The sequence below is a fragment of the Pseudomonas sp. KBN10P06128 genome (assembly GCF_037574945.1).
Lineage (GTDB): Bacteria > Pseudomonadota > Gammaproteobacteria > Pseudomonadales > Pseudomonadaceae > Pseudomonas > Pseudomonas aeruginosa.
Genome location: NZ_JBBELR010000001.1, coordinates 2,370,113 through 2,595,237, shown reverse-complemented (window position 1 = coordinate 2,595,237; position 225,125 = coordinate 2,370,113). Strand labels below are relative to the sequence as shown.

At 67.9% G+C, this 225,125-nt stretch carries 206 protein-coding genes, 2 pseudogenes and 1 riboswitch (2 of these 209 running past the window's edge); of the genes and pseudogenes, 93 read left to right on the top strand and 115 right to left on the bottom strand.

All coding sequences use genetic code 11. The features are described 5' to 3' along the window. The 4 genes from VQ065_RS12355 to mexM all read right to left on the bottom strand — a co-directional run. On the bottom strand, positions 1-531 hold the start of the coding sequence (locus VQ065_RS12355) for a sensor histidine kinase (RefSeq protein WP_003140283.1). It extends 915 nt beyond the left edge of the window; the window shows 531 of its 1,446 coding nt (coding positions 1-531); it begins with the start codon at positions 529-531; its stop codon lies off the left edge, out of view. Further along, complete coding sequence (locus VQ065_RS12350; RefSeq protein ID WP_003083028.1) at positions 509-1,198, bottom strand: heavy metal response regulator transcription factor; 690 nt, start codon at positions 1,196-1,198, stop codon at positions 509-511. Before VQ065_RS12350 ends, VQ065_RS12355 begins: the two co-directional genes overlap by 23 nt. 103 nt (positions 1,199-1,301) lie before the next feature. Next, on the bottom strand, positions 1,302-4,412 hold the full coding sequence (gene mexN, locus VQ065_RS12345) for a multidrug efflux RND transporter permease subunit MexN (protein ID WP_003087066.1): 3,111 nt from the start codon (positions 4,410-4,412) through the stop codon (positions 1,302-1,304). Next, on the bottom strand, positions 4,409-5,566 hold the full coding sequence (gene mexM, locus VQ065_RS12340) for a multidrug efflux RND transporter periplasmic adaptor subunit MexM (protein WP_003133235.1): 1,158 nt from the start codon (positions 5,564-5,566) through the stop codon (positions 4,409-4,411). The genes mexN and mexM overlap by 4 nt, the downstream gene beginning before the upstream one ends. 180 nt (positions 5,567-5,746) lie before the next feature. On the opposite strand from mexM, the gene lapG reads away from it, so the two are divergent. Further along, positions 5,747-6,460 (top strand): cysteine protease LapG, encoded by a 714-nt coding sequence (gene lapG, locus VQ065_RS12335; RefSeq protein WP_003140286.1) that lies wholly within the window; start codon positions 5,747-5,749, stop codon positions 6,458-6,460. Beyond that, positions 6,461-8,413: a cyclic di-GMP receptor LapD gene (gene lapD / locus VQ065_RS12330; RefSeq protein ID WP_003087063.1), complete on the top strand. Its 1,953-nt coding sequence runs from the start codon at positions 6,461-6,463 to the stop codon at positions 8,411-8,413. A gap of 106 nt (positions 8,414-8,519) precedes the next feature. On the opposite strand, the gene lasI is transcribed toward lapD, so the two are convergent. After that, on the bottom strand, positions 8,520-9,125 hold the full coding sequence (lasI, locus tag VQ065_RS12325; protein ID WP_003083017.1) for an acyl-homoserine-lactone synthase LasI: 606 nt from the start codon (positions 9,123-9,125) through the stop codon (positions 8,520-8,522). Positions 9,126-9,256: 131 nt separating this feature from the next. Here lasI and rsaL point away from each other — a divergent pair, with 131 nt between their 5' ends. Then, positions 9,257-9,499, top strand: coding sequence for a quorum-sensing transcriptional regulator RsaL (gene rsaL, locus VQ065_RS12320; RefSeq protein ID WP_003083010.1), 243 nt, complete (start codon positions 9,257-9,259; stop codon positions 9,497-9,499). Here rsaL and lasR read toward each other — a convergent pair. From lasR to VQ065_RS12305, 3 genes are all read right to left on the bottom strand, one after another. Beyond that, positions 9,489-10,208: a transcriptional regulator LasR gene (gene lasR, locus VQ065_RS12315; RefSeq protein WP_057379677.1), complete on the bottom strand. Its 720-nt coding sequence runs from the start codon at positions 10,206-10,208 to the stop codon at positions 9,489-9,491. The two genes, rsaL and lasR, sit on opposite strands and share 11 nt — an antisense overlap. 450 nt (positions 10,209-10,658) lie before the next feature. Beyond that, entirely contained in the window at positions 10,659-13,367 is a 2,709-nt protein-coding gene (locus VQ065_RS12310) for a cation-transporting P-type ATPase (RefSeq protein WP_003087057.1), read from the bottom strand. Positions 13,368-13,532: 165 nt separating this feature from the next. Then, positions 13,533-13,964 (bottom strand): acetyltransferase, encoded by a 432-nt coding sequence (locus VQ065_RS12305; protein WP_003082981.1) that lies wholly within the window; start codon positions 13,962-13,964, stop codon positions 13,533-13,535. Positions 13,965-14,224: 260 nt separating this feature from the next. On the opposite strand from VQ065_RS12305, the gene VQ065_RS12300 reads away from it, so the two are divergent. Further along, on the top strand, positions 14,225-15,814 hold the full coding sequence (locus tag VQ065_RS12300) for a hypothetical protein (protein ID WP_003087041.1): 1,590 nt from the start codon (positions 14,225-14,227) through the stop codon (positions 15,812-15,814). Here the strand turns inward: VQ065_RS12300 and VQ065_RS12295 are convergent. Beyond that, complete coding sequence (locus VQ065_RS12295) at positions 15,780-17,396, bottom strand: ATP-binding cassette domain-containing protein (protein ID WP_023657589.1); 1,617 nt, start codon at positions 17,394-17,396, stop codon at positions 15,780-15,782. The genes VQ065_RS12300 and VQ065_RS12295 overlap by 35 nt on opposite strands. A 196-nt stretch (positions 17,397-17,592) precedes the next feature. Here VQ065_RS12295 and VQ065_RS12290 point away from each other — a divergent pair, with 196 nt between their 5' ends. Beyond that, positions 17,593-17,928 (top strand): hypothetical protein, encoded by a 336-nt coding sequence (locus tag VQ065_RS12290; RefSeq protein WP_003087031.1) that lies wholly within the window; start codon positions 17,593-17,595, stop codon positions 17,926-17,928. On the opposite strand, the gene VQ065_RS12285 is transcribed toward VQ065_RS12290, so the two are convergent. Beyond that, on the bottom strand, positions 17,886-18,497 hold the full coding sequence (locus tag VQ065_RS12285) for a tRNA-uridine aminocarboxypropyltransferase (protein WP_003087029.1): 612 nt from the start codon (positions 18,495-18,497) through the stop codon (positions 17,886-17,888). The two genes, VQ065_RS12290 and VQ065_RS12285, sit on opposite strands and share 43 nt — an antisense overlap. 293 nt (positions 18,498-18,790) lie before the next feature. On the opposite strand from VQ065_RS12285, the gene bdlA reads away from it, so the two are divergent. After that, positions 18,791-20,044 (top strand): biofilm dispersion protein BdlA, encoded by a 1,254-nt coding sequence (gene bdlA / locus VQ065_RS12280; RefSeq protein WP_073646470.1) that lies wholly within the window; start codon positions 18,791-18,793, stop codon positions 20,042-20,044. A gap of 3 nt (positions 20,045-20,047) precedes the next feature. Here bdlA and VQ065_RS12275 read toward each other — a convergent pair whose 3' ends face one another. Further along, positions 20,048-20,941 carry a LysR family transcriptional regulator gene (locus VQ065_RS12275; protein ID WP_003087025.1) on the bottom strand — a complete coding sequence of 298 codons (894 nt, stop codon included), beginning with the start codon at positions 20,939-20,941 and terminating at the stop codon, positions 20,048-20,050. Between the two features lie 207 nt (positions 20,942-21,148). Here VQ065_RS12275 and speB point away from each other — a divergent pair, with 207 nt between their 5' ends. The 7 genes from speB (at position 21,149) to VQ065_RS12240 (ending at position 29,403) form a co-directional block, all read left to right on the top strand. Further along, entirely contained in the window at positions 21,149-22,108 is a 960-nt protein-coding gene (speB, locus tag VQ065_RS12270) for an agmatinase (protein ID WP_003087022.1), read from the top strand. Positions 22,109-22,122: 14 nt separating this feature from the next. Next, positions 22,123-22,542: a YybH family protein gene (locus VQ065_RS12265; RefSeq protein WP_003087020.1), complete on the top strand. Its 420-nt coding sequence runs from the start codon at positions 22,123-22,125 to the stop codon at positions 22,540-22,542. An 18-nt stretch (positions 22,543-22,560) separates the two neighbouring features. Next, on the top strand, positions 22,561-24,072 hold the full coding sequence (locus VQ065_RS12260; protein WP_003087019.1) for a purine-cytosine permease family protein: 1,512 nt from the start codon (positions 22,561-22,563) through the stop codon (positions 24,070-24,072). A 93-nt stretch (positions 24,073-24,165) separates the two neighbouring features. After that, on the top strand, positions 24,166-25,557 hold the full coding sequence (locus VQ065_RS12255; protein ID WP_003087011.1) for a sodium:solute symporter: 1,392 nt from the start codon (positions 24,166-24,168) through the stop codon (positions 25,555-25,557). Between the two features lie 75 nt (positions 25,558-25,632). Next, entirely contained in the window at positions 25,633-27,234 is a 1,602-nt protein-coding gene (locus VQ065_RS12250) for a 5-guanidino-2-oxopentanoate decarboxylase (RefSeq protein ID WP_003122953.1), read from the top strand. Between the two features lie 13 nt (positions 27,235-27,247). After that, positions 27,248-28,630 carry an FAD-binding oxidoreductase gene (locus tag VQ065_RS12245; protein ID WP_003087009.1) on the top strand — a complete coding sequence of 461 codons (1,383 nt, stop codon included), beginning with the start codon at positions 27,248-27,250 and terminating at the stop codon, positions 28,628-28,630. A 44-nt stretch (positions 28,631-28,674) separates the two neighbouring features. Next, positions 28,675-29,403 (top strand): MBL fold metallo-hydrolase, encoded by a 729-nt coding sequence (locus tag VQ065_RS12240; RefSeq protein WP_003082954.1) that lies wholly within the window; start codon positions 28,675-28,677, stop codon positions 29,401-29,403. Between the two features lie 59 nt (positions 29,404-29,462). On the opposite strand, the gene VQ065_RS12235 is transcribed toward VQ065_RS12240, so the two are convergent. Further along, positions 29,463-29,597 (bottom strand): PA1414 family protein, encoded by a 135-nt coding sequence (locus VQ065_RS12235; RefSeq protein ID WP_003087006.1) that lies wholly within the window; start codon positions 29,595-29,597, stop codon positions 29,463-29,465. A 154-nt stretch (positions 29,598-29,751) separates the two neighbouring features. Further along, positions 29,752-30,624 carry a putrescine utilization regulator PtrR gene (ptrR, locus tag VQ065_RS12230; protein WP_003087005.1) on the bottom strand — a complete coding sequence of 291 codons (873 nt, stop codon included), beginning with the start codon at positions 30,622-30,624 and terminating at the stop codon, positions 29,752-29,754. Positions 30,625-30,728: 104 nt separating this feature from the next. Between ptrR and VQ065_RS12225 the strand changes: the two genes are divergently transcribed. Next, positions 30,729-31,931 (top strand): MFS transporter, encoded by a 1,203-nt coding sequence (locus VQ065_RS12225; RefSeq protein WP_003087002.1) that lies wholly within the window; start codon positions 30,729-30,731, stop codon positions 31,929-31,931. Here the strand turns inward: VQ065_RS12225 and VQ065_RS12220 are convergent. From VQ065_RS12220 to aphA, 3 genes are all read right to left on the bottom strand, one after another. After that, positions 31,891-32,802: a DMT family transporter gene (locus tag VQ065_RS12220; RefSeq protein WP_023084456.1), complete on the bottom strand. Its 912-nt coding sequence runs from the start codon at positions 32,800-32,802 to the stop codon at positions 31,891-31,893. The two genes, VQ065_RS12225 and VQ065_RS12220, sit on opposite strands and share 41 nt — an antisense overlap. 210 nt (positions 32,803-33,012) lie before the next feature. Next, entirely contained in the window at positions 33,013-34,104 is a 1,092-nt protein-coding gene (locus tag VQ065_RS12215; protein ID WP_003082943.1) for an extracellular solute-binding protein, read from the bottom strand. Between the two features lie 10 nt (positions 34,105-34,114). Further along, on the bottom strand, positions 34,115-35,155 hold the full coding sequence (aphA, locus tag VQ065_RS12210) for an acetylpolyamine amidohydrolase AphA (RefSeq protein WP_003082940.1): 1,041 nt from the start codon (positions 35,153-35,155) through the stop codon (positions 34,115-34,117). Between the two features lie 209 nt (positions 35,156-35,364). Here aphA and VQ065_RS12205 point away from each other — a divergent pair, with 209 nt between their 5' ends. The 3 genes from VQ065_RS12205 to VQ065_RS12195 all read left to right on the top strand — a co-directional run bounded on the left by VQ065_RS12205 (position 35,365) and on the right by VQ065_RS12195 (position 39,590). Further along, a complete protein-coding gene (locus VQ065_RS12205; RefSeq protein WP_003086995.1) occupies positions 35,365-37,788 on the top strand; it encodes a mechanosensitive ion channel family protein in 2,424 nt (807 codons plus the stop codon). Between the two features lie 66 nt (positions 37,789-37,854). Continuing rightward, complete coding sequence (locus tag VQ065_RS12200; protein ID WP_003086994.1) at positions 37,855-38,796, top strand: class I SAM-dependent methyltransferase; 942 nt, start codon at positions 37,855-37,857, stop codon at positions 38,794-38,796. A gap of 35 nt (positions 38,797-38,831) precedes the next feature. Then, positions 38,832-39,590 carry a nucleotidyltransferase domain-containing protein gene (locus VQ065_RS12195; protein WP_003086993.1) on the top strand — a complete coding sequence of 253 codons (759 nt, stop codon included), beginning with the start codon at positions 38,832-38,834 and terminating at the stop codon, positions 39,588-39,590. A gap of 19 nt (positions 39,591-39,609) precedes the next feature. Here the strand turns inward: VQ065_RS12195 and VQ065_RS12190 are convergent, their stop codons facing one another. Next, the gene (locus VQ065_RS12190; RefSeq protein ID WP_003086992.1) at positions 39,610-41,550 is read right to left on the bottom strand and encodes a UvrD-helicase domain-containing protein; all 1,941 of its coding nucleotides are present in this window, start codon (positions 41,548-41,550) and stop codon (positions 39,610-39,612) included. Positions 41,551-41,720: 170 nt separating this feature from the next. On the opposite strand from VQ065_RS12190, the gene VQ065_RS12185 reads away from it, so the two are divergent. Next, positions 41,721-41,948, top strand: a complete 228-nt coding sequence (locus VQ065_RS12185) for a hypothetical protein (RefSeq protein ID WP_003082927.1) — start codon at positions 41,721-41,723, stop codon at positions 41,946-41,948. Between the two features lie 131 nt (positions 41,949-42,079). On the opposite strand, the gene VQ065_RS12180 is transcribed toward VQ065_RS12185, so the two are convergent. Beyond that, positions 42,080-42,712, bottom strand: a complete 633-nt coding sequence (locus VQ065_RS12180) for a TetR family transcriptional regulator (RefSeq protein ID WP_003086991.1) — start codon at positions 42,710-42,712, stop codon at positions 42,080-42,082. Positions 42,713-42,804: 92 nt separating this feature from the next. On the opposite strand from VQ065_RS12180, the gene VQ065_RS12175 reads away from it, so the two are divergent. Together VQ065_RS12175 and VQ065_RS12170 are read left to right on the top strand one after the other, a co-directional pair. After that, positions 42,805-43,476: an O-methyltransferase gene (locus tag VQ065_RS12175; RefSeq protein WP_003086990.1), complete on the top strand. Its 672-nt coding sequence runs from the start codon at positions 42,805-42,807 to the stop codon at positions 43,474-43,476. A gap of 77 nt (positions 43,477-43,553) precedes the next feature. Continuing rightward, positions 43,554-43,958: an ester cyclase gene (locus VQ065_RS12170; protein ID WP_003086989.1), complete on the top strand. Its 405-nt coding sequence runs from the start codon at positions 43,554-43,556 to the stop codon at positions 43,956-43,958. Between the two features lie 27 nt (positions 43,959-43,985). Here the strand turns inward: VQ065_RS12170 and VQ065_RS12165 are convergent, their stop codons facing one another. Beyond that, positions 43,986-47,273: an acetyl-CoA carboxylase family protein gene (locus tag VQ065_RS12165; protein WP_023095887.1), complete on the bottom strand. Its 3,288-nt coding sequence runs from the start codon at positions 47,271-47,273 to the stop codon at positions 43,986-43,988. A 204-nt stretch (positions 47,274-47,477) separates the two neighbouring features. Between VQ065_RS12165 and VQ065_RS12160 the strand changes: the two genes are divergently transcribed. Then, entirely contained in the window at positions 47,478-48,398 is a 921-nt protein-coding gene (locus VQ065_RS12160) for a LysR family transcriptional regulator (protein ID WP_003086983.1), read from the top strand. A gap of 15 nt (positions 48,399-48,413) precedes the next feature. On the opposite strand, the gene VQ065_RS12155 is transcribed toward VQ065_RS12160, so the two are convergent. Then, entirely contained in the window at positions 48,414-48,755 is a 342-nt protein-coding gene (locus VQ065_RS12155) for a hypothetical protein (protein ID WP_003086981.1), read from the bottom strand. An 80-nt stretch (positions 48,756-48,835) separates the two neighbouring features. Then, a complete protein-coding gene (locus VQ065_RS12150) occupies positions 48,836-49,468 on the bottom strand; it encodes a response regulator (RefSeq protein ID WP_003086978.1) in 633 nt (210 codons plus the stop codon). Between the two features lie 145 nt (positions 49,469-49,613). Here VQ065_RS12150 and VQ065_RS12145 point away from each other — a divergent pair, with 145 nt between their 5' ends. Further along, positions 49,614-51,236, top strand: coding sequence for a two-component system sensor histidine kinase (locus VQ065_RS12145; RefSeq protein ID WP_003086976.1), 1,623 nt, complete (start codon positions 49,614-49,616; stop codon positions 51,234-51,236). Positions 51,237-51,262: 26 nt separating this feature from the next. On the opposite strand, the gene VQ065_RS12140 is transcribed toward VQ065_RS12145, so the two are convergent. The 3 genes from VQ065_RS12140 to VQ065_RS12130 all read right to left on the bottom strand — a co-directional run bounded on the left by VQ065_RS12140 (position 51,263) and on the right by VQ065_RS12130 (position 53,258). After that, a complete protein-coding gene (locus tag VQ065_RS12140; RefSeq protein WP_003086969.1) occupies positions 51,263-51,679 on the bottom strand; it encodes a hypothetical protein in 417 nt (138 codons plus the stop codon). A 15-nt stretch (positions 51,680-51,694) separates the two neighbouring features. Further along, a complete protein-coding gene (locus VQ065_RS12135; protein WP_014603691.1) occupies positions 51,695-51,949 on the bottom strand; it encodes a hypothetical protein in 255 nt (84 codons plus the stop codon). Positions 51,950-52,292: 343 nt separating this feature from the next. After that, positions 52,293-53,258, bottom strand: a complete 966-nt coding sequence (locus tag VQ065_RS12130; RefSeq protein WP_003086967.1) for an AraC family transcriptional regulator — start codon at positions 53,256-53,258, stop codon at positions 52,293-52,295. A gap of 91 nt (positions 53,259-53,349) precedes the next feature. Between VQ065_RS12130 and VQ065_RS12125 the strand changes: the two genes are divergently transcribed. Next, positions 53,350-54,183: an oxidoreductase gene (locus tag VQ065_RS12125; RefSeq protein WP_003086966.1), complete on the top strand. Its 834-nt coding sequence runs from the start codon at positions 53,350-53,352 to the stop codon at positions 54,181-54,183. An 89-nt stretch (positions 54,184-54,272) separates the two neighbouring features. Here VQ065_RS12125 and VQ065_RS12120 read toward each other — a convergent pair whose 3' ends face one another. Further along, positions 54,273-54,635: a hypothetical protein gene (locus VQ065_RS12120; RefSeq protein WP_003082890.1), complete on the bottom strand. Its 363-nt coding sequence runs from the start codon at positions 54,633-54,635 to the stop codon at positions 54,273-54,275. Between the two features lie 142 nt (positions 54,636-54,777). After that, on the bottom strand, positions 54,778-55,311 hold the full coding sequence (locus VQ065_RS12115; protein WP_003086964.1) for a GNAT family N-acetyltransferase: 534 nt from the start codon (positions 55,309-55,311) through the stop codon (positions 54,778-54,780). A gap of 135 nt (positions 55,312-55,446) precedes the next feature. On the opposite strand from VQ065_RS12115, the gene aceK reads away from it, so the two are divergent. Then, positions 55,447-57,180, top strand: a complete 1,734-nt coding sequence (aceK, locus tag VQ065_RS12110; RefSeq protein ID WP_003082886.1) for a bifunctional isocitrate dehydrogenase kinase/phosphatase — start codon at positions 55,447-55,449, stop codon at positions 57,178-57,180. A 34-nt stretch (positions 57,181-57,214) separates the two neighbouring features. On the opposite strand, the gene pdxB is transcribed toward aceK, so the two are convergent. Both pdxB and VQ065_RS12100 read right to left on the bottom strand, forming a co-directional pair. Continuing rightward, a complete protein-coding gene (gene pdxB / locus VQ065_RS12105) occupies positions 57,215-58,357 on the bottom strand; it encodes a 4-phosphoerythronate dehydrogenase PdxB (RefSeq protein ID WP_003086963.1) in 1,143 nt (380 codons plus the stop codon). Between the two features lie 214 nt (positions 58,358-58,571). Further along, the gene (locus VQ065_RS12100; RefSeq protein WP_003086962.1) at positions 58,572-59,078 is read right to left on the bottom strand and encodes a winged helix-turn-helix transcriptional regulator; all 507 of its coding nucleotides are present in this window, start codon (positions 59,076-59,078) and stop codon (positions 58,572-58,574) included. Positions 59,079-59,186: 108 nt separating this feature from the next. Between VQ065_RS12100 and fabF the strand changes: the two genes are divergently transcribed. Continuing rightward, positions 59,187-60,455 carry a beta-ketoacyl-ACP synthase II gene (gene fabF, locus VQ065_RS12095; RefSeq protein WP_014603690.1) on the top strand — a complete coding sequence of 423 codons (1,269 nt, stop codon included), beginning with the start codon at positions 59,187-59,189 and terminating at the stop codon, positions 60,453-60,455. 319 nt (positions 60,456-60,774) lie between these two features. After that, entirely contained in the window at positions 60,775-61,335 is a 561-nt protein-coding gene (locus VQ065_RS12090; RefSeq protein ID WP_023875596.1) for a hypothetical protein, read from the top strand. Between the two features lie 364 nt (positions 61,336-61,699). On the opposite strand, the gene VQ065_RS12085 is transcribed toward VQ065_RS12090, so the two are convergent. Together VQ065_RS12085 and VQ065_RS12080 are read right to left on the bottom strand one after the other, a co-directional pair. After that, entirely contained in the window at positions 61,700-62,173 is a 474-nt protein-coding gene (locus VQ065_RS12085) for a GNAT family N-acetyltransferase (RefSeq protein ID WP_023657597.1), read from the bottom strand. 652 nt (positions 62,174-62,825) lie between these two features. Then, positions 62,826-63,236 (bottom strand): annotated as a pseudogene (locus VQ065_RS12080) (TolC family protein); the annotation flags it as partial. Positions 63,237-63,498: 262 nt separating this feature from the next. Between VQ065_RS12080 and VQ065_RS12075 the strand changes: the two are divergent. The 4 genes from VQ065_RS12075 to VQ065_RS12060 all read left to right on the top strand — a co-directional run bounded on the left by VQ065_RS12075 (position 63,499) and on the right by VQ065_RS12060 (position 69,226). Then, a complete protein-coding gene (locus tag VQ065_RS12075) occupies positions 63,499-64,116 on the top strand; it encodes a TetR/AcrR family transcriptional regulator (RefSeq protein WP_003133334.1) in 618 nt (205 codons plus the stop codon). A gap of 71 nt (positions 64,117-64,187) precedes the next feature. After that, the gene (locus VQ065_RS12070; protein WP_003086940.1) at positions 64,188-65,303 is read left to right on the top strand and encodes an efflux RND transporter periplasmic adaptor subunit; all 1,116 of its coding nucleotides are present in this window, start codon (positions 64,188-64,190) and stop codon (positions 65,301-65,303) included. Further along, positions 65,300-68,389 carry an efflux RND transporter permease subunit gene (locus tag VQ065_RS12065; RefSeq protein ID WP_003086939.1) on the top strand — a complete coding sequence of 1,030 codons (3,090 nt, stop codon included), beginning with the start codon at positions 65,300-65,302 and terminating at the stop codon, positions 68,387-68,389. Before VQ065_RS12070 ends, VQ065_RS12065 begins: the two co-directional genes overlap by 4 nt. A gap of 30 nt (positions 68,390-68,419) precedes the next feature. Then, complete coding sequence (locus VQ065_RS12060; protein ID WP_003124979.1) at positions 68,420-69,226, top strand: oxidoreductase; 807 nt, start codon at positions 68,420-68,422, stop codon at positions 69,224-69,226. Between the two features lie 484 nt (positions 69,227-69,710). On the opposite strand, the gene VQ065_RS12055 is transcribed toward VQ065_RS12060, so the two are convergent. Then, entirely contained in the window at positions 69,711-70,184 is a 474-nt protein-coding gene (locus tag VQ065_RS12055) for a methyltransferase family protein (RefSeq protein WP_003086935.1), read from the bottom strand. 21 nt (positions 70,185-70,205) lie between these two features. Continuing rightward, positions 70,206-71,099, bottom strand: a complete 894-nt coding sequence (locus tag VQ065_RS12050; RefSeq protein WP_003086934.1) for an NAD(P)/FAD-dependent oxidoreductase — start codon at positions 71,097-71,099, stop codon at positions 70,206-70,208. A gap of 111 nt (positions 71,100-71,210) precedes the next feature. Here VQ065_RS12050 and VQ065_RS12045 point away from each other — a divergent pair, with 111 nt between their 5' ends. Both VQ065_RS12045 and VQ065_RS12035 read left to right on the top strand, forming a co-directional pair. Continuing rightward, positions 71,211-71,855, top strand: coding sequence for a TetR/AcrR family transcriptional regulator (locus VQ065_RS12045; protein WP_019485174.1), 645 nt, complete (start codon positions 71,211-71,213; stop codon positions 71,853-71,855). Between the two features lie 299 nt (positions 71,856-72,154). Further along, complete coding sequence (locus VQ065_RS12035; RefSeq protein WP_003086930.1) at positions 72,155-72,991, top strand: PhzF family phenazine biosynthesis protein; 837 nt, start codon at positions 72,155-72,157, stop codon at positions 72,989-72,991. Between the two features lie 159 nt (positions 72,992-73,150). Here VQ065_RS12035 and VQ065_RS12030 read toward each other — a convergent pair whose 3' ends face one another. The 4 genes from VQ065_RS12030 to VQ065_RS12015 all read right to left on the bottom strand — a co-directional run bounded on the left by VQ065_RS12030 (position 73,151) and on the right by VQ065_RS12015 (position 77,585). Beyond that, the gene (locus VQ065_RS12030; RefSeq protein WP_003086926.1) at positions 73,151-75,592 is read right to left on the bottom strand and encodes a TonB-dependent siderophore receptor; all 2,442 of its coding nucleotides are present in this window, start codon (positions 75,590-75,592) and stop codon (positions 73,151-73,153) included. A gap of 77 nt (positions 75,593-75,669) precedes the next feature. Further along, positions 75,670-76,512, bottom strand: a complete 843-nt coding sequence (locus VQ065_RS12025) for a FecR family protein (protein WP_003086924.1) — start codon at positions 76,510-76,512, stop codon at positions 75,670-75,672. Continuing rightward, a complete protein-coding gene (locus tag VQ065_RS12020; protein ID WP_003086922.1) occupies positions 76,509-77,033 on the bottom strand; it encodes an RNA polymerase sigma factor in 525 nt (174 codons plus the stop codon). The genes VQ065_RS12025 and VQ065_RS12020 overlap by 4 nt, the downstream gene beginning before the upstream one ends. A 228-nt stretch (positions 77,034-77,261) precedes the next feature. Then, on the bottom strand, positions 77,262-77,585 hold the full coding sequence (locus VQ065_RS12015; RefSeq protein WP_003082848.1) for a hypothetical protein: 324 nt from the start codon (positions 77,583-77,585) through the stop codon (positions 77,262-77,264). 412 nt (positions 77,586-77,997) lie between these two features. On the opposite strand from VQ065_RS12015, the gene pmpM reads away from it, so the two are divergent. Next, a complete protein-coding gene (pmpM, locus tag VQ065_RS12010) occupies positions 77,998-79,431 on the top strand; it encodes a proton-coupled multidrug efflux MATE transporter PmpM (RefSeq protein WP_003086920.1) in 1,434 nt (477 codons plus the stop codon). Here the strand turns inward: pmpM and rhtA are convergent. Continuing rightward, on the bottom strand, positions 79,414-80,307 hold the full coding sequence (gene rhtA, locus VQ065_RS12005) for a threonine/homoserine exporter RhtA (protein ID WP_003086919.1): 894 nt from the start codon (positions 80,305-80,307) through the stop codon (positions 79,414-79,416). The genes pmpM and rhtA overlap by 18 nt on opposite strands. Between rhtA and VQ065_RS12000 the strand changes: the two genes are divergently transcribed. Together VQ065_RS12000 and VQ065_RS11995 are read left to right on the top strand one after the other, a co-directional pair. Continuing rightward, the gene (locus tag VQ065_RS12000; protein WP_003082844.1) at positions 80,306-80,956 is read left to right on the top strand and encodes a helix-turn-helix domain-containing protein; all 651 of its coding nucleotides are present in this window, start codon (positions 80,306-80,308) and stop codon (positions 80,954-80,956) included. The genes rhtA and VQ065_RS12000 overlap by 2 nt on opposite strands. A gap of 37 nt (positions 80,957-80,993) precedes the next feature. Further along, positions 80,994-81,392: a VOC family protein gene (locus tag VQ065_RS11995; RefSeq protein ID WP_003086915.1), complete on the top strand. Its 399-nt coding sequence runs from the start codon at positions 80,994-80,996 to the stop codon at positions 81,390-81,392. A 15-nt stretch (positions 81,393-81,407) separates the two neighbouring features. Here VQ065_RS11995 and VQ065_RS11990 read toward each other — a convergent pair whose 3' ends face one another. From VQ065_RS11990 to VQ065_RS11980, 3 genes are all read right to left on the bottom strand, one after another. Next, on the bottom strand, positions 81,408-81,884 hold the full coding sequence (locus VQ065_RS11990) for a YbaK/EbsC family protein (RefSeq protein WP_003086914.1): 477 nt from the start codon (positions 81,882-81,884) through the stop codon (positions 81,408-81,410). Between the two features lie 68 nt (positions 81,885-81,952). Then, positions 81,953-83,059: a WD40/YVTN/BNR-like repeat-containing protein gene (locus VQ065_RS11985; RefSeq protein ID WP_003086913.1), complete on the bottom strand. Its 1,107-nt coding sequence runs from the start codon at positions 83,057-83,059 to the stop codon at positions 81,953-81,955. A 20-nt stretch (positions 83,060-83,079) separates the two neighbouring features. Beyond that, positions 83,080-83,349: a MoaD/ThiS family protein gene (locus VQ065_RS11980; protein ID WP_003086912.1), complete on the bottom strand. Its 270-nt coding sequence runs from the start codon at positions 83,347-83,349 to the stop codon at positions 83,080-83,082. Positions 83,350-83,606: 257 nt separating this feature from the next. On the opposite strand from VQ065_RS11980, the gene VQ065_RS11975 reads away from it, so the two are divergent. The 3 genes from VQ065_RS11975 to VQ065_RS11965 all read left to right on the top strand — a co-directional run bounded on the left by VQ065_RS11975 (position 83,607) and on the right by VQ065_RS11965 (position 85,864). Then, entirely contained in the window at positions 83,607-84,032 is a 426-nt protein-coding gene (locus VQ065_RS11975) for a YciI family protein (RefSeq protein ID WP_003086910.1), read from the top strand. A 36-nt stretch (positions 84,033-84,068) separates the two neighbouring features. Then, positions 84,069-84,482, top strand: coding sequence for a VOC family protein (locus VQ065_RS11970; RefSeq protein ID WP_003082839.1), 414 nt, complete (start codon positions 84,069-84,071; stop codon positions 84,480-84,482). Between the two features lie 170 nt (positions 84,483-84,652). Next, on the top strand, positions 84,653-85,864 hold the full coding sequence (locus VQ065_RS11965; RefSeq protein WP_003145238.1) for an MFS transporter: 1,212 nt from the start codon (positions 84,653-84,655) through the stop codon (positions 85,862-85,864). A gap of 7 nt (positions 85,865-85,871) precedes the next feature. Here the strand turns inward: VQ065_RS11965 and VQ065_RS11960 are convergent, their stop codons facing one another. From VQ065_RS11960 to VQ065_RS11945, 4 genes are all read right to left on the bottom strand, one after another. Continuing rightward, positions 85,872-87,095, bottom strand: coding sequence for an RNA polymerase sigma factor (locus tag VQ065_RS11960; RefSeq protein WP_003086908.1), 1,224 nt, complete (start codon positions 87,093-87,095; stop codon positions 85,872-85,874). A gap of 17 nt (positions 87,096-87,112) precedes the next feature. Further along, on the bottom strand, positions 87,113-87,862 hold the full coding sequence (locus VQ065_RS11955) for a DUF899 domain-containing protein (RefSeq protein ID WP_003086907.1): 750 nt from the start codon (positions 87,860-87,862) through the stop codon (positions 87,113-87,115). A 174-nt stretch (positions 87,863-88,036) separates the two neighbouring features. Next, entirely contained in the window at positions 88,037-88,387 is a 351-nt protein-coding gene (locus tag VQ065_RS11950; RefSeq protein WP_003082795.1) for a YciI family protein, read from the bottom strand. A gap of 182 nt (positions 88,388-88,569) precedes the next feature. Further along, complete coding sequence (locus tag VQ065_RS11945; protein WP_003112384.1) at positions 88,570-88,908, bottom strand: hypothetical protein; 339 nt, start codon at positions 88,906-88,908, stop codon at positions 88,570-88,572. Between the two features lie 434 nt (positions 88,909-89,342). On the opposite strand from VQ065_RS11945, the gene VQ065_RS11940 reads away from it, so the two are divergent. Next, the gene (locus VQ065_RS11940) at positions 89,343-90,035 is read left to right on the top strand and encodes a helix-turn-helix transcriptional regulator (RefSeq protein ID WP_003082787.1); all 693 of its coding nucleotides are present in this window, start codon (positions 89,343-89,345) and stop codon (positions 90,033-90,035) included. 65 nt (positions 90,036-90,100) lie between these two features. Continuing rightward, positions 90,101-91,666 carry an Orn/Lys/Arg decarboxylase N-terminal domain-containing protein gene (locus tag VQ065_RS11935; protein WP_014603687.1) on the top strand — a complete coding sequence of 522 codons (1,566 nt, stop codon included), beginning with the start codon at positions 90,101-90,103 and terminating at the stop codon, positions 91,664-91,666. A gap of 10 nt (positions 91,667-91,676) precedes the next feature. Here the strand turns inward: VQ065_RS11935 and VQ065_RS11930 are convergent, their stop codons facing one another. The 3 genes from VQ065_RS11930 to pagP form a co-directional block, all read right to left on the bottom strand. Continuing rightward, entirely contained in the window at positions 91,677-93,266 is a 1,590-nt protein-coding gene (locus tag VQ065_RS11930; RefSeq protein WP_003133393.1) for a RimK family alpha-L-glutamate ligase, read from the bottom strand. Between the two features lie 183 nt (positions 93,267-93,449). After that, complete coding sequence (locus VQ065_RS11925; protein WP_003086885.1) at positions 93,450-94,244, bottom strand: SDR family NAD(P)-dependent oxidoreductase; 795 nt, start codon at positions 94,242-94,244, stop codon at positions 93,450-93,452. A 95-nt stretch (positions 94,245-94,339) separates the two neighbouring features. Continuing rightward, complete coding sequence (gene pagP, locus VQ065_RS11920) at positions 94,340-94,798, bottom strand: palmitoyltransferase PagP (RefSeq protein WP_003082771.1); 459 nt, start codon at positions 94,796-94,798, stop codon at positions 94,340-94,342. Between the two features lie 451 nt (positions 94,799-95,249). Between pagP and VQ065_RS11915 the strand changes: the two genes are divergently transcribed. The 10 genes from VQ065_RS11915 to VQ065_RS11870 all read left to right on the top strand — a co-directional run bounded on the left by VQ065_RS11915 (position 95,250) and on the right by VQ065_RS11870 (position 106,596). Further along, positions 95,250-96,158: a glutamate/aspartate ABC transporter substrate-binding protein gene (locus VQ065_RS11915; protein WP_003140367.1), complete on the top strand. Its 909-nt coding sequence runs from the start codon at positions 95,250-95,252 to the stop codon at positions 96,156-96,158. Positions 96,159-96,360: 202 nt separating this feature from the next. After that, entirely contained in the window at positions 96,361-97,107 is a 747-nt protein-coding gene (locus VQ065_RS11910; protein ID WP_003082767.1) for an amino acid ABC transporter permease, read from the top strand. Next, positions 97,104-97,772 (top strand): amino acid ABC transporter permease, encoded by a 669-nt coding sequence (locus VQ065_RS11905; RefSeq protein WP_003082765.1) that lies wholly within the window; start codon positions 97,104-97,106, stop codon positions 97,770-97,772. The genes VQ065_RS11910 and VQ065_RS11905 overlap by 4 nt, the downstream gene beginning before the upstream one ends. Next, on the top strand, positions 97,769-98,503 hold the full coding sequence (locus VQ065_RS11900) for an amino acid ABC transporter ATP-binding protein (RefSeq protein ID WP_003082761.1): 735 nt from the start codon (positions 97,769-97,771) through the stop codon (positions 98,501-98,503). The genes VQ065_RS11905 and VQ065_RS11900 overlap by 4 nt, the downstream gene beginning before the upstream one ends. 77 nt (positions 98,504-98,580) lie before the next feature. Further along, entirely contained in the window at positions 98,581-100,254 is a 1,674-nt protein-coding gene (gene ggt / locus VQ065_RS11895) for a gamma-glutamyltransferase (RefSeq protein WP_003086881.1), read from the top strand. 85 nt (positions 100,255-100,339) lie between these two features. Continuing rightward, positions 100,340-101,428: an asparaginase gene (locus tag VQ065_RS11890; protein ID WP_003109247.1), complete on the top strand. Its 1,089-nt coding sequence runs from the start codon at positions 100,340-100,342 to the stop codon at positions 101,426-101,428. 95 nt (positions 101,429-101,523) lie between these two features. Then, positions 101,524-103,425, top strand: a complete 1,902-nt coding sequence (locus tag VQ065_RS11885) for a sensor histidine kinase (RefSeq protein WP_015503237.1) — start codon at positions 101,524-101,526, stop codon at positions 103,423-103,425. Then, positions 103,422-104,747 carry a sigma-54-dependent transcriptional regulator gene (locus VQ065_RS11880; RefSeq protein ID WP_003086877.1) on the top strand — a complete coding sequence of 442 codons (1,326 nt, stop codon included), beginning with the start codon at positions 103,422-103,424 and terminating at the stop codon, positions 104,745-104,747. The genes VQ065_RS11885 and VQ065_RS11880 overlap by 4 nt, the downstream gene beginning before the upstream one ends. 335 nt (positions 104,748-105,082) lie before the next feature. After that, entirely contained in the window at positions 105,083-106,195 is a 1,113-nt protein-coding gene (locus VQ065_RS11875; protein ID WP_003086875.1) for an alkene reductase, read from the top strand. A gap of 194 nt (positions 106,196-106,389) precedes the next feature. Then, positions 106,390-106,596: a hypothetical protein gene (locus VQ065_RS11870; protein ID WP_003086874.1), complete on the top strand. Its 207-nt coding sequence runs from the start codon at positions 106,390-106,392 to the stop codon at positions 106,594-106,596. 20 nt (positions 106,597-106,616) lie between these two features. Here the strand turns inward: VQ065_RS11870 and VQ065_RS11865 are convergent, their stop codons facing one another. Then, positions 106,617-107,240, bottom strand: coding sequence for a class I SAM-dependent DNA methyltransferase (locus VQ065_RS11865; protein WP_003086873.1), 624 nt, complete (start codon positions 107,238-107,240; stop codon positions 106,617-106,619). Positions 107,241-107,565: 325 nt separating this feature from the next. On the opposite strand from VQ065_RS11865, the gene VQ065_RS11860 reads away from it, so the two are divergent. Beyond that, on the top strand, positions 107,566-109,113 hold the full coding sequence (locus VQ065_RS11860; protein ID WP_003082751.1) for a TerC family protein: 1,548 nt from the start codon (positions 107,566-107,568) through the stop codon (positions 109,111-109,113). Between the two features lie 55 nt (positions 109,114-109,168). Here VQ065_RS11860 and VQ065_RS11855 read toward each other — a convergent pair whose 3' ends face one another. Further along, positions 109,169-109,948 carry an SDR family oxidoreductase gene (locus tag VQ065_RS11855; protein WP_003145264.1) on the bottom strand — a complete coding sequence of 260 codons (780 nt, stop codon included), beginning with the start codon at positions 109,946-109,948 and terminating at the stop codon, positions 109,169-109,171. 5 nt (positions 109,949-109,953) lie between these two features. Then, positions 109,954-110,385, bottom strand: coding sequence for a GlcG/HbpS family heme-binding protein (locus VQ065_RS11850; protein WP_003133416.1), 432 nt, complete (start codon positions 110,383-110,385; stop codon positions 109,954-109,956). 84 nt (positions 110,386-110,469) lie between these two features. On the opposite strand from VQ065_RS11850, the gene VQ065_RS11845 reads away from it, so the two are divergent. Beyond that, a complete protein-coding gene (locus VQ065_RS11845) occupies positions 110,470-111,378 on the top strand; it encodes a LysR family transcriptional regulator (protein WP_014603685.1) in 909 nt (302 codons plus the stop codon). A gap of 3 nt (positions 111,379-111,381) precedes the next feature. Here the strand turns inward: VQ065_RS11845 and VQ065_RS11840 are convergent, their stop codons facing one another. From VQ065_RS11840 to VQ065_RS11785, 12 genes are all read right to left on the bottom strand, one after another. Beyond that, positions 111,382-113,310 carry a DNA/RNA non-specific endonuclease gene (locus tag VQ065_RS11840; RefSeq protein WP_003100095.1) on the bottom strand — a complete coding sequence of 643 codons (1,929 nt, stop codon included), beginning with the start codon at positions 113,308-113,310 and terminating at the stop codon, positions 111,382-111,384. Positions 113,311-113,396: 86 nt separating this feature from the next. Beyond that, entirely contained in the window at positions 113,397-114,944 is a 1,548-nt protein-coding gene (gene ilvA, locus VQ065_RS11835) for a threonine ammonia-lyase, biosynthetic (protein WP_003082739.1), read from the bottom strand. Further along, positions 114,941-115,348: a YybH family protein gene (locus VQ065_RS11830; protein WP_003086867.1), complete on the bottom strand. Its 408-nt coding sequence runs from the start codon at positions 115,346-115,348 to the stop codon at positions 114,941-114,943. Before VQ065_RS11830 ends, ilvA begins: the two co-directional genes overlap by 4 nt. A gap of 265 nt (positions 115,349-115,613) precedes the next feature. Next, complete coding sequence (locus tag VQ065_RS11825) at positions 115,614-116,126, bottom strand: prealbumin-like fold domain-containing protein (protein ID WP_003082734.1); 513 nt, start codon at positions 116,124-116,126, stop codon at positions 115,614-115,616. Positions 116,127-116,185: 59 nt separating this feature from the next. Then, positions 116,186-116,518, bottom strand: a complete 333-nt coding sequence (locus VQ065_RS11820) for a DUF883 family protein (RefSeq protein ID WP_003082731.1) — start codon at positions 116,516-116,518, stop codon at positions 116,186-116,188. 128 nt (positions 116,519-116,646) lie between these two features. Beyond that, the gene (locus VQ065_RS11815) at positions 116,647-118,845 is read right to left on the bottom strand and encodes a TonB-dependent receptor (RefSeq protein WP_003145267.1); all 2,199 of its coding nucleotides are present in this window, start codon (positions 118,843-118,845) and stop codon (positions 116,647-116,649) included. A 238-nt stretch (positions 118,846-119,083) separates the two neighbouring features. After that, positions 119,084-119,974, bottom strand: coding sequence for a heme o synthase (gene cyoE / locus VQ065_RS11810; protein WP_003082726.1), 891 nt, complete (start codon positions 119,972-119,974; stop codon positions 119,084-119,086). A gap of 10 nt (positions 119,975-119,984) precedes the next feature. After that, entirely contained in the window at positions 119,985-120,320 is a 336-nt protein-coding gene (cyoD, locus tag VQ065_RS11805; RefSeq protein ID WP_003086860.1) for a cytochrome o ubiquinol oxidase subunit IV, read from the bottom strand. Next, complete coding sequence (cyoC, locus tag VQ065_RS11800; protein WP_003086858.1) at positions 120,320-120,949, bottom strand: cytochrome o ubiquinol oxidase subunit III; 630 nt, start codon at positions 120,947-120,949, stop codon at positions 120,320-120,322. Before cyoC ends, cyoD begins: the two co-directional genes overlap by 1 nt. A gap of 3 nt (positions 120,950-120,952) precedes the next feature. Then, positions 120,953-122,929, bottom strand: coding sequence for a cytochrome o ubiquinol oxidase subunit I (gene cyoB, locus VQ065_RS11795; protein WP_003086857.1), 1,977 nt, complete (start codon positions 122,927-122,929; stop codon positions 120,953-120,955). A 6-nt stretch (positions 122,930-122,935) separates the two neighbouring features. Continuing rightward, on the bottom strand, positions 122,936-123,931 hold the full coding sequence (gene cyoA / locus VQ065_RS11790; RefSeq protein WP_003086856.1) for a ubiquinol oxidase subunit II: 996 nt from the start codon (positions 123,929-123,931) through the stop codon (positions 122,936-122,938). Between the two features lie 626 nt (positions 123,932-124,557). Continuing rightward, positions 124,558-126,099 (bottom strand): MFS transporter, encoded by a 1,542-nt coding sequence (locus VQ065_RS11785; RefSeq protein ID WP_003086854.1) that lies wholly within the window; start codon positions 126,097-126,099, stop codon positions 124,558-124,560. A gap of 157 nt (positions 126,100-126,256) precedes the next feature. On the opposite strand from VQ065_RS11785, the gene VQ065_RS11780 reads away from it, so the two are divergent. Next, positions 126,257-126,871 (top strand): TetR/AcrR family transcriptional regulator, encoded by a 615-nt coding sequence (locus VQ065_RS11780; protein ID WP_003082696.1) that lies wholly within the window; start codon positions 126,257-126,259, stop codon positions 126,869-126,871. 7 nt (positions 126,872-126,878) lie between these two features. Here VQ065_RS11780 and VQ065_RS11775 read toward each other — a convergent pair whose 3' ends face one another. Both VQ065_RS11775 and VQ065_RS11770 read right to left on the bottom strand, forming a co-directional pair. Beyond that, positions 126,879-127,265: a DUF4440 domain-containing protein gene (locus tag VQ065_RS11775; protein ID WP_003082694.1), complete on the bottom strand. Its 387-nt coding sequence runs from the start codon at positions 127,263-127,265 to the stop codon at positions 126,879-126,881. 13 nt (positions 127,266-127,278) lie between these two features. Then, positions 127,279-128,637, bottom strand: coding sequence for an MDR family MFS transporter (locus VQ065_RS11770; RefSeq protein WP_003082692.1), 1,359 nt, complete (start codon positions 128,635-128,637; stop codon positions 127,279-127,281). 107 nt (positions 128,638-128,744) lie between these two features. On the opposite strand from VQ065_RS11770, the gene VQ065_RS11765 reads away from it, so the two are divergent. Next, the gene (locus VQ065_RS11765; protein ID WP_003086853.1) at positions 128,745-129,656 is read left to right on the top strand and encodes a LysR family transcriptional regulator; all 912 of its coding nucleotides are present in this window, start codon (positions 128,745-128,747) and stop codon (positions 129,654-129,656) included. A gap of 50 nt (positions 129,657-129,706) precedes the next feature. On the opposite strand, the gene phnX is transcribed toward VQ065_RS11765, so the two are convergent. Continuing rightward, entirely contained in the window at positions 129,707-130,534 is an 828-nt protein-coding gene (phnX, locus tag VQ065_RS11760) for a phosphonoacetaldehyde hydrolase (protein WP_003086852.1), read from the bottom strand. Between the two features lie 35 nt (positions 130,535-130,569). Then, complete coding sequence (gene phnW / locus VQ065_RS11755; protein ID WP_003086851.1) at positions 130,570-131,685, bottom strand: 2-aminoethylphosphonate--pyruvate transaminase; 1,116 nt, start codon at positions 131,683-131,685, stop codon at positions 130,570-130,572. A 167-nt stretch (positions 131,686-131,852) separates the two neighbouring features. Between phnW and VQ065_RS11750 the strand changes: the two genes are divergently transcribed. Next, positions 131,853-132,713, top strand: a complete 861-nt coding sequence (locus tag VQ065_RS11750) for a LysR substrate-binding domain-containing protein (RefSeq protein ID WP_003109262.1) — start codon at positions 131,853-131,855, stop codon at positions 132,711-132,713. A 9-nt stretch (positions 132,714-132,722) separates the two neighbouring features. On the opposite strand, the gene VQ065_RS11745 is transcribed toward VQ065_RS11750, so the two are convergent. The 4 genes from VQ065_RS11745 to VQ065_RS11730 all read right to left on the bottom strand — a co-directional run bounded on the left by VQ065_RS11745 (position 132,723) and on the right by VQ065_RS11730 (position 135,049). Next, on the bottom strand, positions 132,723-133,247 hold the full coding sequence (locus VQ065_RS11745; RefSeq protein ID WP_003086848.1) for a DUF2937 family protein: 525 nt from the start codon (positions 133,245-133,247) through the stop codon (positions 132,723-132,725). Between the two features lie 26 nt (positions 133,248-133,273). Then, positions 133,274-134,047, bottom strand: a complete 774-nt coding sequence (locus tag VQ065_RS11740) for a class II glutamine amidotransferase (RefSeq protein WP_003082680.1) — start codon at positions 134,045-134,047, stop codon at positions 133,274-133,276. A gap of 3 nt (positions 134,048-134,050) precedes the next feature. Beyond that, entirely contained in the window at positions 134,051-134,512 is a 462-nt protein-coding gene (locus VQ065_RS11735; RefSeq protein WP_003086845.1) for an HIT family protein, read from the bottom strand. A gap of 63 nt (positions 134,513-134,575) precedes the next feature. Then, a complete protein-coding gene (locus VQ065_RS11730) occupies positions 134,576-135,049 on the bottom strand; it encodes a hypothetical protein (RefSeq protein WP_003086834.1) in 474 nt (157 codons plus the stop codon). 148 nt (positions 135,050-135,197) lie between these two features. On the opposite strand from VQ065_RS11730, the gene VQ065_RS11725 reads away from it, so the two are divergent. After that, positions 135,198-137,249, top strand: a complete 2,052-nt coding sequence (locus VQ065_RS11725; protein WP_340080404.1) for a S9 family peptidase — start codon at positions 135,198-135,200, stop codon at positions 137,247-137,249. 76 nt (positions 137,250-137,325) lie between these two features. Next, positions 137,326-137,865: a signal peptidase I gene (gene lepB, locus VQ065_RS11720; protein WP_023098699.1), complete on the top strand. Its 540-nt coding sequence runs from the start codon at positions 137,326-137,328 to the stop codon at positions 137,863-137,865. A gap of 6 nt (positions 137,866-137,871) precedes the next feature. On the opposite strand, the gene hxuC is transcribed toward lepB, so the two are convergent. The 5 genes from hxuC to VQ065_RS11695 all read right to left on the bottom strand — a co-directional run bounded on the left by hxuC (position 137,872) and on the right by VQ065_RS11695 (position 143,014). Continuing rightward, positions 137,872-140,427: a heme receptor HxuC gene (gene hxuC, locus VQ065_RS11715; RefSeq protein WP_014603684.1), complete on the bottom strand. Its 2,556-nt coding sequence runs from the start codon at positions 140,425-140,427 to the stop codon at positions 137,872-137,874. Between the two features lie 128 nt (positions 140,428-140,555). Next, on the bottom strand, positions 140,556-141,539 hold the full coding sequence (locus tag VQ065_RS11710) for a FecR family protein (RefSeq protein ID WP_003086822.1): 984 nt from the start codon (positions 141,537-141,539) through the stop codon (positions 140,556-140,558). Then, positions 141,536-142,063 (bottom strand): RNA polymerase sigma factor, encoded by a 528-nt coding sequence (locus VQ065_RS11705; RefSeq protein WP_003082669.1) that lies wholly within the window; start codon positions 142,061-142,063, stop codon positions 141,536-141,538. Before VQ065_RS11705 ends, VQ065_RS11710 begins: the two co-directional genes overlap by 4 nt. 149 nt (positions 142,064-142,212) lie before the next feature. Next, complete coding sequence (locus tag VQ065_RS11700) at positions 142,213-142,662, bottom strand: YcgN family cysteine cluster protein (protein ID WP_003082662.1); 450 nt, start codon at positions 142,660-142,662, stop codon at positions 142,213-142,215. 76 nt (positions 142,663-142,738) lie between these two features. Further along, the gene (locus VQ065_RS11695; protein WP_003086819.1) at positions 142,739-143,014 is read right to left on the bottom strand and encodes a metal/formaldehyde-sensitive transcriptional repressor; all 276 of its coding nucleotides are present in this window, start codon (positions 143,012-143,014) and stop codon (positions 142,739-142,741) included. 67 nt (positions 143,015-143,081) lie between these two features. Between VQ065_RS11695 and aitP the strand changes: the two genes are divergently transcribed. Then, positions 143,082-144,044 carry a CDF family iron/cobalt efflux transporter AitP gene (gene aitP, locus VQ065_RS11690; protein ID WP_023101411.1) on the top strand — a complete coding sequence of 321 codons (963 nt, stop codon included), beginning with the start codon at positions 143,082-143,084 and terminating at the stop codon, positions 144,042-144,044. A gap of 11 nt (positions 144,045-144,055) precedes the next feature. On the opposite strand, the gene VQ065_RS11685 is transcribed toward aitP, so the two are convergent. The 3 genes from VQ065_RS11685 to rnd all read right to left on the bottom strand — a co-directional run bounded on the left by VQ065_RS11685 (position 144,056) and on the right by rnd (position 146,657). Continuing rightward, on the bottom strand, positions 144,056-144,988 hold the full coding sequence (locus VQ065_RS11685) for a D-2-hydroxyacid dehydrogenase (protein ID WP_003086815.1): 933 nt from the start codon (positions 144,986-144,988) through the stop codon (positions 144,056-144,058). Positions 144,989-145,242: 254 nt separating this feature from the next. Continuing rightward, positions 145,243-145,536, bottom strand: coding sequence for a YcgL domain-containing protein (locus VQ065_RS11680; RefSeq protein ID WP_003082651.1), 294 nt, complete (start codon positions 145,534-145,536; stop codon positions 145,243-145,245). After that, complete coding sequence (rnd, locus tag VQ065_RS11675) at positions 145,533-146,657, bottom strand: ribonuclease D (RefSeq protein ID WP_003086813.1); 1,125 nt, start codon at positions 146,655-146,657, stop codon at positions 145,533-145,535. The genes VQ065_RS11680 and rnd overlap by 4 nt, the downstream gene beginning before the upstream one ends. 140 nt (positions 146,658-146,797) lie before the next feature. On the opposite strand from rnd, the gene VQ065_RS11670 reads away from it, so the two are divergent. Beyond that, positions 146,798-147,859, top strand: coding sequence for an SMP-30/gluconolactonase/LRE family protein (locus tag VQ065_RS11670; RefSeq protein WP_003082649.1), 1,062 nt, complete (start codon positions 146,798-146,800; stop codon positions 147,857-147,859). 300 nt (positions 147,860-148,159) lie between these two features. Beyond that, the gene (locus VQ065_RS11665) at positions 148,160-149,014 is read left to right on the top strand and encodes a sulfurtransferase (RefSeq protein WP_003086808.1); all 855 of its coding nucleotides are present in this window, start codon (positions 148,160-148,162) and stop codon (positions 149,012-149,014) included. 21 nt (positions 149,015-149,035) lie between these two features. On the opposite strand, the gene VQ065_RS11660 is transcribed toward VQ065_RS11665, so the two are convergent. Then, positions 149,036-149,875, bottom strand: coding sequence for an alpha/beta hydrolase family protein (locus VQ065_RS11660; RefSeq protein ID WP_003086805.1), 840 nt, complete (start codon positions 149,873-149,875; stop codon positions 149,036-149,038). A gap of 111 nt (positions 149,876-149,986) precedes the next feature. Here VQ065_RS11660 and VQ065_RS11655 point away from each other — a divergent pair, with 111 nt between their 5' ends. The 3 genes from VQ065_RS11655 (at position 149,987) to VQ065_RS11645 (ending at position 152,761) form a co-directional block, all read left to right on the top strand. Next, the gene (locus VQ065_RS11655) at positions 149,987-150,580 is read left to right on the top strand and encodes a TetR family transcriptional regulator (protein ID WP_003086803.1); all 594 of its coding nucleotides are present in this window, start codon (positions 149,987-149,989) and stop codon (positions 150,578-150,580) included. 221 nt (positions 150,581-150,801) lie between these two features. Beyond that, positions 150,802-151,281, top strand: a complete 480-nt coding sequence (locus VQ065_RS11650; protein WP_003082640.1) for a hypothetical protein — start codon at positions 150,802-150,804, stop codon at positions 151,279-151,281. Between the two features lie 205 nt (positions 151,282-151,486). Next, complete coding sequence (locus VQ065_RS11645) at positions 151,487-152,761, top strand: outer membrane protein transport protein (protein WP_003082638.1); 1,275 nt, start codon at positions 151,487-151,489, stop codon at positions 152,759-152,761. A gap of 58 nt (positions 152,762-152,819) precedes the next feature. Here the strand turns inward: VQ065_RS11645 and VQ065_RS11640 are convergent, their stop codons facing one another. The 3 genes from VQ065_RS11640 to VQ065_RS11630 form a co-directional block, all read right to left on the bottom strand. Next, positions 152,820-153,374, bottom strand: coding sequence for a glutathione peroxidase (locus VQ065_RS11640; protein WP_003086801.1), 555 nt, complete (start codon positions 153,372-153,374; stop codon positions 152,820-152,822). Positions 153,375-153,538: 164 nt separating this feature from the next. Continuing rightward, positions 153,539-154,738: an MFS transporter gene (locus VQ065_RS11635; protein WP_003086798.1), complete on the bottom strand. Its 1,200-nt coding sequence runs from the start codon at positions 154,736-154,738 to the stop codon at positions 153,539-153,541. 73 nt (positions 154,739-154,811) lie between these two features. Continuing rightward, the gene (locus tag VQ065_RS11630) at positions 154,812-155,261 is read right to left on the bottom strand and encodes a MarR family winged helix-turn-helix transcriptional regulator (RefSeq protein ID WP_003140393.1); all 450 of its coding nucleotides are present in this window, start codon (positions 155,259-155,261) and stop codon (positions 154,812-154,814) included. 130 nt (positions 155,262-155,391) lie between these two features. Here VQ065_RS11630 and VQ065_RS11625 point away from each other — a divergent pair, with 130 nt between their 5' ends. Beyond that, positions 155,392-157,212, top strand: a complete 1,821-nt coding sequence (locus VQ065_RS11625; RefSeq protein WP_003086792.1) for an acyl-CoA dehydrogenase C-terminal domain-containing protein — start codon at positions 155,392-155,394, stop codon at positions 157,210-157,212. A gap of 30 nt (positions 157,213-157,242) precedes the next feature. Here VQ065_RS11625 and VQ065_RS11620 read toward each other — a convergent pair whose 3' ends face one another. Beyond that, positions 157,243-157,803 (bottom strand): TetR/AcrR family transcriptional regulator, encoded by a 561-nt coding sequence (locus VQ065_RS11620; protein WP_003086791.1) that lies wholly within the window; start codon positions 157,801-157,803, stop codon positions 157,243-157,245. Positions 157,804-157,921: 118 nt separating this feature from the next. Between VQ065_RS11620 and VQ065_RS11615 the strand changes: the two genes are divergently transcribed. Beyond that, complete coding sequence (locus VQ065_RS11615) at positions 157,922-159,427, top strand: MFS transporter (RefSeq protein WP_003086789.1); 1,506 nt, start codon at positions 157,922-157,924, stop codon at positions 159,425-159,427. Here the strand turns inward: VQ065_RS11615 and VQ065_RS11610 are convergent. The 12 genes from VQ065_RS11610 to VQ065_RS11555 form a co-directional block, all read right to left on the bottom strand. Further along, a complete protein-coding gene (locus tag VQ065_RS11610; protein WP_003086787.1) occupies positions 159,390-160,127 on the bottom strand; it encodes an adenosylcobinamide-GDP ribazoletransferase in 738 nt (245 codons plus the stop codon). The two genes, VQ065_RS11615 and VQ065_RS11610, sit on opposite strands and share 38 nt — an antisense overlap. 2 nt (positions 160,128-160,129) lie before the next feature. Then, positions 160,130-160,714, bottom strand: a complete 585-nt coding sequence (cobC, locus tag VQ065_RS11605) for an alpha-ribazole phosphatase family protein (protein ID WP_003086784.1) — start codon at positions 160,712-160,714, stop codon at positions 160,130-160,132. Continuing rightward, positions 160,711-161,766, bottom strand: a complete 1,056-nt coding sequence (gene cobT, locus VQ065_RS11600; RefSeq protein ID WP_003082601.1) for a nicotinate-nucleotide--dimethylbenzimidazole phosphoribosyltransferase — start codon at positions 161,764-161,766, stop codon at positions 160,711-160,713. Before cobT ends, cobC begins: the two co-directional genes overlap by 4 nt. Further along, the gene (gene cobU, locus VQ065_RS11595) at positions 161,763-162,284 is read right to left on the bottom strand and encodes a bifunctional adenosylcobinamide kinase/adenosylcobinamide-phosphate guanylyltransferase (protein WP_003086782.1); all 522 of its coding nucleotides are present in this window, start codon (positions 162,282-162,284) and stop codon (positions 161,763-161,765) included. The genes cobT and cobU overlap by 4 nt, the downstream gene beginning before the upstream one ends. Next, positions 162,277-163,749 carry a cobyric acid synthase gene (locus VQ065_RS11590; RefSeq protein ID WP_003086780.1) on the bottom strand — a complete coding sequence of 491 codons (1,473 nt, stop codon included), beginning with the start codon at positions 163,747-163,749 and terminating at the stop codon, positions 162,277-162,279. The genes cobU and VQ065_RS11590 overlap by 8 nt, the downstream gene beginning before the upstream one ends. Continuing rightward, positions 163,742-164,737, bottom strand: a complete 996-nt coding sequence (cobD, locus tag VQ065_RS11585) for a threonine-phosphate decarboxylase CobD (protein WP_023098701.1) — start codon at positions 164,735-164,737, stop codon at positions 163,742-163,744. The genes VQ065_RS11590 and cobD overlap by 8 nt, the downstream gene beginning before the upstream one ends. Then, positions 164,730-165,668 (bottom strand): adenosylcobinamide-phosphate synthase CbiB, encoded by a 939-nt coding sequence (cbiB, locus tag VQ065_RS11580; RefSeq protein WP_003111871.1) that lies wholly within the window; start codon positions 165,666-165,668, stop codon positions 164,730-164,732. Before cbiB ends, cobD begins: the two co-directional genes overlap by 8 nt. Beyond that, a complete protein-coding gene (gene bluB / locus VQ065_RS11575; protein WP_003086774.1) occupies positions 165,665-166,321 on the bottom strand; it encodes a 5,6-dimethylbenzimidazole synthase in 657 nt (218 codons plus the stop codon). The genes cbiB and bluB overlap by 4 nt, the downstream gene beginning before the upstream one ends. 1 nt (position 166,322) lies before the next feature. Then, positions 166,323-167,630, bottom strand: coding sequence for a cobyrinate a,c-diamide synthase (locus VQ065_RS11570; protein ID WP_003086772.1), 1,308 nt, complete (start codon positions 167,628-167,630; stop codon positions 166,323-166,325). Between the two features lie 31 nt (positions 167,631-167,661). Continuing rightward, entirely contained in the window at positions 167,662-168,273 is a 612-nt protein-coding gene (gene cobO / locus VQ065_RS11565; RefSeq protein ID WP_003086769.1) for a cob(I)yrinic acid a,c-diamide adenosyltransferase, read from the bottom strand. A 63-nt stretch (positions 168,274-168,336) separates the two neighbouring features. Beyond that, entirely contained in the window at positions 168,337-170,175 is a 1,839-nt protein-coding gene (btuB, locus tag VQ065_RS11560) for a TonB-dependent vitamin B12 receptor (RefSeq protein ID WP_340080403.1), read from the bottom strand. 96 nt (positions 170,176-170,271) lie between these two features. Then, a riboswitch (cobalamin riboswitch) is annotated at positions 170,272-170,479 on the bottom strand. A 47-nt stretch (positions 170,480-170,526) separates the two neighbouring features. Continuing rightward, complete coding sequence (locus tag VQ065_RS11555; RefSeq protein ID WP_031629990.1) at positions 170,527-172,566, bottom strand: FUSC family protein; 2,040 nt, start codon at positions 172,564-172,566, stop codon at positions 170,527-170,529. 300 nt (positions 172,567-172,866) lie between these two features. Between VQ065_RS11555 and VQ065_RS11550 the strand changes: the two genes are divergently transcribed. From VQ065_RS11550 to VQ065_RS11530, 5 genes are all read left to right on the top strand, one after another. Next, complete coding sequence (locus VQ065_RS11550) at positions 172,867-173,535, top strand: GntR family transcriptional regulator (RefSeq protein WP_003086767.1); 669 nt, start codon at positions 172,867-172,869, stop codon at positions 173,533-173,535. 116 nt (positions 173,536-173,651) lie between these two features. Continuing rightward, positions 173,652-174,596, top strand: a complete 945-nt coding sequence (locus tag VQ065_RS11545) for a 4-hydroxyproline epimerase (RefSeq protein WP_003086765.1) — start codon at positions 173,652-173,654, stop codon at positions 174,594-174,596. Continuing rightward, positions 174,593-175,708, top strand: a complete 1,116-nt coding sequence (gene lhpB / locus VQ065_RS11540; RefSeq protein WP_014603679.1) for a D-hydroxyproline dehydrogenase subunit beta LhpB — start codon at positions 174,593-174,595, stop codon at positions 175,706-175,708. The genes VQ065_RS11545 and lhpB overlap by 4 nt, the downstream gene beginning before the upstream one ends. Continuing rightward, a complete protein-coding gene (locus tag VQ065_RS11535; protein WP_014603678.1) occupies positions 175,705-175,941 on the top strand; it encodes a (2Fe-2S)-binding protein in 237 nt (78 codons plus the stop codon). The genes lhpB and VQ065_RS11535 overlap by 4 nt, the downstream gene beginning before the upstream one ends. Next, positions 175,938-177,191 carry an NAD(P)/FAD-dependent oxidoreductase gene (locus tag VQ065_RS11530; protein WP_014603677.1) on the top strand — a complete coding sequence of 418 codons (1,254 nt, stop codon included), beginning with the start codon at positions 175,938-175,940 and terminating at the stop codon, positions 177,189-177,191. The genes VQ065_RS11535 and VQ065_RS11530 overlap by 4 nt, the downstream gene beginning before the upstream one ends. Here the strand turns inward: VQ065_RS11530 and VQ065_RS11525 are convergent. Continuing rightward, positions 177,188-178,090 carry a DMT family transporter gene (locus VQ065_RS11525; RefSeq protein ID WP_003114958.1) on the bottom strand — a complete coding sequence of 301 codons (903 nt, stop codon included), beginning with the start codon at positions 178,088-178,090 and terminating at the stop codon, positions 177,188-177,190. The two genes, VQ065_RS11530 and VQ065_RS11525, sit on opposite strands and share 4 nt — an antisense overlap. Before the next feature lie 99 nt (positions 178,091-178,189). Here VQ065_RS11525 and VQ065_RS11520 point away from each other — a divergent pair, with 99 nt between their 5' ends. Beyond that, positions 178,190-179,056 (top strand): LysR family transcriptional regulator, encoded by an 867-nt coding sequence (locus VQ065_RS11520; protein ID WP_003082572.1) that lies wholly within the window; start codon positions 178,190-178,192, stop codon positions 179,054-179,056. A gap of 137 nt (positions 179,057-179,193) precedes the next feature. On the opposite strand, the pseudogene VQ065_RS11515 reads toward VQ065_RS11520, so the two are convergent. Then, positions 179,194-179,316, bottom strand: a pseudogene (locus tag VQ065_RS11515) (helix-turn-helix domain-containing protein); the annotation flags it as partial. A 36-nt stretch (positions 179,317-179,352) separates the two neighbouring features. Beyond that, positions 179,353-180,297, bottom strand: coding sequence for a helix-turn-helix transcriptional regulator (locus VQ065_RS11510; RefSeq protein ID WP_023657621.1), 945 nt, complete (start codon positions 180,295-180,297; stop codon positions 179,353-179,355). Positions 180,298-180,335: 38 nt separating this feature from the next. Here VQ065_RS11510 and VQ065_RS11505 point away from each other — a divergent pair, with 38 nt between their 5' ends. The 10 genes from VQ065_RS11505 to VQ065_RS11460 all read left to right on the top strand — a co-directional run bounded on the left by VQ065_RS11505 (position 180,336) and on the right by VQ065_RS11460 (position 191,337). Beyond that, positions 180,336-181,778 (top strand): MFS transporter, encoded by a 1,443-nt coding sequence (locus tag VQ065_RS11505; protein WP_003110835.1) that lies wholly within the window; start codon positions 180,336-180,338, stop codon positions 181,776-181,778. Positions 181,779-181,819: 41 nt separating this feature from the next. Continuing rightward, a complete protein-coding gene (locus tag VQ065_RS11500) occupies positions 181,820-182,617 on the top strand; it encodes an AraC family transcriptional regulator (RefSeq protein ID WP_014603676.1) in 798 nt (265 codons plus the stop codon). Between the two features lie 257 nt (positions 182,618-182,874). Continuing rightward, a complete protein-coding gene (locus VQ065_RS11495) occupies positions 182,875-183,696 on the top strand; it encodes an ABC transporter substrate-binding protein (protein ID WP_003086755.1) in 822 nt (273 codons plus the stop codon). Positions 183,697-183,754: 58 nt separating this feature from the next. After that, entirely contained in the window at positions 183,755-185,497 is a 1,743-nt protein-coding gene (lhpI, locus tag VQ065_RS11490) for a cis-3-hydroxy-L-proline dehydratase (RefSeq protein ID WP_014603675.1), read from the top strand. After that, positions 185,497-186,162: an amino acid ABC transporter permease gene (locus tag VQ065_RS11485; RefSeq protein WP_003086750.1), complete on the top strand. Its 666-nt coding sequence runs from the start codon at positions 185,497-185,499 to the stop codon at positions 186,160-186,162. Before lhpI ends, VQ065_RS11485 begins: the two co-directional genes overlap by 1 nt. Before the next feature lie 10 nt (positions 186,163-186,172). After that, positions 186,173-186,817, top strand: coding sequence for an amino acid ABC transporter permease (locus tag VQ065_RS11480; RefSeq protein WP_003086748.1), 645 nt, complete (start codon positions 186,173-186,175; stop codon positions 186,815-186,817). Further along, a complete protein-coding gene (locus tag VQ065_RS11475) occupies positions 186,814-187,536 on the top strand; it encodes an amino acid ABC transporter ATP-binding protein (RefSeq protein ID WP_003086746.1) in 723 nt (240 codons plus the stop codon). The genes VQ065_RS11480 and VQ065_RS11475 overlap by 4 nt, the downstream gene beginning before the upstream one ends. A 25-nt stretch (positions 187,537-187,561) precedes the next feature. Then, positions 187,562-188,596, top strand: coding sequence for a trans-3-hydroxy-L-proline dehydratase (locus VQ065_RS11470; RefSeq protein WP_003086744.1), 1,035 nt, complete (start codon positions 187,562-187,564; stop codon positions 188,594-188,596). 150 nt (positions 188,597-188,746) lie between these two features. Beyond that, positions 188,747-189,664, top strand: a complete 918-nt coding sequence (locus VQ065_RS11465) for a dihydrodipicolinate synthase family protein (RefSeq protein ID WP_014603674.1) — start codon at positions 188,747-188,749, stop codon at positions 189,662-189,664. 92 nt (positions 189,665-189,756) lie between these two features. Further along, the gene (locus tag VQ065_RS11460) at positions 189,757-191,337 is read left to right on the top strand and encodes an aldehyde dehydrogenase (NADP(+)) (RefSeq protein WP_014603673.1); all 1,581 of its coding nucleotides are present in this window, start codon (positions 189,757-189,759) and stop codon (positions 191,335-191,337) included. Positions 191,338-191,440: 103 nt separating this feature from the next. Here the strand turns inward: VQ065_RS11460 and lhpD are convergent, their stop codons facing one another. Beyond that, complete coding sequence (gene lhpD / locus VQ065_RS11455) at positions 191,441-192,445, bottom strand: bifunctional delta(1)-pyrroline-2-carboxylate/delta(1)-piperideine-2-carboxylate reductase (protein WP_003082545.1); 1,005 nt, start codon at positions 192,443-192,445, stop codon at positions 191,441-191,443. Between the two features lie 239 nt (positions 192,446-192,684). Between lhpD and VQ065_RS11450 the strand changes: the two genes are divergently transcribed. Next, on the top strand, positions 192,685-194,310 hold the full coding sequence (locus tag VQ065_RS11450) for a methyl-accepting chemotaxis protein (protein ID WP_003086739.1): 1,626 nt from the start codon (positions 192,685-192,687) through the stop codon (positions 194,308-194,310). A 12-nt stretch (positions 194,311-194,322) separates the two neighbouring features. Here the strand turns inward: VQ065_RS11450 and aprI are convergent, their stop codons facing one another. The 6 genes from aprI to aprX all read right to left on the bottom strand — a co-directional run bounded on the left by aprI (position 194,323) and on the right by aprX (position 202,619). Continuing rightward, complete coding sequence (aprI, locus tag VQ065_RS11445) at positions 194,323-194,718, bottom strand: alkaline proteinase inhibitor AprI (protein WP_003086733.1); 396 nt, start codon at positions 194,716-194,718, stop codon at positions 194,323-194,325. Between the two features lie 246 nt (positions 194,719-194,964). Further along, positions 194,965-196,404: a serralysin family metalloprotease AprA gene (gene aprA, locus VQ065_RS11440; RefSeq protein WP_003086731.1), complete on the bottom strand. Its 1,440-nt coding sequence runs from the start codon at positions 196,402-196,404 to the stop codon at positions 194,965-194,967. 358 nt (positions 196,405-196,762) lie between these two features. Beyond that, positions 196,763-198,208 carry an alkaline protease secretion protein AprF gene (gene aprF / locus VQ065_RS11435; RefSeq protein WP_003086727.1) on the bottom strand — a complete coding sequence of 482 codons (1,446 nt, stop codon included), beginning with the start codon at positions 198,206-198,208 and terminating at the stop codon, positions 196,763-196,765. Positions 198,209-198,211: 3 nt separating this feature from the next. Continuing rightward, positions 198,212-199,510, bottom strand: a complete 1,299-nt coding sequence (gene aprE / locus VQ065_RS11430) for an alkaline protease secretion protein AprE (RefSeq protein WP_003086726.1) — start codon at positions 199,508-199,510, stop codon at positions 198,212-198,214. Further along, positions 199,507-201,288 carry an alkaline protease secretion ATP-binding protein AprD gene (gene aprD, locus VQ065_RS11425; RefSeq protein ID WP_003086725.1) on the bottom strand — a complete coding sequence of 594 codons (1,782 nt, stop codon included), beginning with the start codon at positions 201,286-201,288 and terminating at the stop codon, positions 199,507-199,509. The genes aprE and aprD overlap by 4 nt, the downstream gene beginning before the upstream one ends. Positions 201,289-201,374: 86 nt before the next feature. Beyond that, positions 201,375-202,619, bottom strand: coding sequence for a type I secretion system-dependent protein AprX (gene aprX / locus VQ065_RS11420; RefSeq protein ID WP_003086724.1), 1,245 nt, complete (start codon positions 202,617-202,619; stop codon positions 201,375-201,377). A gap of 1,041 nt (positions 202,620-203,660) precedes the next feature. Here aprX and VQ065_RS11415 point away from each other — a divergent pair. After that, positions 203,661-203,975, top strand: coding sequence for a LasR-specific antiactivator QslA (locus tag VQ065_RS11415; RefSeq protein ID WP_003086723.1), 315 nt, complete (start codon positions 203,661-203,663; stop codon positions 203,973-203,975). Between the two features lie 235 nt (positions 203,976-204,210). After that, positions 204,211-206,787 carry a PAS domain-containing protein gene (locus VQ065_RS11410; protein ID WP_003086722.1) on the top strand — a complete coding sequence of 859 codons (2,577 nt, stop codon included), beginning with the start codon at positions 204,211-204,213 and terminating at the stop codon, positions 206,785-206,787. A 22-nt stretch (positions 206,788-206,809) separates the two neighbouring features. Here VQ065_RS11410 and VQ065_RS11405 read toward each other — a convergent pair whose 3' ends face one another. Together VQ065_RS11405 and VQ065_RS11400 are read right to left on the bottom strand one after the other, a co-directional pair. Beyond that, positions 206,810-208,582 (bottom strand): S8/S53 family peptidase, encoded by a 1,773-nt coding sequence (locus tag VQ065_RS11405; RefSeq protein WP_003086721.1) that lies wholly within the window; start codon positions 208,580-208,582, stop codon positions 206,810-206,812. 79 nt (positions 208,583-208,661) lie between these two features. Continuing rightward, a complete protein-coding gene (locus VQ065_RS11400; protein WP_003086720.1) occupies positions 208,662-209,222 on the bottom strand; it encodes a TetR/AcrR family transcriptional regulator in 561 nt (186 codons plus the stop codon). Positions 209,223-209,386: 164 nt separating this feature from the next. Here VQ065_RS11400 and VQ065_RS11395 point away from each other — a divergent pair, with 164 nt between their 5' ends. From VQ065_RS11395 to VQ065_RS11375, 5 genes are all read left to right on the top strand, one after another. Then, positions 209,387-210,184, top strand: a complete 798-nt coding sequence (locus VQ065_RS11395) for a crotonase/enoyl-CoA hydratase family protein (protein ID WP_003086719.1) — start codon at positions 209,387-209,389, stop codon at positions 210,182-210,184. 56 nt (positions 210,185-210,240) lie between these two features. After that, entirely contained in the window at positions 210,241-211,125 is an 885-nt protein-coding gene (locus VQ065_RS11390; protein ID WP_003086717.1) for an alpha/beta hydrolase family protein, read from the top strand. Between the two features lie 382 nt (positions 211,126-211,507). After that, entirely contained in the window at positions 211,508-212,956 is a 1,449-nt protein-coding gene (locus VQ065_RS11385; protein ID WP_014603671.1) for an efflux transporter outer membrane subunit, read from the top strand. Next, positions 212,953-214,104, top strand: a complete 1,152-nt coding sequence (locus VQ065_RS11380; protein WP_009315512.1) for an HlyD family secretion protein — start codon at positions 212,953-212,955, stop codon at positions 214,102-214,104. Before VQ065_RS11385 ends, VQ065_RS11380 begins: the two co-directional genes overlap by 4 nt. Continuing rightward, on the top strand, positions 214,094-215,605 hold the full coding sequence (locus VQ065_RS11375; protein WP_003082523.1) for an MDR family MFS transporter: 1,512 nt from the start codon (positions 214,094-214,096) through the stop codon (positions 215,603-215,605). Before VQ065_RS11380 ends, VQ065_RS11375 begins: the two co-directional genes overlap by 11 nt. 2 nt (positions 215,606-215,607) lie before the next feature. Here VQ065_RS11375 and VQ065_RS11370 read toward each other — a convergent pair whose 3' ends face one another. Beyond that, entirely contained in the window at positions 215,608-216,390 is a 783-nt protein-coding gene (locus tag VQ065_RS11370; RefSeq protein WP_003086711.1) for an AraC family transcriptional regulator, read from the bottom strand. A gap of 191 nt (positions 216,391-216,581) precedes the next feature. Between VQ065_RS11370 and VQ065_RS11365 the strand changes: the two genes are divergently transcribed. Then, a complete protein-coding gene (locus VQ065_RS11365) occupies positions 216,582-217,085 on the top strand; it encodes a thioredoxin family protein (RefSeq protein ID WP_003086710.1) in 504 nt (167 codons plus the stop codon). 21 nt (positions 217,086-217,106) lie between these two features. Here the strand turns inward: VQ065_RS11365 and VQ065_RS11360 are convergent, their stop codons facing one another. Genes VQ065_RS11360 through VQ065_RS11345 form a run of 4 tightly spaced genes read right to left on the bottom strand, consistent with a single transcriptional unit; the run spans position 217,107 to position 220,518 of the window. Further along, complete coding sequence (locus VQ065_RS11360; protein WP_003086709.1) at positions 217,107-217,364, bottom strand: DUF2790 domain-containing protein; 258 nt, start codon at positions 217,362-217,364, stop codon at positions 217,107-217,109. Continuing rightward, positions 217,361-219,400 (bottom strand): FUSC family protein, encoded by a 2,040-nt coding sequence (locus VQ065_RS11355; protein WP_003112441.1) that lies wholly within the window; start codon positions 219,398-219,400, stop codon positions 217,361-217,363. Before VQ065_RS11355 ends, VQ065_RS11360 begins: the two co-directional genes overlap by 4 nt. Further along, a complete protein-coding gene (locus VQ065_RS11350) occupies positions 219,400-220,308 on the bottom strand; it encodes an efflux RND transporter periplasmic adaptor subunit (protein WP_003112442.1) in 909 nt (302 codons plus the stop codon). Before VQ065_RS11350 ends, VQ065_RS11355 begins: the two co-directional genes overlap by 1 nt. Before the next feature lie 12 nt (positions 220,309-220,320). Continuing rightward, positions 220,321-220,518: a DUF1656 domain-containing protein gene (locus tag VQ065_RS11345; protein WP_073660178.1), complete on the bottom strand. Its 198-nt coding sequence runs from the start codon at positions 220,516-220,518 to the stop codon at positions 220,321-220,323. Positions 220,519-220,651: 133 nt separating this feature from the next. Between VQ065_RS11345 and VQ065_RS11340 the strand changes: the two genes are divergently transcribed. After that, positions 220,652-221,458, top strand: coding sequence for an AraC family transcriptional regulator (locus tag VQ065_RS11340; RefSeq protein WP_003082516.1), 807 nt, complete (start codon positions 220,652-220,654; stop codon positions 221,456-221,458). Positions 221,459-221,567: 109 nt separating this feature from the next. After that, the gene (locus VQ065_RS11335) at positions 221,568-221,918 is read left to right on the top strand and encodes a hypothetical protein (RefSeq protein ID WP_003086702.1); all 351 of its coding nucleotides are present in this window, start codon (positions 221,568-221,570) and stop codon (positions 221,916-221,918) included. A 76-nt stretch (positions 221,919-221,994) separates the two neighbouring features. Here VQ065_RS11335 and VQ065_RS11330 read toward each other — a convergent pair whose 3' ends face one another. Then, on the bottom strand, positions 221,995-222,843 hold the full coding sequence (locus tag VQ065_RS11330) for an aminoglycoside phosphotransferase family protein (RefSeq protein ID WP_003133650.1): 849 nt from the start codon (positions 222,841-222,843) through the stop codon (positions 221,995-221,997). Between the two features lie 38 nt (positions 222,844-222,881). Then, on the bottom strand, positions 222,882-223,490 hold the full coding sequence (locus VQ065_RS11325) for a TetR/AcrR family transcriptional regulator (RefSeq protein ID WP_003133652.1): 609 nt from the start codon (positions 223,488-223,490) through the stop codon (positions 222,882-222,884). Positions 223,491-223,595: 105 nt separating this feature from the next. Here VQ065_RS11325 and VQ065_RS11320 point away from each other — a divergent pair, with 105 nt between their 5' ends. Continuing rightward, positions 223,596-224,201: an NAD(P)H-dependent oxidoreductase gene (locus tag VQ065_RS11320; protein ID WP_003086697.1), complete on the top strand. Its 606-nt coding sequence runs from the start codon at positions 223,596-223,598 to the stop codon at positions 224,199-224,201. Between the two features lie 16 nt (positions 224,202-224,217). Here the strand turns inward: VQ065_RS11320 and VQ065_RS11315 are convergent, their stop codons facing one another. After that, a protein-coding gene (locus VQ065_RS11315; RefSeq protein ID WP_003086696.1) for an agmatine deiminase family protein crosses the window boundary here: on the bottom strand, positions 224,218-225,125 show its 3' portion. The gene runs 214 nt beyond the window's last position; 908 of the gene's 1,122 nt are visible here — the last part of the coding sequence; its start codon lies beyond the right edge, outside the window; its stop codon occupies positions 224,218-224,220.

The window sequence follows — 225,125 nt, the reverse complement described above, 5'->3', positions numbered from 1 at the left end:
TACGCCGAGGGCGGACAGGCCGAGCAGCCATTTCACGGTGGAGGTCCGCGCCTCGTGGAACGCCGCGCTGTCGATGGCGGTGACGTAGGTCAGCCGCGGCCGCCCCTCGCGCGCCGGCAACACGCCGACCCGCGCAGTCAGCGCGTACCGGTGCTCCGGCAACTGCAGTTCGTAGCGGCCGGCGCCATCGGCGATCAGCCGCTGCACCGGTTCGCTGAAGCGCCCGTAGTGATAGCGCGGGTCGTCGCTGTCAATCCAGAAACGGATCAGCTCGTACTCCTGGCTCAGGTTGTCCAGCTTGCCCTGCAGGTGCGGCCAGCGCTCGGCCAGGTCGGGATGGTCGAGCATCCGCGAGACCATGTTGAAGCGCACGTCCACCTCGCCCTGCTGCAGGCGCTCGGTCTGGCGGTCGAGGATGCAATAGAGCATGGTGCCGATGAGGGCGAAGATCACCACCGCGGCGCCGGCGAACATTCCCGCCAGGCGGGTCGACAAGGACATGCCCACCTCAGCCCGACTCCGCCAGCGCACGGTTCTCCAGGACGTAGCCCATGCCCCGGATGGTATGCAGCAGCTTGTTCTCGAACGGACCGTCGAGCTTGGCGCGCAGGCGCTTGATCGCCACCTCCACGACATTGGTATCGGTATCGAAGTTGATGTCCCAGACCAGTTCGGCGATCGCCGTCTTCGATAGGATCTCGCCGCTGCGCTGGGCCAGCACGCAGAGCAGCGCGTACTCCTTGGCAGTCAGCTCCAGGCGAGTGTTGCCGCGGAAGACCTTGCGGCTGAGCAGGTCGATGGACAGGTCGGCGATGCGCATCTGCGAATGGCTTTCGTGGTTGCCGCCGCGCCGGGTCAGGGCCTGCAGGCGGGCAACCAGTTCGAGGAAGGAGAACGGCTTGATCAGGTAGTCGTCAGCGCCCTCGCGCAGCCCGCGCACCCGGTCTTCCACGCGCTCGCGCGCGGTGAGCATGATCACCGGGGTCTGCCGCCGCTCGCGCAACGCCCGCAGAACGCCGTAGCCGTCGACGCCCGGCAGCATCACGTCGAGCACGATCACGTCGTACTCGCCATGGAGCGCCAGGTGGCGACCGTCGATGCCGTTGTCCGCCAGGTCCACGGTGAACCCCTGTTCACTGAGGCCACGGTTCAGGTAGTCCGCCGTCTTCGCCTCGTCCTCGACAATCAGTACCCGCATCTATCGCCCGATCCTCTGTTCGCCTTCGCATCCCGGGCGGGACGCATGCCTGCCTGCATCCTAGCCACGCGCCGCCGTCCAGGAAAGCCGTGTCCGTTACGCCTCATGTCGCCGTCGCCCCAGCGGTTCCGCCGTCCGAGGTCGTCGCCCCGCGCCGGTGGAACAGCCGCTCCAGGGCCAGGTATACCACCGGCGTGCTGAACAGGGTCAGCACCTGGCTCACCAGCAGCCCGCCGACCACCGCGATGCCCAGAGGCTGGCGCAGCTCGGAACCGGTGCCGAAGCCGATCATCAGGGGTATCGCGCCCAGCAGCGCGGCCAGGGTGGTCATCATGATCGGCCGGAAACGGGTCAGGCAGGCCTGGTAGATCGCCTGCTCCGCGCTCATGCCCTGCTCGCGCTGGGCGACGATGGCGAAGTCGACCATGAGGATGCCGTTCTTCTTGACGATACCGATCAGCAGCACGATGCCGATCAGCGCCATGATCGAGAAGTCCTGGCCCCAGGCCCAGAGCAGGAACACCGCGCCGATCCCCGCCGAGGGCAGGGTCGAAAGGATCGTCAGCGGATGCACGAAACTCTCGTAGAGCACGCCGAGGATGATGTACACCGCAATCAGCGCGGCGAGGATCAGCAGCGGTTGCGAGGCCAGCGAACTCTGGAAGGCCTGCGCCGCGCCCTGGAACACGCCGATAATGGTCGAGGGCATGCCGATCTCCTCCTGGGCGCGCTGCACCGCCTGCACCGCCTCGCCGAGAGACACCCCGGCAGCCAGGTTGAAGGACAGGTTGACCGCCGGGAACATGCCGTTGTGGTTGATCTGCAGCGGCCCGGAGCGCGGCGCCGCGACCTTGGCGATGGCAAACAGCGGGACCATCTCGCCGCTCAGCGGCGAGCGCAGGTAGAACCAGTCCAGGCTTTCCGCGCGGCCGCGCTGGCGCGCATCGAGTTCGAGGACCACCTTGTACTGGTTGACCTCGGTCTGGTACTCGCCGACCTGGCGCTGGCCGAAGGCGTCGTAGAGGGTCTGGCTGACATCCTCGGCGCTGAGGCCGAAACGCGCCGCGGCCACCCGGTCGATGTCCAGCGCGGTGACGCTGGCGCCGACCTGCAGGTCGTTGGACACATCCATCAGCCCCGGCACCTGCTTCAGGCGCTCGGTGAGGCGTTGCGCCCAGAGCGCCAGCTGGGTGCTGTCGCTGCTGCGCAGGGCGTACTGGTACTGGGTCCGCGAGGGTCCGGAACTGAGGTTGATGTCCTGCGCCGCGCGCAGGTAGAGCATGATTCCCGGCACCTTGGCCAGTTGCGGGCGCAGCCGGTCGATGAACTCGCCGACCGAGACATCGCGCTCGCCACGGTCCTTGAGGACGATCCAGAAACGCCCGTTGGCCAGGCTCTGGCTACCGCCGGTGACGCCCACCGCATGGTTGTAGCTCTGCACCGCCGGGTCGCTGGCGATGATCTCGGCCAGTTGCCGGTGCTTGGCGACCATGTCGTCGTAGGAGATATCCTCGGCAGCCTGGCTCGTGCCGAAGACGAAGGCGGTGTCCTGCAAGGGGAAGAAACCCTTGGGAATCCCGACGTAGCCGGCCACCGCCACCAGCACGGTAAAGGCGAAGCCGACCAGCATCAGCCGCTGGTGCCCGAGCGCCCAGCGCAGGCCGCGTTCGTAGCCGCCGGTCAGCCATTCGGCGAAGCCCTTTCTCGGCGCTTCGGCATGCCGCAATGCCGGCATGAAGCGCGAAGCCAGCATCGGCGCCAGGGTCAGCGAAGCGACCACCGAGATCAGGATCGCCACCGTCACGCTGACCGCGAATTCGCGGAACAGCCGGCCGACGATCCCGCCCATGAACAGCAGGGGAATGAACGCGGCGATCAGCGAGAAGCTGATGGAAATCACGGTAAAGCCGATCTCCGCCGCGCCCTTGAGCGCCGCCTCGACCTTCGAGGCGCCCGCTTCCAGGTGTCGGTGGATGTTCTCCACGACCACGATGGCGTCGTCGACGATGAAGCCGACGGCGATGATCAGCGCCACCAGGGTCAGGTTGTTGAGGGTGAAGCCGAGCACGTACATCGCCGCGAAGCTGGCGCTCAGGGACACCGCCAGCACCGTGGCGACGATCAGGGTCGCCGACAGCTGGCGGAGGAACAGGCCCATCACCAGCACCACCAGGCCAATGGTCAGCAGCAGGGTCAGTTCGACCTCGTGCAGCGATGAGCGAATGGTCCGGGTGCGATCGTTGAGCACGTCTACCTCGATGGTCGCCGGGAGCATCTCGCGCAGGCGCGGCAATGCGGCCTGGATCGCGTCGGCGGTATCGACGATGTTCGCCCCAGGCTGGCGGAGGATCACCAGCGCCACCCCGGGCACGCCGTTCGGCCAGGCCTGCACGTAGTCGTCCTCGGGCGCCGAGACGATCCGCGCCACGTCCTTGAGGAACACCGGCGCGCCCTGGCGGTAGGCGACCACCAGGTCGTCATAGTCGCTGGCGTTGAACAACTGGTCGTTGGCCGCGAGGGTCGACACCCGCCCCTCGCCGTAGAGCGCACCCTTGGCCAGGTTGACGCTGGCCGACTGCAACGACTGGCGCAGGTCGGCCAGGGTCAGCTGGTAGGCGGCGAGCTTCTCCGGCTGGGCCTGGATGCGGATCGCCGGGCGCTGCTGGCCGACCACGAAGATCTGCCCCACGCCGTTCACCTGGCTGAGCTGGCGGGCGAGGATGGTCTCGGCGTAATCGCTGAGTTCGATCAGCGGCATCATCTCCGAGTTGACCCGCAGGATCATGATCGGGCTGTCCGCCGGGTTGACCTTGCGCCAGGTCGGCAGGTTCGGCATGTCCACCGGCAGCCGCCCGGCCGCGGCGTTGATCGCCGCCTGGACCTCCTGGGCGGCGACGTCGATGCTCTTGTCGAGGCTGAACTGCAGGGTCAGGGTGCTGGTGCCCAGGGCGCTGCTGGAGGTCATCTCGGTGATCCCGGGAATCGCGCTGAACTGCACTTCCAAGGGGGTGGCCACCGACGAGGCCATGGTTTCCGGGCTACCGCCGGGCAGCAAGGCGTTGATCTGGATGGTCGGGAAGTCCGCCTCCGGCAACGGCGCCACGCCGAGCCGGAGGAACGCCAGCAGCCCCAGCAGCAGCGAGGCCAGGGTCAGCAGCGCGGTGGCGATCGGGTGCCGTACGCACCAGCCGGAAATCCCGGCGCGCGGCGTCACGGCCGCCGCTCCGTGACCTGGGCCAGGCTCGGGCGCGGCTCCTGGATATCGACCAGGGCGCCTGGCATCAGCCGCGAGTGGCCGTCCACCACCACCTGGTCACCGCTGGCCAGGCCTTCCACCACACTGAGGCCGTCGATGTCCTGGAGCACCCGCACTGGCACCGCCTCGACCCGGTCGGCGGCGACCCGGTAGACGAAATTGCCCTCCAGGCCGCGGCGCACCGCCTTGCTCGACAGCACCAACTGGTCGCGCCGGACCCCGGTGTGCAGGCTCACCGCGACGAACTGCCCGGGCCAGAGCCGGGCCTGGCGGTTATCGAAGGAGGCGCGCACGCGGATGGTGCCGGTGGAACTGTCGATCTGGTTGTCGATGGTCAGCAACCGGCCCTCGCCCAGCGCGCTCCCGCCGTCGCGGCTGTAGGCGCGCACCGCCGCCTCGCCGCCGAGCAGCGCCTGCAACTGGGGCAACTGTTCCTGTTGCAGGGAGAAGACTACGGAGATCGGTGCGATCTGGGTCACGCTGAACAGGCCGAGACTGTCGCCGACCCGCACCAGGTTGCCGACATCGACGTTGCGGATACCGACCTTGCCGGATACCGGCGAGGTGATCCGGGTGTAGGACAGGCGCACCCGCTCGGCGTTGATGGTGGCATCGTTGGCCTTCAGGGTCGCGCGCAACTGGTCGACCGTCGCCTGCTGCTGGTCCAGCAGTTGGCGTGACACCGCACGCTCGGCATACAGGCTGCGGTAGCGTTGCAGGTCCTGCTCGGCGGATTTCAGCTGGGCCTGGTTGCTCGCCCTGGAGGCCTGCGCCTGCTCCAGCGCGGCGACGACGGCGCGGTCATCGATGGTCGCCAGCAACTCGCCCGCCTCGACCATCTGCCCTTCGCTCACCAGCAGGCGGGTCAACTGGCCGTCGATCTGGGTGCGGATCACCACGTTGTGCAACGAAGTCACCGTGCCGATGCCGCTGACCTGTTGCTCGACGTCGCGCCGCTCCACCCGCGCCACGTTCACCGGGACCCTGGCCGGCGCGGGCGCCGCCTTCGCCCCGGCGTCGCCGCCGAGCCATGCCCAACCGCCGAAGGCGACCAGGCCCGCCGCCAGCACGCCCACCAGGACCCGTCCCCCACCACTGCGCAACGCCTGCATCTGTCCACCTTTCCCAGTGGCCGGCCTCGCGCGGCCGACTTCGTTCTTCTTTATAAGCAGCGCAGCGGGACCCCACCCTGACCCCTGAATGACAATCCTGTCAGTTTCGCCGGACACCCCGCGCTGGCAGGCCGCCCGGCGCTCTCGTAGACTTCGCTGAGTCCTTCCGGAGCCCGCTCGATGTCCCCACCCCCCGGCGCCCGCCGGCCCTGCCCCAGGGCCTACGCCCCCTGGCTGCTGTCGCTGGCGGCGACATTGCTGCTGGCAGTCGGCGCGGCGCTGGCGCAGTGGGACCTGGAGTCGATACTGAGCCGTGCCGAGCAGCGCTACGGCGAGCTAGGCGCGGCGAAATCACGCCTGGGCGACTGGGGCCGCCTGCTCGAACAGGGCGGCACGCTCGACGAAGCGGCCAAGCTGCGCGCGGTCAACGACTTCTTCAACCAGTCGCTACGCTTCACCGACGACATCGAAATCTGGCAGCAGGAAGACTACTGGGCGACTCCGGTCGAGGCGCTGGTCAAGGGCGCAGCCGACTGCGAGGACTACGCCATCGCCAAGTACGTGACCCTGCGTCGCCTCGGCGTCGCCAGCGACAAGCTGCGCATCACCTACGTCAAGGCCCTGCGCCTGAACCAGGCGCACATGGTGCTGACCTGGTACGCCAGCCCGGGCGCCGACCCACTGGTGCTGGACAACCTGATCGGCGAGATCCGCCCCGCTTCGCAACGCGACGACCTGTTGCCGGTGTACGCCTTCAATGCCGAGGGCCTCTGGCTGCCCGGCGCCGACGGCGGACGCCGGACCGGCGACAGCAAGAAGCTGTCGCGCTGGCAGGACCTGCTGACCAAGATGCGCGCCGAAGGCCTCGACCTCGACGCACCCAAGGAGGATTGAATGTCACTGCTCAAGCAATTGTTCCTCGCCATCTGCCTGTTCCTCGTCGTCGCCTTCAGCGGCAGCTTCGTCAGCAGCGTGGAGAACTCCCGCGAGCAGTTGCGCGGCCAGTTGCGCTCCCACGCCCAGGACGCCGCCACCGCCCTCGGCCTGTCCCTGACGCCGCACGTGGACGACCCGGCGATGGTGCAACTGATGGTCAGCTCGATCTTCGACAGCGGCTACTTCGCCAGCATCCGGGTGATCGACATCAAGAGCGGCAAGCCGCTGGTCGAGCGCGTGCAGGCGCATGACGAGCGCACGGTGCCAGGCTGGTTCGCGCGCCTGGTGGATCTCCAGCCCCAGGGTGGCGACGCGCTGATCATGCGCGGCTGGGAACAGGCGGCGCGGGTCGAGGTGGTCAGCCATCCGCAATTCGCCCTGGCGCGCCTGTGGGACAGCGCCCTGGGCAGCCTCTACTGGTTGCTGGCCTGCGGCGCGGCGAGCCTGCTGCTTGGCGGCTGGCTGCTGCGCCGCCAACTGCGCCCGCTCGACCAGATGGTGCGCCAGGCCCATGCCATCAGCCGGCGGGAATTCCTCAGCCTGCCCAGGCTGCCGCGCACGCCGGAGCTGCGCCGCGTGGTGCAGGCGATGAACCAGATGGTGGAGAAACTTCGCACGCTGTTCGCCGAGGAGGCTGCGCGTAGCGACAAGCTACGCGCCCAGGCCTACCAGGACAGTCTCACCGGCCTGCCCAACCGGCGCCTGTTCGACGCCCGCCTCAACGAACAGCTGGGTGCCGGCGAGCACGAGCATGCCGGGCAGCTCCTGCTGCTGCGCCTGAACGACCTGAACGGGCTGAACCAGCGTCTCGGCGGGCAACGCACGGATGAACTGATCCAGGCGGTCGCCCGCTTGCTGGTCGACTCCTGCGGCCAGCAAGGGCGCGCCGACTGGCTGCTGGCCCGCAGCCGCGGCGGCGAGTTCGCCGTGCTGGCTCCCGGTTGCTCCCGCGAGCAGGCCGAACGCCTGGCCGAGGAACTCTGCGAAGGCCTGGAGAACCTTGCCCGCACCGGTGCCAGCGATCTCACGCCGGTCGCCTATCTCGGTATCAGCGCGTTCGCCGAAGGCGACTCGCCCGCGGATCTCCTGGCCGGTGCCGACCAGGCCCTGGCCCAGGCCGAAAGCCAGCCCGCCCAGCCCTGGGCGAGCCAGGACGGCACCGCGCTCGCGGCGCTCAACGATAGCCAGGACTGGCACGACTGGATCGACCAGGCCCTGACGGAGCGCCGCCTGCTGCTCTATTTCCAGCCGGTGGTGGACTGCCTGGACACCCAGCGCGTCCTCCACCACAAGGTCCTCGCGCGCCTGCTCGACCCGCAGGCCACGGCCATCGCCGCCGGGCGCTTCCTGCCCTGGATAGAACGTTTCGGCTGGGCCGCGCGCCTGGACCTGGCGATGCTCGAACAGAGCCTGGAGCACCTGCGGCGCCATCCACGGCCGCTGGCGCTGAGCCTGTCGGCCGCCAGCGTCCGCAATGCGCAGGCGTTCGCCCCACTACTGGCCCTGCTCAAGGCGCATCCGCAGGAGGCGCGCCAGCTGACCCTGGAACTGGACGAGCGGCACCTGCCAGCCGCGGCCGAACTGGAGCGCCTCAGCCAGGTCCTGCGCGAACTGGGCTGCGGTCTCGGCCTGCAGCATTTCGGCGGTCGCTTCAGCCTGATCGGCAACCTTACCCATCTGGGGCTGGCCTACCTCAAGCTGGACGGCTGCTACCTGCATGCCGTCGACCGGGAAGGCGACAAGCGGTTGTTCATCGAAGCGGTCTATCGCACCACCCACAGCATCGATCTACCGTTGATCGCGGAACAGGTGGAAACCCACGGTGAACTCGAAGTACTGCGGGAAATGGGCTTGCGTGGCGCCATGGGACGCCTGTTCGGCAGCCCGGCGCCCTGGTCCGGGGATGCCTGATAGCGAGTCCGGAGCGGGTCGGACTCGCTTTACAGCGGATTCGGCATCGACGCCAGGCGCTCCCTCTCCGACAGAGAACGCGCCGGCGCGAGCCGACAGGTCCCCGTCATGAAACCGCCAGTCGCTGTTCCACCAGCACTCCCCCGTAAAGCGCGATCTGGGTCTTGGCATTGAGTTCGATGCGCAAGGCCACCGCGCGCTCGATGCCGATCTTCAGGTGCGGACCGAAGCGCGATACGTCCAGGCCGGCACGGATCATCATCTTCTCCACGCCTACGGTGGTTACCGTCACCAGCGTCTGGATGTCGTTCTGCAGGCTGTAGCGGGCCAGCGCGCGCATCGCCTCCAGCGTACAGTCGGAAAAGCCCAGCGAGCCTTTCTGTCCAGAGTTGATGGCGAAACGGCTGAGTTCCCAGATGTGCGGCGAGCAAGGCGCTTCCTTGCCGTGCAGAAGCTCCGGGAAGGTGTTCTTCAGCATGTAGGGGCCAGTGGTATCGAGAATTCGCCAGCAACCGAAAACCTGGGCTTCAGGAGTATCTTCCTGGATCAACATGTAATAAGGGCTGAGTGCGTCATAACCATCGATTTCCATCTCGTCGATGACACTAACGTCCCAGCCTTTGCGCTCCTTGAACACTTGAGCACGCAACTTGTGCATCTCGCCCAGCAGTTTTTTATCGAACTCTTCGCGCCGACCAATTTGTACGATCATCTTCACTTCCTCCAAATAGGAAGCTGAAGAATTTATGCAAATTTCATAATTTTATAACTAGCAAATGAGATAGATTTCGGTGAACCCGGACCCTTGCTAGGCTCGAAGAAACGTCCGAAAAGATCAGAGCAATGGCTTCACACGAGAGAACACAGCCCCAAAACATGGCCTTCCGGGCAAAGGCCACCCGCACCGCCCGACGGGAAAGCCAGGAAACTTTCTGGAGCCGCTTCGGGATAAGCCAATCCTGCGGCAGTCGTTTCGAGAATGGCGAGAACCTGCCCTTCCCTATATATCTGCTTTTGCATTTCTATATAGAAGGGCAAATTACCGATCGCCAGCTCGCCGACCTGAGAGGCAAGATCAGAGAGTAATAAGACCCAAATTAACGGCCATAATGGCCGCTACGCGGCGGGAGGTCACACCGAACTTCCGCCGAATGTTTCCCATATGGAAGTTCACATTGGCTTCCGAGCAGTTGCAGATAACCGATATCTCCCAACTGGTCTTGCCGATGGCGCACCACTGCAACACTTCCTTCTCCCGGCTGGTCAGAACCACCGGTTTGCTGACCGGATGTTCGAAGGCCAGTCCGGCACCGCTCTGCAGTGCGTAGTCCTTGAGCATCCACAGGGTCGGCAGGACCGACTCCATGAAACGGTTGGCCTCGGCCCGGTTTTCCGCTTCCACGCTGAGGCTCAGCGCGCCGAGTTCGCCGCGCGCACCATGCAGCGGCATGGTCGGCCCATACACCAGGCCGGCGGCCGAGGCTTCCTCGAAGAACTCGTGCTGCTTTCGCGTCTGGTAGATGGACGGTTCCCAGAAAATCGGCAGTACGCTCTGGGTACAGTGACTGACCGTCGGGTCGACCCGCGCGTAGCCAGCCCGGTCGTAATGCTCGCGCCAGGCGGCCGGGTAGTTGCCGACGATGAAGGCGTTCTCGTAGTCCTGGCTGTCCTTAGGCAACAGGCCGAAGAGGATCTTCGAGAATCCAAGGTCGCTCGCCATCTTCTGCAGGATGGCGCTCCACTCCAATTTTCCACTTGAGCGTTCCAGCTCAAGAAAACCGTCAACCAAGGCCATAGCGCTACGTTCTTCTTAAACTATTAACCAATCAGCCAAATATGGATTCGGCACCCGATATCCGGCACGTTGTACGGCAGTCCGAGAATCCCGGCTTCCTGCCGAGGCGCATGCGCCCGTGCCCGACGACCCCTGAAGATGTCCAGTCAGCCCACTCTATAGAGTTGGCGTTGTGCCGGAAAGGCACATTTCAGTCCCACTTAACAATAGACCGCGGCGTTTGATGCACCTAGTACGATACCCGTCCTAGAGGGTAAGCAAACGTTTAAATGTGATCTAGATCACATTTTATGCGAACTGAATACCCAGTCACGCCTGGTCCCCGGGTTCACTGTCGGCCCCTCGCCACGCGTGCGACCGCTCTCGGCCGGGCGATCCGAGGCGCAGTCGTCGGTGCGCGGCGCACGGGCAAAGGCACAGCGCCGTGGCCAAAGGGGCGACCTCGCGGCGTCAGGCCTGCCGGGCACGAACCCGGCGACATAGCCACTTTTCCAGTTCGGCGACGCAGAACAGGCCAAGCCCGGCCAGCAGCACCCGCGCCCACTCGCCCGGGGCCAGGCCGACCGAGCCGAACAGCGCCTGCAACGGCGGCGCGTAGGTATAGAGCAGTTGCAGCACCACGCAGGCGGCGATCGCCAGCAAGACCTGGCGGTTGCCGAACAGGCCCTCGCGGCTGAGCACCGAATCGTAGATATGCCGGCTGTTGAGCAGGTAGAACATCTCGCACACCACCACGCTGTTCACCGCCATGGTCCGCGCGCGCTCCAGCCCGGTGCCATGCTCCAGCTCCCAGAGGAACAGGCCCAGGGCGCCCGCCATCATCAGCAGCGAGACCAGCAGCACCCGCCAGACGAAGAACAGCGACAACAGGGGCTCCGCCGGCGGGCGCGGCGGACGCTGCATCAGGCCGCGCTCGGCCGGATCGAAGGCCAGCGCCAGGCCCAGGGTGCTGGAGGTGACCATGTTGATCCAGAGGATCTGCGCCGGCGTCATCGGCAGGGTCAGCTGGAACAGGATCGCGGCGATCACGATCAACGCCTCGCCACCGTTGGTCGGCAGCATGAAGAGGATGAATTTCTTCAGGTTGTCGTAGACCGCCCTTCCCTCGCGCACGGCATTGGCGATGGTGGCGAAATTGTCGTCGGCGAGGACCACCTCGGCCGCCTCCTTGGCCGCCTCGGTGCCCTTGTTGCCCATCGCTACGCCGACGTCGGCGCGCTTCAGCGCCGGCGCATCGTTGACCCCGTCGCCGGTCATCGCCACCACCTCGCCGCTGGCCTGCAGGGCCTGCACCAGGCGCAGCTTGTGCTCGGGGCTGGCGCGGGCGAACACATCGACGCCCGGCAGCACTTCGCGCAGGCGCTGGTCGTCGAGCAACTCGATCTCCGCGCCGGTCAGCGCCGGCCGGTCGATGCCGATCCCGAGCATGGCGCCGATCGCCCGCGCGGTGTCGACGTGGTCGCCAGTGATCATCTTCACCGCGATACCCGCCGCCTGGCATTCGGCGACCGCGGCCACGGCCTCCTCGCGCGGCGGATCGATGATGCCCACCAGGGCCAACAGGGTGAAGCCATGTTCCACGTCGGCGAAATCCAGCGTGCGCTGCTCCGCCGGCATCGCCCGCCGGGCGATGGCCAGCAGGCGCAGGCCGCGAGCGGCGGTGTCGGTGGCCAGGCGCCGCCAGTAATCCGGGTCGAGCGACCGCACCGAGTCGCCCACCCGCTCAGCCTCGCACATGTCGAGGATGCGCTCCGGCGCGCCCTTCAGGTAGACCATCGCCTGGCCCGCGTGGTCGTGGTGCAGGGTGGCCATGAAGCGATGCTCGGACTCGAACGGAATCGCATCGCTGCGTGGCCGTTCCGCCGCCAGCGCCTGCGGATCGAGGCCCAGCTTGAGGCCGAGGCTGAGCAGCGCGCCTTCGGTGGGGTCGCCCTCCAGTTGCCATGCCTCACCCTCCTGGTGCAGGCGCGCCTCGTTGCACAACAGCGCCGCGCGACCGATCTCCTGCAGATCGTCGCGTCCGGCGGGATCGAGGCCTTCGCCGTTGTGGCTGAAACCACCCAGCGGGGCGTAGCCGGCGCCGCTGACCTCGATCACCTGGTCGGCGGTGACGATACGCTGCACGGTCATCTCGTTGCGGGTCAGGGTGCCGGTCTTGTCCGAGCAGATCACCGTCACCGAACCCAGCGTCTCCACCGCCGGCAGGCGGCTGACGATGGCGTTGCGCCGGGCCATGCGCTGTACGCCGAGGGCGAGGATCACCGTCATGATCGCCGGCAGCCCCTCGGGAATCGCCGAGGCGGTCAGCGCCACCACCAGCATGAACATGTCCACCATCGGCTGGCCCTGCCAGAGGGTGCCGAGGACGAAGGTGGCGCCGGCCAGCAGCAGGATCGCCAGGGCCAGCCAGCGGCTGAAGCTGGCGATCTGTCGCAGCAGCGGAGTGGCCAGGGTGCGGACTTCGCGCAACAGCGTACCGATCCGGCCCAGTTCGGTATCCCCGGCGGTGGCGACCACCACTCCGCGCGCCTGGCCGCTGGTCACCAGGGTGCCGGAATAGGCCATGCAACGGCGGTCGCCGAGCAGCGCGTCGATGGCCACCGCGACGCAGCCCTTCTCCACCGGCACCGACTCACCGGTCAGGGCCGACTCGTCGACATGGAAGTTCTTCGTTTCGAACAGCCGCAGGTCGGCCGGCACCCGGTCGCCGGAGGCCAGCAGCACCACGTCGCCCGGTACCAGGCGTTCAGCGTCCAGCGCCTGGCGCTGGCCGTCGCGCAGGACCAGGGCATGCAGCGAAAGCATGTCGCGGATGGCGTCCAACGCGTTGGCCGCCTTGCCCTCCTGGACGAAACCGATCAGCGCGTTGACCACCACCGCCAGGAGGATTACCGCACTGTCCACCCAGAAGCCGAGCAGCGCGGTGACCAGAGAGGCGAACAGCATCATGTACAGCAGGACGTTGTGGAACTGCCGCAGCAAGCGCAGCAGCGGCCCCTGGCGTTTCGGCGCGGGCAACCGGTTGTAGCCGTGCGCCGCCAGGCGGCGGGCGGCCTCGTCCGCATCCAGGCCGGCGGCGGAGCTGTGCAATCGTTCCAGCACCCGTTGCGGCGGGCTGGCATGGGCGTCGCGGGAAGACAGGGGTGGGATGCCGTTCATGGGATTCCTGCGCCTCGTTCTGTTGAACAGAACTATCGGGCAGGCCTGCGCCGCAACGTTTGACCTGTCTCAAACGGATGCTTGCAGTTGAAAGCATCTGGCCGGGGAAAACTTTTCCGGATGTTGCGCGGCACCTCGCTCCACAGGGCGAGGTGCCGCGCCCTCCTACAGGCTCATGTGCAGCAGCGGGAACGGCCGCCCCGCCGAGTCGGTCGCGGAGCGACCGGTCTGGCGGAACCCATAATGTCGATAGAAACCGCAGGCCTGCGGGTTCTGCTCGTTGACATCGACGCTCAGGCGCGGCCAGGTCGCCCGCGCATGATCGAGCAGGCGTCGGCCGATACCCCGGCCGCGCAGCCCGGGTTCGACGAAGAGCATCTCGACATGCGCCTGGTTCAGGCCAATGAAGCCCTGGGCCACGCCGTCGTCGTCGACCAGCACCCAGACCTCGACGGCCGGCAGGTACAGGTCGCGGACCTGTGGGTAAAGCTCGACGATGTCCGCTTCACTGAGAAAATCGTGGGTCGCGCGGACGGAACGTTCCCACAGGTCGACCAATGCCGTGTTGTCGGCGTCGACGCGCTTGCGAATGTGCATGCTGGATTCCTTTATCCGAAAGATTCCAGGTAGAACGAAAGGCAGCCGCGACCGCCAGGCCGGGCGCCACGCTGAGGTTCGTCACCTGGATGCCCGTGGCGCGAATCAACGCATGGACGGTGCACAGCGGCGGCGACGAGGGAGGAAGGGAGCGCCATCCTAGAAGAAAACGACCGGTCGGAACAGCCGCGCTTCTCATGCTTTTCCCGAAACGACGAATGAACGACACTGCGCCCGACTCTATTATCCCGGTATCGTCCATGCCCAGCTCCCCGCTTCCTTCCGGCCGCAGGCTGCCCGCTTGCGCCTTCGCCGACATCGGCGAGCCCTACGCCGTGTTTCAGGCTCCCGGCGGCGCGCTCCTCGCGGTGGCCAGCGCCTTTCATGGGCAACACCCGGGCCGACAGCTCGACGTCTACGAACAGAGCCTGCGCCTGTACCGCGGCGGCGACCTCGAATGCATCGCCGTCCTGCCGGACCTGGGCTTTCCGCTCAACGCCATCGCCTGGCACCCGAGCCGGCCCGTACTGGTGATCGGCGGCGGACGCTACGACGGCGGCGCCTTCTTCGAAGGCGGTCTGCTGGCCTGGGACTACGCGAGCGGCAAGATCCAATCGCTGCTCGCCGACAACCGCGAAGTGCTCGCCTGCGACTTCGAGGACGACGGCCGGCGCCTGGCCTTCACCGTCGCCCCCAGCGACGACCTGGAGGACCGACCGTTGTTCCGCCAGCGCCATTCGCTAGCCTTTCCGGTCGACGCCCCACTGGTGCTGGACGACCTGCCCGGCACCCGCCTGCCCTTCGACTGGGCCCTCTACCCTGCCTCGACACAACGCGAAGCAGCGCTGCCGATCCTGGAAAACCTAGCCCTGGGCAAAGATCGGCGGTTCCTGCATCGTCCACCGGTGTGGGACCTGTGCTTTCTCGACGGACAACGCCTGGCCATCGCCCGCGCCAGCCCCCGGCTCGAGCTCTGGAATCTGGCCGACGACAGCCTGCGCAGCTTCGAACTGGCCGAACGGGGCCAGTGCCTGCAGGTCTTCCATAACGCCACGGACGACAGCCTGCTGGTCAATCTGCAACTCGGGTATGCCGCCCAGCGACTGTTCAAGGTGCCGCTAACGCCGGGACAACCGCTGCTCCTGAGCGACTGCCGCCATCTGCTGGCGCAATCCGCCCAAGGCGGTTTTCTCGCCCGCCAGATCGCCCTCGAGGGCAAAGACCTGGAAGACCTCGTGCTCGACCCGACCGGCCGGATCGTCCACAGGCGCCGTCTCGGACACTACGACCTGTTCAACCACCATCTGCGCATCGACCGTGGCGAAGCCTTCTTCTACCTGGCCGGCAATCCGCCGGAGCAGCACCAGGACAAAGGCCTGTTCCGCCTCGACCCGCAGACCTTCAAGACCCGCGAAGTGCTACGCCTGGAGCGCCACCCGGAGCACTTCAACAACCTGCACGGCTGCCTGCTGGGCAATCGCCTGCTGCTCAACGCCAAGGTCTACAACTCGCCGCATCACGCCTACGGTACCCAGCGCCTGACCTGCTACGACCTGGAGAGCCGCGGCACGCTCTGGGGCGCCACCCTGTCCGCCCAGGTCAGCGCCTTCGCGCCGTTGCCCGGCGGACAATGGATCGCACTGGCGCTGGTCGATGGTCAGGTCGAGGTACGCGACCTCGCCAGCGGCGAATGTCGCTGGCGCTACCGCACGGCAGACGCCATACCGCTGTGCCTGGCAGTCAGCGACAAACTCCTCGCCATCGGTTTCAGCCACGGCGGAGTCAGCCTCCTGCAGGTCACGGCGGATGGCCAGCTCATCGGTCCTCCAGGCGCCAACCCGTGGCAGTAGCCCGCAGTTCGCCGTCCAGCGCCAGGTGGCGGAGAAACACCGGGTCGTGGGACACCACCAGCAAGGCCCCACGGTATTGCCCGAGCATGCTTTCCAGGGCCTGCCGCGCAGCCAGGTCGAGGTGGTTGTCCGGCTCGTCGAGCAATAGCAACTGCGCCGGCCGGTCGGCATAGAGCACCAGGGCCAGGGCCGCCTTCAAGCGTTCGCCGCCGCTCAGCGTCGCGCACGGCTGGGAGAGCCGTTCGGCCGGCAAGCCGAGTTGCGCCAGGCGCGTGCGCAGCCAGCTTTCGCCGCGACTGCGATTGACCTCCAGCAACTGCTCCAGCACGCCTCGCCCGTGGTCCAGCACGCTCAGCCGCTGGTCGAGATAGGCGGCGCCCACCGTCACCGCGCAGGTTCCCGCCAGCGGCGCCCGTTGCCCGGCCAGCAGCCGCAGCAGGGTCGACTTGCCGCTGCCGTTCGGGCCGACCAGCGCCAGCCGTCGCGGACCGCTCAGGAGCAGGTCGATTTCGCGCAACGGCCCGCGCAGATGCGGCAGGACCGCGCCCTTCAACTCGACGATCCGGCGCTGCGCCGCCAGTTCGGCATCGGGCGAATCGAGCAGCAGCGGCGACGCCTCCTCGACCTCCCTGGCAGCCTCGCGCACCTCGCGGTCGAGGCGCTCGCGCTCCGCCTGGTGGGCATTGCGCAGCTTGCCGGCGCTGACCTCGCTACGTTCCCTGAACCCACCGAGCAGGATCTTCGCCTGGTTCGCCGTCTTGCCTTCGCGCCGGCCGCTGGCCTGGCGCCGCTCCTGGCGCTGCTGCTGTTCGCGCATGGCCAGGGTCTGCCGCTTGCGCTCCAGACGACGCTGGTCCAGACGACGTTCGGCGACCTCGCGCGCCTCCTCCCGGCTCTGCGCGTAGAAGGAATAGCCGCCGCCATAGCTGCGCAGGCCGAGGGTCGACAGCTCGACGATCCGCTGCATGCCCTCGAGCAGTTCGCGGTCATGGCTGACCAGCAGCAGGCCGCCGTCCCATGCCGCCAGGCGCGCCCGCAGCAAAGCGCGTGCCGGCCCGTCGAGAGGGTTGCTCGGTTCGTCGAGGATGAGAAAGTCGGCGTCGTCGAGGAATGCGCCGAGCAGCGCTACGCGCATGCATTCGCCGCCGCTCAGGCGTTCGCTCGGGGTATCCGCGCGGAGATGGCCGAGCCCCTCGGCGGCTAGGGCGTCGGCCAGCCTTTGGCGGATGTCCCAGCGCTCGCCCAGGCATTCGTAGTCGGCGTCGTCGATGCTACCCGCCTCGATCCGCGCCAGCGCCTCCAGCCATGGGCGGACGCCAGCCAGGTCGGCGACGGTCGGATACTCGGCCGGATCGAACTGCTGCGCCAGGTAGCGCACGCGCCCCTGGCGCCGGACGCTGCCGCTGGACGGCTGCAAGTGTCCGGCGAGCAGGCGCGCGAGCAGCGACTTGCCGACGCCGTTGCGTCCCACCAGCCCGGTGTGCCGGGTGTCGAAGGTTTCGTCGAGATCGGAAAACAGAAGGCTGCCGTCCGGCAGCTGGAAAGAGACGCCATCGAGCGTCAGGGTCGACGTATTCGTCATGGATACCCCCTTGATGCCATGCATTCCCCCGGGCCCTCGGGCCAGGGACGGAAAACCGGCCGTGCGGACACGGCAGCATCAAGTGCGCATCGGACGAACACCTCGTAAGGAAGGAAAGACCGCGGCAGTCTACTCCGCCCATGCGGTCCCGCCAATCGGGCATACTTTTCGCTTTCGACAGACACGACCGACCGACATGGCCAGACTGCGCATCGCCGAACTCTTCGAACGGGAACCCTCGCGCTGGGGCGGCCGTGGCGACCCCTACCTCTGGCAGGAAATGGCCGGGCAACTGGCGGACGCGCCCTGGCCGGCCTCCGCCGCAGCCCTGGAACGCCTGCTCGGCGAGACCTTCGAGCGCCTCAGCGGCCATCCGCTGGAATACGATGCCCTGATCTACCTCGCGCGCCACGCCCACGGCGGCATGTCCAGCGGCATGGTCAGCCCGGAGTTCTGGCGCGAAACGGCGATCCCGGAACTGCTCGACCGCTATCGGCGGCGGCGCTCCTGGTTGAGATGGTTGCGCCGGTAGGTATCCTCACCCATCGCCGCGATCTGCCCCTCGATCAGGGCATCGAATGGCTTCAGCAGGGCTTCGTGGGTACGCGGCGCCTCCAGTTCGTCGAGCGCCGCGGCGATTGCCTCGATGGTCGACAGCGCGCCCTCTCCCGGCGCCTTGCGCAGGCGATAACGCGACGCCATGCCTTCGGCCAGGCTCACCCGCGGCAGGGCTGCCAGGGCCGGGTTCAGGTGCAGCAGCTTACGCGCCTTGCGCCAGGTGCCGTCCGGCACCACCAGCAGGAGGGGCTCGCCGGCGGCCTCGGCGGCCATCCCCGCCAGCGCTCGCGCCTGCTCGCCGGGAAACAGCAGGCAGGCCCGGTAGCCCGGCACTCGCCAGGTCTCCTCGGCGAAACGCTCGCCGACCCGCAATTCCGCATTGCGCAAGCCGAGCACGGCCAACCCTGCGGTATTCAGCGCGTGCCCGACCTCGCTGGGGTGCTGCAGGACCAGCACCCGCGTACGCGACGGCAAGGAGGGAATCAATGCGCAGAGGCAGTGGCTGGCGGGGCGAGCGCAACGCTCGCAGCGGATACGTGACATGGGACGACTCCTGGAAGGGGCCCAGTGTGCCACAGGCGGAGAGGCATTCTCTCGCTCGCAAAAACGTCATATTTCCGACGAATGGCAGCAACTTTCTTCACCCATTAAGAATAACGACGAATTTTTGTCGTTCGATGAAAAAATACAATCGTCCCGCCCTCTCAACTCCCGTCCGTCCGCGCCGAAGACCGGGATGAGCCCCTCTCTATCCAAGGATGTTTCTCATGTTCACTCGCAAGTACCGACAGATGAACGCCGACTTGCAACAGCAACTCGCCGCCGAGCGCCTGCACATGGCAGCGCTGGACCGCTCCATGGCGCGCGTGGAGTTCGACCCCGACGGCAACATCACCGATGCCAATGAGAATTTCCTGACCCTGCTGGGCTACCGCCGCGACGAGATCCTCGGCAAACCGCATCGCCAGCTTTGCGACGGCGCCTACGCGCAATCGGAAGACTACCGGCGCTTCTGGGAACGCCTGCGGCGCGGCGAACACTTTTCCGGCCGCTGCAAGCGCATTACCCGCGAGGGCCGGCCACTCTGGCTGGAAGCCACCTACAACCCCGTACGCGACGGGCAGGGTCGACTGCTCAAGGTGGTCAAGTACGCCAGCGACATCGATGCCATCGTCCACCAGGAACACGAGATGCAGAGCAAGCTGGATGCCCTGTCCCGCTCGATGGCGATGATCGAGTTCGACCTCGACGGCAATGTCCTCGCGGCCAACGACAACTTCCTCGCCACCATGGGCTATGGCCGAGCCGAGCTGGCCAGCGCCAACCACCGCCAGTTCTGCGAACCGGGCTACCGCGACGGCCCGCAGTACGCCGACCTCTGGCGCCGCCTGAATCGCGGCGAGTACGTCACCGGGCAGTTCCGCCGGGTCCACCGCAACGGCCAGCCGGTCTGGCTGGAAGCCAGCTACAACCCGGTCTACGACGCCGACGGCAAGCTGTTCAAGGTGGTCAAGTTCGCCAGCGACGTCAGCGACCGCATGCGCCGCTACCAGGCCGAGGCGGACAACGCCCACCAGGCCCATACCCTGTCCACCGAGACCCGCACCGTCGCCGAACACGGCGCGCTGATCATCCAGAGCGCGGTGGAGGAAATGCTCAAGATCGCGAATACCCTGGATGCTTCCTCGCTGAACATCGGCGAACTGTCGCAGCACTCGCAACAGATCACCTCGATCGTCAACACCATCCGCGAGATCGCCGAGCAGACCAACCTGCTCGCCCTCAATGCCGCCATCGAGGCCGCCCGCGCCGGCGACCAGGGTCGCGGCTTCGCCGTGGTGGCCGACGAGGTGCGGCAACTGGCGGAGCGCACCAGCAAGTCGACCAAGGAGATCGCCGACATGATCGGTCGCATCCAGACCGGCACCCGCAGCGTCATCGACGACATGCAGCACAGCCAGGAACAGGCGCGGCGCGGCGTGGAGCTGGCCAACGAGGCCGGCACGGCGATCCTCGGCATCCGCGAGAGCACGCACAAGGTGGTGGAGGCGGTGCAGCAGTTCTCGCGCACCCTCAACGCCGATCTCTAGGGCTCAGGCCAGGCTCATCTGCGTCCGCAACTGGTCGCGGAAGGCCTGGATCAGCGGCTCGCGCGAGCGGCCGCGGCGGAGGATCAGGGAGAATGGCGCCTGGTAGCCGAAGGTCGCCGGCAGCAGGGCGCGCAGACGGCCCTGCTCGACCCACGGGTGGGCGTAGTGCTCCGGCAGGTAGCCGATGTAGCCGCCGGACAGGATCAGGATCAGTTGCGCCTCCATGCTCTCCACCGTCCCCGCGCTGTGCTTGAAGCCGTGCCGGGCCAGCTCGGCCTGGCTCCAGTAGCCGCGGCCGACCATGCGTTGCTGGGTGATCAGGTCGGCGGGAATCCTCCGCCCGTCGAACAGCGGATGCCGGTCGCTGCAGTACAGCCAGTGCTGTTCGCGGTACAGCGGCTGGTAGACCAGTCCGTTCATGCGACTGGAAAAGGCGCCGATGGCCAGGTCCTGGCGGTTCTCCAGCACGCTCAGTTGCAGTTCGTAGGGGCTCTGCACCAGCAGGTGCAGGTGCACCGCCGGGTGTTCGCGGCTGAAGGCGCCGATCACCTCGGCCAGCGGCAGCGCCGGGTCGCTCACCGTGGAATCGAGCACACCGAGGTTCAGGGTGCCGCGCAGCTCGCCCTTCAACGCCAGCGCGTAGCGTCCGAAGCCTTCCAGTTCGCCGAGGATGCGCAGGGTCTCCTGGTGGAACAGCTCGCCCTTGCTGGTCAGGCTGAAGCCGCCGCGGCCACGGTGGCAGAGCACGATGCCGAGCTGGTTCTCCAGTTGGCTCATGTAGGTGCTGATCGCCGAGGTCGACAGGTTCAACTCCTGCTGGGCGGCGGCGAAGCCCTGGTGGCGCACCACCGCGGCGAAGATGCGCAACAGGCGCAGGTCGGGCAAGGCGTTGGACACGGCGACTCCGGTTTGCGGGGCGAGGATTTCGAACTGCGGGCCGAGGCAAAGGCCGCCGTCCGGGCTCGGCGGCGAAGTCTAGCCGCTTCGCCGTTAGTTTAGAAATCTCTGAACTGATTATTTGTAGCCAGCGATTTGACTCGCTACCGGCTGTGAAGAGAATCCGTCCGACCCCTAAAACAACCACAACGACCGTGAGGCCACCCCGTGGACAAGAATCTCCACCAGCCCCTGGGCGGCAATGAAATGCCCCGCTTCGGCGGCATCGCCACCATGATGCGCCTGCCCCATGTCCAGTCCCCCGCCGAACTCGACGCCCTCGATGCCGCCTTCGTCGGCGTGCCCCTCGACATCGGCACCTCGCTGCGCTCCGGTACCCGCTTCGGCCCCCGCGAGATCCGCGCCGAATCGGTGATGATCCGTCCCTACAACATGGCCACCGGCGCCGCCCCCTTCGACTCGCTGAACGTGGCGGACATCGGCGACGTCGCGATCAACACCTTCAACCTGCTGGAAGCCGTGCGCATCATCGAGCAGGAATACGACCGCATCCTCGGTCACGGCATCCTCCCGCTGACCCTCGGCGGCGACCACACCATCACCCTGCCGATCCTCCGCGCGATCAAGAAGAAGCACGGCAAGGTCGGCCTGGTCCACATCGACGCCCACGCCGACGTCAACGACCACATGTTCGGCGAGAAGATCGCCCACGGCACCACCTTCCGCCGCGCGGTGGAAGAAGACCTGCTGGATTGCGACCGCGTGGTGCAGATCGGCCTGCGCGCCCAGGGCTACACCGCCGAGGACTTCAACTGGAGCCGCAAGCAGGGCTTCCGCGTGGTGCAGGCCGAGGAGTGCTGGCACAAGTCGCTGGAGCCGCTGATGGCCGAGGTCCGCGAGAAGGTCGGCGGCGGCCCCGTCTACCTGAGCTTCGACATCGACGGCATCGACCCGGCCTGGGCGCCCGGCACCGGCACCCCGGAAATCGGCGGCCTGACCACCATCCAGGCGATGGAAATCATCCGCGGCTGCCAGGGCCTGGACCTGGTCGGCTGCGACCTGGTCGAAGTCTCACCGCCCTACGACACCACCGGCAACACTTCGTTGCTGGGCGCCAACCTGCTCTATGAAATGCTCTGCGTCCTCCCGGGCGTGGTGCGTCGCTGAGCCGTAGCGCGACCATGACCGACGACCGCGTCGAACAGGTGCTGGAGGCCGCCCGCCGACTGGTGGCGGCCTTCGCCCGCAACGATGCCGATGCCTATTTCGCCGCCTTCAGCGAGGACGCCAGCTTCATCTTCCACAACTGGCCTCAGCCGCTGCGCTCGCGCGCGGCCTACCGCGAGTTGTGGGAGCGCTGGCGACGCGAGGACGGCTTCGAAGTGCTGGCGTGCGAATCCAGCAATACCTGCGTCAGCCTGCAAGGCGACCTGGCGATCTTCAGCCACGACGTCGCCACCCGGCTGCGCCTCCAGGGAACGGAAAGCCTGAACCGGGAACGGGAAACCATCCTGTTCCGCCTAGAACAACAAGAAGGCCGTTGGCTGGCCTGCCATGAGCACTTGTCGGCGATGCCGGAGTACCTGCCATCGACTAGCTAGCTCTCCCGGGAGAACGTCATGGATAACAACAATAACCAACACGCAATCACACGCATCGAAACCTTCGGGGTCGAACAGATTCCCGACCACGAACGCAACGCCACGCCGGTCGATCTGTTCCGCATGATCTTCGGCGGCGCCAATACCTTCGCCACCGCCGTGCTCGGCAGCTTTCCGGTGCTCTTCGGGCTGTCCTTCCAGGCCGGGCTGTGGGCGATCCTGCTGGGCGTCACACTGGGCGCGCTGATCCTCGCCCCGATGGGCCTGTTCGGCCCGCTCAACGGCACCAACAACGCGGTCTCCTCCGGCGCGCACTTCGGCGTGCACGGGCGCATCGTCGGCTCCTTCCTCTCGCTGCTGACCGCCATCGCCTTCTTCTCGCTCTCGGTGTGGAGTTCCGGCGACGCCCTGGTCGGCGGCGCCCGGCGCCTGGTCGGCCTGGAAGAGAGCGAACTGAACCTGGGCCTGGCCTACGGCCTGTTCGCCGTGCTGGTGCTGACCGTATGCATCTACGGCTTCCGCTTCATGCTGCTGGTCAACAGGATCGCCGTGTGGGCCGCCAGCCTGCTGTTCCTGCTCGGCCTGTTCGCCTTCGCCGGCCCCTTCGACGCCGCCTACGCCGGCAGCGTGCAGCTCGGCCAGCCGGGCTTCTGGGCCGCCTTCATCGGCGCCACCCTGCTGGCCATGAGCAACCCGATCTCCTTCGGCGCCTTCCTGGGCGACTGGGCCCGCTACATCCCCCGCCAGACCTCGCAGGCACGGATCATGCTGGCGGTGATCGGCGCGCAGCTGGCGACCCTGGTTCCCTTCCTGTTCGGCCTCGCCACCGCGACCATCGTCGCCGTCCGCGCGCCGGACTACATCGCCGCCAACAACTACGTCGGCGGCCTGCTGGCCATCGCTCCCGGCTGGTTCTTCCTGCCGGTATGCCTGATCGCGGTGATCGGCGGCATGTCCACCGGCACCACTTCGCTGTACGGCACCGGGCTGGACATGTCCAGCGTGTTCCCGCGCCTGCTCTCGCGGGTGCAGGCCACGGTGCTGATCGGGGTCGCCTCGATCGGCTTCATCTTCGTCGGCCGCTTCGCCTTCAACCTGGTGCAGAGCGTCTCCACCTTCGCCGTGCTGATCGTCACCTGCACCACCCCGTGGATGGTGATCATGCTGATCGGCCTGCTGACCCGTCGCGGCTTCTACCGCCCGGACGACCTGCAGGTGTTCACCCGCGGCCAGCGCGGCGGCGCCTACTGGTTCGAGCACGGCTGGAACTGGCGCGGAATGGGCGCCTGGATTCCCAGCGCGGCAGCCGGCCTGGCCTTCGTCAACCTGCCGGGGCAATTCGTCGGTCCGCTCGGCGAACTGGCCGGCGGCATCGACCTCAGCCTGCCGGTCGCCCTCGGCCTGGCCGCCCTGCTCTACCTGGCACTGCTGCGCCTGTTCCCGGAACCGCCTTGCGTCTATGGCCCGCAAGGACCGCGCTGGGTGCGCGCGCACGGCACGCGGAGGGCCCCTGCGATAGCCACCGCCTGAGGCGGGGTACACACACGGCGGGACGCCAGCGTCCCGCGCTTCCGGCGCCTCGCCGGATACAACAATGACAATGAGAAACTTGGGAGACCTGATATGGCCCTCGACATATTCGTCGTTCTGATCTACGCCGCGGGCATGATCGCGCTGGGCTGGTACGGCATGCGCCGCGCCAAGACCCGCGACGACTACCTGGTGGCCGGCCGCAACCTCGGCCCCGGCTTCTACCTGGGAACCATGGCCGCCACCGTCCTCGGCGGCGCCTCCACCATCGGCACCGTGCGCCTGGGCTACGTCCATGGCATCTCCGGCTTCTGGCTGTGCGGCGCGATCGGCCTCGGCATCGTCGGCCTCAGCCTGTTCCTGGCCAAGCCGCTGCTGAAGCTGAAGATCTACACCGTCACCCAGGTCCTGGAGCGTCGCTACAACCCCGCCGCGCGCCACGCCAGCGCCCTGATCATGCTGGTCTACGCACTGATGATCGGCGCCACCTCGACCATCGCCATCGGCACCGTCATGCAGGTCCTGTTCGGCCTGCCGTTCTGGGTCTCGATCCTGATCGGCGGCGGCGTCGTGGTGCTCTACTCCACCATCGGCGGCATGTGGTCGCTGACCCTGACCGACATCGTGCAGTTCCTGATCATGACCGTTGGCCTGGTGTTCCTGCTGATGCCGCTGTCGATCAACGACGCCGGCGGCTGGGACGCCCTGGTGGCCAAGCTGCCGGCCAGCTACTTCGACTTCACCGCGATCGGCTGGGACACCATCGTCACCTACTTCCTGATCTACTTCTTCGGCATCTTCATCGGCCAGGACATCTGGCAGCGGGTGTTCACCGCCCGCAGCGAGACCGTGGCCAAGGTCGCCGGCTCCGCCGCCGGTATCTACTGCGTGCTCTACGGCATGGCCGGGGCGCTGATCGGGATGGCCGCCAAGGTCCTGCTGCCGGACCTGGAGAACGTCAACAACGCCTTCGCCAGCGTGGTCGAGCACAGCCTGCCGAACGGCATCCGCGGCCTGGTCATCGCCGCCGCCCTGGCGGCGCTGATGTCCACCGCCAGCGCCGGCCTGCTGGCGGCGTCCACCACCGTCACCCAGGACCTGCTGCCGCGCCTGCGCCGCGGCCGCGGCCAGTCCGACAACGGCGACGTGCACGAGAACCGCATCGCCACCCTGCTGCTGGGCCTGGTAGTGCTCGGCATCGCCCTGGTGGTCAGCGACGTGATCAGCGCCCTGACCGTGGCCTACAACCTGCTGGTAGGCGGCATGCTGATCCCGCTGATCGGCGCGATCTACTGGAAGCGCGCCAGCACCGCCGGCGCCATCACCAGCATGACCCTGGGCTTCCTTACCGTGCTGGTGTTCATGATCAAGGACGGCCTCGACGCGAATACGCCGATCTACTACAGCCTGGCGGTCGGCCTGCTCAGCTTCGTCCTGGTCAGCCTGTTCTCGCGGCGCCCGACGGGTGTCGCCAGCGCCGCCTGAACCAGGCACAACCCCGACAGGCGAGGGACTTTCCCTCGCCTTTTCCATTCCCGAGAACATGAAAAAGGAACGGCCATGACCACCTGCGGCGAATTCCTCGTCAAGCAACTCGAAGCCTGGGGCGTCGAGACCGTCTTCGGCATCCCCGGCGTACATACCGTAGAACTCTACCGCGGCCTGCCCGGCAGCCGTATCCGCCATGTCACCCCGCGCCACGAGCAGGGCGCCGGCTTCATGGCGGACGGCTACGCACGGGTCACCGGCAAGCCCGGCGTGTGCTTCATCATCACCGGCCCGGGGATGACCAACATCCTCACCGCCATGGCCCAGGCCTACGCCGACTCGATTCCGATGCTGGTGATCTCCAGCGTCAACGAACGCGCGCGCCTGGCCCACGGCAACGGCTACCTGCACGAGCTGCCGAACCAGCGCAACCTGGTAGGCAACGTCTGCGCCTTCAGCCATACCCTGATGAGCGCCGAGGAGCTGCCGGCGGTGCTCGCCCGCGCCTTCGCCGTGTTCGACAGCGAGCGGCCGCGGCCGGTGCACATCGAGCTGCCGCTCGACGTCATCACCGCGCCCGCCGAACACCTGGCCCTGCGCCCGCGCACCGTCGCCAGCCGCCCGGCGCCGGCACTCGCGCCCTTGCGCGAGGCCGCGGCGCGCCTGCGCAACGCGAAGAAGCCACTGCTGCTGCTCGGCGGCGGCTGCGTCGAGGCCGCCGCCGAAGCGCGTGCCCTGGCCGCCGCGCTGGACGCGCCGACCGCCCTGACGATCAACGCCAAGGGCCTGCTACCGGCCGACCACCCGCTGCTGCTGGGCAGCAACCAGTCCTGCGTGCCGGTACGCGAGCTGGCCGCCGAGGCCGACGTGGTGCTGGCCATCGGCACCGAGCTGGGCGAAACCGACTACGACGTGGTGTTCGACGGCGGCTTCGCCCTCGATGGCGAGTTGATCCGCATCGACATCGACCCGCAGCAACTGATGCGCAACTACACGCCTAGCCTGGCCATCCACAGCGACGCCCGGCTGGCCATGCGCGTGCTGCTGGCCGAACTGCCGGGCGGCGAGGCCTCGCCGGACAGCCCCGGGGCCCGGCGCGCCGCCGCCGTGCGCCAGCGCCTGGCCGAAGACTTCGCCGGCTGGTCGCACTATCGCCAGCTGTTCGCCGCGATCCTCGCCGAGTGGCCGGACGCCCGCTTCGTCGGCGACTCGACCCAGACCGTCTACAGCGGCAACCACCTGGTCGATCTCGACGAGCCGCGCCGCTGGTTCAACGCCTCCACCGGCTACGGCACCCTCGGCTATGGCCTGCCCGCCGCCATCGGCGCCAAGCTCGGCGAGCCGGGACGCCCGGTGGTCAGCCTGATGGGCGACGGCGGCCTGCAGTTCACCCTGCCGGAACTGGCCAGCGCGGTGGAAGCCAAGGTCGGCATCGTCGTGCTGCTGTGGAACAACCACGGCTATGGCGAGATCAAGCGCTACATGGAGCGGCGCGAGATCACTCCGCTCGGGGTCGATATCTACACCCCGGACTTCCTCGCCATCGCCCGCGGCTTCGGCTGCGCCGCCGAACGCGCGCGCGATCTCGAGCACCTGCGCGAACTGCTGCGCGGCGCCCCGGCGGACCGTCCGCTGATCGTCGAGGTGCTGCAAGCCGCGCCCTTCCATCCCTGACCCGGAGCCCGCCATGGACGATTCCGAACTCTACCGCTCCCTCTGCGAGATCCTCGGCGCCCGTGGCGTGCGCGACAGTGCCGCGCTCGCCGGGCAGGACCCCGGCTACCATCCGCAGAACCTCGCCGGAAGCTTCCTGGTCCTGCCGGAAAGCACCGACCAGGTCGCTGCCGTGGTGCGTCTGTGCCGCCAGGCGGGACGCGCCCTGGTGCCCCAGGGCGGACTCACCGGTCTGGTCGGCGGCGGCGCCGCGCAAGCCGGCGACGTGCTGCTCTCGCTGCGCAGGCTGAACCGCATACACCGGCTGGATGCGGCCAGCCAGACCCTCGACCTCGACGCCGGCGTCACCCTCGAACAGGCCCAGGCGCTGGCCGCCGAGGCCGGACTCGACCCCGGCATCGATCTCGCCGCGCGCGGCAGCGCCAGCGTCGGCGGGCTGGTAGCGACCAACGCCGGCGGCATCCGCGCCTTCCGCTTCGGCACCATGCGCCAGCGCGTGCTCGGCCTGGAAGCGGTACTCGCCGACGGCAGCGTCTACAGCGACCTGCGCGGGCTGCTGAAGAACACCACCGGCTACGACCTCAAGCAGTTGTTCGTCGGCGCCGAAGGCACCCTCGGCATCGTCACCCGTGCGGTACTGCGCCTGGAGCCGTTGCAGCGTCCCGGCGCCACCGCCCTGCTCGGCCTGCCCGACGTCGACGCGGCGATCACCATCGCCGCGCGCCTGCGCCGCGAGCACGCCGAACGCCTGTTCGCCTGCGAGATCCTCTGGCACGACTACCTGCAATGCACCGCCGCACCCATGGGCGACAGCGCGCCGAGCCTGGCGCCCTGCCCTCTCTACCTGCTGGTGGAACTGGCCGAGGACCGCCACCTGGATGCCGGCGAGGCGCTCACCGCCCTGCTGGAAGACTGCTTCGAGGACGGGCTGGTGGAAGACGCCCTGCTCGCCGCCAACGAAACCCAGCGCCTGGCCATCTGGCGCCTGCGCGAAGACTCCGACGCGGCCATCCACGCCGGCGTCGACAGCCTGTCCTTCGACGTATCGCTGCCGGTGCCGGCCCTGGCCGGCTACGTCGAGCGCATCCGGCGGCGCCTGGACGACCTGGTGAAGGGCATGCAGGTCTTCCTCTTCGGCCATTTCCTCGACGGCAACCTGCACGTCATGCTCGCCGCCGACGTCCCGCTGCTGCCGCTGCACCAGGCGGTGGAGGAAATCCTCTACGGCGAGTTGGGCGAATGCGCTGGCGTGATCTCCGCCGAGCACGGCATCGGCCTGGAGAAGAAGGAAGCCCTGGGACGCTACGCCGATCCGCTGAAGCTCGCGCTGATGGCGCAGATCAAGGAACTGCTCGACCCCAGCGGACTGTTCAACCCGGGCAAGGTCATACCCTGAACGCCTATCCTTCTGGGATAGCCTTTCCACCGACAGAGACCGCGATGAGAATCGTCAGCCGCGACCGCTGGTTCGAAACCCGGCACTTCTACAACGGTATCAGCCTGATCCACGAGCCCTACGTGCGCCCCTTCTATCGCTGCAACATGTGGCATGTCCAGGGCCGCGAGCGCGACGTGCTGGTGGACAGCGGCTCCGGTCTGGTCAGCCTGCGCGAGCAACTGCCCTGGCTCACCGAACGACCGCTGCTGGCGGTGGCCAGCCACACCCACTTCGACCATATCGCCGGCCACCACGAATTCGCCGAGCGCCTGGCGCATCCGGCCGAGGCGGAGATCCTCGCCGCGCCGGACGGCGACAACACCCTGGCGCGCGCCTATGTCGGCGACGAGATGTTCGAGGCGCATCCGGAGTGCCCGCTGTGCTACGCCGAATACCGGGTGCGAGCAGCGCCGGCGACCCGCCTGATCGACGAAGGCGACGTGCTCGATCTCGGCGACCGCGTGCTGCAGGTGCTGCACACGCCCGGGCACTCGCCGGGCGGCATCAGCCTGTGGGAAGCGGCGACACAGACGCTGTTTTCCGGCGACATCGTCTACGACGGTCCGCTGGTCGAGGACGCCTATCATTCCAACCTCGACGACTATGCCGCCAGCCTCGCGCGCCTGCGCGAGCTACCGGTGCGCACCGTGCATGGCGGGCATTTCGCGAGCTTTTCCGGGGAGCGTTTGAGGGAAATGATCGTCGCCTGGTTCAGGAACCACGATCGATAGGCCAAAACCGGGACTCTGGCCAGCGCCGCAGGCGGAGGCCAGAGCGTCGGGGAACCGGCTCAGCGACGTTGCCGCGCGGCGAGGCGCCGGCGTTGCTCGTCGTTTTCCACCGGGATGGGTTGCATGCGCGGGGGCTCGATCAGGCCAAGGGCGACACCGAGTTGCCACGCCAGGTTTTGCAGCCAGAGTTTCATGACAGGCCCCTTGTCCAAGGGAAGGAGAATCGGGCGACCTGACAAGTCAGGTCGCCCTAGGAAAGAGTAGACCGGCGTCCCACTCTCCGCACGTTCCACTCCGTCCTTGGAAACAACTTTACTGCGGGAAACCGGCCCCGGACCCTGACCTGAATCAAGCCAACGCCGATTCCCGCCCTTGCAGAAGACCGATCCAGGCCTTCAGGTTGGCGCCGACCATGCCCTTGCGCCAGACCAGCCAGGTACTCGCCCGGGCGAACGGTTCGGCCAGCGCATGCACCGCCACCGACTCCCGCCCCGGCAGGCTTTGCAGCATCGACACCGGCATCAGCGCCACCCCGCCGCCGGCCACCACGCAGGCCAGCATGCTGTGGTAGGACTCGATCTCCATCACCCGGCCCATGCTCACCCGCGCGCTGGCGAACCAGGACTCCAGCAGCAGGCGATAGGAGCAGCGCGGGCGGAAGGCGATCACCGCGCTGCCGGCCACGTCCTCGGGACCGCGCACCGGCGGGTGGCCATTCTCGGTGACCAGCACCATGCGCTCCTCGAACATCGGCAGGCCCTCCAGACCGTCGAAGTCCAGCGGGCCGTCCACCAGCACGGCGTCCAGGCGCCCGCCCAGCAGCGACTCGACCAGCTCGCCGCTGGGCGCGGTCTGCAATTGCAGGTTCACCGCCGGATAGCGCCGGTGGTATTCCGCCAGGCGCGGCGGCAGGTGGATCGCCGCGGTGCTGTACATCGAGCCGAGGGCGAAGTCGCCCACCGGTTCGCCTCCCTGCACCGCCGCGCGCGCCTCCTCCTGCAGGGCGAACAGCCGCGCGGCGTAGTCCAGCAGGACCTTGCCGGCCGGCGACAGTTGCAGGCGCTGGCGTTCGCGGAGGAACAGGTCGACGCCAAGCTGTTCCTCCAGTTGCCGCAGGCGCGTCGACAGGTTCGACGGCACCCGGTGCAGGCGCTCGGCGGCGCGGGCGATGGAGCCTTCCTCGGCGACCGCCTGGAAGATCCTCAACTGGCCGAACTCCACGGTTAATTCTCCAAAACAGAACAAGTAATTCACGATTATTCATTTTTACAGAATTGCCGCAAGGCCTAACCTGCTGCCATTCATCCCCCGGCAGGAATCCGCACATGTCCCGTGATTTTCTTCGTTCGCCGCTGGTCGGCCTGCTCGCCTGCCTGCTGGCGCTGGTGGTCGCCATGGGGGTCGGGCGCTTCTCCCTGACCCCGCAACTGCCGCACCTGATCCGCGAAGGCCAGCTCGACCTGACCGGCGCCGGCCTGCTGGCCGCCGCCAACTACCTCGGCTACCTGGTCGGCGCGCTGGACGCGCTGTTCGCCCGCGAAGCGCGGCAGGCGCGCTTGCGCCTGCTGGTCGGGCTATGGGCCTGCTTCGGCCTGACCCTGGCCTCGGTCTGGGCCGAGGGCTTCTGGCCGCACGCGCTGCTGCGCTTCGGTCTTGGCGTGGCCAGCGCCTGGGTCCTGATCATGGTCACCGCCCTCAGCCAGCGCCTCGCCGCGGAAAGCGGTCGGGCCCGGCTGGGCGCGCTGGTGTTCGCCGGCCCCGGCATCGGGGTGATGGTCACCGGCCTGCTGGCGGCATTGGGCAACGCCCTGGGCCAGGACTCGGTGTTCATCTGGAAGCTCTTCGCCGACCTCGCGCTGGTCCTGATCCTCATGCTCCTGCCGCTGCTGCCGCTGCTGCCGCGCCCGGCCGCACGCAGCGCCGGCCACGACGCGCCTGCAACGGCAAGCGAGAACGCCGGCCTCGGCCGCCTGACCTGGGCCTACGGACTGGTCGGCCTCGGCTACATCATCCCGGCCACCTTTCTCTCGCAGATGGCCGCGGCGCGTTTCCACGGGCAATGGCAGGCCGATCTGTTCTGGCCCTGCTTCGGCCTGGCCTCGGCCACCGGGGTAGTGCTGATCAGCCTGCGCCGGCAGCGCCCGGACGGGACCCGCCGCTGGCTGGTCGGCGCGCTCTGGCTACAGGCCCTCGGCGTGCTCGCCTGCCTGCTGCCGGGGATCGGCGGACTGGCCCTGGGGGTAGTGCTGACCGGCCTGCCGTTCCTCGCCGGCATGCAACTGGTGATGCAATACGCCCGCGAACTGGCGCCGCATACGCCGCAGCGCAACGCCGGCCAACTGACCACCGGTTTCGCCCTCGGCCAGTTGCTCGGCCCGCTGCTGGCGGCGCTCAGCACGCATTTCGCCGGCGGCCTGCAACCGGCGCTGGCGCTCGCCGGGCTCGGCCTGGTCTTCGCCGGCCTGCTGTTGCGCCGGCCGCACTCGCTCAGCGGCGCAGCAGGCGTCGCAGCCACTGCTCGCCGCTGACCAGGGTGATGCCGGCGAGGACCAGCGCCGCGCCGGCGACGAAGTTCAGGCTGAGCGGCTCGCCCAGCAGCAATACGCCGAAGGTGACGCCGAACAGGGGGGTCATGAAGGAGAAGATCGCCAGGTTGTTCGCCAGGTAGCGACGCAGCAGCCAGAACCAGCAGAAGTAGCTGGCGAACGACACCACCACGCCCTGGAACAGCACGCTGGCGGTGCTCACCGGGGTCCAGCGGACCTCGCCGAACTGGCCGCTGAAAAGAGCGATCAGCAATAACCCGGCGCATGCCACGAACAATTGGTAGAACAGCGTCAGGCTTGGCGGTGCCTCGGACAGCCGGGTGCCGCGCACTGCCACCGTGGTCGCGCCCCAGGACATCCCGGCGAGCAGGCCGAAAGCGTCGCCGAGCAGCATCCGCCCATCCATTTCCGCCCACGACAGGCCTCCGCCGAAGGCCACCGCGATGCCGCTGAAGCACACCGCCACGCCCAGCCACTGCAAGGGCCGCAGGCGTTCGCTGGGAAGCAGGAAGTGCAGCCCGAGGGCAGAGAAGATCGGCGCGGTATAGAGGAACACCGACATGTGCGAAGCCGTGGTGTATTGCAGGCCGAGGGCGATGAACAGGAACTCCAGGGCGAACAGCGTGCCGGTCAGCAGGCCGGCGCCCAGGGTGCCCTGGCGCAAGCCCTCCCAGCCGCCGCGCCAGCACATCAGCAGGCCGACCAGGGCGGCGGCGATGCCGGAACGGATGGCCGCCTGCATCACCGGCGCGATGTCCGTCGCCGCCCACTTGATGGTCACCTGCTGGATGCCCCAGATCACGCAGAGCAACAGCATCGTCTGGAAGGCGAAGGCATCGGCGGACTTACGCATGGCGGACTCACAGGCAGGCATGGAAGGAAGCGGCCGCCAGCGGCGACCGTCGGGCAGCGCCATTATGGACAAGCCGGCACGCCCGGTCGAAGCCTGGAAGCGACCTCCAGCGGGTCGTGCACGGCAGTTCCGGCCCGCTCGCCTGGCCTGCGGGGCGTGACGCATAGCGCCTGTGGCGCTATGCGTCCTGCGAACCCGCCATCTGGCCGCTCACTTGCCGGTCTTGATCTTGCTCCAGGTCCGCGTGCGCAGCCGCTCCAGCTTCGGCGGCAGCATCTCCACCGAATACAGTCTGGCCTGCACCTCTTCCGGCGGGTAGACGTTCGGATTGTCGCGCAACTCCGCCGAGATCAAACCGTCCGCCGCCTTGTTCGGGTTGGCGTAGGCCACGTAGTCGGAGATCGGCGCCACCACCTCCGGGCGCAGCAGGTAGTCGAGGAAGGCGTGCGCCTGCTCGACGTTCTTCGCGTCGCGCGGAATCGCCAGCACGTCGAACCAGGCCGCGGCGCCCTCCTTCGGGATGCGGTACTCGATGCGTATGCCGTTCTTCGCTTCCCTGGCCCGGTTGGCCGCCTGCATCGCTCCGCCGGACCAGGCGATGGCCACGCAGACGTTGCCGTTGGCCAGGTCGCTGACGAACTTCGAGGAACTGAAGTAGGTGATGTATGGGCGCAGCTTCGCCAGGTGCTCCTCGGCTCGGCGGTAGTCTTCCGGCTGGTGGCTGTTGGGCGACAGGCCGAGATAGTGCAGCACCTCGGGGATCACCTCGGTGGGCGAGTCGAGGAAGGCCACGCCGCACTGTTGCAGCTTCGCCAGGTTCTCCGGCTTGAACACCAGGTCCCAGGAGTCCAGCGGCGCATCGTCGCCGAGCACCGCGCGGACCTTGTCGAGGTTGTAGGCGATGCCGTTGGTGCCCCACATGTAGGGCATCACGTAGCGGTTGCCGGGGTCCTTGCCGGCGAGCACCTTGAGCAGGGCCGGGTTGAGGTTCTTCCAGTTCGGCAGCTTGCTCTTGTCCAGCGGCTGGAACACCTCGGCCTTCAGGTAGTTGGGCAGGAAGCTGTCGCTGGGCACCACCAGGTCGTAGCCGGAATGCCCGGACAGCAGCTTGGCCTCGAGCACCTCGTTGCTGTCGTAGACGTCGTACTTCGGCGCGATGCCGGTCTGCGCCTGGAAGTTCTTCAGGGTGTCCGGGGCGATGTAGTCGAACCAGTTGTAGATCCGTACTTCCGGCGCGGCCTGAACCAGCCCGGCGGAAACGGCCAGCGCGAGGCCGGCCAGCAGCTTGCGAGTCGATTGCATGCTTCGCTCCTCAGCGGGCCGCGCCTTCGTAGCCCTGCAGCACGTTGACCGCGTTGATGCCGATGGCTTCCACCGCATAGCCGCCTTCCATGATGAACAGGGTCGGCAGGCCCAGCCGGGCGATGCGCTCGCCCATCCGCAGGTAGTCCGGCGAATCCAGCTTGAACTGGGAGATCGGGTCTTCCTTGTAGGTGTCCACGCCAAGGGAAATCACCAGGGCATCCGGGGCGTAGCCGGCGATCCGCACGCAGGCGTCGTCGAGCGCCGCCGACCAGAGGTCCCAGCCGCTGCCATGGGCCAGCGGATAGTTGTGGTTGCAGCCCTCGCCGGCGCCTTCGCCGCGCTCGTCTGCGTAGCCGAGGAAGTACGGGTATTCGACCCGCGGATCGCCATGGATCGAGGCGAACAGCACATCGTCGCGGCGGTAGAAGATATCCTGGGTGCCGTTGCCATGGTGATAGTCGACATCGAGGATCGCCACGCGCCGGGCACCCTGGTCGAGGAACGCCTGGGTGGCGATGGCGGCATTGTTGAGGAAGCAGTAGCCGCCCATGAAGTCGCCACCGGCGTGATGGCCCGGCGGACGGCAGAGGGCGAAGGCGCTGCGGGCGCCCTGGCGCATATGCTCCTGGGCGGTCAGCGCGACCTGGGCGGAGCTGTAGATGGCCTGCCAGGTGCCGGCGGTGATCGGCGCCTCGGTGTCGAAGCTGTAGTAGCCCAGCTCGCCCATCAGCGCCGTGGGGATCGGCCCGTCGCGGCGCAGGCGGCGGCCGGGGAAGGTGGTGGACACCAGGTCGCCGCTGTGGCCTTCGGCGGTCCAGCGGGCCCAGGCGCCCTGGAGGAAGTCCAGGTAGGCGGCGTCGTGGATGCGCAGCAGCGGCTCGCGGCCGAAATCCTTTGGCGCGATCACCTCGCCAAGGTTCTGCGACTTCACCCGGGCCAGCACGGTGTCGGCCCGGCTGGGCATTTCGAAACAGGGTTGCAGCTTGCCGTCGACCAGTTCCGACTGGCCGAAGTGCAGACGATGATCGTCGCTGTAGACGCTCAGCATGGAGAGACCTCGCAGGTTTCTTGTTCTTGGTGGAGGGATTCTGCCCAGCGCGCGGTCGCGGCAAAACGGCGGCGGCGGCCAAAAAGGGATCGATATGGCCAGAATCCATGTCCCTTTAGCGCCGCCTGGCGATTATCGACGCGGGGAATTACTCGGCGCCCGCACCGGTCCATACTGCTTGAGCCAGTCAGGATCGAAAGGGGGATTCGATGAGGCGCGCCAGCCTGCATATGTTGCTCTGCCAGTTCGCCATGGCCCTGGGCCTGCTCCTGAGCCTGGGCAGCGAGGCCTGGGCCGCCAGGCCGGCTCCGCAGGCGGCCGTCGACCTGGAAGCGCCGGCCGCCCTGGCCGAGGACGCCAGCCTCGACCAGCTCAACGCGCAACTCGACCTGATCCGCCAGCGCGTCACCACTGACGCCAGCGACGACCTCCTCGCCGAGTTGCGCCAGAGCGCGCTGCAAGTCCAGCGCCAGGCCGACGCCCTGCTCGCGCTGCGGGTGGCCGACATCGAGCGGCTCGACGATCAGTTGAAAGTGATCGGCCCGCCGCAGCCCGACGAGGCGGAAAGCCTCGCCGCCCAGCGCCAGGCCCTGACCCGGCAGAAGAACGCCCTGCTCGACGACGAACGCCAGGCCACCCAGCTCGGCCAGTCGTCCCGCGACCTGGCAGCACAGATCGTCAACCTGCGCCGCAGCCTGTTCAACTCGCAGATCAGCAGCCGCGCGGCGACACCGTTCAGCCCGAGCTTCTGGTCGACCCTGATCCGTCCCACCGACGACGACCTGCGCCGGCTGGACAAGCTGAAGGCGGAGGCCCTGGTCGCCTTCGACAGCGCCATCGCGCCCGGACACCGCTGGGCCTTCGCCGGAACCCTGCTGGCCACCGTGCTGATCTGGAGCTTCGGCCGCCGCCTGCTGGAGCGCATGCTTACCTGGGCGATGATCCGCTGGCTGCCGGAAGGCCGCCTGCGGCGCAGCGCCCTGGCCCTGGCGGTCGGGCTGGCGACCATCCTGACCATCGTCGGCGCGGTGTCGCTGATGCGCTGGGGCCTGGAAAGCAACGCCAGCCTGAGCCCCGACATGGCCAGCCTGACCGATCAACTGGTGAGCCTGGCGACCTTCTGCGCCTTCATCGCCGGCCTCGGCCGCGCTCTGCTGATGCTGCCGCGACCATCCTGGCGGCTGCCGGCGATCCCGGACAGGATCGCCAGCGCCCTCGGCCCGTTCCCGGCGATCCTCGCAGTGGCGCTGATGCTGGTGGCCACCGAGGAACGGATCAACAGCGTCACCGGCACCAGCCTGGCCCTGACCGTCGCCCTCAACGGCCTGACCGCGCTGGTCACCGCGCTGATCTTCGCCGCCGCCCTGCTGCGCTACCACCATGTGCGGCGCAAGCACGACCTGGAGCGGCCAGGCGGGATCGCCGGGCTGATCCCCTTCGTCGCCTCGGTATGGATCGCGGCGATCCTCCTCGCCCTGTTCACCGGCTACCTGTCGCTGGCCTACTTCCTCACCGGCAAGCTGCTGTGGATCAGCGTGATCGCGGCCACCACCTACCTGCTGATCGCTTTCTTCGGCGACATCTGCGAAACCCTGCTCTCGCCCAAGCACCCCAGCGGCCTGGCGCTGGCCAATGCGCTCGGCCTGTCGCCGCGCCACCAGGCCCAGGCCAGCACGGTGCTGGCCGGGGTCGGCCGCACCCTGCTGCTGCTCACCGCGCTGCTGCTGGCCTTCCTTCCGGTCGGCTCGAGCCCCAGCGAACTGCTGCAGGGCTTCGCCCAACTGGGCGAAAGCAGCAAGACCCTGGGCAACCTGAACATCGTCCCGCAGGACATCCTGGTCGCCCTGCTGCTGTTCGTCGGCGGCCTGTTCGCCCTGCGCATCGTCAAGCGCTGGCTGAGCGAGCGGTTGCTGCCGGAAACCAACATGGACGCCGGCATGCGCGCCTCGCTGGTGACCCTGGTCGGCTACCTCGGCTTCGTGCTCCTGGCGATGCTGGTGATGTCCACCCTGCGCATCAACCTGACCAGCCTGACCTGGGTGGTCAGCGCCCTCTCGGTAGGCATCGGCTTCGGCCTGCAGGCCATCGTGCAGAACTTCATTTCCGGCCTGATCCTGCTGACCGAGCGGCCGGTGAAAGTCGGCGACTGGGTCAGCCTGGGCGGGGTCGAGGGCGATATCCGGCGGATCAACGTGCGCGCCACCGAGATCCAGATGGGCGACCGCTCCACGGTGATCGTGCCGAACTCGCAGTTCATCTCCCAGACCGTGCGCAACGTGACCATGGGCAATGCCCTCGGGGTGGTCGGGGTGAACCTGACCCTGCCGCTGGACACCGACGCGATGAAGGTCCGCGAACTTCTCTTGCAGGCCTTCGCCGAACATCCGGCGATCCTCGACGCACCGGCGCCCTCGGTGACGTTCAAGGATCTCGCCAGCAACGGCCTGGTGCTCAACGCCAGCGGCTTCGTCAACAGCCCGCGTTCGGTGGCCGGCGCGCGCAGCGACCTGCTCTTCACCATCCTCGACCGCTTGCGCAGCGAAGGCATCGCGCTGTCCTCGCCACAGAGCCTGCTGATGATCCAGGATGGCGGCCCGGCCAGCGCCACGCCTGCGCCCGCGACGCCCGATTGAAGCGAAGGTGCGGACTGTCCGTCACGCAACGGGTAGAATCCGCCCCTTTTTCAACGCCGAACCGCCATGAATCGCGAAGCCCTCGATACCCTCCTCCAGCACCTGCTCGCCGCGCTGTCCCCGGCGCCGGCGGAGACCCGCCGTCTGTTCCATGGTCGCGGCCGCTGCTGGCCGGGCCTGGAACAATTGACCGCGGACTGGCTGCAGGGCGTCCTGCTGGTGACTCTGTTCAAGGAGCCGCAGCCGGAGGAACTGGAGGCCTTGCGTCGGACCCTGGGGCAACTGACCACGGCGCCGGCCTGGGCTGCGAGCCAGGGCCGGCACCTGGTCCTGCAGCACCGCTACCGCCCAGACAGCGCCTGCGAATGGCTGTCGGGCGAGCCGCTGGAAACCTGGGACATCGTGGAAAACGGACTGCGCTTCCGCCTCGACCTGGGACGCAACCAGAACACCGGGCTATTCCTCGACATGCGCCTGGGCCGCCGCTGGGTGCAGGAGCAGGCCGCCGGCCGCCGCGTGCTCAACCTGTTCGCCTACACCTGCGGCTTCTCGGTGGCGGCCATTGCCGGCGGCGCCAGCCAGGTGGTCAACCTGGACATGGCCCGCGGCCCGCTCAACCGCGGCCGCGACAATCACCGCCTGAACGGCCACGACCTCGGCCGGGTGAGCTTCCTCGGCCACGAACTGTTCAAGTCCTGGGGCAAGCTGCGCAAGCTCGGCCCGTACGACCTGGTGATCGTCGATCCGCCGAGCTTCCAGAAAGGCAGCTTCGTCCTGACCCAGGACTACCGCAGGATTCTCCGCCGCCTGCCGGAACTGCTGGTGCCCGGCGGCACCCTGCTGGCCTGTATCAACGACCCGGCCATCGGCCCCGACTTCCTCCTCGAGGAAACCGCCCGCGAGGCGCCGTCGCTGCACTTCGTCGAACGCCTGGAGAATCCGCCGGAGTTCCCCGATGTCGACCCCGCGGCGGGCCTCAAGGCGCTGCTGTTCCGCAACGCAGGCTGATCGACGCGCGGGCGGCGTGTCGCTAGGCTGTCGGCATGGACATGCCCGAGGGCTTCATCCCCCTGCCGCCACGCGTCGAACCGCAGGCGGCCTTTCGCCCCCTGCTCGACGACCTGCGCCGGACCCTGGCCCGGCCTCCGTTCGAGCGGGCCGTGCACAGCGTCTACCTGTACGGCAGCGTCGCCCGCGGCGAGGCCAACGCGGGGCGCTCCGACCTCGACCTGACCCTGGTCCTGCGCGACCCGCCCAGCCCCGAACTGGCCGCGCAACTGGAAACCGCGCGCCTGGCATTGCAGGCGCGCCACCCGGAAGTCAGCAAGATCGATTTCGATATCGGCCACCTGGACCAGGCCCGCGATCCGGCCAACCGCGATAGCTGGGGCTATTGGCTCAAGCACCGCTGCCGCTGCCTGTGGGGCGAAGACCTGGCCAGCGCCCTGCCGCCCTTGCGTCCGGCGAAAGCCATCGCCCTGGCCCTCAACGGCGACTATGCGCAGGTGCTGGAAGACTATGCGCGACGCCTGGAAAGCGCGTCCTCGGAGGAGAAGCGCCGCCGCCTGCAACGGGAAGCGGCGAAGAAGCTGATCCGCTCCAGCGACATCCTTCGCGGGGAGACGGAGAGCGTCTGGCCGGAGACCCTGGAGCATTACCTGGCGCTGTTTCGCGCGCGGTACCCCGGACAGGCGCCGGCCCTGGAATATTTCAAGGCCGTGCTGGACGGCCAGGCCGAAGACCCGGCGGCGTTCATCGAACGCTTGCGCGCGTTCAGCGCCTGGATGCAGCGCCAGGCGTAGCCCGCCGAGACGGTCGTCCTCAGCGTCGGGCCAACAGGGCTGTGGCGCCCTGGGCCTTGCGCGTGTACCAGAGCACCCGGCTGACACCACGGGTGATCGCCACGTAGGCCAGGCGCAGGCTTTCGTCCTCCATGGCCTGGTCGTAGCTGTTGCGGAAGAAGCCCGATGCCGCGTACAGCGCGTTGCGCAACGGATGCTTCTCGCCCGGCAGGCAGTCGTCGACGACGATCGCCACTTCGGCCTGGAGGCCCTTGGCGCGATGGATGGTCATGCCCTTCACCGGCAGCGCGCGATCCAACTCCGCCTGGATCGCCTGCAACGGCTCGTTGCGCCGGCTCAGCAACAGCACCGCGGTGCGCTCGCTGCTTTCGCGAGCGGCGGCGTGCTCGCACTGGGCGCGGATTTCCGCCAGCAGCTTCGGCAGTTGCGCACGCAGGTCGAAACGCTGCACCAGCTTCACGCCATGGTCGCCCGGCTGGATCGGGCGGAACGCGCGGCAGGTCTTGTCCTGCTTGAAACGCACCCCGGCCAGCACCTTCTCGCCGTCGCGAATGATCGGTTCGACGGAGCGGTAGTTGGTTTCCAGCACCAGCAGCGCGCTCTTGCGTCCCCGCCCACGCGAGGGGAAGTGCCGGTCGAAGTCGATGAACAGCTCCGGCGAACTGCCGCGCCAGCCGTAGATCGACTGCCAGTCGTCGCCGATGGCCATCAGGCTCGGCGCGGTGCCCTGGGTTGCCAGGCGACGGTGCAACGCCTGTAGCCAGAGGACGATCTGCGGCGAGACATCCTGGAACTCGTCGATCAGCAGATGGGTGAACGGCGCCAGCGCCGTTTCCGCCAGGGCCCCGCCGGCCATCCGCTCGCCGAGCTGCTGGAACGCGGCGTCGAAGGTCATCAGGCCCTCCTCGCGCAACAGCGCCTGGAACCTCGCCCAGAACAGTGCCATGGCTTCGACGAAGATCTTCTCGCGCAACCCGCATTCCAGCTTGCCGCTGTCCAGGCGTTCGACGCGCAGGCCCAGGCTCTCGGCGAACCCGGCCTGGGCATGGAAGGCTTCGTACAGCGGTAGCGCCTGGAACTCGCCGGCCAGCTTGAACGGCTCCAGCGGCGCCTTCGGCTGCCGCCGCGCGCCCTCTTCCGGCTCCGCCGGAGGCGGCAGTTCCAGCAGCTTGTGGGTCTTGGCGCGGAACGCCGGGCTTGCCGCGTAGCACTGCTGGTAGGCCTGCTTCAGCAGGCGCTGCTGGGCCGGACGCAGGCGTCCGGCGGCAAGGGGGTTGTCCGGCTCGGCGGCGGGGTCGCGGTCGTCCAGTTGTTCGAACCAGCGCGGATTGCCGAGCACCTCGCGGGCCAGGCTGCCGAGCGCCGAATGGAAAGTGCGCACGCACTGCCGCGCCTGGGCCGCGTCGAACGGGTACTGCCAATGGGCGAGCACGCGCAGCAATTGTTCGCGCAACTGCGCGCAGGAGGCGTTGGTGAAGGAAATCACCGTCAGCCGCTGCGGCTCGACCCCCAGGTGGCAGAGCATGAACACCACCCGCAGGACCAGGGTGGTCGACTTGCCCGAGCCGGCACCGGCAAAGATCCGCGCCAGCGGCTGGCGGCAGAGGATCATCGCCCACTGTTCCTCGGACGGCGGGCTGACCACGCCGAGCGTCGCGGCCTGCGCCACCTGCTCGCGCATGGCGCGCTCCTGGGATTCGTCGACCTTCAGTGCGGCAGCCGGATAGATTCCCTGCGGCGCGCGCCGCGAGGCGGCAGCGGGCTTGCCGGCGCCCTTCGCAGGCTTGCCGGTGGCCTTGGCCGGAGCCTTCGCGGCGTTCTTCCGGGAGCGGGCCTTGGCCGGCTGCAACAAGGCTTCGCGGGCCTCGCGCTCGGCCTGCAGGTAGGCGGTGGTACGCGGGAAACAACGCGCCAGGGCGCTGGAAAGCATCGACTTGTAGCGCCGTACGGCAGACAGCATCGGGGACCGGTCCAGACAAAGCATGTGGCTGAATCATAAGTGTTTTCCGCCCTCGGCCGACAGTCGGACGGGGACCGCCCATCGCGCCAGGGCAACCCTTGCGCGACCGCGCCGGTCTACCCTTCGGGCCCTGCCGGCCTGCCAACTCAGCGAAAACAAGGAGCCTACCCATGAGCGATTGGGCAATCACCTACAGCAAGGACGAAGCCACCGAGCGCCAAGTCCTGCCGTTCCCCCACAAGCCGAGCCCCGAAGAGGTCGCCGAGCACCTGCTGGAATGGGCCGAGGCCAACCTCAAGCCGGGCCACTACAGCACCGGCAAGCTGGAAAGCGACGAGCCGGCGGAACTGCTGCTGCGCCGCTTCGGCATCGTCGTCACCGGCATCGCCGAAGCCTGATCCCTCCCGCGACCGGCAGGCGCCGGTCGCTTCCGCCGATACACGCCTGCTCCGCCAAGCCTACGAACGCGCCAGCCGCGTACCTGGGGCCGCTGGGCCAAGCGACGGTTTTGCTCCGGCCACACGGCACCTCAGCGCTCGCCAAGGGCGGCGAGATAGGCGCAGAGCATATCGGCCAGGGCCTCGGCGTAACGCTCGATCTCCGCCTCGCTGCGCGGCTGTTCGGAGAACTGCTTGCCGACCGCGCCGAGGGTGGTGGTGAGCAAGTCGCCGGCCAGGCTGCGCTCGGCCTCGGCGACCTCCGGCAAGGCCTCCCGGAGAAACGCCTGGAACACCCGCGCGCCCTCCGCCTTCACCTCCCGCGCCTCGTCGGCGTCGCGATACAGCGGCGCCGCGTCGCTCAGCGCCACGCGTATCGCCGCCTCTTCGCACTCCGAGCGCACGAATGCCAGCACCAGCCGGCGCAAGCGCTCCAGCGGCGGCCGGGCGGTGTCCTCGAGGATCTCGCCGAGCAGACGCGTGGTGCGCCGCCACTCGTCGCTTTGCAGGCGGAAGAGGATCGCCGCCTTGTTCGGGAAATACTGGTACAGCGAACCGATGCTCACCCCGGCGCGCTCCGCCACCCGCGCGGTGGTGAAACGTTGCGCGCCTTCGCTGGCCAGAACCTGAACAGCCGCCTCCAGGATGCTCGCCACCAACTCGCTGGAACGGGCCTGCTGCGGCTGCTTGCGCGAGGAAATACGCGGGTTTCGCTTGTCGCTCATGGAAGGCTCCGGAATGCGAATGGCGGAATGCGATGAATCCGTCGCATTCTAGGTCCACGCACTTACGCGCTCAAACATTCCCGGAGCCATCCATGAATACCCTCACCAACGCCCCGCTCGCCGATCTCCTGCAACGCCTGTTCGCCGAAGCCGAAGCCGAAGCCAGCGCACCGGGCAATAGTCCCGCCCTCGCCGACCTCTCGGAGGCCGAGCTGAAGCGCCTCATGGGCAGCAAGACCGAATACCGCGAGTTCTACGGCCGCCTGAAGGATCTGGCGCTGCCCGTCTCCCGCGAAACCGGCAGCCTGCTCTACATGCTGGCGCGCAGCAGCTCGGCGCGCAGCATCGTCGAGTTCGGCACGTCCTTCGGTCTGTCCACCCTGCACCTCGCCGCGGCGCTGCGGGACAACGGCGGTGGCCGCCTGATCGGCAGCGAGTTCGAACCCTCCAAGGCCGAGCGGGCACGGCGCAACCTGGCCGCCGGGGGGCTGCTCGACCTGGTGGAACTGCGCGAGGGCGACGCCCTGCAAACCCTCGCCAAGGACCTGCCGGACAGCATCGACCTGGTCCTGCTGGACGGCGCCAAGGCGCTCTACCCGGAGGTCCTCGCCCTGCTGGAAAGCCGCCTGCGCCCCGGCGCGCTGGTGATCGCCGACAACGCCGAGCATAGTCCCGAGTACCTGGCCCATGTCCGCTCGCCGGCCAACGGCTACCTGTCGACGCCCTTCGCCGAGGATGTCGAGCTGTCCATGCGCCTGGGCTGAAGCCTAGCGACTGACGGCGTCTCGCGGGTTTGCTAGGGTCTGGCTCATGCCGCCCGGACAGCTCGAAGGAGACCCGCATGACCCGTGACCGACTCGCCGAGCGCTATCGCGCCTACATCGACTGCCTGAACCGCCAGGACTGGGCGCGCCTGGGCGACTTCGTCCATGACCGGGTGCGCTACAACGACGTGCAGATCGGACTCGACGGCTACCTGCGGATGCTCGAAGGCGACTTCCTGGCAATCCCCGACCTGCGCTTCGAGATCGAACGCCTGCTCGTCGATCCGCCGGGCGTCGCCTGCCGTCTGCACTTCGACTGCACACCCAGCGGCCGGCTGTTCGGCATCCCGGTCAACGGCCAGCGGGTACGCTTCGCCGAGAACGTCTTCTACGAATTCGAAGACGAGCGCATCGCCGGCGTCTGGTCGGTGATCGACAAGGCGGCGGTCGCCGCGCAGGTTCAGGCGACGCCGTCGTCCTGAGGCGCCAGGGCACTGCGGGCCGACCATCTACCAGGTATCCACGAACGGCCGCTTGCGCCCCGCCCTCGGCGCCGGTTCTCCGGCGACGGCCAGGCCGCGCAGGAGCCAGGCGCGGGTCTCCGCCGGGTCGATCACCGCGTCGATCTCCAGGTAGCTGGCCATGTTCAGCGCCTTGCCGTTGCGGTAGGCCTTGTCGACCATGCCGCGGAACAGCGCCTCGCGCCGCTGGGGGTCTTCCTCGGCCGCCAGCTCCTTGGCGAAGCCCAGCCGCACCGCGCCTTCCAGGCCCATGGCGCCGAACTCGCCGCTGGGCCAGGCGACGGTGAACAGCGGCGAATGGAAGCTGCCCGCCGCCATGGCCTGGGCACCCAGTCCGTAGCCCTTGCGCAGGACCACGGTGAAGAACGGCACCGTCAGGCTGGCGGCGCTGACGAACATCCGCGAGACGTGGCGCACCGTGGCCTGTTTTTCCGCCTCCGGGCCAACCATGAAGCCAGGGGTGTCGCAGAGCGAGACGATCGGGATGTCGAAGGCGTCGCACAACTGCATGAAGCGCGCGGCCTTGTCGCCGGCCGCGGCATCGATGGCGCCGCCGAGATGGCCAGGGTTGTTGGCGATCAGGCCGAACGCCCGGCCCTCGATGCGCAGCAGCGCGGTGACCAGGCCGGGAGCGAACTGGCGCCGCAGTTCCAGCACGCTGCCCCGGTCGGCCAGGACCTCGATCGCCTGGCGGATGTCGTAGGCACGCAGGCGGTTCTCCGGCACCAGGTGGCGCAACTCGCGCTGGTCGGCGCAACTCCAGTCGGCCAGCGGGCCCTGGAAATAGCCGAGGTAGCGCCTGGCCACCGCAACTGCTTCGGCCTCGTCCGCCACCAGTACGTCGATCACTCCGTTAGGCCCCTGCACGCCCGTCGGACCGACCTCCTCGGCGGCGAAACGGCCCAGGCCGCCGCCCTCGATCATCGCCGGGCCGGCCATGCCGATGGTGGCGTCGCGGGTGGCGATGATCACATCGCAGCAGCCCAGCAACGCGGCATTGCCGGCGAAGCAGCGACCGGAGACCACTCCCACCAGCGGCACCAGCCCAGAGAGCCGGGCCATGCCGACGAAGGTATGGCAATCGAGGCCGGCGACGCCGACGAAATCGGTATCGCCCGGGCGCCCGCCGCCGCCCTCGGCGAACAGCACCAGCGGCAAGCGCCACTGTTCGGCCAGGCCGAGCAGGCGGTCGGTCTTCTTGTGGTTCATCACCCCCTGGGTGCCGGCGAACACCGTGTAGTCGTAGGCCAGTACCAGGCAACGCGCGGCCTGCACGCCGAAGCTGGCGGCCCCCACCGTACCGGTGCCGGCAACCAGGCCATCGGCGGGGCTCAGCTCCAGCAACTCCTCGGCGGAGCGCCGGCGACGCTGGGCGGCCAGGGCGAAACCGCCATATTCGCTGAAGCTGCCCTCGTCCAGCAGGTCGAGCACGTTCTCCCGCGCGGTACGCTGTCCGGTCTTGCGCCGCCTGGCCAGCGCCTGCGGACGACGCTCGTCGCCCAGCGCTGCCTGGCGCTCGAGTACCTCGGCGAGATCGGCGCGGATATGCGCCAGGTCCAGCGCCTGTTCGGTCGGTGCCTGCTCGTCGTCATCCTCCGTCGGTTCAAGGAACAGCAGCGTCGCGCCCTCGTCCAGAGGCTCCCCGAGGCTCGCCGCGAGCCGCCGGACGATCCCCCCGCCGGGTGCCTTGACCTCGAACTCCATCTTCATCGCTTCCAGGATCGCGACCCGCTGGCCGGCACGCACCCGTTCGCCCTCGGCCACTTCCAGGGCCACCAGCACCCCGCTGCTCGGCGCCGACAGCGGCAGGCTGCCGAGTGGCGCCTCGACCCGCGCAGGCGCGGCGTCCTCGGCGAGCGGGCACTCGGCGCGGAGCCGCGGATGGCTCGCCGGGATAGGCGCCAGCAGTGTCTCCAGGTGGCTTTCGACGAAGCGGGTGTCGACCCGGTTGGCCTGTACCGCCGGATGCAGCAGAAGGTTGCGCAGCAGGTCCAGGTTGCTCGCCACGCCCTCCAGGCGGAATTCGCAGAGCGCCCGGTAGGCCCGGCGCAACGCGGCGGGATAATCCGCGCCGCGCACGACCAGCTTGGCCAGCAGCGAATCGTAGCTGGGGCTGACCCGATAGCCGGCATAGCCGTAGCCGTCCACCCGCAGGCCGGGACCGCTGGGCGGTTCGTAGGCGCCGATAGTGCCCACCGCCGGACGGGCGCTGCCGTCGGCCGCCAGGGTCTCCAGGTTGATCCGCAGTTGCACCGCGCAGCCGCCGATCGCCGGCGGTCGCTCCAGGCCGAGGGCGGCAAGCTCCATGCCGGCGGCGAGACGCAACTGGGCGTGCAGCAGGTCGACCCCGGTGACTTCCTCGGTGACGGTGTGCTCCACCTGGATGCGCGGATTGGCTTCCATGAAATAGAAGCGCCCGGGGCGCTCCTCGTCGACCAGGAACTCGAAGGTACCGATCCCCCGATAGCGCACCGCGCCGGCCATGCGCAGGGCGCAATCGATCAGCGCCTCGCGAGTGGCCTCCGGCAGGTCCGGGCTGGGCGCGATCTCCAGTAGCTTCTGCTGGCGCCGTTGCAGGCTGCAATCGCGCTCCCAGAGGTGGCTGACCGCACCGCTGCCGTCGCCGAGCACCTGCACCTCGATGTGCCGCGCCCGCGCTACCCGTTGCTCGACGTATAACTCGTCCCGGCCGAACGCCGCCTGCGCCTCGGCACGGCAGCGGCGGTAGGCATCGGCCAGTTGCGCGACCTCCTCCACTGCACGCATGCCACGTCCGCCGCCGCCGGCAAGGGCCTTGAGCATCACCGCGGCGCCATCGCCCAGCCCTTCCAGGAACGCCTCGGCCTCTTCGACGCTGACCGCACGGTTGATCCCGGCCACCAGCGGCACCTCCAGGCGCTCGGCCAGGGCACGCGCGGCAGCCTTGTCGCCGAACAGGTCGAGCACTTCCGCTTGCGGCCCGACGAAGTGGATGCCCGCGCGCTGGCAGCGCCGGGCGAATTCGCCGTTCTCGGCGAGGAAACCGTAGCCCGGATGGATCGCCTCGCAGCCCTGCTCCAGGGCCAGCGCGACCAGCCGATCCATGTCGAGATAGGCCGCCACGCCACGGCCGGCCAGCGGCAGCGCGACATCGGCCTTGCGCACGTGCAGGGAAGCGGCATCGTCCTCGGCGAACACCGCCACCGAGCGGATACCCAGGTCGGCGCAGGCGCGAGCGATGCGAATGGCGATCTCGCCGCGGTTGGCGATCAGCAAGGCGTTGAAGGGAGCGGTCACGGCAGGTTCTCCGGGGAGCGGGTCAGGCGGCCGGCGAAAGGAGCTGGCCCGGCGGCGCGTTGGTCATCGTCGCAGGCATCTTAGGCAGCCGAAGGAAGCGGCAGAACTGAGGCTTATTCATCGACATCCATGAAGCCTATGCATGGTTCTATCGGCGAGCATGCCTGCTAGGCTGGCGCCTTCCCCAGACAGGCGCGCACAAACATGAATCAGCCACATGAATGGTCGCCCCTCAGCCGTTTCGATCTGAACCTGTTCCGGGTCTTCGAAGTGGTCTATCGAGAACGCAACCTGACCCGCGCGGCGGGCCTCCTGCATCTCAGCCAGTCGGCCGTCAGCCACGCCCTGGCGCGCCTGCGCGACCAGCTCGGCGACCCGCTGTTCGTCCGCCAGGGGCGCGGGGTTGCGCCGACGCCGCTGGCCGAGCGACTGGCGCCGGGCATCCATGACGCCCTCGCCGGCCTGCACCGCAGCATGAATCGCTGCCAGACATTCGACCCTCGGCGCGACGCGCGGACCTTCCAACTGAACATGCCGGAGCAACTGGAGCCGCTGGTGCTCCCGGCGATCCTCGACCACCTGCGCCAGGCCGCGCCGCACATCGAGATACGCTGCAACAGCCTGCACTGGGCGGACCTGAAGGCGGAACTGGGCGCCGGACGCATCGACCTCGCCATCGAGATCGCCCGGCCCACCGACGCCGCCCTGCGCCGCCAGCACCTGCTCGACGACAGCCTGTGCGTGATGGCCGGGCCGGGCTTCGCCGGCGAACTGAGTGCGGAGGAGTACCTGGCGGCAGACCATGTCGCGGTGACCTCGCGGCGACGCGGCATCTGCATCGAAGACCTGGCCCTCGGCCACCTCGGCCTGACCCGCCAGGTGCGCCAGCGCTGCCAGCACTACCTGTCGGCGGCGTTGCTGGTGGCCCAGGGCGGCTACCTGCTGACCCTGACCCGAGGCTACGCCGAACTGATCAACCGCGGCCTGGGCAACCGCCTGCTGCCGATGCCGCTGGCCCTGCCAGCGGTGACTCTGAATCTCTACTGGTCGCGCCAGGCCGACGACGAAGCCGGCAGCCTCTGGCTGCGCGGCGAACTGGCGGAGTTGGCGACGCGCCTGCGCTGAGCGCGGGCGCTGCGACTAGGGCTTCGCCGCCTTGGCGCGGGCCTTCTGCAGCCACTGCCCGGCCTTCGCCGAACACTCCGTGACATAGGTCGTATCGATCGCGCAGCGCTCCCCGGTGGCCTTGAGCAGGTAGGCGGCATCGGCTACCTCGTAGTCGGTGTGCCGGCGCGGCGTACCCTTCGCCTGGGATTCGCGTTCGTCCTCGCGGATGTCGCAGTACAGCGCATTGCTGCGGGCGAACAGTTCGAGGCACTCGGCATCCTTGCCCAGCAACGGGTTGGCGCTGTCCTCGGCGGACTTGGAGCAGCCGCCGAGCAGCAGGCAGGCGCAGGCGATCGTGGCAAGCGGGCTACGCATGTGTCCGTTTCCTTGGCCATGGAGAGAGCGCCATTAAAACAGCCCCGGCGCCTCGGCGCATCCGCGGCGTGCCCATGGTGCTACTCCGCATCCCCCTGCCCCAGCAGCGCCCGATACTTCACCGCCGCCGCGGTCCGCGACGGCACGTCCAGCGCCCGCAGCAGCGACGACACATGGATGCGCACCGTGTAGTGGGAGATGTCCAGGGCGCGGCCGATCTCCTTGTTGCTCTTGCCTTGGGCCAGCAGGCGCAGGACATCCAGTTGGCGCTCGGTGAGCCCCTCCAGGCGCGGGCTGGGCTGCAGCGGCAGGAGGCCGGAGGGTTCGTAGCGCACCAGCACTTCCCCGGCGCGGATGGCCAGAATCGCCTGGCCGAGTTCCTCGGGCGCGATGCTCTTGCCGAGGAAGCCGTCGGCCCCTGCATTCATCACTTCGCCGATGAGCTGCGGGTCGTCGACCATCGAGACGACGATCAGGGTGGTGCGCGGGAACCGGCGGCGCAAGTCGGCGAGCATCTCGATGCGGGTCAGGCCGGGGAAACGCAGGTCGAGGATCAGCGAATCGGGCTGCTCGCCTTCACCAGCCAGGCGCAGGACCCCGGCGAGATCGCCGGCCTCCTCGATCCTGGCCTCGGGCAGCAGGCGCTGGAGGATACTCAGCATGCCCTCGCGAAACAGCGGATGATCATCGGCGACGATGATGCGGCCAGTCATTCTTGTAGTCTCCAGGAGTCGCAGTTTCCGCCGCGCATGCTACCTTAGCCCGCTACCGCCGCGCCCACCCTTCGTCCGTCTTCGTGACGAAGGGGGCGAAACAGAGGAAAAGGCGCGCGGCGCTCCCATGCACACGGAGGTGCACATGAAGTTCGAGAAGAATACCGAGCTGGACCAGGCCAACCTGCGACTGATCGTGGCCACCTGCGCGATCCTCTACGTGGTGCTGATCGGCCTGCTGCCCGGCCTGAAGGTCGAGACCTACCTGCCGATCGTTGCCTACTACGGCCTGTTCCTGATCGCCTCCATACTGCTGCGCCAGGCCATCGTGCGCTGGCCGGGGCACTACCCGGCGCGGCGGATCTTCTGCATGCTGCACGACTACGCCGGCACCTCGTTCGGCCTGATCGTGGGCGGCGAGGCGGCGCTGCCGCTGTACGCGGTGATGGTCTGGATCAATCTGGGCAACGGCATGCGCTACGGCTCGCGCTACCTGGCCATCGCCACCGCCCTGGCGCTGCTCGCGCTACTGGTCATCTATCGCCTGACCCCGGCCTGGCAGGCTCAGCCGTTCATGGTGCTGATGCTGATGACCACCAGCACCGTCATTCCCTTCTACGCGCACCTCCTGCTGGAGCGCACGCGCAAGGCCACCGAGGAAGCGTTGCAGGCGAACCAGGAGAAATCGCGCCTGCTGGCCCAGGCCAGCCACGACCTGCGCCAGCCGATCCACTCCATCGGCCTGTTCACCGCCTGCCTGCGCGACGCCCGCCTGGGCGACGAGGAACGGCGCCTGGTGGACAACATCGACCGCTCGCTGCTCAACGTCTCGCAACTGTTCCGCTCCATCCTCGATCTCTACACCCTCGACAACGGCCGGCTCCAACCCAAGCAGGAGAACGTCCACCTGGGCGAGTTGCTGCGCGACCTGGTCCGGCGCAACGCCGAGGCGGCGCGCTGGGCCGGGGTGGAACTGCGCCTGCGCCCTTGCCGCCTGTGGACGCGAACCGATCCGGGGCTGCTGTCGACCATGCTGCAGAACCTGCTCTCCAACAGCCTCAAGTACGCCGCCGAGCGCCCGCTGCTGATCGGCGTGCGGCGGCGAGGCGATGGCCTGGCCGTAGCCATCTACGACCAGGGCCGGGGGATCGCGGAGGAACACCTGCCGCGGGTGTTCGAGGAGTTCTACCGGGTACGCGAGACCCGCGACCGCGACGTCGAGGGAATCGGCCTGGGGCTGTCCATCGTCCGTCGCCTGGGGCAGTTGACCGGGATCAAGGTGACGCTGCGCTCGCGGGTCGGACGCGGCACCGCGGTGACCCTGCACGGCCTGCCGGCGGTCGCCGCGCAAGCCCTGCCCCGCCGCGACGATCCCCAGCAGGCCGGCCTGCTCACCGGTTTGCGGGTGTGCCTGGTGGAAGATGATCGCAACGTCCTGCGCGCCACCTCGGCGTTGCTCGAACGCTGGGGCTGCACGGTCCAGGCGGAAACCGAGGCGGACGGCTGGCGAACCGATTGCGACATCCTGGTCGTCGACTACGACCTCGGCCCCCACGCCTCCGGCGTCGAGTGCATCGAGCGGGTACGGCGGCAACGCGGAGAGGCGATACCGGCGCTGGTGATCAGCGGCCACGACATCGAGCGTATCCAGGCCAGCGTCGAAGACACCGACATCGCCCTGCTCTCCAAGCCCGTGCGCCCCACGGAATTGCGCGCCACCCTGCGCGCCCTGCGCGAGCGCCCGGAGGCCGCCAGCCACGCTTCCTGAGGCAAGGCAGGTCGAGGAGCGCAGGCCTACGGCGGGCCGTACTTCATGCCGGCGCAGCCGTGGGACAGCAGCAACTCGCCGTCGTCGGCCTCGAACTGGGTGATCCGCTTGCTCTTGTCGACGGTGACGGAAATGATGCAGCGATTGGGGTGGTTGACGGTATCCCAGTAGTTGGTGTTCACCATCACGTTGCCCTGCATCTCCGAGCTGGAGCCCACCACTTCATAGCGGGAATAGCTGGTGTCGGTGTACCACTGCATCACCACCTGCGAGCCGTCGGCGGTGCGCTCCATGTTCTGCGGCGTACCGAAGAAGGCTATCGCTTCCTCGGCGGAACGGCCCTTCCACTGGCTGCGGGCGTAGACCTCGGGCAGCGTGTCCATCTGGATGCAGCCGCCCAGGGAAAGCGACGCCAGTAACGGCGCGATGAATATCCGGCGCATGGGTTGACTCCGTGTCTAGGGGTTCTTCGGCGGGTTGCCAGGCAGCAGGTCGAAGGTTCGCAGGCCCGGCACGGCGTCCTGCCCGGACGCTTGCGCGCGGTTCGCCTGCTCGGCCACGGCCATTCCGCTCTGTGCGCCGACGGGTTTCCTCGACGCCGCAAGCGAACGCCCACCGGCAGAGAACGACTCGCGCGCCGGCTCGTCGCCGCTGCCGAAGCACCACCAATCGCTGGCCTCCGGGCCGGTGGCGAGTACGGATTGCCGAGTCATGGTTCCTTCCAAGTCGCGTGCGTCCTGCACAACCGGTTTCCGCGAAACGCGGGGATCAAGGGCGGGACTATAGCGTCGCGGCGAAGAAGCTCGAATAGCACAGAGGTACTATTTTCGGTTCGGGCCCTTGACCACGCAGCCACTTCAAAGCAGCCCCTGTTGAAGCTTGTGGCGGGCCTTGCAACGCGACGGGGTCGTGTCGTCCGAGCTCAATCTGCCTGTAGTGGAACTGAAAAGTGTTGCATGACCGGTTGGATCCGTTCCTTTTTCCTCGTCCGAACCCATCCGGGCGCCACTAGGCCGATTTTCTATGGCAAGGGCCCACCTCAGCGTCCGCTCCCCACTAATGCGACGACACGTACTCCTCTCCCCCCTGCGCCGGCGGCAGCGAGAACCCCGCGCGCAGGCGCCGAGCCTCGGCCAGCGGCGAGCGGCCGAACAGACGCTTGAACTCGCGGTTGAACTGCGAAGCGCTGGCGTAGCCGACCGCATGGCAGGCGGCCTGGGCGCTCATGCCCTGGCGCACCATCAGCAGACGCGCTTGGTGCAGGCGTGTGCACTTCAGGTACTGCATCGGCGAGGTCTGGGTGATCGCCTTGAAGTGGCTGTGGAACGACGGCACGCTCATCCCCGCCTCGCCCGCCAGTTGCGCCAGCTCGAGCGGCTCGGCGTATTGCGCGTGGATGCGACGCAGCGCACGGGCAATGTTGCCGAAGCGCCCGCGCATGGCCAGTGCCGCGCGCATGGCGCCGCCCTGGGGGCCGGTGAGCACGCGGAAGTACAGCTCGCGCAGTAGCGCAGGCGCGAGGATCGCTGTCTCCAGCGGATCGCCCAGCGCCTCCAGGAAGCGCAACACCGATGCCCGCAGCGGCGCGTCCATAGGGCTGGACAGCAGACTGCGCGGCGCTTCGACCTGCGCAAGCGCGCGCTGACGGTCGATCTCCACCGCCAGCCCGGCCGCCAGCGGGAAATCCAGGTGCAGGTAGATCGCCAGCAGCGGTCGCTCTGGCGTGGCATCGGTCTCCATGGTGAACGGCACCGGCACCGCCACGGCCAGGTAGTGCTGCTCGTCGTACAGGTAGATCTGCTCGCCGAAATAGCCGCGCTTTCGCCCCTGGCAAACGATGACGATCCCCGGATCGTAGAGCACCGGCGTCCGCGCCAGCGGACGATCCGAACGCAGCAGGCGGACGCTGTCGAGCCCGGTGAGGTTGTAGCCCTCCTGGGGCGCCAGGTTTTCGAGCAACGCGACCATGCGCTGTCGGTCGGCGGAGCGGATGGCTTCTGAATCAGGCAGTGATGCGCTCATAGAATCAGGCAATAAAACGAGAAATTCCGGTCTCTGAGATAGGGAAATTTCTGCGTATTGTGCACTCATTCCCCCGTAACGGAGTCACACCATGTCGTTTCGCAAGACCCTGTTGATCACCGGCGCCAGCAGCGGCTTCGGCCAGGCCCTGGCCCGCGAGGCCCTGAATGCCGGTCACCGCGTGGTGGGCACGGTGCGCAGCGAGGAGGCCAGGAGCGCATTGGAAGCCGTGGCGCCGGGCCAGGCCTTCGGCCGGCTGCTGGACGTCACCGACCTTGCCGCCATCGAGCCGACGGTCGCAGCCATCGAGCGCGACATCGGTCCGCTGGACGTGCTGGTGAACAGTGCCGGCTATGGTCATGAAGGCATCCTCGAGGAGTCGCCGCTGGCCGAGATGCGCCGGCAGTTCGAGGTCAACCTGTTCGGCGCGGTCGCGATGATCCAGGCCGTGCTGCCCTACATGCGTCGGCGCCGCCGCGGTCATATCCTCAACATCACTTCCATGGGCGGCTACATCACCATGCCCGGCATCGCCTACTACTGCGGCAGCAAGTTCGCCCTGGAAGGGGTTTCCGAAGCCTTGGGCAAGGAGGTGGCCGGCCTCGGCATCGCCGTCACCGCCGTGGCCCCCGGCTCCTTCCGCACCGACTGGGCGGGCCGCTCGATGGTCCGCAGCCCCCGCACCATCGCCGACTACGACGCGCTCTTCGACCCGGTCCGCCAGGCGCGCCAGGAAAAGAGCGGCAAGCAACCGGGCGACCCGCGCAAGGCCGCGCGCGCCATGCTCCAGGCCATCGACGCGGAAAACCCGCCGGCGCACCTGCTGCTGGGCAGCGATGCACTGGGGCTGGTGCGGCAGAAGCTGAAGGCGCTGGAGGAGGAAATCGCGGCGTGGGAAGAGGTCACGCGGTCGACGGATGGATGAGATTTGGAAAGTCGTAGACGGATAATTCCACGGCATTATCCGCCGATACCGCGCCGAACCGGCGGATAACCGCACTGCGGTTATCCGCCCTACGCCATGGCCAGGTTGCTGGCCCGCTCCGACAACGGACAGCCCTTTTCCTGCAAGTACCGAATCGCCTGCCGTGCCGTGGCGGGATTCATCGTATTGCCGATGAAGGTCGTCAGCGAGTCGGTGAACTCCAGCACGATGTTCTCGGTGTAGTGCCATTTCCGGTAGTCCACCCGGGAAATGCTGGAATACGGCTTCGAGCGCGTGCGGATGACGCGGAACTCGACACGGTCCGCATGCAGGACCAGCCGCGGGGACAGGTCGCTGTGGGCCCAGCATAGCCAGGGAATGCCTTTCCAGCCGGCGAACGCGGCGACCAGGCGCACGTTCAGGCCGCTGTCCGTCGCAGGATCCTTCGTCACGCGCCCTCGCCTCCCAGATAACAGCCGCGCTGCTTGTTCACTGTCACCGTATGCCCGAAGCCCAGGACGAACCTGTCGTGGAACGGAAGCCCGGCGAGCCAGGAGGTCGCGCCGGTCCGCAGCCTCTCGTCGCGCCCGCCCCTCACTCTCCCACACGCCCCTCGACCCTCCTCAAGCGCGCCATGCTGTACACGTCCACGAAGCGCCCATCCCGCACCGCATAGTCACGCATCTCCCCTTCGGTCTCGAAGCCGAACTTGCGATACAGCGCCAGCGCCGGGGCATTGTCGGTGTAGACGGTGAGTTCGACGCGGCGCAGGTTCATCCAGTTGTCGGCGATGTCCAGCAGTTCGCCGAGCAGGCGGCTGCCGACGCCCTTGCCCTGCCAGGCGACGGCGACGCCCAGGCCGATGCTGCCGCTGTGGCTGCGGCGGATGCGCGGGTGCTGTTCGAGGCTGGCGCTGCCGATGACGTCCCCCTGGTGCAAGGCGACGAGGATCAGCAGGCGGTCGTCGTCCACGCTGTCGTGCAGGCGCTTGCGGCGCTGCTCCACCGACTGGTAGGGCATCTGCAGGACCTGGCGGGCCACGGCGGGGTCGTTGTACAGGGCGGTGAGGCCTTCCACGTGGCGTTCGCTGTAGCGTTCGAGGCGGATCGTCGGCGATTCGGCGGTCATTGCGGTCATCCCTGGGCTGTCTGGCCACCCAGCATAAGCGTCTGCGCCGGGCTCGACCAGCCGGTCGGAGATCGCGCTTTCCCTGCCGCGCGGCTCTGGCTAAGCTCGACCTTCGAACAACGAAAGGACGCCAGCATGGTCCAGAGCGCCCCAGCCAGCGAAATCGCCGCCCTCATCCTGCGCGGTTTCGACGATTACCGAGAGCAGTTCCGCGAGATCACCGACGGCGCCCGTGCCCGCTTCGAGCAGGCGCAGTGGCAGGAAGCGCAGCGCGCCTCGGCGCAGCGGATCAACCTCTACGAGGAAAAGGTCGCCGAGACGGTGGCCGGGCTGCGCGCGGGGCTGGCCGACAGCGAGCTGCTGGACGTGGAGCGCTGGCCGATCATCAAGAGCGCCTACATCGCGCAGATCGACCTGCGGCTGGACGACGAGCTGGCCGAGACCTGGTTCAACTCGATCTTCTGCGGGCTGTTCAGCCACGACAACATCAGCGACGGCACGATGTTCGTGCACACCACCCGGCCCTCGCTGCGCGCCCACGCCCGCGCGCCCTACACCCGCACCTACCGGCCAGGCGGCGACCTGCGCCAGGCGCTGGAGAAGATCTTCGACGACTACCGCTTCGACGTGCCCTACGACGACCGTGAGCGCGACCTCGAACGGATCGACGCACTGCTGCACAGCAACCTGCCGGACTGGGTGTGCAAGGACCCGGACCTGGCCATCGAGCTGATCGGCTCGGTGTTCTATCGCAACAAGGGCGCCTACCTGGTGGGCCGCCTGTTCACCCCGGACGAGCAGTGGCCGCTGGTGTTCCCGCTGCTGCACCGCGAGGGCCACGGCATCCAGTTCGACACGGTGATCACCGATGAGGCGGAAGTCTCGATCATCTTCTCCTTCACCCGCTCCTACTTCATGGTCGACGTGCCGGTGCCGGCCGAGCTGGTGGCCTTCCTCAAGCGCCTGCTGCCGGGCAAGCACCTGGCCGAGCTGTACACCTCGATCGGCTTCTACAAGCAGGGCAAGAGCGAGTTCTACCGCGCCCTGATCAACCACCTGGCGACCACCGACGACCGCTTCGTCATGGCCCCCGGGGTGCGCGGCATGGTGATGAGCGTGTTCACCCTGCCCGGCTTCAACACGGTGTTCAAGATCATCAAAGACCGCTTCAACCCGTCGAAGAGCGTCGACCACGCCACGGTGATCCAGAAGTACCAGTTGGTGAAGAACCACGACCGGGTCGGACGCCTGGCCGACACCCAGCAGTTCGCCGACTTCCGCTTCCCGGTGAGCAAGTTCGAGCCGGAGTGCCTGGCAGAACTGCTGGAAGTGGCGCCGTCGACGGTGGTGATGGAAGGCGACGTGGTGCTGATCCGCCACTGCTGGACGGAGCGGCGCATGACCCCGCTGAACATCTACCTGGAGAACGCCAGCGAGGCGCAGACCCGCGAGGCGCTGAACGACTACGGGCTGGCGATCAAGCAACTGGCGGCGGCGAACATCTTCCCCGGCGACATGCTGCTGAAGAACTTCGGCGTGACCCGCCACGGCCGGGTGGTGTTCTACGACTACGACGAGATCTGCTACCTCACCGAGGTGAACTTCCGCTACATCCCCGAGCCGCGCTTCCCCGAGGACGAGATGTCGTCCGAGCCCTGGTATTCGGTGGGGCCCAACGACGTGTTCCCGGAAGAATTCCCGCGCTTCCTGTTCGTCGACCTCAACCAGCGCCGGCTATTCGCCAAGCTGCACGGCAACCTCTACGACGCCAAATACTGGCAGGGCCTGCAGGAGCAGATCCGCGAGGGCAAGGTGATCGACGTGTTTCCCTATCGGCGGCAGGAGACGCCTGAGCAGTTGCTCGGGTAGGTGCGGAGACAGGAATCGAACCAGTCGCACGTTCCTACACCAACTGCGCCCCCAGCGCCCGCACCACCCGCTGCAACCCCGCCTGTCCACCGGTGGCGACGCGCAGGCCGGTGATCTCGCGGCGCGGCGGGTAGTGTTTGCGCAGGGCGTCGAAGGCGGCGCGGCGGTTGGCGCTGTCGCCGGTCAGGCTGCGGCGGAAGGCGGCGTCGTCGCTGCGCGGGTCGTATACCGCGCGGCACAGCGTGGCCAGCGCCCAGGCCGGGTCGCAGCCGGGGTTGAGTTGCAGGCCGGCGAGCCAGGTTTCCGGCAGCACGTCTTGCAGGCTCACGCGTTCGGCGATGCCGCGCCAGGCGCAGTAGGCCTGGTAGATCTGCGCGGTGCCGCGCAGCTTGCCTTCCAGGCTGTAGCCGGCGATGTGCGGCGTGGCGATCAGGCAGCGCGCGGCCAGCTCGGGGTCGGCCTGCGGTTCGCCTTCCCAGACGTCCAGCGCCACTTCCAGGTCGGCGCCGCCTTCGAGCAGGCGGCGCAGGGCCTGGTTGTCGACCACCGCGCCACGGCTGGCGTTGACCAGCCAGGTGCCGGGACGCAGGGCGGCCAGGCGGGGTTCATCCAGCAGGTGGCGGGTCGGGTGTTCGCCGTCGCGGTTCAGCGGAGTGTGCAGGCTGATCACGTCGGCCTCGGCCAGCAGCCGTTCCAGCGAGACGAATTCGCCGTCCGGCTCGCGTGCCTGGCGCGGCGGATCGCAGACCAGCACTTTCCAGCCCAGCCCGCGCAGCACCTCCACCAGCCGCCCACCGACCTGCCCAGCGCCGACCACCCCATAGGTGCGTTCGGCCAGGTCGGCGCCGCGCACCTCGGCCATCGCCAGCAGGCAGCCGAGCACGTAGTCCACCACCCCGCGGGCGTTGCAGCCGGGCGCGCTGGACCAGGCGATGCCGGCCTCGGCGAAGTAGTCGAGGTCGAGGTGGTCGGTGCCGATGGTGCAGGTGCCGACGAAGCGCACCGGCGAGCCGGCCAGCGCGGCGCGGCTGACCTCGGTGACCGAGCGCACCAGCAGCACGTCGACCTCGGCCAGCGCCGCGCGGTCGATGGCGCGCCCGGGCAAGCGGCGAATGGAGCCCTGGTCGGCGAAGAAGGCGTCGACCACGGGAATGTTTTCATCGGCGAGAATACGCATGCAGACCTCCGCGAACGAGGCTGCACACTCTAGCAGGCCGAGGGCTCGCGGTGTTGCCGAACGGCTCGCGAGGCGGACCTGCCAGCGCCATGCGCAAGCCTCGACGATCGCGTTTTTCCCAACCACGACCGCGAACGATGGCCAGCTACAAGGAACAGAACCGCGAACGCCTCGTCCGTCTCCTCGACCAGGCGGCGGACGCCAGGGAGCCCGTTCATCGAGCCGGTAGCTCGCTCCGCTCCGGCATGGCCGCCAGGCGCTGGCGCATTTCCTCGCTGGCGGCAGGCCCGGCCTGTACGGTGCATTGCTCCAGCGGTACCGTTCGGCCATCGGCGAGAGCCGCCATGAACGAGCGCACCGGCCGCCCGCTTGTTCGCTCGACGAGCTGCACGCTCTGCCCTTCCTCTGCGTAATGGCGATTGCCCCAGGCGACGAAAGCCATGAGCACGACGCGAAAATCCTCGCCCTTGGCCGTGGGCACGTACTGATAGCGCAGCGGACGCTGGCTGTAGGGCTGGCGTTCGAGCAGGCCCGCCTCCACCAGCGCGTTCAGGCGCCGGGTAAGCATGTTCGGCGCGATATCCAGGCTGCGGGAAAATTCGTCGAAGCGGCGCAGGCCCTGTAGCGCATCGCGCATGATCAGGATGCTCCACCATTCGCCGACCCGTTCCAGGCTGCGGGCGATGGGGCATTCGGCATCGGCGAAGGTCTTGCGTTGCATGGTTCTTCCTTGGAGAGGCTCACAAAGTGCTGGTCCGCATGTTACTTTCATGATGATAGTTACGTCTACTGACTGCTATTCCAACGGAACAGAAGGACTCGGACCCTCATGAGCAAACGTATCGTCGTCACCGGCATGGGCGCGGTCAGCCCGCTGGGCTGCGGAGTCGAACCCATATGGCAACGCCTGCTGGCCGGGCAATCGGGCATCGCCACGCTCCCGGCGGAGCTGATCGGCGACCTGCCCATCAGCATCGGCGGCCAGGTCCCCGACCGTGTCCAGGACCCACAGGCCGGCTTCGATCCCGACCTGCTGCTGGCCGCCAAGGAGCAACGCAAGATGGACCGCTTCATCCTTTTCGCCCTGGCCGCCGCGCAAGAGGCCCTGGCGCAGGCCGGCTGGGCGCCGCAGAGCGCCGAGGCGCAGGAGCGCACGGCGACCGTCATCGCCTCCGGGGTGGGCGGCTTCCATGCCATCGCCGAAGCGGTGCGGACCACCGACGGCAAGGGGCCGCGACGCCTGTCGCCCTTCACCATCCCGTCCTTTCTCTGCAACATGGCGGCCGCCCATGTGTCGATCCGCCATGGCTTCAAGGGACCGCTGGGCGCCCCGGTGACCGCCTGCGCGGCGGGCGTGCAGGCCATCGGCGACGCGGCGCGGATGATCCGCGCGGGAGAGGTCGACGTGGCGCTCTGCGGCGGCGCGGAAGCGACCATCCACCGGGTGAGCCTGGCCGGCTTCGCCGCCGCGCGCGCCCTGTCCAGCGATTTCAACGACAGCCCCGAGCGCGCCTCGCGCCCCTTCGACCAGGCCCGCGACGGCTTCGTCATGGGCGAAGGCGCCGGCCTACTGGTCATCGAGGAACTGGAGCACGCCCTGGCGCGCGGCGCCAAGCCCATCGCCGAGCTGGTGGGCTACGGCACCAGCGCCGACGCCTACCACATGACCGCCGGGCCGGAAGATGGCAGCGGCGCCCACCGGGCCATGCAGCAGGCGCTGCGCCAGGCCGGCGTAGAAGCGGCCGCGGTGCAGCACCTGAATGCCCACGCCACCTCCACCCAGGTAGGCGACAAGGGCGAACTGGCCGCCATCAAGGCCGTGTTCGGCACCGGCAGCGGGCTCGCCATCAGCGCGACCAAATCCGCCACCGGCCACCTCCTGGGCGCCGCCGGCGGCATCGAGGCTATCTTCACGGTCCTGGCACTGCGCGACCAGCTCGCCCCCGCCACGCTCAACCTGGAAACGCCCGACACCGACGCCGAGGGCCTCGACCTGGTTCGCAGCGAAGCCCGGCGCTGGCCGATGGAACATGCGCTATCCAATGGCTTCGGCTTCGGCGGGGTGAATGCCAGCCTGTTGTTCCGGCGTTGGGTGTAGGGTGGGCGACCCCTCTGCCAGTCGTTCCTGAGCACGCTGGCGGAGGGGAAGCCACTCATGTCGCATTGCCCCAGAGCGTGTGGGTTTTCCTATGCTGTAACTGCGTCGCGATGGTCTAGGCGCGATCTGGATTCGTGGGGCAATTGCTTGTGGAGTGGGCGTTCAATGACCGCTTTCGGCCAGAAGCAGCCGCTCGATTTGGGCTGAATCTTACCTGTGGCGTTGCGTAGTCTATTACTAATGTCATCAGTCGGGATTTGGCAGGCTGCGGTGTGAAGCACGCGGCAGGCGAGAGCGAAGTCCAAGCAAGGGGGCAGTCGTGGAAAACTTCCATATTCTGGCGACCGTGCTTTCGATGATTCTGGGCTTGTCCATCACCAGGGTTCTGTTGGGCGCCATGACCGTTTTCAGGATTCGCCGCACGGCACGGCCAGACTGGGTCGCACTTGCTTGGGCACTCGTGCTTTTCCTGTTCCAACTGCAGTTCTGGTGGGCCCTAAACGACCTCCCCACCTTAAAGAATGCCTTTTCGTTCATCGAGTTCCTGCTTTTGGTCTGCCTGTCACTATCGCTGTTTAGTGCGGCGGCGTTGATATTGCCAAGTCGCAGCGAAGACGAGGCCGATGGCCTTCAGGTCTACTTTGAACAAGATGGACGCTTTGCCCTATTGGCGATCTGCATTTATCTAGGATTAGGAAGTACGACCAATATCCTGTTCTTCAACGCCTCACCACTCCAGCTATGGGGTGCGTTGGATTTGGTCATGTTCACAGTATCGCTGGCAGCGTTCTTCTCTCGCTCTCGCCGCTTTTACGCGCCACTGACACTGGCGTATCTACCCTTGGCGATGATAGATATCGCTGTTTCGTTGGGAGCGTAGAAAGTTAGCGCTTTTCAACACTCAGAGGCTACTGCCCGCTTGTGGCCGGTAGCTATCGCTCATTACCGGCCGCTTTCGCCCCCTGGCTGCCGTCAGCCGCCGACAGAAAAGGCCACAAGGAGTTTTGTGAAGCCAAGCCAAGGACACGTTCAACCCAAAACTAAAAATCCATGTCTACACAAAACCCTACCGCGACTCATAGAGCTATCGCAGAGCAGTGCAGCGAAGCGTGGTATGCTCCAGCGCACGCTCAGATATCTGCCAAAATGCAGACAATAGCGCTTACTCTGATGGGCAATTTCGCATCGTTACCTCGAACTCATTGTAATCAAACGCCAGTACGCGAACGGTAGCAACCTCACTACTAAACGAGCGGCTTGCTCATATTGATACCGGTCACACAAAAGCCACTACCTTCATAAACATGTTTGGCTCGTTCGTTGTCGCCAGCTACTCGTAATTTTATCTGTTGAAATCCTCGAAGTTTAAGCTCCCGCTCCAATGACTCCAAGGCCTGCTTGGCGAGACCTTTTCCCTGGTGGACGGGAAGAATGTGGAAATCATTTATAAATGCCAAGTGCAGGGACAGATCCTCTTCGTACCACAGATATCCTATGACTTCTTCGGGGCCATCTGCCGGATCGTACAGGCACAGCAAAGATTGTCCAGCCGTATTGATACCGTCAGGTAAATCATCTGCTATTTCCAATTTGGCTTGCACAAGAGATTCACTGTACGAAAGCCTATGACTGGATGAAATCTCAGATGCATAGGCAGGGACAAAATAATCGAGATAACCTGAGAATTCGCTTTCTCGCATAGGTCTTAACGAGATCATTGGACGCTTCCATTTTTTAATGTTTTTTCTTGGCAGGACATAAGTATTCAAAAAGTGAGAATTTCACAGCGCTAGCGCGATAATAATCAGCTGCCAAAGGCATGACAGCATCTCACGATAGAGCCCGAAAGGGTTCCGCCAGCACTAACGGAAAGACCAGACTTACACCCGCCCATGAGAGTTTACCGTATCGTCTCTCTTAAGTCTGGTAAACATCTGGGTCGGCTATTCGACCCGAGAGCCTGCCGATCATTGCCGAGGGCAACTCATGGTGCAAACTCTGTTAGGTAGTTCGTCTTCTTTGGTCGAACGGCAGCTTCCGAGCCCTAGCCGCTTCTCGTGGAGGACAGCTAACGCTGGCTCGTCACGCTCCCCACGAGAGCACGCTGCACTACACCGCTTGCACTGACATAAAGTCCAAGGGCGATGGCCATCATGATTGAGTAAGCAAGATCAGTTCAGCGGCCTTCGATCATTCCATTTCCTTACTGACTCCCTGCTGGGCAGATCAATCTAAACGAAAGGGTAAGTCCGCTCTTGGCCGGAAGCTGACACTAGTGGCGGGCAGCTACGGCCAATAACGGACTGTCGGCATCGCCATCACTAGTTACTGAAGATCAGCACAAAGCAACTACCTGATACAGCATTGCAATCACTTGGCCGCAAGCGCCTCGGGCACCTTCCAGCCACCGCCCAACGCTTTGAATGCCGCAACGCCAGTGCGGGCCGACTCGGTTTGCGCCTGGGCTCGGGCATCGGCGGCGCGCAGCAGGTTGTCGTCGGCCTGCAGCACTTCGATCAAGCTGACGACGCCCTGCTGGTAGGCCTCGAACGATGCCTGCCGCGCGCGGCTGAGCGAATCCACGCCCTGCTCAAGCACGTTGGCCTGCTGCTCACGCTTGACCAGTGCCGAGAAGGCGTTTTCCACGTCCTCGGTGGCGCGCAGCACGGCGAGGCGGTAAGCCGCCAGTTGCTCGGCTTCCTGCCCTTTGGCCAGGTCGATCTGGGCATCGATGCGGCCGAAGTCAAACAGGCGCCAACGCAGCCCCAGCACACCAATCGATCAAATCGCCCATGGAACTCACAGGCCGCTGCTCGACAGCCTCCTGCCCCAGGAAGCGCTCGGACAGGGAAATCTCGGGACGCTGGTAATCGGGGCCAACCGCGCAGCCTCCCACCAGGTCGGTACTGATCAGTACAACGAGGAGTCGCTTCGACAGCATGGATGTTCTTCCAGGGCAAGGGAGGAGATTGCAGAAATTGTGACCATAATACTTTTTGGTCACTAATTGTCTATCACCCTGCCGCTCTGTAGGCTATCCCCCATGAACAAGACCCCCTCCCCCAAAGTTGCAGCACGTGGTCCGGTGGATCACGAGGTGCGTGATCAGATCGTGGCAGCGGCGACCGAGCACTTCCGCCTGTATGGCTACGAGAAGACCACGGTTTCCGACCTGGCCAAGGCCATCGGTTTTTCCAAGGCCTATATCTACAAGTTCTTCGAGTCCAAGCAGGCCATCGGCGAGATGATCTGCTCGAGCTGCCTACAGCAGATACAGACCGAGGTGAATGCTGCCATCCATGAGGTGGACAGCCCGCCGGAGAAGCTGAGGCGCATGCTCAAGGTGCTGATGGAAGCCTGCCTGCGGCTGTTCTTCCAGGATCGAAAACTCTACGAAATCGCCGCCTCCGCCGCCTCCGGGCGCTGGCCGGCAACCCTGCTCTACGAAGGCTTCATCGAGCAGACCCTTCGCGAGATCCTGCAGCAGGGCCGGCAGAGCGGCGACTTCGAGCGCAAGACGCCTCTGGATGAAACCACCCGCGCGATCCACCTGATCATGCGCCCCTATTTCAACCCGCTGCTGCTCCAGTACGGGCTCGAAACCACCGATGAAGCGCCGGCCCTGCTGTCCAGCCTGGTGTTGCGCAGTCTGTCACCCTGATTAGTGACTATTGACTAAATTGGTCACAAGAATCAAAGTGAGGCTCCCTACGACTTCGCAACGGGTTCCTCATGCGCCGGCGCAACCTCCTTCTGTCCCCCCTGGTCGGTGTAATTCCGTTCGTGCTGCTCGCCTGTAGCGACCAGACGCCCCCCGATCCCCGCACTGACGCGCCACTGGTTCGCATCACCACCATCCAGTCGGCAACCGCTACATCGCGCGCCTTCACCGGCATCGTCGCGGCCAGGGTGCAGAGCGACCTGGGTTTCCGCGTGTCCGGCAAGGTGTTGCAGCGCCTGGTCGATACCGGCCAGACCGTCAAGCGTGGCCAGGTGCTTTTGCGCCTCGATCCTATCGACCTGCAACTCGCCGCCCATGCCCAGCGCGAGGCGGTGACCGCAGCGCGGGCACGGGCTCAGCAGGCCAGCGATGACGAAGCTCGTTACCGCGCCCTGCGCGGCACTGGCGCGGTATCGGCATCTGCCTACGACCAATACAAGGCAGCGGCGGATGCGGCTCGCGCGCAACTCAGTGCAGCCGAGGCCCAAGCCAAGGTTGCCGGTAACGCCACCCGCTACGCCGAGCTGCTCGCCGATGCCGACGGTATCGTCATGGAGACACTGGCCGAGCCAGGCCAGGTGGTCAGCGCCGGCCAGGCCGTGGTACGGCTTGCACATGCCGGCCCACGCGAAGCCCTGGTGCAACTGCCGGAAACCCTGCGTCCAGCAGTCGGTTCCAGCGCTGAGGCCAAGCTCTTCGGCAGGCAAGACGTCAGCGTCGCCACCCGACTGCGCCAGCTGTCGGATGTCGCCGACCGCCAGACCCGCACTTTCGAGGCGCGTTACGTGCTCGAAGGCGAGCTGTCCGACGCGCCGCTGGGCACCACCATCACCGTGCAAATCAGCGATCCGCAAACTGCTTCACCAAGCACAGTGCAGGTGCCCATCGCCGCGCTGTACGACGCAGGCAACGGGCCTGGCATCTGGATGATTCGCGGAGAGCCCACAGAGGTGGCGTGGACGCCCGTAAACGTTCAGTCGCTGGATGATGAGAGCGCCCGCATCAGCGGCGCGATCAAGCCGGGCGACCAGATCGTCGCCCTGGGCGCGCACCTGCTGCACGACGGCCAGGCCGTTCGCCTGGCCGAGCCGGCCACCGTGGCGGCAGTCGAGAAAGGCCAGCCATGAGCGAAAGTCGTTTCAACCTCTCCGCCCTCGCCGTGCGCGAGCGCTCCGTCACCCTGTTCCTGGTCTGCCTGATCTCCCTGGCGGGTCTCGTCGCCTTCTTCAAGCTGGGGCGTGCCGAAGACCCGGCCTTCACCATCAAGGTCATGACCATCGTCACCGCCTGGCCGGGCGCCACCGCCCAGGAAATGCAGGATCAGGTCGCCGAGAAGATCGAGAAGCGCCTGCAGGAACTGCGCTGGTACGACCGCAGCGAAACCTATACACGCCCGGGGCTGGCCTTCACCACCCTGTCGCTGCTCGACACCACCCCACCCTCGGAGGTGCTCGAGGAGTTCTACCAGGCGCGCAAGAAGATCAGCGACGAGGCCAAGACGCTGCCTACCGGGGTGATCGGCCCGCTGGTCAACGATGAGTATTCGGACGTCACCTTCGCCCTGTTCGCGCTCAAAGCCAGGGGCGAGCCGCAACGCCACCTGGTGCGCGACGCCGAGACCCTGCGTCAGCGCCTGCTGCATGTACCGGGCGTGAAGAAGGTCAACATCATCGGCGAACAGGCCGAGCGCATCTTCGTCGAGTTCTCCCACGAGCGCCTGGCCACCCTGGGCATCGGTCCCCAGGACGTGTTCGCCGCGCTCAACGGGCAAAACGCCCTGACCCCGGCCGGCTCCGTGGAAACCCGTGGCCCCGACGTGTTCCTGCGTCTGGACGGTGCCTTCGATGAGCTAGAGAAGATTCGTGACACTCCGATCATCGCCCAAGGCCGCACCTTGAAGCTTTCCGATGTTGCCACGGTCAAGCGCGGCTACGAAGACCCGGCCACCTTTCTGATTCGCAACGGCGGCGAACCGGCCCTGTTGCTCGGCATCATCATGCGTGAAGGCTGGAACGGGCTCGACCTGGGCAAGGCCTTGAACGATGAAGTGCAGCAGATCAACGCTGAGCTGCCGCTGGGCATGAGCCTGAGCAAGGTCACCGACCAGGCCGTCAACATCAGCGCGTCCGTCGACGAGTTCATGATCAAGTTCTTCGTCGCGCTGCTGGTGGTGATGCTGGTGTGCTTCGTCAGCATGGGCTGGCGCGTCGGCGTGGTAGTCGCGGTGGCAGTGCCGCTGACCCTGGCGATGGTCTTCGTGGTGATGGCCGCCACTGGCAAGAACTTCGACCGCATAACCCTGGGCTCGCTGATCCTCGCCCTTGGCCTGCTGGTAGACGACGCCATCATCGCCATCGAGATGATGGTGGTGAAGATGGAGGAAGGCTACGACCGTGTGCGGGCCTCCGCCTATGCCTGGAGCCACACAGCGGCGCCGATGCTCTCCGGCACCCTGGTTACCGCCGTCGGCTTCATGCCCAACGGCTTCGCCCGCTCCACGGCCGGCGAATACACCAGCAACATGTTCTGGATCGTCGGCATCGCGCTGATCGCTTCCTGGCTGGTCGCGGTGATCTTCACGCCGTACTTCGGCGTCAAGCTGCTGCCCGAGATCAAGAAGGTCGAGGGCGGTCACGACGCCATCTACGACACTCCGCGCTACAACCACTTTCGTCGGATTCTGGGTAAGGTGATCGCCCACAAGTGGCTGGTCGCAGGTTCAGTGATAGGGCTGTTCGTGACGGCCGTGCTCGGCATGGCGCTGGTCAAGAAACAGTTCTTCCCCATCTCCGACCGCCCCGAAGTCATGGTCGAGGTACAGATGCCTTATGGCACCTCGATCCTCCAGACCAGCGCAGCTGCGGAAAAAGTCGAAGCCTGGCTGGCCCAGCAGGCAGAGGCGAAGATCGTCACGGCGTACCTCGGCCAGGGCGCACCGCGCTTCTTCATGGCCATGAGCCCGGAACTGCCGGATCCGTCGTTCGCCAAGATCGTCGTACGCACCGACAACCCGGATGAGCGCGAGGCACTCAAGCACAGGCTGCGCAAGGCGATTGCCGAGGGTCTGGCCAGCGAGGCGCAGGTGCGCGTCAGTCAATTGGTGTTCGGCCCCTACTCGCCCTACCCGGTGGCCTACCGGATTAGCGGCCCGGATCCGCAACGCCTGCGCGAGATCGCCAGCGAGGTGCGCCAAGTGATGGATGCCAGCCCGCTGATGCGGACGGTCAATACCGACTGGGGCACCCGCGCTCCCACGCTGCACTTCAATCTGCAGCAAGATCGCCTGCAAGCGGTGGGGCTAACCTCCAGTGCCGTTGCGCAGCAGCTGCAGTTTTTGCTCAGCGGCGTGCCCGTCACCGCCGTACGCGAAGACATCCGCACGGTGCAGGTCATGGCCCGTGCCGCTGGCGATATTCGCCTCGACCCGGCACGGGTGATGGATTTCACCCTGGCCGGCGCCAATGGTCAGCGCATCCCGCTGTCGCAGATTGGCGAAGTGGAGGTACGCATGGAAGAGCCGATCATGCGCTGGCGCGACCGGGTGCCGACTATCACAGTGCGTGGCGATATCGCCGAAGGCTTGCAACCGCCAGACGTGTCGACCGCCATCAGCCAGCAGTTGCAACCCATCATCGACAGGCTGCCGAGCGGCTATCGCATCGAGCAAGCGGGCTCCATCGAGGAATCGGGCAAAGCCAGCAAGGCCATGCTGCCGCTGTTCCCGATCATGCTGGCCGTCACGTTGATCATCATCATCCTGCAGGTGCGCTCGATCGCCGCGATGATCATGGTCTTTCTCACCAGCCCGCTGGGGCTGATCGGCGTAGTGCCGACGCTGATCCTGTTCCAGCAGCCGTTCGGCATCAACGCGCTGGTCGGGCTGATCGCGCTGTCCGGCATCCTCATGCGTAACACGCTGATCCTGATCGGGCAGATTCGCCAGAACGAAGCGGCGGGTCTCGATCCGTTCCGCGCCGTGGTCGAAGCCACCGTGCAACGCGCTCGGCCGGTGATCCTCACCGCGCTGGCGGCGATCCTGGCGTTCATCCCACTTACGCATTCCGTGTTCTGGGGCACCCTCGCCTACACCCTGATCGGCGGCACCTTCGCCGGCACCGTGCTGACCCTGGTGTTCCTGCCGGCCATGTACGCCATCTGGTTCGGCATCCGCCCCATCCCCCACGAGCCACTCGCGCAGGCACAACCTGCATGAACAGCCCTTCCCTGATCGAGAGTAACTGCCATGCCCAACTCCCCAGTGGTCGTCATAACCGGCGTGTCATCAGGCATCGGTCGCACGGCGGCCGAACAGTTCGCCGGACGCGGTTGCCGCGTGTTCGGCAGCGTGCGCAACCCGGCCACTGCGCAGGCCATCCCCGGTGTCGAGCTGATTCACCTGGATATTCGTGACGAAGCCTCGATTCGCCAGAGCATCGAACATGTGATTGCAGAAGCTGGGCGCATCGACGTACTGGTCAACAATGCTGGCACCACACTGCTCGGTGCGACAGAGGAAACCGCCATCGACGAGGCCCAGGCGCTGTTCGACACCAACGTCTTCGGCGTCCTGCGCGTTACCCAGGCGGTACTGCCGCAGATGCGCAAGCAAAGCGCAGGGCGCATCGTCAACGTCAGTTCGGTGCTCGGCTTCCTGCCAGCACCCTACATGGGCCTGTACTCGGCTTCCAAACATGCAGTGGAGGGTTTGTCCGAGACCCTGGATCACGAGGTGCGGCGCTTCGGCATTCGCGTCGCGTTGGTCGAGCCTTCGTTCACCAAGACCAGCCTGGACCTCAACGCGCCACAGGCCGCCCTGCGTATCGCTACCTACGACAGCGAGCGGGCAACCGTCTCCCAGGCCATCCAGATGAACGTGCAGAAGGCACCTTTGCCCGATGCGGTCGCCGCGACCATCGTCGAGGCCGCCCTGGGCGCGTGGAAAATGCGCCACACCCCCAAAGGCGAGGCCACCCTGCTCAGACGCCTGCGCCGCTTTATGCCGGCAGGCCCAGTCGACTCGGGCCTGCGCAAGACCTTCGGCCTCGGCTGATTCACCTCTTCACGTACGAGACCACACCATGCACAGAGAACACAGCACACGTATCGTCGTTACCGGCCTGGGCATCGTCAGCCCTCTATGCTGTGGCAGCGAGACGATATGGACGCGCCTGCAGGCCGGCCACTCGGGCCTAGACTGCAGCAGCCCCTCGGCAGTTAGCAAAGCGCGGCTAGCTGCAGCCGTCGAAATCTTCGCCCAAGTCTATGCATAGGCCATTTGGACGTGTCTAAGACATCGAAACTCTGAGTGCCCAAAGCGAAGACGAACTTCATTTTGTCGCTCTACTTGCGATGTCAGCTTAGATTCTGACATTGGTTGGAGCGTCCGATTACGGCCGTAGCTGCCCGCCACTAGTGTCAGCTTCCGGCCAGAAGCGACCCTTGGTTATCTACGAACTCAGGGCCCATTCAGTAGCCGTGGCAAGAAAGTCGGTGTTGGTTATCAGAAAATCCCGCAGGCGGCAGTTGCGGAATAGTCAGAGCCAGCGGCGAACCTCGGCCTTGTAGCGGCGGTAGTCGTCGCCGAACTTTGCTTCGAGATAGCGCTCCTCGCGGGCGATCACCTGCGTCTGGATCGCGACCAACACCAACGGAAGCAACGCGAAGGCGATCGGTCCGTCGAAGCCGACCGCAAGGCCTGCATAGATAAGCGCCATGCCGAGATACATGGGATTGCGCGTCCACCGATAGGGACCGGTCGTTGCGATGAGGGTCGTTGGTCGCGACGGCGGAATGTTGGTGCCCAGACGCCGGAACAGCCCCGCCGCCGCAAGCATCATTACCGCGCCGGCAGCGAACGGCAGCGCGCCCATTGCGATCAGCAACCACCAATCGATGCCGAAAGAGTGCAGGGCGACGAACCGCTCCGCCGCCAGCCCCAACAGCAGCGCTCCCAGATAGATGAAGGGCGGAGGGAAGCGCACCCCCGCGCTGTCCGGCTCGACGGCCATGTTCATCTCCTCTCTATGGGCTCAAGCCAGCATCGACTGCTGGGCGAAAATACCCGCCATCGCGCCCTGCGATGATGCCTGGGTGACCGAGGGCAATATGGGGGTGGTGAGATCGCCGGCGGCATAGATGCCAGGCGTGCTGGTTTGGCGGCGCTCGTCGACCTTGAGCACGACGCCGGTGGGCGTATCCATCGTGGCAAGGCCCAACGATTCATGCAGGTTTGCGGACGGCTTGTTGCGCGGATGAGCAAACAGGATGTCGACCGCGACAGTGGAGCCAGTGTCGAGATTGACGGTAGCGATATGCCCCTGGTGATGGGCGATCTCGACGATCCGTCCGTCGACGACAGGTATGTTGCGGTGCGCCAGATCGGCCTGGATATCAGGTGTAATGTCGTGACCATCGGCAAAGACAGTCAACCTGTCGGTCCAATCGAGGAACAGCCTGACCTGGTTGTGCGATTGCGGGCCGGACCACACGAGGCCCCAATGCTGGCCGGCGGCTTCAAAGCCGTCGCAATAGGGGCAGGGGACGATGGACGTGCCCCAACTCTCGGCAAAGCCTGGAACATCAGGCATCTGATCGGCAACGCCATAGCTCAGGATCACGCGGCGGGCCTTTAGGCTTTCGTGATCGTCAGTGACAACGCAGAAATCGTCTATTACGCCAGAAATCTTCTCTGCCCGGGCATTGACTAGCCTGACCGTTGGATAGCGCGTCAACTGCTGCCGCGCCGCGGCCAGGATGTCCAGCGGCGGCGTGTGATCGTGACCGAGCAGACCATGCGAATGGCCGGCAAAGCGGTTACGCGGCCGACCGGTATCGAGAACGATGACCTTGCGACGGGCACGGCCGAGCTGCAAAGCGGCGGCGAGACCTGCAAAACTTCCGCCGATGATGATGACGTCATTCATGGTGATGGGCTCCGCTGGAGGGCAGGTTGTAGCCAAGCCCTTGGATTGCTCATTTAAGACACTGAGTGGTATCCTAAATCTTAAATTAAGATACTGTAAAGTACCAATATCATGACCGAAACCATACAGGCACGGCGCGGTCGGCCCACCAACGAGGCGCTTGCCCAAACGATACTCGACGCCGCGAGCGAACTTTTTGTGGAATTGGGTTTTCAAGCGACGACGCTGGACAAGGTCGCCCAGCGGGCGAAGATATCCAAGCTCAGCATCTATAGGCGTTTCGAGAACAAGGAGGCGCTGTTCAGCGCAGCCATCGCGGCCGGCTGCCAGCAGTCGTTTGCACCACAGGCCCTGCTTGAAGGTGTCGAAGGTTCGGTCGAAGACCAACTTATGGCGGTGGGAACATCACTGCTGCGCACGCTATTGAGACCAGACGTCAGCAGTATCGAAGCCATGGTCATGGCCGATAAAACGAGTCAAAACGCCCTGAGCAAGCGCCACTACGAAGCCGGCGCCGCTCATGTCATCGCCGACATCGATGCCTTGTTGCGCCAACTTCACGCGAAGGCGCTTCTCAACGTGCCCGATCCCCTCCAAGCCGCCCGCTTGTTTGCCGCGCTCTTCAAAGGCTCCGATCTATTGATGATCGCCCGATTCGATCAGGCGAGAGCAGAGGACGAAATAGAATCCTATTGCCGGTCGGCCGTCGCCATGTTCATCGCCGCGCACGGTCGCAGCGACCACGCGGGTGGATAAGCATTTAATTGCTCCGGGGCAGCTCGGCCCAGGCTTGTGTTTGCGCTTTAGGGGCCGCAGCGGAATCACAGGCTGCGTCCGATAACTGTCGCAGTACTGGCGCAAGTGCTCAACATCGTAGCCTGAATCGACCATAGATTCGTCGACTCCTTCAAGCTGCTGTCTCTGGCCAGGAGCGGCTGCTATTGGCCGATTGCAGCCCCTGACGAGAGTCCCCAAGCCCCCTCGAAAGTTCCCCCTCCGGTTTCGGACGGCAGCTCTCTAGCCTATCCTCCCCCGCCACAACAACAGGAGGTTCCATGCCGGTTTCGTTACCCTTCGAGCAAGTCGATGTCTTCTCCGAACAGCCCTTCAAAGGCAACGCCGTTGCCGTGGTGATTGGCGCCGACCGCCTGAGCAGCCAGCAGATGCTCGAGTTCGCCGCCTGGACCCAGTTGAGCGAGACGACCTTCCTGCTGCGGCCGACCACTGCCGAAGCAGACTACCGCGTAAGAATCTTCACCCCGCTGCGGGAGTTGCCCTTTGCCGGGCATCCGACGCTGGGGAGCTGCCAGGTCTGGCTGAACCAGGGGGGCGGCAATGCTGCTGACGAGATCGTCCAGGAGTGCCTGGCGGGCCTGATCCGTATCCGCCGCAAGGGCGCCTTGCTGTCGTTCGCGGCGCCTCCCCTGCTTCGTGGCGGAGCGGTCGAAGACGAGGTGTTGCGACGGATCGAGAGCGGGCTTGGCCTTTCCCCGGGGCAGGTACTCGGCAGCCAATGGGTGGACAACGGACCCGGCTGGGTCGCCGTTCGGCTGGCCACGCGTGACGAGGTCCTGGCCATTCGCCCGGACTACGCGAAGCTCGACGGGCTCAACGTGGGCGTGGTCGCGCCCTGGCAAGGTCCCCAGGCGGAGGCGGATGTGGAAGTGCGCGCCTTCATGGGCGAGGAACTCAATGAAGACCCCGTTACCGGCAGCCTCAACGCGAGCCTGGCGCAATGGCTGATCGGCACGGGAGTCATGCCCGGGCGCTACACGGCGAGCCAGGGCACGGCCTTGGGTCGCCGGGGGCGGATAAGCGTCGAGCAGATCGGCGGCGATATCTGGATCGGCGGTGAGGTGCAGCCGGGCATGTCGGGGCAGGTCGTGTTCTGAGCGGGACGGCGTACCCTGTCCTTCCCCATTACCTGGCCGACCTGGATCGGCGTCCGGCATTGGACGGAAATGCCTGCCCATGACAACGGGGCCGCCTTCCCTCTGGAAGCACCCTCCTGCCCACCGGGCCCGCCCAGGCCCGGTGGCTCCGCCCTCCCCTCACCAGTTGTGCGTATAGCTCGCCGTCAGCACCGTGCCCGGCGCCGGCAGGTGGCTGGTGTTGTTGTTGTTGCGCAGCAACTGGCTGTAGAGCGGGTAGTAGTCGCGGTTGAACAGGTTCTGGATGCCCAGGCTCAACTGGTCGTCGGGGGTGATGCGGTACTGGCTGACCAGGTCGACCGTGGTGTAGGTGCTGACCTGGCGACGGCCGAAGCTTTCCACGCCGTCGAGACGGTAGTCCTTGGAGTCGAAGAAGGTGGCCTGCAGGCGGTTGTTCCAGTCGGCATCCGGCTTGTATTGCAGGTAGGCGGTCAGCTTCAGCGGCGGCACGCGGTAGCCGGTCATGTCCTGCCAGTCCTTGCCGTCCGGCTTCTCGCGGCCGCGCATCCAGGTGGCGCTGCCGCCCGCGCCCCAGACTTCGTCGTCGCTGAGCCAGTCGGCGCTGGCCTCGACACCGTAGATGCGCTCCTTGGTGCGGGTGAGGATCAGGCCGTTGTTGAAGCTCTGCACGTCGCCCAGCTTGGAGGTGGTGTAGAACAGCGCCAGGCTGCCCAGGGTGTTGCCGCCGATGGCGCCGCGCCAGCCGAGTTCGTAGTTGTTGGTCTTCACCGGTTCGAGGTTCGAGGAGCCGATATCGAAGCCACGGCGGGCGTTGCGCAGCTGGATGCCGACGTCGGGCAACTGGAAGCCCTGGCTGAAGGAGGCATAGATTTCCTGGCCAGCCACCGGCGAATAGACGATGCCGAGGTTCGACAGCACCGCGTCGTAGTCGAGGTCGCCGCCCTTGACGGTCACCGGCGAGGCTGCCTTGGACTCGGAGAGCGGGATGAAGTCGTCGAATTCGGCGGTGGAGTATTCGTAGCGCAGGCCGCCGTCGATCGACCAGTGTTCGTCGAAGCGATGCTGCAACTGGGCGAACGCTCCGGCGCTGCGGGTACGTAGCGGCGGCATGTAGGTGAGCTTGCCGATCTTGTCGAAGACCAGCCCGCCGCTGGCGTCGTAGGCCGCCGGGTCGAACACGTCGAGCGGCATGTCGCTGCGTTCCTGGTTGTAGTCGCCGCCCCAGACCAGTTCGGTATTGCCGCTTTCGCCCAGCGGCGTGCGCAGGGTCAGGCGGCTGCCGAACACTTCGCTGTTCTGCATGATCTGGTCGACATTGCCGCCGCGGGTGGAGACAGCGCGGGCGTCGAACGGAGTGAAGCGGGTGAAATAGTCGCGGTAGTAGAGCTGCGCGGAGAGCCGGCTGCCGAGGATGTCGAGGTTCTCGTACTCGAGGTTCGCCAGGGTGTTGCGGATGCGGTTCTGCTCGTCCAGCTCCAGGCCCTTGATCGCGTTGGCCGGGACCGAGCCCGGCGGCAGCCTGGCGACCCTCGGGTCGGTGGCGTAGTCGGTGTCCTGGCGGGCGTCGTAGTGGCTGAGGGCGAGCTGCACGCGCTGGTTCTCGTCGATGCGCAGGCCGAGCTTGCCGCCGATGTTGTAGACGTTCGAGTCGAACAGGTCGCCCTGGCTGGGTTCCGGAGCGATGCGGTCGCCATGGGCGTCGTAGGAAGCACCGACGTGGCGGGTGCCGAAGTCGAACGAATAGTCGAGCGCCCCCAGGGAGCCGGCGAAGTATTGCTGGAACTGGCCGCCGAGGCCATCGCTGCCCAGCCGGGTCAGCGGCGAGGTGGCGCTGAGGCGGGTTTCCGCGCGGTTCTCGCCGCCGGCCGGACGGGTGGTGATGGAGATGATCCCGCCGGTGGCGCCGCTGCCGTAGATGGCGCTGCTGCCACGGATGACCTCGATCCGCTCGATCAGCGCCGGGTCGATGTTGGCCAGGTTGCGCGAGGAGTCGCGGTTGGTGTTCAGCGGCACGCCATCGACCATCACCAGCATGCTGCGCCCGCGCAGGGTCTGGCCGTATTCGGTGATGGTGCGGCTGGAATCGGACATCCCCGGCACCGCCTTGGCCAGCACCGTGGCCAGGCTGTCGGAGCCCTGGCGCAGCTCCTCCAGTTGGGCATGCTCGATGACGGTGGACTGGCGCGTGGCGGAGACCAGGTCGCTGCTGGTGCGCGAGGCGGTGATTTCCATCTGCTCCATGTCCAGCGGTTCGCTGCGGGCTTGCGTAGCGGGCACGGCGGCTTCGCTGGCCGGAACGACGATGAAGGTATGTTCGTCCCTGGCCTGCGCCTTCAGGCCGCTATCCCTGAGCAACTGGCGCAATGCCTCTTCGGGGGTGAAGCGCCCCTTCAGCGCGGGCGCCTGGCGGCCGGCGCCGAGATCGCCGGCGAAGAGGATCTGTACCGAGGATTGTTGCGCGAGGGCGTTGATCGCCTGGCCGAGCGGCGCGGCGGGCAGATCCACGTCGAGCTTTTCCTGGCCCTGGGCCGACACCGCCAGGAGCAGGCTGCTGGCGAGCAATGAAGGACGCAGGTGGCGACTGCGGAGGGAAAAATGCACGTCTCGATTTCCTATGCAGGTTGGCTTTTCCTGGATAGCCGCCACGGCGCGCGGGAAACCCTACCTGCGTCCGAGAATTATTTTCGCGTCGATTTGCGTTGGATCTCGACGCTGCCGTCCTCCTGCCGCGACACGGCCACGGGAAGGATACTCGGCAGCAGGTCGAGCAGCCGGTCGACGTTGTGCGCGGCGAAGACGCCGGTCAGCCGGAGGGAGGCCAGGCTGGGGTCGTCCAGGAGAATGGGCGCCTTGCGGTAATGGCGCAGCAGCGCGACGGCTTCGCCCAGGGGCGTGCGCTCGAAGACCAGGCGGTCGTCTTTCCAGGCCATCGCCGTGGCGGCATCGACCTTGGCCAGCGGCATCAGTTGCCCGCCAATGGCATCGACCTGCTGGCCCGGCAGGAGCACGACTGGCGCTTGCGCCGTAGCCGAGGTGCCGACCTCCACCCGGCCACGCTCCAGGGTCACGCGGACGTCGTCGTCCAGGCGGCGCACGTTGAACCGGGTGCCGAGCACGCGGATGTCGGTCGAACCCGCGGACACCACGAAGGGCCGATAGCGCGCCGGGGATACCTCGAAAAGCACCTGCCCCGCGCGCAACGCGACCCGGCGGCTGAGCGGGTGCCAACTGACCTCGATCTGGCTGCCGCTGTCGAGCAGGAGCTGGCTGCCGTCGGCCAGGGTCACGTCGCGCCGCTCACCGATGGCGGTGGCGAAGCGCTCGCGCTTGTAGGCCGGGTCCAGCCAGGCCAGGGCGCCGATGGCCAGCGCCAGCAATAGCGCGACGCCGGCCGCCTTGCTTGCCTTGCGCGATTTCGGCCGGGAGGGCGGCAGCGGGAACAGGTCCTTCAGCGCGTCGCGATGGCGCTCCAGGGCGTCGTCCAGCGGAACCTGCCCATTCCGTTTCGAGGGCTGGGTCATGGCCGTGCCTCGCCGCGGCCGAGCCGTTCCCGGCAGGCCGCCAGTCCGAGGCGCAGGTGCTTTTCCACGGTCTTGACGGAGATGCCGAGGCGGTCGGCGACTTGCGCCTGGGGAACTTCGTGGATCTTGTGCATGACGAAAACGGCCTGGCAGCGAGGAGGAAGCGTGGCGATGGCGTCGACCAGTGCCTGGAACTCGCGCTCGGCCTCATGGCGACCCATGGGCGTCGCCGCCATGCAGGCGACTTCCGGAAGCTCGGCGACGGCTTCCACCCAGGCGGTTCGACGACGGTCGCTACGATAGCGGCTCACGGCGGCGTCGTGGGAGATTTTCCGCAGCAGGGCCAGGGGCGTGTGCACGTCCTCCTTCTCGTCGCGTTCGAGCAACTGCACGCACACGTCGTGCACCACTTCGCGCGCCATGCCCCGGTCGCCGAAGCGCCGGCGAACATGGTCGACCAGTTCCTCGTAGTGACGAACCAGTGTGGACAACAGCGTCGGCTTGGCGGGATCGAACGGCACGATGCACCCAGGAAAGGAGCCTGGCTCCGAAGAATGGGGGTCGAGTGTAAATGAGAAACAGTCGCAGATGAAAGACCGGTCATCGTCAGGGATTGCCTGGGTTGGCGTGTGTAGCGGTCAGGTGGCTTTCGCCCGACCGCGCAACTGCCGAGCCAGGGCGGAGAGGGATCCCCTTTTCGCCCCGCTACTCAACCCCCCGGCCTTGCCGGGGGGCACCGCCTCCGTCGGTTATCGGTGTCTGCGTGCGTATTCCGCCTCGAACAGCGACAGGGCGTCGCTGAGCAACGACAGCAGGGAACCGGTGATGCGGCAGATGCTTTCGCCGGGCTCTTCGGTTTCGTCGAGCAGGTCGAGGACGCTCAGCGTTCCGATCGCCGACTCCAGCCGGCGGCGGGCGGTGTCGAACAGGTCTTCGCTGGCTGCGCTGCTGTCCAGGTAGAGGGTGGCGCAACCGGGGTGCTGGTTGCATTGCGAGGTGCGTCGCAGGGGGATGAAGGTGGAAGGGGACTGTGCGGTTATTGCGGGATTCGACGTATCATCGGCCTTAGCCATGGGTCAGCTCCTTGATTAGCTGGTCTCTGGTTAGCGGGTCGTAGGTGTTCCTGCACCTGCGGCCCGCGTCTTTTCTGCCCCCAAGAAAACAGATGGACTTGGCGACCCCTCCATCTTCCTCCTACTGGTTTTTTATCCAATTCCTGGGCGTCTGAGAGAGGCTGCGGAAAAGTCTGGGGGAGATGTCCGGCGTTTCCAGGGCATGTCATCCGCCGCTGTCACGGGTATCCGGCGGATAACCGCCAGGCGGTTATTCGCCCTACGGGGTCGGGCCTCAAGCGGGCAGCGCGGGGTCGTTTGTCTGCGCGTAGCGCGGTGGGGGGCTGGGCAACCGGCACGACCCTGCTGACCCTTCCTGACCACCCCGTCAACCCGTAAACTACGCGGTTCCCCTGCCCAGACAAGGACTGCCGTGAACAGCCCCGCCCTGCCCCTTTCCCGTGGCTTGCGCATCCGCGCCGAACTCAAGGAACTGCTGACCCTCGCCGCGCCGATCATGATCGCGCAACTGGCGACCACCGCCATGGGCTTCGTCGATGCGGTGATGGCCGGGCGCGCCAGTCCGCACGACCTGGCAGCGGTGGCGCTGGGCAACTCGATCTGGATCCCGATGTTCCTGCTGATGACCGGCACCCTGCTCGCCACCACGGCCAAGGTCGCCCAGCGCCATGGCGCCGGCGACCAGCCCGGCACCGGGCCGCTGGTGCGCCAGGCGCTGTGGCTGGCGCTGCTGATCGGACCGCTGTCGGGGGCGGTGCTGTGGTGGTTGTCGGAGCCGATCCTCGGCTTGATGAAAGTGCGCCCGGAACTGATCGGGCCGAGCCTGCTGTACCTCAAGGGCATCGCCCTGGGCTTCCCGGCGGCGGCGCTGTACCACGTACTGCGCTGCTACACCAACGGCCTGGGACGGACCCGGCCGAGCATGGTGCTGGGGATCGGCGGGCTGCTGCTGAACATCCCGATCAACTACGCGCTGATCTACGGCCACTTCGGCATGCCGAAGATGGGTGGCCCCGGCTGCGGCTGGGCCACCGGCTCGGTGATGTGGTTCATGTTCCTCGGCATGCTGTTCTGGGTGAACAAGGCCTCGATCTACCGCGCCAGCCAGTTGTTCTCGCGCTGGGAGTGGCCGGATCGCGCGACCATCGGCCCGCTGGTGGCGGTCGGCCTGCCGATCGGCATCGCGGTGTTCGCCGAGTCGAGCATCTTCTCGGTGATCGCCCTGCTGATCGGCGGGCTCGACGAGAACGTGGTGGCCGGCCACCAGATCGCCCTGAACTTCAGCGCGCTGGTGTTCATGATTCCCTATTCGCTGGGGATGGCGGTGACCGTGCGGGTCGGCCACAACCTCGGCGCCGGCCTGCCGCGCGACGCGCGCTTCGCCGCCGGCGTGGGGATGGCCGCGGCGCTGGGCTACGCCTGCGTCTCGGCGAGCCTGATGTTGTTGCTGCGCGAGCAGATCGCCGCGATGTATTCGCCGGACCCGGCGGTGATCGCCATCGCCGCCTCGCTGATCGTGTTCTCCGCGCTGTTCCAGTTCTCCGACGCCCTGCAGGTCACCGCCGCCGGGGCCCTGCGCGGCTACCAGGACACCCGGGTGACGATGATCATGACCCTGTTCGCCTACTGGGGCATCGGCCTGCCGGTGGGCTACAGCCTCGGCCTCACCGACTGGATCCAGGAACCCACCGGACCGCGCGGCCTGTGGCAGGGCCTGGTGGTGGGCCTGACCGGCGCGGCGATCATGCTCTGCATCCGCCTAGCGCGCAGCGCGCGGCGCTTCATCCGCCAGCACGAGCGCCTGCAGCGGGAGGACGCGGCGGCCGCCTCAGTCCTTGGCCGGTAGCGCCGGGGCGGCGCCACGCGACTTGACGCTGAGGGTAGTGCCGACCGAGGCGAGGATGATCGCGCCGATGGCCAGCCATTGGGTCGGGCTCAGCCGCTCGCCGAGGAACAGCAGCCCGGAGAGCGCGCCGAAGGCCGGCTCGATGCTCATCAGGGTGCCGAAGGTGCGCGCCGGCAGGCGGGTCAGCGCGACCATTTCCAGGGTGTAGGGCAAGGCCGTGGAGAGCACCGCGACGCCCAGCGCCAACGGGATCAGCGCCGGGTCGAGGAGGTCGGCGCCGGCGTGGGCGACGCCGATCGGCACAACCAGGATCGCCGCCACCAGCACCCCCAGCGCGGCGCCCTGGGCGCCATGGTCGGCGCCGGCGCGCTGGCCGAAGAGGATGTACAGCGCCCAGCACACGCCGGCACCGAGGGCATAGGCGGCGCCGACCAGGTCGAGCGGCTCGGCGCTGTTGCCCAGCGGCAGCAACAGCCAGATGCCGAACACCGCCAGGCCGATCCAGAGGAAGTCCAGCAGGCGCCGCGAGGAGAGGATCGCCACCAGCAGCGGCCCGGTGAACTCCAGAGCCACCGCGATGCCCAGCGGCACGGTGCGCACCGAGAGATAGAACAGCAGGTTCATGCCGCCCAGGGCGATGCCGTAGACCACCACCGAGCGCAGCGATTGCAGGCTCAGGCGCTTGCGCCAGGGACGCAGGAGCAGCAGCAGGATCAGCGCGGCGAAGAACAGCCGCAGGGCCGTGGTGCCCTGGGCGCCGACCAGGGGGAACATGCTTTTCGCCAGGGAAGCGCCGCTCTGGATCGAGGCCATGGCGATCAATAGCAGGCCGACCGGCAACAGCGTTCCGGCGAGGCCGCGGGAGGTGGAGGTCATGGAAGAGGTCCGGCAGTGGGAAGCAGCCCGATGGACTGCGGGAAACGGGATGTGCACTATAATGCGCAAAACCGCGACAGTGAGCAATATATTGCCCAACCCTACCGAACGCCCCAGCGTCCTCGAACATGTCTCCGGCAACGTCCGCCGCCTGCGCCTGCAAGCCGGCCTCAGCCAGGAAGCGCTGGCCCGCGCGGCCAGTGTCAGCCGGCGGATGCTGGTGGGCATCGAGAGCGGCGACGTCAATGTCAGCCTGTCGACCCTCGACCGTATCGCCGCCGCCCTCGGCGTGCTGTTCCCCGACCTGGTCCAGGCCCCGGCCACCGACCGCTCGCGGATCAATGCGGTGGCCTGGGTCGGCCACCACCCCGAGAGCCGCGCCACCCTCCTCGCCAGCGCACCGGCGCGGCGCGAGGTGGAACTCTGGGCCTGGTCGCTGGGACCGGGCGAGCGCTACGTATCGGAACCCGACGCCGCCGGCTGGCGGGAGATGGTTCTGGTCATCGAAGGTCGCCTGCGCCTGGAACTGGCCGACGGCGAACGGCGCATCGAGGCCGGCGACTTCCATGCCTTCGCCAGCGACCAGCCGTACGCCTACGTCAACGATGGGGACGAGGTGGTGCGTTTCACCCGCAACGTGGTGAGCTAGGCTCTAGCCTCGAGCCAGCCTTCCAGAGGAGACCGCGATGAGCACACGCGTACGCCCCTTCCTGATGTTCCAGGGGGTCCAGGCCGAGGCGGCCATGAACTTCTACCTGTCGCTGTTCGACGACGCCGAGATCCTCCAGATCCAGCGCTACGGCGCCGAGGGGCCGGGCCCGGAAGGCTCGGTGCTGAAGGCGCTGTTCCGCCTCGGCGACCAGAGCGTGCATTGCATCGACAGCCATGTGCGGCACGCCTTCGATTTCACCCCGGCGTTCTCCTTCTTCGTCGACTGCGAGAGCAACGCGCAGATCGAGCGCCTGGCCGAGGCCCTGAGCGACGGCGGCAAGGCCCTGATGCCGCTCGGCGACTACGGCTTCAGCCAGCGTTTCGCCTGGCTGGCCGACCGCTTCGGGGTGTCCTGGCAGCTCAATCTGGCCTGAGCCCGGCAGTTGCCGTCAGGCTTCCTGGAGGACTTCCTGGCACACATCGACCCACTGCGCATCCACCAGCTCGGCCATCCGTTGCGGGGCGATGCGGACCGCGCTGTGCACCGCCCCGGCGGCCGGAAGCACTTCGTCGAAGGCTTGCAGCGAGACGTCGCAGTACACCGCCAGCGGCGTCGCCAGGCCGAACGGGCAGACTCCGCCGACCGGGTGCCCGGTCAGCTCGACCACGTCCTCGGCGCCGAGCATCTTCGCCTTGCCGCCGAAGGCGGCCTTGATCTTGCGGTTGTCCAGCCGCGCGTCGCCGCGCGCCACTACCAGTACGGTGCGCTCGCCGACCCGCAGCGACAGGGTCTTGGCGATGCGCCCCGGCTCCACGCCATGGGCCTCGGCGGCCAGGGCGACGGTGGCGGTGCTGGTTTCCAGCTCGATGATGCGCAGGTCCGGGGCTTTCTCGGCGAAGAACCGCCGGACGGATTCGAGGCTCATGGGGTGGGCTCCTTGGCGAAAACCCACGAACTTATGCAAGCGCGCCGAGGCTGTCCAGCACCGCGCGCTCAGGCGAAGCGCACGCAGTAGATCGGCGGCAGGTTGGCGGAGAGCTGCTGCCAGTCCTCCCCGCCGTTCTCGCTGAGCCACAGGCCGCCGGTGGTCGAGCCCATGGCCAGGCGCTCGCCGCTGGGGTCGATGTCCAGGCCGTGGCGGTAGACCAGGTCGTAGGCCGGGCCGTCGGGCAGGCCGCGCTCGAGGGTCTCGAAGCTGCGGCCGCCGTCGCGGGTGCGGGTGACCACGAAACGGGCGTCCCTGGGAATGCGGCATTCGTCCTTGGTCGCCGGGACGAACCAGGCCGTGTCCGGCTGCCGCGGATGCACGGCGACGGCGAAACCGAAGCTGGACGGCTCGGCGACCACGCCCTGCCAATGCAGGCCGCCGTCGCGGGAACGGAAGATGCCGTTGTGGTGCTGCACCCAGAGGAACTCCGGGCGCGCCTGGCACTGCACCAGGCGGTGCGGGTCCTGGATCGCCGCCTCCTCGCTCTGCTCCGGCGGCATGTAGTCGGCGCGCATGCCTTTGGTGGTGCAGGTCCAGCTGCGGCCGTCGTCGTGGCTCTGCCAGACGCCGCCGCAGGACACCGCGACGGTGAGGTGGCGACTGTCGCGTGGGTCGACGCAGATGGAATGGATGCCGGGATGGTCGTAGCCGCCGCCGAACCACTGGGCGCGTTCGGGTCGTTCCCAGAGTTCGCGGTTGAGGCGCCAGCTGGCGCCACGGTCGTCGGAGCGGAACAGGCCGCCGGGGATGGTTCCGGCCCACAGCGTGCCGGGCCGGTCGGCGCCGCCTGGCTCGAGGATCCACAACTGCTGTAGCGACCAGGGTGGCTCCGCCGCCTGGCCTTCCAGCGGTTCGGCCGCTGGCGGCTGCGGCGGATAGACCGGCACCGTGCATTCCATCCAGTCCGTCGCGCCGGCGTCGCGACGCCACAGCTTGACGCCGAAATGGCCGAGGTTCAGCGCCGCGTAGAGCGCGCCGTCGCGCGGGTCGGCGAGGAGCATGCTCAGCGGCTCGCCGAGGAAGTGGCTGGCCATCGGCAGCCACTGGCCCGCCGCGTTGCGCCGCAGCTCGAACAGGCCCTTGCGGGTGCCGACATAGAGTCGCTCGCTCACCGGATGTCCTCCTCTGTTGGTCAACCGCCGCTCAGCGCCTGCACCACGTAGATCTCGCTATCGTCTTGGAGCGGATCGCCCAATCCCCGGCGATCGCGGACCTGCACGCCATCGACGAACAGCGCCACATGCCGGCGCAGACTGCCCTGGTCGTCGAGCAGGTAGCCGCGCAAGCGCGGCTCGCGGGCGAAGGCCGCCTGCAAGGCGGCGGCGACGGTGGCGGCGCCGACGTCCAGCGCGGGCATGGCGACATGCCGCTGGATGGCCGGGGCGAAGACGATACGGGGCATGCCGAGGCTCGCGGAAATGGTTCTGCTGGAACAGTGTAGAAGCCCTGCAGGCCACGGCTGGCGCGGCCCGCCCAGCGGTCGGCACACTCCGCAGCGACGCTCGTCGGCCATCCCGGCCGCTCGGCGCGGGCCTCCTATACTGCCCCGGCCAGCGAAAAAACCGCCGTCGCCTGTCGATCCGCCGGCCCGCCGTTCGACCAGTTCGGGAGGCGGGCCAGAACGGGCCGTCATTGCGCAGAACAACAAGGAGAACGCAGATGAGATTCATGGTGATCGTCAAGGCCACCCAGGCTTCCGAAGCCGGCGAGATGCCCAGCGAGGAACTGCTCGCGGCGATGGGCCGCTACAACGAGGAACTGGTCAAGGCCGGGGTGATGCTCGCCGGCGAAGGGCTACAGCCCAGCGCCAAGGGCGCCCGGGTGCGTTTCTCCGGCAACGCGCGGACGGTGATCGACGGCCCCTTCGCCGAGACCCGCGAGCTGATCGCCGGTTTCTGGATGTTCCAGGTGGCCTCCCTGGAAGAGGCCATCGAGTGGGTCAAGCGATGCCCGAACCCATTCGACGGCGAATCCGAGATCGAGATCCGCCAGGTCTTCGAGGCCGAGGACTTCGGCGAGGAGTTCACCCCGGAACTGCGCGAGCGCGAGGAGCGCCTGCGCGCCGAGCTGGAAAAACGCAACTGAACCGCCCCGCACTCCGCCAAGAACGAGGAAAGCGCCATGCAAATCGTCCCCTACCTGATCTTCAACGGTAATTGCCGGGAGGCCTTCAGCTGCTACCACCAGCACCTGGGCGGCACCCTGGAGGCCATGCTGCCGTTCGGCGACAGCCCCGAGTGCGGCGACATCCCGGCCGACTGGAAAGACAAGATCATGCACGCACGGCTGGTGGTCGGCAGCTTCGCCCTGATGGCCTCGGACAATCACCCGGCCTATCCCTACGAAGGCATCAAGGGCTGTTCCATCAGCCTCAACGTCGACAGCAAGGCCGAGGCCGAGCGCCTGTTCAACGCCCTCGCCGAGGGCGGCTCGGTCCAGATGCCGCTGGGCCCGACCTTCTGGGCGGCGAGCTTCGGCATGTTCACCGACCGCTTCGGCGTGGCCTGGATGGTCAACTGCGAGCAGGACCGGTAGCGTCCGCTACGCGGGCCCGCCGCCAGGTGTGAATCGGCGGCGGGCCCGCGTTCCGCTGTGCGCGAGTCGCGATCGATAGACGCACTGCCGCGATAATTTAAGTTGCATTTTAAAACCAAAATTCCTAGCCTCCGCATAGTTTCATATTGAAACCTTACGGAGCGCTTCGCATGCCATCCTCGCCATCCTCCCTCCCCTCCGCGCTGGTGCTGCTGTTCGCCGTCGCCTGCGGTCTCAGCGTGGCCAACGTCTATTACGCCCAGCCGCTGCTGGACGTCCTCGGTGCCGAGTTCGCCATCGGCCAGGCCGGGGTCGGCCTGCTGTTCGGCGCGACCCAGGCCGGTTGCGCCCTGGCGCTGCTGCTGGTGGTGCCGCTGGGCGACCTGCTGGAGCGGCGCCGGCTGATGTTCGTCCAGCTCCTGCTGCTGGTGCTGTCGCTGCTGCTGGTGGGCTTCGCCGGCGATACCCTCGGCCTGGCGCTGGGGCTGCTCGGACTGGGCCTGCTCGGCACCGCCATGACCCAGGGACTGCTGGCCTACGCCGCGGCGCTGGCGGCGCCTGGCGAGCGCGGGCGGGTGGTCGGCGCGGCGCAGGGCGGCGTGGTGATCGGCCTGCTGCTGGCGCGCAGCCTGGCCGGGCTGCTCGCCGACCTCGGCGGCTGGCGCAGCGTCTACCTGGTCTCGGCAGCGAGCATGGGCGGGCTTGGCCTGCTGCTCTGGCGGGTACTGCCGGCGGCGCCGAGCAACGAACTGGGGCTGTCCTACCGGCAGCTGCTCGGCTCGATGTTCGGCCTGCTGGCGAGCCAGCGCGTGCTGCAGGTGCGCGGCCTGCTCGGGCTGTTGATGTTCGCCGCCTTCGGGGTGTTCTGGAGCAGCCTGGTATTGCTGCTCGGCGCGCCGCCGTATTCGCTGTCGCACAGCGCCATCGGCGCCTTCGGCCTGGTCGGCGCGCTCGGCGCGCTGGGCGCGGCGCGGGCCGGCAGCCTGGCCGATCGCGGCCACGCCCAGGCGCTCAGCGGCGGCGCCCTGCTGCTGTTGCTGCTGTCCTGGCTGCCGCTCGCCCTCGGCGCGCATTCGCTGGCGGCGCTGATTCTCGGCGTGCTGCTGCTCGATCTCGCCGGCCAGGCGATCCATGTGCTCAACCAGAGCCTGGTCTTCGCCATCGACCCGCGCGCCCACAGCCGCCTGGTGGGTTGCTACATGCTGTTCTACGCCGCCGGCAGCGGCCTCGGCGCCAGCGCCGGCACCGCCATGTACGCCTGGGCCGGCTGGGACGCGGTGAGCCTGCTCGGCGCGGCGATCAGCCTGGCGGCCCTGGCGTTCTGGTGGTTCACCCGTGGCGTTGGCGGCGAAGCGCGTACGGCCTGCGCCAACGGCGCCTGAGCCGGCTTCAATCGAGTTCGCGCAGGCGCTGCTCGATGAAGCGCCGCTCCGGCTCCTGGCGCGCCAGGGCCAGCGCCGCGCGGTAGGCCTCGCGGGCCTCGCGGCGGCGACCGAGACGGCGGCAGAAGTCGGCACGCGCCGAGTGCGCCAGGTGGTAATCGGCCAGTTCACCTCGCGCCAGCAACGCATCGACCGCGGCCAGCCCGACCTCGACGCCATCGCGCATGGCCAAGGCCACGGCGCGGTTGAGTTCGATCACCGGCGATGGCGCCAGGTACAGCAGCGCGTCGTAGAGGGCGACGATCCGTGCCCAGTCGGTGTCCTCGGCGCGCGGGGCCTGGGCGTGCACCGCGACGATGGCCGCTTGTAGGGTGTAGGCCCCGAAACGGCGGCTGGCCAGGGCCCGCTCGACCAGGCCGAGCCCCTCGACGATCAGTCCGCGATCCCATAGCGTGCGGTCCTGCTCGTCGAGCCGCACCAGTTCGCCGCTGGCCGAGGTCCGCGCCTGGCGCCGCGAGTCGTGCAGCAACATCAGGGCGAGCAGGCCGAGGGCCTCGGGGTCGGGCAGCAGTTCGACCAGCAGGCGGCCGACGCGGATCGCCTCGCCGCTGAGATCGGCGCGGGTCAGGCTGGTGCCGGTGGAGGCCGAGTAGCCCTCGTTGAACACCAGGTAGATCACTTGCAGGACGTTGCCCAGCCGCTCGGGGAGTTCCTCCACGGTCGGTACCTGGTAGGGAATCCGGGCCTCGCGGATCTTGTTCTTGGCCCGCACGATGCGTTGGGCGATGGCGCTGGGCGCGGCGAGGAAGGCGCGGGCGATCTCCTCGGTGCGCAGGTCGCAGACCTCGCGCAGGGTCAGCGCCACCTGTGCCTCGGGGGTCAGCGCCGGGTGGCAGCAGGTGAAGATCAGGCGTAGCCGGTCGTCTTCCACCGCATCGCCCTCCTCCGCCGGCGCCTCGGCCTGCTCTTCCAGTTGCTCGGCGAGCAGCCGCTGCGAGGCGTCGAAGCGCGCTCGCCGGCGCAGGTTGTCGATGGCCTTGAAGCGCCCAGCAGAAACCAGCCAGGCGCGCGGGTTGCGCGGGATACCGTCGCGCGGCCACTGCTCGACGGCGGCGATGAAGGCGTCGTGCAAGGCTTCCTCGGCCAGCTCGAAATCGCCGAGCAGGCGGATCAGGGTCGCCAGCACGCGCCGCGACTCCTCGCGGTACAGCGCCTCGATGCGGCTGCGCAACGGCTCGCCGTGCTCCCTCAATGGCTGGCCTGCGCGTGGCAGCAGGCGCTTTTCGGCGCCTCGTCGTAGCGGTCGTGGTGACGCAGCCAGTCCATGATCGCGTCCTCGTTGCGCCCCTTGGGCGTCAGGTCGAGGAAGGTGTAGGTGGTGAGCAGGATGTCGAGGCCGCGCGCATAGGCCGAATAGGTGTGGAACACCTCGCCCGCCGGATTGCGCAGGAACACACTGGCACCCGGCATTTCCTCGCCGGCGTCGGGGGTCGGCTGGTAGTTGTAGTCGACGCTGCCGGCGGCCAGTTGCGCCTTGTCGAAGGACACCCCGAAGTCACGGTTGAAATCGCTGCCGTACGAGGAGTACCAGTCGAAACGCCAGCCCATGCGCCGGCGGAACGCCTGGAACTCCTCCAGGGGCGCGCGCGATACCGCCACCAGGCTGACGTCGTGGTGCGCCAGGTGCCGGTTGGCGCCGTCGATGTGGTCGGCGAGGAACGAACAGCCGACGCAGCCTTCGCTCCAGCCCGGCGCGAACATGAAGTGGTAGACGATTAGCTGGCTATTGCCGCCGAACAACTCGGCCAGCGAACGCTCACCCCGCTCGCCCTGGAAGCGGTAGTCCTTGTCCACCCTGACCCAGGGCAGTTCGCGTCGTTCGGCGGCGACCTGGTCGCGCAGGCGGGTGAGTTGCTTTTCCCGCGCCAGCAGACGGCGACGGGCGTCCAGCCATTGTTCCCGGTTGCTCACCGGGTGGTCCTGCAAAGAAGGATTCATTGCCGATTCTCCACGGAAATTCTCGGTTTTCCAGCCTGCCCGGGGTCGTTCCGCCAGCGGCGCCGGCGCCCGGTCGCCAGGGCGAAGCCGGCCAGCGAAGCGCCGCCGGCGCACAGCAGGGACAGGGATGCGATGCAAAGGGGGCACATGCTTCACCTCCGGCGCCGGGCGCCCTCACTCCCATTCCTTGACCGGTCGCACTTCGACACAGCCGAGCCGTCCCGGCGGAATCTTCGCGGCGATCTGCAGGGCCTGGTTGAGGTCGCGCGCCTCGATCAGGTAGAAACCGCCGAGTTGCTCCTTGGTCTCGGCGAACGGCCCGTCGGTCATCGCCAGCCGCCCGCCCTGGTGGCGCAGGGTGGTGGCGGTCTGCACCGACTGCAGGGCGTGCGAGGCGATGTAGTGGCCGGCCTTGCCCAACTGGTCGGAGTAGGTCATGCACTCGTCGACGATGGCGGCAAGCTCCTCGGCCGGCACGGCGGCCAGCTTCGCTTCGTCGAAATAGATCAGGCAGAGGTATTTCATGGCGGTGGGCTCCTGGTGCGGATCGACGATCCGTTCGTTCGGTAGTCGCCCGGCGAGGGCGCCTTTCGACAGCGGCGGGGAAAAAAGCCCGCGGCGCAGACGAACGGTCGGCGCTCGCCGTGGAACGCCGCCGACCGCAGCACAAGCCTAGACCCGCCCGGCCACCGGGCGCGGGCCGTCGGTCAGGGCTGACGCGGTGCGTAGGGATTCAGGCGGGGATCGCGCAGCGGGCTTTCCCGGGTCGGCCCGGGATCGTCCTGGCGCAGGCGGAGACTGCCGTTGCCGATCTTCAAGCCGTCCTTGGTCGTCGCCTCCCCGTCGGCGCTGGCCGCGTCGCTGCCCGGCAGGTCCGGCTCGGCGGCCTCCGGTTGCGGCTGTGGCGCGCTGCCCATGGGCAACGGCGCGACCGGCGGCGCGGCGGGCAACGCTGCCGGCAGCTCGTCCGGCAGGGGCGCGGCGAGGGTCGGTTGGCCCAGGCCGGCGAGCACCATGGCCAGGAGCAGGAAAAGCACACGCGACATGACAAAGCCTCGATAGGCCTCGGGACTTCCACCATAGCCGCGCAACGGCCCCGGCGAGCGAAGTACGGACCGGTGGCATCGCGCATTGGAAAAAGGGAACTCCTGGAATTGTTCGATAGGACCCTGGCCACCTCCGTCAGCTGTCAATCGACTTTTCGAACAACGCGCCCGCCCCCTATTAGAACAGCGCAAAAAAACTCGATCAAAAGTACAGCCTGGGCATGAGGTCGCGGATATAACCTGAAATCGAATTGCGCCCCGGCGTAGTTGCTCCGGTAACACTTCGCAGACGCAGGAGTCGAACGCCACCGAAAAGAAGATAGCACTTGCCAGAGAAACTTCCGCAGGACCCAACGAACATCCCGGCACGCACTCGCCTCGCCATCTTTCTTCCATTCAAAGACCCGCCCACATGTAAATGAGTGGAGTAGCCAATGACGCTATTGGATATCGAAAAGCTGCTGGACATGACTCACCACATGTCGGTGCACATTCCCATCGAACTGATCATTTCCTGGGAGCAGAGCGAAGAGGCCTGGAGTGTGAAAGACAACTGTCTCAACTTCGTCTATGTCAATCGTCGCTATACCGAACTGATCACCCCGCGGTTCGGCCAGAAGAACTCCCTGCTGTCCCCCTTCAGTGCCAGCATCGAAGAGCACGACAAGCTGGTCATCCAGACCGGCAAGCGCATCGAGGCCCTGGCGCTGCTCAGGCCGGACGACCATCCGGCGCCCTGCTGCCTGTACTTCGAGCGCATGCCGCTGTATGACCGGCGCGGCAACCGCACCGGGGTGATCGCCCATGCCAAGACCCTGACCTCGGTCGCCCCGCGCGGCTTCATCGCCACCGACGGCATCGGTACCTTCACCTTCACGCCACCCTCGGAGTTGTTCACCTCGCGCGAATGGGACGTGATCTACCTGCTGCTTTCCGGTCTCTCGGAAAAAGAAATAGCCGAACAGATCAGCCGCTCCCTGAGTACCGTCAAGTTCCACAAGAGCAACATCTTCCAGAAGGTCGGTTGCAGTTGCATCGGCGCCTTCAAGGCACTCGCCCGGCAAAAGAAGTGGAACTTCTATATCCCGCCGACCTTCGCCAGCGCCAAGTACATCATCAATCACTAGTCGCGCCTCGCGAGAGCCTTCGGCGTGCCGGGCGACGCTTTTGCCGGCGAAACCGAGCGGTTCGAATGGACAAGGACAACAGCATGTCTCGAAACAATCCTTCGCGTCATTCAATACTCGTCACTTCCAACATAAACGCGGCCAATGATGCGAATCGTCTTTCCGAGCTTTGTCGACAACTGGAAATACGCGGCTATCGACTCTTCCAGGCGCCAAGCCGCAAGGTCGCCCTGGATTTTCTCGGCAACGCCGCGCACCCCGCCGGCATCCTCCTGCTCGTCGCGGAGCCGACAGGCGAGAACGAAGCCGCACAATTAGCGGCGCTCGATGAACTCCGCCAGGTCGCGCCGTCCATCCCGCTGTTCCTGTTGTTTCGTCAACTGCGCATCGAGCAGTTGTCCAGCCAGCTACTGGACGAGGTCCAGGGATGCTTCAACCTGGCCGCCGGCCCCGCACGCTTCATCGCCGAGCGCATCGACAGCGACCTGCGTGAATGGCGCGCCCCGGCGGGCCCCAGGCGGCTGCGCGACTATGCCCCGCCGGTCCCGCGCACGCCGGTGAGCGCCCGCTACAACGGCCGCGCACGCCTCGATCTGGCGCCGGCCAAGCAGTGGCGGATCGGCTCGGAGAGCACCGCGGAGCACCTGGCGACGCCGCTGAACGACCTCTCCACGGCCTACCGCGAGAGGTCCGCAGGAGCCCCGGCGGCGCACGCCGGCGACATCGCCGAAGCCTTTCGCCGGGCGCTCTGGGAAGCCGCCGCGCGGCTCGCCAGGGAGGATGGCGATACGTGGTTCTTCGAGATACTGCGGGGCAACCCGGGGCCTGGCATCGAGGCCGGCCGGGAGACGCCGGCGAAGCGCTGGCACGGGCTCGCCGAGACACTCGACAGCAGTCCTCGGCTGGACCCGCTGCGCGTCGCCCTGAGCGCCCCCGGCCTCGATTCGCGCGGTTGCCCGGCCAGCTTCGGAGTACCCGCCGCGGTGGTCTGCCGCTACCTGCGCCGGCACGGCATCGCCCCGTTGCGCACCGGCGACTATCGCTTCCTGCTGCTGTTTCCCCAGGGCGCCAGGGCGGAACACGCGCAGCCGCTGGTGGACAGGCTGTGCGAATTCAAACGCCGGCACGACGACGATGCGCCGCTGAAGCAGGTGTTGCCGGAGTTGCTCGACAGCTCGCCGCTGTACCGCTACATCGGCCTGCGCGAACTCTGCGCGATGATCCACGAAGCCAGCCTGCGGCTGCACCTGACCGCCCTCGCCGACGCCGCCGCCAGGGCTGCCGGCCACGCCGCGCTGGCGCCGGCCACGGTCTATGGGCACCTGGTCAGGGACGAAACCGAAGCGGTGGCGATCGACAGGCTCGGCGGCCGTGTGGTCGCCAGCCTGGTCGGCGTCCATCCGGCGGCCACGCCGCTGCTGTTGCCCGGCGAACGGGTGGCCGAGGAATCGCCGGCGCTGATCGACTACCTGCTGGCCTTGCAGGCCTTCGGCGAGCACTTTCCCGGTTTCGCTCCCGAGTTGCAGGGCATCGAGATCGATGAGCGCGGCCGCTACCGGGTCCGTTGCGTCAGGCCGGCCGCCCTCGCCCGCGGCTCCGGCCTGCGCCTGGCCACGCGCCGGCCGGACTGAGGCGCGCCGCTCAGCGCAGCGCCTTGCTCAACTGGCCACGGTGCTTGAGTTCCAGGCGCTGGACGAAGGCCTGGAGGATGCGCCTGTAGAGTTCGTCGCCGAGCTGGCCGTCCTCGATGCCGGCATCGATATTCGGGTTGTCGTTGACCTCGATGACCAGCACCTTGTCGCCGGCCTGCTTCAGGTCCACCCCGTAGAGGCCGTCGCCGATCCGCCCGGCGGCCTCCAGGGCCAGCTCCAGCACCGCCGGCGGCACCTGCTCCAGCGGCACGGCGCGGCACTCGCCGTTGACGTCCTGGCCGTCGGCCTTGTGGTTGTAGATCTGCCAGTGGCCGCGCGACATGAAGTACTGGCAGGCGTACAGCGGTTGGCGGTCGAGCACGCCGATGCGCCAGTCGTACTCGGTGTAGAAGAACTCCTGGGCCAGCAACAGGACCGAGCGCTCGAACAGCTCGCTCGCCGCCGCCAGCAGTTCGCTGTCGTCGTTGACCTTGACCACGCCACGGGAGAAGCAGCCATCGGGAATCTTCAGCACCAGCGGGAAACCCAGGCGCCGGGCCACCCGCTGCCAGTCCTGCGGGCGTTCCTTGTAGAGGATCTCGGTGAGCGGCATGCCCAGTTGCCGGCAACCAAGCAGGTCGGCCAGGTAGACCTTGTTGGTGCAGCGCAGGATCGATGCCGGGTCGTCCATCACCACCAGGCCTTCACGCTCGGCCTTCTCGGCGAAGCGATAGGTATGGTGGTCGACCCGGGTGGTCTCGCGGATCAGCAGGGCGTCGAACTCGGCCAGGCGCGCGTAGTCCTTGCGTCCGATCAGTTCGACGTCGATGCCGAGGCTGGCGCCGACCCGTACGAAGTTGGCCAGCGCCTGCGGGTTGGACGGCGGCAGCGCTTCGTCGGGATCGTGCAGGATCGCCATGTCGTAGCGTGCCACCCGCCGCGAACGCGGCATGCGCCAGGCGCGCCGGCTGAAACCGTCGAGGGCATCGGCGAAGACATCCTCCTGGTCGCTGCGCAAGCGGTTCAGCACGCCAGGGCGCACGCCCTCGATATGCCAGCCCTGCTGGCGACGGAACTCCACCAGCAGGATCGGACAGGGAAAGGCTTCGAACAACTGGCGCGCGAGGTCGGCCAGCGGCTCGAACTCGGTATGGCCGAAATACAGGGTCAGGGTGAAGCCGTCGGTGGCGCCATAGGGCGTACGGCACAGCGCCTTGTCCAGGGCCTTGTCGAGGCCACCCAGGGCCAGCCCGTAGACCGACTTGCGAGCCAGTTCGCTGATGCAGCGCAGCGACGGGATCACCCGGTGGCCACGGGCCTCGGCCAGCAGCGAACAGTAGTAGCCGAGGCCGAGGTACTTGTAGCCGCGGCACAGGTTGATCACCTGCACGCGGCGGCCGCCGTGGTCGCGCGCCGATTGCTCGAGGTATTCCTGGGCGGTGAGTACTTCCTCGCTGGGCAGGTAGGAGGCCCAGTCCTCGCGTCGCTCGACGACGATCATCAGGCGGCTGCCGAGGTCGGCGAGAGCCGGCGGTCGGGGTTGCTCGACGGGGGTCATGCGGAGCGACCCGTCGAGGGTGGCTAACGAGGCTGCTGACATGAGTGGCGGTATCCTCTGAATGACGGTACCTGCCGTTCTAGACCTGCCGGCGCCTCCTGTCGCGCCTCGTTACGCAAGCTTTACGAGCGCCGCCGCCAGGCGCCGGCGCGGCAACCGGCCAGGGCCGCCGGGTACCGCGCCGCGAGTGCCGAGGAGCATTTTTACGCTGGCGTTGCGCGCTCGTCAGGCCAGGCTGTCGAGCACCCCGCCGTCGACCCGCAGGGCCGCGCCGGTGGTCGCCGAGGCCTGGGTCGAGCAGGCGTAGACCACCAGGTTGGCGACTTCCTCGGGCGTCGCCAGGCGCTGGATGATCGAACTGGAACGGTGCTGCCGGACAAAGGCGGTGCCGGCCTCTTCTATGCTCTGCCCGGCCTTCTGCGCATCCTCGCGGAGCATCTCGGCGACGCCTTCGGTGAGGGTCGGTCCGGGCAGCACCGCATTCACCGTCACCCCGGTGCCGGCCAGGCGCTTGGCCAGGCCGCGCGACACCGAGAGGTTGGCGGTCTTGCTGAAGCCGTAGTGGATCATGTCCGCCGGGATGTTCAACGCCGATTCCGAAGACAGGAACACCACTCGCCCCCAACCGCGCTCGACCATTCCCGGGACGTAGGCGCGGGCCAGGCGCACCCCGGACATCACGTTGACCTCGAAGAAGCGGCTCCACTCGGCGTCCTCGATGTCGAAGAAGTCCTTCAGCTCGAAGATGCCCAGGTTGTTGACCAGGATGTCCGCCTTCGGCTCGGCCGCAACGAAAGCCGCGCAGCCTTCCGCCGTGCCCAGGTCGCCGGCGACGCCGCGTACCCTGGCATCCGGCTGGCCGTTCCGGATCGCCGCGATCGCACGGTCCACCGCCGCCTGGCTGCGTCCGTTGACCACCACGGTGGCGCCGGCGGCGGCGAGGCCGCTGGCGATGGCGAAGCCGATGCCGGCGGTGGAACCGCTGACGATTGCCAGTTTGTCGCTCAGATCGATCTGCATGGGAGTCTCCTGTCGAGTGACGAACCGCTCAGGAGCGCGGCTCGGGGAACAGACGACAGCCTAGACCAGCCAGCGTTCCGTGCCCGCCCTGGGCCTCAGAGACGCAGGCCGAGGTTGATCATCGCCGCCGAATTGCCGAGCAGCACCAGCTCGCTGCCCAGCGGGCCGAAACGAACGCCCACCGAGGGGATGATCGCCGGCGCGACGCCGAAGCGGTTCAGCGGGATCTTGTCGCGGTATTCGCCGCGATAGCCCTGCAATAGGCCGCCGGTGAGCTTCAGGTAGACCGGGTAGCTGTCACTGTCGAAGCGCTTGCCCAGATAGGCGTAGTTGGAGCGCTGGCTGAACGAGTTGCGAAAGGTCGCGCCGCCGGCCAGCACGCCATCGGCGCGGTTGTATTCGAGGCCGAGCAGGTCCTGGTGGTTGTTGTGTTCCGGGTCCGGGTTGAAATGCCGGGTGTAGACGCTGGTCTGCAGGTACCAGAAGTCGCCGTCGTCGGCAGCCCAGGCAGGTGCGGCGAGCACGGCCAGCAGGCTCAGGATGAGATAGCGCATGGGGACTCCAGGCGGCCGTCGCCAGGTAAGGAAGGCAAGACGTGACGGCTTGCGCCTCGCAGCGTGAATTCTGCTGAACCCGGCCTGAATCGGGCCTGAACGAAGCCTGAACAATTTCTGAACGAACCGTCAGAAAAACCCGGAATGGCTCAAGAACGGACCTCGGCGAAACGTTCGGAAAACCGAACGCCATGCCCCGAAAATATTCGGAAGAGCGGACGAAAGGCCATTTCGGGGCATTTTCATCCAAATTTAATTTCTTTTACTTTCAAATAGTTAGTCTAAAAAAAGCCGGATTTCATAAGCTGGCATGCATCCTGCCACTACACTGTTCGGCAAGCACGATACTCTCGTGGCTTCCCCCGCCGGGGAAAACCGCGAAACACCCTGTCCCGGAGAGGCCAGGCGCTCGCGGCTCAATAAAAATCAAAACAAGTCGAGGAAGAAATTCATGCGTATCGCTCCCAGTCTGCTGAGCACCGCCATCGTGGCCGCTCTGTTGTCCGCTCCGGTCGTCGCTGACGAGCTCACCGGCACGCTGAAGAAGATCAAGGACACCGGCACCATCACCCTCGGTCACCGTGACGCTTCGATTCCCTTCTCCTACCTCGGCACCGAGCCGGGCAAGCCGATCGGCTACTCCCACGACCTGCAACTGAAAGTGGTCGAGGCGGTGAAGAAGGAACTCAACCTCCCCGACCTGAAGGTCCGCTATAACCTGGTCACCTCGCAGACCCGCATCCCGCTGGTGCAGAACGGCACCGTGGACATCGAGTGCGGCTCTACCACCAACAACGAAGAGCGCCAGAAGCAGGTCGACTTCTCCGTCGGCATCTTCGAGGTCGGCACCCGCCTGCTGTCGAAGAAGACCGCCAACATCAAGGACTTCGACGACCTCAAGGGCAAGAACGTGGTGACCACCGCCGGCACCACCTCCGAGCGCCTGCTCAAGGCCATGAACGCGGACAAGAAGATGGGCATGAACATCATCTCCGCCAAGGACCACGGCGAGTCCTTCATGATGCTCGAATCCGGCCGCGCGGTGGCCTTCATGATGGACGACGCGCTGCTCTACGGCGAAATGGCCAAGGCCAAGAAGCCGGACGACTGGGTCGTCGGTGGCACCCCGCAGTCCTTCGAGATCTACGGCTGCATGGTGCGCAAGGGCGACGCGGCGTTCAAGAAAGTGGTCGACAAGGCCATCACCGATACCTACGCCTCCGGCGAGGTCAACAAGATCTACGACAAGTGGTTCACCCAGCCGATCCCGCCGAAGGGCCTGAACCTCAACTTCCCCATGAGCGAAGAGCTGAAGAAGCTGATCGCCAGCCCGACCGACAAGGCCGCCGAGCAGATGTAACGAGCGCCAGGCGTTCCTCCCGGAGCGCCAGCGCTTCGCGCGTCGCCCCCGCCTCGCGGCGGGGCCTCGGGGACGCGGGAGGGGCCTGCCCCTCCCCAGCCGTCTCCCCCGGAAGAGCAGCGCCGCCGGCCCGCACGGCCGCGCCGGCGCCTGCCTTCCCCGCCAGTGTCTGCAACCGATTGAACCGAGGGGAAACCCCAACATGAATTACAACTGGGACTGGGGCGTGTTCTTCAAGTCCACCGGGATCGGCAGCGAAACCTACCTCGACTGGTACATCGCCGGTCTGGGCTGGACCATCGCCATCGCCCTGGTCGGCTGGATCATCGCCCTGGCGCTGGGCTCGCTGCTCGGCGTCATGCGCACCGTGCCGAACCGCCTGGTATCGGGGATCGCCACCGCCTACGTGGAAATCTTCCGCAACGTGCCGCTGCTGGTGCAGCTGTTCATCTGGTACTTCCTGGTACCCGACCTGCTGCCCGAGGGCCTGCAGACCTGGTTCAAGCAGGACCTCAACCCGACTACCTCGGCCTACCTCAGCGTGGTCGTCTGCCTCGGCCTGTTCACCGCCGCGCGGGTCTGCGAGCAGGTGCGCACCGGCATCCAGGCGCTGCCCTACGGGCAGACCTCGGCGGCCCGCGCGATGGGCTTCCGCCTACCGCAGATCTACCGCCACGTGCTGCTGCCGCAGGCCTTCCGGATCATCATCCCGCCGCTGACCTCGGAGTTCCTCAACATCTTCAAGAACTCCTCGGTGGCGTCGCTGATCGGCCTGATGGAGCTGCTGGCGCAGACCAAGCAGACCGCCGAGTTCTCCGCCAACCTGTTCGAGGCCTTCACCCTGGCCACGCTGATCTACTTCACGCTGAACATGAGCCTGATGCTGATCATGCGCCTGGTGGAGAGAAAGGTCGCCGTACCGGGCCTGATCTCCGTAGGAGGTAAATGATGGACTTCAGTGGAATCGTTCCCGCCCTGCCGAGCCTCTGGGAAGGCATGCTGATGACCCTCAAGCTGATGGTCCTCGGCGTCCTCGGCGGCGTCGCGCTGGGTACCGTGCTGGCGCTGATGCGGCTGTCACACAGCAAGTTGCTGTCGAACATCGCCGGCTTCTACGTCAACTACTTCCGCTCGATCCCGCTGCTGCTGGTGATCACCTGGTTCTACTTCGCGGTGCCCTTCATCCTGCGCTGGATCACTGGCGAGGACACCCCGGTGGGGGCGTTCACCTCCTGCCTGGTGGCCTTCATGATGTTCGAGGCGGCCTACTATTGCGAGATCGTCCGCGCCGGCATCCAGGCCATCCCGAAAGGCCAGATGGGCGCCGCCCAGGCACTGGGCATGACCTACGGGCAGACCATGCGCCTGGTGATCCTGCCGCAGGCGTTCCGCAAGATGACCCCGCTGCTGCTGCAACAGAGCATCATCCTGTTCCAGGACACCTCGCTGGTCTATACCGTCGGCCTGATGGACTTCCTCAATTCGGCCCGTTCGCGCGGCGACATCATCGGCCAGGCCAACGAGTTCCTGATTTTCGCCGGCCTGGTCTACTTCGTCGTAAGCTTCACCGCCTCGTTCGCCGTCAAACGTCTGCAGAAAAGGTTAACCGTATGATTTCCATCAAGAATGTCAGCAAGTGGTATGGCGACTTCCAGGTCCTGACCGACTGCTCCACCGAGGTTGCGAAAGGCGAAGTGGTGGTGGTCTGCGGGCCGTCCGGCTCGGGCAAGTCGACCCTGATCAAGTGCGTCAACGCACTGGAACCCTTCCAGAAGGGCGACATCGTCGTCGACGGCACCTCCATCGCCGATCCGAAGACCAACCTGCCCAAGCTGCGCTCGCGGGTCGGCATGGTGTTCCAGCATTTCGAGCTGTTCCCCCACCTGAGCATCACCGAGAACCTGACCATCGCGCAGATCAAGGTGCTCGGCCGCAGCAAGGAAGAAGCCACCAAGAAGGGCCTGGCCCTGCTCGAGCGCGTCGGTCTCAAGGAGCACGCGCACAAGCACCCCGGCCAGCTCTCCGGCGGCCAGCAGCAGCGCGTGGCGATCGCCCGCGCGCTGGCGATGGACCCGGTGGTGATGCTGTTCGACGAGCCGACCTCGGCGCTCGACCCGGAAATGGTCAACGAAGTGCTCGACGTGATGGTCCAGCTGGCCCACGAAGGCATGACCATGATGTGCGTGACCCACGAGATGGGCTTCGCGCGCAAGGTCGCCAACCGGGTGATCTTCATGGACCGCGGGCAGATCGTGGAAGACTGCGAGAAGGAGGAGTTCTTCGGCGACGTCAGCGCCCGCTCCGAACGCGCCCAGCAGTTCCTCGCCAAGATCCTCCCGCACTGATGTACCCGCCCTCGCCGGCCCGCCCGGCGGGGGCCTGCTCTACCCTCGCCTGCGATAACAATAAATAGGGAAAGCCCATGCAACCTGTGCTCTTCAGAACCCTGTCCCTCGGCGTCGCCATTGCCGCCGCATCCTCCTCGGCCTTCGCCGCCACGCTCGACGGCGGCGCCGTCGCCGCGCCCGACGAGTACGGCGCCAAGGTCGCCGCGCAGATCCTCAAGGCCGGCGGCAACGCGGTGGACGCCGCGGTGGCCACCGCCTTCACCCTGGCGGTCACCTACCCCGAGGCCGGCAACATCGGCGGCGGCGGCTTCATGACCCTGTACATGGACGGCAAGCCGTACTTCCTCGACTACCGCGAGGTGGCGCCGAAGGCCGCGAGCAAGACCATGTACCTGGACGACAAGGGCGAGGTGATCGAGAACCTCAGCCTGGTCGGCGCCAAGGCCGCCGGCGTGCCGGGCACCGTGATGGGCCTCTGGGAAGCCCACAAGCGTTTCGGCAAGCTGCCCTGGAGCGAGCTGCTGACCCCGGCCATCGGCTACGCGCAAAAGGGCTTCAAGGTCGCCGACAAGCAGTTCCAGTACCGCCAGGACGCCGTCGCGCTGTTCAACGGCAAGACCAACTTCGGCGACTACTTCGGCCACATGAAGGCCGGCGAGGCGTTCCTCCAGCCGGACCTGGCGAAGACCCTGGAGCGTATCGCCGACAAGGGCCCGGACGAGTTCTACAAAGGCCATACCGCCGACCTGCTGGTGGCACAGATGCAGCAGGACAAGGGACTGATCACCCACCAGGACCTCGCCGACTACAAGGTCAGGTGGCGCGAACCGATGCGCGTCGACTGGCAGGGCAACACGCTCTATACCGCGCCGCTGCCAAGCTCCGGCGGGATCGCCCTGGCCCAGTTGCTGGGCATCAAGGAAAACCGTGCCGCCGACTTCAAGGGCGTCGAGCTGAATTCCGCGCGCTACATCCACCTGCTGGCGGAGATCGAGAAACGCGTGTTCGCCGACCGCGCCGACTACCTCGGCGATCCGGACTTCTCCAAGGTCCCGGTGGCGCGCCTGACCGATCCGGCATACCTGAAGCAGCGTGCCGCCGAGGTCAACCCGACGGCGATCTCGCCGACCGAGAAGGTCCGTCCCGGCCTGGAACCGCACCAGACCACGCACTTCTCCATCGTCGACGCCGACGGCAACGCGGTGAGCAACACCTACACCCTCAACTGGGACTTCGGCAGCGGCGTGGTGGTCAAGGGCGCCGGCTTCCTGCTCAACGACGAGATGGACGACTTCAGCGCCAAACCGGGCGTGGCCAACGCCTTCGGCGTGGTCGGCAGCGACGCCAACGCCATCGAGCCGGGCAAGCGCATGCTCTCCTCGATGAGCCCGAGCATCGTCACCCGCGACGGCAAGGTCAGCCTGGTGGTCGGCACGCCCGGCGGCTCGCGGATCTTCACCTCGATCTTCCAGGTGCTGAACAACATCTACGACTTCCACCTGCCGCTGGAGAAGGCCGTGGCCGCGCAGCGCGTGCACCACCAGTTGCTGCCCAAGGACACGATCTACTACGACGCCTACGCGCCGCTCGCCGGCAAGGTCGCCGAGGAGCTGAAGGCGATGGGCTACACCCTGGAGGACCAAGGCTGGAACATGGGCGATATCCAGGCCATCCGCGTCGACGGCAAGGCCCTGGAGACCGCCTCCGATCCCCGTGGCCGCGGCGTCGGCCTGGTGGTGAAACCCTGACAGGACGGCGGGCGGCCGACGCCGCCCGCGCCTGATTGCGTGCAACGACGATAACCCTACCAACCTACCGACACGAGATATCGCCATGAAGCCATTGCTCCACGCGTTCGCCCCCGGTGTTATGGCCCTGATGCTCCTGCTGCCGCAGGCCGCCCAGGCCAAGGAAGTCGCACCGCAACAGAAACTGTCCAACGTGGTCATCCTGGCCACCGGCGGTACCATCGCCGGCGCCGGCGCCAGCGCCGCCAACAGCGCCACCTACACCGCCGCCAAGGTGCCGGTCGACCAACTGCTGGCCAGCGTGCCGCAGCTCAAGGACATCGCCAACGTCCGCGGCCAACAGGTGTTCCAGATCGCCTCGGAAAGCTTCACCAACGAGAACCTGCTGGAACTGGGCAAGACCGTCGCCAAGCTGGCCGATAGCGACGACGTCGACGGCATCGTGATCACCCACGGTACCGACACCCTGGAAGAGACCGCCTACTTCCTGACCCTGGTCGAGCACACCGAGAAGCCCATCGTGGTGGTCGGCTCGATGCGCCCGGGCACCGCGATGTCCGCCGACGGCATGCTCAACCTGTACAACGCCGTGGCGGTGGCCGGCGACAAGTCGGCGCGCGGCAAGGGCGTGCTGATCACGATGAACGACGAGATCCTCTCCGGCCGCGACGCGAGCAAGATGGTCAACATCAAGACCGAAGCGTTCAAGAGCCCGTGGGGCCCGCTGGGCATGGTGGTCGAAGGCAAGAGCTACTGGTTCCGCGCACCGGTGAAGCGGCACACGGTGAACTCCGAGTTCGACATCAAGCAGATCTCCGCGCTGGCTCCGGTGGAAATCGCCTACAGCTACGGCAACGTCAGCGACACCGCCTACAAGGCCCTGGCCCAGGCCGGCGCCAAGGCGATCATCCATGCCGGCACCGGCAACGGCTCGGTGCCCGCGCGCGTGGTGCCGACCCTGCAGGAACTGCGCAAGCAGGGCGTGCAGATCATCCGCTCCTCGCACGTCAATGCCGGCGGCTTCGTCCTGCGCAACGCCGAGCAGCCGGACGACAAGAACGACTGGATCGTCGCCCACGACCTGAACCCGCAGAAGGCGCGCATCCTGGCCGCGGTCGCGATGACCAAGACCCAGGACAGCAAGGAGCTGCAACGGATCTTCTGGGAATACTGAGTGAACCCTTCCGGCGCCGCCTGCCGGCCGTGCCGGAAAACCGCCCGCTCCGCCGCCCATCGTGGCGGCGGGCTGGCCTAGCCGCGACGACTGTGATGGAATCCCCCGACCCGCCCTGCAGCGTACCTCCGTCACTGACCGTGAAGCCCCGCCTCGTCCGCCAGTTGCTGCTCCCCATTCCCCTGCTCCTGCTGATGCTCGGCTTCGGCTACGGCGGCTACCGGGTCAGCGAGAGCGCCGGCATCCGTGCCCTCGCCGAGAATGGCGAACGCCAGCTGGAGCTGCATGCGCGGACGGTCGAGAGCGAGATCAGCAAGTACACCTACCTGCCCAGCCTGCTGGAGCTGGAGCGCAGCGTCAGCCACCTGCTCACCGACCCGACGCCATACCGGCGCAACCAGGTCAACGCCTACCTCGAAGGCCTCAACCGCCGCGCCGGCAGCCGCGCGGTGTACCTGCTGGACACCAACGGCCGGGTCCTGGCCACCAGCAACTGGAGCGACCCGGACAGCTACCTCGGCGAGGACCTGTCGTTCCGCGCCTACTGGCAGGACGCGATGAAGGGCAAGCCGGGCCGCTTCTACGGCATCGGCAGCACCCGCGGCGAGCCGGGCTACTACCTGGCCCACGGCCTGGTCCACGGCGGCCGGATCATCGGCGTGGCGGTGGTCAAGGTGAAGATGGACGCCCTCGAGGAGCGCTGGGAGAAGGCGCGCCTGGAAGCCTTCGTCAGCGACGAGAACGGCATCATCATCCTCTCCAGCAACCCTGCCCTGCGCCTGAAGGCGGTGCGCTCCCTGAGCGCCGACGACAAGGAGCGCCTGGCGCGCAGCATGCAGTACTACTGGTGGGCGCTGAACGAGTGGCAGCCGCTGCTGCGCGAGCCGCTGGCCGCCGGAGTGGAGAAGCTCAGTTTCCCCGCTGATGAGCAGCACCCGCGCGGCGAAGCGGTCACCTACCTGGCGCAGACCCGCGCGCTGAATGACACGCCGTGGAACCTGACCCTGCTCAGCCCGCTGGAAGACCTGCGCCGCGACGCGGTGCGCAATGGCATGCTGGCCGCCATCGGTTTCGCCCTCCTGGCCTTCCTGCTGATCGCCTGGAACGAGCGGCGCAAGGTACTCGCCACCCGCCTCGCCGCGCGCGAGGCGCTGCAACGGGCCAACGGCGAGCTGGAAGTGAAGATCGCCGAACGCACCGCCGACCTGCAGGCCAGCAACGCACGCCTGACTGCCGAGATCCACGAGCGCCAGCAGGCCGAGGACACCCTGCGCAAGGCCCAGGACGAACTGGTCCAGGCCGGCAAGCTGGCGGTGATCGGGCAGATGTCCACCAGCATCGCCCACGAACTCAACCAACCGCTGGCGGCACTGCGTACGCTGTCCGGCAACACCGTGCGCTTCCTCCAGCGCGGCAAGCTGGAGACCGCCAGCACCAACCTCGCCACCATCAATGAACTGGTCGACCGCATGGGCCGCATCACCGCCAGCCTGCGTGCCTTCGCCCGGCGCAGCGACGACGCCGGCCAGGCCAGCCTGGCCAAGGCGGTGGACGCGGCGCTGCTGATCCTGCACGGGCGCCTGGAGCAGGACCCGCCGACCCTGCACCGGCATTTCGACGATGTGCGCCTGGGCATCGACCAGACCCGCCTGGAGCAGATCCTGGTCAACCTGCTGGCCAACGCCCTCGACGCCATGAGCGGGCAGGCCGACCGCCAGCTCTGGCTGGAAGGCCGGCGCGAGGAGGAGCGCTACGTCCTGCGCGTGCGCGACAACGGCCCCGGTATCCCGCCGGCGGCGCGCGTCCACCTGTTCGAACCCTTCTTCACCACCAAGCCCGGCGAACATGGCCTGGGCCTCGGCCTGACCCTCTCGGCCAGCCTGGCCACCGCCGCCGGCGGCAGCCTCAGCGTGCAGCACCCCGAAAGCGGCGGAACCGCCTTCGAGCTGAGCCTGTCCCTGGTTCCCGATTCCCCGACTGCGAGTCCCGCCCGATGAACGAGCCGCTTTCCGTCCTGATCGTCGAAGACGATCCGCATGTCTTGCTCGGCTGCCAGCAGGCGCTGGAGCTGGAGGACATCCCCTGCATCGGCGTCGGCAGCGCCGAGGAGGCGCTGCAACGGGTCGACCGCGACTTCGCCGGCATCGTCGTCAGCGACATCCGCCTGCCCGGCATCGACGGCCTGACCCTGCTGGAGCGTCTCAAGGCCCTCGACCCGAGCCTGCCGGTGGTGCTGATCACCGGTCACGGCGACATCTCCATGGCGGTACAGGCGATGCACGCCGGCGCCTACGACTTCATGGAGAAGCCCTTCTCTCCGGAACGCCTGGTCGAGGTCGCCCGCCGCGCCCTGGAGCAGCGCGGGCTGGCCCGCGAGGTCAGCGCGCTGCGTCGCCAGTTGGCCGGCCGCCAGGACCTGGCGCAACGGATCATCGGCCGCTCGCCGGCGATCCAGGCGTTGCGCGAGCTGATCGCCAACGTCGGCGACACCTCGGCCAACGTGCTGATCCTCGGCGAGACCGGCACCGGCAAGGAGCTGGTGGCGCGTTGCCTCCACGACTACAGCCGGCGCCACCAGCATGCCTTCGTCGCGCTGAACTGCGGCGGCCTGCCGGAGAACCTGTTCGACAGCGAGATATTCGGCCACGAGGCGCACGCCTTCACCGGTGCCAACAAGCGGCGGATCGGCAAGATCGAGCATGCCAACGGCGGCACGCTGTTCCTCGACGAGATCGAGAGCATGCCGGTCAACCTGCAGATCAAGCTGCTGCGGGTGTTGCAGGAACACACCCTGGAACGCCTCGGCTCGAACCAGTCGATCCCGGTGGACTGCCGGGTGATCGCGGCGACCAAGGCGGACCTCGCCGCCATGGGCAAGAGCGGCCAGTTCCGCAGCGACCTCTACTACCGGCTCAACGTGGTGAGCCTGGAACTGCCGGCACTGCGCGACCGCCGCGAGGACATCCTGCTGCTCTTCGAACACTTCCTCCAGCAATCCTCGCTCCGCTTCGACCGCCCCGCGCCGGAACTCGACCGTGCCACCGTGGCCAGCCTGATGGCCCACGACTGGCCGGGCAACGTACGCGAACTGCGCAACGTCGCCGAACGCTTCGCCCTCGGCCTGCCGGTGTTCAACAAGGGCGGCCAGGCCGTACAGACCGGCGGCCCGCGCTTCGCCGAAGCGGTGGAGGCATTCGAGAAGGCCCTGCTCGGCGACGCCCTGGCCCGCCACCACGGCAACCTGACCCAGGCCAGCCAGGACCTGGGCATGGCCAAGACCACGCTGTTCGACAAGGTGAAGAAGTACGGCCTGCAATAGGCCGGAGCGCCCTCTTCGCCCTGCCCGCCTGGCGTGGGGCGCAGGACGCGATGCTTCATCCGGCATTTCTCACCCGCCTGCGATTCCGCTCGGCGGATAACGCCGGGGGCGTTATTCGCCCTACCCGCCTGACGCAGCGCGTCATAGGCCATTCCTCCTCCCTCGGTGCGCCCTACCCGCCGGTGTCGGGAACGCGCTATCCGGGCATTCATGAATTGAACTCAAGTGTCATTTTCCCCGGCAGCGGTTTTTCGCACGAATCGTTCCGCCAATAATGCGCTCACCTTCTTCCAGCGCGCCGCGCCACGGCCGGCCTCACGAGCGAGATCGCCATCATGCTGTTCAGCCCCTATGCCCTTGGCCACCTGACCCTCCCCAATCGCATCGTCATGCCGCCGATGACCCGTTCCCGCGCCGCCAGTGGTGAAGTCGCCACCGCGCTGATGGCCGAGTACTACAGCCAGCGCGCCGGCGCCGGCCTGATCGTTTCCGAAGGCACCCAGATCAGCCGGCAGGGCCAGGGCTACGCCTGGACACCGGGCATCCACAGCGCCGAGCAGGTCGCCGGCTGGCGCCAGGTCACCGACGCGGTGCACGCCGCCGGCGGGCGCATCTTCGCCCAGCTCTGGCACGTCGGCAGGGTCTCGCACACCTCGCTGCAACCGGGCAACGCCGCCCCGGTGTCCTCCTCGGCGCTGGTGGCCGAAGGCGTGAAGGTCTTCGTCGATCCCCAAGGCCGCGGAGCGCAGGCCGGCGGCGGCGAGATGGTCCAGCACTCGGCGCCGCGCGCGCTGGCCGTGGAGGAAATCCGGGAGATCGTCGCCGACTATGCCCAGGCCGCACGCAACGCCCTCGACGCCGGCTTCGACGGGGTCGAGCTGCACGGCGCCAACGGCTACCTGATCAACCAGTTCATCGACTCCCAGGCCAATGCGCGCAACGACCAATACGGCGGCTCGCTGGAGAACCGCCTGCGCTTCCTCCGCGAAGTCGCCGAGGCGGTCACCGCGGTGGTCGGCAGGGAGCGCATCGGCGTGCGCCTGGCGCCGCTGACCACCCTGCAGGGCGCGGTCGACGACACCCCGCAAGCCACCTACCTGGCCGCGGCGCGGCTACTGGACGAGATCGGCGTAGCCTACATCCACATCGCCGAGGCCGACTGGGAAGACGCCCCGGCCATGCCGGCGGCGTTCAAGGAAGCGTTGCGCATCGTCTACCGTGGCAGCCTGATCTACTCCGGCATGTACACCAAGGCGCGCGCCGAGGAAGCCCTGGCCAAGGGCTGGGCCGACCTGATCGGCTTCGGCCGGCCGTTCATCGCCAACCCTGACCTGCCCTACCGCCTGGAGCACGACCTGGCGCTGGCCGACGGCGACCGCTCGACCTACTTCGGTGGCGGCGCCGCCGGCTACACCGACTACCCGAGCCTGCCGCAGGCGGCCGGTTGAAACCCCTAGCCGACCGGACCGCGAGCGCGCGGCCGGTTGGCGAAACATGCCGCCACAACCTCGCCTTTGGTCGACTAGAACCCACGGCTGGCGGGACCTAGACTCAATTCGCCAGATATTCATTATTAATAGGCCTGATTTCCTGGACAGGGGGGACCACCGATAGCATCGAGGAACATTTCGAGGAATCCGCCATGAGCAAGTCCCTGATCGTCTCCCTGGCCGCCAGCCTGGTCGTCCTGGCCGGTTGCGCCAACCCGCCGCGCAGCGTCGAGCGCCCCTACAGCGACGCCGAAATCAAGTCCTACGCCCTCGACAGCCTGGAACGCAGCGACCTCTCGCCGAAGCGCCTCGACCAGTACCGCAGCGTGCTCGGCACGCCGCACCGGCAGACCCTCTAGCGCCTTCAGACGGGGCGCCTTCAGACGGGGCGCCGCCAGACGCTCGCCAGCCAGGGCTGCTGCTCGCGCGGCAGGCCCGGCGGCCGGTAGTAGTGCTCCAGCTCGACGAAACCGGCTTCCTCCAGCAGGCGTTTCCAGGCCGGGTAATCGTGGTAGGCACCGTAGCGTTGGCCATTCCAGCCCTCGCGGTTGTCGCCGCGCGGGTTGGAGCTGAACAGCACGCCGCCCGGCCGCAGCGCTTCGAAGAGTTCGCCGAGCACCCGCGGCAAGGCGCTGCCGGGCACATGGAACAGGCTGGCGTTGGCGAAGATGCCGTCGAAGTGCCCAGCCGGCAGTCGCAGCGCCAGGAAATTCTGTTGCCATACCTCGCAACCGCTGTCGGCCCTGGCCATCTCGACGAAGCGCGGCGTGCCTTCGAGTCCCACCGGCTGGTGGCCGAGGCGGCGGAAGGTGGCCAGGTCGCGCCCGGGACCGCAGCCGAAATCGAGGATCCGGTACGGCGGCGGCCCGTCGATATGGCGCAGCAGCGCCTCGACGTTCTGGCTCACGTCATGGCCGCGGGTGCCCTCGCGGAAGCCTTCGGCGTTGCGCTGATAGTCGGCCAGGGTGGTGGCGGTGATCGCGTCGAAATCCTCGGTGCTCATGTCTGCTCGCAGTGGCGGGGTTCCGCCCAGTCTAGCGCCGGCACGGGTTTCGCCTAAGGTTTTGTAATAGTTTCCCGCTGTGGCGAGGGCCCGCGACACAGTAGGATCGACTTCCCTTTGACTCTCAATGGCCATCATGACCACCCTTTCGGAGCCCCCCAGTCGTCCTTCCGGACAACCCTCCCCGCTTCGCCTTCGCCACCTGCGTCCGCCCCTCGACGCCGAATCCCTCGCCTCGTCCCCCTCCGTCACCGCCGGCTGCCGCAGCCGCGCCGTGCAGCGTCGCGCCAGCGCGACGGCCAGCCGGACCGGGAGGTAAGCGCACATGGAATGGATAGCTGACCCGACTGCCTGGCTCGGCCTGGCGACCCTGATCGTGCTGGAGATCGTCCTCGGCATCGACAACCTGGTGTTCATCGCGATCCTCGCCGACAAGCTGCCGCCGCACCTGCGCGACCGCGCCCGGGTCCTCGGCCTGTCGCTGGCGCTGCTGATGCGCCTGGGCCTGCTGGCGAGCATCTCGTGGATGGTGACCCTCACCGAGCCGCTGTTCGAGGTATTCGGCAAGAGCTTCTCCGGCCGCGACCTGATCATGCTGTTCGGTGGCGTGTTCCTGCTGTTCAAGGCCACCATGGAGCTGCACGAACGCCTCGAAGGCCATGTCGCCCAGCACGCCGGCAACAAGACCTACGCGCTGTTCTGGCCGATCGTCGCGCAGATCGTGGTGCTCGACGCGGTGTTCTCGCTCGACGCGGTGATCACCGCGGTGGGCATGGTCGAGCACCTGGAAGTGATGATGATCGCGGTGATCGTCTCCATCGGCCTGATGATCGTCGCCAGCAAGCCGCTGACCCGCTTCGTCAATCGTCACCCGACGGTGATCATGCTGTGCCTGGGCTTCCTGATGATGATCGGCTTCAGCCTGACTGCCGAGGGCCTGGGCTTCCATATCCCGAAAGGCTACCTGTACGCGGCCATCGGCTTCTCGATCCTCATCGAGGTGTTCAACCAGGTCGCCCGCAAGCGCCGCAAGAAGAGCCTGCAGGGCCACCGCCCGCTGCGCGCGCGTACCGCCCATGCGGTGCTGCGCCTGCTCGGCGGCCAGCGCCTGGAGGCCGACGAGGTCGGCGAGGAAGTCGCCGACCTGTTCGAGGAGGGCGACGACCAGGTGGTCTTCGACCGCCGCGAGCGGGTGATGATCAGCGGCGTGCTGCAATTGGCCGAGAAGCCCATCCGCAGCCTGATGACGGTACGCGCCGAGGTCGACTGCATCGACCTCGACAGCGGCCGCGAGGCGATCCGCGCGGCGCTGCTCGAATCGTCCTACTCGCGCCTGCCGCTGGTGCGCGACGGGCGCGTCGAGGAGCCGCTGGGCTACGTGCACAAGAAGGAACTGCTCAAGGAGCTGCTCGCCGGCGCCCAGCCGGACCTGGAAAGCCTGGCCCGCCAGCCGCTCAACCTGTTGCAGGACTGCTCGATCCTCAACGCCCTGGAGCAGATGCGCGAGGCCTCGACCCACGTGGCCTTCGTGGTCAACGAGTTCGGCGAATTCATCGGCCTGCTGACCCTGACCGACATTCTCGAATCCATCGCCGGCGAGCTGCCCGACGCCAGCGAGATCGACGGTCCGGACGTGGTCGAGGAGAACGACGGCTATCTGGTCAGCGGTGCCATGAACCTCAGCCAGGTGCGTCGACGCGTGGGGTTCGACGCGCGCGCCACGGAGGACTACCAGACCCTCGCCGGGCTGGTGATGAGCCTGCTCGACCGCCTGCCGGTGATCGGCGACCGCCTGCAGTGGCAGGACTGGGAACTGCGGGTGGTGGAAGTGGAAGAACGCCGGGTGACCCGGGTCCTGCTGCGCAGGGGCTGAGCGAAGCGGCGGCCGCCGATCCGGCCGCCGCCCTCCCCGGCGCAGCGGCAGACCGCTACAGGCGGCGCTGCCAGGCCTGCACCTGCTCGTCCTTCACCACCTCGACGAAAGCTTCCGGCAACAGGGTGCGGAACGGTCCTTCGTCGGCCTCGGCCAGCTCGACCATCCGCGCGATCATTTCCTCCGGATCGTACTGCTCGAAGGGAAAGCGCACGCCGCTGTGGTCGGTGAAGTGACGCTGCGGGTCGTACCAGCGTTTCCAGGTTTCCATCATGCGATCGTTGAAACCGGTCTGGTACGGGCCGGGATTGATGGTGCCGACCTGGATGCCGAACGGCTTCAGCTCGGCATGCAGGGCCTCGGCGAAGGCCTCCAGGGCATGCTTGGAGGCGCAGTAGGGGCCGGTATAGGGACCGGTGATCAGGCCGGCGATGGACGACACGAAGAGCACCTTGCCGCCACGCTTCTGCTCGACCATGCGCCGGACGAAACCCTGGGTCAGTTCCAGGTTGGCGAACACGTTGGTCTCGAACAGCGCGCGCACCAGTTCCAGCGGGATCTCCGCGCTGGCCCCGGCCTCGGCGCTGCCGGCGTTGTTCAGCAGCACGTCGATATCCCATTCCCAGGCGCGTTCGCGATCGGCGGCGACGGTGATGTCGAGGGTTTCCACCCGCAGCGGGACGCCACGCCGCCCGGCCTCTTCGCGCAGGTCGGCGGCCTGCCCGGCGCCGCGCACGCCGGCGATCGTCCGATGGCCGCGGGCGGCCAGGCGCAACGCCACTTCCCGACCGAAGCCGCTGCCGGCCCCGGTCACCAGGATTCGCTTCTGTTTCATCTCGATTACCTCTGGATTGTTGCCATGGCCACGGCGGCCTCGGCGATGGATTGGTCCTGGGCCGCGCTGGCGCCGGAGACGCCGACGCCACCCAGGCAGGAACCGCCGGCATCGCCCAGCGGCATGCCGCCGGCGAAGCAGGCCAGCCCGCCGTTGCTCTGCTCGATGCTCCACAACGGCTGGCCCGGCCCGGCGAGTCGGCCCAGCTCGCCGCTGGGCAGGCGGAACAGCGCGGCGCTGCGCGCCTTGCGCTGGGCCAGGTCGATGGCACCGGGAACGCTGTCGTCCATCCGTACGAACGCCAGCAGGTTGGCATGGGCGTCGACCACCGCGACGCAGACCGCCAGGCGCTGCCGCCGCGCTTCGGCAATGGCCGCCGCGATGCAGCGTTGGGCATGTTGCAGAGACAGGTGGGTAGACATGGCCGGCGTCCTCATCGAGTGCTTGCGGGCCAGTCTAGAAAGGTCGAAGCTTTAACAGAACCGGCCTTCTCCTACGTAGACTTTCAAGTTTTTCTAACAATGAATCGACGCGATCCCCTCGCCGGCCTGCACGCCTTCAGGCAGGTCGCCGACACCGGCAGCTTCACCCGCGCCGCCGCCCTGCTCGGGGTGACGCCGGCAGCGGTGAGCCAGGCGATCAACCAACTGGAAGCCGAGCTGCGTCTCAAGCTGTTCCACCGCACCACCCGCGGGGTCAGCCTGAGCGAGGCCGGGCAGCGCTACCACGAACAGACCGAACAGCCCTACCGCGACCTGGTGCGCGCCCGCGAAGCGCTCGGCGAAAGCCTCGCGGAACCCTCCGGGCAGCTGCGCATCAGCGCCCTGCACCTGGCGAAGAACCTGGTGATCGCACCGATGCTCAACGAGTTCGTGCGACGCTACCCGAAGGTACAACTGGAGATCCGCTACGAGGACCAGTTGGTGGATATCGTCAGGGAACGACTGGATGCCGGCATCCGCCTGGCCGACGCCCTGCAGCCGGGCATGGTCGGGGTGCAACTGACAGCGCCGCTGGCGTGCCTGCTGGTGGCCACTCCGGCCTACCTCGCCGAGTATGGTACGCCGGCCAGCGTCGCCGACCTCGATGGGCATGCCGCCGTGCGCTTCCGTTTCCCGCGCAGCGGCCGCCTGCACAAGTGGCGCTTGCGGGAAGACGGGCGGGAACTGGAAGTGGACCTGTCGGCACGCTTCGTCAGCACCGACACCGAGACGATCATCGAGGCGGCCCGCGCCGGCGCCGGGATCGCCCAGGCATTCATCCGCGAGCGGGTCGCCGCGGACCTCGCCGCCGGGCGCCTGGTGGAAGTGCTGCCTGGCAGTTGCCTGCCGCTGCCGCCGATGTGGCTGTATTACCTGAACCGCCGCCACGTACCGGCCAAGCTGCGCGCCTTCATCGAACTGCTACGCGAGTGGCGGCAGCCGGCCTGAACCTCAGCGGCCCTTGCCGGCCGGCCCCGGCCGGCTCAGCAGGAGGTCGTCCGGCCCGTCGATCTCGATGAAGCGTCCGCTTTCCAGCGCCTCCTCCAGCGGCGTGCCGGCGAGCACGTCGGCCTTGCGCAGGGCGCTGGAGAAACGCAGGTCGGCGCTGGCCTCGACCTTCGCCAACGGCACCTGGTAGGTCTTGAACGCACCGTAGCGGAAGCCTTCGCTGGGCATCATCCCTTCCTGCCCCAGCAGGTAGGCGGACACTCCCAGTTCGCCGCTGTCGGCGTCGATCATCGCCACCACCTTCCAGAACTCCAGCGGCACCTGCACGCCCTGGTAGAGCGGATCGTCGTCGCGGAACACCGGGCCGGTGAACACCGAGATGCGGAAGCCCTCGCTCCTGGCGTTCTGCAGCACGTAGTCCTCCAGCGACAGCCAGCTGCGCTGGTTGAGCTGCGCCACCTGGGGCACCGCGTTGGTATAGACGAAGGTGTCGTCCTCGGCCTGCCGGGCGATGGCATCGCTGTCGCCCCAGCCGGGATCCTCGCGACGCACCATGTGGCCCTTGTCGAACGAAGCCGGGCCGTAGAAGTCCTTGTGTCCGACCTGCGCGGCCGCCTCGATGCGCGGGTCGAAGCCCCAGGAATCCTTGCGCTTGAGCGAACGCTTGAGCGCACCGTCGATATTCACCGCGGTGAGGATCGGCAAGCGCCGGCTGGCGCTCATCACCACCGAGAAATGCAGGTAGTCCAGGCGCGTGCCCTTGCCCACCGGCAGCACCTGGTGGCTCTTGCCCGGCTTGGGCAAGGCCGCCTTCGGCCCGAGGAAGGCCTCGTCGAAGCCCTTGCGCTCGGCCAGGTCGGCGACGCTGCGCTGCTTTTCCTGGAAGCGCGGCACGCCGCGCTTCAGCTCCGCCCCGGCCACCGGCACCCAGGCGCGACGCGCCAGCAGGCTGCGGATCACGCTGGCCTTCACCGCATAGTTGGTCTTGCGGAACTGGCCGCCGAAGTGCAGGCCGACCACCTCGCCGCCGTCGATCGAAAGCACCGCCGAGCCGGAATTGCCGCCCAGGGTCGAGCAGTCGTGGGTCAGGTACCAGGCGTCATGGGGCAATCCCACGACTTCGCCGGGAGCGAAGCGCTTGACGTCGTAGATGTTGCCGAAGATATCTTCCATCGCCCCGGCGTCGTTGCGGCTGTCGCGCGCCGGATAGCCGACCACCGCCACCGCCTGGCGCGGCTCGGCATCCTGGCGCGCGAGGACCAGCGGCGGCGGCAGCAGGTCGCCCTTCACTACCTGGAGGATCGCCATGTCCGGCGCCTCGGAGACGTCCGGGGCGATCCACAGGACCCGCGCGATCACATGCTCGTCGCTTTCCGGCTGGCGGTATTCCTCGCGGAAGTCCACGCGGGTGCGCACCTGCTTGCCAGCCTGGTTGAGACGGAAGCGGAACAGGCTGCCCTGGCGTTCGGCGAACAGGCTGGCGACATGCCGGTTGGTGACGATCAGGTCGTCGTCGATGCGCCAGCCGGTACCGCACCAGTCCATGCTGTCGTGGTCGATCAATTCCAGCCGACCGACCGAGCGGATCGGCGTGGCCAGCGCGGCGCGATGCTTCTTCAGGCGCTGCTCCAGGCCGGCCAGCGGCGCTTCGTCGAAGATACCGTTCTTCACCAGCAGCACCGGCCGGCTCTTGAGCAGGACGATCGCCTCGCTGAAGCGCCGCGAGTCGAAGAACGAGGCGTCGGATTCCGGCGACACGCTCTTGCCCAGGTGGTCGGCGATCTGCTCGCGGCTGGCGTTGTACGCCGGCACGTTGCTCCATTCACCGCGGGCGGCGAGGTGGGCGAGTTCCTCGCGGGTGCCCTTTTCCTTCAGTACCGAGCAGACCCGCAGTTCTTCCGGCGTGGCCCGCCGGGGGTTGCGCTTGCGCATGGCCATGTCCCTCGCTGGACGGATATCCCTGGCAGGAGTCTAGCCGAGGGACATGACAGGGCCATGTCCCGCTGGCGGAGCGCCGCTCAACCGGCGAACAGCCGGTAGGCCGGGTTGTGGGTTTCCTCCCAGTACGGATAGCCGATGGCTTGCAACGCCGCCTCCAGCTCGCCGCGCTCCTCGTCCGGCACCTGCAATCCGGCCAGCACCCGACCGTCGGCGGCGCCGTGGTTGCGGTAGTGGAACAGGCTGATGTTCCAGCGCGAGCCGAGCTTGTCGAGAAAGTTCAGCAAGGCCCCGGGGCGTTCGGGAAACTCGAAGCGGAACAGCCGCTCGCGGCGCACCTCGGTACCGTGGCCGCCGACCATGTGGCGGATGTGCAGCTTGGCCATCTCGTTGTCGGTCAGGTCGAGTACCGGGAAGCCCTGCTCGCGCAGGCCGGCGAGCAGGTCGGCGCGACTGTCGGTGAGCGGATGGGTCTGCACGCCGACGAACAGGTGGGCCTGGCGGTCGCTGTGGTAGCGGTAGTTGAACTCGGTGATCTGGCGCCGGCCCAGCGCCGCGCAGAAGGCCTTGAAGCTGCCCGGCCGCTCGGCCACGGTGACGGCGATGATCGCTTCGCGCTGTTCGCCCAGTTCGGCGCGCTCGGCAACGTGGCGCAGGCGGTCGAAGTTGATGTTGGCACCGGAGTCGATGGCCACCAGGGTCTGCCCCTCGGTGCGTTCGCGGGCCACGTACTTCTTGATTCCCGCTACGGCCAGGGCGCCGGCCGGCTCGGTGATCGAACGGGTGTCGTCGTAGATGTCCTTGATCGCCGCGCAGATTTCGTCGCTGCCGACGGTGATCACCTCGTCGACGTGGTCCTTGCAGACCTCGAAGTTGCAAGCGCCGATCTGCGCCACCGCCACCCCGTCGGCAAACAGCCCGACCTGGCCCAGCACCACCCGCTCGCCGGCGGCCAGCGCTGCCTGCAGGCAGTTGGAATCCTCCGGCTCGACGCCGATCACGCGGATATCCGGACGCAGGTGCTTGACGTAGGCGGCGATCCCGGCGATCAGGCTGCCGCCGCCGACCGGCACGAAGATCGCGTCGAGGCGGCCGCTGTGCTGGCGGAGGATCTCCATCGCCACCGTGCCCTGTCCGGCGATCACGTCCGGATCGTCGTAGGGTGGGACGAAGGTCATGCCTTCGCGCTCGGCCAGTTGCAGGGCATGGGCCAGCGCATCGGGGAAGGCGTCGCCGTGCAGCAACGCCTCGCCGCCGCGCGCCAGCACGCCCTTGACCTTGAGTTCGGGAGTGGTGCGCGGCATCACGATCACCGCCCGCACGCCCAGGCGCTGCGCCGCCAGGGCCAGGCCCTGGGCATGGTTGCCGGCGGAGGCGGTGATCACCCCGCGGGCCTTCTGCTCGTCGCTCAGGCGCGCGACACGGGTATAGGCGCCGCGGATCTTGAAAGAGAACACCGGCTGCAGGTCCTCGCGCTTGAGCAGCACCCGGTTGCCCAGGCGCTGGGACAACTGCGGCGCGACCTGCAAGGGGGTTTCCACGGCGACGTCGTACACCGGCGCGGCCAGGATGCTTTCCACGTAGCCGGCCAGCAGGGGTTTGCTTGCGCTGAGGGTCGAGGCGCTCATCGGCTGGCCTCCGCGCTCGCCGCCACCGAGGCCAGCAGGTCGGTGCCGTAGGAGTTGTCCACCGCGCAGCGCCACCGGCCATCGGCCTCCTGGCGGAACACGTAGGTGGCCCGACGTTGCAGGCGTCCGGCCTTCGACTCGATCACCGCCTCGGCCATGACCAGCGCCGTATCTCCCGCCTCGATCACCCGCAGGTCGTGCTGGCGCACTCGCAGGCTGTGCTCGAAGTGCCGGGCGATGGCGTCGAACGCCTGGCGGATCTGCGCCTTGCCGCAGGCGTTGAGGCCCGGCTTGACCACCAGGGTGGCGTCGTCGCAATAGAAATCCATCAGGGCATCGAACTGCCCGGCATTGATCAGGGCGTCGGCCCGGCCAACGAGGTTCTGGAGGGTCTGGTGCTGCATGCTGTTCTCCCGGTTCGGTGGTTTTGGCCCAGGAGACAGAACGAAGAACCCGCCTCGAGGGCGGGTTCGGAGTGGACGCTGGCTAACCCGCCATAGCTGGAATGGCGGTAATAATGCTGCGGCGGGTAAGCAGGGTCGCGAAGGTCATGGGTATCGAAACTACGGCGCCGCCCTGTTGGCTGTCAAGCGGTCCGGCCGCGCCGGCAGGAAAAAGCCCCTGCCGCGATGGCAGGGGCTTGCCGTTTTGGCCGAGCGCCGCCGGAGGTCAGCGGGTCAGCAGCACCTTCTGCGGCTGCGAGCCACTTACGGTGACCAGCTTGGTGACGGTGCCGCCCTCGGTGATGGTCTTGCCATCGCTCTGGGCGCTCCAGGTCAGTTCGCTGGAAATGTAATAGGTGCCGTTGGGGATGTGGTCGAAGTCGAAGCGACCGTTCTGGTCGGTGGTCGCCTCGCGCACGTAGGTGGCGCGTCGCGGGTCGAGCACCGGCGGTTGCACGTCGGGATCGCGCTTGGCGGCATCGAGGTTGCCGAACTTCGCGTAGTAGGCCTTCATGTAGCTGGTCGCCGGCTCCAGAGTGACCTTGGTGTTGGTCCCCTTCTGGATCGCACCCGACGCGCTGGTCAGGTACAGGTCGCCGTTGATCACGCCCTCGCCCACCTGCTGGGTCGCCGCGTATTCATGCTCCGGGAAATCCGGCAGGTCGTTGGGGTTGGAGGCGCAGGCCGCCAGGGCCACGGTCATGGCCAGGAGGCCGAGGTTCTTCTTGATCGAAAGCATGGGCAATTCCTTTTTTCAAGCGAAGGTAACGAGTCCGTTGTGCGGCACCGACCGCGTGCTCAGGAGCGGCGCCCGAGCAGGAAGCCGGCGAGCAGGCCCACCGCGGTGGTGATGGCCACGGTCTGCCAGGGATTGGCGCCGATATAGCTTTCCGTCGCATCCACCGCGTGGCGGCTGCGTTCGGCCACGGCGCTACCGCCCTTGCCGAGGGCATCGTTGGCCTTCTCCAGCAGCGCGCCGATCCGCGCACGGGCGCTGTCGGCCTTGTCGCCGGCGAAGGCGGCGCTGTCGGCGAGCATGCTGTTGGCTTCGGAGAGCAGTTCCTGCAGCTCGCTGTAGCTCTGGTGCTGGATCTGCTCGAGGTTGTCTTTCACTGCGTTTTTGCGTGCCATCGAAGAGGCTCCCTGAAAAATGACTTGCAAAGGAGTTGATAGGCGCCGCAGTGAAAAAGTTCAGAGGAAATCGCCGGGAAGAACCGGCGCCCAGGCAGTGGGCGCCGGCTTCCATGGCCTGCCTGCCGTCAGAACGCGTAGATCGCCGAAAGAATCGCCGTGCGACCGTCGCCATACTCGATGGCCGAGGAGCGCGACTGGTTGCCGTACACCTGGCGCACCCGCTCGACGTAGGCCTTGTCGAACAGGTTGTCGAGGTTGAGTTGCAGTTTCAGGTCGCGCGTCGCCTGGTAGCCGAGCATCATGTTGTGCACCCAGTAGGCATCCAGCTTGCCGTTGTCCACCGAGGTGACGTTGCGCTGGCTGACGTAGCGTGCGCCATAGCCCAGGGTCACGCCCTCGGGCAGTTCGTAGGTGCTCCAGAGGCTCAACGAGCGCGGCGGGGTATTGCCCAGTGCCTGTCCCTCGCGCTGCGGGTTGCTGGATTTCAGGGTTTCGCTGTCGAGGTAGGTGTAGGTGGCGAAGAGGTCCCAGTGCTCGTTCAGCTTGCCGCTGGCGCTCAGCTCCAGGCCACGCACGCGCTGTTCGCCGGCAAGCACGTAGCTGCCGTCGGCCAGGCGTTCGCGGGCGTCTTCCTTCTTCACCTGGAACAGCGCCGCGTCCAGCTCCAGGCGCCGTCCGAGGAACTCCCACTTGGTGCCCAGCTCGTAGGTGCTGTTCTTCTCCGGCGCCAGGCCTCCGGTCGCCTCGGTCACGCCCGAGCCGGTGGTGACCAGGTGTTCCGCCGAGGGGTTGAAGGAGGTGCCGTAGGAGACGTACACCCGCCCGTTCTCCAGCGGCTTGAATACCAGCCCCGCCCGTGTGCTCAGCTTGCCGTCGGAACTGTCGGCGCGCACCGTCGGCTTGCCTGAGGGCGTGCTCCGCGAGGTGCCGTCGATCCAGTCGTAGCGCAGGCCCAGGCTGAGGTCCCAGCGCTCGTCCAGGGCGATGGTGTCGAAGGCGTACAGCGCCTTGACCTCCAGTTCGGTCCGGTTGCGCGCGCTGTCGCGCTTGTCGGTGGGGCCGTTCCAGTAGCCCGGCGGGTTGTGCAGGTCGAAGCCGTTGGCCGGGTAGAACTTGCCCAGGTTGTAGGAGTAGGTGGTGCGGTCGTAGGTCTCGCGGGACAGCTCGAAGCCGCCGATCAGCGTATGCGCCAGGCCGAAGGTGTCGAAGCGGCCGGTGAGGTTAGTCTGGTTGATCCACATCCGCGTCTTCGAATCGCGCCCGTAGGCTTGCGGTCCCGCCGGCAGGTAGCGCCCCGGCGGCAGGCCCTTCTGGTTGACGTGGGAGGCGGAGATCACCGTGTCCCGATGCAGGTGGGAATAGCGGATGAGGTTCTGCAACTGGAAGTCGTCGCTGAAATCGTGTTCGAGCTTGAGGGTGGCGACGTCGTTGTCGATCCGCTCCTCGTCCAGGTTGCGCCAGCCGAAATAATCGTGGCGGCTGACGCCGTCCAGCTTGCGCCCGTTCAGCGCCGGCACGCCATAGTCGGGAAGGTTGTCGTCGCGTTGGTGGAAGTAGCTCAGGGTCAGGCGGGTCGGGGTGTCCAGGCCGAAGGTCAGGGATGGCGCGATGCCCCAGCGCTGCTTGTCGATCTGTTCGCGCCCGGCGACGTCGTTGTGGTGGGCCATGAGGTTGAGGCGGAAGGCGGTCGACTCGCCGAGCCCTTCCAGCGGCTGGTTGGTGTCCAGGGTCAGGCGCCGGTAGCGGTCCGTGCCCAGCCCGGCGCCCAGGTGGGTGAAGGCTTCGGCCTTGGGCTGCTTGCTGACCATGTTGATGCTGCCGCCGCTGGTGCCGGCGCCGCCGAACACCGAGTTCGGTCCCTTGATCACTTCCACCGCCTCCAGGTTGAACAGGTCGCTGCGGCTGGTCTGGGCGCTGTCGCGCAGCCCGTCCACCTGCATGTTGGCGTTGGCGCTGAAGCCGCGGATGTTGATGCTGTCGCCGGAACCGCCGCCGCCTTCGCCGGCGTTGAAGGTGATGCCGGAGACGTTGGACAGCACCTGGCGCAGGCTCAGGGCGTTCTGCTCCTGGATCACCTTTTGCGGCACCACCGTGACGGTCTGCGGGGTATCCAGCAGCGGCACGGCGTACTTGGCCGAGGCCGAGCGTTCGACCCTGGACGACGCCTGCTCGCCGGTGACCGTGTCGGCTCCCAGTTCCAGGGGATCGTCCTTGCGCGCCGCGTCCTCGGCCAGGGCCGGCGAGGAGCAGGCGGCCATCAACAGCATCAGCGGCGCCAGCGGGCGTTTGGTGGGCAAGGGGGACGGCTCGTTGCGACGATCCATGAAGTACTCCATCTTGGTTATTGAGAATCATTGGCATTTGATTGATGGAGGTTTTTTTCCACAAGCCGGACAGCTCCGAAAAAGCTCCCGGAAAAATCTGATAACCAACGGCAGAGTCCCGGAACAGAGGGCTCGCCGCGCGGCCCTTCTGCCAGGCGGCGACCGCATCCCTGCCATCGCGCAGACAAAAAAAAGCCCCGCCAATCGACCGGCGGGGCTTTCCCTAAAGCGTGTCGCCTCAGAACAGCGAAGCGACCAGATGGGTGGCGGGCGCCACCTGGAAGTCGATGGACATCATCACGCTCAGCGCGGTGATGGCGACGATGGAGAAGGCGAACAGCTTGCGCGCCCAGACCCGGTCGTCGGCAGTCCAGTAGCCGGTCAGGGCGATGGCCAGCCACCACAGGCTCACCGCCACCGCCACCAGCAGGTAGCCGTAGCCGGCGTAGCCGCCCAGGCACAAGGCGAGGGTCGCCGCCATGAAGGCGAGGATGTAGAGCACGATGTGGATCTTGGTCACCGCGATGCCGCGCGCCACCGGCAGCACCGGGATACCGGCCGCCTCGTAGTCCTTCAGGCGGAAGATGGCGATGGCATAGGAGTGCGGCATCTGCCACAGGCAGAAGATCGCCAGCAGCGAGGCGGCGCCGGCGTCGAACTGGCCGCTCACCGCGCAGTAGCCGACCACCGGCGGCATCGCCCCGGAGAGGCTGCCGACCAGCGTGCCGTACTGCGAACGACGCTTGAACCACAGGCTGTACAGGCCGACGTAGACGAAGTAGCCGAAGCCGGCCAGCGCGGTGGTCAGCGGGTTGGTCCGCCACCACAGCAGGCCGAAGCCGGCGACCCCGAGGACCAGGCCGTGGGCCAGGGCAGCCTTCAGCGAGATCTGCCCGGTCACGGTGACCCGCCCGCGGGTCCGCTCCATGTGCCGGTCGATGTCGCGGTCGATGCAGTTGTTCAGCACGCACCCACTGGCGACCACCAGCGACAGGCCGATGACCGTGGCCAGCAACAGCATCGGCTCGACGCTGCCGCGGGCGGCGAGGAAGTATCCCCCCGCCACCGCGATCAGGTTGCCGAAGATGATTCCCGGCTTGGCCACCAGGAGATAGCGTTTCAGCTTCACGTCATGGCCCTCAGGGCATCGGCATCATCAGCATGTCGGCGCTGAAGATGATCCACAGCGAGAGACCGACCACCAGCAGGATGACGATCACCATGAAGATGAACGCCATCACGTTCCAGCGCCCTTCCGACGACATGTTCATGTGCAGGAAGCAGATCAGGTGCACCACCACCTGCACCAGGCCGAGGACGACCATGGTGAGGATGGTCGCGTGGCGCGAGAAGCCGCCGTCCATGACCATGTAGAACGGGATCGCGGTGAGGATCACCGAGAGCACGAAGCCGATCGCGTAGGAACCCAGGCTGCCGTGGCCGGCGCCGTGGTTGTCGTGTGCAGCGCTGCTCATTACAGGGCCCCCATCAGGTAGACGACGGTGAAGACGCAGATCCAGACGATGTCGAGGAAGTGCCAGAACAGGCTCAGGCACATCATCCGGGTGTTGTTCTGCGCGGTGAGGCCGCGGGTCCAGATCTGCGCCATCAGCACCAGCATCCACAGCAGACCGGCGCTGACGTGCAGGCCGTGCATGCCGACCAGGGTGAAGAAGGACGACAGGAAGGCGCTGCGGCTCGGGCCGAAACCTTCGGCGATCAGGTGGTGGAACTCGTTGATCTCCATGCCGATGAACGCGGCGCCGAGCAGGAAGGTGACCCCGAGCCAGGCGATCGCCTGGCCCTTGGCGCCCTTGTGCGCAGAGAGCATGGCCAGGCCGTAGGTGCAGCTGGAAACCAGCAGGATGGCGGTTTCCACCAGCACGTAGGGCAGCTCGAAGATGTCCTTGCCGCTGGGGCCGCCGGCGGTGTGGTGAACCAGCACCGCGTAGGTGGCGAAGACGCTGGCGAACAGCACGCAGTCGGTCATCAGGTAGAGCCAGAAACCGAATACGGTGTTGCCGCCGCTATCGTGTGCATGATCGTGGTCGTGGCCCACTTCGTGGGCGTCGGCCAGATGCTTGTTCAATACTGCCGTCGACATGGTTCAGACCTGCTTGGCGAGTTGCTGGAAACGGGCGCTTTCGATCTTCTCGATCTCTTCGGGCTGGACGTAGTAGTCGACGTCCTGGTTGTAGCTGCGCACGATGAAGGAGCCGATCATGCCGACGAAGCCGACCGCCATGAGCCACCAGATATGCCAGATGGCGGCGAAGCCAAAGACGAAGGCGAACACGGCGATGGAGAAGCCCGCGGCGGTGTTCTTCGGCATGTGGATCGGCTGGTAGGCCGGCAGCTTGCGGTAGGCGGTGCCGGTCTTCTTCATATCGTGGAAGGCATCCACGTCCTGCACCTTCGGCAGTTCGGCGAAGTTGTAGAACGGCGGCGGCGAGGAAGTGGCCCATTCCAGGGTGCGGCCTTCCCACGGGTCGCCATTGACGTCGGCCAGTTGCTTGCGGTTGCGGACCGAGACGAACAGCTGGATCAACTGGCAGGCAATGCCGCAGAAGATCAGCACGGCGCCGAAGAACGCGACCACCAGGTAGGGCTTCCACAGCGGGTTGTCGTAGTGGTTCAGGCGACGGGTCATGCCCATGAAGCCGAGGATGTAGAGCGGCATGAAGGCCATGTAGAAGCCCACCAGCCAGCACCAGAAGGAACGCTTGCCCCACTTCTCGTCGAGGGTGAAGCCGAACGCTTTCGGGAACCAGAAGGCGAAGCCGGCCAGGTAGCCGAATACCGCGCCGCCGATGATGGTGTTGTGGAAGTGGGCGATCAGGAACAGGCTGTTGTGCAGCAGGAAGTCCGCGCCCGGGATGGCCAGCAGGACGCCGGTCATGCCGCCGATGGTGAAGGTCACCATGAAGCCCAGGGTCCACAGGATCGGCGTGCTGAAGCGCAGGCGGCCCTTGTAGATGGTGAACAGCCAGTTGAACAGCTTCACCCCGGTGGGGATCGAGATCAGCATGGTGGCCACGCCGAAGAAGCCGTTGACGTCACCGCCCGAACCCATGGTGAAGAAGTGGTGCAGCCACACGGTGAAGCCGAGGAAGGTGATCGCGGCGCTGGCCCAGACCATCGACTTGTAGCCGAACATGCGCTTGCCGGCGAAGGTCGCGGTGACCTCGGAGAAGATACCGAAGGCCGGCAGGATCAGGATGTACACCTCGGGATGGCCCCAGGCCCAGAAGAGGTTGATGTACATCATGGCGTTGCCGCCGAGCTCGTTGGTGAAGAAGTGCATGTCCAGGTAGCGGTCGAGCGACAGCAGGCCCAGCGCAGCGGTGAGGATCGGGAACGAGGCGACGATCAGGATGTTGGCGAAGGTGCAGGTCCAGGTGAAGATCGGCATCTGCATCAGCTTCATGCCCGGGGCGCGCATCTTGAACACGGTGACCAGGAAGTTGATCCCCGTGAGCAACGTGCCCATCCCGGATATCTGTAACGCCCAGATGTAGTAGTCCACCCCTACCCCGGGGCTATAGGCCAGCTCCGACAGCGGCGGATAGGCCACCCAGCCGGTACGGGCGAATTCGCCCAGGCCCAGCGACACGTTGACCAGCATGGCGCTGACCACGAGCAGCCAGAAGCTCAGCGAGTTGAGGAAGGGGAACGCCACGTCACGCGCGCCGATCTGCAGCGGCACAGCCAGGTTCATCAGGCCGGTCATGAACGGCATGGCCATGAAGATGATCATGATCACGCCATGCGCGGTGAAGATCTGGTCGTAGTGCTCCGGCGGCAGGTAGCCGTGGTTGGCGCCTTCGGCCAGGGCCAGCTGGCCGCGCATCATGATCGCGTCGGCGAAGCCGCGGACCAGCATGACCAGGGCGACGACGATGTACATCACGCCGATCTTCTTGTGGTCGACCGAGGTCAGCCACTCGGTCCACAGGTAGGTCCACTTGCGGTAGTAGGTGATCGCACCGACCACGCCGAGGCCCAGCAGGGCGACGACGGCCAGAGTGACCATGACGATGGGCTCGTGGTAAGGCACGGCCGAGAGTGTCAGTTTCCCGAACATCTGCGCTTACTCCTGGGTACTCGGTTGCATGTGCATGTCCTTCATGTCTTTCATGCCCTGCATGGCTTGCATGTCCATGTCCTGCATGTCGTGACCGGTCATGGCGGCTTCGTGCTCAGCCCCGGCGTGCTCGCCGTGCGCGGCACCCTTGGCGTCGCCGTGGTGCTCGTACTTGGTGAGGATGTGGCCGAACAGTTCCGGGCTGACCGAAGAGAAGTAGGTCGGCGGAACGTTCTCGCTCGGCTTGACCAGCTCCGGATAGGTGCCGATCGACAGGCTGGTCGGTGCCGCCTTGACCTTGGCGACCCAGTCCTGGAAGCCCTGCTCGGAGGTGGCGATGGCCTTGAAGCGCATGCCGGAGAAACCGCCGCCGCTGTAGTTCGCGGAGATACCGTCGAACACGCCTTCTTCGTTGGCGATCAGGTGCAGCTTGGTCATCATCCCGGCCATCGAGTAGATCTGGCTGCCCAGCTGCGGGATGAAGAACGAGTTCATCACCGAATCCGAGGTGATCTGGAAATTCACCGGGGTGTCTTTCGGGAAGGCGATCTCGTTGACCGTGGCGATACCCTGCTCCGGGTAGATGAACAACCACTTCCAGTCCAGCGAAACGGCCTGGATGGTGACCGGCTTGACCTCGGAGTCCAGCGGACGGTACGGGTCGAGCTTGTGGGTGCTTTCCCAGGTGATCCAGCCGAGGATCGCGATGATCACGCAGGGCACCAGCCAGACCACCGCCTCGATGCGGTTGGAGTGGTGCCAGTCCGGCTTGTACTCGGCCTGGGTGTTCGAGGCGCGGTACTTCCAGGCGAACGCCAGGGTCATCACGATCACCGGGATGACCACGATCAGCATCAGCAGGGTCGCGGTAATGATCAGGGTGCGCTCGTCCATGCCCACCTGCCCTTTCGGGTTGAACAGGGTCATGTCGCAGCCGCCGAGCAGCAGCGCGGGCGCCAGGGAAAGCCATTTCAATGCGGCAAACGGGTTTGCTTTGGTCATCTTCCGGCCTTAATCGATGGAAGGAGCGAGTGGTCGCTCATGGATGTCTCCTTGCAAGGCTTGTGGCGGAGACCGCTGGCTTCAGCCAGTTCCAGACATGCAGTCGCCACCGGGGTACGGAACGGCCATTGCCCGGCCACGGGAGAAGGCAAGCGGATACCTTTCCCGATTCCGGTGACGGACTCGTTCCACGCGCTGAGTCGTTCCTTGATGAACAGCGTTTTCGAAGCTGTGCCGGAAGAGGCCAAGGGCGGCCAAGGCACGTGCATGCCTGGGCGAGAAGGATTGCCCTTCCCGCCGGGTGATCAGGTCGCAGTTATCGGTCGGCTATTTGTTGTGCAACAGGCAAGGCAGGAACCCATTTATCGCGATGCGGAGCAGAGACTCGCGCGACGCTCGTTGGACCGAAACTGAGCGTCAGTTATTACAATTCATTTCAGCTGAGGAGCCTATGACACATCTTGCAATAGACTTTCTCAAACATAGATAAAGTAGGGCTTTTACCTGCCTGCGACAGGTTGTCGCAGGTCATACCCTAGCACAACAGTTGGAATACGCGAATATTCTTCGCTTCGAGCAGCATAGCGCAAGGAAATCGCCCCCGCGCCAGCATCGTGACCCGAGAGTCAGCGTCTATCGGCCTGCAACTGTACCCCTGCCGTTCGTCCAGATGCGCCAACTGTATCCGCCGTCGGGCCGGCGCTAACGCGCAGGCACCAGAGCAGCGCGGCGGCCAGCAGGGCGCTGGCTCCGGCCACCAGCATAGCCAGACGGAAGCCCTCGGCCAGCGCGGCCGGCAGCTCGGCGTCGAGCCCCGCCAGGGAACCAGGCAAGCGATGGGACGTGACCGCCTGGGTGGCGAGCCGTTGCGCATCGGCAATCCCCAGCTCCTCCAGCCGATCGCCCAGGACGACGATCGCCCGCCCGCTCAGCAGCGCTCCCAGCAACGCGATGCCGACGGCCATGCCGGCCTGGCGCAGGGTATTCATGGTCGCCGAGGCCATCCCGGAACGCTCGCGGGCCACGCTCGCCATGACCGCCAGACCGGTGCCGGGAACGGCCAGGCCCATGCCCAGGCCGAGCGCCACCAGCAACAGGCCGACCCAGGGATACGCGGTTCCCGTACCGCAAGCGGCCAGCGCCAGCATGGCCAGGCCGATCACCAGGTAGCCCAGCACCAGCAGGCGTCGCAGCGGTACGTGCCGCTGCAACCGGCCGAACAGCATGGACAGTGCGCCCATGGCGAGGAACTGCGGCGCCAGGTAGAAGCCGGCCTGCTGCGCCGAGGCACCCTGCACCTGCTGGAAGAACAGGGAGAGGAAGAACAGGCTGGCGTAGCCGGAAAAACCGAGGACGAACGAGGCCAGGTTGCAGACGGCGAACCCGGCCTGGCGGAACAACCCCAGGGGCAGCAGCGGTCGGGCGGTCCGCCGCTCGACGAAGAGGAAGCCAAGCAGGCCGACCCCGGCCAGGAGCAGCGCCGGCCAGGCCGTGGGAGACAACCAGCCGCCCTCTCCCGCGGCGATCAGGGCGTAGGTCAACGCTCCCAGCCAGACCACGCTGAGCAACTGCCCCAGGGGATCGAAGGCGGCGTGCTCGGGGTGCGCGGTTTCCTCGATGCCCCACAGGCCCAGGGCGAGCGCCAGCAGGCCGAGCGGCAGGTTGATCAGGAAGATGCTCTGCCAGCCGGCGTGCTCCACCAGCAGGCCGCCGAGCAGCGGGCCGAGGATCAGCGACAGCGCGCTGAAGGAGGTCCAGCCGCCGATCACCTGGGCGCGCTGGCCGGGATCGTGGAAAGCCTGGGTAAGGATCGACAGCGCGCCGGGTATCAACAGCGCCCCGGCGATGCCCTGGACCGCGCGTCCGAACAGCAGCAGCGGCAGCGAGGTGGCCAGCGCGCAGAGCAGCGAACCGAAGCTGAACAGGCCGACCCCGAGCAGCCAGGTCAGCTTGCGGCCGTAGCGGTCGCTCAGCGGTCCGGAAGACAGCATGAAGGCGCTCAGGCACAGCGCATAGGCGTCGACCACCCACTGCAGGCCGGCCAGGTCGGTATCCAGGGCGTACTGCAGCGTCGGCAGGGCGAGGTTGACGATGCTGATGTCGAGCGAGGCGATGAAGGTTCCCAGGTAAATGGCGGCGACCAGGGCGACACGACGCGAAGGGTTCATGGAGTACTCCGATGAGAGGGCGCTGGCCCAGGAATAATCCATTGACCGACGGTCAGTCAATAAATATCGCGAAACATTCTCATCTTCCTGTCATGCCTCGTCTTCCCCTCCACGCTCTTTTACACTGCCGCCAACCCAACCACCGGATCCGCGCTCCATGCCCGATCGCCACGCCGAACAGCCTGCCCGCCAACCGCGCACCAAGCCTGCGGAGGTTCGTCTCGAGGAACTGATGGCGGCGGCGCAGCAACTGTTCCTAGACAAGGGTGTGGACGCCACCACCATCAGCGACATCGTCGCTGCCGCGGGGGTCGCCAAGGGTACCTTCTATCACTACTTCCAAGCCAAGACCGACATCCTCCTGGCCCTGCGCGAGCGCTTCACCCAGGCTTTCCAGCAGCGCATCGCGAATGCCGTCGAGGCCTGTCCGGCGAACGACCATCCCGGCCGCCTGCGCGCCTGGACCGAGAGCGGCCTGGCGGGCTACCTGGAGGGCTACCGGCTGCACGATGTGGTCTACAGCGAGCACCATCACCACCAGCGCGGCAACCAGGAGCGCGACCGCGTGCTGGAGCAATTGGCGGAGCTACTGGAGAACGGCGCGGCGGCCGGCGCCTGGCCGCTGCGCAACCCACGGCTGAACGCCCTGCTGCTCTACTCCGGGCTGCATGGCGCCGCCGACGACGCCATCGCCGGCGGCCGCCTGGATACCCAGCCGCTGGCCGGCGAACTCGCCGATGCCTTCCTGCGCCTGCTCGGTGCCAGCGACTGAGGCAGGCTCAGCCGCAGAAGGTTTCCTGCAGGTGGCGCCAGTACAGCCGCCCTTCGTCGTCACGGTGCAGGACTACGGTGGACAGGCGCTCGCTGCGACCCGCCGCGTCGGACTGGATTTCCCGATAGGCTAGGGTCGCGCCATCCACGCCTGAAGCCAGCAGACTCTCGCCGTCGATCTCGATGCGCAGCCCAGGACGGGTGCCGCCCTTGCTGCGGAACAGCTCGCCCAGAGCAGTCTTGTCCAGGACCACGCCATGCGGCGTGACCATCGAGAAGTCCTCGGCGAAACGCGCCATCAACGCATCCAGCGCGTCAGCCCGTGAGTCGCCGGCCAGCCAGTCGCGGATCGCCACGTGGGCATGGTGGATTTCCCGGCGGTAGGCACAAGTCATGGTGTAGCTCCTTTCAGGTCTGGACCAGGGCGCGAACCCCGGCGGAATCGATACGCCTCACCCACGGCAGAGGCAATAGCGTGAAAGCGGCGGCGAACAGGAAGCAGTGGACGAAGGCCGCGGGGTCGGCCCGCGCCTGCAACAGGTTGAGCAACCCACCGAGCACGGCCATGCCCAGGCAGAACGCCAGTTGCCGATTGATGTTCCACAAGGCGCTGGCATGGCCCATGCGCGCCGCCGGGACGTCGAGCAAGGCCATGCCCTGTGCCGCGCTGCTACACAGGCTGCCGCCGAATCCCATGGTCGCGTAGGCCCCCGCCAGTTGCCAGAAGCCGCTCCCCTCCCCGCTTCGAGCCAGCCACAGCAGGCCGCCGGCCTGTATCGCCATGCCCGCCAGCAGCAAGGATTTCGGCCCCCAGCGATTGAAGCGTCGCCGGGTCAGGCCGATGGCCAGGCCGGCCGCCAGCGCCCAGGGCAGCATCAGCGCACCGGCACGGCTCGCGCTGAGGCCGAGGGGGCCTTGCAGATAGAGCATGGCGACCAGGTTGGCGCCCATGAAGGCTCCCGGCACGCAGAGATAGACCAGCATCGCCGTACGCAGCAATGGCGCCTCCAGCAAGCCAAGGTCGAGCAGCGCGTCGGTACGAGCGCGCCCGTCACGCCAGTAGCAGCAGCCCAGCACGCAGGCCAGCAGCGCCAGGAGCAGGCCACGCCCGCCGCCGCCGGGCGATCCCAGCCAGGCGAGCGCCACCAGCAGCGTGGCCAGCGCCGCCGAGCCGAGCAGCAGGCCGCGCAGGTCCAGGCGCTGCGCCGCATGCTTGTGCCTGGGCAGCCAGCGCATCGCCAGGGCCAGCACCAGCAGCGCCGGCGCCACGCTGGCGAAGAAGATCCCACGCCAGGACAGGCTGTCCACCAGCCAGCCGCCGAGGGCAGGCGCCACGGCGGGAACGATCAGCGCCACCAGCATCACCCGTGCGGTCAGGCCGGCCCGTGCCGACGCCGGGACATTCCGATAGGCCATGGCCTGGCCGAGGGGGATCAGTAACCCGCCGGCCAACCCCTGGCACAGGCGCCAGACGATCAACGTCGCCGCCGATCCAGCCAGGCCGCAACCCAGCGAAGCGCTGGCGAAACCGGCCAGTGCCAGCAGCATCAGTCGCCGTTCTCCCAGGCGCGAAGCGAGCCAGACGCTCAACGGAATCACCAGGGTCAAGCCGAGCAGGTAGGTGTTGCCGATCCACGCCAGGGTCGCCACCGAAGCGCCAAGGGAACGCCCGATGTCCGGGTAGGCGACGCTGGCGATGAAGATGTTCACCAGGTCCAGGGCGAACCCCAGCAGGTACAAAGTGGCCAGGCGGGACGGTTGATTCATGGGCGCTCCGGAGGTTTGCCGGGGAGCATAGCGAGGCGCTCGCGCTATCTGGAGAGGCTAATCGCGCATAGACTGTCAAATCGAATTTGACAATAGGGTCGCCTTCCATGGTCAGCCTCGACCGCTTCGAAACCTTTCGCGCCGTGGTCGACTGCGGTTCCCTCAGCGCCGCCGCCGACACCCTCGGCCAGACGCGTGCGGTAGTCAGCTTCAACCTCAAGCGGCTGGAGGCCGAGCTGGGCGTTTCTCTGCTCAGCCGCAGCACCCGGCGGATGGCCCTGACCGATGCTGGCGAATGCTTCTACCAGCGCTGCGTGAAGGTGCTCGACGAGGCGCGCCTGGCCATCGACGACGCCCGCGCCGAGCATGGCGAACTGCGTGGCAGCCTGCGCGTCACCACCACCCAGGAATACGGCCTGCGCCAACTGGTGCCGGCCCTGCAGGCATTCGCCCGGCTGCACCCGGCGTTGCAGGTACAATTGTCGACCTCATCGCTGCATGCCGACCTGATTGGCGAACGCTTCGACGTCGCGATCCGCCTGGGGCGCCTGGAGGACTCCACCCACCATGCGGTGCAACTGGCCAGCTTCGAGGTCCTGGCGGTGGCCAGCCCGGCCTGCCTGGCGGCGCTCGGCGAACCGCCGCCGACCGACCTGGAGAGTCTGGAGCGCCTGCAGAATCTCGGTCACAGCCGGCTGGCGGACTCCCTGCCCTGGCAAGTACGCGCCCCCGACGGCGCCCTGCGCAGCTACCGCGGACCGCGCCATCCCATGCTGCTGGCCGACAACGCCGCGGCCCTGCGCGCCTTTGCCCTCGACGGCCTGGGTATCGCCGTGCTGCCGGACTGGCTGGTGCAGGCCGACTTGCGCTGCGGCGCACTGCAACGCCTGCTGGCGGACCACGGGTTTCCGCTCCAGGGCGTGCATGCCGTTTATCCGCCGACCCGCCACCTGCCGTCGAAGGTCCGCGCGTTCATCGACTTCCTCAAGACTCGCCTGGGGCACCCGGACGCCGGTTAGAAAACCGAGGCCGCCGCGGTTGCCCGCGGCGGCCTCGGCACAGACGTGGCTCAGTTACCCTGCGGCATCTCGCCGCGCGCCAGGCGCGCATTGATGTCGCGGACCACCGCTGGCAGCTCGGCGATGGTCTCGATCAGGTAGTGCGGACGCGAACCTTCGAACATCTGTTCGATACGCGTCCGCTCGCGCTCCAGTTCGGCCGCCGGCAGCGCCTTGTACTGCTCGTAGGTGAGGCCCAGGGCATTGCCCGAGCAGGTCAGCGCCACCGTCCACATCCCGGCGCGGCGCCCTTCGAGGATACCCGGCCAGGTGTCGTCGACCTTCACGCAGGCCGCCACATCGTCGATCCCCAGGGCGATCACGTTGGCCAGCGCCTGGGCCGGCCATGGCCGGCCGTTGGGCACTTCGTCGGTGGCCACCACGTGGTCGGCGACGTAGCCGTTGGTCTCGGCCAGGGCTACCACCTTCTCCATCACCAGCGCCGGGTAGCCGGAACAGGAACCGATCTTCAGGCCCATCCCGCGGAGTTCGGCGATCGCCTGCAGGGCGCCGGGGATCAGCGCCGAATGTTCGGCGATCTTTTCGATCTGCAGCGGCATGAAGCGCTCGTAGATGGCGGTGACATCGTCGTCGCTGGGCAGGCGGCCGAAGACGGCGCGGTAGCGCTCGGCGATCGCCGGGATGTCGCAGAGGGTGCGGATGTGGTCCCACTTGCCCATTCCCATCGGACCGCGCGCTTCCTCCAGGCTGACCTGGACGCCGAATTCGGCGAAGGCCTCGACGAAGATCTGGGTCGGCGCGAAGGAGCCGAAATCGACCACGGTTCCCGCCCAGTCGAGGATGGCGGCCTGGAGGGTGGCTGGCTGGTTGTAATTCATTGTCGTGAACCCTTTTCTGCTCGTTGTCGTTCAGTTCAGATCTCGAGGACTTCCAGTTCGCGCAGCGCCTCGCCGATGGCGGCGACCGCCTGCCGCATCTCCGCGGCGTCGACGTGGCCGATGCAGCCGACGCGGAAGGTTTCCACCTGGGTCAACTTGCCCGGATAGAGGATGAAGCCCTTCTCCCGCACGCGTTGGTAGAAGTCGGCGAAGCGGTAGCGCGGATCGCGCGGCGCGTGGAAGGTAACGATGATCGGCGCCTGGATTTCCGCCGGCAGGAAGCTGCGGAAACCGAGCCGGGCCATCTCGCCGAGCAGCGTTTCGCAATTGCTCGCGTAGCGCCGCTGGCGCGCCGGCAGGCCGCCCTCCTCTTCGTACTGGCTGAGCGCTTCGTGCAGGGCGGCGACCACATGGGTCGGCGGGGTGAAGCGCCACTGCCCGGTCTTGCGCATGTAGGCGTGCTGGTCCTGCAGGTCCATGGCCAGGGAGTGGCAGTTGCCGGCGCTGGCTTCCAGGGCGGCGCTGCGGGCGAAGACGAAGCCCATCCCGGGGACGCCCTCCAGGCACTTGCCGGAGGCGGCGATCAAGGCATCGAACGGAACTTTCCGGGCATCGATCCCGATCGCCCCGAAGGAGCTCATGGCATCGACGATCAGGCGCTTGCCGTGACGCTCGACGACCTTGGCGATGGCCTCGAGCGGATTGAGGATGCCGGTGCTGGTCTCGCAGTGGATCAGCGCCACATGGCTGATCGCCGGATCGGCGGCCAGCAGGCGCTCGACGTCAGCGGCGGTGGTCGGCACGTTCTCTTCGGTCTCGAAGGTGCTGAAGGGCCGTTGCAGGACCTCGCAGATCTTCGCCAGGCGCTTGCCGTAGGCACCGTTGATCAACACCAGGACCTTGCCGTCGCGCGGCACCAGGGTGCCGATCGCCGCTTCCACGGCGAAGGTGCCGCTGCCCTGCAACGGTACGCAGGTGTGGCTGCCTTCGCCGCCGACGATCTTCAGCAGGCGCTGGCAGACGCTGGCGGTGAGTTCGTTGAAATCGCTGTCCCAGGAGCCCCAGTCGACCATCATCGCCCGACGGGTACGGTAGGAGGTGGTCAGCGGACCGGGGGTCAGCAGGATGGGTGCGCGTTCGGCAGTGCTCATGCTCATTTCCTCTGCGGGAATCGGCGAAAGAAACCGGATCGGGCTTCGCGGCCCGGGCGGTCGTTCCGCGCCGGCGTTCCGGGGAAGCCTGGAGACATAAGGTGAGCGCCGCGCTACTATCGTTCAAATTGTTTGTTCCGATGCCAGCCATAAGCCAGGCCGATACCATGAATCTCTTCCAGCTCCGCGCCTTCGACGCCGTCGCCCGCGAAGGCAGTTTCACCCGCGCCGCCGAGCGCCTGTGCATCAGCCAGCCGGCGGTGACCGGACACGTCAAGGCACTCGAGGAGCACTACCAGGTCACCCTGTTCCGACGCACCGCCCGGCGCATCGAACTGACCGAGGAAGGCTCGCGCCTGGTGGCGATCACACGCACCCTGTTCGCCCTGGAGGAAGAAGCCGAGGCCCTGCTCGACGCCAATCGACAATTGGTCTCCGGCCGCCTCGAGGTCGCCGCCGACGGCCCGCACCTGGTGATGCCAATGCTCGCCCGGCTGCGCGCGAGCTATCCGGGAATCACCGTCAACCTGCGCCTGGGCAACGCCCAGGAAACCCTCGCGGCGCTGCTCAGCGAACACGTCGACGTCGCCGTGCTGACCGAGGTCGAGGCGCGTCCCGGGCTGTTCCTGGAGGAGTTGGTGAATTCGCGCATCTGCGCCCTGCTGCCTCGCCAGCATCCCTGGTGCGAACGCAGCGAAGGCGTACCGCTGGAAGAACTCGACCAGCAGATCATGGTGCTGCGCGAACCCGGCTCGATCACCCGCCGCACCTTCGACCGCGCCTGCGCCAGCCAGGGCGTGCAGCCGCGGGTGCTGCTGGAGCTGGACAGCCGGGAAGCGGTGACCGAAGCGGTGGCCGCCGAACTGGGCGTCGGCGTGGTGTCTTCCCTGGAGGTCGGCAACGATCCGCGGGTTCGCGCGGTGCCGCTGGTCGGTCCCGAGCTGACCAACTGCCACCTGATCGGCTGCCTGGAGAAGCGCCGCGGCCTGCGGGTGATCAGGGCGTTCCTGGAACTGGCGGCGGCCTGAGTCGCGCCGTCAGCTCCAGTGACGCTCGCGGGTGCGGCGGTCTTCGCCGAAGCCGAACAGCGAGGCCAGCGAATACACGATCAGCTCGGCGATCCAGGCGACCAGCAAGGCGCAGCCCAGGCCCCAGGCGATCACCTCGGGCTTGAGCAGGACCTGGTAGCTGTAGCTGGCATAGGTTTCCATCAGCAACTCATGGTTCGGTGCGCGCAGCATGTGCCAGGCGCGGGCGTACCAGGGCCCCTGCATGGCCTGCCACTCGGCGTCGAGCATGCGCGCGCGGCGCATCAGGCGGTCGAGGTTCTCGCCGTCGCGCTGGAACACCGGATCGCTGTTGCTGCGGTAATGCCTGACCAGTTCCTCCAGGCTGCCGTTGAAGAACTGCCCGGCGGTCTGCTGGAAGCCCTGGATGTTCTGCGCGGCCTCCAGGCGATGGGCGTCGACGCGTTTGGCGTAGTCGTCGATGAAGCCGGGCACCTGCACCCCGAGCAGCAGGCCCAGGGTGAACAGCACCAGTCTCAGGTAACTGCGGAACATGCGCTCTCCTCGTCCACGGCGGCGATTCAGACCCGCCCCTTGGCCAACACCTCGCCGCCCCACCAGAGGACCCACTCGCCGCTCTGCTGCAAGGTCCAGTTCTCGTTGTCGGTGAGCGGCTCGGTGGCGATCACCGTGACCACGTCGTCCGGCGTGGTTTCCGCATGGAAGTCCACGGTCAGGTCGGCATCCTTCAACCGTGCCGGGCCGAACGGCGCGCGGCGGGTAATGTAGGCGAGTTTGCTGGAGCAGAAGGTGAACAGCCAGTCGCCGTCGCTGATCAGGGCATTGAACACGCCTTTCTTGCGATATTCGTCACAGGCCGAGATCAGCACCGGCAACAGCACCTCCACCGGCACCGGCTCGGGGAAAGCCCGGCGCACGCGGTTCAGCAGGTCGCAGAAGGCCGCCTCGCTGTCGGTCTCGCCGACCGGGCGGTAGAAGCCGGGCTTGGGCTGGAAGTCGGCCAGTTGGCCATTGTGCGCGAAGGTCCAGTAGCGCCCGCCGAGTTCGCGGATGAAGGGGTGGGTGTTGCTCAGCCCGACCTTGCCGACGTTGGCCTGGCGGATGTGCCCGATGACCGTCTCGCTCTTGATCGGGAAGCGCTGCACCAGCCGCGCCACCTCCGAATCGACGCTCGCCAGCGGGTCCTGGAACAGCCGCACGCCGCGTCCTTCGTAGAAGGCGATGCCCCAACCGTCGCGGTGCGGGCCGGTGCCGCCGCCGCGCTGCATCAGTCCGGTGAAGCTGAAGACGATGTCCGTCGGGACGTTGGCGCTCATGCCCAATAGTTCACACATGGCTCAAACCTCCCTGAGCAAGGCTGTACGTAGTAGTTCTCCTTCCCGCTGCAGACGCGCCTGCAGGCTCGCGCGACCGATCGGCAGGAAACGGGTCAGGGCGCGCCAGAGCAGTCGCGGCAGGTCGCCGCGACGCCGGGGAATCAGATGCAGATGCAGGTGCGCCACGTGCTGGTTGGCCGCCACGCCATCGTTGAGCAACAGGTTGATGCCTTCCACGCCGAAACCGGCCCGGCGCAACGCGCGACCGGTACGCTCGGCGAGCGCCGGGAGGGCGTCGCGGGCGGCGGCGGAAAGATCGCTCAGGTGCGGGGCGTGCTCGCGGGCTACGATCAGCACGTGCGCCGGTCGCAGCGGAAAGATGTCCAGCAGGACGATGAAATGCTCGTCCTCGAAGAGTCTGTGCGCCGGCTCGCGGCCACCCGCTATGGCGCAGAACACGCAATCCATGGGAAATCCCGACATAGGCCTCGCCTCATGCTGAACGCCTGCCGGGCGTAGTGCAAGAATGGATTTCGTCGCGAAAGGCTACAGGCGCGGCTCGATGCGCATGCGCCGGTCGCCGTGCTCGTCGGTGCGGGTGTCGACGTCCGGCATCAACTCGGGCTGCATCATCTGCCGCAGGGTCGGCTCGTCCTCGGCATCCTGCGACGGATGCCGGCGATTCTTCCAGGCCCGCTCCAGCGGCCAGCGGATGGCGGCGATCAGCAGGTACAGGCCGAAACCCAGCAGCGCCACCAGGGCCAGGTCGGAGACCGCGCGCCAGGCGTTGTTGCCGACCTTGAACACGACGTCCAGCGCGGTGATCGCGATGGCCGGGGCGTAGAGGTCGTTCTGCGGGTCCACCGGAGTCGGCGTGAACAGCAGGATGAAGACGATCAGCCGCAGGGGTTCGCGCAGCCAGCGCCACATCCAGCCGGTCATCAGCCAGAACACCAGCATCAGGCCGAGTCCGGCGATGGCGTAGGCGCCCCAGGCGATCAGATAGTCTTGTTCATTCATGCGGCGTGCGTGGCGATAGCGGTGATGGGGGGCTTATGATAGCCGCTTTTGCATGCCGACGCGCCTACCCACCGATGACGGGCGCCGCGCCGCCAGTTTTATTCAGATTTCCCGGCCTCGCGCATGGCCGGACCGACGAGGATTCCCGATGCCCCATCCGCAGCCCCCCATCGCCCGCCGCGACGCCGGACGCGACCCCTACGCCTGGCTGGAGGAGCGCGACGCCCCGGAGGTGCTCGACTACCTGAAGGCCGAGAACGCCTACCTGGATAGCGAACTGGCCGACCAGGCCGGGTTGCGCGAGACCCTGTTCGAGGAGATCAGGGGACGCATCCGCGAGACCGACCTGTCGTTGCCCAGTCCCTGGGGTCCGTGGCTGTACTACCAGCGCACCACCGCCGGCGCTGAATACCCGCGCCACTACCGCTGCCCACGTCCGGCGGACGGCAGCCTGGCGGTCGACGAAGGCGCCGAGCAACTGTTGCTCGATCCCAACCAGTTGGCCGACGGCGGCTTCCTCTCCCTCGGCGCCTTCAGCATCAGCCCCGACCAGAGTCTGCTGGCCTACAGCCTGGACACCAGCGGCGACGAGATCTACCGCCTGTTCGTCAAGGATCTCGCCAGCGGCGCGGTGCAGGCCCTGCCCTTCGACGACTGCGACGGCAGCCTGACCTGGGCCAACGACAACCGCACGCTGTTCTTCGGCGAGCTGGACGACACCCACCGCCCGCACAAGCTCTATCGCCACCGCCTGGGCGAGGCCGGCGCCGAGCTGGTGTTCGAGGAAGGCGACGGGCGCTTCTTCCTGCACTGCTACCGCTCCAGCTCGGAACGCCAGCTGATCCTCCTGCTCAACAGCAAGACCACCAGCGAGGCCTGGGTGCTCGACGCCGACCAGCCGCAGGGACCGTTCCGTTGCCTGGCGCCGCGCGAAGAAGGCCACGAGTACTACCCCGACCACGGTCGCCTCGACGGCCGGGGCCTGTGGCTGATCCGCAGCAACCAGGCGGGGATCAACTTCGCCCTCTACCAGGCCGAGGAGTCGCGGCCGACTCGCGAGCACTGGCAACTGCGCGTGGCCCACGACCCGCAGCGGACCCTGGAAGATGTCAGCCTGAACGCCGAGGCGGTGATCCTCGGCCTGCGCGACGGCGGCCTGCCGGTGATCGAGGTGCAACCGCAGGGCCTGCCGGCCTACCGCGTGCAGTTGCCGGACGCCGCCTACAGCCTCTACGTGCAGGACAGCCTGGAATTCGACAGCCCCTGCGTGCGACTGCGCTACGAGGCCCTGAACCGTCCGGCGCAGGTACGCCAGCTGAACCTCGCCGATGGCACGCAGACCGTCCTCAAGCAGACCCCGGTGGAAGGCCCCTTCGACGCCGACGCCTACGCCAGCCGGCGCATCTGGGCCAGCAGCGGCGACGGCACGCAGGTGCCGGTCAGCCTGGTGGCGCGCAAGGAAGTCCTCGACAGCATCGCCGCCGGGCGCCCCGCGCCGCTCTATCTCTATGGCTACGGCGCCTACGGGCATAGCCTCGATCCCTGGTTCTCCCACGCCCGCCTGAGCCTGCTCGAACGCGGCTTCGTCTTCGCCATCGCCCATGTCCGTGGCGGCGGCGAACTGGGCGAAGCCTGGTACCGGGCCGGCAAGCTGGAACACAAGCAGAACAGCTTCGACGACTTCATCGCCTGCGCCGAGCACCTGCTCGCCGAGGGCTACTGCCGTCCCGAGGGCCTCGCCATCAGCGGCGGCAGCGCCGGCGGGCTGTTGATCGGCGCGGTGCTCAACCAGCGCCCGCAACTGTTCGGCGCGGCGATCGCCGAGGTGCCGTTCGTCGACGTGCTGAACAGCATGCTCAATCCGGACCTGCCGCTGACCGTCACCGAATACGACGAGTGGGGCAACCCGCAGGAGCCCGAGGTGCATGCGCGGATCGCCGCCTACGCGCCCTACGAGAACGTCAGGGCCCAGGACTACCCGCACCTGCTGGTGGTCGCCGGCTACAACGACAGCCGCGTGCAGTACTGGGAAGCCGCCAAGTGGGTGGCGAAACTGCGGGCGACCAGGACCGACGCCAACCTGCTGTTGCTCAAGACCGACCTCGGCGCCGGCCACGGCGGCATGAGCGGCCGCTACCAGGGGCTGAAGGACGTGGCGCTGGAATACGCCTTCCTGCTCAAGGTCCTCGGCCTGGTATGACGACCGCGGGGGCCGGCGACGCCGGCCTTCCGCCACGAAAAAGGGAACCTTCGTGAAACGACGCTTCTGGCCCGCCATGGGCCTGCTCGCCGCGATCATGCTGGCCGTCTACCTGGCGAATCCGTTCGGCACCGCCAGTCTCGACCCGCGCGCGCGGCTCCTCGGCGTGGCGCTGTACAAGATCCCTTCGCGCTCGATGGAACCGACCTTGCAACAGGGCGACTTCATCCTCGCCAACGCCGCGCGCTACGCCTTCGCCGAACCGCAGGTCGGCGACCTGGTGGTGTTCCGCTTCCCGCCGCAGCGCAGCATCGCCTATGTGAAGCGCATCGCCGGGATACCCGGCGATCGCGTGCGGATCGATGGCGGCCGGCTCTACGTCAATGACCACCAGGTGACCGAGCCCTACCTGGCGCAGCAGGCGCTGCGCCAGCCGGACTCCCTGCGCATGGCCGAGCGGACCGTCCCCGCCGGCCACTACTTCATGCTCGGCGACAACCGCGACAACTCCAACGACAGCCGCTACTGGGGCTACGTACCGCGCGCCGACCTGGTCGGCCGGGTGTTCGTCGTCTGGTATGCCGAGGACACCCGGCGCATCGGTTCGGTGCGCTGACGCCCCTCAGAAGAACTGGGTGACGCTGATCTTGGCGTTGCGTCCCTGGCTGTAGACCAGGTCGCCGCCCAGCGGCTGGCGATAGGAGCGGTTGAACAGGTTGTCCACGGTGAAGTCGATGCGGGTGTCCTTCAGGCCCAGCTTGGCCGGGACCCACTCGGCGAACAGCCGATGGGTGTCGTAGCTGTCGTTGGCCGCGTGATCCCAGTAGATATCGCCGGAACCGGTACCCATCCCGCCGCTGTAGCGATCGCTGGGCAGGCGGTCGGTCTTGCGCACGAACTCGCCCTGCCAGCCGAGCTTGGCGTCCCATTCCGGAACCTTCAGGCCGAGCATGGCCACCCACTTCGGCGGCGGGATGTCGCGCGCCCACACGTTCGGTCCCCAGGGATTGCTGTAGGCACCATCGTGCTTGCCGGTCATCCACGAGTAGGACAGGCTGCCGAACAGCCGCTGGCTGTCGTAGAAGCTCTCGATTTCGAAGCCCTTGATGGTCAGGCCCGGCAGGTTGCGGTAGTTGCTCAGCGGCAGCATGTCGCCGCAGCTACCGCCGATACTACCGTTGTCGATCGACTGCTGGCGGCAGCCGACGCTGCGGGTGCGGAATATCTCGTCCTTGATGCGGTTCTGGAACAACGTGGTGCGGATCTGCAGGCTGTCGCCGGCGACCAGCAGGTCCGGCAGGTTGATCACGCTGCCGCCACGGATCGCATGGATGCGCTCGGCGTCCAGGTCGCGGCTGCTGCCGCCGATGGTCGAACTGTTCTGCACTTCGTACTGTTCGTCGATCACCGGCGCTCGCCAAGTCTCGGTGTAGTCGGCGAAGAACGCCAGGTTCGGCGTCGCGGTCCAGAACACCGACAGCCGCGGCGACCAGCCGGAGTAGGTCTGGGCGCGATAGTCATGGCCGAGCTTGGGATTGTCGTAGATCGGCGCCAGGTTGGCCTGGCCGTCGTTGCGCACGCTGTCGAAGCGCATCGATGGAGTGACGGTCAGGCTGCCGTAGGTGATCGCGTCCTGGATGTAGAAGCTCTGCGTGTCCTGCTTGCCGGCCGGCATGAATGCCGGTTGCAGCCAGCCGTAGTTGTAGCGCGGGGTCTCATAGGTCTTGCCCGGCATGTGCATGAGGATGTCGCGCTTGTGCTTGTGCAGCGCCGCGCCCAGGGTCAGCTCGTGCTGTAGCGCTCCGGTATCGAAACGGCTGGTGTTGCGCAGTTCCAGGACCTTGTCCTGGTACTCGGTACGCATCCGCTTGCCGCCGGTGGCGAGCTGGTAGAAGGCGGTGTCCTCGCGACGGTCGAGTTGCTCGGTGCGGGCGTCGGAATAGCTCAGTTGCAGGTCGATCCAGGGGTTGTCCAGCGGATGGTAGTTGTACTTGCCGGTCCAGGTGGTGTCGGTGGTATCGCGGTGGGCCAGCAGGCGGGTCAGGCCCAGCTCGTAGCCGTAACGGTCGATGGTCCACTGGCTCGGCGGGGTCGGGTAGCTGCTGGCGGAGAACGGCGTCCAGCGCGAGCTTTTCGAGCGCAGGTAGGTGAAGCCCAGGTCGTGCTCCTCGGTGGGGTGCAGGTTGAGCTTGAACAGGCCGGTCTTCTCGTCCTGGGCGCTGTTGGGCAGGCGCTTGGGGTTGATCGGGTAGTCGGTGGGCGACAGCGGCAGGTTGTCGGCCAGCTTCATGTCGCGGCCGTCGCGGCCGTTGAGGTAGAGCAGGGCATCGACGCGGCGGTCTTCGCTGCGACCGAACACGGCGCCGGAGTAGATCTTCTGCTGGTCGTTGGAGTGATAGCCGTACTTGAGCATGGCGCCGACGTCGCGGCCTTCGCGCAGCAGGTCCGGCGCGTCCTTGGTCTCCATGTGCACGGTGCCGCCGAAGCCGCCATTGCCGGTGAACACCGAGTGCGGCCCCTTCTCCACCTCGATGCGCTTGATCATTTCCGGTTCGATGAACACGGTGCCTTGCTGGTAACGCTCGAAGCCGCTCTTCTGCGCGCCGTCCAGGGTATAGGGCACGTCCTCGGCGTCACCCAGGCCCCAGATGTTGGTGGTCTGTCCGCCCGGCTTGGGCGAGCCGCCCATGGTCACTCCGGGCAGGGTCTGCAGCAGGCTGGGGATGTTGTCCGCCTGCTGGCGTTCGATATCCCGCCGGGTCAGGGTCGAACGGCCGACGTTGCTGGCGTCCACTTCGCGACCGTTGCCGACGATGGTCTGCGCGTCCAGTTGCAGTGCGTTGTCGCTGTAGGCGTCGACCTGGCGCTGGCGCACCACGTAGCCGCCGCCCGCCTCCACCAGCTCCAGCTCGGAACCGACCAGCAACCGCTCCAGCGCCTCGCGCACCCCGTAGCTGCCGCTCAGCGCCGGAGCGCGCAGGCCCCGCAGGAGCGACTCGTCGAACAGCACCTGGACCTGCGCCTGCTGCGCCAGGCGCGACAGCGAGGCGGCCAGCGGCTGCGCCGGCAGGTCGAAGCGTCGTTCGGCAGCGCTGGCGCCGGCGGCCCACAACGCGGCGCCGAGCACGGCGGCGGAACACAGCGGGCGCCAGGCGGCGCGGGTGAAAGGCAAGGTCATGCTGGAACTCTCCCCAAGTGACTGCTGGATGTCGCCGGCAGCGGCGACGGACAGCAGAGAAGACGCAGCAGGGAGAAAAACCCACATATGCGAATGAAAAATATTTTCATTAATGCTGACGACGCGCCTCAGCGCGCCAGGATCAGCACCTCACCGCCAGCCTGCGGCTGTACCCGCACCGGCAATAGCGCCGGCAGAGCGAGGAGAAAATCGTCGGGGCGGGCGATCCGCACCGTACCGGAGACCCGCTTGTCGGCAAGCCGGGGATCTCCCAGGCGGATCGGCGCGGCACGATAGCGCGACAGTTCCTCCACCAGTTCGCCCAGCGGCTTGTCGCGGAACACCAGTTGCCCATCGCGCCAACTGGCGACCTGCTCCGGCGCCACATGGCCGAGTTCCAGGCGCTGGTCGGCGAGGTCCAGGCGCGCGCTGTCGCCAGCCAGCAGCACATGTTCGGCATCCTTCTCCAGGGACGGCTGCAACGCCACGCGCCCCTGTTTCACCGCCACGGCGAGGGCCTGCGCGTTGCGCCGGACGCTGAACTGGGTACCGAGTACGGTGACCCGGCTGTCGCCGCTGCCGACCCGGAACGGCCGGGCCGGATCGTGGCTGACCACGAAGAACACCTCGCCTTTCTTCAACAGCACGTCGCGGGTGCGCTCGGCGTAACGCACCTGCACTTGGGTATCGACGTCGAGGAACAGCTTCGAGCCGTCCGCCAGGACCACCTCGCGCTGCTCGCCAGGCGCCGTGCCGTAGGCGAGGTTCGGCCCGAGCGACTGGTCGCGCCAGAACAGGGTGGCGACGAGCAGCGCGCAGAACACGAAGAACGCCGCCGCCAGCGCCCGGGGCAGGCGCCAGGCCGGCACCGGTTCGGGAATATCGTCCAGCGCCGGGCGCGGCAGGCCGTCGAATTCGCGCCAGAGCCGCTCCATGCCCTCGAGCGCTTCGCGATGGCGCGGATCGGCGCATAGCCAATCCTCCAGCTCGGCCCGGCAGGCAGCGCTGAAATGCCCGGAACGACGCCGGCTGAACCAGTAGGCGGCGCGGTGATCGATGTCCTCTTCGGTTTCGTCGGCGAACAGCGGTTCCAGTCGTTCCAGCGGCTTCATCCTTCGCCTCCCTGGCCAAGCCGCCGCTTGCAGTGCAGCAAGGCGCTGGCGATGTGCTTTTCCACCATGCTCAGGGAGATTCCCATGCGCTCGGCCACTTCGACCTGGGACAGGCCGTCGAACTTGTGCAGGACGAACGCTTCGCGCCGCCGCGGCGGCAGCTCGGCCAGCGCGGCCGCCAGGTGGCTGAGGCGCTGCTGCTGTTCGAAACGCTCGCCCGGCCCGGCCGCCTCGCCTTCCAGCGCGGCGGGTTCGTCGTTCGCCGCCGGCCGGTCGAGATCCTGGCCGCGGCTCTGCTGCCGGCGCCAATGGTCGCGCAACAAGTTGCGGGCGATCTGGAAAAGAAATGCGCGCGGCTGCTCGACCGATTGCCGGCCCGGCCATTTCAGCCACTGGGCGAAAGTATCCTGGGCGAGGTCGGCGGCGTCCGCCGAACTGCCCAGGTGCTTGCGCAGGAAGCGCAGCAACTCGCCATGGAACGCCTGATAGGCATGCGAGACGGAACCACGGAAGCGCTCATCCATCCGTGCATCCTCCGGCGGCGCCCCCCGCGCCGTTGACCCGCTGCAACACCTCGCCTCCCCGCTTCCGTCGGATACGGAAGTCCCTTCGCAAATATGCGAATGATAATACATATCATTTCACAAGGTAAGGAAGTGCGACGGACGCGAGCTCAGCCGGCGCGGAAGATCAGGTAGTCCTCCCAGTCGTCCTCGGCCACCTGGGTCTCGCTGAGCATGCGCCCGGACTGGGAAATGCGTTCCTTGTGGACCCGCTCCGGGTCGCCGCAGACCAGGTGGTGCCAGAGCGGCAGGTCCTTGCCTTCGGCAACCAGGCGATAGCCGCAGGTCGGCGGCAACCACTGGAACTCGTCGGCCTGCGCCGGGGTGAGCTGGATGCAGTCGGGGACGAAACGGATGCGCTCGGCGTAGTTGGTGCAGCGGCAGCTTTGCAGGTCGAGCAGCTTGCAGGCGATACGCGTGTAGTAGACGCTGCCGTCGTCCTCGTCCTCGAGCTTCTGCAGGCAGCACAGGCCGCAACCGTCGCACAGCGACTCCCACTCGTCCTGGTCGAGTTGGGCGAGGGTCTTGCGTTTCCAGAAGGGTTCGACTTTGGCGGCCATGGCATCGGGGGCTGGTGAAAAGGCGCGATAGTCTAGTCCCCCGCCCCTTCCAGGCCAAGCACCGGCCGGCACATGACTACTTCAGGTAGGAGCGCAGCGCGGTCACCACCAGCTCCAGGTCTTCGCGACGCTGCTCCGCGCTCGCCTGCTCGGTGCCGAGGTGTTCGCGGATGTGCCCCTCCAGCACTTCGTTCATCAGGCCGTTCACCGCACCGCGGATCGCCGCGATCTGCTGCAGCACTGCCGCGCATTCGCTGCCCTCTTCCAGCGCCTGCTCCAGCGCCCGGGTCTGCCCGGCGATGCGGCGCACCCGCGCCAGGAGCTTCTTCTTCCCATGGATGGTATGGGCCACCGCTCTCTCCTCAAGGTAATATACTGGGGTATAGTATATTTTCGACGTCTCGACAGGACAGTAGCCAATGCCCGGCACCCCGACTACCCGGCCCCTGCGCCACTCCCATCGGTTCGACCAGGGCAACCCGCTGGCCGAGCGCAACACGCGCTGGGCGGTATTGCTCACCGCCTGCATGATGGTCGCGGAAATCGCCGGCGGCTGGCTGTTCAACTCCATGGCCCTGCTTGCCGACGGCTGGCACATGAGTTCCCATGCCCTGGCCCTGGGTCTTGCGATACTCGCCTACGGCGCCGCACGGCGCTATGCCAACGACCCGCGCTTCAGCTTCGGTACCTGGAAGATCGAGGTGCTCGGCAGCTACACCAGCGCCCTGCTGCTTCTGCTGGTGGCCGGGCTGATGCTCTATCAGTCGGTCGAACGCCTGCTCGACCCCAGCCCGATCCACTACCAGCAGGCGATGCTGGTCGCCGCGCTCGGCCTGCTGGTCAACCTCGCCTGCGCCTGGCTGCTGCGCGACGGCCATGCCCACCACGGGCACGGCCACTCGCACCACGACCACGACCACGACCACGACCATCATGCCCACGGACACGACCTGAATCTGCGCGCCGCCTACCTGCACGTGCTGGCGGATGCCGCCACCTCGCTGCTGGCGATCGTCGCGCTGGCCGGCGGCCTGCTGTGGAACGCGGCCTGGCTGGACCCGCTGATGGGTATCGTCGGCGCGGTACTGGTCAGTGTCTGGGCATGCGGCCTGATCCGGCAGAGCAGCCGGGTATTGCTGGATGCGCAGATGGACGCGCCGGTGGCTGCGGAAATCCGCGCGGCGATCGCCAGCAGCCCGCTGCCGGCGGAACTGCTCGACCTGCACCTATGGCAGGTCGGCCAGGGCAGGTACGCCTGCCTGCTGAGTCTGCTGACCACCGAGGAAGGCAGCGCCGACTACTTCAAGCGCCGCCTGGCCGAGCATGAGGAACTGGTGCACATCACCGTCGAGGTGAATCCGCTGCTCCCGCTCGCCGCCTGAGGGAACGCGGCTCAGTAGCCGCGAGCGAAGTCCACCTCGCCACGCATGGCGGTGCCCGCCCAGAAGCGCGCGAGGTTGTCGCGGAACAGTTCGACCATCGCCCCCGGCAGGGTCGGCGCGGCGGTGTGGCCGGTCAGCAAGAGGCGCGGGGTATGCCAGAACAGGTGATTGGCCGGCAGCGGCTCTTCGCGGCAGACGTCGATCACCGCGCCGGCCAGCTGGTTGTTCTCCAGTGCTGCCACCAGGTCGGCGTCCACCACCGCGACGCCACGCCCGGCGTTGATGAACAGCGCCGTGGATTTGAGCCGGGCGAACAGCGCACGGTCGTAGATGTCGTGGGTATCGGGGGTGTCGGGCAGCAGGTTGATCAGGTAGTCGGCCGTCTCCACCAGGCGACCGAGGTCGTCGAGCGAGCCCATGCGGTTGAACGGCACCAGCGAACGCGGATTCTTCGCCACCCCGGTCAGGTCCATGCCGAAGCCGGACAGGGTATGCGCCACCGCCTGGCCGATCTCCCCGGTACCCACGATCACCGCCTGCCGGCCACGCAACCCGCCAGGCGTGCGGCTATCCCATTGCGAACCGACCTGGCTGGCCAGCCGGCCGAGGAACTGGCGCTCGTGGGCGAGCATGTAGGTCAGCAGGTATTCGCTCATCACCTGGCCGAAGATGCCTACCGCGCGTGTCAGGCTGTAATCCTTCGGCAGGTCGGCGGCCAGCAGTGGCGTGATGCCCGCCCAGGTCGACTGCACCCAGACCGGATGCACGCCCTGGCGCAGCATCTGCGCCACCAGGTCGGGCTGGCCGAGCCAGATCGAGCACTCGCTGGCGGCGTCGATGAGTTGCAGGGGGTCGTCCCCCGCCACCACCTTCAGGCTGGGGTCGGCCGCCATCAGCAGCGCGGCATAGAGAGCGTGGTCACGTTCGAGAATCAGCAAGCGCATGGGTCACACTGCCAAGCCGGACAAGGGCTGGCGATCAGGCCGGAGAATATTGTTCTTTCATGCATCACGGCTCCTGGAGGGAAGCCCTCGAGAGCAGCAGGATTGGCGCTGGTAGACCACGGTCGCTGCCAGGGGTTCCGCTATCGTGCGACATCTTGCGGACATCATGCACCGAAGGCGCAGCCTTGCACAGAGCGGGTTTCACGTCGTGAAAGTGGCGCCGGTAAGCCGGCGCCAGCGGGGTACGGCTCGCGTCAGAGCGGGTCGTTCATGCGCAGCAACTCTTCCGGGAGATGCTCGATGTACTCTTCTTCGCCCGGCGGCATCTGCAGGTGGAAGCCCTGCTTCTCGATGTTCTCCAGGACCTTGGCGACATCCTCGCGGGCCAGTTGGCGCTCGGGGGTGAGCAGCAGGTCGAAGACATGTTGCGGCGCGCCGAACGGCACCAGCAGGGCCTCGGGCACGCGGCTCAACGCCTCGCGCTTGTCGACGTAGAGGTACATCTCGTTCTTGCGCGGGCTCTTGTAAACGGAACAGATTCGTTTCATGCGCTCTCCAGGGCGTCCAGCAGGGCCTGGCCCATGCGTTCGCGGCGCCAGCCGCGGAGGGAATCGGGTAGTTCGTAGGGACCGTCGGGATAGCCGCTCTTGAGCAGTGCCTCGAGGATCTTCTTGCGCAGCATCAGCTCGGGCGCCATGCCCAGGGTCTCCGCTTCGCGCTGGCCGATGGCGCGCAGGCTCTTGAGCAGCGGGGTGACCTCCGGCGGCAGCGGCTCGGGCAGCGCCTCGGGCCATTCGCTCTGCGGCAGGCGCGCAGCCTGGGCGATCAGTTCGATGAGGAAGTCGCCGTCCTGGCGCACGGTGCGCGGATGCATGTCCTCGATCGCCGCCAGGTCGGTCTTGTTCTTCGGCAGCAGGCGCGCCAGCGGCCACAGGGTGCGTTCGCGCAGCACGTGGTTGCGCGGCCGGTTGCGCAGGCGTGCCTGCTCCTCGCGCCAGGCGCAGAGTTCGCGGAGCACCGCCAGTTGCTGCGGACGCAGCCGCCAACCCAGCTTGACCTCGCGGTAGGCCTCGCGCGGATCGCTCTCGCGGCAGAGGTTGGCGACCAGTTCGGCGCCGTCCTCCAGCAGCCAGGCGCGTTTCTCCTCGCTCAGCCGCGCATCCAGGGCCAGGTAGACCTGGGCGAGGTGCTGGACGTCGTCGGCGGCGTAGCGCATCTGCATCTCGGTGAGCGGCCGTTGCAACCAGTCGGAACGGGTCTCGTCCTTGGGCAGGTCGATGTCCAGCACCTCCTTCACCAGCTTCGAATAGCCCATCGAATGGGCCATGCCGAGATAGGCGGCGGCCAACTGCGTATCGAACAGCGGCACCGGCAGGCTGCCGGTGAGGCGCAGGAACACCTCAAGGTCTTCGCTACAGGCGTGCAGCACCTTCACCACCCGCTCGTCTTCGAGCAGTTCGGCGAAGGGACTCCAGTCCTGGATCAGCAGCGGATCGATCAGCCACTCCTGCCGGCCATCGCCCACCTGCACCAGACCGGCCGCGGGATAGAAGGTATCGACGCGCATGAACTCGGTATCGAGCGCGAGGTACGGCTGTGTGCGCCATTCCCGGCATTGCTGCGCCAGGCTGGCATCATCGCGGATCCACTGGATTTCGGGCGCGGTCACGAACATCTCCTTGGTCAAGTGCGGCGCATTATATAGAGCCTCGCGCCCTGCGAGCATTCCGCTCGGCACCGCGCTTGCCGATGAACGTAGCGAATGTCCATACTCCGCCCCTTGTCCGACAATCCGAACAAGGGAACTGCATGAAGAAGCTCAGCGGAATAATCGTCCTCCTGCTGGCTGGCGCGGCTCTTTACCTGGCCCTGAAGACCAGCCCGATCGACCCGCTCGCCTGGGATGCCCCGGCCGCTCCGCAGATGACCGGGGTCCTCGAACCCAACGACACCCTGATGAAGGCCGAGCTGCTTGGCCAGGGCCAACTGCACGGCCCCGAGGACACCGCCGTGGACAGCCAGGGCCGCGTCTATGCCGGTCTCGCCGACGGCCGCGTGGTACGCCTGGATGCCAGCGGCAAGGTCGAGACCTTCGTCGACACCGGCGGCCGCCCGCTGGGCATGGACTTCGATGCCGCCGGCAACCTGATCCTCGCCGACGCCTGGAAAGGCCTGCTGCGCATCGATCCGCAGGGCAAGGTGGAAACCCTCGCCACCGAGGCCGACGGCGTCCCCTTCGCCTTCACCGACGACCTCGACATCGCCAGCGACGGCCGCATCTACTTCAGCGACGCTTCCAGCAAGTTCCATCAGCCCGACTACATCCTCGACCTGCTCGAGGCCCGACCGCACGGCCGCCTGCTGCGCTACGACCCGTCCACCGGCAAGACCGAGGTGCTGCTCAAGGACCTGTACTTCGCCAATGGCGTGGCACTCTCGGCAAACGAGGACTTCGTACTGGTCAACGAGACCTACCGCTATCGCATCACCCGCTACTGGCTGAAAGGCGAGAAGGCCGGCCAGCACGAGGTGTTCATCGACAACCTGCCGGGCTTGCCGGACAACCTCCAGGGCGACCGCAAAGGTACCTTCTGGGTGGCCCTGCCGACCCCGCGCAAGGCCGACGCCGACTTCCTCCACCGGCATCCCTGGTTGAAGGCGCAGCTGGCCAAGCTGCCGCGCATGTTCCTGCCCAAGCCGACCGCCTACGGGCTGGTCATCGCCATCGACGAACAGGGCAGGATCGTCCGCAGCCTGCACGACACCAGCGGCCACCACCTGCGCATGATCACCTCGGCGAAGCCGGTGGGCGACCAGCTCTACTTCGGCAGCCTGGAAAATGACCGGATCGGCCGCCTGGCGATCCCCTGAGAGAAACGAGGCGAAAAAAAGCCCGGCGCAAGCGCCGGGCCAAGCCAATCGGACAAGCGTTCCGAGGGATAGAACACAGGAGCGGATACCTCGGAACGTGCCGATTCTGCATGTCTGGACAAATACCTCGCTGCCGGGCGAGGCTGATGACCGAGTAAGAATCTTCCCCGCCTGGAGCCGGCCCTTTCCTTTCGCCATTTCTCCGCCGCGCCGCGCGACGCCGGGATGACGCGACGCGGTCCAAGGGGCATGATCCACCCATCCGCCACCGGCTTTGCTTCCCGACCCAAGGAGTCCGCGATGTCGTCTGCCCAACTGCTGACCGCGCAACAACTGGCCGCCCGCCTCAGCGAACCCGACCTGCTGGTCCTCGACTGCCGTTTCGCCCTCGAAGACCCGGCCTACGGCGCCCGCGTCTATCAGGAAAACCACATTCCCGGCGCGCATTTCGCCGATCTCGAACGGGATCTTTCCGCTCCCGTGCGCAAGGGCGTGACCGGCCGCCATCCGCTGCCGGATCCCGCCGAACTGCTGCTCAAACTACGGGCCTGGGGCCTGCGCCAGGACAGCCAGGTAGTGCTCTACGACGACGGCCCCGGCGCGTTCGCCGCCCGCGCCTGGTGGCTGTTGCATTGGCTGGGCAAGCGCGACGGGGTCTACCTCCTCGACGGCGGCCTGGCGGCCTGGAAGGCTGCGGGGCTGGCACTGACCAATGGCGAAAGCAGTCTTCGACCCGGCGATTTCCAGGGCCAGCCCGATGCCTCGCTGCTGATCGACGCCGCCACCCTCCAGGCCCAACTGGGCCAACCCGGCCTGGCACTGCTCGACGCTCGCGCGCAGCCGCGCTTCCGTGGCGAAGTCGAGCCCATAGATCCAGTCGCCGGGCACATTCCCGGCGCCCAGTGCGCCGCCTTCACCGACAACCTCGGCAGCGACGGCCGCTTCCTTCCGCCGGAACAATTGCACCAGCGTTTCTCCGCCCTGCTGCGCGGTCGCCCGGTGGACGAGCTGGTCGCCTACTGCGGCTCCGGCGTCACCGCCTGCCACAACCTGTTCGCCCTGAGCCTCGCCGGCTTCCCGCTTCCGCGCCTCTACGCCGGCTCGTGGAGCGAGTGGATCACCGACCCGCACCGCCCGGTCGCCACCGGCGACTGACGCCATACGCTCGGACGCGGCTTACGCCGCGTCGGGCAGCTTCCTGAAGTAGTCGAGCAACTCCTTCTGCAACGCCTCGTTGCGGAACAGCCCGAAATGCCCGACCGCCCCCTCCGACCGCTCCTTGCGACGCAACTCCAGGCGCGCCGCGGCATAGACCTGGTGAAGCTTTTCCGCCGCAGCCCAGGGCACGTAGTCGTCGTCCTCGAACAGGAAGCTGGCGACGGGGATGTCCAGCGCCTCGTAACCCTGCCGCCGCAACCCGAAGCGCGGTGCCAGGAGGTAGTCCGGCTGCCGCACCCAGCGCGCCCAGTCGCGCATGAAATGACTCGGCATATCCAGGCTGCCGAGGCCGAAGAAACGGCTGGGAAAGCGGCGGAGCAGTCCGGTCAGTAGCGGCACCACCACGCAGAACAGGCCGAACATCTGCCAGCGCTGCCTGCCTCGCCAGCGCCTCCAGTACGGAAACGAACCGGCGACGAACGCGGCGCCGCTCAATCCGCTGGCCTGTCCAGCCAGACCGAGCAACTGCGCGCCGATGCTGTGGCCGACGAAATAGCGCGGTAGCTCCGGCGCGTGCGCTCGGCACCAGGCCAGCGCCGCATCGATGTCCTCGCGCCCCCAGTCGGCCAGGCGATAGCTAGCCGCGGCCGGGTCGTCGCCTTCGCTGCCGCGGTAGCTGAACAACAGCACCTCGTAGCCGGAAGCCGCGGCCAGGACGGCGAAGCGCTGGTAGAAGGCGCGCCTGACGCCGAGCGCGCAGGCCACCACGATGCTCCCCTGCGCATCGCCGACGGCCGGGAAGTGGTCGCCGGCCAGGCGCACACCGTCACGGCAGGCGATCTCCACTGCGGTACTCATTCGCGCTCTCCTTTGCCGTGCGGGCTCGAGCAGCCGGGACGGACGCAATGCTCGACGGATCGCCAGGCGTGCTAGCATGAACATACCGACGGTATGTAAGAAGGCAACAGTATGAATGTCAAGAGCAGGCAGCAGGAAAATGCCGAGGCGACCCGCGAGGCGCTGCTGGAAAACGCCCTCTCCGCCTTCATCGAACATGGCTATGGCGGCGTCTCCATCGACGCCATCGCCCGCGAGGCGCGCGTGACCAAGGGCGCGTTCTACCACCACTTCGGCAGCAAGCAGGAACTGCTCGCCGAATGCTACGAACGCCAGGTACGGACGATCGCCGAGGACCTGGACAGGGTGCCGGCGCAGGTCGACAAGTGGGCGGAGGCCGCCGCGCTGGCCGAGGCCTTCATCGACAGCGTGATGGCGCGCGGCAAGCGGCAACTGTCGCTGCAGGAGGTGATCACGGTCGTCGGCTGGGAGCGATGGAAACGCATCGACTCGCGCCATACGCTGCGCTACGTCGGGCGTCTGGTGGACGAACTGGCGGCCAGTGGCGAACTCAAGGACTACCGCCGGGAAACCCTGGTCGGCCAGCTCTACGGCTTCCTTACCCAGGCCGCGATGAGTCTTCGCGATGCACGCAACAAGCGGCAAGCGGCCAATGAAGTGAAAGCCATCATCCGCGACTTCCTCTACAGCCTGCGCAGGGGCTGAGAATGCCGCCCAGCACAAGCGAAGCAAGGACGCGCCGGTTTAATTTCCAGCGGGCATATCAGCCGTTCTCTAAAGCTGGAAACAATTTAAAAACAGTCCTTTACAGCTGACTTGTTTCACTACACTTCAAATCAAGCGGCTAAGTCCGCTATCGGCGGGGCCATCGGAATAGAAGCTGCCAAACTGCCCGGCCCCGCCGATCCACCTTGCGCGAGGCCGTCATGGGTATTTCCGCCAACGATCTTTGCCAGCACGTGATACGCCCGACCCTGGACTACCTGTCCTGCCACAGCCCCGCCGCCGAAGCGCTGCTGCTGGGCGCGGCGGCCTGCCAGTCGGCGCTGGGGAGCGCCCTCGACGACCGCCGTGGCCACGGCCTGTACCGGATCGCCAGCGAACGCCACCAGCAGCTCTGGGACCAGTACCTGGCGCTGGACCCGGAGCGCGCCAGCCGGGTCCGCGGCCTGGCCAGCCAGCATGCCTTCCTCGCCGCGCCGCACCTGGAACTGACGGTGAACCTGCGCTACAGCACGGCCATCGCCTGGTCGTTGGTGGAAGCCGCGCGACTGCCGCTGCCCGACCAGCACGACCACCTCGCCCAGGCTCGCGTGTGGCGCCAGGTATTCCAGCCGCACGGTCGCCTGCACGAGTTCATCGACGCCTGGCAACGTTGCATCGGCAGCCTCAGCCAGGTCGCCTGACGGCGAATGGAAAAATCCCGCGTCCGAAACAGACCAACCGGTCAGAAAATTTTTTACATACAGACACGAACGGTTGCGCTACCTTCGCTTCACTGGCACCGGAGCCAACCGCTCTGTTCCGCACCCTGCGGAACTTCGGAACACTGGCGCCGGTCTGGGAATCTTGGTAGTTTGCGCGCCGTTATACACAGGAGTTGCTCCAACAATGAAAACAATATGGTTTAAAACCTCTCTCGCACTGACCATTAGCGCTGTCTCCACCTACACCCTCGCCAACGGCATCGCCATCAACGAACAGAGCGCCAGCGGCGCCGGCACCGCCTACGCCGGCCGCGCCTCGTCCGCGCTCGATGCCAGCACCATCTACGGCAACCCGGCCGGCCTGTCCAAGCTGAAACGCACCGAAGTCAGCGGCGGTCTGGCCATCGTCAAGGCCAAGGACGACATCAGCCAGGCCCACAGCACCGCCCAGGGCAGCAACAAGGGCGACTCGGTACCGCTGGCCGCCGTACCGTTCGGCTACTTCTCCACGCCGATCAACGAAGATTTCACTTTCGGCCTGGGCATCTACGTGCCCTACGGCATCATCAACGATTACGAAAACGGCTTCATGGGCAGCTCCCACGGCTCCTATAGCAAGGTGCAGGTGATCACCGTGCAGCCGACCATCGCCTGGAAGATCAACGACAAGGTTTCCGTCGGCTTCGGGCCGACCTTCAACCGCATCGACGGCCAGTTGAAGAACACCCTGGCCACCAATGGCCTGCTCGGCAGCAACGGCGATACCAAGATCAACATCAAGGGCGACGACACTGCCATCGGCTACAACGTCGGCGTGATGGTCGACCTGACCGACGACACCACCTGGGGCCTGACCTACCACTCCAAGGTCAAGTACCACCTGGGCGGCAACACCGAAGTGAAGAACGCTCCGGGTGCCCTGGGCCTGAACGGCAAGTACGACGCCAAGCTGGACATCACCCTGCCGGAATCGGTGGATACCTCCATCACCCACAAGTTCGACGACAAGTGGACGGGCTACCTGGGCGCCGTCTGGACCCGCTGGAGCCGCCTGGAGAAGATCGAAGTGCGCAACAGCGGCGTACCGGCGCTCGGCCAGGCCCTGGGCTTCAACACCATCGGCGAAGACCTGAACTGGCGCGACACCTGGTCCTTCTCGGTAGGTACCTCCTACCAGGCCACCCCGGAGTGGGTGCTGCGCACCGGCTTTGCCTACGAGCCGTCGCCGACCTCCAACGAGGACCGCAACGTGCGCATCCCGGTGGGCGACCGCAAGGTCTTCACCGTCGGTGCCGGCTGGTCGCCGAACCAGGACCTGACCGTCGACGTGGCCTACGCCTACCTGTGGGAAACCACCGCCGGCGTCAACCAGGAAGGCAGCGCCCTGCAGCCGGCCTACAGCGCCAAGTACGACAACAGCGCGCATGGCCTGACCGCCCAGGTCACCTATCGCTTCTGATCGCACGCGCCAACGAAGAAGCCGGGCATTGCCCGGCTTTTTCATGCCTGGCCGACCCTCAGGGCTGGCTGGCGATGGCCTTCTCGATGGCGGCCTGGAGCTGCGGATCGTCCGGGGTGGTCTTGCTGGAGAACTGCGCGACCACCCTGCCCTGGCGATCCACCACGTACTTGTAGAAATTCCAGCGCGGCGCCTGGCCGCTCTGCTCGGCCAACTGGCGGAACAGCGGGATCGCCTCGTCGCCGCGCACGTGCTGCGGCTGGGTCATGGCGAAGGTCACGCCGTAGTTGCCATAGCAGATCTTCGCGGTCTCGGCGGTATCCGCGGCTTCCTGCTTGAAGTCGTCGGAAGGTACCCCGAGCACTTCCAGGCCCTGCCCCTTGTAACGCTGGTAGAGCGCCTCGAGCCCCTTGAACTGCGGGGTGAAGCCACAGTGGCTGGCAGTGTTGACCACCACCAGCGGCTTGCCGGCGTAACGTTGGCAAAGATCGATGCTTTCCTTGGAACGCAGCTTGGTCAACTGGCCCTGCAGCAGTTCCGGGCAATCGGCGGCCCAGCCGCTCAGCGGCAGCCCGGCGAGCGCCAGGGCGGACAACAGCACGCGAGGTTTCATGGAATGGCTCCTTGGCGACGAATGTCCCAGCTTACCCTTCCCCGCGCCTATCGCCACCTATCAGCATGCGCCCATGCCCAGTTCCAGCAGCGCCAGTCCGCCACGCTGCCAGCCCCACCAGGCGAGTCCCAGCAGCGCCCCGGCGGCGAGCAGCCAGGCCAGCTTCACGCCGCGCCTCCGGCCACCTGCAGGCGCGCCACCGGACGCTCGCGCACCGGCCAGTTGAGCAGCGCCGCGAGCAGGCTTAGCAGGATCGACAACTGCCAGACCAGGTCGTAGCTGCCGGTGCGGTCGTAGACCACCCCGCCCAGCCAGCCACCGAGGAAGGCGCCCAACTGGTGGAAGAGGAACACGATGCCGCCGAGCATCGACAGGTTGCGCACGCCGAACAGGGTCGCCACGGTGCCGTTGGTCAGGGGCACCGTGGACAGCCACAGCAGCCCCATGGCCACGCCGAAGGCGTAGGCGCTGTAGACGCTCAGCGGCAGCCAGAGGAACAGCACGATCACTACCCCGCGCACCAGGTACAGCGCGGTCAGCAGGCGCGGCTTCGACCAGCGCCCGCCGAGCCAGCCGGCGATGTAGGTGCCGAACACGTTGAACAGCCCGACCAGCGCCAGCACCGTGGTGCCGACCTGCGCCGGCAGGTGCTGGTCGACCAGGTAGGCCGGCAGGTGTACGCCGATGAATACCACCTGGAAGCCGCAGACGAAGAAGCCCAGCGCCAGCAGCCAGAACCCGGAATGCGCGCAGGCCTCGCGCAGCGCTTCGCCGAGGCTCTGTTCGTGGCCCTGCGGCGGCAACGGGCGATCCTTCATCAGCCCGGCCAGCGGCACGATCAGCGCCACCAGCAGGCCCAGGGCGAGCAGGGCCGAGGACCAGCCCAGCCAGCCGATCAGGCCGAGGGTACCGGGCAGCATGGCGAACTGGCCGAAGGAGCCGGCCGCGCTGGAGATACCCATCGCCATGCTGCGCTGCTCCGCCGGCACTGCGCGGCCGACGGCGCCGAGGATCACCGAGAACGAGGTGCCGGAAAGGCCCAGGCCGATCAGCAGGCCGGCGCTCAGCGACAGCCCACTGGCCGACTGCGAGAGTCCCATCAGGACCAGGCCGAGGGCGTACAGCAGGCCCCCCACCAGCACCGCCCGCGCCGCGCCGTAGCGGTCGGCGAGCGCCCCGGTGAACGGCTGGGCCAGGCCCCAGACCAGGTTCTGCAAGGCGATGGCGAAGGCGAAGACTTCGCGGCCCCAGCCGAAGTCGGCGCTCATCGGCGCGAGGAACAGGCCGAAGCCATGTCGCACGCCGAGGGACAGGGCGAGGATCAGGGCTCCGGACAGCAGGATCCAGAAGGCGGCACGCGGCATGGGTCGCTCCATCTACGGGTATATACCCGCTTTGTCGTGAACGAAGCGCCTCGGCGAGAGGCTTCGTCGGTTGTCAGTCCAGTCGCTCCAGCTCCACCAGCAACGCCGCCAAGGCGCCGCTGCGCTCCTCGCCAAGGCGCCCGGCGAGACGCCGCTGCGCGTCTTCCCAGGCCGGCGTTCCGCGTTCCAGGGCATCCAGCCCGGCAGGCGTCAGCTCGACCAGGCGGTTGCGCTGGTCCTCGCCGCCGGTCAGGCGCAGCAGGCCGTCGCCTTCCAGCACCCGCAGGTTGCGACCGAGGGTGCTGCGGTCGAGTCCCATGGCTTCGGCGAGTTCGGAAATGCTCGGCCGGTCCAGGCGCTGCAGGTGCCGCAGCAGGGAAAACTGCGCCACCTTGAGGCCGGTATCGGCCAGCGCCTCGTCGTAGAAGCGGGAAACGCTGCGGGCGGCGCGACGCAGTTTGGTACAGAGGCATTGGGTCGGTAGCATGGGTGCGTGTATATACCCGTACCTCTCGACGGTCAAGCGGATTGTCCGAACTGCCAACGCCACCTGTTGCCCCTGCCAAGGCCGGACGCCGGGCGCTGGCCTATAACTCGCGCTGTCAGCGGCGACCGGGAGCACCCGGCGCCCTCCATCCATCGCCGAGGTAGCCATGCCCGTTTACAAAGCCCCGCTGCGCGACACGCGCTTCCTGCTCAACGAAGTCTTCGATTTCCCCGAGCATTACCGCAACCTGGTCAACGGCGCCGAAGCCACGCCGGACATGGTCGATGCGATCCTCGGCGAATGCGCGAAGCTCTGCGAGGAAGTGATCGCCCCGCTCTACCACAGCGGCGACGAGGAAGGCTGCCACCTGGAGAACGGCGAAGTACGGACGCCGAAGGGCTACAAGGAAGCCTACGAGGCCTACGTCGCCGGCGGCTGGCAGGGCCTCTCGCACCCGGTGGAGTACGGCGGCCAGGGCCTGCCGATGAGCCTCGGCGCGCTCAAGCAGGAGATGATGGGCACCGCCAACTGGCCGTTCTCCATGTATCCCGGCCTCTCCCTCGGCGCGATGAACACCCTGATGCAGCACGGCACCGAGGAACAGAAGCAGACCTACCTGGCTCCGCTCACCGAAGGCCGCTGGGGCGGCACCATGTGCCTCACCGAGCCGCAGTGCGGCACCGATCTCGGCCAGGTGAAGACCCGCGCCGAGGCCAACCCCGACGGTAGCTACGCCATCAGCGGGACGAAGATTTTCATCTCTTCCGGCGAACACGACCTCACCGAGAACATCGTCCACATTGTCCTCGCCCGCCTGCCGGACGCACCGAAGGGCACCCGCGGCATCTCCCTGTTCATCGTGCCCAAGTTCCTTCCCGGCGAAGGCGGCGCGCTCGGCCCGCGCAACGGCGTGAGTTGCGGCGCGCTGGAGAAGAAGATGGGGATCAAGGCCTCGGCCACCTGCGTGATGAACTTCGACGGCGCCACCGGCTTCCTCATCGGACCGCCGAACAAGGGCCTGGAATGCATGTTCACCTTCATGAACAGCGCCCGCATCGGCACCGCCATCCAGGGCGTGGCCACCGCCGAGCTGGCCTACCAGGGCGCCCTCGCCTACGCCCGCGAACGCCGCTCCATGCGCGCGCTCTCCGGGACCAAGGAACCCGACCAGGTCGCCGACAGCCTGATGCACCACGGTGACGTGCGGCGCATGCTGCTGACCCAGAAAGCCATCGCCGAAGGCGGCCGGGCGCTGGTCTACCTGGCCACCCAGTACGCCGACCGGATGATCCAGGGCATCCTCAGCAACGACGACGCCGAGTACGAACGCTGGGACGACAAGCTCGGCTTCCTCACGCCGATCCTCAAGGGCTGCCTGACCGAACTCGGCCTGGAAAGCGCCAACCTCGGCATGCAGGTGTTCGGCGGCCACGGCTATATCCGCGAACACGGCATGGAGCAGATCGTCCGCGACGCGCGGATCGCCACCCTCTACGAAGGCACCACCGGCATCCAGGCCCTCGACCTGCTCGGCCGCAAGGTCCTGCTGATGACCCAGGGCAAGGCCGTGCGCGACTTCACCAGGGGCGTGGCCCGGTTCGCCGTCGACCTGCTGAAGAACGAGCCGCGCATGCGCGGCCGCGCCCTGGTGCTGCTCAAGCTCTGCGCCCAATGGAACCTGCTGACCCTGCGCATTGCCCTCACCGCGCGCAAGCAACGCGATCTGGTGAGCACCGCCAGCCACGACTATCTGATGTTCTCCGGCTACGCCACGCTGGCCTATTCCTGGGCCCTCCAGGAAGCCGCTGCGCGCCGGCGACTGCGCCAGGGCGGCAGCGAGTCGGCGGACTTCTACAAGGCCAAGATCGCCACCAGCGAGTTCTACTTCGCCCGCCTGCTTCCGCGCGCCAAGGGCCACGCGGCGGCGATGGCGAAGCCGACCGGTTCGATCATGGACCTGAAGAGCGAGCACTTCGCCTTCGACTGAGGCGACCACCCGCAGCGCGCCAGCGGAGCCTCAGTCTCCGCTGGCGCCAGCCGCCGTCAGCAACAACGCACGGACGTCGTCGAGCATCGAGTCCCACTCGTCCTGGCCAATGTCCATCAGGCGGAAGTAGCGCAACATGAAGGCGCCCTCCACCGCCAGGAACGCCAGGCGCGCACGGCGCCCCTCGGGTGCGGACAGGTCCAGGCCTTCCAACCGGCTGCGATACCACTGGTTGCTGCCCTCCAGGTGCTCGGGCGTCTGGATCAGCGCCGCCATCAGCGCCGCCGCCTTGCTGCTGGACAACTCGTCCGAACGCTGGGTCGCCTCGGCATGCGCGCGAACCCGCGTCAGCGGCGTCGGCTGCTTCCCCGCCACCGCTTCGAACAGGCTGTCGTAGGCCTTGCCCCAGCGCTCGAAGATCGCGTCGATCAGCGCGTCCTTGGTACCGAAGCAGTACTGCACGCCGCCCTTGGTGATGCCCATTTCCTTCGCCACCGCATCGATGGTCAGGCCGGCCGCGCCCTCGCGGGCGATCACCGCCTCGGCGGCATCGAGCAAGTGGTCGCGGTCGATCGTTCGTCGGCGTCCCATGGCTACCTCTTGAGTTTAAATCCATACGTATGTATTTATATTTTCACGCGTCCGCCCGTGGCGCGCAATTCCCGTTATCCACGGCGAGCGAAGAACCGTTCGCCACAGAGGTTATCCCATGTTCCGGCAGAACCGCTGGCTGGTCCTGGCCATCGTCTCCAGCGCCCTGTTCCTCATCATCATCGACATGACCGTGCTCTACACGGCCCTGCCGCGCCTGACCCACGACCTCGGTGCGACGGCCGCGGAGAAGCTCTGGATCGTCAACGCCTATCCGCTGGTGGTCGCCGGCCTGCTGCCCGGCGCCGGCTTGCTCAGCGACCGCCTTGGCCACAAGCGGCTGTTCCTCGCCGGCCTGCCGCTGTTCGGCCTGGCCTCGCTGTGCGCCGCCTTCGCCCCCAGCGCCGCGGCGCTGATCGCCGCCCGCGCCGGGTTGGCGGTGGGCGCGGCGCTGATGATGCCGGCGACCCTGTCGATCGTCCGCCATGTCTTCCAGGACGAACGCGAACGCGCCCTGGCCATCGGCATCTGGGCCTCCGTCGCCTCTGCCGGCGCGGCGCTGGGGCCGGTGGTCGGCGGCGTGCTGCTGGAGTTCTTCTGGTGGGGCTCGGTGTTCCTCATCAACGTCCCGGTGGTGGCCATCGCCCTGTTGCTGGCGCTGCCGGCCATCCCCGCCTGCGGCGGCCAGTCACGGCGACCATGGGACGCCCTCGGCTCGCTGCAGGTGATGTTCGGCCTGGTCGGGGTGGTCTATGCGATCAAGGAACTCAGCGCGCGCGCCCCGGACTTCGGGCTGGCCGTCCTGGCCGCGCTCGGCGGCATGCTCTGCCTGTACCTGTTCGTCCGCCGCCAGCGCCGCGCCCGCGAACCGATGATCGACTTCGCGCTGTTCCGCAACCGGCGCTTCGCCCGCGGCGTCGCGGTGGCCCTGGTGGCGACCATGGCGCTGGTCGGCATGGAACTGGTGTTCAGCCAGCACCTGCAACTGGTGCAGGGCCTGACGCCGCTGAAGGCCGGCCTGTTCGTCCTGCCGATCCCGCTGGCCTCGCTGGTGGTCGGGCCGCTGGCCGGCTGGCTGGTGCCGCGCTGGGGCGAGAACCGGGTGATGTGCGCCTCCCTGCTGCTCGGCAGCGCCGGATTGCTCGGCCTGGCCCTGTCCTACCAGTCCGCCACCGGAGCGCAACTGGCCAGCCTGGTGCTGCTCGGCGTCGGCTTCGGCGGCGCGATGACCGCCGCCTCCACCGCGGTGATGCTCAACGTGGACGAACAGAGTTCCGGAATGGCGGCCGCCATCGAAGACGTGTCCTACGAACTGGGCGGGGTGATCGGCGTGACCCTGCTCGGCAGCCTGATGAGTTTAGTCTACGGGATGTCGCTGAGGCTGCCCTCGGCCGAGCTGCCGGCGCGGGTCCGCGACAGCCTCGACGACGCCCTGTTGGTCGCCGAGGGCCTGGCGCCGGAGGTCGCGTCGCGGCTCGTCGAGCTTGCCCGGCAGGCTTTCGACCAGGCCTTCGTCGCCGTGCTGCTGGCCGCCGCCGCGCTGCTCTTCCTCAGCGCCATGGCGGTCCTGCGCCAGCCGCGTCCGGCTACAGAGCCAGCGCCACCAGCACCGCACACTCGGTAAGTTCGACCAGCGCGCCGGCGGTGTCCCCGGTGGTGCCGCCGAGGCGCGCGAGGAAACGGCTGCGCAGCCAGGCGAAGAGCATCAGCGTCACCAGCAACGCCAGCAGGCCGGCCAGGCCGAACGCCAGGGCCAGGCCGAAACTCACCCCCAGCACCCACGGCAGGCTGCGCGCCGGCAGGTGCTCGGCGATGGCCTGGCCGAGGCCGCCGGGGCGCGCGTAGGGCGTGGTCAGGAACAGCAGCGGCAGGCTGCTGCGCGCCAGCCACGGAGCCAGCGGCAACAACCCGGCCTCGCCCTGGCCGAGCAGCGCCGCCAGGGCGGAGAACTTCAACAACAGGACCAGTACCAGGACCACCACCGCCACCGGGCCGCTGCGCGGGTCCTTCATGATCGCCAGGGTCCGCTCGCGGTCGCCCAACCCGCCGACCCAGGCGTCCGCCATGTCGGCCAGGCCGTCCAGGTGCAGCGCGCCGCTCAGCGCCACCCACAGGCTCAGCAGCAAGGCTGCCTGCAACAGCGGCGGCGTACCGTCGAGCGACCGCGCCGCGGCGTACAGCACGACGCCGATCAGCACCCCGACCAGTGGATAGCAGAGCACCGCGCGGCCGAACTGTTCCGGCGTCGGCATCGCCGACAGGCGCACCGGCAGGCGGGTGAGGAACTGCAAGGCGACCAGCAGTGAGCGCAGGGCTTCGCGCATGACTATTCCCCTTCCCGGCATTCGTGCCAGCGATCGTCGCCCTCTCCGGCGCGCAGGCCGAACAGTGCGCCATGACCGACGTCCACCTGCAGCAAGTGCTCGCGCGGCAGGCCACGGGCGCGAGCGAGCAACAGACGGATGACGCCGCCATGGGTCACCAGCAGCACACGACGGCCGGCATGACGCTGGCGCAGGCGTCGCTGGGCGGCCAGCACCCGCGCCTCGAACTCGGACAGCGGCTCGCCGCCCGGCGGGGTAAAGGCGTAGGGATCGGCCCAGAAGCGGCCGAGCGCCTCGCTGTGGCCGTCCATCAGGCTGGCCGCCGAGCGCCCCTCCCAAGCGCCGAAATGCAGTTCGCGCAGATCGTTTTCCAGTTCCAGCTCGATCCCCTGGCGCTGCGCCAGTTCCTCGGCGAAGGCGCGGCAACGTTGCAATGGCGAGCTGACCAGCAGGTCCCAGCGTCCGCCTTCCACCGCCGTGCGCATCTGCGCCCAGCCACGCGCGGTCAAGGCGTCGTCGAGGCTGCCGCGGAAACCGCCGCCGGACTCGGTTTCGCCATGCCGCAGGAGGTCCAGGCGCAGGCTCATGCCGGGCGGTCCGAGACCGCCGCTTCGGCGAAGGTCGCCATCCCCGCGTGCAGCGCGCAGGCCTGGCGCAGCAGCGGCACCGCCAGCGCCGCGCCGCTGCCCTCGCCCAGGCGCAGGCCGAGGTCGAGCAGCGGTTGCGCCGCCAGGGCTTCGAGCACATGCCGATGGCCCGGCTCGGCACCACTGTGGGCGAACAGCAGCCAGTCGCGGCAGGCCGGGTTCAGGCGCACCGCGCAGAGCGCCGCGACGCTGCAGATGTAGCCGTCGACCAGGGCGACCATGCCTTTCTGCGCGCAGGCCAGGTAGGCGCCGGCCAGCGCGGCGATCTCCAGCCCACCGAGACGGCGGAGGGTTTCGAAGGGGTCGGCGCGATGGGCGCCGTGCAGGGCCAGGGCGCGCTCGATCACCGCGGTCTTGTGCGCCACGCCGCTGGCGTCCAGCCCGGTTCCCGGCCCGACCAGCGCGCTCACCGGCGCATCCAGCAGCGCGCAGGCCATGGCCGCCGCCGCGGTGGTATTGCCGATGCCCATCTCGCCGCCGATGAACAGCTGGCTGCCGGCCTGCTCGGCGCGGCGCACGCTTTCGCGCCCGGCCTCGAGCGCCAGCAGGCACTGTTCGGCGCCCATCGCCGGGGCCTCGACGAAGTTCGCGGTACCCGCCGCCAGGCGCAGGTGGCGCACGCCGGGCAAGGCTTCCAGGGGGACGGCGGTGCCCAGGTCGACCACCTCCAGGCCGGCGCCGAGTTCGCGCGCCAGCACGCTGATCGCCGCGCCGCCGCGGACGAAGTTGCGCAGCATCTCGCCGGTGACCGCCTGCGGATAGGCCGAGACGCCCTCGGCGACTACCCCGTGGTCGCCGGCGAAGACCGTCACCCAGAGCCTCTCCAGGCTCGGTCGTTCGCGCCCCTGCAACGCCGCCAGGTCGATCGCCACCTGCTCCAGGCGGCCCAGCGAGCCGCGCGGCTTGGTCAACCGGTCCTGGCGTTCGGCCGCGCGCCGGCGCATCTGCGGGTCCGCCTCGCGGCAGGTGTCGCGCCACCATTGCAGACTCATAGCGGTTCTCCTTTCAACGGCATGGGCAGGCCGGCGACGGTGAAGGTCACCCGTTCGCAGCGTTCGGCGAGGGCCTGGTGCAGCCAGCCGGCCTCGTCGACGTAGCGCCGGCTGAGTTCGCCCAGCGGCACCACGCCGAGCCCGGTTTCGTTGCTGACCAGGATGATCCGCCCCGGCAGCTCGCCGAGACATTCCAGCAGCGCCTCGCGCTCGCCGTCGAGACGCTGGGGATCGTCGCAGAGCAGCAGGTTGGTCAGCCACAGGGTCAGGCAGTCGACCAGCAGGCAGCGTCCGGCCTCGGCCTCGCTGCGCAGCGTCGCCGCCAGCGCCAGGGGCTCTTCCAGGGTTCGCCAGTGGGCCGGGCGGCGCGCGCGGTGCTCGGCGATGCGCCAGCCCATTTCGCCGTCGCCAGCCTGGGCGGTGGCGATGTAGCTCACCGCCAGCCCGCTCTCGGCGGCCAGGCGCTCGGCCAGGCGGCTCTTGCCGGAACGGGCGCCGCCAAGGATCAGGTCACGCATGGGGTTCTCCGCAGAGGGCGAGCAATCGCCCGGTATCCAGGTGGCGCTCGACCAGGTCGGCGAGCCGCTCGATGTCGCGTTCGCGCAAGGCCTGGTAGTCCACCGCCTGGACCTCGCGCAGGCCGGCCCAGCGCAGCAACGCCGAACAGGCCGCGGTGGATTCGAACAGGCCATGCAGGTAGGTGCCCATGACGTTCCCGTCGACGCTGCGGGCACCATCCGCGCGGCCATCGTCGAGCACCACCGCCGGCCGCGCCAGGGCCTCGCCACGAGTGACCCCTGCATGGATCTCGTAGCCCGACAGCGGCGCGTCCTCCAGGCTCAGGCGGCCCTGTACGTTGCGCAATTGCTTGTCCGCCTCCAGGGTCGTTTCCAACGCCAGCAGGCCGAGGCCAGCGCTGCTGCCGGCCGCGCCTTCCAGGCCGAGCGGATCGTGCAGGCGCTCGCCGAGCATCTGCAGGCCGCCGCAGATCCCCAGCAGGCGGCCGCCGTAGCGCAGGTGGCGAAGGATCGCCTCGTCCCAGCCGCGCTCGCGCAGCGCCGCGAGGTCGGCGCGCACGCTCTTCGAGCCGGGCAGGACGATCAGGTCCGCCGGCGGCAGCGCCTGGCCGGGGCCGACGAAGCTCAACTCGACCTGGGGATGCAGGCGCAGCGGATCGAAATCGGTGTGGTTGCTGATCCTCGGCAGCACCGGCACCACCACCTTCAGGCGCGGCCCGACCTTGGCCGCCTGGCGCGTGTCGATGGCGTCCTCCGCCTCCAGGTGCAGGTCGCTGACATAGGGCAGCACGCCGAGCACCGGCTTGCCGGTGCGCGCCTCCAGCCAGTCGAGGCCGGGTTGCAGCAGGGCGATGTCGCCGCGGAAACGATTGATGACGAAGCCCTTGACCCGCTCCCGCTCCGAGTCGGAGAGCAGTTCCAGGGTGCCGACCAGGTGGGCGAAGACCCCGCCGCGGTCGATATCGGCGACCAGGATCACCGGACAGTCCACCGCTTCGGCGAAGCCCATGTTGGCGATGTCGTTGGCGCGCAGGTTGATCTCCGCCGGCGAGCCGGCGCCCTCCACCATCACCACCCGGTAGGCGGCGGCGAGCCGCCCATGGGAAGCCAGCACCGCTTCCATCGCCACGCGCTTGTAGTCGTGGTAGGCGGCGGCGTCCATGCTGGTCACCGCGCGGCCATGGATGATCACCTGGGCGCCGATGTCGGTGTTCGGCTTGAGCAGCACCGGGTTCATGTCGGTGTGCGGCGCCAGCCGACAGGCCTGGGCCTGGACCGCCTGGGCGCGGCCGATCTCGCCGCCGTCGGCGGTGACCGCGCTGTTCAGCGCCATGTTCTGCGGCTTGAACGGCACCACCGCGACGCCGCGCCGGGCCAGCCAGCGGCACAGCGCGGTCACCAGGGTGCTCTTGCCGGCGTCCGAGGTGGTGCCCTGGACCATCAGGGTCCGCCCGCGATCACGCATGAGCAGGCTCCTTGAAGCCGAGCAGCGCGGCATCGAGCCGGGCCCAGGCGGCCTCGTCGGCGGGCAGGCCGAGGCGCAGGCTGGCCGGCTGCTCGAACTGGCGGGTGAGGATGCCGCGCCGTGCCAGGTAGTCGTGCAACGCCGCGCAGCGTGGATCGACCAGGCGCTGGAACAGCGCGCTGCCGCCCGCCGGCGGCCAGCCGTGGCGGCGCAGCAGTTCCTCCAGGCGCTGGCTGGCGGCCAGCAGGCGCTCGCGCTGCTGGCGCTGTTGCTGGCGGTCGCGCAAGGCGCTCTGGGCCACATGGCGCACCGGGCCATTGACCGTCCACGGACCGAGCTGCTCGGCCAGCGCCTGCAACAGCGGCCGTTCGCCGAGGGCGAAGCCGAGCCGCGCACCGGCCAGGCCGAAGAACTTGCCGAACGAGCGCAGCACGATCAATCCGGGCCGGTTGCTACAGGCCGCCAGGCTCGACTTCGGGGTACAGTCCATGAACGCCTCGTCGACCAGCAGCCAGCCGCCGCGACGTTGCAGGCGGGCATGCCAGGCCAGCAGCTCGGCGGGCTCGAAGACCCGCCCGGTGGGGTTGTTCGGGTTGACCACCAGCAGCACGTCGAGGCTGTCGAGATAGGGCTCGACCTCGGCCTCGCCGATCTCCCGCACCAGGTGCCCGGCCTGGCGCCAGGCGTGGGCGTGCTCGGCATAGCACGGCGACAGGACGCCGACCCGCCCGCCCCGCCGCATCCTCGGCAGGGCCTGGATCGCCGCCTGGCTGCCAGCCAGCGGCAATACCCGTTCGGCGCCGTAGTAGAGGCAGGCGGCGGCTTCCAGGCCGTCGTCGCTCTCCGGCAGGCGGGTCCAGGCCTGCTCGGGGATCGCCGGCAGCGGAAACGGCCAGGGCGCGATGCCGGTGGACAGGTCCAGCCAGTCCGCCAGCGGAATGTCGTAGCGGCGCGCCGCCTCGCGCAACCGCCCTCCGTGCTCAAGCATGCAGCCACCCCATGGCCCAGAGTCCGGCCAGCACCAGCAGCCAGAGCAGCACGCCCTGGCGCACCAGCGCCAGGGCCCGATAGATGTCGCGGCCCTGCGGCTGCGGGCCGCTGCCGAGGAGCGGCCGCTGGTGCAGCTCGCCGTGGTAGATCGCCGCGCCGCCCAGGGACACGCCCAGCGCACCGGCGCCGGCGGCCATCACCGGGCCGGCGTTGGGGCTGTCCCATTGCGGCGCCTGCTCGCGCCAGCAGCGCAGGGCCTGGCGGGTGCCGCCGAGCAGCGCGTAGGTCAGCGCCACCAGCCGCGCCGGCAGGTAGTTGAGGATGTCATCGATCTTCGCCGCAGCCCAGCCGAAGCGCTCGAAGCGCGCGTTGCGGTAGCCCCACATCGCGTCCAGGGTATTGCTCAGGCGATACAGCACCACCCCCGGCGCGCCGGCCACGGCGAACCAGAACAGCGCGGCGTAGACCGCGTCGCTGCCGTTCTCCAGTACCGATTCGGTGGCCGCGCGGGCGACCCCGGCCTGGTCCAGCTCGCGGGTATCGCGGCTGACCAGGTAGCCGACACGTCGCCGCGCCTCGTCCAGGTCGCCGGCGCGCAAGGCCAGCGCCACCGGTTCGGCGTGCTCGCCGAGGCTGCGCAGGCCGAGCGCGGCGTACAGCGCCAGGGCCTGGACCAGCCAGCCGAGGTAGGGAAGTTCAGCGAGCGCCCAGGCCAGCAGGGTCAGCGGCAGTACCGCGAGGACCCAAGCGGTCACCCCGTGGCTGCGCCAGCCGACCCCGGGATCGCCCTCGCCGGCCAGGCGCGAGCGATTGAAACGGCGCTCCAGGCGATCGGCCAGGCGGCCGAAGGCGACCAGCGGGTGCCAGCCCTGCGGCTCGCCGAAGCGCGCATCCAGCGCCACGCCGAGGATACCCAGCAGTGCGCTCATGCTCGCTCGCCCCAACGGTTCTGGTAGACCAGCTCGGCCAGCGGACGCGGTTCGCTCCAACCCTCCAGCGCCAGCATCGGCGCCGGGTAGAACTCCGCCACCGGGCCCAGGCAGAGCACCGCCACCGCCTCGCTGCCGGGCGGCAGGCCGAGCAACTCGCCCAGCGCGGCCGGATCGAACAACGATACCCAGCCCATCCCCAGGCCCTCGGCGCGACTGGCCAGCCAGAGGTTCTGGATCGCGCAGGCGAGCGACGCCAGGTCCATCTGCGGCAGGGTCCGGCGACCGAACACATGGCGCTCGCGGTCGTCCATCAGAGCGGCGACCAGCAGTTCGGCGCAATCCAGCACGCCCTCTACCTTGAGCCGCATGAACTCGTCGGAGCGCTCGCCGAGGGCTTCGGCGGTGCGTCCGCGTTCGTCCTCGACCAGCCCGTGGATGGCCCGGCGCAACGCCGGCTCGGTGATACGGATGAAGCGCCAGGGTTGCATCAGGCCGACGCTGGGCGCCTGGTGCGCGGCCTCCAGCAGCCGCGCGAGCAGCTCCGGCGCCACGCTGCCGCCGCTGAAGTGGCGCATGTCGCGGCGCTCGGCGATGGCCCGGTAGACGGCGGCGCGTTCCGTGGCGCTGAAGGCGTGGGAAGAATCGGACATGTCAGTCGGCGTCTCGCGCGGGCGCCAGCAACGCGGCGGCGGCCTGCGGGTTGGAAGGCAGGTAGAAATGGATATAGGAAGCCGTCAGCCGGCCAAGACGGAACACCGCCTCCGCCGTGTTCCGGCCGTTCGGGCAGACGCCACGGGCCAGAGGCTCGACGGCGCAGTCGAGGGTCGAGTGATGGAAGGTATGCCCGCGCAGCCGCCCTTCCGGCAGCTCGACCTCCTGCAAGGCCAGGGCGGTCAGGCGCTTCTGCAGGCGCGCCCGGCCCGGCAGCAGGCCGAGCAGTTCGCCGCGCTCGCCGTCGGCGTCTTCCAGGCAGTCGAGCAGGTAGAGCATGCCGCCGCACTCGGCCAGCAGCGGCTTGCCGGCGGCATGGTGGGCTCGGATCGCCTCGGCCATGGCGCGATTGCCCTGCAGGCGCCCCAGGTGCAGTTCGGGATAGCCGCCCGGCAGGTACAGGCTGTCCACGGCGGGCAACGCCTGGTCCTGCAGCGGCGAGAAGAACGCCAGTTCGGCGCCGAGTTCGCGCAGCAGGTCGAGATTGGCCTGGTAGAGGAAGGCGAACGAGGCGTCGCGGGCCACGCCGATGCGCACGCCTTCCAGGCTACGTTGCAGCGGCGCCGGAGCGGGCACCTCGAAGGTCACCGGCTCCGGCAGGTCGGTCTCGGCGCTGGCCCGCAAGGCGTCGGCGGCGGCGTCCAGGCGCACATCGAGATCGGCCAGTTCCTCGGCCTGGACCAGGCCCAGGTGGCGGCTCGGCAATTCGAATTCGGCCGAGCGCGGCAGACCGCCGAACCAGCGCATGCCGGGCGGCAGGCAATCGCGCAGGATGTCGCTGTGGCGCTGGCTGCCGACGCGGTTGCCGAGCACTCCGGAAAACGGCAGGTCCGGCTGGAAATGCGCCAGTCCGTAGGCCAGGGCGCCGAAGGTCTGGGCCATCGCCGCGCCGTTGATCACCCCCAGCACCGGCACGCCGAAACGCCGCGCCAGGTCTGCCGCCGAGGGGTTGCCATCGAACAGGCCCATCACCCCTTCGATGAGGATCAGGTCGGCCTCGCCGGCGGCCCGCGCCAGCAGGCGTCGCGCTTCGGCCTCGCCGACCATCCACAGGTCGAGCTGGTAGACCGGCGCGCCGGAGGCGCGAGCGAGAATCATCGGGTCGAGGAAGTCCGGTCCGCACTTGAACACCCGCACCCGTCGCCCCTGGCGCGCATGCAGGCGGGCCAGAGCGGCGGTGACGGTGGTCTTGCCCTGGCCGGAGGCCGGGGCGGCGATCAGCAGGGCCGGACAGCGTGCCTGGGTCATGGGCGAAGCGTCTCCGCGCATGGCGCGGGCATCAGAACTCCACTCCTTTCTGCGCCTTGATCCCGGCCTTGAACGCGTGCTTGACCAGGCTCATCTCGGTCACCGTGTCGGCGGCCTCGATCATCCCCGGCTGCGCGCCGCGACCGGTCACCACCACATGCTGCATGGCCGGGCGCGCCTGGATGTCGGCGAGGACCCTGTCCAGTTCCAGGTAGCCGTGCTTGAGGGCGATGTTCAGTTCGTCCAGCACCACCAGGCCAACGTCCGGGTCGGCCAGCAATTGCGCGGCGACCTTCCAGGCCGCCTCGGCCTTGGCGATGTCGCGCTGGCGGTCCTGGGTCTCCCAGGTGAAGCCCTCGCCCATCACGTGATAGCTGACTTCCTCGGGGAAGCGCCGGAAGAAGGCTTCCTCGCCGGTGCTGGCGGCGCCCTTGATGAACTGCACGACACCGACCTTCATGCCATGGCCCAGGGCCCGCGCGACCATGCCGAAGGCCGAGCTGCTCTTGCCCTTGCCGTTGCCGCTATGCACCAGGAGCACGCCGCGTTCGTCGCGGGCCTGGGCGATCTTCTCGTCGACCACGGCCTTCTTGCGCTCCATCCGCTCGCGGTGGCGCTGGTCCTTCTCGGGGGATTCGTTCATCGTCGATCACTCCTTGCGGCGACGCGGCCGCGCCGTCGCCTCGTTCATTCGAAATACCCGGCCTCACAGGGCCTGGTAGCGCACGCTGAGGTAGACCGCCTGGCCAGGCTGGTTGTAGCCATACGCGGTTTCGTAGTCGGCACCGAACAGGTTGGCGATCCGGCCCTGCAGGCGCCATTCGTCGTTCAGCCGGTACTCGCTGCGCAGGTCGAGGGTGGCGTAGCCGCCCAGGCGCACCTCGTTGACCGGGTCATCATAGCGTCGGCCTTCGGCGTGCACGCTGGCGCCCAGCGAAAGACGCTCGAAGCGCCGGTCCAGTTCCAGGTTGAACATCCGCTGCGCCCGGCGCGGCAGTTCGTTGCCGTCGTTGACGCCGCCGGAACGGTTTTGCGGGTCGAGGAAGGTCGCGTTGGCGTTCCAGTCCCAGCCCAGCCACTGGCTGCCGAGGACCAGTTCGACGCCACGGATGCGCGCTTCGTCGATGTTGAACGGCACATAAAGCCCCTGACGGGTTGTATAGGTGATCAGCGAGTCGATGTCCGTACGATAGGCATTCACCGCCCAGTGCCCCCAGTCGTGCGTACCGCTGAGACCGACCTCCAGGCTGCGCGAAGTCTCGGCGTCCAGGTCGGGATTGCCGTAGTCGGGGAGGTAGAGTTCGTTGAAGGTCGGCGCCTTGAACGCCGTACCGTAGCTGACGGTGAAGCGCAGCGCGTCGCTCAGCGCGTAGCCCCAGGCGGCGCTGCCGGTGTCGTGCACGCCGAACTGCTGGTTGTCGTCACGGCGCAGGCTCAGTTGCCAATCCTGGCGACCGTACCGGCCGAGGTACTGGGCGAACCAGCCTTTGTTCAGCCGCGAGTCGACGCTGAAGGCTTCGCTGCTGCTGATCTCGTCCTTCTGCCAGTCGTAGCCGAGGGCCAGCACATGGCCTTCGGCCAGGGTCAGGTCGTTCTGCCAGGACAGGCTGTCGCGACGGGTATCGAAGCGCGAGTAGAAACGGCCATCCTGATAGGCATCGGCCTTGTCCTCGCTGCGCCCGGCCTGGAGGGTCACCAGCCAGGGATCGAGCGGAGTGAAGCGGGCACGGCCGCCGACCAGGTTCTGCTCGCCGTCGGCGTTGGTATTGAAACCAGAGTTGCCGAAAACCTGGTCATAGTCGTTGTGCGACTTGGCCCTGAGCAGCGTGCCGTCGAGTTCCAGGCCATTGTCGAAGCGATAGCCGCCGCGCAGGTTACCGGACAGGTTGCGATAGCCATCGCGGTCTGGTTCGTAGCTCGAGGTGCCTGCGCGCTTGGCGTTGATGCCCGCCGTATCGAAGCTGCTCACCCCGAGGCTGTACCAACCGTTGCCAGCGCCGCCGCTGACCCCGGCGCTGCCCTCCAGGGTGTGATGGGTGCCGTAGCCGGCGGAGAAGAACGGCTTGGCGCCCTGGCCGTCGCCGCGCCGGGTGAAGATCTGGATCACCCCGCCGATGGCCTCCGAGCCGTACAGGCTGGAACGCGGCCCGCGGACCACCTCGATGCGCTCGATCAGCTCCACCGGCAAGTCCTGGAACGCGGTGAGGCCGGCGCTGGCCGAGCCGACCTTGATGCCGTCGATCAGCACCAGCACATGGTCGGACTCGGTGCCGCGCAGGAACAGCGTGGTGTTCTTGCCGAAACCGCCGTTGTTCGCCAGCGACACGCCGGGTACCTGGCGCAACAGCTCCGGCACGCTGCGCGCCTGGCTGCGCTCGATATCCTCGCGGTCGATGACGCTCACCGCCGCCAGGCTCTGGGAAGCGGTCTGGGCGGTACGGGTGGCGGTCACCACCTGGTCGGCAAGGCTGACCGGTTCGGCCAGGCTCAGGGAAGACGCGCCGCACAGCGCCACGGCTGCCGGGGTCAGGAAAACTCTGTTCATGCTCTGCGCTGCTCCGTCGCTCTCACCCGCGCGACCTGGGTTGAGGCAGACGGAGGACGAAGCGACGGCAGGAGACGTCCGACAGCGCCCTCCGCGATGCCGTGGGTGCGTCAGGCCGGTCTCCGGGCTCGCGAGCGAAGCGCTGGACGCTTCCAGCCGCGCCTTCCCATGCCGGAGCACAGTGGTCATCGAGCGGCTGTCTGATTCGCCTACCGTTGCGGGGGCAGCGCTGGCCTGGTTCCGACGGAACGCACCAGCTTCCCTGTTTCACCCCTTGCGGGGCACCTGTCGCAAGGCGCGCAGCTTAGTGGTTCGGGGCTTGCGCGGTCAATGTGGCCGGCCACCGCAGAACTAGCGCCCGGCTCCGGGGAGCGGGTCCGCGCGCAGCGCCGTCCCGGCCGGAGCATGGCTGCGGCACCACTGCCGCCAGGTGGCCTGCAACTGCACCAGCGCGGCGCCGGCCAGCTCGCCGCGTTCGCTGCCGGCCAGCGGGCTGGCGGCCAGGGCCTTGAGCAGGCGCGCGGTCGGCGGGTCGAGGGCGTGTTCACGCTCGGCCCGCGGGCCATCGCCCAGCAGCGCCAGGCGCAGACGCCGCAGGTAACGGTCGCGGGCCTGCGCCAGGGACGCCGGGACCTCCTCCAGGCACTGCCGCAGGTAGAGCAGCTCGTCGCCGAAGTCGAGTCCCATCAGGCCGTCCGACCAGGGCTGGCGGCGCCCCTCCGGTAAACGGTCGTAGCGCTGCGCCAGGCGGATCAGGCGATCCGCGGTGCGCCCGCCGAACCAGGCCTCGGCCTGCGCCGGCGAGCGCAGGGTGAGCCGCGCCAGGTCGCCGAGGGTGGCCTGCAGCATGCGCCGGTAATGGCGTTCGCCCGGCCGCAGGCTGACCAGGTTGAACACCAGCACGGCGAAGGCCACCCCAAGCACCGTCGACAGGGCGTTGTTGAGGAAGTGCGCGAGGTCGTAGCTCATGCTGTTGCTCGGCGCGACGTTCTTCACGAAGAAGATGCAGAACGGCGAGGCGATCCCGGCCAGGCTCGCCCGGTTCACGCACAGCGCGGCGAAGAACAGCGGTACGCCCAGGCCCAGGCAGAGCAGCGGGAAGCCGTCCACGCCGGGCAGGTAGAACAGTGCGACGAAGCCGGCCAGCGGGATCGACAGGAGAATCCCGCGAAGGAAGTTCAGGCCGGCCTGGGCCGGGTTGTCGCGGCTGGCGAAGAGACTCAGCACCACGCCGGTGATCGACACCGCGCCCAACCCGCTCGGCCAGGCGCTGGCCAGCCAGAACGCGGCTACGCAGAGGAACGCCAGGGCGCTGCGCAGGCCGAACAGCACGCCGCGCTCGATGTCCCGGTGCCAGGCGATGGCGCCCGGCGCCTGGCGGGTGGGCGCGCCATAGACCAGCGCCTCGACGCTGCGCCCGGCCGCCCTCGCCTCGCCGAGCAGGCGTTCGAGGCAGACCAGGCACAGGTGCAACTGTCCGTGCGCCGCGTCCAGCGCCAGGCGCAAGCGCTGCCGGCAGGCCTCGAACTCGGCCTGGCGGCCCTCGCGCAACAGTGCCTCGAGTTCTTCCAGCCAGGGCTGCAAGGCGTGCGCGCTGGCCGGATCGAGCAGCCTCCGCTCGCGAGCCACCTTGCGCGCCGCGCGCAGCAGGCCGAGCAGGTCGAGGCCAAGCACGCGCAAGGCCTGGGAACGGGCGCGGCCGAGCGCGCCCTCGAACCAGGCGTGGTCGCGCTGGGCGTCCGTCGCGGCGATCCGCCCCAGCGCCGCGAGCAGCTCGCCGCGTTCGTCGGCACCGCGCAGCTCCGCCGCGGCCGCCTGCAAGCCGGCCTCCCAGGCCGCCTTGCCCTGGTTCGCCAACTGGCGTTCCAGGCGCCGCGGCCAGAGCAGTACATTCACCAGCGCCGCGCAGAGGATGCCCAGGCCGATCTCCGAGCAGCGGGCCACCGCCTGGTCGAACACCGTCGCCGGATCGGCGCTGGCCGGCAGGGCGACGATCGCCGCGGTGTAGCCGGCCAGGACGAAACCGTAGGACGCATGGTTGTGCAGCAGCGACGCGCCGGCGGTGCAGAACGCCAGCCAGAGCGCCATCAGCAGGAGGAAGGGCAGCGACGCCTGACCATAGAGCGCGACCATGCCGATGGACACCAGCGCACCGGCGCAGGTGCCGATCAGGCGGAACATGCCCTTGGCCAGGACCATGCCGCTATAGGGCTGGCTGACCACGAACACCGTCATCAATGCCCATTGCGGCTGCTCCAGCTCCAGGCTGAAGGCCAGGTACAGGGCCAACCCGCCGGCCAGCAGGGCCTTCACCGCGAACTGCAGTTCGTGCAGGCGCGGGCACAGCAGCACCTGCACCAGGTCGGAGGAAAAGAAGGAAGGCTTGGCCATCGCGGACGCCCCGAAATACATGAGCGAGCGAATTATTAGCAAGCTAATTTTCTATTGTCCAGCCTCTCCGCGAACTTTCCGGAAGAGCGTTTCGCCCTGCGAAACATGCGCCGCCGCCCGCACCTCTCCTGCGTGGGAGGCATCACGCCAAGAGCGTCCCGCAGCAGCACGGAGGCCCACTGGAGCCAACCAACACGCCTGCGCAGAAGGCGCCAACCGGCAGCGGCAGCCGCCGAGCGTTCGTATACAATATCCCGCACGTTCCCAACGCCACGCAGGTTGCCCCGCTTGCCTCTCTCCATGCTCAACGCCCCTAACCTGGGCATCGCCCCTTCGGCCTCCGAGATCATCGCCAAGCACCTGCGCGAAGCGATCATCGCCGGGCATTTCGCCGAGGACGAACCGATCCGCCAGGACGACATCGCGCAACTCTTCAATGTCAGCAAGATTCCCGTCCGCGAGGCCCTCAAGCGCCTGGAAGCGGAAGGCCTAGTGCTGTTCCAGCGCAACAAGGGCGCGGTGGTGACGCGTATTTCCGAACCGGAACTGGCGCAGATGTTCGAAGTGCGGGTGCTGCTCGAGGCGCAGGCGATCCGCCTGGCGGTGCCGAACATGGACGAGACCACCTTCGCCCGCGCCGAGGCGATCTGCGCCGACTTCGTCGGCGAAGACAACGTCGGCCGCTGGGCCGAACTCAACTGGCAACTGCACGCCTGCCTCTACGAACCGGCACAGCGGCCGTTCCTGGTCAACCTGATCCGCTCCATCCACGACAAGCTGGAACGTTACCTGCGCATGCAGATGAGCCTGTCCGAAGGCAAGCAGCGCGCCGACCAGGAACACCGCGAGATCGTCGCCGCCTGTCGCGCCGGCGATGCTGAACGGGCCGCGGCACTGATCGAGGCACATATCGTCGGGGTCTGCCGGACCCTCTACGAACACCTGCCGAACCGCCCGGCCAGCACCTGAGCCGGGCCATCCCGGCTATGCCGCTTTCGTCATCCGCCTGAGCGAAAACCCTCAAGCGCCCCGCCCCGCCGAAACGCCACCCTGTGGCGCATTCCCCGGCACAGGCGAGGGCCACCATGCAACGCATCCGCATCATCGATTCGCATACCGGCGGCGAGCCCACCCGCCTAGTCATCGGCGGCTTTCCCGATCTCGGCCACGGCGACATGGCCGAGCGCCGGCGCCTGCTCGGCGAGCGCCACGACGCCTGGCGCGCCGCCTGCATCCTCGAACCGCGCGGCAGCGACGTACTGGTCGGCGCCCTGCTCTGCGCACCGGTCGATCCCGAAGCCTGTGCCGGAGTGATCTTCTTCAACAACAGTGGCTACCTCGGCATGTGCGGCCACGGCACCATCGGCCTGGTCGCCTCGCTGGCACACCTCGGGCGGATCGGTCCCGGCGTGCACCGCATCGAGACGCCGGTCGGCGAGGTCGAGGCGACCCTCCACGAGGACGGCTCGGTCAGCGTGCGCAACGTGCCGGCCTACCGCTACCGTCGCCAGGTCAGCGTCGAAGTGCCCGGCATCGGCCGGGTCAGCGGCGACATCGCCTGGGGCGGCAACTGGTTCTTCCTGGTCGCCGGACACGGCCAGCGCATCGCCGGCGACAACCTCGACGCCCTCACCGCCTACACCGTCGCCGTCCAGCAGGCGCTGGAAGACCAGGGCATCCGCGGCGAGGACGGCGGCGCCATCGATCACATCGAACTGTTCGCCGACGACCCCCACGCCGACAGCCGCAACTTCGTGCTCTGCCCCGGCAAGGCCTACGACCGCTCGCCCTGCGGCACCGGCACCAGCGCCAAGCTGGCCTGCCTGGCCGCCGACGGCAAGCTGCTGCCCGGCCAGCCCTGGCGCCAGGCGAGCGTGATCGGCAGCCAGTTCGAGGGGCGTTACGAATGGCTCGACGGCCAGCCCGGCGGGCGTATCGTGCCGACCATCCGCGGCCGCGCCCACGTCAGCGCGGAAGCCACCCTGCTGCTGGCGGACGACGATCCGTTCGCCTGGGGCATCCGCCGGTGAACGCCGAGGTCATCGTGGTCGGCGCCGGCATCGTCGGCAGCGCCTGCGCCCATGAACTGGCGCGTCGCGGCCTCGACGTACTGGTGCTGGACAGCCGCCGCGGCGGTGCCACCGCGGTGGGCATGGGCCATCTGGTGGCGATGGACGACAACCCGGCCGAACTGGCCCTCAGCGACTACTCGATCCAGGGCTGGCGCGCCTGGGCGGCGGATCTGCCGGAAGACTGCGCGTACCGCAATTGCGGCACCCTCTGGCTGGCCGCCGACGCCAGCGAACTCGCCGAGGCCGAACGCAAGCGCCAGGCGCTGCAAGCCGCCGGCGTTGCCTGCCGGATGCTTGGCGCCGCGCGCCTGTACGCCCTCGAACCGGCCCTGCGGCCGGGCCTGGCCGGCGCCCTGGAGGTGTCCGGCGACGGCATCCTCTACGCGCCCAACGCCGCGCGCTGGCTGCTCGACCAGGCCGGGCCGCGCCTGCGCCGGCTGTACGCCGAAGTCAGCGAAGTGGACGGCAGCCGCCTGCGCCTGGCCGACGGCCGCTGGCTGAGCGCCGAGGCGCTGGTGCTGGCCAACGGCATCCATGCCGGCGAGCTGTGCGCGGAGCTGCCGATCCGCCCGAAGAAAGGCCACCTGCTGATCACCGACCGCTATCCCGGCACCCTCCGCCATCAACTGGTGGAACTCGGCTATGTCAGCAGCGCCCACGCCAGCAGCGGTACCTCGGTAGCCTTCAACGCCCAGCCGCGCCCCACCGGGCAGATCTTCCTCGGCTCCTCGCGGCAGTTCGACACGCTCGACCCGCAGGTGGAAGGCCCGGTGCTGGCGCGCATGCTGCGGCGTGCCCTGGACTACCTGCCGGGGCTCGCCGGCCTCAATGCGATCCGTGCCTGGACCGGCTTCCGCGCCGCCACTCCGGACGGCCTGCCGCTGCTCGGCGAGCACCCGGCGCAGCCGGGCCTGTGGCTGGCGGTCGGCCACGAGGGCCTGGGCGTGACCACCGCGCCGGGCAGCGCGCGCCTGCTCGCCGCCCAGTTGTTCGGCGAAACGCCGCCGCTGGATACCACGCCTTATCTGCCGCAACGCTTCCTCTCCAGCTCCGGGAGTGCCCGGCCATGATCGAACTGTTCATCGACCGGCGTCCGCTGCGGGTCGCCGTCGGTACCAGCGTGGCGGCCGCCCTCGCCCTCGGCGGCGACGGCTGCTCCCGCAGCGCGGTCGGCGGCGGGCGGCGCGCGCCGTTCTGCGGCATGGGCGCGTGCCAGGAATGCCGGGTATTGATCGACGGTCGGCGACGCCTGGCCTGCCAGACCGTCTGCCAACCCGGCATGCGCGTGGAGACCCAGGCATGAGCGCCGACTACGACCTGCTGATCGTCGGCGCCGGCCCCGCCGGCCTGGCCGCAGCGCTGGCCGCCGCGCCGAGCGGCGCGCGCATCGCCCTGGTCGACGACAACCCGGCCGCCGGCGGACAGATCTGGCGCGACGGCCCGCGTGCCAGCCTGCCGCCGCGTGCCCATCAGATGCGCCAACGCCTGGCCGGGCACGCCAATGTCGAGCACTTCCCGGCGACCCGGGTGGTCGCCTGCGGTCCCGGCAGGCGCCTGTTGCTGGAAGACCCGCAACGCGGCTGGCAGGTCGGCTACCGACGCCTGGTCCTCTGCACCGGCGCCCGCGAACTGCTGCTGCCGTTTCCCGGCTGGACCCTCCCCGGCGTCACCGGCGCCGGCGGCCTGCAGGCGTTGGCCAAGGGCGGCCTGCCACTGGCCGGCCAGCGCCTGGTGGTGGCTGGCTCCGGCCCGCTGCTGCTGGCCAGCGCCGCCAGCGCCAGCCAGTGCGGGGCGCGCCTGCTGCGCATCGCCGAACAGGCGCCGGCGAGAACCCTGGCCGCCTTCGCCGTACGCCTGCCGCGCTGGCCCGGCAAGCTGTGGCAGGCCGCCGGCCTGTTCGCCCGTAGCTACCGCGCCGACAGCTACGTGCTCGCCGCCCTCGGCGAGGAGCGCCTGGAAGCCGTGCGCCTGCGCGAAGGCGGTCGGGTCCGCGAGATCGCCTGCGAACGCCTGGCCTGCGGCTTCGGCCTGGCGCCCAACGTGCAACTCGGCCAGGCCCTCGGCTATCGCCTCGACGGCCAGGCGCTCGCCGTCGACGAATGGCAGGCCGGCAGCCTGCCCGACCACTACGCCGCCGGCGAATGCACCGGCTTCGGCGGCAGCGAACTGGCCCTGGTGGAAGGCGCCATCGCCGGCCATGCCGCCGTCGACGAGCGCGACGCGGCCCGCCGCCTGTGGCCACGACGGCGACGCTGGCAGGGCTTCGCCGACACCCTGGCGCGACACTTCGCCCTGCGTGCCGAACTGCGTGAACTGGCGGAGGCGGATACCCTGGTCTGCCGTTGCGAAGACGTCCCCTTGGCCGCGCTGGCCGGGCATGCCGGCTGGACCGAGGCCAAGCTGCACAGCCGTTGCGGCATGGGCGCCTGCCAGGGGCGGATATGCGGCAGCGCCGCGCAATTCCTGTTCGGCTGGACACCTCCGGCGCCGCGTCCGCCGTTCAGCCCGGCGCGCCTGGAGACCCTGGCCCGCTGGCAGGGCGACGCCGGCTAGCGACGCTCGGCGCGATACAGCCAGCCGAGGCCGGCCAGCGACAGCAGCAGGCCACCCAGCAGCATGGGTGTCAGCGGCTCGGCGAACATCCAGTGCGCCCATAGCAGGGTCAGCGCCGGGCTCAGGTACAGCGCCGCGCTGCCGCCCTGTGCGGAAAGATGGCGCAGGCCCAGCCAGTACAGGCCGTAGCCGCCGAAGGTGGGCAGCAGCACCAGCCAGGCGAGCCCGAACAGGAATCCGCCAGACAGCGGCGGCCGCAGGCTACCCTCCGCCAGCGCCAGGCCGGCGAACGCCGGCAGCGCGGCGCCGATCTGCACGAACAGCACCACGGCCAGCGATCCCGGCGCATCGTCCCAGCGCTTCTGCAACAGGGTGGCCAGGGCCAGCGCCAGCATGCCCAGCAGCGGCAGGCCGTAGGCCCAGCCCGGCGCCCGCCCCAGCGCCAGCGCCGCATGCCCGGCCCAGAGCACCCCGGCGACGCCCAGGGCGATCCCCGGCCACTGCCCCGGCCGCGTTCGCTGCCCCGGCAGGACCAGCGCCAGCAAGGCCACCAGCAGCGGCAACAGGTCGGCCATCAGCGCCGCCACGCCCGGCGAGACGCCGAGTTCGATGGCCTTGGCGATCGGCGCTATGTAGCCCGCGTAGGCCAACGCCCCGATCAGCGCCTGGCGCCGCCACTGGCGCGCCGACAACCGGCGCAGCCCGGCCCAGGCGAAGGGCAGCAGCAGCGCCAGGCAGACGGCGAAACGCCAGAAGCTGGTGAGGAACACCGGCGCCTGTTCCATGGCATAGCGGTAGCCGACGAAGCCGGAACTCCAGGCCAGTACCATGCCCAGTTGCACGGCCAGCAGGCGGGTCGCCCCGGGCATCGCTCGCGGGGTGCAGGTGGTCGCGCGCATCGCTCGCCTCCGTCGGTCAGGTTCGAGTCGAGGCTAGGCGGCCTCCGCCGCTACTATCAAACGAAACTATCTGCACCAGTCATGCAGGAAATCGGAACCATGAGCGCCAACCTGGATATCGAGCTGCTGCGTACCTTCCATGCCATCCTGCGCTTCGGCCGTTTCCTCGCCGCGGCCAGCCACCTCAACCGCAGCCCCTCGGCGGTGAGCACCCACGTCCGGCGCCTGGAGGAACTGGCCGGCGGCCGGCTGTTCGAGCGCGACAACCAGTCGGTGCGGCTGACCCCGCTGGGGCAGCGGTTCCAGCGCCAGACCGCCGAGCTGCTGGAGACCCACGACCGCGTGCTCGCCGGGTTGCGCAGACGGGAAGAGCCGCTGCGGGTGCGCTTCGGCATTTCCGAGGAATACGCCGGCAAGCTGCTCGGCCGTCTCCTGCCGCGCCTCGGCGCGGAACTGCCGGCGCTGGAGCTGGAGGTGCTCACCGACGCCAGCGGCAGGCTGGCCGGACGCCTGCGGCGCGGCCAGTTGGACCTCGCCCTGCTGGTGCAAGCGCAAGACGAAACCCCGTACGACGGGCACTCCCGCGAGATCGGCGGCACCCAGCCGGTGTGGGTCGCCGGCCACGGCCTGCGGATCGACCCGCAACGCCCGCTGCCGCTGGCCCTGCACGGCCAGGGTTGTCCCTATCGGCAGGCGCTGCTGGAAGCCCTCGGCGCGACGGGCCGGCGCTGGCGCACGGTGGTCAGCAGTCCCGGCGCGGCGGCGCTGGAAGCAGCCATCGAAGGCGGCCTGGCGATCGGCGTGATCGACCGTGCGCGGGTCGGCCCGACGATGCGCGTGCTGGGGCCGGCGGAGGGCTTCGCCGAACTGCCCGCCCACCGCATTCGCCTGGCCTTCGCCCCGGGAGAGCGGCCGCCGGCGCTGGAGCGCCTCGGCGAACTGATCGCCGAGGAGTTCCGGCTCTGAGCCGCTACAGCGCCGGGCGCTAGACCCGCAGGCGGTGGCCGTCTGTCAGTCTCCGGCAGCAGTCGCTCACTGCGCGGCGATGCTTTCCCGTTCACGCCACTCGCGCAGCAACGCCTGGCGCCGGCGCCGCCCTCGATGTGCGCGCCCTGCTGTCGCAGGGTGGCGATATCGCGGTAGAGCGTGCGCAGGCTGATCCCCAGTTCGCCGGCAAGCACATGCCCGGCCACCGGGTAACGATGCCGGCGCAAAATCTGCAGCAGGTCGAGCAGGCGCTGGCTACGGGACAGGGCGCCGACTCACAGTTGCTCCAGGCAGTCGCGAGCGTGGTCGTCGAGGGGGACGAAGACCAGCAGGCGATCGCCGTTCTTCGGCGCCGACCACCAGTTGGTCTGCTGCAGTTCGAATTCGCCGCAGCGCGCATGACGGAAGCGCTTGAGCTGGTTTTCGATGCCCATCACCTCGTTGCGCCGCCAGATCTCGCGGAACTCCGCCGACGCCTCCAGGCAGCGCTGCAACTGCCGCTCCCACAGCGGATCACCCATGCGCTCGACCATTGCCGCGCGGAAGAAGCCGACCATCCGCGGCAACGCCTCCTCGCGGTTGGCCATGCAGTAGCGCCAGCGCTCGTGGGTCAGCGCCAGGTAAATGCAGTTGCGGTCTTCCTCGGGGATCTCCGCCAGGTCGATGCCCACCAGCCGGCAATAGGCGCGGTTGTAGCCGCGGATGTCGAAACGGGCGTTCTGCACCATGGCCGGCAACGGGTCGAGGGCATCGAGGATGGCCTGGGTGGCGGCCGAAGGCTTCTCGCAGACCACCCGCCGCGCCGAGGTCGGCGCGGCCAGCCCGGCGAGGTTGAACAGGTGGTGGGTTTCCGTCTCGTTGCACAGCAGGGCCCGGGCGATGGCTCCGATCACCTGCTCCGAGGCGCGTACCGCGCGGCCCTGCTCCAGCCAGGTGTACCAGGTCACGCCGACCCCGGCGAGCTGCGCCACCTCCTCGCGACGCAGGCCCGGCGTGCGTCGGCGGCCGAGGCGGGAAATGCCGACCCGCTGCGGCTCGATGCTTTCCCGCCGGCGGCGCAGGAAGGCCCCCAGCTGTTCGGCGCGGGACGGCTGCGCGGGGCTTTCCGCAGCGTGGCTGGCAGGGGCGTCGAGGGGCATGGCGAAGTCCTCCGGAGGGCAGACGGGTAGCGCCAATACCAGGATAAGCAAGAACTGGTACCGGGTTAGCCAGAAGCGCATGCTGCCAGCCCACTCCCTTCCGCACAAGGACTCCGCCCATGCCCAGCACCGTCTCGTCGTCGCGGCTCGGCCTCGCCGGGCTCTGCATCCTGCTGGCGGGGCAACTGTTGCCGATGATCGATTTCTCCATCGTCAACGTCGCCCTCGACGCCCTCGCCCATTCCCTCGGCGCCAGCGAAACCGAACTGGAACTGATCGTCGCCGTCTACGGCGTGGCCTTCGCCGTGTGCCTGGCGATGGGCGGCCGGCTTGGCGACAACTACGGCCGTCGCCGCCTGTTCGATCTCGGCGTCGCCCTGTTCGCCGTCGCCTCGTTGCTTTGCGGGCTGGCCGGTTCGGTCTGGCTGCTGCTGGTGGCGCGCGCCCTGCAGGGCGTCGGCGCGGCGCTGATCGTGCCGCAGATTCTCGCCACCCTGCATGTCAGCCTCAGCGGCCACGCGCATTCCCGCGCGCTGGCCGCCTACGGCGCCATCGGCGGCCTGGCCTTCGTCGTCGGCCAGGTGCTCGGCGGCTTCCTGGTCTCCGCCGATATCGGCGGCCTCGGCTGGCGCAGCGTGTTCCTGATCAACCTGCCGATCTGCCTCGGCATTCTCCTTTGCAGCCGCCGCTGGGTACCGGAGACCCGCGCCGAGCATGCCGCCCGCGTCGACGCGCCGGGCACCCTGCTGCTCGCCGCGCTGATCCTCTGCCTGCTGCTGCCGCTGGCTCTCGGCCCATCGCTGCACTGGTCCTGGCCCTGCGCCCTGCTGCTGGCGGCGGCGGTGCCGCTGCTGGCCTGGCTGTGGCGCACCGAGCTGCGCCAGGAACGCCGCCAGGCCTGGCCGTTGCTGCCGCCGTCGCTGCTGCGCCTGCCGAGCATCCGCTTCGGCCTGTTGCTGGCGATCCTGTTCTTCGCCTGCTGGAGCGGCTTCATGTTCGCCCTTGCCCTGGCCCTGCAGGCCGGCGCCGGTCTCTCGCCGGTGCAGGCCGGCAATGCCTTCATCGCCCTCGGCGCTTCCTACTTCGTCTCGGCGCTGCTCACCGCCCGGGTGGCGGCGCGGATCGGCCCGGTACGCCTGCTGCTGCTCGGCTGCGTCATCCAGATGTGCGGCCTGCTCGGCCTGATGCTGACCCTGCAACGGGTCTGGCCGCAGCCGGGCATCCTCAACCTGGCGCCGGCGACCCTGGTGATCGGCTTCGGCCAGGCGTTCATCGTCAGCAGCTTCTTCCGCATCGGCCTCTCGGAGGTGCCGACCGCCCAGGCCGGCGCCGGCAGCGCCATGCTCGCCACCGTCCAGCAGGCCTCCCTCGGCCTCGGCTCGGCGCTGCTCGGCGCGGTGTTCGCGCACAGGCTGGAGCGCCATGGCGACTACCTGGAAGCGACGCAGACGACCCTGGCCGTCGAGTTCGTCCTGATGACGCTGCTGCTCGGCGCCACCTGCCTCTTCTACCTGCGCCGCGTGCGCACGGTGCCATTGCGCTGCGACTCGCCGGGCAACTGAGGCGCGCGGCCGGGCCCTGTTCCCGGCCGCCGGCGCCCCGTATGCTGGCGCGGTCCCCCAGCCAGGCCTTCGCCCCGATGCACGACCTGCTCGCCGCCCCGCCCCCCGCCGACCTCGCCAGCCTGCTGGTCAGCCTGCGCCAGGTCGAGGCGCTGCTCGACGCCATGCCCGGCGTGGTGTTCTTCGTCAAGGACGAGCGCGCCCGCTACGTCCTGGTCAACCGCACCCTGGCACGCCGCTGCGGCGTGAAGGACAAGGCCGAACTGCTCGGCCGCAGCGCCGACGAGGTCTTCCCTTCCAGCCTCGGTCCGCTCTATGCCGAGCAGGATCGGCGCGTGCTGCGCGGCGGCGCGACGCTGGAGAACCAGTTGGAGCTGCACCTCTATCCCGGTCGCCAGCCGGGCTGGTGCCTGACCCACAAGCAGGCGCTGCGCGATGCCGACGGGGCGATCATCGGCATGGCCGGCATCTCCCACGACCTGCCGGCGGCGCAGTCGGCGCACCCGGCCTACGGGCGGCTGGCGGCGGTGGACGCGCATATCCGCGAGCACTACGACCAGCCGCTCAGCCTCGCCGATCTCACCGCCATCGCCGGGCTCTCGGTGGCGCAACTGGAGCGTCACTGCAAGCGCATCTTCCAGCTCACCCCACGGCAGATGATCCACAAGGCGCGGCTCGGCGCCGCCTCGCAACTGCTCGCCGGCGACGCGCCGATCACCGAGATCGCCCTGCGCTGCGGCTACACCGACCACAGCGCCTTCAGCCGCCAGTTCAAGGCGCTCACCGGACTCTCGCCGAGCCAGTACCGCGAGACCCATCGCCAGCCCCGAAAAGCGTAACGCCTCGCCCCGCCACGGGGCGGCGGTAGCAATCCTGCTCCCTTTTGTAACACCGCCGGCCGCGCCCGAGCGGGGCGCAGTCCGGCGCGGCATGGCACAGCGACGCGCCAGCCAAAGCGGTCGCGCTCCAGCGAAAGGTTTTTTATCGGCGTCGGACGAGGTTCTGGCACAGCCATTGCTCACTCAAAATATCGTATACGAAATCACAAATACGGGATTTGCCGCCCTCCCACTCAACCGCATCGCCAGAGGCCCCCATGAATACCAAGAAGACCCTTGCCCTAGCCCTCACCGCTGCCCTGGGCTGTTCCCTCGCCGGTCTCGCCCAGGCCGACAAGCTCGACGACATCATCGAGTCCGGCAAGCTGCGCTGCGCCGTCACCCTGGACTTTCCGCCGATGGGCTCGCGCGATGCGCAGAACAACCCGGTGGGCTTCGACGTCGATTACTGCCACGACCTGGCGAAGGCCCTGGACGTCAAGGCGGAGATCGTCGAGACGCCCTTTCCCGACCGCATCCCGGCGCTGGTGTCGGGTCGCGCCGACGTGATCGTCGCGTCCACCTCGGACACCCTGGAGCGGGCCAAGACCATCGGCATGAGCATCCCCTACTTCGCCTTCGTCAAGGTGGTACTGACCCGCGAGGACACCGGCATCGCCAGCTACGAGGACCTCAAGGGCCGCCCGGTCGGCGGCACCGCCGGCACCTTCGAGGCGCTGGCCCTGGAGAAGGACAGCAAGGCCTGGGGCGACGCCAAGGGCAGCTTCCGCGCCTACCAGTCCGAGGCCGACACCGCCCTGGCGATCAGCCAGGGGCATATCGACGCCACGGTCGTCTCTTCCACCGTCGCCGCCTCGTGGATCAAGTCGGGCAAGTACAAGGGCCTGAAGATCGCCGGTGACGCGCCCTATGACATCGACTACGTGGCCCTCGGCGCCAAGCGCAACGAATACGGCCTGCTCAACTACCTGAACCTGTTCATCAACCAGCAGGTGCGCACCGGCCGCTACGCCGAGCTGGCGCAGAAATGGGTCGGCGGCACGGCGCCGGAGCTGACCACCAGCGCGGTCTACCGCTGAAGCCGAGGGCGCGGTCCGCCGTCGGGCCGCGCCGTTTCCCCCCGTCCTGGATGCGCCGATGAAGCACGCACACCTCATCGTTCCCCGTACCCTGGTCGCCGGCAGCGCGTCCGGCGAACTGCTGTACGCACCGACCGGCCTGAGCTTCTGGGGCGGCGTCGACCCGCGCAGCGCGGAAGTGATCGACCGTCACCACCCGCTCAGCGGCCGCCATCTACACGGCAGGCTGCTGGCGATTCCCGGTGGGCGCGGCTCCTGTACCGGCAGCAGCGTACTGCTGGAACTGATCCTCGGCGGACGTGCGCCGGCGGCGATCCTCCTGCGCGAACCGGACGAAATCCTCGCCCTCGGCGCGATCGTCGCCGAGGAACTGTTCGGCCGCTCGCTACCCATCGCCTGTCTCGGCGAGCGCTTCGACGAACTCGCCGCCTATCCCTGGGCGCGCCTGGCCGACGGACGCCTGGAACTCCACCGCGATGCCCCGCCGCCGCTGGAGGCCCGACCCGCCGAAGCGCTGGCGACCGATGCCGGCCCGCGACTGGACGCCTTCGACCAGGCCCTGCTCGCCGGCGAACACGGCGAAGCCGCGCGCCTGGCGATGCGCATCGTCCTGCGCATGGCGGCGTTGCAGGGCGCGCAACGGCTGGTCGAGATCCAGCGCGCGCACATCGACGCTTGCATCTACACCGGCCCGGCCGGCCTGCGCTTCGCCGAGACCCTGCGCGACCTCGGTGCCCGGGTGCGGGTACCGACCACCCTCAACGCCATCTCCGTGGACCAGCGCCGCTGGCGCGAACAGGGCGTACCCGCCGCCCTCGGCGAGCCAGCCGCGGCCCTGGCCCAGGCCTATCTCGACATGGGCGCGCAGCCCAGCTTCACCTGCGCGCCCTACCTGCTCGACGACAGCGCGCGTGCCGGCGAACAGATCGTCTGGGCCGAGTCCAACGCGGTGCTCTTCGCCAACAGCGTGCTCGGCGCACGCACCAACAAGTACGCCGACTTCATGGATATCTGCTGCGCCCTCACCGGTCGCGCGCCGCTGGCCGGCTGCCACCTCGACGAGCAGCGCCAGGCGCGGGTACTGATCGAAGTGGAAGACCTCGGCAGCGTCGACGATGCCTTCTACCCTACCCTCGGCTACCTCTGCGGCCTGCTCTGCGACGGACAGATCCCGGCGATCGACGGCCTGCGGCAGCGGCAGCCGGACCGCAACGCGCTCAAGGCCTTCGGCGCGGCGCTGGGCACCAGTTCCTCGGTGCCGATGTTCCACGTCATCGGCGTCACCCCGGAAGCCCCTGACCTGGCCAGCGCCTTCGGCGGCCGCGCGCCGCGGCGGACCCTGCGGGTCGGTCGCGAGCGCCTGCGCGACGCCTGGCGCGAGCTGGACAGCGCCGGCGAGACGCGGATCGACCTGGTGGCGCTGGGCAACCCGCACTTCTCCGCCAGCGAATTCGCCCAGCTCGCCGCGCTCTGCCACGGCCGCCGCAGACACCCGGAGGTAGCGCTGGTGATCACCAGCAGCCGGCAGGTCGTCGCCCAGGCCGAAGCGGCCGGGCACCTGGCGACGCTGCGGGCGTTCGGCGCGCGGCTGGTCACCGACACCTGCTGGTGCATGCTCGACGAACCGCTGGTGCCGCCGGGCGCGCGCACCCTGATGACCAACTCCGCCAAGTATGCCCACTACGCCCCCGGACTGGTCGGCCGCCAGGTGCGCTTCGCCAGCCTCGCCGGCTGCGTCGAGGCCGCCGTCGGCGGACGGGCCCCCGCCGGGCTGCCCGCCTGGCTGAGCGAGGACTGCTGATGTTCGACTACACCTTCCACTGGCGCTCGGCGTTCAACGCCCTGCCGGAGATGCTCGCCGGCAGCCTGGTGACGCTCCAGGTCACCGCGCTGTCGATGCTCTTCGGCATCCTCATCGCCCTGCTCCTGGCCTTCGCCCGGCTCGGCGGCAACCGCCCGCTGCGCGCCGCCGCCGGAGCCTGGATCTCCATCGCGCGGAATACCCCGGCGCTATTCCAGATCTACATCCTCTACTTCGGCCTGGGCTCCTTCGGCCTGCACGTCAGTTCCTGGTTCGCCCTGCTCGCCGGGGTCACCTTCAACAACGCCGGCTACCTCGCCGAGACCTTCCGCGGCGGCCTCCAGGCGGTGCCCGAGACCCAGCTGCGGGCGGCCCGCTCGCTGGGCATGAGCGCGCCGCAGGCCTATCGCCTGGTGGTGATCCCGCAACTGCTGCGGGTGGTGTTCTACCCGCTGACCAACCAGTTGGTCTGGGCCATGCTGATGACCTCCCTCGGCGTGGTGGTGGGCCTGACCAACGACCTCACCGGCGTCACCCAGGCGCTCAACGTCAAGACCTTCCGCACCTTCGAATACTTCGCCCTGGCCGCCGTCCTCTACTTCGCCATGGCCAAGCTGCTGGTGCTGGCCGCCCGCCTGCTGGGCTGGCGCCTGTTCCGTTACTGAGGGGAATGCCGTGTTCACCACCAGCCTCACCGCCAACGACCTGCTGTTCCTCCTGCAAGGCGCCTGGACCACCCTCGCCATCACCGCCATGGCGATGCTGATCGGCACCCTGCTGGGTGTCGTCTTCGGCCTGCTCCGCGCCCTGCTGCCACGCGCCAGCCTGCCGCTGGCGGCGCTGCTCGACGTATTCCGCAGCGTGCCGCTGCTGATCCAGTTCGTCCTGCTCAATTCCTTCAAGAGCATCCTCGGCCTCGACTGGAGCGCCTTCGCCGTGGCCTGCCTGGTGCTCGGCGTGTACGCCGCCGCCTACTGCACCGAGGTGGTCCGCGGCGGCGTCTTCTCGGTACCGCCGAGCGTGCGCCGGGCGGCGCGTTCGCTGGGCCTGAGCTATCGCCAGGACCTGTTCCACATCGTCCTGCCGATGGCCGCCCGGGTGGCCTTCCCCGGCTGGGTCAACCTGACCCTGTCGGTGATGAAGGACACCTCGCTGGTGCTCTGGATCGGCATCGTCGAACTGCTGCGCGCCTCGCAGACCATCGTCACGCGCATCCAGGAACCGCTCTTCGTGCTCTGCATCGCGGGGCTCGTCTATTACCTCATGAGCTGGGTGGTCGCGCGACTCGGCGCCCGGCTGGAACGGAGATGGCAGCAATGATCGAGATCAGCGGTGTGCACAAGGCCTACGGCCAGTTCGAGGTGGTCAAGGGCGTCGACCTGAGGGTGGACAAGGGCGAGGTGCTGTCGATCATCGGCGGCTCCGGTTCCGGCAAGTCGACCCTGCTGATGTGCATCAACGGCCTGGAGCCGATCCAGCGCGGCAGCATCCGCGTCGACGGCATCGACGTGCATGCCCGCGGCACCGACCTCAACCGCCTGCGGCGGAAGATCGGCATCGTCTTCCAGCAGTGGAACGCCTTCCCCCACCTGACCGTGCTGGAAAACGTCATGCTCGCGCCGCGCAAGGTGCTCGGCAAGAGCCGCGCCGAAGCCGAGGCGATGGCGCTGAAGCAACTTACCCACGTCGGTCTCGGCGACAAGCTCAAGGTCTTCCCCCAGCGCCTTTCCGGCGGCCAGCAACAGCGCATGGCGATCGCCCGGGCGCTGGCGATGTCGCCGGACTACATGCTGTTCGACGAAGCCACCTCGGCACTCGACCCGCAGTTGGTCGGCGAGGTGCTGGACACCATGCGCCTGCTCGCCGAGGAAGGCATGACCATGGTCCTGGTCACCCACGAGATCCGCTTCGCCCGCGACGTGTCCGACCGGGTGGCGTTCTTCCGCAATGGCCTGGTCCACGAGATCGGCACCCCCGACCAGGTGATCGGCAACCCGCAGCGGCCGGAGACGGTGGAATTCCTCCGCTCGGTGCTCTGAGCCCGCCCCCGCACAGGAGATAGCCATGCGTTCGCAGCGGATCGTCCACATCGTCAGTTGCCATGCTGAAGGCGAGGTCGGCGACGTGATCGTCGGCGGCGTCGCCGCGCCGCCCGGCGCCACCCTCTGGGAACAGTCGCGCTGGATCGCCAGAGACCAGGACCTGCGCAACTTCGTCCTCAACGAACCGCGCGGCGGGGTGTTCCGCCACGTCAACCTGCTGGTGCCGGCCAAGGACCTGCGCGCGCAGATGGGCTGGATCATCATGGAGCCGGCCGACACCCCGCCGATGTCCGGTTCCAATTCGCTGTGCGTGGCCACCGTGCTACTCGACAGCGGCATCCTGCCGATGCGCGAACCGCTGACCCGGCTGCTGCTGGAAGCGCCGGGCGGGCTGATCGAGGCCCGCGCGGAATGCCGCGACGGCAAGGCCGAGCGGGTGGAAATCCGCAACGTGCCGTCGTTCGCCGACCGCCTCGACGCCTGGATCGAAGTCGAGGGCCTCGGCTCGCTACAGGTCGACACCGCCTACGGCGGCGACAGCTTCGTCATCGCCGACGCCCGGCGCCTGGGCTTCGCCCTGCGCGCCGACGAGGCCGCCGAGCTGGTCGCCACCGGCTTGAAGATCACCCACGCGGCCAACGAACAACTGGGCTTCCGCCACCCGACCAGCCCGGACTGGGACCATCTGTCCTTCTGCCAGCTGGCCGCGCCGCCGGAGCGCCGCGACGGTGTCCTCGGCGCGAGCAACGCGGTGGTCATCCGCCCCGGCAAGATCGACCGCTCGCCCTGCGGCACCGGCTGCTCGGCGCGGATGGCGGTGCTCCAGGCGAAAGGCCAGCTGCGGGTCGGCGAACGCTTCGTCGGGCGCTCCATCATCGGTTCGGAATTCCACTGCCACATCGAGTCGCTGACCGAACTCGGCGGCCGTCCGGCGATCCTGCCGTGCCTGTCCGGGCGCGCCTGGATCACCGGCATCCACCAGTACCTGCTCGACCCGGACGATCCCTGGCCGCAAGGCTATCGGCTGTCCGACACCTGGCCCGGCGGCCACTGCTGACCACCCCGATCGACCGCAGGCAGCGGCCGGGCGGAAACCGATCCGGCGCGTACCGGATCGCCCACGACGGCGAACGCTGCCGTCGCCCTGTGACTCGGACCGCAGCGGTCCGATTGAATTCGTATACGAAATACGAAAAAAGGAGAAACCATGAGCAAGCACGTCAACTGGAGCGGCGTATTCCCCGCGGTCACCACCCAATTCAACGCCGATTTCTCGGTGAACCTGGAGGAAACCCACACGGTCATTTCCAACCTGGTGCGCGACGGCGTGTCCGGGCTGGTGGTATGCGGCAGCGTCGGCGAGAACACCTCGCTGACCATCGAGGAGAAGATGGCCGTCACCGAGGTCGCCAAGGATGCCTCCGGCGGCCGCGTGCCGGTGATCTGCGGGATCGCCGAGTTCACCAGCGCCGGCGCGGCGAAGGTGGCCAAGGCGGTGGAGCGGGTCGGCGTCGACGGCATCATGGTGATGCCGGCGCTGGTCTATTCCTCCAAGCCGCACGAGACCGCCGAGCATTTCCGCAGCGTGGCCAGCGGCACCGACCTGCCGGTGATGGTCTACAACAACCCGCCGATCTACCGGAACGACGTCACCCCGGACATCCTGGTTTCCCTGGCCGACTGCGAGAACATCGTCTGCTTCAAGGACAGCTCCGGCGACACCCGCCGCTTCATCGACGTACGCAACCAGGTGGGCGAGCGCTTCATCCTCTTCGCCGGCCTCGACGACGTGGTCCTGGAAAGCGTGGCGGTGGGCGCCCAGGGCTGGATCTCGGGAATGTCCAACGTGTTCCCGAAGGAAGGCGAGACCATCTTCCGCCTGGCCAGGGCCGGGCGCTTCGCCGAGGCGATGCCGATCTACGAGTGGCTGATGCCGATCCTCCATCTCGACGCCCGTCCCGACCTGGTGCAGTGCATCAAGCTCTGCGAGCAACTCGCCGGTCGCGGCAGCGCCCTCACCCGTCCACCGCGCCTGGCCCTGCGCGGCGCCGATCGCGAGCACGTGGAGCGGATCATGGCCAAGGCCCTGGCCAGCCGGCCGGCGCTGCCGAACGTCGGCTTGTAGCCAACGCCGCGCCCTCGCCGCCTCGCTCCCCGGGGAGCGGCCGGCGAGGGCCAGCGGCAGAGCATTCCGTCCACCGTCCCCAGGGAGGCCCCATGCCCAGCATCCTCGGTCACAATTACGTCGGCGGCGCTCGCAGCGCCGCCGGCAACCTCATCCTGCGCAGCCTCGACGCCGACAGCGGCGAAGCGCTGCCCTACGCCTTCGTCCAGGCCACCGCGGCGGAGGTCGACGCCGCCGCCCGCGCCGCCGAACGCGCCTATCCACACTACCGGCAACTGTCCGCCACGCGCCGCGCCGGATTCCTCGAGGCGATCGCCTCGCGCCTCGACGCCCTGGGCGACGACTTCGTCGCCCTGGTCCGTCGCGAGACCGCGCTGCCCGCCGTACGCATCCAGGGCGAACGGACACGTACCGCCAACCAGTTGCGGCTGTTCGCCGAAGTCCTGCGGCGTGGCGACTTCCACGGCGCGCGCATCGATCGCGGACAACCCGGGCGTACCCCGCCGCGCCCCGACCTGCGCCAGTGGCGAATCGGTCTCGGCCCGGTGGCGGTGTTCGGTGCCAGCAACTTCCCGCTGGCCTTTTCCACCGCCGGCGGCGACAGCGCCGCCGCCCTGGCCGCCGGCTGTCCGGTGGTGGTCAAGGCCCACGGCGGACACATGGCCACAGCCGAATGCGTGGCCGACGCGATCCTCCAGGCGGCGGCCGACAGCGGCATGCCGGACGGGGTATTCAACATGGTCTACGGCAACGGCGTCGGCGAGGCGCTGGTGCGCCATCCGGCCATCCGCGCGGTCGGCTTCACCGGTTCGCTCAAGGGCGGGCGCGCACTGTGCGACCTGGCAGCGGCGCGGCCGCAGCCGATCCCGGTGTTCGCCGAGATGAGCAGCATCAATCCGCTGGTGGTGCTCCCCGAAGCCCTGCGCCGGCGCGGCCGCCAGGTGGCGGAGGAGCTGGCCGCCTCGGTGACGCTCGGCTGCGGCCAGTTCTGCACCAAGCCGGGCCTGGTGCTTGGCCTGCGCTCCCCCGGCTTCGACGCCTTCGTCGCGGCCCTGGGCGAGGCACTGGCCGCCAGGCCGGCACAGAGCATGCTCAACGCCGGTACCTTGCGCAGCTATATCGAAGGACTGCAACGCCTGGAGCGCCATCCCGGCATCCGGCGCCTGGCCGGCGCGCCACAGGAAGGACGGCAGGCCCATCCGCAGTTGTTCAAGGCCGACGTAGGCCTGTTGCTGGAAGGCGACGAACTGCTCCAGGAAGAGGTGTTCGGCCCGGCCACCGTGGTCGTCGAGGCGGCCGACGAGGAACAGCTTGCCCGCGCGCTGGACAACCTGCACGGCCAGTTGACGGCGACCCTGATCGGCGAAGCGGACGATCTCGCGGCGTTCGCCGGGCTGGTCCCGCTGCTCGAACGCAAGGCCGGGCGCCTGCTATTCAACGGCTATCCGACCGGCGTCGAGGTGTGCGACGCCATGGTCCACGGCGGCCCCTACCCGGCCACCTCCGACGCTCGCGGCACCTCGGTGGGAACCCTGGCCATCGAACGCTTCCTGCGCCCGCTGTGCTACCAGGACTACCCCGACAGCCTGCTCCCGGACGCCCTGAAGAACGCCAACCCGCTGGGCCTGCTGCGCCTGGTCGATGGCCGGAGCACGCGCGAGGCCCTGGATTGAGCACGCCTGGAAGCCTGGATGGCGGATAACGCCGTTGGCGCTATCCGCCCTACGCAGTCGTCCTCGTTGCGCCACGCTGTCCGGTCGGCCCCTCGCCTTGCGCTCACTCCAGCAACGCCAGCAGCTCCCGGTGCAACGCCTCGGGAATCGTCACGCCGTCCCTGGCGCTGCGTTCGCGCGCTTCGAAGCGTCGCTGCGAGGGCAAGCGCGCGCCCTGTTCGACGATGCCTTCGAACAGCGTCTCGGCGCGCGCCAGGTGCTCCTCCGCCGAGGCGCCGAGCATGCGCCGCGGATCGATGGCGATCAGCAGTTCGCCACCGTAGGGAGAAGAACGGCTGCCCTCGTCGTAGGCCAGCGACTCGGCACTGGTCAGGTCGCCGATCAGCGGACCGGCGAGCAGTTCGACCATCGCCGCCAGGGCCGAGCCCTTGTGCCCGCCGAAAGTAAGCATGGCGCCTCGCAACGCGGCGCTGGCATCGGTGGTCGGCTCGCCCTGCTCGTCCACCCCCCAGCCCAGCGGGATCGGCTTGCCGGCGCGTTCGTGCAACTGGATCTCGCCACGCGCCACGGCGCTGGTGGCGAAGTCGAAGACGAACGGCGGGCCGTCCGGACGCGGCCAGCCAAAGGCGATCGGGTTGGTGCCGAAGATCGGCTTGCGTCCGCCCGCCGGCGCCACCCAGGCATGACTCGGCGTGGTCGCCAGGGCCACCAGGCCCGCCTCGGTGAGTGCCTCGACCTCAACCCATAGCGCGGAGAAATGCACACAGCGGTTCACCGCCATCGCCGCGATACCCTGGCTGCGGGCCTTCTCCAGCAGATGCGGCAGCCCCAGCCGGAATGCGCACTGGGAGAACCCGCCATGGGCGTCGACCCGCAGCAGGCCGGGAGCGATGTCGTGCAGTTCCGGCTCGGCGTCGGCGGATACCTTGCCGGCCTTCAGGGTGGCGATGCAGCCGAGCAACCGCCAGATACCGTGGGACGCGCATTCGTCACGCTCCCCCGCCACCAGGGTATCGGCCACCGCCTGTACATGGGCTTCGCTGAAAGCGTGCCGGCGCAGGATGCGCACGGCCAGCTCGCGGACCTCGTCCAGCGTCATTCGGATCACGGGCTTCTCCTTGTTCGACCAATCCCTAGGGTGGCCTGCCGCGACAGCCTTCTCTTGACCTCAATCGACCCGGAGCATGCCGAAAACGGCACAACCGGCTCGAGCACATCGAAAACTTACAGAAAATTCCTAGCAATCATGTAGGGCAATTCCAAATAGCCCCGCAGCCCCTCAAGAAACCCCTCCGCGCCCCGCTACAGGGCCAAGCACCTTCCCACAGCCCGGTCGGAGACCACCCCATGCTTCTTCGTCGTATCGCCATCACCCCACGCGCCGTCATCGGCTTCGCCATCCTCGCCTCGCTGCTGGTGGCGCTCGGCCTCTTCGCGCACAACCGCATGGGTTCGCTGAACCGCGCCGCCAGGGATATCGGCGAGGTCTGGCTGCCCAGCGTCGAAGCCTCGGCCCAGCTCAGCGGCCTGATGAGCGAACTGCGCCTCGGCGAGATGAACCACGTGCTGCTGCACGACGCCACGCGCATGCGCCAGCAGGAACAACGGATGGACGAGGTCATCGCTACCCTCGCCAGGGTGGAAAGGGAATACCGCCCCTTGCTGGTCCTGGACGAGGAGCGCGCGTTGCTCGACCAGTTCGTCCAGCGCCAGCAGGAATACCTCGAAGGACACGCCGCCCTGCTCGCGCTGTCCCGTGACAACCGTACCGACGAAGCCAGCGTGCTGATGGGCGGGGCCCAGTTGCAGCGCTACGAGCAGGTGCAGCGGACCCTGAAGCAACTCATCGCCCTCGACCGCGAGGCCGCCCGCGCCTCCACCGCCGAAGCCGCCGATGTCTACTCCCGGGCCTCCACCGCGATCCTCGCGGTGCTGCTGGTGGCCCTGGCGGCCAGCGTGACGATCGCCTGGCTGCTGACCCGCAGCATCGTCGTGCCGATCCGCCAGGCGGTGTCCTGCGCCGACCGCATCGCGGCCCGCGACCTGACCGGCGAGATCGCCAGCGACGGCGACGACGAGCCGGCGCAACTGATGAAGGCCATGCGCAGCATGCAGGCCAGCCTGCACGACACCATCGAGCAGATCGACGATTCCGCCGCGCTGCTGGCCGCCGCTGCCGAGCAACTGAACGCGGTGACCGAGGAAGGCAACCGGTCGCTGGCCCGGCAGAACGATGAGATCGAGATGGCCGCCACCGCGGTCAACGAAATGAGCGCGGCGGTCGAGGAGGTCGCGCGCAACGCCAGCTCCACCGCCGAGGCCTCCAGTCTCTCGGAACGGGCCGCCGGCAACGGCCGCGCACGGGTCGGACAGACCGTCCGCTCGATCCGCCAGATGAACACCGAGATCGGCCAGACTGCGCGCCTGGTGGAGGGCCTGGCCAGCCAGGCGCAGGATATCGGCAAGGTGCTCGACGTGATCCGCGCCATCGCCGAGCAGACCAACCTCCTCGCCCTCAATGCCGCCATCGAGGCCGCCCGCGCCGGCGAGCAGGGCCGCGGATTCGCGGTGGTCGCCGACGAAGTGCGCGCCCTCGCCCACCGCACCCAGCAATCGACCCATGAGATCGAAGGCATGATCGCCAGCGTCCGCGAGGGCACCGACACCGCGGTGTCCGCGATGCGCGAGAACGACCAGCGCGCCCGGCAGATGCTCGACGAGGCCGAGGCCGCCGACCACGCCCTGGGCGAGATCGCCGAGCACGCCACGCGGATCAACGAGCGCACCCTGGTGATCGCCAGCGCTGCCGAGGAGCAGGCCCACGTCGCCCGCGAGGTCGATCGCAACCTGGTGAACATCCGCGACGTTGCCGTGCAGACCACCCAGGGCGCCGAGCAGACCCGCCGCGCCAGCCACGAGCTGTCGCGCCTGGCCAACGACCTCAAGGGCATGATCGGTCGCTTCGTGGTCTGACCCGCAGGCGAGCTAGGGCGTCGCGCGGCGCAGCACCAACTGCCCGCCGTCGCCCTTCTGCACCCGGTAGTCGCCCTCGCCCTGGCGACCGAGGAGCATCAGGGTCAGGCCGCCGCGTTCGAGCAGCGCGATCCCGGCCGGGGTAGGCCTCCAGGCGCGCGGCTCGCTGGGCAGCCAGCGCGTGAGGCAGGCGGTATCGCCGCCCAGGTCGTAGCCACTGGCTTCCGCCACTTCGCTGTCGCGCAGCTCCAGGTGGCAGATCGCGGGCGCCTCGTCCTGCTGCAGGGTCCATTGCCCGGCGAGATCGGAAGCGCTGAGAAGAATCAGACTGCTGGCCATACTGATACCTGTGCTGAAAAAACCGCAGAGCAAGCAAACCATCCTGGAGAGCTTCTCGCTTGCCGACATCGAGAGATCTCCTTCAAGCCTGGAACATCGGATAACACGGCGAACGCCGCCCGCCATCCTCGCTTCGAACGCCAGCGCGCGCCAGGCGCCGCGGGCCTCCGTTCGTCCGCCGGGCCGCTGGCCCACGGGCGCGCCACAGTTCACAACTTCGCTCCTGTGGAAGACACCTATCAATTCGAACAGTGCCCGGCCGGCCGAAGGGCCGCGGTTCGTACCGCCGCACCGAACCGCGCCCGCTTCAGCGCGTCAGACGACGATATCGGCCTGGGTCGCCTGGCCGATCAGATTGATTGCGAAATCGGCATGGGCATCCCCGCTGAAGTCGATCGCCAGGCTGCCGGCCTTGCTCGCCGCGTCGTAGGACAGGATCGCCTGGCCGGCCTGGCCGGCGAAGGCGTCGACGTATTGCAGCACCAGCCCGCCGTTGACGAAGGCGTCCAGCCCGGACAGGTCGATCTTGTCCTGGCCGCTGACGAAGTCGCGCAGGGTATCCGGCGCCGCCGCGGAGGACTCGGCGATATCGCCGTAGACGAAGGTGTCGGCTCCCGCGCCGCCCCACAGCTGGTCCGCGCCGAGGCCGCCGTAGAGGATGTCGTTGCCGGCGCCGCCCTTGAGCACGTTGGCCACGTCGTTGCCGATCAACAGGTCGCTACCCGAGCCGCCGATGGCGTTTTCCACGGTGACCCCGGCAGCGATCGACACATTGCCCTTCAACCCGCCGACATCGGACAGCGCCTTCTCGTTGAGGTTGATCTTCTGGTTCTGGCTGAAGCCGGAGAAGTCCAGGGTGTCGTTGCCGCCGGCGTCCCACACCGAGAACACCAGCTTGGAACTGGACGAGGTGGCGCTGTAGAAGTCGCGCTCGGTGTTGGAGTTGAAGCCGTACACCGTGTCGCCGGTGCGGGTGGTCAGGTTGGCCCCGTAGAGCTTCTGGATCGCCGCGATGTCGTCCAGCAGCGGTGCCGAGGAATAGGCGCCCTTGAAGTCCTGGCCGGTGTTCTGCTCTTCCCAGTAGCTCATCACCGAATAGGCGCGGGTGTCCTCGGCGTAGGTAGCGTCGGCGTAGGTGGGATCGCCCTCGCCGGCGTTGTAGTCGCCGGGGTGGCTCAGGCCCAGGGTATGGCCGATCTCGTGGGTCAGCGTCTGGCGTCCGTAGTTGCCGTTGGCCGGATTGACGTTGGCGCTGTAGCTGCTGTTGATCAGGTACCAGGATTGCCCCTTGAGCGCATCCGGTACATCCGGCAGGAAGGCGAACGCCGCACCGCCGACACTACTGCTGAAGTTGCCGAAGGTCAGGTCGCCCTGATCGCCCTGGCCGGCGTCGACGAAGTGGATATTGGTGACGTCCGCCCAGGATTGCAGCGACAACTTGGCCTGGGCCTGCTGCTGCGCGGAGAAGGCGCTGAACTTGCCCAGCGAGTAGATATCGCTGACATACTTCCACGGCGTATTGAAGAAGTCGTTCGGCTTGGTCAGGAACGAATAGGACAGGGTCAGCACCGAGTCGCCCGGCGCTTTCTGCCAAGACGCCTGTTCGCGGAGGATCTGCTCCGCCGCCTGGTCGACGGTATAGGACGGATGGCCATTGACCAATTCGTCCCCGCCCCGCGCATAGGCATGCAGGAAGTTGTCTACCTGGGTATACGCATCGCTACGACCTTTCAATGCAAGAGAATTGCTGGACATTGTCATATCCCTTTAAGTTGTAAAGGAAATAACTCGAATACAATTATCGGATGGATAATTGCAGTTATCGGCCAGATCAGGCCGAAGTCCAAACTGACACAGCTCATTTTCCAATGTCCACAGGTTTCATGAAAAAAATTAAGCTGCACTTAAAACATATGCACGAACGAATTCCGCATATATGAAATCATGCAGGAAAGATAAACTACCGAAGACACTGGAATATTATAAAAACCGTTTCATATAAATAGCGCCTTATTGAAAAAACAATTCCATGCGTATTGTTCGACCTCTGTCGACCCGCCCGGGACATCGACTTCACGCCAGGCGAACAATTGCCCGCACGTCCTTCGCGGTCTCAATTGAGCGCGCTCCGGTTTTCCTCCGTATCGGTCTTCGACAGGGTGTGCAGCGGCGCCGGGCAATCCGTCGTCGCGCAGTCGCGGCGGCGCGCCGGCGTCTCGCCGGAAACGAAGTTCGCCGCCACCAGTTCCAGGTCGGCTTCGTCCAGCACCCCGGCGTAGAAACGCAGGCGTGCCCAGGCCGTGAGGTAGTCGTACTTGGCCTTGGACAGCTCGTTCATCGCGCTGTACAGCGCCTGCTCGGCGTTCAGCAGGTCGAGGTTGACCCGCACCCCGGCGGCGATGCTCTTGCGCGTGGCCATCACCAGCGTCCGCGCCGAATCCACGGTCATCTCGTAGGCGCGGATCTTCGCCGCGCTGCTGCTGCTCTGGTTGTACATCTTGCGCACCTGGTTGAGGGTCTCGCGGACCTTGTCGTCCAGGTCGTAATGGCTCTTCTCCATGCGATGCGTGGCCTGGCGCGTCGCCGCCAGGGTCTCGCCGCCGGAGAACAGCGGAACGCTCAACTGGATGCCGACGCTGTCGGTTTCGTAGCGCTGGTTGTAGGTGTTCTCCGAACCGGACTTGGACTTGCCGGTGCTGGCGTACAGGCCCAGGCGCGGCAGGAAGTCGGCGCGGTTCTGCTCGACCTCGTAGCGGGCCACGTCCACCGCGTGGCGCAGCGAGGCCAGCTCGGGATTCTCGGCCAGCGCCAGGTCGCGCCAGGCGGTGTAGCTGGCGGGGCTCAGCGGGCGCACCTGGAAGCGTTCGCCGAGCGGCGCCAGGTCGGCGATCTCCAGCGGCGCCCCGACCAGCCGCTCCAGTTCGCGCAGGGCGGCATCCTGGCTGTCCCGCGCCTCGATTTCCTGGGCCTGGGCCAGGTTGAAGCGGGCCTGGGTCTCCAGGGTGTCGGTGCGGGTGCCGTTGCCGCGCTCGAACTGGCGCTGGTTGAGCTGGAACTGCTCGCGGTAGGAGCGTTTCTGCGCCCGCGCCAGTTCGATCTGGTCCTGGGCCAGCAGCGCGCCGGTATAGGCTTCCAGGACCCGGACCAGCAGTTCCTGGCTCTGGCTGCGGAAGCGCTCGTCGGACAGCAGCGCCTGGGCCACGCCCTTGCGGTAGCGGCTGAAGGCCTCGTAGTCGAACAACGGCTGTTGCAGGCTGAGGGTGGAGACGTAGCTGTCGTAGTCGCGGTCTTCCTTGAAATCGCCGCGGGTGGTGGCCTGGGTCACATCGGACCAACTGCGCCCACGGTTGTAGCTGTACACCAGGCGCGGCAGCAGCGCCGCGCGGCCGAGCGCACGGTATTGCCTGCCGGCCTCGTGCTCCTGGATCGCGGCCTGGAACTGCGGGTCGTTCTCCAGGGCCAGGTGATAGCCGTCCAGCAGGCCGAGGGCGAAGGCATCCTCGCGCAGCAGCAACAGGAAGGCGCCGAACAGCCAGGTCATCAGGCGGCGCATGGTCATCGGTCAGTTCTCCGCCAGCGCCACGTGGGCGCGGTCGAACAGGGGCTTGAACAGGTAGTTGAGCAGCGAGCGCTCGCCGGTGCGGACGAACACCTGCACCGCCATTCCCGGGCGGATCTGCAGGCCCTTCAGCTTGCCCATCGCGGCCGCGTCGACCTGGGCGCGCAGCGCGTAGTAGGGCTGCTTGTTCTGCTCGTCGAGCAGGCGGTCGGCGCTGACCATGGTCACCTCGCCGGTGACCCGCGGGGTCTTGCTCTGGTTGAAGGCGGTGAACAGCATCTCCACCGGCAACCCGCTGTGGATCCGGTCGACCAGGTTCACCGCGAGCTGGCCCTCCACTTCCAGGCTGTCGCTGTTGGGCACGATGTACATCAGCAATTCGCCGGGGCCGATCACCCCGCCATCGGTGAACACCTTCAAGCCGGCCACGTAGCCGCTGACCGGCGCGCGGATCTCGGCGTGCCGCAGTTCGTAGCGCGCCGAGGACAGCTCCTCCCAGAGTGTCCGCGCATTGACCTGGGTTTCCGCCAGTTGCCCGTTGACTTCCTTGCGGTACTCCTCCTCGCGTTGGGCGATGCGCATCTGCGCCTCGGCGATGCTCTGGCGGATCTGCCCGAAGCGACCGCTGCTCTCCGATAGCCGGGCGTTCACCTCGGCCAGTTGGCGCTCCTGTTCGAGCAACTGGTTGCGCGGCATGTAGCCTTCCTCGGCGAGGTCGCGCGCACCGCTCAACTGGCTGTTCAACAGGCGTTGTTGCAGGCGCTGGTTGCCCTCGGTCTGGCGCAACCCTTCGAGCTGGGCGCGCAGCCCCTCGATGTTCGCCCGCAATGCGGAGAGTTCGTTGGCCAGCGCGGTCTGGCGGCTGTGCAGCAACTGCCGCTGCAACTCCAGGCGCTCGCCGAGGGTCGGCAGCGGGGCCTGCTCGGCCAGCCCCGCGGGCATCTCCAGGGTCCGCCGGCCTTCGTATTCGGCCTGCAGGCGCGCCTGGTTGAGCCGCGCGTTGGCGTACCGGTTGAGCAGCGAATCGACGTTGGCCCGGGCCTGGGTCGGTTCCATGCGGATCAGCGGCTCGCCCGCCTCCACATGCTGGCCGTCGCGCACCAGGATGTGCTTGACCACCCCGCCCAGCGGATGCTGCACCGACTTGCGCTGGCCGGAGATGATCACCGTGGCCGGCACCGCCACGCCCTGGTCGAGCGGCGCGAAGGCGGCCCAGAGCAGCGCGCCGCCGAAGCCGAACAGGACCAGCAGCCAGCCCAGTCGCGCATAGGCGTTCTCGTCGCGTTTCACCGTGCGGGTCATTCCACACCTCCCTGGCGCGGCGCGGCCACCACCTGCGGCGCGCCGTAGCCGGCCACCCGGTAGTCCGCGCGCTGCTGCGACGCCGACGCGGCGCGCTGGTTGTTCAAGGCGGCGAGCACCTGGTCGCGCTCGCCGTACAGGTGCAACTGGCCGGCGTTCAGCGCCAGCAGGCGGTCGGCGCAACCCAGCACGCCGGCCCGGTGGGTGATCAGCAGCACCGTGCAGCCACGCGCCTTGAGCGCCTGGATCGCCGCCAGCAGCGCCTGCTCGCCGCTGTCGTCGAGGTTCGAGTTGGGTTCGTCGAGCACCACCAGGGTCGGCGCGCCGTACAGCGCCCGGGCCAGGGCGATGCGCTGGCGCTGGCCGCCGGAAAGCCCGGCGCCGCCGACGCCGAGCACGGTGTCGTAGCCCTGCGGCAGGCGCAGGACCAGTTCATGGACCCCGGCCAGGCGCGCCGCCTCCACCACCTTGTCGGCCTGCACCTCGCCGAAGCGGGCGATGTTTTCCGCCACCGTGCCGGCGAACAGTTCGATGTCCTGCGGCAGGTAGCCGATGCGCGGGCCGAGGGTCTCGCGCTCGTACTGGCGGATCTCGGCGCCGTCCAGGCGCACGCTGCCGTGCAGGGTCGGCCAGATGCCCAGCACTACCCGCGCCAGGCTCGACTTGCCGGAGCCGGACGGACCGATCACGCCGACCACCGAGCCGGCCGGGATCGCCAGAGTCAGGCCACGCAGGGTGCGCGCCTCGCTGCCGGGCGGCGCCGCGTCCAGCGATTCCAGCAGCAGGTGGCCACGCGGCTCGGGCAATTCCATGCGCCGCTCGCGGGCGGGGAATTCGTCGAGCAGGCCGCTCAGCCGGCGATAGGCATCGCGCGCCGCGCCCCACTGCTTCCACACGCCGATCAGTTGGTCGATAGGCCCCAGCGCACGGCCCATCAGGATCGAGCCGGCGATCATCATCCCCGGGGTGATGCGTCCCTCCACCGCCAGCCAGGCGCCGAGGCCGAGCACCAGGGATTGCAGGGCGATGCGCAGGTATTTGCTCAGCGCGTTGATCCGCGCCGCGCGCTCGCTGGCCAGGCTCTGCTGGTCGAGGAACGCCTGGTGCAGCCGTTCCCAGCGCCCGCGCATGCTGCCGAGCATGCCCATCGCCTCGATCACCTCGGCGTTGCGCAGGTTGTTGCTGGCCAGTTGGCCGGACTTGATCGACAACTCGCCGGCCTTGGCCAGCGGCGCACGGGTGGCGCGTTCGTTGAACCAGGCGAGGGCCATCAGGGCCAGCGCGCCGACCAGCGAGAGCAGGCCGAGCCAGGGGTCGAAGAGGAAGATCACCAGCAGGTAGACCGGGAACCAGGGCGCGTCGAAGAAGGCGAACAGCGCCTGGCCGGTGATGAACTGGCGCAGGGTGGTTAGGTCGTGCAGCGCCTGGCTGGCCTCCTGGCCGCCGGCGCGCAGGTTGCGTTCGAAGGCGGCGGCGTAGACCCGCCCGTGCAACTGGCCGTCGAAGCGTTCGCTGACCCGCACCAGGACGAAGCTGCGCAGCGCCTCCAGCGCGCCCATGAAGACGAACACGCCGAGCGCCATCAGGGTCAGCATCAACAGGGTGACTTCGTTGGCCGAGGACAGCACGCGGTCGTACACCTGCAGCATGTACAGCGAGGGCACCAGCATCAGCAGGTTGATCACCCCGGAGAACGCCGCCACGCTGCGCAACGCACTGCGGCTGGCCGCCAGGGCCTGTTTGATTTCGTTGGTAACGCTGGAACCGAGCCTTGCCATCGAGCGCGCTCACTTCTGCCACGACTGCCGCTGGAATCCCGAATGAGCCCGGATGGCACCTCCCTGTGCCGGGCGTTCCCTCGCCGTCAGGCGGCCAGGGCCTGATGCTCCAGCGCCGGGTCGGCGCCGATCAGCTGGATTGTCGGCGGCGCCGCTTCGCCGCCGTGGCCGAGCAGCGCCGCGAGCACCTTGCCGGCACCGTCCAGGGCGCTGTGCGCGGTATCCCCGGCGATACCGGCGACGATCGACAGGTCATTGTCGAGGTCATGCACCAGCTCGATCTGGCCCTTCGGCCCGACCCCGGCGACATCGACACCGGCAATCGTTTGCGCATACAGCTTGCTGTCGAAGTGCAGGTCCAGCGTCGGCAGCGAGACACCGATGTCCTTGAGCACCGGCACGTAGCCGAGGATGCCGCCGACGATGGGCAGGTCCTTGAGGGTCACCTCGTTCCAGCTCAGCAGCTTGACCTCGTTGTAGCTACCCAGCTCCAGGGTGCCGCCGAGATTGGCCACGCCGAGGTTGTAGCTGGGTCCGGCGATACCGTAGAACTTGGCGCTGAAGCCTTCCTTGTCGACCGAGCCGACCACTCCCAGGCCGCCGAGGTTGAGCGGCGCCAGCACCGGCACCAGCGGCGCGGTGATCGGATTCAGCGCCAGGGCTGCGGTGACCAGCGGAGTCAGCGGCGTCTCGCCGCCGAAGGTCAGGCCTTGCTCGGTGAAGGAGACGTTGATCGGCAGCGGGCCGAGGATGCCGCGGCTATCGGGAATCACGCCCTGGTCGTGATTGCCGCCGAGCAGCGAGCCGATCACATTGACCCCGAGCAGGCCGTCGCTATTGCCGAGGTTTAGCGAGCCACCCTGGTAGGCGGCGTGGTAGAGATCGTTGGCGGCCTTCAGGCTGTCGCTGCCGAATTCCCAGGAATGGCCGACGGTGGCACCGACGCCCTGCCCCAGGTCACCGACCAGCTTCAGGTAATCCTCCGGCTCGACGCGCCCGTGCAACAAGTCGTCGGCGATCGCCAGCGAGTTGCCGGCCAGCCCGCCCAGCGTGCCGACCGCGGAGCCTACGGTGTCGAGGGCGTCGCCGGCGATCTCGCCGAGCGTGCCGGCCACCGCGCCGACCGTACCCTCCAGCGCCTGCTCCACGCTGGCAACGGCGTCATGCACCGATGTCAGCGCTTCGTGCACCTGCTGCTCCACGGCGTCGACGGTGGAGCCCACCAATGTCCTGGCCACGTCCGCCACCGCCGTGACGGCGGTGGCGGCCACCTGCGTCGCACGCTCGTAGACCTGGCCGAACAGGTTCGCGGCTGCATTGAATAATCCCATCTTCTGTTCCTCGATTGAGTTGTCTCGGTTATCGCGTTTCCGGCGCAGGTCGCTGTTTACCGACCGAACCGGTCACGCGGTTAAGCGCAGTCAGTGAGTTCCGCGAGAAAACGGAACGCGGGTACCTGAAAGTTCATCAGGCCTGGCGACAACTTGTTTTTATTGGAAGACAGGAGCCCCCGAGGGCGAAACCCATTTAATCCCGAGCAGCCCGCAACAGAGCGCTCTCCACCGCTTCGCCTGTTAAGTAGGACTAACATGGGAAAGGCAAATTTGTACCACCACTTAAATCAGTTCAATACTTTGGTTGGGCATACCGACCTGTCAGTTCTGCCAGGTGGATTTCCAAGCCCCTGATTCCTAAACGGATTATTGACGCTTTTAATTAATATCGAATGACGGACGGTCGCCCCGGCACGAACTCTGACGAAAATCAGAAATGAAGAAAGGGTTATATCCTTATGCACCAAAGTGCCGAGCCGCCCTCGCGGCGTGCCCAACTAGCGTGCAACTTCGGCAGCGCCCTTTTCGAAGAAGCGAATGACACTTTTGCGTGGCTCATAAGGAACACTCTTATTACGTGAAGCGCATCACAAAATATTGAATCGAACAGTCCAGGCGGATTGTTTTCTCCTGGTAAACGATGATTAACGGCGCGCTCCAAGGCCGGGTTATTTCCATGAATCGCTTCAGCCAACGCCTTGCCTGCCGATAGCCTCTGCCGTCACCCGTTCCCGCCCTTGCTCCCCGCCTTGCCTGCCCCTATCCTGCGCCCGTCACGGGCCAAATCCGTGACCGGGTTTGACAGCCCGAAGAGACGGCGCGATGCGCCGAGCGGTGCATGCGAAAGCAGCGAATGCTTTTGCAGGCATCGGCTCGACCGCAGTTTTCCAACTGCGGGCCTTCATGGCGGATCGCGTGGGGAGACCCTCGTGGTCTGCCGGTTCCGTTTCCCGGTCTGTCAACCCTGCGCGATCCTGCCTCCATCGATTGACAGCGAAGGCGGCAGGTCATGTGACTCTCAGAAACGGAGCACCCAGCATGACGAAGGATGAAAAGGAAAAGACCCACGTCGACGCAATCATCGAACGCTACAAGGACCTGATGGTCGAGATTCCCCCCGCCGACCGGCAACCCGGTCTCTCCCTGCTCTGGCCGGTTCCCGCCCAGCCCGCCATCGACAAGGGCGTCCGCCAGGCCGAGAACTGGCTTGCCGACCAGATCGAAGGCCAGCTCTGGACCGCCTTCGCCTTCGGCCGCGACAGCCTGCCCACACCGATGCAGAAGACCGCCTTCGAAGTGGCCTTCCTGACGCGCCTGCAGCAGCGCCTGGTAGCCGCTCGACGTTCCGGTTGACCCGGCCATGGCGAATGACGCCGGTGGCGTCGTTCGCCCCTACGCCAAGTCTCCATCGCGGTCTCGGGCACCGCGTACGAAATCATCGCCAGACTCCGCCTGGCAACGCGCCGAGCGTCTGGAGCGCCCCGGTGCGCCATCCCGCCCAGCCGGATTGAACGCAAGCGCACCCACCGCCCTCCTATATTCCATACGACCCACCACCTCAACCGGAACCGAGCAAGACTCCGCAGACATGGCACAGCCTTTCACCATCGAACCGGACCCGAACCCCCTCGACCATCCACCGGCCTTCCTGGCCAACGGAGGAGCGGTCGGGAAACTGTTGCTCAGCCTCGACGCGGCCAGTTCGCCCCTCGGCCCGCCGGACGCCTGGTCAGCGAGCCTGAAGACGACGATGGCCACGCTGCTGCCGGCCAAGGCGCAGATCGTGCTGTTCTGGGGCGCGGAATTCGTCGCCCTGTACAACGATGCCTACGCGCCGAGCATCGGCGACAAGCATCCGCGCGCCCTCGGTCGGCCGGCGATAGAGAACTGGCGGGAGCTGTGGGATGACCTCGAACCGCTGCTGCGCGGGGTGTACGAGACCGGCGAGACCTTCGCGGCAAAGGATCGGCCCTTCTACATCGAACGCCACGGGCGCGGCGAGACGGTCTATTTCGACGTGTCCTATTCGGCGGTGCGGGAAACCGACGGTTCCGTCGGCGGCGTGCTGTGCATCGTCACCGAGACCACCGAGCGGGTGCGTTTCGAACGCCGCCAGGCGTTCCTCCTGGAACTGGGCCAGACCCTGCCGTCCCTGGCCGATCCCCTGGAAATCGAAGCCACCGCCCTGCGCCGGCTCGGCGAGGAGCTGGGCGCGTCGCGGATATTCTTCGGCGAGGACAACGGCGACGGCATGACCTTCCAGGTTCATCGCGACTATCTCCACGACGGCCGCTCGGCGGTCGGTCGGCATCGCTACCTGTCGTTCGGCGCCACCCTGTCCGGCGAACTGCATGCCGGACGCAGCGTGGCGCGGGAAGACCTCGCCGGGGAGCGCGGCATGAGTCTCGACGAGGCGGCGAGCCGCGCACGCCTGGGGCTAGGCGCCACGCTGCACGTCCCGGTGCTGCGCCACGGCCGGCTGGAGGCGCTGCTGGCGATCCACTTCGCCCATCCGCAGGCGCTCGGCGAAGATCCGCGCCGCCTGGCGGAGGAAGCCGCCAAGCTGGCCTGGACCTCGCTCACCCATGCCCGCGCGGAGCTGGCGCTGCGCACCAGTTCCGCGCAACTGGCGGCGATGTTCGACCAGGCCAGCGCGGGCATCGCGGTATGCGACCGGAACTGGCGCTTCACCCGGGTCAACGATCGCTACTGCGAGATCGCCGGCCGTTCGCGCGAGACCCTACTCGGCCTGCGCATGCAGGACATCCTCGACCCCGCCGACTTCGCCCTCCCCGCGGCGCCAGGCGGAGCGACCGGCGCGGCGTTCGAGATGAGCGGCCGCTACGTTCGCCCCGACGGCGATACGGTGTGGGTGCAGAACCAGGTCACGCCGCTGGTGGACGAGCAGCATGCCGCCAGCGGCCTGCTCTGCGTGTGCATGGACATCAGCGCGCGGGTACGTGCCGAGAACGAGCTGCGCGAACTCAACGAAAGCCTGGAAGAACGTGTCGCGACCATGCTCGCCCAGCGCGAAAGCGCCCTGGCGCAGCTTCACGAGGCACGCAAGATGGAGATGGTCGGCCAGTTGACCGGCGGCATCGCCCATGACTTCAACAACCTGCTGACGCCGATCATGGCCTCGCTGGAACTGATCCGCCGGCGGCTCGACGACGCCCGCTCCACCGACCTCATCGACGGCGCGCTACAGTCCGCCGAACGGGCGCGGAACCTCGTCGGTCGCCTGCTCACCTTCGCCCGCCGGCAAACCCTCAAGCCGCAGGCGGTGGCCCTGCGCGAGCTGGTCGAAGGCATGCACGACCTGATCGAGCGCTCGCTCGGCCCGACCATCGAGGTCCGCATCGAGATCCCGGAACGCCTGCCGGCGGTGGTGGTGGATCCGCACCAGTTCGAACTGGCCATCCTCAACCTCGCGGTGAACGCCCGCGACGCCATGGGCGAAGGCGGCCGCCTGGAAATAGGCGCGCGGACCGACCTGGTGATCGACGGCGCGGTGGACGGTCTCGGCGCCGGCCGCTACGTGTGCCTGGAAGTCGCCGACAACGGCGGAGGCATGCCCGCCGAGGTGCTGGCCCGCTGCATGGAGCCGTTCTTTTCCACCAAGGGCGTGGGCAAGGGCACCGGCCTCGGCCTGTCGATGGTCCAGGGCCTGGTCGCCCAGTCCGGCGGCGGCCTGGGCATCCACTCGGAGATCGGCAAGGGGACCCGGGTGAGCATCTGGCTGCCGATCACCGCGGAGCAGACGCAATCCACCGCAGAAAGCTGCCCGGACGCACCGGAGGCGTTGCGGCCGACCCACGTGCTGCTGGTCGACGACGACAGGATGGTGCGCTACACCACCGCGCTGCTGCTCGGCGATCTCGGCTACCAGGTCAGCGAGGCGGCGTCGGCGGAGGAAGCCCTGGGCGAGGTCGAGCGCGGCCTGGCGCCCGACCTGCTGGTCACCGACCATCTCATGGCCGACAAGACCGGCGTGCAGCTTGCCGAGGAACTGCGCCAGCGCTTCCCGCAATTGCCGGTGCTGGTCATCACCGGCTACGCCAACCTCAGGCCCGAGCAACTCAACGGCTTCGAGGTGTTGACCAAGCCGTTCCGCCACAACGAACTCGCCGAACGCCTCGCCCGGCTGCTGGAAGCCTCGCCGTGAGGCCCCGGGCCGGCGGAACGCCTCAGCGCACGCGCTCGCGGCTCTTCACCGCCAGGTCCAGGGCTTTCTGCATGTCCAGCCGCGCCGAGCGGCCGACGTCGCGGTGGTCCAGGCGGTAGCCGCGCTCCGAGGGCAGGATCGGTGCGGTGAGGTCCTCGGCATCGGCCGGCTCGAAATCGTAGTCGCCGCCGATGGTCATGGCGCTGCGCCGGAGCAGCATGCGGATCTCCTCGGGTCGCAGCCGCGGGTTGAGAGAAAGCATGGCGGCGACCGTGCCGGCGACCATCGGCGTGGCATAGGAGGTGCCGCAGTGCACCTCGCCCCGCGCGTCCCGCTCCAGGGTCGAGGCATGGGTACAGGCGGCGGCGGTGACATCCACCCGCATGTCGACGTTCGAGGTGCTGCGCTTGACCGCGTAGGCCGGGTCGTCCACCGCCAGGCCTTGGCGCTCGCTGCGCTGGTGGCCGCCCACCACCAGCAACTGCTCGGTGACGAAGGAGGACGGCAGGCGGTATTCGTCGGTACCGGAGTAGGACGAGCCGTTGCCGGCGGAGTTGACCACCAGCACGTCCGGATGCTCCTTGCGCAGCCAGAGGAAGAATTCCTCGAGCAACTCCTCGTAGCCGCTCATGGCGATCCCCGAGCGCACCAGCGAATCCACCTCGTCGCCGTCGACGTCGCGAGCGCCGACGCGGTGGATGCCCCAGCTCCAGTTGAGCACCCGCACGCCATCCTCCACCAGGTTCACCGAGGCGGCGACGTTGGCCGTGATGCCAGCGTCGGAATTGCGCTCGACGATCACTTCGAAACCCTGGCTGGCGCGGTCCAGCCCACGCAGGAAGCCACTGTTGCCGCCCTGGTCCCAGCGCGCGGCGAGGATGCCGGCGACCGTCGAACCGTGGTTGTCGGGACGTTCGGCATCGCGCGCGTAGAGGCAGGTACGCGGCGCGGGCGCCTTGCAGGGGCCGAGGTAGTCGGCGAAGTCGGGGGCGTCGAAGTCGACGTCGCGCTCGATCACCCCGATGCGCACCGGGCGGGTCTCCAGCGGGGCCTGGCGGGCGCGGACCCGACGCTGGTAATAGTTCACCGCGTCCATGAAACGATTGGCCGCCCACTCGTCGGAGTCGCTGTCCGGCTTGTCCACGGGCCGGCGCGCCGCCTCGGTTTCCTCGCCCTTCTCCGGCGCGGACTCCTCCACCACCACGGCGTCCACGCTGGTCTCGCTGCCGATGCGGAGGACCAGCGCGTCGCGCTGGACGAGGTCGCGCGCCGGCAGGCGCAACTGGTAGAGGTTCAACGGCGGGATCGCGCCGACCACCCGCGCGCCATATTTATCGGCCAGGCGTTCGGCCTCCCGGCGACCATCGTGGTTCTCCTCGATCAACAGGCTGACCAGGTCGACGTAGGTGGTCAGGCCATCCATGTTCTTCGCCACCTCGTCGGGACCGGCGGCGAGCACATGGCTGCCGTTCAGGGTCAGCCATACCGGATTGCTGCTGCGCCCGCCCTGCTCCAGCCAAAGCGGACCGCTGGCGTGGCCACGGCGGTCCAGGCGGAGCCGCAGGCCGTCGCCCTCGCGCCGCAGGGCGGTGGCCGGCAGTTCGCGGCCGTCCAGCAACAGGCGCGGCAGGCCGGCACCCAGGCCGCGCACGCGCAGGCACCACTCCTGCCGCTCGCTGGCCAGGAGATCGCCGCAGCGCTCCAGGCGCTCCAGGCGCAGGGGTGTTTCGGCGGCGACCAAAGGACTGCCCAGGGACGCGAAAAGGATGGCGAAAACGGCACGGCGCAGCGGCATGGACTCGGCTTCCGGAACGGGGACCTGTTGTTCCGACCGCCTGGCGAAACGCTTCGTTCAGGTTGAAGGCGGGCGCAGGCTAGCCCGCCAGTTGCTCCAGCGCTCGCCGGGTGACGCCATCGATATAGCCCGGCTCGCCATAGATGCGCGCCAGCAGGATGGCGCCTTCGAAATCGGCCACCAGTTGCCGGCCGCGCTCCAGCGCCTGCGCCTCGTCGAAGGCCGGGCGGTAGAGCTGGGCGAAGGCTTGCGCCCAGTCGTCGAGGAAACTGCGGATCGGCGCCATCAGCTCGCTGCGACCATAGCTGGCGTCGACCGCGACCACGCCCATCAGGCAGCCGATGCTGTCGTCCTGGAACAACCGGGCGGCCTTGCGGCCGAGTTTTTCCAGGCGCTCGCGGGGCGTCAGCAGCGGGTCGTAGGCGATGCTGAAGAGCGTCTCGGCGAGCCGCTGGTGGGTCCATTCGAGAACGTCGCGGAGCAAGGCTTCCTTGTTCGGGTAGTGGTGGTAGAACGAGGCCTTGGTCAAGCCGCAGGCGCTGGACAGCATTTCCATGGTGGTGCCGTGGTAGCCGTAGCGACGGAAGGTGCCGGCGCAGCGCTGGAGAAGCTCGTCGCGGGAGATTTTCAACGGACGCACGGAAGGTTCCTGCTCTCGATCAAAGGCGTTGATTCTATGCCATAAGCCTTGGCGCCTCAATTTGACGGTTACCGAATGTTTGTTTAGTTTTTACAAACCGAATGTTCGGTAGGTAACTAGAAGAAGTTTCCGCTCCACCAACCCAAGCACAGGAGAGAGGCATCATGAGCGAAGCCAACAGCGGCCCGGGCCGCGTCACCCGAGAGCAGCGCGGTCATCTGTTTCTCATCGGCCTGGACCGCGCGGGCAAGCGCAACGCCTTCGACAGCGCAATGCTGGCGGACCTGGCGCTGGCCATGGGTGAATACGAGCGCAGCGAGGAATCCCGCTGTGCCGTGCTCTTCGCCCATGGCGAGCACTTCACCGCCGGGCTCGACCTGATGGAACTGGCACCGAAGCTCGCCGCCAGCGGTTTCCGCTATCCGGACGGCGGCGTCGATCCCTGGGGCGTGGTCCAGCCGCGTCGGAGCAAGCCGCTGGTGGTCGCGGTGCAAGGCACCTGCTGGACCGCCGGGATAGAGCTAATGCTCAATGCCGACATCGCGGTGGCCGCGCGCGGCACGCGCTTCGCCCATCTGGAGGTGCTACGCGGCATCCCGCCGCTGGGCGGATCCACCGTGCGCTTCCCGCGCGCGGCGGGCTGGACCGACGCTATGCGCTACATCCTCACCGGCGATGAGTTCGATGCCGACGAAGCCCTGCGCATGCGCCTGCTCACCGAGGTGGTGGAACCCGGCGAGGAACTGGCACGGGCCCTCGAATACGCCGAGCGGATCGCCCGGGCCGCGCCGCTGGCGGTGCGCGCCGCGCTGCAATCGGCGTTCCAGGGGCGCGACGAGGGGGACGATGCGGCGCTGTCGCGGGTCAACGAGTCGCTGGCCGCGTTGATCGGCAGCGAGGACGTCCGCGAGGGCGTGCTGGCGATGGTGCAAAAGCGCGCGCCGGCGTTCAAAGGCCGCTAGCTCCCCTGCGGGTCGACCCCCGGTCGCTCCGCTCCATCTCTCCTGCGGAAACCGACATGACTTCGTTGACTCAACATTCCGCAGCGCCGGTGCGGATGGAACGCCTGGCCCTGCCCGCGACCGACGGCTATCCGCTGTCCGCCTACCGCTACCACGCGCCGGGCCACGCCCATGGCAACCTGCTGGTGGCCGGCGCGACGGGCGTCGCCCAGCGCTTCTACCGGCGTTTCGCCGAACACGCCGCGCGCCAGGGCTTCGACGTACTCACCCTGGACTATCGCGGCATCGGCGAATCCGCGCCGGCAAGCCTGAAGGGCTTCGCCATGTCCTACCTGGACTGGGCCTACCGGGACCTCGCCGCCGCCGTCGAGCTGCTCGGCCGGGAGGAGCGGCCGCTGTACTGGATCGGCCACTCCTTCGGCGGCCACGCCATCGGCCTGCTGCCCGACCATGGGCGGCTCGCCGCCTGCTACAGCTTCGGCAGCGGCGCCGGCTGGAGCGGCTGGATGTCGCGCCGCGAAGCGCTCAAGGTGCGCCTGCTGTGGACCCTGGTGCTGCCGCCGCTGGTGGCCTGGAAAGGCTACATGGCCTGGAGCCTGCTGGGCATGGGCGACGACCTGCCGCTGGGGGTCTACCGCGACTGGAAGCGCTGGTGCCGCCATCCCCGCTACTATTTCGACGACCCGGCGATGCGCCACCTCCACCAGCGCTACGCCGCAGTGCGCACGCCCTGTCTGTTCGCCACCGCCCTGGACGATCCCTGGGCACCGCCGCGCTCGCGGGACGCTTTCGTCGAGGCCTACCGCAACGCACCGCTGGAAACCCTCGACCTGCGACCCGACGGTGGACCGCTCGGACACATGGGCTACTTCCGCGCCGGTGCAGAGGCGCTGTGGGACGACGCCCTGCGCTGGCTGAGACGGCATCCGGAGAACGCCTGAAAGACCAGCGAGAGCGCGCCATGCACCCGTTGCCGTTGTCCCTTCGCCTGTTCGCCGTCGCATTCTGGCTGGGCGTGGTCGCCGTGGAGTTCCTTCTCGAACGCAGCCGCGCCGAAAGCCGCGACCGGGGTTTCGCCGGGAGACCGCCACCAAGGCCGACAGCTTTGCCGGGGTGAACCGCTACTCCCGGCAGATCGCCCGCATCTCCCTGCTGGCCATCCCGGCCGGGCTGCTGGCCCTGGGCTGCGGCCCATACCTGATGCGACAACGCTGAAAAATCCGCCGACTGTCCATTTCGCGACGATGACTGGCGCTTTTGCCGGCGCAGGCCGCCCGCGCCTGCCTTACCGTTCCCCGCTCTTTCAGACACGGGAGCAGGGCAATGCCGCTTGCCAGTCATCTGCGTTGCGTGGCGCTGGCGCTGGGGATCTCCACCGCGCTGGGCTGCGCGAACCGCAACCAACCCGCGCCACGCGCGGAAAGCCTCGACCCTGGCCTGTCGAGGGTGGCGGGAACCCGCGGCGACGCGCTGCCCGCCCAGTGGTGGACGCTCTACCAGGACCCTGGGCTGAACCACCTGGTGGCCGCCGCGCTGCGCCACAACCGCGACCTGGCCGCAGCCGATGCCCATGCCCGCGCGCTCCTCGGCCATCTGCGCGGCGCACAGGGCGAACGCTGGCCACGGACCGAGGTCGGCTATGGCTACCAGTATGGGCGCGACGGCGACGACCAGACCCTCGCCGAAGCCACCGACGAGGACGTACGCAGCCAGTGGAAACACACCGCCCGCCTCGACCTGTCCTACCAGTTGGACCTGTGGGGCGAAGTCCGCGCCCGCATCGCCGCGGCGAAGGCGGATGCCGAAGCGGCGCAAGCGGCGCGCGACCTGCTCAGGGTCAGCGTGGCCAGCCAGACCACCCTCGCCTACGTCCGCGCCTGCGCCCTGGCGCGACGGGCAGAGGTACAACGCCGATCGGTCGGTCTGCTCGACGCGAGCCTGGCGCTGAGCGAACGCCAGCTCGCCGCCGGCCTTTCCAGCGAGCTGCAGCGACGCCGGCTGCTGGCCTTGCGCGAGCGGACCCGCGCCGCGCTGCCGATGCTCGAGGCGCGGCGGCGCGCGGCACTCTACGAACTGGCGCTGCTCAGCGGGCGCTCGCCGCGCCAGTTGGACGCTCCCGCCGCGACCTGCGCCGGCATACCGCAACTGCGCCGTGCCCTGCCCACCGGCGACGGCTGGAGCCTGCTGGCGCGCCGCCCGGACGTCCGCGCGGCCGAGCGCCGGCTCGCCGCCGCCGACGCCCGGCGCGCGCTGGCCGAAGCCGAGCTGTACCCGCGCATCAGCTTCGCCGTCGGCGCCGAAACCTCCGCAGTGACCCTCGCCGGCCTCGGCGGCAGCGGCGCGCTGGCCTACGCGGCCGGCCCGCTGCTGAGCTGGCGCTTCCCCAACCGGGAAAGCGCGCGAGGCCGCCTGGACAGCGCAGCGGCAGAGCGCGACGCCGCTCTGGCGCGCTTCGACGGAGCGGTGCTCGGCGCCCTGCGCGAGGTCGAGCGTGCCTTGGCGCTGTATGCCGGCGAGCGCCAGCGGCGTGCCGACCTCCAGCGTGCCCTCGACGAGCAGCGCCACGCCTACCGGTTGGCGCGCAGCAACTATCGCGCCGGCGCCCTCGATGCCCTCGAGCTGCTCGACAGTCAACGCAGCCTGGTCGCCGACCGGGCGCGCCTGGTCGACGCCGAGATGCGCGTCGCCGAGCGCCAGGTCGAACTGTTCCGGGCTCTCGGCGGCGGCTGGCAAGCCGCTCCCAGCCCCTCCCACCAGGAAAACGGACAATGAACCAGGCAATCAGGGAACCCATCGAACACACCACTGGCGAAACCATGCCAGCAGCCACGCACCGGCGCCGAACCTGGCTGCTGGGCGGCCTCGCCGGCGCCATCGCGCTCGCCGCCCTGCTGGCCTGGTGGTGGAGCAGCGGACGCTTCCTGGAGGGCACCGACGATGCCTATGTACGCGCCGACTGGGTGGCGGTCAGCGCGCAGGTCTCCGGCTACGTCGCCGAGGTGCTGGTGGCCGACGACGCCGACGTCCAGGCCGGCGACCTGCTGCTGCGCCTGGACCCGCGCGACTTCCGCCAGCGCCTACGCGCCGCCGAGGCCCGCGAAGCGGCGGCGCAGGCGGCGCTGGAAGCCCAGCGCGCGAAGCTGGAGACCCTCGATCGGCAACTGCTGGAGCAGGTGCAGACGATCAGCCGCGCCCGCGCCGATGGCGAAGCGGCGCGAGCCGAATGGCGCCGCGCCGAGACCGACTGGCGACGCTACCGGCAATTGGCCGACGAGCATGCCACCAGTCGCCAGCGCCTGGAGAATGCCGACGCGGCGCACCAGCGAGCGCGGGCGGCGGCGCGGCGGGCAAGCGCCGAGGAAGGCCGCCAGCGCGCCGCCAGGGACGTACTGAAGAGCCGGCGACGCGAGGCGGAGGCGGCGCTCGCCCAGCGCCAGGCGGAGCTGCAGGAAGCCGCGGCGGCGCGCGAACTGGCGCGCCACGCCCTGGACGATACCGAAATCCGCGCCCCATTCGCCGGCCGCGTCGGCCAGCGCAAGGTGCGCCTGCGCCAGTACGTCACGCCGGGGCTGCCGCTGCTGGCGGTGGTGCCGCTGGAGCAGGCCTACGTGGTGGCCAACTACAAGGAGACCCAGCTCGAACGCATCCGCCCCGGGCAACCGGTAGAGCTGGAGGTGGACACGTTCGGCCGCCGCTGGCGCGGCCGCGTCGACAGCGTGGCGCCGGCCTCCGGCGCGGTATTCGCGCTGCTGCCGCCGGACAACGCCACCGGCAACTTCACCAAGATCGTCCAGCGCTTCCCGGTGCGTATCCGCCTGGACGCCGACGCCGCCGAGCGGGGCCGGCTGCTGCCGGGGATGTCGGTGATCGCCACCGTGGACACTCGCGAACCGGACGGAGCCTCCGCCGATGAGCGCTGACGACAAGGTATCGCTGCGTGCCTGGGTCGCCGTCACCGGCGGCCTGTTCGGCTGCTTCATGGCCGGCATGAACGTGCACGTCACCAGCGCGGCGCTGCCGGAGATAGAAGGCGCGCTGGGAGCCACCTTCGAGGAGGGCTCGTGGATCTCCACCGCCTATCTGGTCGCGGAAATCAGCATGATCCCGCTTACCGCCTGGCTGGTGGAAGTGTTCTCCTTGCGCCGGGTGATGCTCCTCGGCTCGCTGGTGTTCCTGCTCAGTTCGCTGAGCTGCGCGCTGGCGCCGAACCTGTCGACGCTGATCCTGATCCGGGTGATCCAGGGGGCTTCGGGGGCGGTGCTGATCCCGCTGTCGATGCAACTGATCCTCACCGAGCTGCCGTCCAGCCGGATACCCCTCGGCATGGCGCTGTTCAGCCTTTCCAACAGCGTGGCCCAGGCCGCCGGCCCGTCGATCGGCGGCTGGCTGGCGGATGCCTATTCCTGGCGCTGGATCTTTCTCCTGCAACTGTTGCCGGGGATCGCCCTGCTGGCCGCGGTGGCCTGGTCGATCCGCCCCCGCGACGGCGACCGCGAACGCCTGCGCCAGGCCGACTGGCTCGGCATCGGCGCGATGGTCGCCGGCCTCGGCGCGTTGCAGATCGTGCTGGAGGAAGGTGGCCGCCGCGACTGGTTCGAGTCCGGCTTCATCCGCACCTTCGCCGTCCTCGCCGTGCTCGCCCTGCTGCTCTTCGTACAGCGCCAACTGTGGGGCGCGCGGCCGTTCATCAACCTGCGCCTGCTGGGCAGCTACAACTTCGGCGTGTCCAGCCTGGCGATGGCGGTGTTCGGCGCGGCGACCTTCGGCCTGGTGTTCCTGGTGCCCAACTACCTGTCCCAGTTGCAGGGTTTCAACGCCCGGCAGATCGGCGACAGCCTGATCCTCTACGGCCTCGTGCAACTGCTCCTGGCGCCGCTGCTGCCGCGCCTGATGCGCTGGCTGAACCCCAAGCTGCTGGTGGCCGGCGGCTTCGCGATCATGGCCCTGGGCTGCTGGATGGGCGCGCACCTGAACGCCGACGCGGGACGCAACGTGATCATCCCCTCCATCGTCGTGCGCGGCATCGGCCAGCCGCTGATCATGGTCGCGCTCTCGGTACTGGCGGTGAAGGGCCTGGACAAGGCCCAGGCCGGCTCGGCCTCGGCGCTGATCTCGATGCTGCGCAACCTCGGCGGCGCGATCGGCACCGCGCTGCTGACGCAACTGGTCTCGCTGCGCGAGCGCTTCCACTCCGAGCGGATCGGCGAGACCCTGACGATCTTCGACGGCGCCCTGCAACAGCGCCTGGGCGGTGGCCAGGTGCGGATACAACTGCCGGAGCAGCAGCAGGCGCTGGCCCTGCTCGACCACGGGGTGCGCCAGCAGGCCTACCTGATGGCCTACTCCGACGCCTTCTACCTTTCCTGCGTGGCGCTCCTGGCCTGCGCCCTGGCCTCGCTGATGCTGCGCCAGAAGGACTGAACTCAGTCGCCCTCGGCCACCCCGTAGGCGGCGCCGCGGCCGAAATAGAGGCTCGGCGAAACGCCCAGGGTCCGGCGAAACATGGCGCTGAAGGCGCTCTGGCTGTCGTAGCCGAGGTCCAGTGCGACCTCGAGGATCGAATGCCCTGCCGCCAGCGCATCGAGGCTGGCGAGCAGGCGCATGCGCCGCAGCCACTGGACGAAGCTGAGACCGGTTTCGCGCTGGAAGGCGCGGGTCAGGGTCCGCGGGCTGACGCCCAGGCGACGCGCAGCATCGCCCAGGCTCCAGTCGGCGGCCGGCTCGGCGCGCAGGCTGCGGCACAGCGCCGCCAGTCGCGGATCGACCGGCTGTGGCACGTGCAGGGCGAGGATCGGCAGCACCCGCAGTTCATCGAGGATCAGCTCCATCACCCGCTCGTCGCGGCCACCCGGCGGGTAGTCCGGGGCGATCCGCATCGCCGCGACGATCAATTGCCGCAGCAACGGCGGCACGTCCACCACCCGGCAGTCCTGCGGTAGGTCGTGGCGCGCTTGCGGGGCGATGAACAAGGTGCGCATGCGCACCTGGCCGGCGAAACGCAGGGCATGCTCGATACCGGCCGGCAACCAGACACCGCGTCCCGGCGGCACCACCCAGGTGCCCTCGGCGGTGCCGACCGTGACCACCCCGCTGAGCGCATGGATCAATTGCGCGCGCGAATGCCGGTGCAGCTCGACGCGCTCGCCGTGGAGATAATCCTGGGCATAGGCGAAGACCGGACGGGTGGAAGGCAGGTCGATCAGCATCGGGCGGGCCTTGGCGGGCAGTGGTGGCGCTGTCTTTTTACCAGCCGCGCCATGCTAACGACCAGACCCGGCGGAGCACGCCGGCGCTCGCCGCGACGCGGCGAGCGCGCTACCCTGGCCGCCCCGGCGTGGCGCGACTGCCTGGCATATCCGCCGCGCCATCCCTCCCCAAGCACAGGAGCGAAACCAGCATGGCCTCTTACGCGGAACTGTTCGATATCGGAGAAGACTTCGCCGCCTTCGTCGGCCATGGCCTGGCCACGGAACAGGGCGCGGTCGCGCGGTTCCGGCAGAAGCTGGAAAGCAACGGGCTGCCGAGCGCGCTGACGGAACGCCTGCAACGCATCGAACGGCGCTATCGCCTGCTGGTCGCCGGGGAAATGTGGTGCCCGGACTGCCAGATCAACCTGGCCGCGCTGGACTTCGCGCAGCGCCTGCAACCGAATATCGAGCTGGCAATCATTTCCAAGGGCCGCGCCGAGGACGACCTGCGCCAGCGCCTGGCGCTGGAGCGAATCCCGATTCCGCTGGTACTGGTGCTGGACGAGGAGTTCAACCTGCTCGGACGCTTCGTCGAACGGCCGCAGGCGGTGCTCGACGGCGGTCCGCAGGCGCTTGCGGCGTACAAGGCGGGCGACTACCTGGAGCACGCCATCGGCGACGTCCTGGCGATCATCGAAGGCGCGGCGCGCTGAGACAGCGCCTGCGCCCGCTTCTCAGTGGCGCGAACAGCCCGCGCCAAGGCCTCGGTACTGCAAGCGATGTAGGCGTCCGGCGCTGTCGCGGTAGAGCATCACCAGCGGCACCACGCCACAGGTGACCGGCACCGGCGTGACGGAAAGCACCCGCTCGATGTCCAGCGGCATGCCGTAGTCGTAGCGCTCGATCGGCGGCAACTCTTTCCCGTCGTCGTCCGCCGCCTGGACCTGGGACCAGCAGGACAGCAGCAAGGCCAGCAAGAACGAGGTTTTCATGAGGTCTTTTCTCCATGCTGCGCCCCGTCGGACGAGACGCTTTGCGAATAGGCCCGGAGCAACCAGGCGAGGTCGGTGAGGATCGCGGCCAGGCGCCACTCGCCGGCGGCCGCCAGGCGGGCGCCGGCACGGCGTGCGTGCCGCGCGGCGAGCGGCGGATCGCGATGGCGGACGGCGATGGCTCGCAGTGCGCGCTCGATCCACCGCGCCTCCGCGGCGGCCGGGTCGAGCCCGGCCAGGGCGCGCCACAGGCGCCGCGACTCGCGGCCGAGTTGCAGGGATACGAAGCCCAGGCGCAGGGCCAGCGCGCTGCGCGGATGTTCCATGCCATGCAGCGCGCCCAGCTGGGCGATGCGATGCTGCTGGCGGGCCTGCCAGGCATGCGCGTCGAAACCGGCGCGACGACGCAGCAAGGCGAGGGTCTCGCGGCGCAGATGGTCGAGCAGCGACGCCGAATGCCGTTCCAGGTCCTTCGGCAGCAGGCGGTAGACCAGCAGGCTGATGCAGAGCGCCAGCACCCAGGCGCAGGACTGGTTGGCGAAGTCGCCGAAATCGAAGCGGGCGAGATTGCCGGTGGCGACCAGGGTGTTGAAGGCGATCAGGTAGGCGATTCCCTGCAACGCCCGCCTGGGCACTGTGGTGGCCTGGATACCGAACGACCAGAAGAAGGCGAGGCACAGCAGCAGCAATGGAAAACCGTTGATCAGCGGTAGCAGAAGGAATTTGCAGAGCAATGCGGCAGGTATCGCGTAGAGCGTGCCGCGAATGAAATTGCGCGTGCCCTCGGCGGGAAAGGGCGAGGCTGCCAGCAGCGTGCAGTAGGGGCCGAGCACCGCCAGCAGGGTCGGCCCCTGGTCCCACCCGCTGAGGAACCACAGGGCGCCGCCGACCAGCATCGCCAGCCAGGCTCGCGCGCCGTTGCGCAAGGCCTCGCGGTAATGTCGATGGAAGGCCGCTGGGCGGACGTCGGCGGGGGCCCGGCCGTCGAGCCGGGCGAACCCCCGCAGGGCGGCCTGCAGGTCATCCAGTTGCTCGTCGAGACGCTCCATGAACAGCCCTTCGCGACAGGCATCCGCTTGGTCTGTCGGAAGTCCGCGCCGAATCGCCGCCAGGCGACCGCGCAAGCTCGCGAGCCGTCGCGCGGCGCCGGCGAAGTCGAGCTCGCCGCGCTCCAGTTGGCCGCCCAGCAGGCGCAGGTCGTCGGCCATCGGCAGCGCCAGTCCGCGCTCCGCCAAGCACCGGGCCCAATGCGTCTCGCCGGCGAAGCGGAACTCCATCAGCGTGGAAAACAGCGCCGCCAGGCCACCGCGGATCGCCGGGAGCGCAGCGCTCAGCACCCGCGACTCGGCGCGACCGACGCCCAGCAGGTCGTCTACCGCGTAGACCTCGCCGGCCAGCGTCCGGCGACGGCGCTCCAGTTCCCCGTCAGCCGCACCGGCGTGCCGCGCAGCGACCAGCGCCAGCGTCGCCGCGCAGAGCGAGACGAGACGCTGGCGCACCCGCCCGGACACGGTCCTGCGGCTGAAGAGCACGGTCACCAGGCTCAGGCAGCAGACCCCGACGATTACCGCCGAGGCGCGGGTGACGATGTGCTCGAAGGCCGCCTCGGGCTCGACCATGGCCGGTCCCAGCGCCAGGCACACGGTGTAGCCGGCGACCACCGCGGCGGTGGCGTAGAAGTGCCGGACCAGGCTCATGACGCCGACGCAGAGACCCAGCCAGAAACCCAGGGCGACGACGAACAGCAGCATCTTCTGGGCGAACAGCGCGGTCAGGACGAAGGCAGCGAGCGTGCCGACCAGGGTACCCACGGCGCGCCACCAGCCCTTGCCGACCACCGCCCCCTGCACCGGATTGATCAGCAACAGCACAGTGGACGCCGCGGAAAACGGCGAATCCAGTTGCAGGTAGAGCCCCAGGCCGAGCGCCAGAGCGGCAGCGCCGATGCTGCGCAGCACGTAGCCCAGGCTGTCGGTCCGCCAGGGCAACGGCAACGCCGCGTACCAATCGCGCCCGCCGGACGCCGACGCCGCCATCAAAGGTACTCCTGCAACCAGCGGGTCAGCCGCCAGTGCCGCGCGGTCCCCGCCTGCAGCACCTCGACACTGCCGGTCATGCCGGCGGCAAGCACCACGCCCGCCGGTACCCGGTCGAGTTCGATGCGCACCGGCACGCGCTGCGCCAGGCGTATCCAGCTGAAGTTCGGGCTGACCTGCGGCAGGCCGCTGTCGGCACGGCTTTCGTTGAGGTCGGCGACACCGCGACCGATGCTCGCGACATGGCCGTCGAGCAGCGGATCGAACCCCATCAGCTTGATCGTCGCCGGCGCGCCGACCTGTACATTGCGCAGCTTGGTTTCCTCGAAATAGCCGGTGACCCAGAAGCTTCGCCGATCGACGATGAAGATGTTGGTCCGGCCCGCCGCCGCGTAATCGCCGGGCTGCACGCGCAACTGCGTCACATAGCCGTCCACCGGCGAGCGCAACTCGCTGCGCCGCAGGTCCAGCCGCGCCTGGTCGAGCGCCGCCCCGGCGGCCTCGGCGCGGGCGCGGGCGATACGCAGGGCGCGACCGGCGTTGGCGACCTCCTCGCGCGAAACCGCGCCGGCCAACTGCATGCGTCGGCGCCATTGCTCGTCACGTTGGCGCAGGGTTTCCCGCGCCTGCTCCAGCTCCGCCTCGCGCTGGCGCACGGCCAGGCGATAGCTGCGCGGATCGATGCGGTACAGCGGATCGCCGCGGGCCACCCGCTGGTTATCTGCGACGAACACCGCCTCGACGCTGCCGGAGACTTCCGGCGCGATGCGAATCACCTGCGCGCTGACCCGCCCGTCGCGGGTCCAGGGCGCCAGCACGTAGGCTTGCCACAACTGCAACGCCAGGCACAGGGCGAGCAGGCCGCAGGCGAAGGTCGCAGCCACCTTGGAAAGACGAACGATGGACATGGGGACCTCGGCTCAGAACTTCAGCACCAGCACGGACAGCACGATGAACGACAGGAAGAAACGCAGCAGGCCGGGATGCCAGACGCATTCCAGCCAGCGCCAGGCGAGGCGCTCCAGCAGCAGGTAGAGCGGCATCGCCAGGCACAGGTAGAGGAACAATGGCGGCACGTAGAGGCCGGAAACGGAGACTTCGCTCAGCATGCAGGGCACCAGGGTATCGAGGGCACGGAGCGGTCGGCCGCTCCTGTCGGGTTGAGGAGCACAGGCTACGGGTCGTGGCGATTTGCAAATATCGACTACTCAGCCAGAAAATAATCGAATTCGGACAACCACAGGACCTGCCGTGAGCCGTGAACCGCAGACCTACCTCGCCCAACGCTTCGATCCCGACGCGCTCGGCCAGCCGGCCCTGGCCCTGCAGCTGGAGGCCCGGCACAACGACACCGAAGTGCCGGTGCACCGGCATCGCAAGGGCCAGCTGGTGGTGGCCTGCCGCGGCGGCATCACCTGCACGGTGCCCGATGGCCTGTGGATGGTGCCGGCCGGGTTCGGCGTGTGGATTCCCGGCGGCATCGCCCATAGCAACCGGGTCACCGCCAACGGCAAGGTCTGCTTCCTCTTCGTCGAGCCGGGGGCGGCACGCCTGCCGAGCGACTGCTGCACCCTGGCCCTGTCGCCGCTGGTCCTCGAACTGATCCTGCACCTGAGCGCGCAACCGCAGGACTATCCGCACGACGGCCCGCTCGCACGTCTCGCCGGGGTGCTGCTGGAACTCCTGGAACAGGCGCCGACCGAACAGCTCTACCTGCCGCTGCCGGACAACCGCGGCCTGCGCCGCATCGCCGACGAACTGACCCGCGCCCCCGGCGACCGCGCCAGCATGGCCGAATGGGCCAGGCGAGTGGCGATGAGCGAGCGGTCCCTGGCGCGGATGGTGCGCCGGGAGACCGGCATGACCTTCGGCCAGTGGCGCCAGCAATTGCAGATCATCATCGCCCTGCAGCAACTGTCCGCCGGCGTTTCGGTGCAACGCACCGCCGAGATCCTCGGCTACGAGTCGGTCAGCTCGTTCATCGGCATGTTCCGCAAGGCGCTCGGCAGCCCCCCGGCCCGCTACGTGCGCGACAGCATGCGGCGGCCAGCCGACTGAACGGAGGTCGACGGAACGGCCTTGCAGTTCGTCAGCTGTTCTCCCCCGAGACTGGCACTCGAAGGCACTTCTGGGAATAATGCCGCCCTTTTTTCTCCAGGAGGATCAGATGGTTACGCACTTCTTGAGCGAATCCGGCCAGGCAGCCTGCGGGCGCGGCGACAGCAACGTGAACGGCTCGAGCGACGTCGGCCAGGTCAGTTGCAAGACCTGCCGGCGCACCAACGCCTTCGCCCAGGCCCAGGAAAACGCCGCTCCGGCCAGTGCCCCTGTCACCCCCACCGCCGCTGCGCCAGTGACCGACAAGGCCGCGCCGCGGCCGAAAGCCGAGGCCAGGCCCGCCGCCGCGCAGCGCCAGGACCGCGATGCCGCCCGCAAGGCCTGGCAGGCGCGTCTCAACGAATTGTCCGGGAAGAACCGCATGCCGCGCTCGCGGCGCCGTGCGCAAGCCTATCTCTGAGCGGTAGCGGTACTTCGCGGCGAATGTCCGCACGCGGGCATATCCGTCCTGCCCAGCACGACCGCACGTCCCCTCATCAGGCCAGGCCCTGCGCCTCCGCCAGGGCCAGGCCGTCGAGGGCGCCGGCGAGCATGTCCGGCAGATGGCGCGGCTCGTCGGCCAGCTCGGCCAACTCCGACAGCCGATGCGCCGCCGTCAGCAAGGCGATCCGCCGACGCTCCAGGCGCCGACCGCTGAAGCGCTCGTAGGCGGCGACGATGCGCTCGGTGAGGTCGGCATCGATGAACGCGGAATAGATGAATTCCTGGTGCAGCGGACCGATGCCCGCGTCGGCGAAGTCGTACACACCGTTCAACCGCCCGGCCTCGCTATCGAATGCCATGTTCCAGCCATGGCCGTCGAAGAAGCCGAAGATCGAACCCAGCGGATCGGCAGGCAGCTTGGCATATTCCCGCACCAAGCGTTCCGCGCGTTCGCGCCAGGCCGCAGGCAGCAGCGGCAAGGCGCGCCTGCGCATCGCCGCGGGCGACTCCCAGGGACGCACCGGCAAGGCTCCAACCGCCCGCATGCGCGCCGGTGGCAGTCGATGCAGCTCGGCGTAGAAGCGCCCCAGCGCATCGCCGACCGCCTGCCGTGCGGGTTCGTCCAGGCGCCGATAGTCCTCGCCCAGGAGGTAACCGCCAGGCAGTTTCTCGTGGCGGGAAAACAGCGGCGGTCCCGCAAACACCTGCGGCGCCGGCACCGCCAGGCTCACCGCCGGACGCACCAGGCGTAGCACGGCGGCCTCGCGCAGCAGCGCCGCCTCGGCCTCCGCGCCGCGCGGAAACTTGAACACCCAGCGCCCTCCGACCTCCACCGCCGTGGAATGCCAGCCCGAGGCCAGGATGGCGAAAGTGGCGTCCACCAGCTCCGGACAGGCCGCCACTATCGCCCGGCGATATTCCTCCAGGGCACGCGGTTCCTTCACCGACGACTCCGCGCGACCATCGCCACGATCGCCTCGTACAGTTCCCGCCGCGCCTCTTCCGGGGCGATCTCTTCGGTGGCGGCCGCGTGCGACAGCGCTTCGGCGGCGCCGATCATTGCGCGCAGAGCGGCGACGGTCAGCCGTCCGCCGCCGGCGAAGGGCTCCAGCACGGCGCGGCACTTGTCCATGAAGAGAACCTCGTAGTCGCGCTTGATCCGCTCCAGCTCCGGCGAGCTGGCGAGGGCCGCGACCACCCCGGGAATCTCCCGGCCTTGTTGCATCACGCAGTCGACATAGGCGCGGGCGATGACGTCAGCGCGCCCCTCCAGGGTCGCCTCGCTCGCTTCCAGGGCAGCCTCCATCAGCGCCGTCTGGCGCAGGTCGTAATCCTGGTAGAGCGCCGCCAGCAGGCCGGCGCGGGTGCCGAAGTGGTCATAGACCACCGGCTTGGTCACCCCGGCCTGCTCGGCCAGGCGACCGAGGGTCAGCGCCTCGGTGCCTTCTTCGCGGACCAGCCGCCAGGCCACCTCGAGCAACTGGCGCTGGCGCTCGTCGCGGGACAGGCGGCGGCGTGGCGACGGGTCGTCTGGGGAGTGCATTGACATAGATAACCTACTAAAAGTAACTTACTAAAGGTAACCTACAAAAGGTAGGTTTTACCCAGACTATCGACTTGCCCCCCTTCCCGCAATTCCCGGAGGAATTCGCCCATGCATGCCCTGATCGTCGTCGCCCATCACCATCCTCGCTCTCTCACCCACGCCCTCGCCGCCCACATCGCCGAAGGCGTAGTCCGCGCCGGCCATTCCGCGGAAACCACCGATCTGGCGGCGGAAGGCTTCGAGCCGCGCTTCGGCCTGGCCGACCACGCCGTGCATCGCGGCCAGGCGTCGCCTCCCGCCGACGTCCTCGCCGAGCAGGCGCGCATCGATCGCGCCGATACCCTGGTGCTGGTCTACCCGATCTACTGGTGGTCGATGCCGGCCCTGCTCAAGGGCTGGATCGATCGCGTGTTCTCCAATGGCTGGGCCTTCGACTACAGCATCGGCGGCGACCTGCGGAAAAAGCTGCAGCGCCTGCGCGTGGTGCTGGTCGGTGTCGGCGGCGCCGATGCCGACACCTTCGAGCGGCACGGCTACGCCGGGGCGATGCGCACCCAGATCGACCATGGCATCTTCGATTACTGCGGCGCACGGGTGGTCCGTTCCGAACTGTTGCTGGAATCGGAGAGCGCCGATCCAGCCGCGCACCTGGAGCAGGCTCGGCGAATCGGCGCCGAGCTGTTCGCCAGTGCCCGGCGGCCGATGCCGGCCTGAGCCCGCCGCAGGCGACTCAGGCACGTGGCATGTGCTTGGTCACGCAATGGATGCCGCCGCCTCCGGCGGCGATGGGATCGATGTTCAGCTGGACGATGTCCCGCCCCGGATACAGGCGGCCCAGCAATTCCCCGCAGTGGCGATCGGCGCTGGCGTCGCCGAACTGCGGGGCAATCACCGCGCCGTTGATCGGCAGGTAGTTGATGTAGCCGGCGGCGAAGTCCGGGTTGTTTCGCGAGTAGTCGCGGCGCGGCTTCAGGGGCGGCGACAGGGTATGCACCTGCAGCGCGCGACCGTCGGCGTCGGTGGCTGTGCGCAGGATCTCCAGGTGTTCGCGGGTCACGGCGTAGTCGTAGGAGTCCGGGTCGTTGTCGAGATTGGCGATGACCACGCCCGGCCTGACGAAGCGCGCATAGAAGTCGACATGCGCATCGGTGATGTCCCTGCCGCGGATACCCGGCAGCCAGACGATCTTGCGCAGGCCGAGCAGGGCTTTCAATTCGGCCTCGACCTGGCCCTTGTCCATGCCGGGGTTGCGATTGTCGTTGAGCCAGCAACTTTCGGTGAGGATCGCCGTGCCACGCCCGTCCACTTCGATGCCGCCGCCCTCGCCGGTCAGTTGGCTGGCGATGTAGCGGACCTCCAGTCGCTCGCTTAGCACGCCGGCGACGCGGCTATCGTTGCCGGCCTGCTGCTTGCCGCCCCAGCCGTTGAAGTTGAAATCCACCAGGCCCGCTTCGCCCTCCCCGTTCAGCACGAAGCAGCCGCCGTAGTCGCGGACCCAGATATCGTCCAGCGGCAACGCCAGGTAGTCGATGTTGGCGCCGCCGCATGCGCGGCGCGCCGCGGCCTCCTGCGCGGGCCGGCAGAGCAGCGTGACCGGCTGGTAGCGGGCGATGGTCCTGGCCAGCAGGGCGACGCTGC

Coding starts and splice junctions, on each gene's coding strand:
- VQ065_RS11510 (WP_023657621.1), bottom strand. CDS start 180,297: ATGCGCTTCTGGCTAACCCGGTACCAGTTCTTGCTTATCCTGGTATTG.
- cyoB (WP_003086857.1), bottom strand. CDS start 122,929: ATGTTCGGGAAACTGACACTCTCGGCCGTGCCTTACCACGAGCCCATC.
- VQ065_RS12025 (WP_003086924.1), bottom strand. CDS start 76,512: ATGACCCAGCCCTCGAAACGGAATGGGCAGGTTCCGCTGGACGACGCC.
- VQ065_RS11495 (WP_003086755.1), top strand. CDS start 182,875: ATGAATACCAAGAAGACCCTTGCCCTAGCCCTCACCGCTGCCCTGGGC.
- VQ065_RS11770 (WP_003082692.1), bottom strand. CDS start 128,637: ATGAATCAACCGTCCCGCCTGGCCACTTTGTACCTGCTGGGGTTCGCC.
- VQ065_RS11570 (WP_003086772.1), bottom strand. CDS start 167,630: ATGACCCAGGCACGCTGTCCGGCCCTGCTGATCGCCGCCCCGGCCTCC.
- VQ065_RS11840 (WP_003100095.1), bottom strand. CDS start 113,310: ATGCGCAAGCGCAACCCCCGGCGGGCCACGCCGGAAGAACTGCGGGTC.
- VQ065_RS12075 (WP_003133334.1), top strand. CDS start 63,499: ATGAACAAGACCCCCTCCCCCAAAGTTGCAGCACGTGGTCCGGTGGAT.
- VQ065_RS12100 (WP_003086962.1), bottom strand. CDS start 59,078: ATGCAACGCAAGACCTTCGCCGATGCCGAATGCCCCATCGCCCGCAGC.
- VQ065_RS11815 (WP_003145267.1), bottom strand. CDS start 118,845: ATGGATCGTCGCAACGAGCCGTCCCCCTTGCCCACCAAACGCCCGCTG.
- VQ065_RS11635 (WP_003086798.1), bottom strand. CDS start 154,738: ATGCCGCGTGCCGCCTTCTGGATCCTGCTGTCCGGAGCCCTGATCCTC.
- VQ065_RS11680 (WP_003082651.1), bottom strand. CDS start 145,536: ATGAAACGAATCTGTTCCGTTTACAAGAGCCCGCGCAAGAACGAGATG.
- VQ065_RS12070 (WP_003086940.1), top strand. CDS start 64,188: ATGCGCCGGCGCAACCTCCTTCTGTCCCCCCTGGTCGGTGTAATTCCG.
- VQ065_RS11980 (WP_003086912.1), bottom strand. CDS start 83,349: ATGCCCCGTATCGTCTTCGCCCCGGCCATCCAGCGGCATGTCGCCATG.
- VQ065_RS12000 (WP_003082844.1), top strand. CDS start 80,306: ATGGAAGAGGTCCGGCAGTGGGAAGCAGCCCGATGGACTGCGGGAAAC.
- VQ065_RS12205 (WP_003086995.1), top strand. CDS start 35,365: ATGAGGCGCGCCAGCCTGCATATGTTGCTCTGCCAGTTCGCCATGGCC.
- VQ065_RS12250 (WP_003122953.1), top strand. CDS start 25,633: ATGACCACCTGCGGCGAATTCCTCGTCAAGCAACTCGAAGCCTGGGGC.
- VQ065_RS11915 (WP_003140367.1), top strand. CDS start 95,250: ATGCGTATCGCTCCCAGTCTGCTGAGCACCGCCATCGTGGCCGCTCTG.
- VQ065_RS11780 (WP_003082696.1), top strand. CDS start 126,257: ATGCCCGATCGCCACGCCGAACAGCCTGCCCGCCAACCGCGCACCAAG.
- VQ065_RS12255 (WP_003087011.1), top strand. CDS start 24,166: ATGGCCCTCGACATATTCGTCGTTCTGATCTACGCCGCGGGCATGATC.
- VQ065_RS11740 (WP_003082680.1), bottom strand. CDS start 134,047: ATGTGTGAACTATTGGGCATGAGCGCCAACGTCCCGACGGACATCGTC.
- VQ065_RS12150 (WP_003086978.1), bottom strand. CDS start 49,468: ATGACTGGCCGCATCATCGTCGCCGATGATCATCCGCTGTTTCGCGAG.
- cyoA (WP_003086856.1), bottom strand. CDS start 123,931: ATGACCAAAGCAAACCCGTTTGCCGCATTGAAATGGCTTTCCCTGGCG.
- ilvA (WP_003082739.1), bottom strand. CDS start 114,944: ATGAGCGCCTCGACCCTCAGCGCAAGCAAACCCCTGCTGGCCGGCTAC.
- VQ065_RS12170 (WP_003086989.1), top strand. CDS start 43,554: ATGACCCGTGACCGACTCGCCGAGCGCTATCGCGCCTACATCGACTGC.
- VQ065_RS11905 (WP_003082765.1), top strand. CDS start 97,104: ATGATGGACTTCAGTGGAATCGTTCCCGCCCTGCCGAGCCTCTGGGAA.
- VQ065_RS12125 (WP_003086966.1), top strand. CDS start 53,350: ATGTCGTTTCGCAAGACCCTGTTGATCACCGGCGCCAGCAGCGGCTTC.
- VQ065_RS11660 (WP_003086805.1), bottom strand. CDS start 149,875: ATGAGTACCGCAGTGGAGATCGCCTGCCGTGACGGTGTGCGCCTGGCC.
- VQ065_RS12305 (WP_003082981.1), bottom strand. CDS start 13,964: ATGCACATTCGCAAGCGCGTCGACGCCGACAACACGGCATTGGTCGAC.
- cobO (WP_003086769.1), bottom strand. CDS start 168,273: ATGAACGAATCCCCCGAGAAGGACCAGCGCCACCGCGAGCGGATGGAG.
- VQ065_RS12035 (WP_003086930.1), top strand. CDS start 72,155: ATGCCGGTTTCGTTACCCTTCGAGCAAGTCGATGTCTTCTCCGAACAG.
- VQ065_RS11890 (WP_003109247.1), top strand. CDS start 100,340: ATGAAGCCATTGCTCCACGCGTTCGCCCCCGGTGTTATGGCCCTGATG.
- VQ065_RS11395 (WP_003086719.1), top strand. CDS start 209,387: ATGAGCGAAGCCAACAGCGGCCCGGGCCGCGTCACCCGAGAGCAGCGC.
- VQ065_RS12190 (WP_003086992.1), bottom strand. CDS start 41,550: ATGCTGTCTGCCGTACGGCGCTACAAGTCGATGCTTTCCAGCGCCCTG.
- lasR (WP_057379677.1), bottom strand. CDS start 10,208: ATGGCCTTGGTTGACGGTTTTCTTGAGCTGGAACGCTCAAGTGGAAAA.
- VQ065_RS11825 (WP_003082734.1), bottom strand. CDS start 116,126: ATGCTTTCGATCAAGAAGAACCTCGGCCTCCTGGCCATGACCGTGGCC.
- VQ065_RS11950 (WP_003082795.1), bottom strand. CDS start 88,387: ATGAAATACCTCTGCCTGATCTATTTCGACGAAGCGAAGCTGGCCGCC.
- VQ065_RS11910 (WP_003082767.1), top strand. CDS start 96,361: ATGAATTACAACTGGGACTGGGGCGTGTTCTTCAAGTCCACCGGGATC.
- VQ065_RS11525 (WP_003114958.1), bottom strand. CDS start 178,090: ATGCGCGCGACCACCTGCACCCCGCGAGCGATGCCCGGGGCGACCCGC.
- VQ065_RS12185 (WP_003082927.1), top strand. CDS start 41,721: ATGAGCGATTGGGCAATCACCTACAGCAAGGACGAAGCCACCGAGCGC.
- VQ065_RS11555 (WP_031629990.1), bottom strand. CDS start 172,566: ATGGCCAAGCCTTCCTTCTTTTCCTCCGACCTGGTGCAGGTGCTGCTG.
- VQ065_RS12300 (WP_003087041.1), top strand. CDS start 14,225: ATGCCCAGCTCCCCGCTTCCTTCCGGCCGCAGGCTGCCCGCTTGCGCC.
- VQ065_RS11975 (WP_003086910.1), top strand. CDS start 83,607: ATGAGATTCATGGTGATCGTCAAGGCCACCCAGGCTTCCGAAGCCGGC.
- VQ065_RS11485 (WP_003086750.1), top strand. CDS start 185,497: ATGTTCGACTACACCTTCCACTGGCGCTCGGCGTTCAACGCCCTGCCG.
- lasI (WP_003083017.1), bottom strand. CDS start 9,125: ATGATCGTACAAATTGGTCGGCGCGAAGAGTTCGATAAAAAACTGCTG.
- VQ065_RS12240 (WP_003082954.1), top strand. CDS start 28,675: ATGAGAATCGTCAGCCGCGACCGCTGGTTCGAAACCCGGCACTTCTAC.
- VQ065_RS12065 (WP_003086939.1), top strand. CDS start 65,300: ATGAGCGAAAGTCGTTTCAACCTCTCCGCCCTCGCCGTGCGCGAGCGC.
- lapD (WP_003087063.1), top strand. CDS start 6,461: ATGTCACTGCTCAAGCAATTGTTCCTCGCCATCTGCCTGTTCCTCGTC.
- lepB (WP_023098699.1), top strand. CDS start 137,326: ATGGGCCTGCTCGCCGCGATCATGCTGGCCGTCTACCTGGCGAATCCG.
- VQ065_RS11865 (WP_003086873.1), bottom strand. CDS start 107,240: ATGAGCACCGAGGATTTCGACGCGATCACCGCCACCACCCTGGCCGAC.
- rsaL (WP_003083010.1), top strand. CDS start 9,257: ATGGCTTCACACGAGAGAACACAGCCCCAAAACATGGCCTTCCGGGCA.
- VQ065_RS12145 (WP_003086976.1), top strand. CDS start 49,614: ATGAAGTTCGAGAAGAATACCGAGCTGGACCAGGCCAACCTGCGACTG.
- VQ065_RS11880 (WP_003086877.1), top strand. CDS start 103,422: ATGAACGAGCCGCTTTCCGTCCTGATCGTCGAAGACGATCCGCATGTC.
- aceK (WP_003082886.1), top strand. CDS start 55,447: ATGGTCCAGAGCGCCCCAGCCAGCGAAATCGCCGCCCTCATCCTGCGC.
- VQ065_RS11320 (WP_003086697.1), top strand. CDS start 223,596: ATGCATGCCCTGATCGTCGTCGCCCATCACCATCCTCGCTCTCTCACC.
- VQ065_RS11945 (WP_003112384.1), bottom strand. CDS start 88,908: ATGTCGCGTGTGCTTTTCCTGCTCCTGGCCATGGTGCTCGCCGGCCTG.
- rhtA (WP_003086919.1), bottom strand. CDS start 80,307: ATGACCTCCACCTCCCGCGGCCTCGCCGGAACGCTGTTGCCGGTCGGC.
- cyoC (WP_003086858.1), bottom strand. CDS start 120,949: ATGTCGACGGCAGTATTGAACAAGCATCTGGCCGACGCCCACGAAGTG.
- VQ065_RS11415 (WP_003086723.1), top strand. CDS start 203,661: ATGACGAAGGATGAAAAGGAAAAGACCCACGTCGACGCAATCATCGAA.
- VQ065_RS11965 (WP_003145238.1), top strand. CDS start 84,653: ATGCCATCCTCGCCATCCTCCCTCCCCTCCGCGCTGGTGCTGCTGTTC.
- cobT (WP_003082601.1), bottom strand. CDS start 161,766: ATGAGTCTGCAATGGTGGCGCGACACCTGCCGCGAGGCGGACCCGCAG.
- cobC (WP_003086784.1), bottom strand. CDS start 160,714: ATGAGCCTGCGCCTGGACCTCCTGCGGCATGGCGAAACCGAGTCCGGC.
- VQ065_RS11460 (WP_014603673.1), top strand. CDS start 189,757: ATGCCCAGCATCCTCGGTCACAATTACGTCGGCGGCGCTCGCAGCGCC.
- VQ065_RS11970 (WP_003082839.1), top strand. CDS start 84,069: ATGCAAATCGTCCCCTACCTGATCTTCAACGGTAATTGCCGGGAGGCC.
- VQ065_RS11410 (WP_003086722.1), top strand. CDS start 204,211: ATGGCACAGCCTTTCACCATCGAACCGGACCCGAACCCCCTCGACCAT.
- VQ065_RS11685 (WP_003086815.1), bottom strand. CDS start 144,988: ATGCGCTTGCTGATTCTCGAACGTGACCACGCTCTCTATGCCGCGCTG.
- VQ065_RS11750 (WP_003109262.1), top strand. CDS start 131,853: ATGAATCTCTTCCAGCTCCGCGCCTTCGACGCCGTCGCCCGCGAAGGC.
- VQ065_RS11765 (WP_003086853.1), top strand. CDS start 128,745: ATGGTCAGCCTCGACCGCTTCGAAACCTTTCGCGCCGTGGTCGACTGC.
- VQ065_RS11705 (WP_003082669.1), bottom strand. CDS start 142,063: ATGGATGAGCGCTTCCGTGGTTCCGTCTCGCATGCCTATCAGGCGTTC.
- VQ065_RS11860 (WP_003082751.1), top strand. CDS start 107,566: ATGGAATGGATAGCTGACCCGACTGCCTGGCTCGGCCTGGCGACCCTG.
- VQ065_RS12085 (WP_023657597.1), bottom strand. CDS start 62,173: ATGATCTCGTTAAGACCTATGCGAGAAAGCGAATTCTCAGGTTATCTC.
- VQ065_RS11370 (WP_003086711.1), bottom strand. CDS start 216,390: ATGCTGATCGACCTGCCTTCCACCCGTCCGGTCTTCGCCTATGCCCAG.
- VQ065_RS11925 (WP_003086885.1), bottom strand. CDS start 94,244: ATGCAGATCGATCTGAGCGACAAACTGGCAATCGTCAGCGGTTCCACC.
- VQ065_RS11325 (WP_003133652.1), bottom strand. CDS start 223,490: ATGTCAATGCACTCCCCAGACGACCCGTCGCCACGCCGCCGCCTGTCC.
- VQ065_RS11550 (WP_003086767.1), top strand. CDS start 172,867: ATGCTCAACGCCCCTAACCTGGGCATCGCCCCTTCGGCCTCCGAGATC.
- aprF (WP_003086727.1), bottom strand. CDS start 198,208: ATGACCATGCGCCGCCTGATGACCTGGCTGTTCGGCGCCTTCCTGTTG.
- VQ065_RS12225 (WP_003087002.1), top strand. CDS start 30,729: ATGTCCCGTGATTTTCTTCGTTCGCCGCTGGTCGGCCTGCTCGCCTGC.
- VQ065_RS12350 (WP_003083028.1), bottom strand. CDS start 1,198: ATGCGGGTACTGATTGTCGAGGACGAGGCGAAGACGGCGGACTACCTG.
- phnW (WP_003086851.1), bottom strand. CDS start 131,685: ATGAGCACTGCCGAACGCGCACCCATCCTGCTGACCCCCGGTCCGCTG.
- VQ065_RS11335 (WP_003086702.1), top strand. CDS start 221,568: ATGGTTACGCACTTCTTGAGCGAATCCGGCCAGGCAGCCTGCGGGCGC.
- VQ065_RS11855 (WP_003145264.1), bottom strand. CDS start 109,948: ATGAAACAGAAGCGAATCCTGGTGACCGGGGCCGGCAGCGGCTTCGGT.
- VQ065_RS11990 (WP_003086914.1), bottom strand. CDS start 81,884: ATGAGCCTCGAATCCGTCCGGCGGTTCTTCGCCGAGAAAGCCCCGGAC.
- VQ065_RS11365 (WP_003086710.1), top strand. CDS start 216,582: ATGGCCTCTTACGCGGAACTGTTCGATATCGGAGAAGACTTCGCCGCC.
- aphA (WP_003082940.1), bottom strand. CDS start 35,155: ATGCTGAGCGTCTACAGCGACGATCATCGTCTGCACTTCGGCCAGTCG.
- lapG (WP_003140286.1), top strand. CDS start 5,747: ATGTCCCCACCCCCCGGCGCCCGCCGGCCCTGCCCCAGGGCCTACGCC.
- VQ065_RS12160 (WP_003086983.1), top strand. CDS start 47,478: ATGAATCAGCCACATGAATGGTCGCCCCTCAGCCGTTTCGATCTGAAC.
- VQ065_RS11350 (WP_003112442.1), bottom strand. CDS start 220,308: ATGTCCATCGTTCGTCTTTCCAAGGTGGCTGCGACCTTCGCCTGCGGC.
- VQ065_RS12290 (WP_003087031.1), top strand. CDS start 17,593: ATGGCCAGACTGCGCATCGCCGAACTCTTCGAACGGGAACCCTCGCGC.
- cobD (WP_023098701.1), bottom strand. CDS start 164,737: ATGCTTGAGCACGGAGGGCGGTTGCGCGAGGCGGCGCGCCGCTACGAC.
- VQ065_RS12140 (WP_003086969.1), bottom strand. CDS start 51,679: ATGCGCCGGATATTCATCGCGCCGTTACTGGCGTCGCTTTCCCTGGGC.
- VQ065_RS11620 (WP_003086791.1), bottom strand. CDS start 157,803: ATGGGACGCCGACGAACGATCGACCGCGACCACTTGCTCGATGCCGCC.
- VQ065_RS12220 (WP_023084456.1), bottom strand. CDS start 32,802: ATGCGTAAGTCCGCCGATGCCTTCGCCTTCCAGACGATGCTGTTGCTC.
- VQ065_RS11375 (WP_003082523.1), top strand. CDS start 214,094: ATGAGCGCTGACGACAAGGTATCGCTGCGTGCCTGGGTCGCCGTCACC.
- VQ065_RS11745 (WP_003086848.1), bottom strand. CDS start 133,247: ATGTTCCGCAGTTACCTGAGACTGGTGCTGTTCACCCTGGGCCTGCTG.
- VQ065_RS11530 (WP_014603677.1), top strand. CDS start 175,938: ATGAGCGCCGACTACGACCTGCTGATCGTCGGCGCCGGCCCCGCCGGC.
- VQ065_RS12265 (WP_003087020.1), top strand. CDS start 22,123: ATGACCGACGACCGCGTCGAACAGGTGCTGGAGGCCGCCCGCCGACTG.
- VQ065_RS11355 (WP_003112441.1), bottom strand. CDS start 219,400: ATGGCGGCGTCGGCGTCCGGCGGGCGCGATTGGTACGCGGCGTTGCCG.
- VQ065_RS11655 (WP_003086803.1), top strand. CDS start 149,987: ATGAATGTCAAGAGCAGGCAGCAGGAAAATGCCGAGGCGACCCGCGAG.
- VQ065_RS11940 (WP_003082787.1), top strand. CDS start 89,343: ATGACGCTATTGGATATCGAAAAGCTGCTGGACATGACTCACCACATG.
- VQ065_RS11470 (WP_003086744.1), top strand. CDS start 187,562: ATGCGTTCGCAGCGGATCGTCCACATCGTCAGTTGCCATGCTGAAGGC.
- aprX (WP_003086724.1), bottom strand. CDS start 202,619: ATGGGATTATTCAATGCAGCCGCGAACCTGTTCGGCCAGGTCTACGAG.
- VQ065_RS11645 (WP_003082638.1), top strand. CDS start 151,487: ATGAAAACAATATGGTTTAAAACCTCTCTCGCACTGACCATTAGCGCT.
- VQ065_RS12060 (WP_003124979.1), top strand. CDS start 68,420: ATGCCCAACTCCCCAGTGGTCGTCATAACCGGCGTGTCATCAGGCATC.
- VQ065_RS12235 (WP_003087006.1), bottom strand. CDS start 29,597: ATGAAACTCTGGCTGCAAAACCTGGCGTGGCAACTCGGTGTCGCCCTT.
- VQ065_RS11845 (WP_014603685.1), top strand. CDS start 110,470: ATGAATCGACGCGATCCCCTCGCCGGCCTGCACGCCTTCAGGCAGGTC.
- VQ065_RS12295 (WP_023657589.1), bottom strand. CDS start 17,396: ATGACGAATACGTCGACCCTGACGCTCGATGGCGTCTCTTTCCAGCTG.
- aprI (WP_003086733.1), bottom strand. CDS start 194,718: ATGTCGGCAAGCGAGAAGCTCTCCAGGATGGTTTGCTTGCTCTGCGGT.
- VQ065_RS11545 (WP_003086765.1), top strand. CDS start 173,652: ATGCAACGCATCCGCATCATCGATTCGCATACCGGCGGCGAGCCCACC.
- VQ065_RS11885 (WP_015503237.1), top strand. CDS start 101,524: ATGGAATCCCCCGACCCGCCCTGCAGCGTACCTCCGTCACTGACCGTG.
- mexM (WP_003133235.1), bottom strand. CDS start 5,566: ATGCAGGCGTTGCGCAGTGGTGGGGGACGGGTCCTGGTGGGCGTGCTG.
- VQ065_RS11710 (WP_003086822.1), bottom strand. CDS start 141,539: ATGAAGCCGCTGGAACGACTGGAACCGCTGTTCGCCGACGAAACCGAA.
- VQ065_RS11930 (WP_003133393.1), bottom strand. CDS start 93,266: ATGTCAGCAGCCTCGTTAGCCACCCTCGACGGGTCGCTCCGCATGACC.
- aprA (WP_003086731.1), bottom strand. CDS start 196,404: ATGTCCAGCAATTCTCTTGCATTGAAAGGTCGTAGCGATGCGTATACC.
- VQ065_RS12195 (WP_003086993.1), top strand. CDS start 38,832: ATGGACATGCCCGAGGGCTTCATCCCCCTGCCGCCACGCGTCGAACCG.
- VQ065_RS11785 (WP_003086854.1), bottom strand. CDS start 126,099: ATGAACCCTTCGCGTCGTGTCGCCCTGGTCGCCGCCATTTACCTGGGA.
- pagP (WP_003082771.1), bottom strand. CDS start 94,798: ATGCGCTATCTCATCCTGAGCCTGCTGGCCGTGCTCGCCGCACCTGCC.
- VQ065_RS11520 (WP_003082572.1), top strand. CDS start 178,190: ATGAGCGCCAACCTGGATATCGAGCTGCTGCGTACCTTCCATGCCATC.
- lhpI (WP_014603675.1), top strand. CDS start 183,755: ATGAAGCACGCACACCTCATCGTTCCCCGTACCCTGGTCGCCGGCAGC.
- VQ065_RS11610 (WP_003086787.1), bottom strand. CDS start 160,127: ATGCGCGAAGCCCTGCGCTCACTGCTGGTCGCCTTGCAGTTCCTCACC.
- VQ065_RS11935 (WP_014603687.1), top strand. CDS start 90,101: ATGGACAAGGACAACAGCATGTCTCGAAACAATCCTTCGCGTCATTCA.
- VQ065_RS11380 (WP_009315512.1), top strand. CDS start 212,953: ATGAACCAGGCAATCAGGGAACCCATCGAACACACCACTGGCGAAACC.
- aprE (WP_003086726.1), bottom strand. CDS start 199,510: ATGACCCGCACGGTGAAACGCGACGAGAACGCCTATGCGCGACTGGGC.
- VQ065_RS12175 (WP_003086990.1), top strand. CDS start 42,805: ATGAATACCCTCACCAACGCCCCGCTCGCCGATCTCCTGCAACGCCTG.
- VQ065_RS11625 (WP_003086792.1), top strand. CDS start 155,392: ATGCCCGTTTACAAAGCCCCGCTGCGCGACACGCGCTTCCTGCTCAAC.
- phnX (WP_003086852.1), bottom strand. CDS start 130,534: ATGAATTACAACCAGCCAGCCACCCTCCAGGCCGCCATCCTCGACTGG.
- pdxB (WP_003086963.1), bottom strand. CDS start 58,357: ATGCGTATTCTCGCCGATGAAAACATTCCCGTGGTCGACGCCTTCTTC.
- VQ065_RS11385 (WP_014603671.1), top strand. CDS start 211,508: ATGCCGCTTGCCAGTCATCTGCGTTGCGTGGCGCTGGCGCTGGGGATC.
- fabF (WP_014603690.1), top strand. CDS start 59,187: ATGAGCAAACGTATCGTCGTCACCGGCATGGGCGCGGTCAGCCCGCTG.
- VQ065_RS11650 (WP_003082640.1), top strand. CDS start 150,802: ATGGGTATTTCCGCCAACGATCTTTGCCAGCACGTGATACGCCCGACC.
- btuB (WP_340080403.1), bottom strand. CDS start 170,175: ATGAACAGAGTTTTCCTGACCCCGGCAGCCGTGGCGCTGTGCGGCGCG.
- VQ065_RS11465 (WP_014603674.1), top strand. CDS start 188,747: ATGAGCAAGCACGTCAACTGGAGCGGCGTATTCCCCGCGGTCACCACC.
- VQ065_RS11735 (WP_003086845.1), bottom strand. CDS start 134,512: ATGTCGGGATTTCCCATGGATTGCGTGTTCTGCGCCATAGCGGGTGGC.
- VQ065_RS12115 (WP_003086964.1), bottom strand. CDS start 55,311: ATGACCGCCGAATCGCCGACGATCCGCCTCGAACGCTACAGCGAACGC.
- cyoD (WP_003086860.1), bottom strand. CDS start 120,320: ATGAGCAGCGCTGCACACGACAACCACGGCGCCGGCCACGGCAGCCTG.
- aprD (WP_003086725.1), bottom strand. CDS start 201,288: ATGGCAAGGCTCGGTTCCAGCGTTACCAACGAAATCAAACAGGCCCTG.
- VQ065_RS11450 (WP_003086739.1), top strand. CDS start 192,685: ATGCTTCTTCGTCGTATCGCCATCACCCCACGCGCCGTCATCGGCTTC.
- aitP (WP_023101411.1), top strand. CDS start 143,082: ATGCCCGGCACCCCGACTACCCGGCCCCTGCGCCACTCCCATCGGTTC.
- VQ065_RS11700 (WP_003082662.1), bottom strand. CDS start 142,662: ATGGCCGCCAAAGTCGAACCCTTCTGGAAACGCAAGACCCTCGCCCAA.
- VQ065_RS11500 (WP_014603676.1), top strand. CDS start 181,820: ATGCTGGCGCGGTCCCCCAGCCAGGCCTTCGCCCCGATGCACGACCTG.
- VQ065_RS11995 (WP_003086915.1), top strand. CDS start 80,994: ATGAGCACACGCGTACGCCCCTTCCTGATGTTCCAGGGGGTCCAGGCC.
- VQ065_RS11955 (WP_003086907.1), bottom strand. CDS start 87,862: ATGAATCCTTCTTTGCAGGACCACCCGGTGAGCAACCGGGAACAATGG.
- VQ065_RS11870 (WP_003086874.1), top strand. CDS start 106,390: ATGAGCAAGTCCCTGATCGTCTCCCTGGCCGCCAGCCTGGTCGTCCTG.
- VQ065_RS11535 (WP_014603678.1), top strand. CDS start 175,705: ATGATCGAACTGTTCATCGACCGGCGTCCGCTGCGGGTCGCCGTCGGT.
- VQ065_RS12200 (WP_003086994.1), top strand. CDS start 37,855: ATGAATCGCGAAGCCCTCGATACCCTCCTCCAGCACCTGCTCGCCGCG.
- VQ065_RS11670 (WP_003082649.1), top strand. CDS start 146,798: ATGAAGAAGCTCAGCGGAATAATCGTCCTCCTGCTGGCTGGCGCGGCT.
- cbiB (WP_003111871.1), bottom strand. CDS start 165,668: ATGAGCGCACTGCTGGGTATCCTCGGCGTGGCGCTGGATGCGCGCTTC.
- VQ065_RS11875 (WP_003086875.1), top strand. CDS start 105,083: ATGCTGTTCAGCCCCTATGCCCTTGGCCACCTGACCCTCCCCAATCGC.
- VQ065_RS11405 (WP_003086721.1), bottom strand. CDS start 208,582: ATGCCGCTGCGCCGTGCCGTTTTCGCCATCCTTTTCGCGTCCCTGGGC.
- VQ065_RS11590 (WP_003086780.1), bottom strand. CDS start 163,749: ATGCGTGATCGCGGGCGGACCCTGATGGTCCAGGGCACCACCTCGGAC.
- cobU (WP_003086782.1), bottom strand. CDS start 162,284: ATGCGTGACCTGATCCTTGGCGGCGCCCGTTCCGGCAAGAGCCGCCTG.
- VQ065_RS11640 (WP_003086801.1), bottom strand. CDS start 153,374: ATGAAACCTCGCGTGCTGTTGTCCGCCCTGGCGCTCGCCGGGCTGCCG.
- VQ065_RS12245 (WP_003087009.1), top strand. CDS start 27,248: ATGGACGATTCCGAACTCTACCGCTCCCTCTGCGAGATCCTCGGCGCC.
- VQ065_RS11475 (WP_003086746.1), top strand. CDS start 186,814: ATGATCGAGATCAGCGGTGTGCACAAGGCCTACGGCCAGTTCGAGGTG.
- VQ065_RS11360 (WP_003086709.1), bottom strand. CDS start 217,364: ATGAAAACCTCGTTCTTGCTGGCCTTGCTGCTGTCCTGCTGGTCCCAG.
- VQ065_RS12180 (WP_003086991.1), bottom strand. CDS start 42,712: ATGAGCGACAAGCGAAACCCGCGTATTTCCTCGCGCAAGCAGCCGCAG.
- VQ065_RS12135 (WP_014603691.1), bottom strand. CDS start 51,949: ATGACTCGGCAATCCGTACTCGCCACCGGCCCGGAGGCCAGCGATTGG.
- bluB (WP_003086774.1), bottom strand. CDS start 166,321: ATGTCCGATTCTTCCCACGCCTTCAGCGCCACGGAACGCGCCGCCGTC.
- VQ065_RS12155 (WP_003086981.1), bottom strand. CDS start 48,755: ATGCGTAGCCCGCTTGCCACGATCGCCTGCGCCTGCCTGCTGCTCGGC.
- VQ065_RS11820 (WP_003082731.1), bottom strand. CDS start 116,518: ATGGCACGCAAAAACGCAGTGAAAGACAACCTCGAGCAGATCCAGCAC.
- VQ065_RS12310 (WP_003087057.1), bottom strand. CDS start 13,367: ATGAACGGCATCCCACCCCTGTCTTCCCGCGACGCCCATGCCAGCCCG.
- VQ065_RS11390 (WP_003086717.1), top strand. CDS start 210,241: ATGACTTCGTTGACTCAACATTCCGCAGCGCCGGTGCGGATGGAACGC.
- hxuC (WP_014603684.1), bottom strand. CDS start 140,427: ATGACCTTGCCTTTCACCCGCGCCGCCTGGCGCCCGCTGTGTTCCGCC.
- VQ065_RS11830 (WP_003086867.1), bottom strand. CDS start 115,348: ATGCAGCACCAGACCCTCCAGAACCTCGTTGGCCGGGCCGACGCCCTG.
- VQ065_RS11775 (WP_003082694.1), bottom strand. CDS start 127,265: ATGACTTGTGCCTACCGCCGGGAAATCCACCATGCCCACGTGGCGATC.
- VQ065_RS12055 (WP_003086935.1), bottom strand. CDS start 70,184: ATGGCCGTCGAGCCGGACAGCGCGGGGGTGCGCTTCCCTCCGCCCTTC.
- VQ065_RS11730 (WP_003086834.1), bottom strand. CDS start 135,049: ATGAATGAACAAGACTATCTGATCGCCTGGGGCGCCTACGCCATCGCC.
- VQ065_RS11665 (WP_003086808.1), top strand. CDS start 148,160: ATGTCGTCTGCCCAACTGCTGACCGCGCAACAACTGGCCGCCCGCCTC.
- VQ065_RS12260 (WP_003087019.1), top strand. CDS start 22,561: ATGGATAACAACAATAACCAACACGCAATCACACGCATCGAAACCTTC.
- VQ065_RS12130 (WP_003086967.1), bottom strand. CDS start 53,258: ATGAGCGCATCACTGCCTGATTCAGAAGCCATCCGCTCCGCCGACCGA.
- bdlA (WP_073646470.1), top strand. CDS start 18,791: ATGGCAGCGCTGGACCGCTCCATGGCGCGCGTGGAGTTCGACCCCGAC.
- VQ065_RS12050 (WP_003086934.1), bottom strand. CDS start 71,099: ATGAATGACGTCATCATCATCGGCGGAAGTTTTGCAGGTCTCGCCGCC.
- VQ065_RS11615 (WP_003086789.1), top strand. CDS start 157,922: ATGTTCCGGCAGAACCGCTGGCTGGTCCTGGCCATCGTCTCCAGCGCC.
- VQ065_RS11850 (WP_003133416.1), bottom strand. CDS start 110,385: ATGAGGACGCCGGCCATGTCTACCCACCTGTCTCTGCAACATGCCCAA.
- VQ065_RS12045 (WP_019485174.1), top strand. CDS start 71,211: ATGACCGAAACCATACAGGCACGGCGCGGTCGGCCCACCAACGAGGCG.
- VQ065_RS11505 (WP_003110835.1), top strand. CDS start 180,336: ATGCCCAGCACCGTCTCGTCGTCGCGGCTCGGCCTCGCCGGGCTCTGC.
- VQ065_RS12285 (WP_003087029.1), bottom strand. CDS start 18,497: ATGTCACGTATCCGCTGCGAGCGTTGCGCTCGCCCCGCCAGCCACTGC.
- VQ065_RS11900 (WP_003082761.1), top strand. CDS start 97,769: ATGATTTCCATCAAGAATGTCAGCAAGTGGTATGGCGACTTCCAGGTC.
- VQ065_RS11725 (WP_340080404.1), top strand. CDS start 135,198: ATGCCCCATCCGCAGCCCCCCATCGCCCGCCGCGACGCCGGACGCGAC.
- VQ065_RS12015 (WP_003082848.1), bottom strand. CDS start 77,585: ATGGCTAAGGCCGATGATACGTCGAATCCCGCAATAACCGCACAGTCC.
- VQ065_RS12215 (WP_003082943.1), bottom strand. CDS start 34,104: ATGCAATCGACTCGCAAGCTGCTGGCCGGCCTCGCGCTGGCCGTTTCC.
- ggt (WP_003086881.1), top strand. CDS start 98,581: ATGCAACCTGTGCTCTTCAGAACCCTGTCCCTCGGCGTCGCCATTGCC.